The sequence below is a fragment of the Streptomyces sp. NPDC002181 genome (assembly GCF_042890485.1).
Classification (GTDB): domain Bacteria; phylum Actinomycetota; class Actinomycetes; order Streptomycetales; family Streptomycetaceae; genus Streptomyces.
Genome location: NZ_JBIASC010000004.1, coordinates 57,672 through 282,659, shown reverse-complemented (window position 1 = coordinate 282,659; position 224,988 = coordinate 57,672). Strand labels below are relative to the sequence as shown.

200 protein-coding genes, 7 tRNA genes, 3 pseudogenes and 1 riboswitch (2 of these 211 running past the window's edge) are annotated in these 224,988 nt (G+C 72.3%); of the genes and pseudogenes, 88 read left to right on the top strand and 122 right to left on the bottom strand.

The features are described 5' to 3' along the window. The 5 genes from ACFYXV_RS13705 to ACFYXV_RS13685 form a co-directional block, all read left to right on the top strand. Positions 1–710, top strand: partial view of a hypothetical protein gene (locus ACFYXV_RS13705; RefSeq protein ID WP_385476035.1) — the 3' portion only. Its footprint begins 556 nt before the window's first position; only the last 710 of its 1,266 coding nucleotides appear in the window; its start codon lies off the left edge, out of view; the stop codon is at positions 708–710. After that, the gene (locus ACFYXV_RS13700; RefSeq protein WP_389382952.1) at positions 707–3,484 is read left to right on the top strand and encodes a tetratricopeptide repeat protein; all 2,778 of its coding nucleotides are present in this window, start codon (positions 707–709) and stop codon (positions 3,482–3,484) included. Before ACFYXV_RS13705 ends, ACFYXV_RS13700 begins: the two co-directional genes overlap by 4 nt. Positions 3,485–3,574: 90 nt before the next feature. Continuing rightward, on the top strand, positions 3,575–5,047 hold the full coding sequence (locus ACFYXV_RS13695; RefSeq protein WP_389382951.1) for a protein phosphatase 2C domain-containing protein: 1,473 nt from the start codon (positions 3,575–3,577) through the stop codon (positions 5,045–5,047). Positions 5,048–5,090: 43 nt separating this feature from the next. Beyond that, positions 5,091–6,416, top strand: coding sequence for a VWA domain-containing protein (locus ACFYXV_RS13690; protein ID WP_385477056.1), 1,326 nt, complete (start codon positions 5,091–5,093; stop codon positions 6,414–6,416). Between the two features lie 63 nt (positions 6,417–6,479). Continuing rightward, entirely contained in the window at positions 6,480–7,538 is a 1,059-nt protein-coding gene (locus tag ACFYXV_RS13685; RefSeq protein ID WP_389382950.1) for an FHA domain-containing protein, read from the top strand. Positions 7,539–7,553: 15 nt separating this feature from the next. On the opposite strand, the gene ACFYXV_RS13680 is transcribed toward ACFYXV_RS13685, so the two are convergent. Continuing rightward, on the bottom strand, positions 7,554–8,573 hold the full coding sequence (locus ACFYXV_RS13680) for a methyltransferase domain-containing protein (protein ID WP_389382949.1): 1,020 nt from the start codon (positions 8,571–8,573) through the stop codon (positions 7,554–7,556). 102 nt (positions 8,574–8,675) lie between these two features. On the opposite strand from ACFYXV_RS13680, the gene ACFYXV_RS13675 reads away from it, so the two are divergent. Continuing rightward, the gene (locus tag ACFYXV_RS13675) at positions 8,676–9,080 is read left to right on the top strand and encodes a globin (RefSeq protein WP_099892271.1); all 405 of its coding nucleotides are present in this window, start codon (positions 8,676–8,678) and stop codon (positions 9,078–9,080) included. A gap of 39 nt (positions 9,081–9,119) precedes the next feature. On the opposite strand, the gene ACFYXV_RS13670 is transcribed toward ACFYXV_RS13675, so the two are convergent. The 9 genes and pseudogenes from ACFYXV_RS13670 to ACFYXV_RS13630 all read right to left on the bottom strand — a co-directional run bounded on the left by ACFYXV_RS13670 (position 9,120) and on the right by ACFYXV_RS13630 (position 19,656). After that, positions 9,120–9,836 (bottom strand): hypothetical protein, encoded by a 717-nt coding sequence (locus tag ACFYXV_RS13670; protein WP_385477048.1) that lies wholly within the window; start codon positions 9,834–9,836, stop codon positions 9,120–9,122. Then, on the bottom strand, positions 9,833–10,294 hold the full coding sequence (locus ACFYXV_RS13665; protein WP_383345199.1) for an acyl-CoA thioesterase: 462 nt from the start codon (positions 10,292–10,294) through the stop codon (positions 9,833–9,835). The genes ACFYXV_RS13670 and ACFYXV_RS13665 overlap by 4 nt, the downstream gene beginning before the upstream one ends. Before the next feature lie 5 nt (positions 10,295–10,299). Then, positions 10,300–11,964: an energy-dependent translational throttle protein EttA gene (gene ettA, locus ACFYXV_RS13660; protein ID WP_202201524.1), complete on the bottom strand. Its 1,665-nt coding sequence runs from the start codon at positions 11,962–11,964 to the stop codon at positions 10,300–10,302. Between the two features lie 82 nt (positions 11,965–12,046). Next, a pseudogene (locus tag ACFYXV_RS13655) lies at positions 12,047–12,477 on the bottom strand (barstar family protein). A 21-nt stretch (positions 12,478–12,498) separates the two neighbouring features. Further along, complete coding sequence (locus tag ACFYXV_RS13650) at positions 12,499–13,983, bottom strand: bifunctional phosphatase PAP2/diacylglycerol kinase family protein (RefSeq protein WP_389382948.1); 1,485 nt, start codon at positions 13,981–13,983, stop codon at positions 12,499–12,501. Between the two features lie 223 nt (positions 13,984–14,206). After that, entirely contained in the window at positions 14,207–15,499 is a 1,293-nt protein-coding gene (locus ACFYXV_RS13645; protein WP_389382947.1) for a thioester domain-containing protein, read from the bottom strand. A 68-nt stretch (positions 15,500–15,567) separates the two neighbouring features. Beyond that, positions 15,568–15,975, bottom strand: a complete 408-nt coding sequence (locus ACFYXV_RS13640; protein WP_385470247.1) for a single-stranded DNA-binding protein — start codon at positions 15,973–15,975, stop codon at positions 15,568–15,570. Between the two features lie 149 nt (positions 15,976–16,124). Next, positions 16,125–18,038 carry a GTPase gene (locus ACFYXV_RS13635; RefSeq protein ID WP_389382946.1) on the bottom strand — a complete coding sequence of 638 codons (1,914 nt, stop codon included), beginning with the start codon at positions 18,036–18,038 and terminating at the stop codon, positions 16,125–16,127. A 4-nt stretch (positions 18,039–18,042) separates the two neighbouring features. Continuing rightward, positions 18,043–19,656 carry an ATP-binding protein gene (locus tag ACFYXV_RS13630; protein ID WP_389382945.1) on the bottom strand — a complete coding sequence of 538 codons (1,614 nt, stop codon included), beginning with the start codon at positions 19,654–19,656 and terminating at the stop codon, positions 18,043–18,045. 332 nt (positions 19,657–19,988) lie between these two features. On the opposite strand from ACFYXV_RS13630, the gene ACFYXV_RS13625 reads away from it, so the two are divergent. Both ACFYXV_RS13625 and ACFYXV_RS13620 read left to right on the top strand, forming a co-directional pair. Next, positions 19,989–20,061 (top strand) — tRNA-Arg (locus tag ACFYXV_RS13625). Between the two features lie 135 nt (positions 20,062–20,196). Next, positions 20,197–20,958: a class I SAM-dependent methyltransferase gene (locus ACFYXV_RS13620; protein WP_389382944.1), complete on the top strand. Its 762-nt coding sequence runs from the start codon at positions 20,197–20,199 to the stop codon at positions 20,956–20,958. Here ACFYXV_RS13620 and ACFYXV_RS13615 read toward each other — a convergent pair. The 3 genes from ACFYXV_RS13615 to ACFYXV_RS13605 all read right to left on the bottom strand — a co-directional run bounded on the left by ACFYXV_RS13615 (position 20,934) and on the right by ACFYXV_RS13605 (position 23,305). Continuing rightward, complete coding sequence (locus ACFYXV_RS13615) at positions 20,934–21,752, bottom strand: phosphate ABC transporter ATP-binding protein (RefSeq protein ID WP_389382943.1); 819 nt, start codon at positions 21,750–21,752, stop codon at positions 20,934–20,936. The genes ACFYXV_RS13620 and ACFYXV_RS13615 overlap by 25 nt on opposite strands. 11 nt (positions 21,753–21,763) lie before the next feature. Beyond that, a complete protein-coding gene (locus tag ACFYXV_RS13610; RefSeq protein WP_389382942.1) occupies positions 21,764–22,426 on the bottom strand; it encodes a hypothetical protein in 663 nt (220 codons plus the stop codon). Positions 22,427–22,828: 402 nt separating this feature from the next. Next, entirely contained in the window at positions 22,829–23,305 is a 477-nt protein-coding gene (locus tag ACFYXV_RS13605; RefSeq protein WP_389382941.1) for a phospholipase, read from the bottom strand. A 280-nt stretch (positions 23,306–23,585) separates the two neighbouring features. Here ACFYXV_RS13605 and ACFYXV_RS13600 point away from each other — a divergent pair, with 280 nt between their 5' ends. From ACFYXV_RS13600 to ACFYXV_RS13575, 6 genes are all read left to right on the top strand, one after another. Beyond that, positions 23,586–24,110 (top strand): hypothetical protein, encoded by a 525-nt coding sequence (locus tag ACFYXV_RS13600; RefSeq protein WP_385470235.1) that lies wholly within the window; start codon positions 23,586–23,588, stop codon positions 24,108–24,110. An 89-nt stretch (positions 24,111–24,199) separates the two neighbouring features. Next, the gene (locus tag ACFYXV_RS13595; protein WP_389382940.1) at positions 24,200–24,898 is read left to right on the top strand and encodes a 4'-phosphopantetheinyl transferase family protein; all 699 of its coding nucleotides are present in this window, start codon (positions 24,200–24,202) and stop codon (positions 24,896–24,898) included. An 87-nt stretch (positions 24,899–24,985) separates the two neighbouring features. Then, positions 24,986–25,399 carry a GNAT family N-acetyltransferase gene (locus ACFYXV_RS13590; RefSeq protein ID WP_385470231.1) on the top strand — a complete coding sequence of 138 codons (414 nt, stop codon included), beginning with the start codon at positions 24,986–24,988 and terminating at the stop codon, positions 25,397–25,399. A 112-nt stretch (positions 25,400–25,511) separates the two neighbouring features. Next, positions 25,512–26,756, top strand: coding sequence for a S8 family peptidase (locus ACFYXV_RS13585; protein WP_389382939.1), 1,245 nt, complete (start codon positions 25,512–25,514; stop codon positions 26,754–26,756). Between the two features lie 223 nt (positions 26,757–26,979). Further along, positions 26,980–28,272 carry a hypothetical protein gene (locus tag ACFYXV_RS13580; protein ID WP_385470226.1) on the top strand — a complete coding sequence of 431 codons (1,293 nt, stop codon included), beginning with the start codon at positions 26,980–26,982 and terminating at the stop codon, positions 28,270–28,272. 174 nt (positions 28,273–28,446) lie between these two features. Then, a complete protein-coding gene (locus ACFYXV_RS13575; protein WP_389382938.1) occupies positions 28,447–29,487 on the top strand; it encodes a WxL protein peptidoglycan domain-containing protein in 1,041 nt (346 codons plus the stop codon). Positions 29,488–29,551: 64 nt separating this feature from the next. Here ACFYXV_RS13575 and ACFYXV_RS13570 read toward each other — a convergent pair whose 3' ends face one another. Genes ACFYXV_RS13570 through iolC form a run of 4 tightly spaced genes read right to left on the bottom strand, consistent with a single transcriptional unit; the run spans position 29,552 to position 34,707 of the window. After that, positions 29,552–31,051 (bottom strand): CoA-acylating methylmalonate-semialdehyde dehydrogenase, encoded by a 1,500-nt coding sequence (locus tag ACFYXV_RS13570; protein ID WP_389382937.1) that lies wholly within the window; start codon positions 31,049–31,051, stop codon positions 29,552–29,554. A 13-nt stretch (positions 31,052–31,064) separates the two neighbouring features. Continuing rightward, positions 31,065–32,933 carry a 3D-(3,5/4)-trihydroxycyclohexane-1,2-dione acylhydrolase (decyclizing) gene (gene iolD / locus ACFYXV_RS13565; RefSeq protein ID WP_389382936.1) on the bottom strand — a complete coding sequence of 623 codons (1,869 nt, stop codon included), beginning with the start codon at positions 32,931–32,933 and terminating at the stop codon, positions 31,065–31,067. Further along, the gene (gene iolB / locus ACFYXV_RS13560) at positions 32,930–33,775 is read right to left on the bottom strand and encodes a 5-deoxy-glucuronate isomerase (RefSeq protein ID WP_389383070.1); all 846 of its coding nucleotides are present in this window, start codon (positions 33,773–33,775) and stop codon (positions 32,930–32,932) included. Before iolB ends, iolD begins: the two co-directional genes overlap by 4 nt. A 20-nt stretch (positions 33,776–33,795) precedes the next feature. Next, positions 33,796–34,707, bottom strand: a complete 912-nt coding sequence (iolC, locus tag ACFYXV_RS13555) for a 5-dehydro-2-deoxygluconokinase (RefSeq protein ID WP_389383068.1) — start codon at positions 34,705–34,707, stop codon at positions 33,796–33,798. 80 nt (positions 34,708–34,787) lie between these two features. On the opposite strand from iolC, the gene ACFYXV_RS13550 reads away from it, so the two are divergent. The 3 genes from ACFYXV_RS13550 (at position 34,788) to ACFYXV_RS13540 (ending at position 37,163) form a co-directional block, all read left to right on the top strand. Further along, positions 34,788–35,702, top strand: a complete 915-nt coding sequence (locus ACFYXV_RS13550) for a sugar phosphate isomerase/epimerase family protein (RefSeq protein ID WP_389382935.1) — start codon at positions 34,788–34,790, stop codon at positions 35,700–35,702. A 20-nt stretch (positions 35,703–35,722) separates the two neighbouring features. Then, a complete protein-coding gene (locus ACFYXV_RS13545) occupies positions 35,723–36,733 on the top strand; it encodes a Gfo/Idh/MocA family protein (RefSeq protein WP_389382934.1) in 1,011 nt (336 codons plus the stop codon). A gap of 229 nt (positions 36,734–36,962) precedes the next feature. Beyond that, complete coding sequence (locus tag ACFYXV_RS13540) at positions 36,963–37,163, top strand: AlpA family transcriptional regulator (RefSeq protein ID WP_030297784.1); 201 nt, start codon at positions 36,963–36,965, stop codon at positions 37,161–37,163. Between the two features lie 92 nt (positions 37,164–37,255). Here ACFYXV_RS13540 and ACFYXV_RS13535 read toward each other — a convergent pair whose 3' ends face one another. Beyond that, entirely contained in the window at positions 37,256–39,544 is a 2,289-nt protein-coding gene (locus tag ACFYXV_RS13535; RefSeq protein WP_389382933.1) for an MMPL family transporter, read from the bottom strand. 131 nt (positions 39,545–39,675) lie between these two features. On the opposite strand from ACFYXV_RS13535, the gene ACFYXV_RS13530 reads away from it, so the two are divergent. The 3 genes from ACFYXV_RS13530 (at position 39,676) to ACFYXV_RS13520 (ending at position 43,265) form a co-directional block, all read left to right on the top strand. Then, the gene (locus ACFYXV_RS13530; RefSeq protein WP_389382932.1) at positions 39,676–40,491 is read left to right on the top strand and encodes a TetR family transcriptional regulator; all 816 of its coding nucleotides are present in this window, start codon (positions 39,676–39,678) and stop codon (positions 40,489–40,491) included. Positions 40,492–40,663: 172 nt separating this feature from the next. Next, a complete protein-coding gene (locus ACFYXV_RS13525) occupies positions 40,664–40,900 on the top strand; it encodes a heavy-metal-associated domain-containing protein (protein ID WP_383345103.1) in 237 nt (78 codons plus the stop codon). 91 nt (positions 40,901–40,991) lie between these two features. Continuing rightward, complete coding sequence (locus tag ACFYXV_RS13520; protein ID WP_389382931.1) at positions 40,992–43,265, top strand: heavy metal translocating P-type ATPase; 2,274 nt, start codon at positions 40,992–40,994, stop codon at positions 43,263–43,265. 390 nt (positions 43,266–43,655) lie between these two features. On the opposite strand, the gene ACFYXV_RS13515 is transcribed toward ACFYXV_RS13520, so the two are convergent. Beyond that, entirely contained in the window at positions 43,656–44,945 is a 1,290-nt protein-coding gene (locus ACFYXV_RS13515; RefSeq protein ID WP_048479416.1) for a citrate synthase, read from the bottom strand. A gap of 182 nt (positions 44,946–45,127) precedes the next feature. Beyond that, positions 45,128–47,374: an ATP-dependent RecD-like DNA helicase gene (locus tag ACFYXV_RS13510; protein ID WP_389382930.1), complete on the bottom strand. Its 2,247-nt coding sequence runs from the start codon at positions 47,372–47,374 to the stop codon at positions 45,128–45,130. 326 nt (positions 47,375–47,700) lie between these two features. On the opposite strand from ACFYXV_RS13510, the gene ACFYXV_RS13505 reads away from it, so the two are divergent. Together ACFYXV_RS13505 and ACFYXV_RS13500 are read left to right on the top strand one after the other, a co-directional pair. Then, positions 47,701–48,234: a DUF937 domain-containing protein gene (locus ACFYXV_RS13505; protein ID WP_385470206.1), complete on the top strand. Its 534-nt coding sequence runs from the start codon at positions 47,701–47,703 to the stop codon at positions 48,232–48,234. Between the two features lie 52 nt (positions 48,235–48,286). Then, a pseudogene (locus ACFYXV_RS13500) lies at positions 48,287–48,784 on the top strand (GNAT family N-acetyltransferase); the annotation flags it as partial. Here ACFYXV_RS13500 and ACFYXV_RS13495 read toward each other — a convergent pair. Next, positions 48,735–49,703, bottom strand: a complete 969-nt coding sequence (locus ACFYXV_RS13495; protein ID WP_385470204.1) for an EamA family transporter — start codon at positions 49,701–49,703, stop codon at positions 48,735–48,737. The pseudogene ACFYXV_RS13500 and the gene ACFYXV_RS13495 overlap by 50 nt on opposite strands. 111 nt (positions 49,704–49,814) lie before the next feature. On the opposite strand from ACFYXV_RS13495, the gene ACFYXV_RS13490 reads away from it, so the two are divergent. Next, the gene (locus ACFYXV_RS13490; protein WP_385470202.1) at positions 49,815–50,771 is read left to right on the top strand and encodes a LysR substrate-binding domain-containing protein; all 957 of its coding nucleotides are present in this window, start codon (positions 49,815–49,817) and stop codon (positions 50,769–50,771) included. Positions 50,772–50,781: 10 nt separating this feature from the next. Next, positions 50,782–52,737, top strand: coding sequence for a glycoside hydrolase family 3 protein (locus tag ACFYXV_RS13485; RefSeq protein ID WP_389382929.1), 1,956 nt, complete (start codon positions 50,782–50,784; stop codon positions 52,735–52,737). A 33-nt stretch (positions 52,738–52,770) separates the two neighbouring features. On the opposite strand, the gene ACFYXV_RS13480 is transcribed toward ACFYXV_RS13485, so the two are convergent. The 5 genes from ACFYXV_RS13480 to speB form a co-directional block, all read right to left on the bottom strand. Continuing rightward, positions 52,771–54,204: a S28 family serine protease gene (locus tag ACFYXV_RS13480; RefSeq protein WP_389382928.1), complete on the bottom strand. Its 1,434-nt coding sequence runs from the start codon at positions 54,202–54,204 to the stop codon at positions 52,771–52,773. Between the two features lie 85 nt (positions 54,205–54,289). Further along, positions 54,290–54,637 (bottom strand): hypothetical protein, encoded by a 348-nt coding sequence (locus ACFYXV_RS13475; RefSeq protein ID WP_389382927.1) that lies wholly within the window; start codon positions 54,635–54,637, stop codon positions 54,290–54,292. Between the two features lie 172 nt (positions 54,638–54,809). Beyond that, positions 54,810–58,700 (bottom strand): ABC transporter ATP-binding protein, encoded by a 3,891-nt coding sequence (locus tag ACFYXV_RS13470; protein ID WP_389382926.1) that lies wholly within the window; start codon positions 58,698–58,700, stop codon positions 54,810–54,812. 182 nt (positions 58,701–58,882) lie between these two features. After that, positions 58,883–60,571, bottom strand: coding sequence for a thiamine pyrophosphate-binding protein (locus ACFYXV_RS13465; protein WP_389382925.1), 1,689 nt, complete (start codon positions 60,569–60,571; stop codon positions 58,883–58,885). A gap of 25 nt (positions 60,572–60,596) precedes the next feature. Then, positions 60,597–61,568, bottom strand: a complete 972-nt coding sequence (gene speB / locus ACFYXV_RS13460; protein ID WP_048479426.1) for an agmatinase — start codon at positions 61,566–61,568, stop codon at positions 60,597–60,599. 115 nt (positions 61,569–61,683) lie between these two features. Between speB and ACFYXV_RS13455 the strand changes: the two genes are divergently transcribed. The 4 genes from ACFYXV_RS13455 to tesB all read left to right on the top strand — a co-directional run bounded on the left by ACFYXV_RS13455 (position 61,684) and on the right by tesB (position 65,828). Next, on the top strand, positions 61,684–63,093 hold the full coding sequence (locus ACFYXV_RS13455; protein WP_385470190.1) for a helix-turn-helix domain-containing protein: 1,410 nt from the start codon (positions 61,684–61,686) through the stop codon (positions 63,091–63,093). Positions 63,094–63,279: 186 nt separating this feature from the next. Then, positions 63,280–63,603 carry a hypothetical protein gene (locus ACFYXV_RS13450; protein WP_385470188.1) on the top strand — a complete coding sequence of 108 codons (324 nt, stop codon included), beginning with the start codon at positions 63,280–63,282 and terminating at the stop codon, positions 63,601–63,603. 170 nt (positions 63,604–63,773) lie between these two features. Next, positions 63,774–64,931 (top strand): acyl-CoA dehydrogenase family protein, encoded by a 1,158-nt coding sequence (locus ACFYXV_RS13445; RefSeq protein WP_385470186.1) that lies wholly within the window; start codon positions 63,774–63,776, stop codon positions 64,929–64,931. Between the two features lie 18 nt (positions 64,932–64,949). Beyond that, positions 64,950–65,828 carry an acyl-CoA thioesterase II gene (gene tesB / locus ACFYXV_RS13440; RefSeq protein ID WP_383342216.1) on the top strand — a complete coding sequence of 293 codons (879 nt, stop codon included), beginning with the start codon at positions 64,950–64,952 and terminating at the stop codon, positions 65,826–65,828. A 35-nt stretch (positions 65,829–65,863) separates the two neighbouring features. Here the strand turns inward: tesB and ACFYXV_RS13435 are convergent, their stop codons facing one another. Together ACFYXV_RS13435 and ACFYXV_RS13430 are read right to left on the bottom strand one after the other, a co-directional pair. Further along, positions 65,864–66,730, bottom strand: a complete 867-nt coding sequence (locus ACFYXV_RS13435; protein ID WP_389382924.1) for a DUF4253 domain-containing protein — start codon at positions 66,728–66,730, stop codon at positions 65,864–65,866. A gap of 73 nt (positions 66,731–66,803) precedes the next feature. After that, positions 66,804–67,277: a MarR family winged helix-turn-helix transcriptional regulator gene (locus tag ACFYXV_RS13430; protein WP_389382923.1), complete on the bottom strand. Its 474-nt coding sequence runs from the start codon at positions 67,275–67,277 to the stop codon at positions 66,804–66,806. Between the two features lie 78 nt (positions 67,278–67,355). Between ACFYXV_RS13430 and ACFYXV_RS13425 the strand changes: the two genes are divergently transcribed. Next, the gene (locus ACFYXV_RS13425; protein WP_385470180.1) at positions 67,356–68,216 is read left to right on the top strand and encodes an SDR family NAD(P)-dependent oxidoreductase; all 861 of its coding nucleotides are present in this window, start codon (positions 67,356–67,358) and stop codon (positions 68,214–68,216) included. 49 nt (positions 68,217–68,265) lie between these two features. Here ACFYXV_RS13425 and ACFYXV_RS13420 read toward each other — a convergent pair whose 3' ends face one another. Further along, positions 68,266–69,072 (bottom strand): phosphatase, encoded by an 807-nt coding sequence (locus ACFYXV_RS13420; protein WP_383492693.1) that lies wholly within the window; start codon positions 69,070–69,072, stop codon positions 68,266–68,268. Positions 69,073–69,128: 56 nt separating this feature from the next. Continuing rightward, on the bottom strand, positions 69,129–69,707 hold the full coding sequence (locus ACFYXV_RS13415; protein WP_030161614.1) for a TetR/AcrR family transcriptional regulator: 579 nt from the start codon (positions 69,705–69,707) through the stop codon (positions 69,129–69,131). A 99-nt stretch (positions 69,708–69,806) separates the two neighbouring features. On the opposite strand from ACFYXV_RS13415, the gene ACFYXV_RS13410 reads away from it, so the two are divergent. Genes ACFYXV_RS13410 through ACFYXV_RS13395 form a run of 4 tightly spaced genes read left to right on the top strand, consistent with a single transcriptional unit; the run spans position 69,807 to position 75,588 of the window. Further along, the gene (locus ACFYXV_RS13410) at positions 69,807–71,423 is read left to right on the top strand and encodes a carboxyl transferase domain-containing protein (RefSeq protein ID WP_385470177.1); all 1,617 of its coding nucleotides are present in this window, start codon (positions 69,807–69,809) and stop codon (positions 71,421–71,423) included. A gap of 30 nt (positions 71,424–71,453) precedes the next feature. After that, a complete protein-coding gene (locus tag ACFYXV_RS13405; protein ID WP_389382922.1) occupies positions 71,454–73,487 on the top strand; it encodes a biotin carboxylase N-terminal domain-containing protein in 2,034 nt (677 codons plus the stop codon). 11 nt (positions 73,488–73,498) lie between these two features. Beyond that, positions 73,499–74,419, top strand: coding sequence for a hydroxymethylglutaryl-CoA lyase (locus tag ACFYXV_RS13400; protein ID WP_385470253.1), 921 nt, complete (start codon positions 73,499–73,501; stop codon positions 74,417–74,419). A gap of 8 nt (positions 74,420–74,427) precedes the next feature. Then, complete coding sequence (locus tag ACFYXV_RS13395; RefSeq protein WP_383492690.1) at positions 74,428–75,588, top strand: acyl-CoA dehydrogenase family protein; 1,161 nt, start codon at positions 74,428–74,430, stop codon at positions 75,586–75,588. An 84-nt stretch (positions 75,589–75,672) separates the two neighbouring features. On the opposite strand, the gene ACFYXV_RS13390 is transcribed toward ACFYXV_RS13395, so the two are convergent. Both ACFYXV_RS13390 and ACFYXV_RS13385 read right to left on the bottom strand, forming a co-directional pair. Beyond that, the gene (locus ACFYXV_RS13390) at positions 75,673–77,748 is read right to left on the bottom strand and encodes a dynamin family protein (RefSeq protein WP_385470173.1); all 2,076 of its coding nucleotides are present in this window, start codon (positions 77,746–77,748) and stop codon (positions 75,673–75,675) included. Next, positions 77,748–79,535 carry a hypothetical protein gene (locus ACFYXV_RS13385; protein WP_389382921.1) on the bottom strand — a complete coding sequence of 596 codons (1,788 nt, stop codon included), beginning with the start codon at positions 79,533–79,535 and terminating at the stop codon, positions 77,748–77,750. The genes ACFYXV_RS13390 and ACFYXV_RS13385 overlap by 1 nt, the downstream gene beginning before the upstream one ends. A 221-nt stretch (positions 79,536–79,756) precedes the next feature. On the opposite strand from ACFYXV_RS13385, the gene ACFYXV_RS13380 reads away from it, so the two are divergent. The 6 genes from ACFYXV_RS13380 to ACFYXV_RS13355 all read left to right on the top strand — a co-directional run bounded on the left by ACFYXV_RS13380 (position 79,757) and on the right by ACFYXV_RS13355 (position 87,072). Next, the gene (locus tag ACFYXV_RS13380) at positions 79,757–80,797 is read left to right on the top strand and encodes an ABC transporter substrate-binding protein (RefSeq protein WP_383342188.1); all 1,041 of its coding nucleotides are present in this window, start codon (positions 79,757–79,759) and stop codon (positions 80,795–80,797) included. Positions 80,798–80,868: 71 nt separating this feature from the next. Next, positions 80,869–81,789 carry a siderophore-interacting protein gene (locus ACFYXV_RS13375; RefSeq protein ID WP_389382920.1) on the top strand — a complete coding sequence of 307 codons (921 nt, stop codon included), beginning with the start codon at positions 80,869–80,871 and terminating at the stop codon, positions 81,787–81,789. Positions 81,790–81,934: 145 nt separating this feature from the next. Further along, complete coding sequence (locus ACFYXV_RS13370; RefSeq protein WP_389382919.1) at positions 81,935–83,416, top strand: pyridoxal phosphate-dependent decarboxylase family protein; 1,482 nt, start codon at positions 81,935–81,937, stop codon at positions 83,414–83,416. Beyond that, complete coding sequence (locus tag ACFYXV_RS13365; RefSeq protein WP_385470165.1) at positions 83,400–84,701, top strand: lysine N(6)-hydroxylase/L-ornithine N(5)-oxygenase family protein; 1,302 nt, start codon at positions 83,400–83,402, stop codon at positions 84,699–84,701. The genes ACFYXV_RS13370 and ACFYXV_RS13365 overlap by 17 nt, the downstream gene beginning before the upstream one ends. Next, a complete protein-coding gene (locus tag ACFYXV_RS13360; RefSeq protein ID WP_385470163.1) occupies positions 84,698–85,285 on the top strand; it encodes a GNAT family N-acetyltransferase in 588 nt (195 codons plus the stop codon). The genes ACFYXV_RS13365 and ACFYXV_RS13360 overlap by 4 nt, the downstream gene beginning before the upstream one ends. Further along, a complete protein-coding gene (locus ACFYXV_RS13355; protein WP_389382918.1) occupies positions 85,282–87,072 on the top strand; it encodes an IucA/IucC family protein in 1,791 nt (596 codons plus the stop codon). The genes ACFYXV_RS13360 and ACFYXV_RS13355 overlap by 4 nt, the downstream gene beginning before the upstream one ends. Positions 87,073–87,237: 165 nt before the next feature. Here ACFYXV_RS13355 and ACFYXV_RS13350 read toward each other — a convergent pair whose 3' ends face one another. Further along, positions 87,238–88,821 carry a beta-N-acetylhexosaminidase gene (locus tag ACFYXV_RS13350; RefSeq protein WP_389382917.1) on the bottom strand — a complete coding sequence of 528 codons (1,584 nt, stop codon included), beginning with the start codon at positions 88,819–88,821 and terminating at the stop codon, positions 87,238–87,240. Between the two features lie 51 nt (positions 88,822–88,872). Here ACFYXV_RS13350 and ACFYXV_RS13345 point away from each other — a divergent pair, with 51 nt between their 5' ends. The 3 genes from ACFYXV_RS13345 (at position 88,873) to glmS (ending at position 92,066) form a co-directional block, all read left to right on the top strand. Further along, complete coding sequence (locus tag ACFYXV_RS13345) at positions 88,873–89,778, top strand: DUF4429 domain-containing protein (protein WP_389382916.1); 906 nt, start codon at positions 88,873–88,875, stop codon at positions 89,776–89,778. Between the two features lie 120 nt (positions 89,779–89,898). Then, positions 89,899–90,174 (top strand): hypothetical protein, encoded by a 276-nt coding sequence (locus ACFYXV_RS13340; protein ID WP_030008735.1) that lies wholly within the window; start codon positions 89,899–89,901, stop codon positions 90,172–90,174. Positions 90,175–90,248: 74 nt separating this feature from the next. Beyond that, positions 90,249–92,066 (top strand): glutamine--fructose-6-phosphate transaminase (isomerizing), encoded by a 1,818-nt coding sequence (gene glmS / locus ACFYXV_RS13335; RefSeq protein ID WP_385462183.1) that lies wholly within the window; start codon positions 90,249–90,251, stop codon positions 92,064–92,066. Positions 92,067–92,134: 68 nt separating this feature from the next. Here the strand turns inward: glmS and ACFYXV_RS13330 are convergent, their stop codons facing one another. Together ACFYXV_RS13330 and ACFYXV_RS13325 are read right to left on the bottom strand one after the other, a co-directional pair. Further along, positions 92,135–92,704, bottom strand: a complete 570-nt coding sequence (locus tag ACFYXV_RS13330) for a GPR1/FUN34/YaaH family transporter (protein WP_385462180.1) — start codon at positions 92,702–92,704, stop codon at positions 92,135–92,137. Between the two features lie 99 nt (positions 92,705–92,803). Continuing rightward, positions 92,804–93,334: a universal stress protein gene (locus ACFYXV_RS13325; RefSeq protein WP_385462175.1), complete on the bottom strand. Its 531-nt coding sequence runs from the start codon at positions 93,332–93,334 to the stop codon at positions 92,804–92,806. Between the two features lie 535 nt (positions 93,335–93,869). Between ACFYXV_RS13325 and ACFYXV_RS13320 the strand changes: the two genes are divergently transcribed. The 4 genes from ACFYXV_RS13320 (at position 93,870) to ACFYXV_RS13305 (ending at position 96,610) form a co-directional block, all read left to right on the top strand. Continuing rightward, positions 93,870–94,190: a hypothetical protein gene (locus tag ACFYXV_RS13320; protein ID WP_389382915.1), complete on the top strand. Its 321-nt coding sequence runs from the start codon at positions 93,870–93,872 to the stop codon at positions 94,188–94,190. Positions 94,191–94,564: 374 nt separating this feature from the next. Continuing rightward, positions 94,565–95,737 carry a helix-turn-helix domain-containing protein gene (locus tag ACFYXV_RS13315; protein ID WP_383342154.1) on the top strand — a complete coding sequence of 391 codons (1,173 nt, stop codon included), beginning with the start codon at positions 94,565–94,567 and terminating at the stop codon, positions 95,735–95,737. 91 nt (positions 95,738–95,828) lie between these two features. Then, positions 95,829–96,431, top strand: coding sequence for an oligoribonuclease (gene orn / locus ACFYXV_RS13310; RefSeq protein ID WP_030868455.1), 603 nt, complete (start codon positions 95,829–95,831; stop codon positions 96,429–96,431). Positions 96,432–96,537: 106 nt separating this feature from the next. Further along, a tRNA-His gene (locus ACFYXV_RS13305) sits at positions 96,538–96,610 on the top strand. A gap of 202 nt (positions 96,611–96,812) precedes the next feature. On the opposite strand, the gene ACFYXV_RS13300 is transcribed toward ACFYXV_RS13305, so the two are convergent. After that, positions 96,813–97,643: an NAD(P)H-binding protein gene (locus ACFYXV_RS13300; protein WP_389382914.1), complete on the bottom strand. Its 831-nt coding sequence runs from the start codon at positions 97,641–97,643 to the stop codon at positions 96,813–96,815. Between the two features lie 119 nt (positions 97,644–97,762). Here ACFYXV_RS13300 and ACFYXV_RS13295 point away from each other — a divergent pair, with 119 nt between their 5' ends. Further along, positions 97,763–98,269, top strand: a complete 507-nt coding sequence (locus tag ACFYXV_RS13295) for a MarR family winged helix-turn-helix transcriptional regulator (RefSeq protein ID WP_383342145.1) — start codon at positions 97,763–97,765, stop codon at positions 98,267–98,269. A 153-nt stretch (positions 98,270–98,422) separates the two neighbouring features. Here ACFYXV_RS13295 and ACFYXV_RS13290 read toward each other — a convergent pair whose 3' ends face one another. The 3 genes from ACFYXV_RS13290 to ACFYXV_RS13280 all read right to left on the bottom strand — a co-directional run bounded on the left by ACFYXV_RS13290 (position 98,423) and on the right by ACFYXV_RS13280 (position 101,292). Then, entirely contained in the window at positions 98,423–99,106 is a 684-nt protein-coding gene (locus tag ACFYXV_RS13290; RefSeq protein ID WP_389382913.1) for an NADPH-dependent F420 reductase, read from the bottom strand. A gap of 114 nt (positions 99,107–99,220) precedes the next feature. Beyond that, positions 99,221–100,606, bottom strand: coding sequence for a sensor histidine kinase (locus ACFYXV_RS13285; protein WP_385462158.1), 1,386 nt, complete (start codon positions 100,604–100,606; stop codon positions 99,221–99,223). Further along, positions 100,603–101,292, bottom strand: coding sequence for a response regulator transcription factor (locus ACFYXV_RS13280; protein ID WP_030010722.1), 690 nt, complete (start codon positions 101,290–101,292; stop codon positions 100,603–100,605). Before ACFYXV_RS13280 ends, ACFYXV_RS13285 begins: the two co-directional genes overlap by 4 nt. A 79-nt stretch (positions 101,293–101,371) precedes the next feature. Between ACFYXV_RS13280 and ACFYXV_RS13275 the strand changes: the two genes are divergently transcribed. Next, the gene (locus tag ACFYXV_RS13275; RefSeq protein WP_385462155.1) at positions 101,372–101,914 is read left to right on the top strand and encodes a hypothetical protein; all 543 of its coding nucleotides are present in this window, start codon (positions 101,372–101,374) and stop codon (positions 101,912–101,914) included. A 46-nt stretch (positions 101,915–101,960) separates the two neighbouring features. Here the strand turns inward: ACFYXV_RS13275 and ACFYXV_RS13270 are convergent, their stop codons facing one another. The 3 genes from ACFYXV_RS13270 to ACFYXV_RS13260 all read right to left on the bottom strand — a co-directional run bounded on the left by ACFYXV_RS13270 (position 101,961) and on the right by ACFYXV_RS13260 (position 103,774). After that, positions 101,961–102,167, bottom strand: coding sequence for a cold-shock protein (locus tag ACFYXV_RS13270; protein WP_385462151.1), 207 nt, complete (start codon positions 102,165–102,167; stop codon positions 101,961–101,963). 137 nt (positions 102,168–102,304) lie between these two features. After that, a complete protein-coding gene (locus tag ACFYXV_RS13265; RefSeq protein ID WP_389382912.1) occupies positions 102,305–103,207 on the bottom strand; it encodes a spermidine synthase in 903 nt (300 codons plus the stop codon). A 30-nt stretch (positions 103,208–103,237) separates the two neighbouring features. After that, on the bottom strand, positions 103,238–103,774 hold the full coding sequence (locus ACFYXV_RS13260; RefSeq protein WP_389382911.1) for a hypothetical protein: 537 nt from the start codon (positions 103,772–103,774) through the stop codon (positions 103,238–103,240). Positions 103,775–104,049: 275 nt separating this feature from the next. Here ACFYXV_RS13260 and ACFYXV_RS13255 point away from each other — a divergent pair, with 275 nt between their 5' ends. Continuing rightward, on the top strand, positions 104,050–105,345 hold the full coding sequence (locus ACFYXV_RS13255; protein ID WP_385462144.1) for a tetratricopeptide repeat protein: 1,296 nt from the start codon (positions 104,050–104,052) through the stop codon (positions 105,343–105,345). 124 nt (positions 105,346–105,469) lie between these two features. Here ACFYXV_RS13255 and ACFYXV_RS13250 read toward each other — a convergent pair whose 3' ends face one another. Continuing rightward, positions 105,470–106,066 (bottom strand): histidine phosphatase family protein, encoded by a 597-nt coding sequence (locus ACFYXV_RS13250; RefSeq protein ID WP_389382910.1) that lies wholly within the window; start codon positions 106,064–106,066, stop codon positions 105,470–105,472. A gap of 116 nt (positions 106,067–106,182) precedes the next feature. Here ACFYXV_RS13250 and ACFYXV_RS13245 point away from each other — a divergent pair, with 116 nt between their 5' ends. From ACFYXV_RS13245 to ACFYXV_RS13215, 7 genes and pseudogenes are all read left to right on the top strand, one after another. Next, on the top strand, positions 106,183–107,115 hold the full coding sequence (locus tag ACFYXV_RS13245; RefSeq protein ID WP_389382909.1) for a phosphatase PAP2 family protein: 933 nt from the start codon (positions 106,183–106,185) through the stop codon (positions 107,113–107,115). Beyond that, entirely contained in the window at positions 107,030–108,199 is a 1,170-nt protein-coding gene (locus ACFYXV_RS13240; protein ID WP_389382908.1) for a hypothetical protein, read from the top strand. The genes ACFYXV_RS13245 and ACFYXV_RS13240 overlap by 86 nt, the downstream gene beginning before the upstream one ends. Continuing rightward, complete coding sequence (locus tag ACFYXV_RS13235) at positions 108,187–109,755, top strand: hypothetical protein (RefSeq protein WP_385462133.1); 1,569 nt, start codon at positions 108,187–108,189, stop codon at positions 109,753–109,755. Before ACFYXV_RS13240 ends, ACFYXV_RS13235 begins: the two co-directional genes overlap by 13 nt. Beyond that, a complete protein-coding gene (locus ACFYXV_RS13230) occupies positions 109,752–111,098 on the top strand; it encodes an AAA domain-containing protein (RefSeq protein ID WP_385462130.1) in 1,347 nt (448 codons plus the stop codon). The genes ACFYXV_RS13235 and ACFYXV_RS13230 overlap by 4 nt, the downstream gene beginning before the upstream one ends. Before the next feature lie 192 nt (positions 111,099–111,290). Then, a complete protein-coding gene (locus ACFYXV_RS13225) occupies positions 111,291–111,641 on the top strand; it encodes a hypothetical protein (RefSeq protein WP_383492647.1) in 351 nt (116 codons plus the stop codon). A 119-nt stretch (positions 111,642–111,760) separates the two neighbouring features. Continuing rightward, a pseudogene (locus ACFYXV_RS13220) lies at positions 111,761–112,351 on the top strand (hypothetical protein); the annotation flags it as partial. Beyond that, positions 112,332–112,405 (top strand) — tRNA-Lys (locus ACFYXV_RS13215). The pseudogene ACFYXV_RS13220 and the gene ACFYXV_RS13215, both read left to right, overlap by 20 nt. Positions 112,406–112,463: 58 nt before the next feature. Here the strand turns inward: ACFYXV_RS13215 and ACFYXV_RS13210 are convergent. Then, positions 112,464–113,657: a M6 family metalloprotease domain-containing protein gene (locus tag ACFYXV_RS13210; protein WP_389382907.1), complete on the bottom strand. Its 1,194-nt coding sequence runs from the start codon at positions 113,655–113,657 to the stop codon at positions 112,464–112,466. Between the two features lie 472 nt (positions 113,658–114,129). Between ACFYXV_RS13210 and ACFYXV_RS13205 the strand changes: the two genes are divergently transcribed. Beyond that, positions 114,130–115,875 (top strand): putative bifunctional diguanylate cyclase/phosphodiesterase, encoded by a 1,746-nt coding sequence (locus tag ACFYXV_RS13205; RefSeq protein ID WP_389382906.1) that lies wholly within the window; start codon positions 114,130–114,132, stop codon positions 115,873–115,875. A gap of 186 nt (positions 115,876–116,061) precedes the next feature. Further along, a complete protein-coding gene (locus ACFYXV_RS13200; protein ID WP_389382905.1) occupies positions 116,062–116,772 on the top strand; it encodes an ALF repeat-containing protein in 711 nt (236 codons plus the stop codon). A 182-nt stretch (positions 116,773–116,954) separates the two neighbouring features. Here the strand turns inward: ACFYXV_RS13200 and ACFYXV_RS13195 are convergent, their stop codons facing one another. Together ACFYXV_RS13195 and ACFYXV_RS13190 are read right to left on the bottom strand one after the other, a co-directional pair. After that, positions 116,955–118,655: a glycosyl hydrolase family 18 protein gene (locus ACFYXV_RS13195; RefSeq protein WP_385462118.1), complete on the bottom strand. Its 1,701-nt coding sequence runs from the start codon at positions 118,653–118,655 to the stop codon at positions 116,955–116,957. 254 nt (positions 118,656–118,909) lie between these two features. Further along, entirely contained in the window at positions 118,910–120,061 is a 1,152-nt protein-coding gene (locus ACFYXV_RS13190) for an LLM class flavin-dependent oxidoreductase (protein ID WP_389382904.1), read from the bottom strand. 229 nt (positions 120,062–120,290) lie between these two features. Between ACFYXV_RS13190 and ACFYXV_RS13185 the strand changes: the two genes are divergently transcribed. Further along, the gene (locus ACFYXV_RS13185) at positions 120,291–121,049 is read left to right on the top strand and encodes an IclR family transcriptional regulator (protein ID WP_383492633.1); all 759 of its coding nucleotides are present in this window, start codon (positions 120,291–120,293) and stop codon (positions 121,047–121,049) included. Positions 121,050–121,161: 112 nt separating this feature from the next. Here ACFYXV_RS13185 and ACFYXV_RS13180 read toward each other — a convergent pair. The 5 genes from ACFYXV_RS13180 to ACFYXV_RS13160 all read right to left on the bottom strand — a co-directional run bounded on the left by ACFYXV_RS13180 (position 121,162) and on the right by ACFYXV_RS13160 (position 127,569). Then, positions 121,162–121,235: transfer RNA gene (locus tag ACFYXV_RS13180), tRNA-Lys, on the bottom strand. Positions 121,236–121,306: 71 nt separating this feature from the next. Then, on the bottom strand, positions 121,307–122,992 hold the full coding sequence (locus ACFYXV_RS13175; RefSeq protein WP_389382903.1) for an AMP-binding protein: 1,686 nt from the start codon (positions 122,990–122,992) through the stop codon (positions 121,307–121,309). A 49-nt stretch (positions 122,993–123,041) separates the two neighbouring features. Then, positions 123,042–123,647 carry a lytic polysaccharide monooxygenase gene (locus ACFYXV_RS13170; protein WP_385462325.1) on the bottom strand — a complete coding sequence of 202 codons (606 nt, stop codon included), beginning with the start codon at positions 123,645–123,647 and terminating at the stop codon, positions 123,042–123,044. A 215-nt stretch (positions 123,648–123,862) separates the two neighbouring features. After that, positions 123,863–126,085: an SPFH domain-containing protein gene (locus tag ACFYXV_RS13165; RefSeq protein WP_389382902.1), complete on the bottom strand. Its 2,223-nt coding sequence runs from the start codon at positions 126,083–126,085 to the stop codon at positions 123,863–123,865. Positions 126,086–126,096: 11 nt separating this feature from the next. Then, a complete protein-coding gene (locus tag ACFYXV_RS13160) occupies positions 126,097–127,569 on the bottom strand; it encodes a peptidoglycan-binding protein (protein ID WP_389383067.1) in 1,473 nt (490 codons plus the stop codon). A 249-nt stretch (positions 127,570–127,818) separates the two neighbouring features. On the opposite strand from ACFYXV_RS13160, the gene ACFYXV_RS13155 reads away from it, so the two are divergent. Further along, positions 127,819–127,892: transfer RNA gene (locus tag ACFYXV_RS13155), tRNA-Lys, on the top strand. Positions 127,893–127,942: 50 nt separating this feature from the next. On the opposite strand, the gene ACFYXV_RS13150 is transcribed toward ACFYXV_RS13155, so the two are convergent. From ACFYXV_RS13150 to ACFYXV_RS13085, 14 genes are all read right to left on the bottom strand, one after another. Further along, the gene (locus ACFYXV_RS13150; protein ID WP_385462105.1) at positions 127,943–128,617 is read right to left on the bottom strand and encodes a class F sortase; all 675 of its coding nucleotides are present in this window, start codon (positions 128,615–128,617) and stop codon (positions 127,943–127,945) included. 10 nt (positions 128,618–128,627) lie between these two features. Then, the gene (locus tag ACFYXV_RS13145; RefSeq protein WP_389382901.1) at positions 128,628–129,305 is read right to left on the bottom strand and encodes a hypothetical protein; all 678 of its coding nucleotides are present in this window, start codon (positions 129,303–129,305) and stop codon (positions 128,628–128,630) included. A 79-nt stretch (positions 129,306–129,384) separates the two neighbouring features. Further along, the gene (locus tag ACFYXV_RS13140) at positions 129,385–130,164 is read right to left on the bottom strand and encodes an HAD-IIA family hydrolase (RefSeq protein ID WP_385462099.1); all 780 of its coding nucleotides are present in this window, start codon (positions 130,162–130,164) and stop codon (positions 129,385–129,387) included. Between the two features lie 146 nt (positions 130,165–130,310). Further along, complete coding sequence (locus ACFYXV_RS13135) at positions 130,311–131,837, bottom strand: alkaline phosphatase family protein (protein WP_385462096.1); 1,527 nt, start codon at positions 131,835–131,837, stop codon at positions 130,311–130,313. Between the two features lie 134 nt (positions 131,838–131,971). Further along, entirely contained in the window at positions 131,972–133,063 is a 1,092-nt protein-coding gene (locus tag ACFYXV_RS13130; protein WP_385462093.1) for a 2-aminoethylphosphonate ABC transporter substrate-binding protein, read from the bottom strand. Positions 133,064–133,094: 31 nt separating this feature from the next. Beyond that, positions 133,095–133,892, bottom strand: a complete 798-nt coding sequence (locus ACFYXV_RS13125) for an ABC transporter permease (RefSeq protein ID WP_389382900.1) — start codon at positions 133,890–133,892, stop codon at positions 133,095–133,097. Continuing rightward, a complete protein-coding gene (locus tag ACFYXV_RS13120; RefSeq protein ID WP_385462087.1) occupies positions 133,879–134,847 on the bottom strand; it encodes a 2-aminoethylphosphonate ABC transporter permease subunit in 969 nt (322 codons plus the stop codon). The genes ACFYXV_RS13125 and ACFYXV_RS13120 overlap by 14 nt, the downstream gene beginning before the upstream one ends. Continuing rightward, the gene (locus tag ACFYXV_RS13115; protein ID WP_389382899.1) at positions 134,840–135,889 is read right to left on the bottom strand and encodes an ABC transporter ATP-binding protein; all 1,050 of its coding nucleotides are present in this window, start codon (positions 135,887–135,889) and stop codon (positions 134,840–134,842) included. The genes ACFYXV_RS13120 and ACFYXV_RS13115 overlap by 8 nt, the downstream gene beginning before the upstream one ends. Continuing rightward, entirely contained in the window at positions 135,886–136,668 is a 783-nt protein-coding gene (locus ACFYXV_RS13110) for a phosphonatase-like hydrolase (protein WP_389382898.1), read from the bottom strand. Before ACFYXV_RS13110 ends, ACFYXV_RS13115 begins: the two co-directional genes overlap by 4 nt. A 5-nt stretch (positions 136,669–136,673) precedes the next feature. Beyond that, entirely contained in the window at positions 136,674–137,795 is a 1,122-nt protein-coding gene (locus ACFYXV_RS13105; RefSeq protein WP_385462077.1) for a TIGR03364 family FAD-dependent oxidoreductase, read from the bottom strand. A 147-nt stretch (positions 137,796–137,942) separates the two neighbouring features. Continuing rightward, positions 137,943–138,707, bottom strand: coding sequence for a GntR family transcriptional regulator (locus ACFYXV_RS13100; RefSeq protein WP_383342047.1), 765 nt, complete (start codon positions 138,705–138,707; stop codon positions 137,943–137,945). 33 nt (positions 138,708–138,740) lie between these two features. Then, positions 138,741–139,535: a hypothetical protein gene (locus ACFYXV_RS13095; protein ID WP_385462074.1), complete on the bottom strand. Its 795-nt coding sequence runs from the start codon at positions 139,533–139,535 to the stop codon at positions 138,741–138,743. Between the two features lie 307 nt (positions 139,536–139,842). Beyond that, a complete protein-coding gene (locus tag ACFYXV_RS13090; RefSeq protein ID WP_389382897.1) occupies positions 139,843–140,499 on the bottom strand; it encodes a maleylpyruvate isomerase N-terminal domain-containing protein in 657 nt (218 codons plus the stop codon). Positions 140,500–140,547: 48 nt separating this feature from the next. After that, positions 140,548–141,636, bottom strand: coding sequence for an ROK family protein (locus ACFYXV_RS13085; protein ID WP_389382896.1), 1,089 nt, complete (start codon positions 141,634–141,636; stop codon positions 140,548–140,550). A gap of 55 nt (positions 141,637–141,691) precedes the next feature. Between ACFYXV_RS13085 and ACFYXV_RS13080 the strand changes: the two genes are divergently transcribed. Both ACFYXV_RS13080 and ACFYXV_RS13075 read left to right on the top strand, forming a co-directional pair. Continuing rightward, entirely contained in the window at positions 141,692–142,837 is a 1,146-nt protein-coding gene (locus tag ACFYXV_RS13080) for a Gfo/Idh/MocA family oxidoreductase (RefSeq protein WP_389382895.1), read from the top strand. Between the two features lie 81 nt (positions 142,838–142,918). After that, positions 142,919–144,034, top strand: coding sequence for an ALF repeat-containing protein (locus ACFYXV_RS13075; protein WP_389382894.1), 1,116 nt, complete (start codon positions 142,919–142,921; stop codon positions 144,032–144,034). 106 nt (positions 144,035–144,140) lie between these two features. Here the strand turns inward: ACFYXV_RS13075 and ACFYXV_RS13070 are convergent, their stop codons facing one another. The 4 genes from ACFYXV_RS13070 to ACFYXV_RS13055 all read right to left on the bottom strand — a co-directional run bounded on the left by ACFYXV_RS13070 (position 144,141) and on the right by ACFYXV_RS13055 (position 147,005). Beyond that, positions 144,141–144,998: a fumarylacetoacetate hydrolase family protein gene (locus tag ACFYXV_RS13070; protein ID WP_383342029.1), complete on the bottom strand. Its 858-nt coding sequence runs from the start codon at positions 144,996–144,998 to the stop codon at positions 144,141–144,143. Between the two features lie 121 nt (positions 144,999–145,119). Next, entirely contained in the window at positions 145,120–145,728 is a 609-nt protein-coding gene (locus tag ACFYXV_RS13065; protein ID WP_389382893.1) for a YidC/Oxa1 family membrane protein insertase, read from the bottom strand. A gap of 106 nt (positions 145,729–145,834) precedes the next feature. Further along, positions 145,835–146,149, bottom strand: coding sequence for a DUF6412 domain-containing protein (locus tag ACFYXV_RS13060; protein ID WP_385462056.1), 315 nt, complete (start codon positions 146,147–146,149; stop codon positions 145,835–145,837). A gap of 55 nt (positions 146,150–146,204) precedes the next feature. Continuing rightward, positions 146,205–147,005 carry a class E sortase gene (locus tag ACFYXV_RS13055; RefSeq protein ID WP_389383065.1) on the bottom strand — a complete coding sequence of 267 codons (801 nt, stop codon included), beginning with the start codon at positions 147,003–147,005 and terminating at the stop codon, positions 146,205–146,207. A gap of 67 nt (positions 147,006–147,072) precedes the next feature. On the opposite strand from ACFYXV_RS13055, the gene ACFYXV_RS13050 reads away from it, so the two are divergent. Then, positions 147,073–148,071 carry an SEC-C metal-binding domain-containing protein gene (locus ACFYXV_RS13050; RefSeq protein ID WP_389382892.1) on the top strand — a complete coding sequence of 333 codons (999 nt, stop codon included), beginning with the start codon at positions 147,073–147,075 and terminating at the stop codon, positions 148,069–148,071. A 44-nt stretch (positions 148,072–148,115) separates the two neighbouring features. Here the strand turns inward: ACFYXV_RS13050 and ACFYXV_RS13045 are convergent, their stop codons facing one another. The 3 genes from ACFYXV_RS13045 to ACFYXV_RS13035 all read right to left on the bottom strand — a co-directional run bounded on the left by ACFYXV_RS13045 (position 148,116) and on the right by ACFYXV_RS13035 (position 152,111). Beyond that, positions 148,116–149,951 carry a DEAD/DEAH box helicase gene (locus ACFYXV_RS13045; RefSeq protein WP_389382891.1) on the bottom strand — a complete coding sequence of 612 codons (1,836 nt, stop codon included), beginning with the start codon at positions 149,949–149,951 and terminating at the stop codon, positions 148,116–148,118. Positions 149,952–149,953: 2 nt separating this feature from the next. Next, complete coding sequence (locus ACFYXV_RS13040) at positions 149,954–151,360, bottom strand: transcriptional regulator (RefSeq protein ID WP_389383064.1); 1,407 nt, start codon at positions 151,358–151,360, stop codon at positions 149,954–149,956. A 64-nt stretch (positions 151,361–151,424) separates the two neighbouring features. Further along, the gene (locus tag ACFYXV_RS13035; RefSeq protein WP_389382890.1) at positions 151,425–152,111 is read right to left on the bottom strand and encodes a hypothetical protein; all 687 of its coding nucleotides are present in this window, start codon (positions 152,109–152,111) and stop codon (positions 151,425–151,427) included. 287 nt (positions 152,112–152,398) lie between these two features. Here ACFYXV_RS13035 and ACFYXV_RS13030 point away from each other — a divergent pair, with 287 nt between their 5' ends. The 4 genes from ACFYXV_RS13030 (at position 152,399) to ACFYXV_RS13015 (ending at position 155,063) form a co-directional block, all read left to right on the top strand. Further along, positions 152,399–153,154, top strand: a complete 756-nt coding sequence (locus ACFYXV_RS13030) for a hypothetical protein (protein ID WP_389382889.1) — start codon at positions 152,399–152,401, stop codon at positions 153,152–153,154. Positions 153,155–153,307: 153 nt separating this feature from the next. Then, complete coding sequence (locus ACFYXV_RS13025) at positions 153,308–153,514, top strand: hypothetical protein (RefSeq protein ID WP_389382888.1); 207 nt, start codon at positions 153,308–153,310, stop codon at positions 153,512–153,514. A gap of 106 nt (positions 153,515–153,620) precedes the next feature. Continuing rightward, positions 153,621–154,598: a NaeI family type II restriction endonuclease gene (locus ACFYXV_RS13020; RefSeq protein ID WP_389382887.1), complete on the top strand. Its 978-nt coding sequence runs from the start codon at positions 153,621–153,623 to the stop codon at positions 154,596–154,598. A 3-nt stretch (positions 154,599–154,601) separates the two neighbouring features. Beyond that, positions 154,602–155,063 (top strand): very short patch repair endonuclease, encoded by a 462-nt coding sequence (locus tag ACFYXV_RS13015; protein WP_389382886.1) that lies wholly within the window; start codon positions 154,602–154,604, stop codon positions 155,061–155,063. On the opposite strand, the gene ACFYXV_RS13010 is transcribed toward ACFYXV_RS13015, so the two are convergent. From ACFYXV_RS13010 to ACFYXV_RS13000, 3 genes are all read right to left on the bottom strand, one after another. Continuing rightward, on the bottom strand, positions 155,064–156,251 hold the full coding sequence (locus ACFYXV_RS13010; protein ID WP_389382885.1) for a DNA cytosine methyltransferase: 1,188 nt from the start codon (positions 156,249–156,251) through the stop codon (positions 155,064–155,066). 138 nt (positions 156,252–156,389) lie between these two features. After that, on the bottom strand, positions 156,390–157,472 hold the full coding sequence (locus ACFYXV_RS13005; protein ID WP_389382884.1) for a hypothetical protein: 1,083 nt from the start codon (positions 157,470–157,472) through the stop codon (positions 156,390–156,392). 51 nt (positions 157,473–157,523) lie between these two features. After that, complete coding sequence (locus ACFYXV_RS13000) at positions 157,524–158,078, bottom strand: GNAT family N-acetyltransferase (RefSeq protein ID WP_385462046.1); 555 nt, start codon at positions 158,076–158,078, stop codon at positions 157,524–157,526. Between the two features lie 149 nt (positions 158,079–158,227). On the opposite strand from ACFYXV_RS13000, the gene ACFYXV_RS12995 reads away from it, so the two are divergent. Then, entirely contained in the window at positions 158,228–158,404 is a 177-nt protein-coding gene (locus tag ACFYXV_RS12995) for a hypothetical protein (RefSeq protein ID WP_165937233.1), read from the top strand. 46 nt (positions 158,405–158,450) lie between these two features. Continuing rightward, positions 158,451–158,750, top strand: coding sequence for a hypothetical protein (locus ACFYXV_RS12990; RefSeq protein WP_266628960.1), 300 nt, complete (start codon positions 158,451–158,453; stop codon positions 158,748–158,750). 99 nt (positions 158,751–158,849) lie between these two features. Here ACFYXV_RS12990 and ACFYXV_RS12985 read toward each other — a convergent pair whose 3' ends face one another. The 5 genes from ACFYXV_RS12985 to ACFYXV_RS12965 form a co-directional block, all read right to left on the bottom strand. Continuing rightward, positions 158,850–160,208, bottom strand: a complete 1,359-nt coding sequence (locus ACFYXV_RS12985) for a DUF445 domain-containing protein (protein WP_389382883.1) — start codon at positions 160,206–160,208, stop codon at positions 158,850–158,852. A 109-nt stretch (positions 160,209–160,317) separates the two neighbouring features. Continuing rightward, positions 160,318–161,004, bottom strand: coding sequence for a DUF1707 domain-containing protein (locus tag ACFYXV_RS12980; protein ID WP_385462039.1), 687 nt, complete (start codon positions 161,002–161,004; stop codon positions 160,318–160,320). Between the two features lie 96 nt (positions 161,005–161,100). Continuing rightward, positions 161,101–162,069 carry an ATP-binding cassette domain-containing protein gene (locus tag ACFYXV_RS12975; RefSeq protein ID WP_389382882.1) on the bottom strand — a complete coding sequence of 323 codons (969 nt, stop codon included), beginning with the start codon at positions 162,067–162,069 and terminating at the stop codon, positions 161,101–161,103. Positions 162,070–162,076: 7 nt separating this feature from the next. Then, complete coding sequence (locus ACFYXV_RS12970; protein ID WP_385462316.1) at positions 162,077–162,943, bottom strand: ABC transporter permease; 867 nt, start codon at positions 162,941–162,943, stop codon at positions 162,077–162,079. A 49-nt stretch (positions 162,944–162,992) separates the two neighbouring features. Further along, entirely contained in the window at positions 162,993–163,844 is an 852-nt protein-coding gene (locus ACFYXV_RS12965; protein WP_383341999.1) for an ABC transporter permease, read from the bottom strand. A 178-nt stretch (positions 163,845–164,022) separates the two neighbouring features. Between ACFYXV_RS12965 and ACFYXV_RS12960 the strand changes: the two genes are divergently transcribed. After that, positions 164,023–166,482, top strand: a complete 2,460-nt coding sequence (locus ACFYXV_RS12960) for a transglycosylase domain-containing protein (RefSeq protein WP_389382881.1) — start codon at positions 164,023–164,025, stop codon at positions 166,480–166,482. A gap of 25 nt (positions 166,483–166,507) precedes the next feature. On the opposite strand, the gene ACFYXV_RS12955 is transcribed toward ACFYXV_RS12960, so the two are convergent. From ACFYXV_RS12955 to ACFYXV_RS12945, 3 genes are all read right to left on the bottom strand, one after another. Further along, on the bottom strand, positions 166,508–166,828 hold the full coding sequence (locus ACFYXV_RS12955) for a multidrug efflux SMR transporter (protein ID WP_048475570.1): 321 nt from the start codon (positions 166,826–166,828) through the stop codon (positions 166,508–166,510). 29 nt (positions 166,829–166,857) lie between these two features. Further along, positions 166,858–166,939, bottom strand: a riboswitch (guanidine-III (ykkC-III) riboswitch). A 45-nt stretch (positions 166,940–166,984) separates the two neighbouring features. Then, positions 166,985–167,287 (bottom strand): co-chaperone GroES, encoded by a 303-nt coding sequence (locus tag ACFYXV_RS12950; RefSeq protein ID WP_250569469.1) that lies wholly within the window; start codon positions 167,285–167,287, stop codon positions 166,985–166,987. Positions 167,288–167,381: 94 nt separating this feature from the next. Next, on the bottom strand, positions 167,382–167,699 hold the full coding sequence (locus ACFYXV_RS12945) for a DUF3618 domain-containing protein (RefSeq protein ID WP_383341993.1): 318 nt from the start codon (positions 167,697–167,699) through the stop codon (positions 167,382–167,384). Positions 167,700–167,811: 112 nt separating this feature from the next. Between ACFYXV_RS12945 and bcp the strand changes: the two genes are divergently transcribed. From bcp to ACFYXV_RS12925, 4 genes are all read left to right on the top strand, one after another. Continuing rightward, complete coding sequence (bcp, locus tag ACFYXV_RS12940; RefSeq protein WP_385462029.1) at positions 167,812–168,279, top strand: thioredoxin-dependent thiol peroxidase; 468 nt, start codon at positions 167,812–167,814, stop codon at positions 168,277–168,279. Between the two features lie 145 nt (positions 168,280–168,424). Next, a complete protein-coding gene (locus ACFYXV_RS12935) occupies positions 168,425–169,072 on the top strand; it encodes an HNH endonuclease signature motif containing protein (RefSeq protein WP_385462026.1) in 648 nt (215 codons plus the stop codon). Beyond that, a complete protein-coding gene (locus ACFYXV_RS12930) occupies positions 169,069–169,722 on the top strand; it encodes an HNH endonuclease (RefSeq protein WP_389382880.1) in 654 nt (217 codons plus the stop codon). Before ACFYXV_RS12935 ends, ACFYXV_RS12930 begins: the two co-directional genes overlap by 4 nt. Before the next feature lie 49 nt (positions 169,723–169,771). Next, a tRNA-Leu gene (locus tag ACFYXV_RS12925) sits at positions 169,772–169,855 on the top strand. 55 nt (positions 169,856–169,910) lie between these two features. Here ACFYXV_RS12925 and rdgB read toward each other — a convergent pair. The 4 genes from rdgB to ACFYXV_RS12905 all read right to left on the bottom strand — a co-directional run bounded on the left by rdgB (position 169,911) and on the right by ACFYXV_RS12905 (position 172,198). Then, on the bottom strand, positions 169,911–170,516 hold the full coding sequence (gene rdgB / locus ACFYXV_RS12920; RefSeq protein WP_385462020.1) for an RdgB/HAM1 family non-canonical purine NTP pyrophosphatase: 606 nt from the start codon (positions 170,514–170,516) through the stop codon (positions 169,911–169,913). A 38-nt stretch (positions 170,517–170,554) separates the two neighbouring features. Then, a complete protein-coding gene (locus ACFYXV_RS12915; RefSeq protein WP_048475565.1) occupies positions 170,555–170,941 on the bottom strand; it encodes a hypothetical protein in 387 nt (128 codons plus the stop codon). A gap of 119 nt (positions 170,942–171,060) precedes the next feature. Beyond that, the gene (rph, locus tag ACFYXV_RS12910; RefSeq protein WP_030299875.1) at positions 171,061–171,786 is read right to left on the bottom strand and encodes a ribonuclease PH; all 726 of its coding nucleotides are present in this window, start codon (positions 171,784–171,786) and stop codon (positions 171,061–171,063) included. 106 nt (positions 171,787–171,892) lie between these two features. Then, positions 171,893–172,198: a glucose PTS transporter subunit EIIB gene (locus ACFYXV_RS12905; RefSeq protein ID WP_385462015.1), complete on the bottom strand. Its 306-nt coding sequence runs from the start codon at positions 172,196–172,198 to the stop codon at positions 171,893–171,895. Positions 172,199–172,325: 127 nt separating this feature from the next. Here ACFYXV_RS12905 and ACFYXV_RS12900 point away from each other — a divergent pair, with 127 nt between their 5' ends. Both ACFYXV_RS12900 and ACFYXV_RS12895 read left to right on the top strand, forming a co-directional pair. After that, the gene (locus ACFYXV_RS12900; protein WP_385462012.1) at positions 172,326–173,627 is read left to right on the top strand and encodes a PTS transporter subunit EIIC; all 1,302 of its coding nucleotides are present in this window, start codon (positions 172,326–172,328) and stop codon (positions 173,625–173,627) included. 239 nt (positions 173,628–173,866) lie between these two features. Further along, complete coding sequence (locus tag ACFYXV_RS12895; RefSeq protein WP_385462009.1) at positions 173,867–175,123, top strand: PTS transporter subunit EIIC; 1,257 nt, start codon at positions 173,867–173,869, stop codon at positions 175,121–175,123. An 84-nt stretch (positions 175,124–175,207) separates the two neighbouring features. On the opposite strand, the gene ACFYXV_RS12890 is transcribed toward ACFYXV_RS12895, so the two are convergent. After that, positions 175,208–175,960 (bottom strand): MBL fold metallo-hydrolase, encoded by a 753-nt coding sequence (locus ACFYXV_RS12890; RefSeq protein WP_389382879.1) that lies wholly within the window; start codon positions 175,958–175,960, stop codon positions 175,208–175,210. 216 nt (positions 175,961–176,176) lie between these two features. Between ACFYXV_RS12890 and ACFYXV_RS12885 the strand changes: the two genes are divergently transcribed. Together ACFYXV_RS12885 and ACFYXV_RS12880 are read left to right on the top strand one after the other, a co-directional pair. After that, complete coding sequence (locus ACFYXV_RS12885) at positions 176,177–176,596, top strand: hypothetical protein (protein WP_389382878.1); 420 nt, start codon at positions 176,177–176,179, stop codon at positions 176,594–176,596. Next, positions 176,593–176,940 carry a DUF488 domain-containing protein gene (locus ACFYXV_RS12880; protein ID WP_389382877.1) on the top strand — a complete coding sequence of 116 codons (348 nt, stop codon included), beginning with the start codon at positions 176,593–176,595 and terminating at the stop codon, positions 176,938–176,940. The genes ACFYXV_RS12885 and ACFYXV_RS12880 overlap by 4 nt, the downstream gene beginning before the upstream one ends. A 130-nt stretch (positions 176,941–177,070) precedes the next feature. On the opposite strand, the gene ACFYXV_RS12875 is transcribed toward ACFYXV_RS12880, so the two are convergent. The 7 genes from ACFYXV_RS12875 to clpS form a co-directional block, all read right to left on the bottom strand. Further along, complete coding sequence (locus tag ACFYXV_RS12875) at positions 177,071–178,021, bottom strand: PLP-dependent cysteine synthase family protein (RefSeq protein ID WP_030158636.1); 951 nt, start codon at positions 178,019–178,021, stop codon at positions 177,071–177,073. Then, complete coding sequence (locus ACFYXV_RS12870) at positions 178,021–178,299, bottom strand: MoaD/ThiS family protein (protein ID WP_266628924.1); 279 nt, start codon at positions 178,297–178,299, stop codon at positions 178,021–178,023. Before ACFYXV_RS12870 ends, ACFYXV_RS12875 begins: the two co-directional genes overlap by 1 nt. Positions 178,300–178,380: 81 nt before the next feature. Continuing rightward, positions 178,381–178,488 carry a putative leader peptide gene (locus ACFYXV_RS12865; RefSeq protein WP_324603773.1) on the bottom strand — a complete coding sequence of 36 codons (108 nt, stop codon included), beginning with the start codon at positions 178,486–178,488 and terminating at the stop codon, positions 178,381–178,383. 77 nt (positions 178,489–178,565) lie between these two features. Continuing rightward, positions 178,566–178,988 (bottom strand): Mov34/MPN/PAD-1 family protein, encoded by a 423-nt coding sequence (locus ACFYXV_RS12860; protein WP_383341965.1) that lies wholly within the window; start codon positions 178,986–178,988, stop codon positions 178,566–178,568. Positions 178,989–179,064: 76 nt separating this feature from the next. Further along, positions 179,065–180,525, bottom strand: coding sequence for an amino acid permease (locus ACFYXV_RS12855; protein ID WP_385461995.1), 1,461 nt, complete (start codon positions 180,523–180,525; stop codon positions 179,065–179,067). Between the two features lie 332 nt (positions 180,526–180,857). Next, positions 180,858–181,475: a DUF2017 domain-containing protein gene (locus ACFYXV_RS12850; protein ID WP_385461992.1), complete on the bottom strand. Its 618-nt coding sequence runs from the start codon at positions 181,473–181,475 to the stop codon at positions 180,858–180,860. Further along, the gene (clpS, locus tag ACFYXV_RS12845) at positions 181,475–181,789 is read right to left on the bottom strand and encodes an ATP-dependent Clp protease adapter ClpS (protein ID WP_385461989.1); all 315 of its coding nucleotides are present in this window, start codon (positions 181,787–181,789) and stop codon (positions 181,475–181,477) included. Before clpS ends, ACFYXV_RS12850 begins: the two co-directional genes overlap by 1 nt. 81 nt (positions 181,790–181,870) lie before the next feature. Between clpS and ACFYXV_RS12840 the strand changes: the two genes are divergently transcribed. Together ACFYXV_RS12840 and ACFYXV_RS12835 are read left to right on the top strand one after the other, a co-directional pair. Beyond that, on the top strand, positions 181,871–183,199 hold the full coding sequence (locus tag ACFYXV_RS12840) for a nicotinate phosphoribosyltransferase (protein ID WP_385461986.1): 1,329 nt from the start codon (positions 181,871–181,873) through the stop codon (positions 183,197–183,199). 124 nt (positions 183,200–183,323) lie between these two features. Continuing rightward, the gene (locus ACFYXV_RS12835; protein WP_383341953.1) at positions 183,324–183,926 is read left to right on the top strand and encodes an isochorismatase family protein; all 603 of its coding nucleotides are present in this window, start codon (positions 183,324–183,326) and stop codon (positions 183,924–183,926) included. Positions 183,927–183,944: 18 nt separating this feature from the next. On the opposite strand, the gene ACFYXV_RS12830 is transcribed toward ACFYXV_RS12835, so the two are convergent. Together ACFYXV_RS12830 and ACFYXV_RS12825 are read right to left on the bottom strand one after the other, a co-directional pair. Then, on the bottom strand, positions 183,945–184,247 hold the full coding sequence (locus tag ACFYXV_RS12830) for a hypothetical protein (protein WP_048475574.1): 303 nt from the start codon (positions 184,245–184,247) through the stop codon (positions 183,945–183,947). Between the two features lie 113 nt (positions 184,248–184,360). Then, complete coding sequence (locus tag ACFYXV_RS12825; protein ID WP_385461982.1) at positions 184,361–186,772, bottom strand: immune inhibitor A domain-containing protein; 2,412 nt, start codon at positions 186,770–186,772, stop codon at positions 184,361–184,363. Between the two features lie 384 nt (positions 186,773–187,156). On the opposite strand from ACFYXV_RS12825, the gene ACFYXV_RS12820 reads away from it, so the two are divergent. Next, positions 187,157–187,537 carry a hypothetical protein gene (locus ACFYXV_RS12820; RefSeq protein ID WP_389382876.1) on the top strand — a complete coding sequence of 127 codons (381 nt, stop codon included), beginning with the start codon at positions 187,157–187,159 and terminating at the stop codon, positions 187,535–187,537. A gap of 60 nt (positions 187,538–187,597) precedes the next feature. Here ACFYXV_RS12820 and ACFYXV_RS12815 read toward each other — a convergent pair whose 3' ends face one another. Then, positions 187,598–188,332, bottom strand: a complete 735-nt coding sequence (locus tag ACFYXV_RS12815) for an RDD family protein (protein WP_385461977.1) — start codon at positions 188,330–188,332, stop codon at positions 187,598–187,600. A gap of 89 nt (positions 188,333–188,421) precedes the next feature. Further along, a complete protein-coding gene (locus ACFYXV_RS12810; protein ID WP_389382875.1) occupies positions 188,422–189,897 on the bottom strand; it encodes an RDD family protein in 1,476 nt (491 codons plus the stop codon). A gap of 269 nt (positions 189,898–190,166) precedes the next feature. Between ACFYXV_RS12810 and ACFYXV_RS12805 the strand changes: the two genes are divergently transcribed. Continuing rightward, positions 190,167–190,646, top strand: a complete 480-nt coding sequence (locus ACFYXV_RS12805) for an SsgA family sporulation/cell division regulator (protein ID WP_376017992.1) — start codon at positions 190,167–190,169, stop codon at positions 190,644–190,646. A gap of 65 nt (positions 190,647–190,711) precedes the next feature. Here the strand turns inward: ACFYXV_RS12805 and ACFYXV_RS12800 are convergent, their stop codons facing one another. Then, positions 190,712–192,115, bottom strand: a complete 1,404-nt coding sequence (locus tag ACFYXV_RS12800; RefSeq protein WP_389383062.1) for an FAD-binding oxidoreductase — start codon at positions 192,113–192,115, stop codon at positions 190,712–190,714. Positions 192,116–192,220: 105 nt separating this feature from the next. Here ACFYXV_RS12800 and ACFYXV_RS12795 point away from each other — a divergent pair, with 105 nt between their 5' ends. After that, complete coding sequence (locus ACFYXV_RS12795; RefSeq protein ID WP_389382874.1) at positions 192,221–193,798, top strand: tetratricopeptide repeat protein; 1,578 nt, start codon at positions 192,221–192,223, stop codon at positions 193,796–193,798. Positions 193,799–193,937: 139 nt separating this feature from the next. Here the strand turns inward: ACFYXV_RS12795 and hppD are convergent, their stop codons facing one another. Continuing rightward, on the bottom strand, positions 193,938–195,092 hold the full coding sequence (hppD, locus tag ACFYXV_RS12790) for a 4-hydroxyphenylpyruvate dioxygenase (protein ID WP_383341934.1): 1,155 nt from the start codon (positions 195,090–195,092) through the stop codon (positions 193,938–193,940). A 130-nt stretch (positions 195,093–195,222) separates the two neighbouring features. On the opposite strand from hppD, the gene ACFYXV_RS12785 reads away from it, so the two are divergent. The 3 genes from ACFYXV_RS12785 (at position 195,223) to ACFYXV_RS12775 (ending at position 197,962) form a co-directional block, all read left to right on the top strand. Then, positions 195,223–195,693: an Lrp/AsnC family transcriptional regulator gene (locus ACFYXV_RS12785; RefSeq protein ID WP_385475049.1), complete on the top strand. Its 471-nt coding sequence runs from the start codon at positions 195,223–195,225 to the stop codon at positions 195,691–195,693. A gap of 134 nt (positions 195,694–195,827) precedes the next feature. Further along, the gene (locus tag ACFYXV_RS12780; RefSeq protein WP_385475047.1) at positions 195,828–196,415 is read left to right on the top strand and encodes an ArsR/SmtB family transcription factor; all 588 of its coding nucleotides are present in this window, start codon (positions 195,828–195,830) and stop codon (positions 196,413–196,415) included. A gap of 194 nt (positions 196,416–196,609) precedes the next feature. Continuing rightward, complete coding sequence (locus ACFYXV_RS12775) at positions 196,610–197,962, top strand: MFS transporter (RefSeq protein WP_389382873.1); 1,353 nt, start codon at positions 196,610–196,612, stop codon at positions 197,960–197,962. Here ACFYXV_RS12775 and ACFYXV_RS12770 read toward each other — a convergent pair. The 6 genes from ACFYXV_RS12770 to ACFYXV_RS12745 form a co-directional block, all read right to left on the bottom strand. Next, a complete protein-coding gene (locus tag ACFYXV_RS12770; RefSeq protein ID WP_385475044.1) occupies positions 197,892–198,689 on the bottom strand; it encodes a PDZ domain-containing protein in 798 nt (265 codons plus the stop codon). The genes ACFYXV_RS12775 and ACFYXV_RS12770 overlap by 71 nt on opposite strands. 101 nt (positions 198,690–198,790) lie before the next feature. Continuing rightward, positions 198,791–199,432: an IclR family transcriptional regulator gene (locus tag ACFYXV_RS12765; protein WP_030158675.1), complete on the bottom strand. Its 642-nt coding sequence runs from the start codon at positions 199,430–199,432 to the stop codon at positions 198,791–198,793. Between the two features lie 444 nt (positions 199,433–199,876). Then, on the bottom strand, positions 199,877–201,661 hold the full coding sequence (locus ACFYXV_RS12760; protein ID WP_327132269.1) for a DEAD/DEAH box helicase: 1,785 nt from the start codon (positions 201,659–201,661) through the stop codon (positions 199,877–199,879). A gap of 117 nt (positions 201,662–201,778) precedes the next feature. Further along, positions 201,779–202,150, bottom strand: coding sequence for a type II toxin-antitoxin system death-on-curing family toxin (locus ACFYXV_RS12755; RefSeq protein WP_389383061.1), 372 nt, complete (start codon positions 202,148–202,150; stop codon positions 201,779–201,781). 47 nt (positions 202,151–202,197) lie between these two features. Next, positions 202,198–202,398: a hypothetical protein gene (locus tag ACFYXV_RS12750; protein ID WP_389382872.1), complete on the bottom strand. Its 201-nt coding sequence runs from the start codon at positions 202,396–202,398 to the stop codon at positions 202,198–202,200. 126 nt (positions 202,399–202,524) lie between these two features. Further along, positions 202,525–204,003, bottom strand: coding sequence for an MFS transporter (locus ACFYXV_RS12745; protein WP_385475038.1), 1,479 nt, complete (start codon positions 204,001–204,003; stop codon positions 202,525–202,527). Between the two features lie 171 nt (positions 204,004–204,174). Between ACFYXV_RS12745 and ACFYXV_RS12740 the strand changes: the two genes are divergently transcribed. Next, positions 204,175–204,246: transfer RNA gene (locus ACFYXV_RS12740), tRNA-Cys, on the top strand. 51 nt (positions 204,247–204,297) lie between these two features. Here ACFYXV_RS12740 and ACFYXV_RS12735 read toward each other — a convergent pair. The 12 genes from ACFYXV_RS12735 to ACFYXV_RS12680 form a co-directional block, all read right to left on the bottom strand. Further along, positions 204,298–204,807: a hypothetical protein gene (locus ACFYXV_RS12735; protein WP_389382871.1), complete on the bottom strand. Its 510-nt coding sequence runs from the start codon at positions 204,805–204,807 to the stop codon at positions 204,298–204,300. Between the two features lie 38 nt (positions 204,808–204,845). Next, the gene (locus ACFYXV_RS12730) at positions 204,846–207,161 is read right to left on the bottom strand and encodes a DUF6571 family protein (protein WP_389382870.1); all 2,316 of its coding nucleotides are present in this window, start codon (positions 207,159–207,161) and stop codon (positions 204,846–204,848) included. Between the two features lie 11 nt (positions 207,162–207,172). Beyond that, positions 207,173–207,601: a hypothetical protein gene (locus tag ACFYXV_RS12725; protein ID WP_385475033.1), complete on the bottom strand. Its 429-nt coding sequence runs from the start codon at positions 207,599–207,601 to the stop codon at positions 207,173–207,175. A 101-nt stretch (positions 207,602–207,702) separates the two neighbouring features. Next, positions 207,703–208,884, bottom strand: a complete 1,182-nt coding sequence (gene mycP / locus ACFYXV_RS12720; RefSeq protein ID WP_389382869.1) for a type VII secretion-associated serine protease mycosin — start codon at positions 208,882–208,884, stop codon at positions 207,703–207,705. A gap of 21 nt (positions 208,885–208,905) precedes the next feature. Next, a complete protein-coding gene (locus ACFYXV_RS12715) occupies positions 208,906–210,357 on the bottom strand; it encodes a WXG100 family type VII secretion target (protein ID WP_389382868.1) in 1,452 nt (483 codons plus the stop codon). Next, the gene (locus tag ACFYXV_RS12710) at positions 210,354–210,899 is read right to left on the bottom strand and encodes a hypothetical protein (protein ID WP_385475027.1); all 546 of its coding nucleotides are present in this window, start codon (positions 210,897–210,899) and stop codon (positions 210,354–210,356) included. Before ACFYXV_RS12710 ends, ACFYXV_RS12715 begins: the two co-directional genes overlap by 4 nt. A gap of 169 nt (positions 210,900–211,068) precedes the next feature. Then, a complete protein-coding gene (locus tag ACFYXV_RS12705) occupies positions 211,069–213,414 on the bottom strand; it encodes a xanthine dehydrogenase family protein molybdopterin-binding subunit (protein WP_385475025.1) in 2,346 nt (781 codons plus the stop codon). Further along, a complete protein-coding gene (locus ACFYXV_RS12700) occupies positions 213,411–215,498 on the bottom strand; it encodes a (2Fe-2S)-binding protein (RefSeq protein WP_389382867.1) in 2,088 nt (695 codons plus the stop codon). The genes ACFYXV_RS12705 and ACFYXV_RS12700 overlap by 4 nt, the downstream gene beginning before the upstream one ends. Before the next feature lie 14 nt (positions 215,499–215,512). Then, on the bottom strand, positions 215,513–216,415 hold the full coding sequence (locus tag ACFYXV_RS12695) for an FAD binding domain-containing protein (protein WP_383341887.1): 903 nt from the start codon (positions 216,413–216,415) through the stop codon (positions 215,513–215,515). A gap of 412 nt (positions 216,416–216,827) precedes the next feature. After that, positions 216,828–218,480, bottom strand: a complete 1,653-nt coding sequence (locus tag ACFYXV_RS12690; RefSeq protein WP_389382866.1) for a beta-N-acetylhexosaminidase — start codon at positions 218,478–218,480, stop codon at positions 216,828–216,830. Between the two features lie 182 nt (positions 218,481–218,662). Next, entirely contained in the window at positions 218,663–218,950 is a 288-nt protein-coding gene (locus tag ACFYXV_RS12685) for a DUF3039 domain-containing protein (protein ID WP_078860729.1), read from the bottom strand. A 29-nt stretch (positions 218,951–218,979) separates the two neighbouring features. Beyond that, complete coding sequence (locus ACFYXV_RS12680) at positions 218,980–219,540, bottom strand: YqgE/AlgH family protein (protein ID WP_359175037.1); 561 nt, start codon at positions 219,538–219,540, stop codon at positions 218,980–218,982. Positions 219,541–219,803: 263 nt separating this feature from the next. Here ACFYXV_RS12680 and murA point away from each other — a divergent pair, with 263 nt between their 5' ends. Next, a complete protein-coding gene (murA, locus tag ACFYXV_RS12675; protein WP_385475018.1) occupies positions 219,804–221,147 on the top strand; it encodes a UDP-N-acetylglucosamine 1-carboxyvinyltransferase in 1,344 nt (447 codons plus the stop codon). Between the two features lie 370 nt (positions 221,148–221,517). Here murA and ACFYXV_RS12670 read toward each other — a convergent pair whose 3' ends face one another. The 3 genes from ACFYXV_RS12670 to ACFYXV_RS12660 all read right to left on the bottom strand — a co-directional run. Further along, complete coding sequence (locus tag ACFYXV_RS12670; protein WP_030161324.1) at positions 221,518–221,799, bottom strand: HU family DNA-binding protein; 282 nt, start codon at positions 221,797–221,799, stop codon at positions 221,518–221,520. Between the two features lie 361 nt (positions 221,800–222,160). Continuing rightward, entirely contained in the window at positions 222,161–223,564 is a 1,404-nt protein-coding gene (locus tag ACFYXV_RS12665) for an NAD-dependent malic enzyme (RefSeq protein WP_383341877.1), read from the bottom strand. A gap of 453 nt (positions 223,565–224,017) precedes the next feature. Then, positions 224,018–224,988, bottom strand: the final stretch of a protein-coding gene (locus ACFYXV_RS12660; protein WP_385475185.1) for a HelD family protein. 1,336 nt of this gene lie beyond the right edge of the window; 971 of the gene's 2,307 nt are visible here — the last part of the coding sequence; its start codon lies off the right edge, out of view — the gene reads right to left on this strand; the stop codon is at positions 224,018–224,020.

Sequence of the window (224,988 nt, the reverse complement as noted above, 5' to 3'; positions counted from 1 at the left end):
AGCTGACCGCGCTGCGGGAGCAGGTGATCGCGGACCCGCTGGCGTTCTGGCAGCCGCTCGCCGGCAGTTCCGCGCCGGGCGGCGGCCGCCCCGACACCGCCCGCTACGACCGGGCGGCGGTCGCGCTGGAGGACGTACGCCGGGAGATCGAGGCGGTCCTGGACGTGCGGCAGGACGCCGAGCAGCGGCTGATCAGCCTGCGGGACGTGCTCTCGCGGGCCGACCGGACCCTGGCGGAGGCGCGGACCGCGCGCGGCGAGGTGCTGGCGAAGATCGCGGCTTCGGAGGTGCCCGTCGTGAGCGGGCCGCCGACGGCGCTCCAGGAGCAGCTGGCCGCGGCGGCCGAGTACCGCCGCCAGGCCCGGTGGCACCGGCTCTCGCCGCTGCTGGAATCGCTGGAGGAGCGGGCCGAGGAGGAACTGCGCAGGGCCCGCGAATCGTTGACCGCCGTGACGGCTCCGTTGGCCGTGCGGGCGGAGTTGCGCGGGCGGCTGGACGCGTACAAGGCGAAGGTGGCCCGGCACGGCATGGCGGAGGATCCGCTCCTGGTCGAGCGGTACGACACGGCACGGCGGATGCTGTGGAGCGCGCCCTGCGATCTGCGGGCCGCCGAGCAGGCCGTGCTGCGCTACCAGCAGGCGACGGCCGAGTCACTGGCACCGCCGCAGCCGCAGTACCGGCCCGACGGGCCGGGGAAGGAGGACGCATGAGTCCGGTCGGAACGGCGTGCGTTCGCCCCGGCTGCCCGGGGTCGTACGAGGACATGGGCGACGGCGGGCTGTACTGCGACACCTGCGGTCTGGCGCCGATCGGCTCCGTCGCGGCGGGCGCGGAGGAGCTGGTGTCGCCGCCGACGGGGATGACGAGCGCGGCCAGGCACCCCGACTCTCAGGGATCCCACGGCTCGCACGGGTCACAGGGCTCGCACGGCTCGGACCGCTCCGGCCGTTCGGGGTCGACGTCGGCCTCGGCGCGGTCCTCGCGGTCCTCCCGTTCCTCGCGGTCCTCCCGTTCCTCGTCCTCGCGCCGCTCGGTGTCGGGCCGGCTCTCGCGCTCCCTGCCGGGCGCCGCGTCGAGCCGCTCGGTGTCGGTGCGCAGTTCGGGTTCGGCGGCCGGACCCTCGGGGCGCAGCCGGCTGGGCGCCGGGCTGGTCAACGTCCCGGAGGTGCCGCGCCCGGATCCCTCGGCGGCGGTGCTGGAGAACCCGGAGGTGCCCGAGCGCAAGCGGTTCTGCTCGCGCTCCGACTGCGGGGCTCCGGTGGGCCGCTCGCGCGGGGACCGGCCGGGGCGGACGGAGGGGTTCTGCACCAAGTGCGGGCACCCGTACTCCTTCGTGCCCAAGCTGCGTGCGGGGGAGGTCGTGCACGGCCAGTACGAGGTGGCGGGCTGCCTCGCGCACGGCGGCCTCGGCTGGGTGTACCTGGCGGTGGACCGGGCCGTCTCGGACCGGTGGGTGGTCCTCAAGGGCCTGCTGGACACCGGGGACCAGGACGCGATGGAGGCGGCGATCTCGGAGCGTCGCTTCCTCGCGGAGATCGAGCACTCCAACATCGTGCGGATCTACAACTTCGTGGAGCACCTGGACCAGCGGACGGGCTCGCTGGACGGGTACATCGTCATGGAGTACGTCGGCGGCAAGTCCCTGAAGGAGATAGCGAACGAGCGGCGGCGGCCGGACGGCCGGCGCGATCCGCTGCCGGTGGAGCAGGCCTGCGCGTACGGGATCGAGGCGCTGGAGGCACTCGGCCACCTGCACAGCAGGAACCTCCTGTACTGCGACTTCAAGGTCGACAACGCGATCCAGCAGCAGGACCAGCTGAAGCTGATCGACATGGGCGCCGTGCGCCGGATGGACGACGAGGAGTCGGCCATCTACGGCACGGTGGGCTACCAGGCGCCGGAGGTGGCCGAGCTCGGCCCCTCGGTCGCCTCCGACCTGTACACGGTGGCGCGGACGCTGGCCGTCCTGACCTTCGACTTCCAGGGCTACACGAACGTGTTCGTGGATTCGCTGCCGGATCCGGAGCACATCGAGGTGTTCGGGCGGTACGAGTCCTTCTACCGGCTGCTGGTCCGGGCGACCGATCCGGATCCGGGGCGGCGGTTCTCGTCCGCGCAGGAGATGGCGGACCAGCTGACGGGCGTACTGCGGGAGGTCGTCGCGCTGCAGACGGGCCGGCCGCGGCCGCAGCTCTCCACGCTCTTCGGGCCGGAGCTGCGGGTTCCGGACACCCGGCTGTTCGCCGACGTGGCCGGGGCCGAAGTGTCCCGGCTGGGGGCGCGGGCCGTGCCGGGTCCCGCGGCGGGCGGCCGACGGCTCGGGCGCCGGGCCGCGCCGTCGGCGGTCCTGCCGCCTCCGGCTCCGGCGGCGGCCGCGGGTCCGGGCGCGGCGGTGGGCCCCTCCGGGGCCCACGGGGCGGCGGCCCTGTCGGCGCCGCTCGGGACGAGCACGACGCACCGCGCCGGCGCGGCCGCGCGGCAGGTCCAGGTACCGGCTCCCCGGCACGCCGCCCCGGTGGCCGCGCCGCCCGCGCCGGCGCCGGGCGTACGCCCCACCGAGCTGGCCGCGCCGGACGCCCGGGGCATGGCGCTGTCCCTGCCGGTGCCGCTGGTGGACTCGGCCGATCCCAACGCGGGGTTCCTGGCCGGACTGCTGGCCACCGCGCCGGGGGACCTGCTGGGCGCCCTGCACGCCGCGCCCGCCGACTCGGCCGAGCTGCGGCTGCGCGAGCTGCGGGCCCGCCTGGAGCTCGGGGAACTGCCCGCGGCCGGAGCCGCCCTGGCCGATCTGGAACGCCGGCATCCGGACGACTGGCGGGTGGTGTGGGCGCGCGGGATCGCCTCCCTGGCCACCGGCGAGGACGCGATGGCCGCCCTGTCCTTCGACGCGATCTACGACGCCTTCCCGGGCGAGCCCGCGCCGAAGCTGGCGCTGGGCCTGTGCGCGGAGATCCTGGGGCAGCTGGACAACGCCGCCGAGTACTACCGGCTGGTCTGGATCACCGACCCGGGGTTCGTGAGCGCCGCCTTCGGGCTGGCCCGGGTCCAGCTCGCCGCGGGCGACCGGGCCGGGGCGGTGCGCACGCTGGAGTCCGTGCCCGAGTCCTCGATCCACTACACCGCCGCACGGGTGGCGGCGGTACGGGCACGCCTGCGCGACCGGTCTCCCCAGGAGGAACTGCTTCCGGATCTGGCGGCTGCTGCCGCGCAGGTGGAGGCCCTGGAGCGGTTCGGGCTGGACGCGGTCCGGCACGAACGGCTGTCGACCGAGGTTCTGGGCTCGGCCCTGGACTGGGTACTGTCGGGTAGCCGGGGTTCCGACCCCGGCCGGAACTCGCTGCTCGGCAGTCAACTGGACGAGCGGGGCCTGCGCTTCGGGCTGGAGCGCTCGTACCGCGTGCTCGCGCGGCTGGCGCAGCGGGGCGAGGACAGGATCGAACTGGTGGAGCGGGCAAACCGTTTCCGTCCCCGGACGTGGGTGTGAGTGATGTCGATGCATCGGCCGTCTGGCTGCCCCAGCTGCGCGGAGCCCCTTGAGGAGGGTGACCGTTTCTGCGGTGTCTGCGGTTCGCCCGTGTCCGCCGCCTCCCCTCCGGTGTCCCGGGACGATCCGACGCTCCCGATCCCGACGCTCCCGGCCGCGCCGACCGGCCCGACGGGGGGCTACGCCCTCGCGGAACCCGCGCCCGGGTGGGGCAGCGTCGCCGCCGGATCGGCGCCCACGCTGGTCGGGGAGACCGCCGGTTGGTCCGCACCGGCGGAGCCCGCCGCCGCCGAGCCGGCGGCACGGGCCGGCCTGATTCCGGATCCCGCGCCCGAGCCGGCGTACGGCGGTGCGCCGGAGCCGGTGTACGGCAGCGCGCCCGAGCCGGCGTACGGAGGCGGCGAGATCCGCCACGACCGGCCGGGCAGCCCCGGCAGCACCCCCACCCCGCCCGAGGGCACCCCCTGGGGTGCGCCCGAAGCCCCGTACGGCGGCGCCGGTCCCGGGCACGAGGGCCCGTACGCCTCCGGCACCGCGCAGGGCGGCAGTCCCGCGGGCGGCGACGGCGGGAAGACCTGCGTGGCCTGCCGGGCCGGCCGGGTCGACACCGACGGGTACTGCGAGCACTGCGGGCACGCCCAGCCCCGCGAGCGCGACCACCTGGAGGAGGAGCTCGGCAGCGTCGCCGCCGTCAGCGACCGGGGGCTGCGCCACCACCGCAACGAGGACTCGTTCGCGGTCGCGGCCACCGCCCTGCCCGACGGATCGGCCGCCACGGTGGCCATCGTCTGCGACGGCGTGTCCTCCGCCAGCCGTCCCGACGAGGCATCGGCCGCGGCGGCCGGCGCCGCCAACGAGGCCCTGCTCGAAGCCCTCCCGCGCGGCGCCCACCCCCAGGAGGCCATGCACGACGCCATCCTGGCCGCGGCCGCCGCCGTGAACGCCCTGGCCCCGGAGGTCCCGGGCGCGCAGAACGCCCCCGCCTGCACCCTGGTCGGCGCCGTCGTCAGCGGTGAGGTGCTGACCATCGGCTGGGTCGGCGACAGCCGCGCGTACTGGGTCCCGGACGACCGGAGCGCGCTGGCCCGCCGCCTCACCGAGGACGACTCCTGGGCGGCCCAGATGGTCGCCGCCGGGCTGATGGGCGAGGCCGAGGCCTACGCCGATGTCCGGGCCCACGCCATCACCGGATGGCTGGGGGCCGACGCGTACGACCTGGAACCGCACACCGCCAGCTTCAAGCCGGACCACGCGGGCGTGGTGGTCGTCTGCACCGACGGCCTGTGGAACTACGCCGAGTCCGCCCAGGAGATGGCCCAGGTACTGCCCGTGGACGCGGCCTCCCGCCCGCTGCACAGCGCGCAGGTCCTGGTCGGTCACGCCCTCGACGGGGGCGGCCACGACAACGTCACCGTGGCCGTCGTCCCGTTCGCCGCCCCGGCCGATCCGGCGACCGCGGCGGCGCCGGAGTCGGCCTCCGCGTCCGCGTCCGCGCCTGCCGGCGCCCAAACGGAACCGCAAACGGAAGCACAGGCGGAGAGGGAAGCACGCCCTCGGCCCTGATCCGCCCGACCCGCACGCCCGTCCTCTTCTAGGAGTCCAGCCGATGGCGAACTTCGCCAAGCCGAGCGCCCCGCGCTTCAGCGTGGAGGTGTACCAGAACGAGTTCCTCCCCGAGGGCGGGCGGGACGTCCACGCCATCGTCACCGTGACCTCCACGGGCGGCGCCGCCGCCAACCGTGCGGCGGCCGCCCGCGGCTCTGCCGCCGTCGTGATCATGGTGGACTGCTCCGGGTCCATGGAGTACCCGCCGGACAAGATGCGCGGCGCCCGCGAGGCCACGGCCGCCGCGATCGACACCCTGCGCGACGGCACCGCGTTCGCCGTCATCGACGGCACGCACGTGGCCAGGGAGGTCTACCCCGGCCAGGGCCGTCTCGCCGTGGCCGACGCCGCCACCCGCGCCCAGGCCAAAGAGGCCCTGCGGTCCCTGAAATCCGGCGGCGGCACCGCCATCGGCACCTGGCTTCGCCTCGCCGACGGCCTGCTGCGCCAGTCCACCGCCACCATCCGGCACGGCATCCTGCTCACCGACGGCCGCAACGAGCACGAGGACCCGGCCGTGCTCCGCGCCACCCTGGAAGCCTGCGCGGGCCGCTTCACCTGCGACGCCCGCGGGGTGGGGACCGACTGGGAGGTCAAGGAGGTCACCGGCATCGCGAGCGCGCTGCTCGGCACGGCCGACATCGTGGCCGATCCGGCGCACCTGACCGAGGACTTCACGCTCATGATGGAGAACGTCATGGGCAAGGAGGTCGCGGACGTCGCGCTGCGCCTGTGGACCCCGGTCGGCGTGGAGATCCAGTACGTCAAGCAGGTCGCGCCCACCGTCCAGGACCTCAGCGACCGCCGCACCGGTGCGGGCCCGCGCGCCGGCGACTACCCGACCGGTTCCTGGGGCGACGAGTCCCGCGAGTACCACGTGTGCGTCCGGGTCCCGGCCGCCTCCGTCGGGCAGGAGATGCTGGCCGCCCGGGCCACGCTCCTGCTCCCCGGCGCGCCGGGCGAGCCGCCGGCCACGCTCGCACAGGGACTCGTACGCGCGGTGTGGACGGACGATCTGGCCGCTTCCACCGCCATCAACGCGCAGGTCGCGCACTACACGGGACAGGCGGAACTCGCGCAGGCTATCCAACAGGGGCTGGAAGCGCGCAAAATGGGCGATGTCGACGGCGCCACGGCCAAGCTCGGCCGTGCCGTGCAATTGGCCAGTGCCTCCGGGAACGCGGACACGGCCAAACTGCTCTCCAAGGTGGTGGATGTCGTCGATGCGGCGGCGGGTACTGTGCGGCTGAAGGCGAAGGTGGCGGATGCCGACGAGATGACCCTCGAAACGCGTTCGATCCAGACCGTCCGTGTGAAGAAGTCCTGAGACCGACCGAGAGACCTGAGAAGACCTGACGCGATGACGCAGGCTGAAGGGGGAAGAGCCGCCATGCCGACCTGCCCGAACGGGCACCAGTCCGGTTCCGACGACTGGTGCGAGGTCTGCGGCCACCGCATGGCTGCCGCCGCGGGCGCGCCAGCGGCGCCCTCCTACGGCTACGGCTACCCTCCCAGCGCCGGGGAGCCGACCGCCCAGGCGGAGCTCTGCCCGCAGTGCCGGACCCCGCGCGAGGCGATGGCCCCGTTCTGCGAGGAGTGCCGGTACAACTTCCTGACGCGCTCGGCGACCTCGTACACGCCGCCGCCGCTGGGCACGGACGCGGGGGCCGCGGGCGGGAACGGGCACGGGCGCGGGACCGGGGCCACCCCGCCTCCTCCGCCACCGCCGCCCGCCCCGCCGCAGATGCCCGCCTCGGCGCCCTTCTCCCAGGACCACTTCGAGTACCAGGGCTCCCGTCCGTCCCGCGTCAACCGGCCGGCCGAGCCGCTGCAGCGCGAGGACGACTGGCTGCTGCCGCCTCCGGCGCACGAGCAGCACCGGCCGCAGGGCCAGGCCCAGCAGCAGCCGTACGGGCAGCAGCCCCCGCCGGCGCCCCACGAGTACCAGCAGCAGCCGCACGAGTACCAGCAGGCACCGCAGGCACCGCAGGTCCAGCAGCAGCAACAGCACCAGCCCCAGCAGCCGTTCCCGCCGCAGAGCACCGGCGCGTGGAGCGCGACGGTCGGGCCCGACCGCTCGTACTTCATGGCGATGATGCAGCGCAGCGGCCCCGAGGCGGCCGGGCTCAACCTGCCCGCGTACTCCCCGGAGCAGCATCTCCCGCTGTCCGGCGGCCAGATCACCATCGGCCGCCGCCGCGCCTCCACGGGTGAGTCCCCGGACATCGACCTGTCGGTGCCCCCGGAGGACCCGGGCGTCTCCCACCAGCACGCCGTGCTCGTCCAGCAGCCCGACCTCAGCTGGGCGGTCGTCGACCAGAACTCCACCAACGGCACCACCATCAACGGTGGCGAGGAGCCGATCCAGCCCTACGTCCCGGTGCCCCTCACCGACGGCGACCGGGTCCACGTGGGCGCCTGGACCACGATCACCATCCGCCGGGGCTGAACCCCGGCTGCCGCGCTACTCCCCCAGGGGCCATACGTACGGGCCCTGGGGGTCGTCGAGCCAGGACCACTGCCCCTCGGCGCTGACCGTCACCCCGAACCGCTCCCGGCCCGGCCGGCCCTCGCCGCGCCACAGGTCCAGCGCCTCGCGCGGGTGCAGCACGCCCGCCGTCAGTACGAGCATGAACTGGAACCGCTCGTTCTCCACCAGCTCGTACGGGAGCCCGTACGACGCCGCCCCGGGCGCGGCCGACGAGGCCGTCGCCCCGCGCAGCGGGACGAAGTACGCCGGGGTGTGCAGGAAGCGGCCCTCCGCGAAGTCGGCGCCGCGGACCGTCAGCGCGATCAGCCCGGTCGACAGCGGGGCGAGGATCCGCGCCCCGGGGCGGCACTGGCCGAGCCAGGCGTGCGGGACCAGCGGCAGGGTGCAGGTCACCAGGATCCGGTCGAAGGGGGCGCGGGAGGGGCAGCCGCGCGCCCCGTCCCCGGTGACCACGGTCGGCCGGTGGCCGAGCAGCGCCAGGTGCGCCCGCGCGGACTCGGTGATCTCCTCGTCCAGGTCGATCGTGGTGACGTGCTCCTCGCCGAGCCGGTGGCTGAGCAGCGCGGCGGTGTACCCGGTGCCCGTGCCGATCTCCAGCACGTCGTCCCCGTCCCGGACGTCCAGCGCCTCCAGCATCTTCGCCATCAGGGAGGGCTGGCTGCTGGAGGAGACCAGCTCGCCGTCGCGCAGCCGGGTGGGGAGCGGGGCGTCGGTGTAGACCCCGCGAAGCCAGCGGGCGCGGTGGGCGGGGTCGGGGTCCTCGCCCCAGAGCCGCTCGTGGCCGGCTCCCCGGCCCGTGAAGAAGTACGGGACGAAGACGTGCCGGGGCACCGCCTCGAAGGCGGCCCGCCAGGCGGGATCGTCCAGCACCCCGGCGGCGGTCAGCTCCCGCACCTGCGCGGCGTGGGCGGCGTCCCGCAGGTCCCGCGCCTCGGCGTGCGCGGCGCGGGACCCGCCCGCGGGACGTGCGGAGTGAGCGGCGTGTGCACCCATGGCTCCACTGTCCTGCGAGCGGGCCCGGGAGGCGAACGGGGGTCGGCGAACGGCGGACCTAAGACCTCCGTCCTCCGTCCGGGCGTCTGAGACGATGGTCGGGTGAATGAGATTCCGCGGGGCACGGTGCAGGAGCAGACGTTCTACGAGCAGGTGGGCGGCGAGGAGACCTTCCGCCGCCTGGTGCGGCGCTTCTACGAGGGGGTCGCGCAGGACCCGCTGCTGCGTCCGATGTACCCGGAGGAGGACCTCGGCCCGGCCGAGGAGCGGTTCGCCCTGTTCCTGATGCAGTACTGGGGCGGCCCGAACACGTACAGCGAGAACCGCGGCCACCCGCGGCTGCGGATGCGGCACGCCCCCTTCCAGGTGGACGCGGCGGCGCACGACGCCTGGCTGGGGCACATGCGCGTGGCGGTGGACGAGCTGGGTCTGGCGCCGGAGCTCGAAGCGCAGCTGTGGCGGTACCTGACGTACGCCGCCGCCTCGATGATCAACACCGCGGGATAGCCCGTACCCGGAACCGCAAGCGGAGGGGCGGCCCGGAGGCTAGACCGGCCTCACCTGGAGGGCGCCCAGGCCCCCGGTGCCGCCGGGGCGGCGCATCGCGATCGAGCCGTACGGGGTGCGCAGCCGGAGCCAGCCGCCGGAGGCGAGCAGGGCCACCGGGTCGGGGACGGCGCCGGGAGCGCCGGCTCCGCTCGCCACGGCCGAGCGGATCGGCCTCAGGAAGCCCAGGGACTGCGCGGCGTGCACGGCGCGCAGCGGGAGCTCGGTGTCGCCCAGCATCCGGGACCAGATCTCGCGGCCGATGCGGTCCCGCTCGGACCGGGTCCGGTGCTGCGGGGGCAGGGCCTCGTCACGGGCGCGGAACTCGGCGACGGACGCGCTCAAGGCGGCCCGTACCTCCTCGGGACCGGGCAGCCCCGGCAGCTGCCGCCAGCCGCCGCGGGGCGGGAGCACCCCGGTCCACGGCGGGCCGGTGACCGGCGCGGGGACGGTGGCGCTCGCGGCGTCCTCGTCCACGGTTTCCAGCAGCTCCCCGGCCGAGACGGTCACGTCCAGCGGGTGGGAGACGGGCACGGCGAGGCGCACCGTGCGGATGGCCAGCACCTCGAAGGAGGCCGGCCGGCCGAAGACGGCGACCGCGCCGCCGGCTGCCTGAAGACGGACAGCGGCGGCGCGGTCGTAGTGCACGAGCCGCCCCAGGAAGGCGGCGAGGTCCGCCGCCTCCCCGGAGTCGGCGAGGCACAGCCGTTCGGTCATGCGGCGATGCGGCCTTCCGCGCGCGAGCCCACGGGCTCGTCGAGGTACTTCTCCAGGAAGTGCCGCTCCTCGGCGGAGATGCGGCGGGGCCGCCCCTCGGCGAGGTTGTACGGCACGACCACGGTCGAGGCCCGCACGTAGACCTTCTCCGGTGCGTCCTCGGTCGCCTCGTCCTTGACCTCGTAACCGATGGTCAGCGACGCGGCACCTATCCGCGTCACCCAGGACTCGATCAGGACGGGCTCGTGACGGTGCACGAGCGGCAGCTTGTAGTCGATCTCGTGGCGGGCCACGACGGACCCGCCCGTGAAGGACTCACTGCCCTCCCCCGGCGCCAGCCGGAACATGAAGTCGATCCTCGCCTCCTCCAGGTAGCGGAGGAAGACCACGTTGTTGACGTGGCCGAAGGAGTCCATGTCCGACCAGCGCAGCGGGCACCGGTAGTGATGTCTGGCCATGTTGCTCAGCCTCGGGTGAGCTTCTTGTACGTGGCGCGGTGCGGACGGGTGGCGTCCGGGCCGAGCCGCTCGATCTTGTTCTTCTCGTAGGACTCGAAGTTGCCCTCGAACCAGAACCACTTCGAGTCACCCTCGTAGGCGAGGATGTGCGTGGCCACTCGGTCCAGGAACCAGCGGTCGTGGGAGACGACCACGGCCGCACCGGGGAATTCGAGGAGCGCGTTCTCCAGGGAGCCCAGGGTCTCGACGTCGAGGTCGTTGGTGGGCTCGTCGAGGAGCAGCAGGTTGCCGCCCTGCTTGAGGGTCAGCGCGAGGTTCAGGCGGTTGCGCTCACCGCCGGAGAGCACGCCGGCCGGCTTCTGCTGGTCCGGGCCCTTGAAGCCGAAGGCGCTGACGTAGGCGCGCGAGGGCATCTCGACGTTGCCGACGTTGATGTAGTCCAGCTCGTCCGACACGACCGCCCAGAGGGTCTTCTTGGGGTCGATGTTGGCGCGGCCCTGGTCGACGTACGAGATCTTGACGGTCTCGCCGACCTTGATCTCGCCGGAGTCCGGCTTCTCCAGGCCCTGGATCATCTTGAAGAGCGTGGTCTTGCCGGCGCCGTTCGGGCCGATGATGCCGACGATGCCGTTGCGCGGCAGCGTGAAGGACAGGTCGTCGATGAGGACCTTGTCGCCGAACGCCTTGGAGAGGTTGTTGACCTCGACCACGATCGAGCCCAGGCGCGGGCCCGGCGGGATCTGGATCTCCTCGAAGTCGAGCTTGCGCATCTTGTCGGCCTCGGCCGCCATCTCCTCGTAGCGAGCGAGACGGGCCTTGGACTTCGCCTGGCGGCCCTTGGCGTTGGAGCGGACCCACTCCAGCTCTTCCTTGAGGCGCTTGGCGCGCTTCTCGTCCTTCTTGCCCTCGACCTTGAGGCGCTCGGCCTTCTTCTCCAGGTAGGTGGAGTAGTTGCCCTCGTAGGGGTGCGCGCGGCCGCGGTCGAGTTCGAGGATCCACTCGGCGACGTTGTCGAGGAAGTAGCGGTCGTGGGTGACCGCCACGACGGCGCCCTTGTACTGGGCCAGGTGCTGCTCCAGCCAGTTCACGGACTCGGCGTCGAGGTGGTTGGTGGGCTCGTCGAGGAGCAGCAGGTCGGGGGCCTCAAGCAGCAGCTTGCAGAGGGCCACGCGGCGCTTCTCACCACCGGAGAGGTTGGTGACGGGCCAGTCGCCGGGCGGGCAGCCCAGGGCGTCCATGGCCTGCTCCAGCTGGGCGTCCAGGTCCCACGCGTTGGCGTGGTCCAGGTCGTCCTGGAGCTTGCCCATCTCCTCCATCAGCTCGTCGGTGTAGTTCGTCGCCATTTCCTCGGCGATCGCGTTGAACCGGTTGAGCTTCTGCTTGATCGGGCCGACGCCGTCCTCGACGTTCTCCAGGACGGTCTTGGACTCGTCGAGCTTGGGCTCCTGCATGAGGATGCCGACGGAGTACCCCGGAGACAGGTACGCGTCACCGTTGGACGGCTGCTCGATGCCCGCCATGATCTTCAGGACGGTGGACTTGCCGGCGCCGTTCGGACCGACCACGCCGATCTTCGCGCCGGGCAGGAAGTTCAGGAAGACGTCATCCAGAATCACCTTGTCGCCGTGCGCCTTGCGCGTCTTGCGCATGGTGTAGATGAACTCAGCCAAGAGAAACCGTCCGGCAGATCGTGGGGTGGGCAGATACACCCCATCTTGCCAGTCGTCCACCCCTACGGGCGAATGGGTAAGGTCAGCCCCCGGCTCTGCGCGCGGTCGCGAACGCCGCGCCGGGGGGGCAGCGCAGGCGCAGGGAGCCGGGGGCCTGATCCTCGATGATCTCGGTGAGGACGTCGAACAGGGTCGGGCCGCGGCCCGCGCGCGCCTCGGCGAGCTCCTCGGCTACCCGGGGACGGTTCGTGGGGTGGCAGCGCGCCAGTACGCCCTCCAGGTGGCGGGCGGTCTCCGGGTGGCCGAGCGCGCGGCGGGACGGTTCGTGATCACGCCACTCGATCACGAAGCCGCCCTCGTCCGGGGTTCCGAAGCCGCCCCGGAGGCAGTCGGCGAAGCTGTCGAGGTTCCGCCCGAAATAGCCCCCGGGGCCGTTGACGGCTTCGCCCGTCACCGCCCAGAAGTCGTCCAGCGTCCTGATCGGCCGCCCTCGATCACGTACGTCGTCGTCACGGCGCCCGAGCCTAGGTGGTGTCAGGCCGGGCGGTACACCGTCAGGGCGTCCGGGAGCGTGTCGAGGACCAGCGCGGGCGGGGCGGGGATGCACTCGCCGTCGTACGCGAGCGGGGTGCCCGGGGGGATGTCCCCGATGCGCAGGCTGCGCAGCCGGGTGGCCGTGTGGACGGGCGAACGGCTCAGCGGGCCCGTCAGCGCGGCCGCGAACAGGCGCGGCCCGGGCCGGCCGCCGCCGTGGACGAGGCGGACGTCGAGCAGGCCCTCGCCGAGGCTGTCGCGGCGGCGGGGCGTGGCGCCGGTGCCGTGGTAGGTGCCGTTGCCCGCGAAGAGCAGCCAGACGCTCCGCGGCCGGCCCGCCAGCCGGAGCCGTACGGGGCGCTCCGCGCGCAGGACCTTCCACGCGGCCAGCAGCGCGGCGGGGCCGCCGCCGATCCGCGGCGCCCAGCGCAGCCGGTGCCGCAGCAGCTCGGGGTAGGCGCCGATGCTGAAGGTGTTCAGGAAGTACCCGGAGCGGCCGTCCTCGGGGTCCGGGCCGGGTGTGAAGCGGCCCGCGCTGACCCGGACCGCGCGGCCGGCGGCGACGGCGCGGCAGGTGTCCTCGGCTCCGCCGAGGCCGAGGTCCAGCGCGAAGTGGTTGAGCGTGCCGCCGGGGAACACCGCCAGCGGCACCCCGGCCCGCAGCGCGGCGGTGGCGGCCGCGTTGACCGTGCCGTCGCCGCCGCACACCCCGAGCACGGTGGACCGGGCGGCCGCCGCCGCCAGCTCCCCGGGCAGCTGCGGACCCTCGCACTCGACCACCTCGGCCCGGGGCAGCCGGGCGCGCAGTACGTCGAGACCCGCCGCGGCGGCCGTTCCGGAGCCGGTGTTGACCACCACCGTGAGCCCGGCCCCGTCCGGCAGCGCGGGCGCCTCGGTGGCCTTCCGCTCGTTGCCGGGGCTGAGCCGCGCCTCCTCCACCCGGCGCGCGATGCGGCGTACGACGAGACCCGCGGCCACACCCAGCGCGGCCCCCGCGGCCACGTCGGACGGGTAGTGGACCCCCGTGTACACGCGGGAGAACGCCACCGATGCCGCCACCGGGGCCAGCAGGGCGCCCCAGCCCGGCGCCCCCAGCGCCAGCCCGGTGGTGAACGCGAACGCGGACGCCGCGTGCCCGGACGGGAACGAGGTGGTCGTCGGCTGCGTCACGAGCCGCCGTACCTCGGGCACCCCTTCCAGCAGCGGCCGGGGCCGCCGTACGGACCACTTGCCGACGGTGTTCACGGTCGCCGAGGCCAGCGCCAGCGAGGCGGCCCCGCACAGCGCCGCCTTGCGGGCCGGTGTCGAGCCGAGGACCGCGATCGCCGCGGCGGCCCCGCCCCACAGCACCCCGTGGTTCGCGGCCCGCCCCAGCCTCGGCAGCACCCGGTCACCGGCCGGCCAGTGCCGGCGGGCCACCCCGTCGAACAGCATCCGGTCCCAGCGTGCGGGGGCTCCCCGCCAGGTCAACTCTTGATCGCCCATTCTCCCCGCCTACCCGCAGGCCCGCCCTGAAACCTGCCGGCGCCCGAAGCGACCCTCGTACGGCCCACGCCGGAGCCCTGCCCGGGAGCGGGCCCTGGCCGGGAGCGGGCCCTGGCCGAGAGCGGGCCCTGGCCAGGGCCCGGGCTCGCGGCCCGGTGCGGGCGCTCTCACGGGCAACGTGCCGCTGCCCACGGGCCCCGTTCCCCAGGGGATGCGGACGCCCCTACGCCTGGTCCTCTTCATCGAGGGGGCGCTTGCGCAGGAGGAGGACCACCAGGCCGCCCAGGACCACCAGGCCCACCGCCAGCGAGGCGATGACCGGGGTGGCCGCCGAGCTGCCGCTGGTCGCCAGCCGCTCGTCGTCGGGGCTGGGCTCCGACGACGCGGCGGCCGCCGCCGCCGCTGCCGAGGCCTGCGTCACGGCCGGCCCGTCGCCCGTGGCGCCGGCTCCCTCGACGACCACCGGCTGCGGCCAGACCGCGCTCGCCGTCGCCGCCAGGGCGGACTGGCTTGAGCCCGCCACGATCTGCGCCTGGCTCGGCACCTCGCTGGTGAAGACCCGGCCGACCGGCACCCTCGTGGAACCCTGGACGGTGACCGAAGCCGAGCCGTCCGGGGTGCCGGCGGGCACCTCGAAGTACAGCTTGCTCCCGTTCGCCGCGGTGGTGACCGGCTTCCCCTCGGCGTCCACCACCCGCACCCCCATCGCCGCGGCCGCCGCGTCCGGGGTGACCGTCACGCTCTGCGCCCCCGTGCGCACGGTGACCGGCCCGAGACGGGTGCCCACCGGCCCCGACACGCTCCCGGGGTCCAGCCCCAGCGAGGCCGGCGGCTCCGGCAGCCTGCCCGCCGACCGCTGGAGGTAGTCGGCCAGCTTCTCCGCCGCCGGATCCGCGGCCTCCACCTGCGCTCCGTCCGCCAGCCGCCAGATCGCGACCTGCGTTCCGGCCGCCGCGCTCTCCGCGGTCAGGGCCCCGGCCCCGGCCGCCTTCGCCAGTCCGGCCAGATCGTTCAGCTGCGGATACGAGTGCTCCAGGACCCAGCGGATCCGTCCCGCCTCCCCGTTCCCGGCGAGCAGGCTGCCGCTCCAGCCGCTCTCCGAGTACCGGGCCTGCGGCTGTGCGTTGCCCGTCACGCCGACCCCGTAGGTCTGGAGCATCCCGCCGCCGTCGACCCGCATCTCGTACAGCCCGGCCGGAATCTGCCGGACCGATCCGTCCTGGGCGCGCAGGACCGCCTGCCCGTACGTCTTCAGCCCGTCCAGCACGGCGCTCGCACCCTCCGGTGTCCGGGGCGCGGGGGTTGCGGAGTCGGCGGCCGCCTGCGCGCCCGGGGCGGCGGCCAGGGCCGCGGCCAGCAGGGCGGCGGCCAGTGGTCGCCGCGCGGAAGCCCGTACGGGCGCCCCCGCTCCGGCCGCGGCCGTGACCGGAGGGACGGGTCTCGCGGAACCGGCGGCAGCGGACGGCGAAGAAGCAGCGGAATCAGGAGCGGAGGATGCGGGAACGGAAATCGACACAGTCTTCCCCTTCGGGCCAATGACCCAGGTGCCCGTGAGTACCGGGGAATCCTAACCGCCTCGAACACTCAGACCACCGCCGCCTTCTGAGTGAGCATCAGTGGCGGGTCCGCCTTGACGACCCGCCGGAACGCGGCTGTCCCCCTGTTCAGGTCGTGGCCGACGGCGATCGCGTCGATGTCCGCCGAGAACCACCGGTTGCCCTCCCCGTCGGGTGGATCGTCGCGCACCCTCAGCCTCCCGTGCACCACCAGCGGCTCCCCCACCGCGACGGAACCCGCCAGGTTCACCGCGAGCACGCGCCGCGCCCAGACGGTGTAGAAGCTGGTGGGCCCGTCCGCCCAGGCCTCCTTGCGCCGGTCGAAGTACCGCGGCGTCACGGCGAACCTGAACCGCGCCGACGGCCCGGTCGCCGTCTCCTTGTAGTCGATCTGCGTGGCCACACACCCGACCAGCGTCACCAGGGTGTCGTTCATCCCGGCAGCCCTCCCCCACATCCGTACCCGTCACGTCCGTACCCGTACGGATCACGCGGCTCTTGCCTCGCGACCCGCCCCGCACGACCATCCGCACGAGGTACGAACCATGCTGGCGCCGCCCCGCGATTCCCGCTGCGGCCTGTGGACTACTCGCGGGTTGTGGACAACTTCGTCCCCCCTGCGGCGACCGTCGCGTACTGCTCGCGCACCTCCCGGTAGCGCAGCAGCTCCGCCGCCACCGGCTCCAGCACCCGGGCCCGCCCGCAGCCGGCCGCCGCCTGCCGCAGCCGCCGCTCGGCGTCCTGCCCGTAGCGCCGCGCCGGGCCCCGGGCCGCGATCGAGCAGGCCCACTCCACCAGCGGACCGCCGACGATGCCCGCCACCATCAGCAGCACCGGCGGCATCAGGCGCGGCTCCAGGACGCCGACGATCTGCCCGACCAGCCACAGCCCGCCGTAGATCTGCAGCAGCGTCATCGCCGCCTGCGCCAGCACCGCCGCCGGCCACCACGTCGGCCGCGGCGGCTTGGCGCTGGGCACCGTGACCGCCGCCCCGAGCGTCACCGCGATCTCGTCCAGCGCCTGCGGGAGCTGATCGGCGCCGCGCACCGCGGCCTCCCGTACGGCCTGCGCCCAGGCGTCGGGCAGCCCGTCGGCCGCCGCGTCGGCGACCGTCCGTACGGCCTGCTCCACGCGCTGGCGCGCCGTCACCTCTTCCTCGGCCGGCGCCTCCGCGCCCACCGGGCCCCGGCTGCCGCCGATCGCCGCCAGGGCGGCCAGCCCGGCCAGCGTGCGCGGGGCGCGCCGGCCCTCGTACCACCGCCACAGCCGCAGCCACGGGGTGCCGCACGCCTTCCCGGCGTTGCGCCGCCAGGCCCGCTCGGCGGCGAGCCCGGCCGCGTACGCCCCGACCGCCTCGGCGAGCCGGTCCTCGAACTCGGCGCGCGCCGCCTCCCCGATCTCGGGCGACGGATGGCCGTCGGCCACGTACAGCGGGCGCAGGCGCCCGGCGGCCCTGTCGACGTCGGCGGAGATGCGGCGGGTCGCGGCGCCCTTCTCCTGGGTGAACTGTGCGAGGAGGTCGCGCAGTTCCCCGACGCCCTCGCCGGTCAGCGCCGACAGGCCGAGGACGGTGGCGCCGGGCTCGTCGTGCTCGCCGAGGGCGATGCCGTCGTCGTCGAGCAGCCGCCGCAGGTCGTCCAGTACGAGGTCGGCCGATTCGCCGGGCAGCCGGTCCACCTGGTTCAGCACCACGAACGTCACCTCGGCGTGCCCGGCCAGCGGCCGCAGGTACCGCTCGTGCAGTACGGCGTCGGCGTACTTCTCCGGATCGACCACCCACACGACCGCGTCGACCAGGGCGAGCACCCGGTCCACGTGCTCGCGGTGGGCTCCGACCGCCGAGTCCAGGTCCGGCAGGTCCACCAGGACCATCCCGCGCAGCGCCCCGGCCTCGGAGGTCTCGCGCGGGCGGCGGCGCAGCCGGCCCGGGATCTCCAGGCGGTCGAGGAGCCCGGCGGCGCCGTCGGACCAGCTGCACGCGATCGGCGCCGCGGTCGTCGGCCTGCGCAGGCCCGTCTCGGAAATCTGCACTCCGGCGAGTGAGTTGAACAGGGTGGACTTGCCGCTTCCGGTGGCTCCGGCGATCGCGACGACCGTGTGCTGCGCCGACAGCCCGCGCCGCGCGGCGGCCTCGTCGAGCACCCGGCCGGCCTCCGCGAGGGTCTTGCCGTCGAGCCGGGTCCGCGAGAGCCCGACCAGCTGGCGCAGCGCTTCGAGGCGGGTGCGCAGGGCCTGCCCTTCCGGGCTGATCGGCGGCGAGGGCGCCTTGCCCCCGTCGTTCCCGGCCCCGGAGACGGCGCGGACGAGCGCGTCGTCGCTCCCGTCGTCCGTGTCGCCGCGGCCGCCGTCCTCGGCGTCGGAGTCGGCATCGATTCCGATTCCGGCTCCGGCTCCGGCTCCGGAACCCGGTCCCGCGCCTGCGCCCGCGCGGCGCGAACGCGCGATGAATCCGTCGTCCCAGCGGTCCTCGGTGCGGTCGCGGTCGGTCAAGGCGGTCACCGCGTCACCTCTCCTTCTGCAGTAGGGACAGCGCGGCGATCAGCTCGGCCTGCGGTTCCGGCGTCACTTCGAGCGCCTCCAGCGGGGCCAGCCGGCGGTCCCGTTCGGCACGCAGCACCTGTTCCAGGTGTTCGGCGACCAGCTCACCGCCCCGGTCGCGCAGGCGTACGGCGGCCTGTACGCCGATCCGCTCGGCGAGCTTCTCTCCGGCGGGGCGGGCCCGCTTGCCGCCGAGGAGGGCCGCGACGAGGAGGGCGGCGACCCCGTCGGGGTCGGGCGCGGGCTGCTTGTCGAGCCGGGCGACCTCTTCCTCGGCGAGTTCCTCCAGTACGCGCCGCCAGTGCCGTACGGCCATGCCGATACGTTCCGCCGCTTCCCGGTCGGGCGCGGGCAGCCGTACCGCCCCGGCGGCCGGCTCGCGCCGCCAGGCCTGGGCGATCCGCTCGTCGGCGGCGGCGACGGCGCACTGGAGCAGCGCGGAGAGCGACTCGGCGAGCGAGTCGAGCAGTTCGTCGGTGCTCGTGTCGAGGGGGTAGCCGCGCCACCGGGTCAGCGCGTCCCCGGCCAGTACGGCGCCCTGGTCGAGGCGGCCCCGGACCCGCTTGCCCTCCCTCTTGTACGCGTCCTCGACGGCCGAGGTCAGCCGTACGGCGGCGGCGTGCTGTGCGGCGACGGCGGACGCCAGCTCCGGCATCCGCCGCCCGAGGGAGTCCAGCGCGCCGAGCGCGGTCCGCCCGACGGCGTACTGGCGGGCGGCGGGGTCCTGCGCGTGGTGGGCGAGCCACGCGAAGAGCGGGGCGACGGCGCTGGCGGGCAGCAGCCCGCCCCCGCCGGCCGATTCGGGCAGCTCGGGCACGGTGAAGCGCGCTACGTCGCCCAGGCCGGCCCGGTTGAGCAGGGCCCCGTACTGGCGCGAGACCTCGGCGAGCACCTGGTGCGGGACCCGGTCGAGGACGATGCCCAGGGTCGCCTTGTACTGCTTGGCGGTGCGCAGCAGGTGCCAGGGGACGGCGTCGGCGTACCGCGAGGCGGTGGTGACCATGACCCAGACGTCGGCGGCGCAGATGAGCTGCGCGGCGAGTGTCCGGTTCTCGACCACGAGGGAGTCGATGTCGGGGGCGTCGAGGATGGCGAGCCCGCGCGGGAGGCCGGCGGCGGTCTCGATGCGCAGTTCGCGGGTGGCGGCGGTGGTCCCGAATCCGCGGGGAGAGCCGCGGTGGGGACCGGGGAGGGGGTCGTCCTCCCCGGGCGGTGCCCAGACCCGCATCAGGTCGGGGAGCACGCGCATGCCGGCGAACCAGTGGTGGTCATCCGGATGGCAGACGAGTACGGGGACACGGGTGGTGGGCCGCAGGACGCCGGCCTCACTCACCTGGCGTCCCACGAGGGAGTTGACGAGGGTGGACTTACCGGCCCCGGTGGACCCGCCGACGACGGCGAGCAGCGGCGCCTCGGGCGCCTTCAGCCGGGGTACGAGGTAGTCGTCGAGCTGCGCGAGCAGCTCGGCTCTGGTCTGGCGGGCGCGCGGGGCGCCGGGCAGGGGCAGCGGCAGACGCACGGACGCGACCCGGTCGCGCAGGGCGGACAGGGCATCGAGCAGCTGAGGCCGAACATCCAAGGTCACCACATGCGAAGAATGCCCAATTTGGGACCATTTTTGAAGCTTATAGGCCCTCTGCGCGCCGATCGCGAGTCCAGTGGGACCTTTCGGGCACATCGGACGAGTGGGACTCAGGCATAACGAGTGCACAACACCAGGGGCGCCGCGGCGCAAAAGCGATGCGAGAATCGCACCTGCCTGCGATTATCGGGACCGCTTCACCGAACCTCCACATCGTGGCACGCGGGTGAAGCAACCGGGACAAGGCAGCCGGAGCCCTATCCTTGACCCGGTCCGGACGACAGTCCCACCCCCACCCCGGGGCTCCAGGCCACCACGGCCACCTTCCGGCCCCCGTAGCTCAGTGGATAGAGCAGGTGCCTTCTAAGCACTTGGCCGCAGGTTCGAGTCCTGCCGGGGGCACTCTCCTCACCTCAAGCCCTCCCCGCCGGGGAGGGCTTTCGCGTAGCCGGAAGCGGCCCCTTCGGCAGCGGACGGGACCGGCCGTCCCCCCTTGCGCCCTGGTGCGGGGGCGGGGTCGTGCGGGAAGGTGGGCGGGTGGCGGACGGAGCTGTTGAGCGGGCGCGGTCGTTCGGGTCGGCGGCCGGGCGGTACGCGGACTACCGGCCCTCGTATCCGGACGGGCTGTTCGACGTCCTGGAGGAGGTCTCCGGGGTGGCGCTCGCCGGGGCGCGGGTCGCCGACGTGGGGGCCGGCACCGGGATCGCCACCCGGCTGCTGTACGAACGCGGGGCCGCCGTGGTCGGCGTAGAACCCGGGGCCGGGATGGCCGCCGAGTTCCGGCGCCGCCATCCGCGGGTGCCGCTCGTACGGGGGGACGGGGACCGGCTGCCGTTCGCGTCCGGGTCCCTCGACCTTCTGACGTACGCGCAGTCCTGGCACTGGACCGATCCCGCACGGTCCGGGCCGGAGGCCCTGCGCGTGCTGCGGCCCGGCGGGGCGCTGGCCGTCTGGTCCAACGATCCGGACGCCGGCGTCGAATGGATCGCCGGACAGCAGGCGCGGATCGAGGAGGAATTCGGTCCCGGCTGGTACGTCAACGAACACCCCCGGCCACAGGGCGGCTTGGAGTTCACCACCCGGTCGCTGCGCTGGTCCCGCCGGATCGCCGTCGATGCGCACCTCGCCAAGCTGGCTACCCACTCCCTCTTCCTGGTCGGCCTGCCCGGCACCGACGAGTTCCTGGCCCGGGAGAGGGAGCGTCTGCTCCGGCTGTTCCCCGGGGGGACGGTTGCGGAGCACTACGTCGTCGACCTGCGGGTCGCGCGGGCGGGTCAGCCGAAGCGGCCCTGGACGTAGTCCGACGTGCGGGGGTCCTGGGGGGTGGAGAACATCGCCTCCGTGGGGCCGTGTTCGACGATGTGGCCCGGCGTGCCCTGTTCCGCGAGGAAGAAGGCGCACTGGTCGGAGACGCGGGCGGCCTGCTGCATGTTGTGCGTGACGATCACGATGGTGACCTCCTCGGCCAGCTCCCGGATCGTCTCCTCGATGCGGCGCGTCGAGGTCGGGTCCAGGGCCGAGCAGGGCTCGTCCATCAGCAGGATCTGCGGGCGTACCGCCAGGGAGCGGGCGATGCACAGGCGCTGCTGCTGACCGCCGGAGAGGGCGCCGCCCGGCTGGCGCAGGCGGTCGCGGACCTCCGTCCACAGGCCCGCCTTGGTGAGGCATTCCTCCACCAGGTCGTCCTTCTCGGCCCCCGAAGCGCGCGTTCCGGTGAGTTTCAGGCCCGCCGTGACGTTGTCGTACACCGACATCGCCGGGAAGGGGTTCGGCTTCTGGAAGACCATCCCGATGCGGCGGCGGGCGTCGGTGAGGCGGCGGCCGCGGGCGTAGACGTCCTCGCCGTCCAGCAGTACCTCACCCGCCAGTTCGGCGCCGGGGATCAGCTCGTGCATCCGGTTCAGGATGCGCAGGAACGTGGACTTGCCACAGCCCGAGGGGCCGATCAGCGCCGTCACCCTGCCGCCGGGCATGGTCAGCGAGACCCGGTCGAGGACCTTGCGGCCGCCGAACCAGGCCGAGACGTCCCGGGCGTCGAGCGAGGAGGGTCCCGCGGCCCGGGACACGGTGGGGAGTTCGATGGTCTGGGACATCAGGGCCTCGTTCACAGGAGGTTGGGCAGGAGGAGGGCGGCCTGGTCGGCGGCCGCGAGGCCGAGGGCGGCCAGTACGGGCACCCCGACCAGCCAGGTGTGCCCGCGGCCCCAGCGGACCCGGGCCCAGGCCAGCGCGGCGGCGGCGAGCAGCAGCGCCTGCCCCCACAGGACCAGCGGCAGCCAGGCCGAGGCCTGGCCCGTCATGGGTGCCTCGGCGGCGGGCAGCCGCCCCGGCATGCGCCCGCCGGACTGCTGCGGGGGCGAGACGAGTTCGGCGTCGACCTGGAGGACGCCGCCGGGGAGGCTGCCTCCGCGGACGGCGAGCCCGGGTACGTCCGCGGCGCCGGGCAGGCGCAGGCCGCGCAGCCGCCGGGTGTGGGTGACGCGTGACGCGACCTGGGCCTCGGCGGTCGCGGACAGGAACAGCTGGAGGCTGTGGCGGCACTCGCGCTGGCGGCGGAAGGTGCGGACGGCGACGGCGACGCACTGCTCTTCGAGCGCGAGCCGCCAGGTCCAGGCACCGGTTCCGGAGGACATCACGACCAGCGGGGCTGCCTGCTCGATGTGCCCCTGGAGCTGTTCGACGGCCGCGCAGCAGGCCGTGAGGCTGCCGTGCACGTGGGGACTGCGGCCGAGCGCGTGGTTGTTGGCTCCGACGAGCCGCCAGGTCACGGCGTCGGGGGTGCCTTCGGAGCCCTCGCCCCCGTCGCCGCCCCCGCCGCGGCTTGCGCTGCCGGCGCTCGCGCCGGAGCCTCTCCCCCGCACTGGTGCGGGTGCCTGACGTCGTGCGACGTCCACCCAGGACACGAACAGAAAACGTGGTCGAGACACCGGACCGCCCCCCTTCCCCACAGGCCGTAGATGGCCGGAAAGCAGCCACCCCACCCACGGCTGCGGGCATGACAATCCACGGGGCGTGGGGCTCTGGGGCACACGGATCGGTGAAGCGGAAACGGAGAAAACGTGAACGCGAGAAGGGGGCGCGCGGGAGGGCGCGCGAAACGCGTCCGGTCCCGCCCGAGGGGGTGGGCGGGACCGGAGATCAAGGGGCGTCAGGGTTGATCATGGCTGGAATCAGGCGGCGGGGGCGTCCTGGGGAGAGACCCCGAAGGCCTTGACTGCCTGGTAGTAGGTCCACGCGGTGCTGTCGCAGGAGCCCTTCTTCACACCCGAGTACGCCGAGCAGACGCGCTTCAGGTCTGCGTAGAGGGCGTCGTCCAGCCGGGCCTTGTTGGCCGAAAATACACCTGCGGCCTTGTGGTTGCGGTAGCCGAAGTCGTGGCGGGCGCAGGCGGTCTGGAAGGGGAACCCGAAGGGGTTGTCGGGCGAGGAGGAGCAGTAGTCGGTCGACCAGTCGAACCCGTACGGCGCCCACTTGCCCTGGTTGCCGCGCGCGGCGACCCAGGCGTTGTGGCTGGCGGCGCTGGTCTGCGTCCAACCGCTCAGGACCTGCGGCTTGTCGGCCGGGACCGCTGCGGAGGCGGGGGCGGCGGCGAAGAGCACACCGGCCGCGACCGCCGATGCGAGGACGGGAACGAGACGACGGCGCATGGCATTCCTCCAGGACGGGAGTGGGCGGGCCGCCGGGAGGTGCCCCGGTACGGCGTCGGATCCCACCGTCGGGGTGCGCCCTGGCGCCGCCGCCCAGCGCCGCTATAACGCCGCCCGGCGGGGGCGGGTGGCGGGCGGGGGCCTCCCAAGGAGTGCGGAAGGGGGGCCGGTTGGAGGACGTGCAGCTCTCAGGTAGCACGCGGTGTCAGACTTCCGGCAGAGGACCGGCTCGTCCTGCGGAGGGACGCGCACGGGGGTGCGTGCAGCCGAGACTGATCACATGAACCGCCGTCCCCTCGCCATCGCCGCCGCCATCGTGGGAGTCGTCGCCACCGCCGCGCTCGCGCTGCCCAACCTCCCGCCCAACCCCTTGACCGACTCGATCAACGACAAGGTCTTCGAGGAGAAGAGCAAGCACTTCGCGACCGCCGCCGACGCGCCCGCGCGCGGCAACGCGGCCTTCGCGCTGCCGTCCTGGGTGCCCAAGGACGCCACGGACATACGCATACGCACGCGCGCCAAGGGCGAGGCGCGGCTGATCCGCTTCACGCTCGGGACGACCCCGCTGGACGGCCCGCAGTGCACGGCCGGCACGCCGAAGGACATGGGCGGGCGGAGGCTGAACGCCAAGTGGTGGCCGCACGGCACCCGGGCCGAGGAGCGGCCCGAATGCCGGGACGTCCACCAGTACCAGGTGGCGGTGCGCGGCAAGCGCGTCTACGCCTGGACCGACGGCACCCCGTCACCGGGCTCCCGGCCCCAGGACAGCCCCCCGGCCGCGGCCCACGCCAGCAGCCAGGGCTAGCGACGTCCCTCCCGTACGCACCGCACCGCACCGCACCGGACCGCACCGCACCGCACCGCACCGGATCGGCGCTCGTCTAGGCTCAACGGGTGAGTACGTACGTGAACCGACTCGGCGAAGACCTTCCCCGGATCGGCGGGGCCCCGGCGGGGTCCGCCGCGGCGGTGTGGTCCCTGGACACCACCCTCGACGCGGTCGGCGGCCACCAGGTCGACGAGGCTCCGGCGATCCTGGACGCGGGCGAACGGGAGCGCGCGGCCCTGATGGTGCGGGCCGGGGACCGGCACCGGTACCTCGCTTCCCACGTGGGGCTGCGGGTGCTGCTCGGCGGCTATCTCGGGCTGGCCCCGCGGGACGTCGTACTGGTCCGGGAGGACTGCCCGTGCTGCGACGGCCCGCACGGGCGGCCCGCGGTGGCGGGGGGCGAGGTGCACTTCTCGCTCTCGCACAGCGGCGACCTGGCGTACCTCGCGTTCGCGGCGGTGCCGGTCGGGGTCGACGTGGAGGCGATCCCGAGCGCGGCCGCGGTGGAGGACGTACTGACCACCCTGCATCCGGCCGAGACGGCGGAGCTCTCCGCGCTGCCCGCCGCGGAGCGGGCTCAGGCGCTGGGCCGCGTGTGGTCGCGCAAGGAGGCCTACTTCAAGGGCACGGGCACCGGCCTGGCCCTGGGCCTGGCCGAGCCCTACGTGGGCTCGGGCCCCGCCCCGTCCCCGGTTCCCGGCTGGCACCTCACCGACCTCTCCGCTCCCCCGGCGTACGCGGCGGCCCTGGCCGTGCGCGCGTAACGGCCCCGCCCCGCGGCGCGCGCGGCCCCGCCACGCCGGACCGAAATCAAGCTCTCCGCCCGGCACGCGGCGCATATCGTGACGGCCATGGACATCCGCCCCGCCCGTACCGTCGCCGAACTCCAGGCCGCGGAGGGGCTCTTCGACGGCCCCGCCCGACTCGACTGGTCCGAGCGCTTCCTCACCGCGCCGGGACACCTGATGCTCATCGCCTACGTCGACGAGATCCCGGCCGGCATGGTCTCCGGGGTCGAGATGAACCACCCCGACAAGGGCACGGAGATGTGCCTGTACGAGCTCTGCGTCGACGAGGGCTACCGGCGGCGCGGCATCGGCCGCGCGCTGACCGAAGCCCTCGCCGACGAGGCCAAGGCGCGCGGCTGCTACGGCATGTGGGTGGGGGTCGACACCGGCAACGAGGCCGCCCTGGCCACGTACACCGCCGCCGGCTCCCGTGACGAGGGCGTCTTCGCGATGCGCGGCTGGCCCCTCTCCGGCTGATGCCCGCCTTCCCCGTCGGGCCGGGGGACGGGCACCCGTTCGACGGCGTGTCATGGGGCCAGTCGGCGCACCCTCCGCGCGGGCGGGTCGCGGCTCGCCGAGCATCGGGCGCATGACCGCATTCACCGTGCTGCTCCCGGCCGCCGCCCTGCTGGCGGCGGCCACCGCCCTGCCGCCGCACCCCGCACCCGCCGCCGACACCGCGACCTCCGCCTCGGCCTCGGCCTCCGCCTCGACCGCCACCGCGCCGTACGTCGTCGTCCTCAAGGACACCGCCTCCCGCGCCCCGACCCGTGCCGTGGCTGCCGAGGCCGCGGGCTCCGGCGACCAGGTCGGGGACGTCTACGACACCGTCCTCAGCGGCTTCGCCGTCCGGACCACCGCCGCCCGCGCCAGAGTTCTGGCCGCCGACCCCCGGGTGGCCTCGGTGGAGCCGGACGCCGAGTTCCGGATCAGCGACGCGCAGAACCCGGCGCCCTGGCCCCTGGACCGGATCGACCAGTCCGCGCTCCCGCTCGACGGCTCGTACGCGTACGCCACCACCGCGCAGGGCGTCACCGCGTACGTCGTGGACACCGGGATCAACACCGCCCACCAGGAGTTCGGAGGCCGGGCCCGGACCGGCTACAACGGGGTGTTCCTGGAGACCTCCAGCGACTGCAACGGCCACGGCACGCACGTCGCGGGGACCCTGGGCGGGGCGACGTACGGGGTGGCGAAGGGGGTCTCCCTCGTCGGCGTCAAGGTCGCCAACTGCAAGGGGTCGGCGTCGCTGACCTCCATCCTGGGCGGTCTGGAGTGGATGGTGAAGGACGCCGCCAAGGCCCCCGGCACCCCCGCGGTCGCCAACATGAGCATGGGCGGCACCCGCAGCCGCGCCCTCGACGCGGCGGTGGGCCGGGCGGTCGCCGCCGGGATCACCTTCACCGTCGCCGCCGGAAACTCCGCAGACAACGCCTGCACCGGTTCCCCCGCCGCCGCCCCCACGGCGCTCACGATCGGCGCGGCCGACGCCGCCGACCAGTGGGCCCCGTTCTCCAGCTACGGCAGCTGCGTGGACCTCGTCGCGCCGGGCGTGTCCGTCACCTCGGCCTGGAAGGGCTCGGCGACCACCCTCGCCCGCGCCTCCGGGACCTCCATGGCGGCCCCGCACGCGGCGGGCGTCGCCGCGCTGATCCTGGCGGAGGGCATCGCGGCGGGTGGTGCGGTGCGGACCCCCGCCGAGGTGTCCGCCGTGCTGGTGCGGGACGCCGTACGGGACCGCCTCACCGGCGTCCCTGCCGGTACGGCGAACCTGCTGCTCCACCACCCGCCGGCCGCGGCCCAGGAGGTGTCCGCGGGGTCGGACACCCCCTAGACGGAAGCCCGCGCCGCCCCCCGCCCGCATCCCATCCATCCCACCCGCAACGCACCCCTGACGACCCGGTCTGATGGGACATCAATTTCTGTGTGCTTCGGGCGAAAGCAAGCCATTGACTTCTCATCACCGCGACGCGTCAATGTCGGCCACCGCACCGGCTCGGCCTCCCCCACACAGCGGGTGGGGGGAGGGGTTCGTCTGACGAAGGAGTCGCGACCCAGTGAGTACAACGTTCCGACGAAGAATTCTGGCCGGGGCGGGCGCCCTGTCCCTCGCGCTGGCGGGCGGCGTGGCGGGCCTGACCGGCACCGCCCAGGCGGCGACCGTGACCACCCCCGTCTTCGAGAACTGCGATGCCCCCGCACCGCAGCCGGACGGTTCGGGCAACCAGAACTACACGATCACGGTGCCCGATTCGGCCAAGGCCGGCGACGTCGTACCGATCACGATCGACCCGGGTGCGAGCCCGCTGATCCCGGGCTTCTCCGTCACGACGGTGAACACCACCAAGATCACCCTCAAGGTGGGCACGACCACCCAGGTCGTCACGAGCCCGCCCGAGACCGTCAGCGTCGTCGCCGGCACCCCCCTCGACCCGAAGTCCTTCTCGGGGACCATCAAGATCCCGGACGGCACCGAGGGGACTGCGGTCGACGTCAAGCTGGACCTGGCGGTCACCGACGCGGACCTCAGCGGTTCCGTCTTCACCACGACCTGCACCCCGGCGCCCCGCCCGAGCGCCACCCTCGGCTCGGTCGCCGTCGAGGCACTGCCCAAGGACCCGGTCACCACCAAGCTGACGCCCAACAGCGGCAAGGCCGGCACGGCCGTCGTCGTCAACGGCGCCAACTTCCCGGCCGGCCCCGTCACCTGCTCCGCCCTGCTCGCGGGCGCGGCGACCGGTGACACCGGGACCGGCACGGCGGACGCGAGCGGCGCCGCCACCTGCAACATCACGGTCACCAAGAAGGCCGACGCCGTCAAGATCGACGGCTCGGTCACCCCGTACAAGTCCTTCGTGTACCTGGAGGACCAGGCGGGCGTGAAGAACCCGGTCGACATCGAGGTCCTCCCCGGCCCGCTGGCGCTCGGCCCGAAGGACGGCCAGCCGGCCGTGGCCTTCCCCTCGGTCACCATCAACGGCAAGGCCCAGTCGGTGGTCGGCATGTTCAACGCCGCGACCGTCCAGGACTTCCGCGGCGGCACCCTCGGCTGGGACGTGACGGCGACCCGTACGCCGTTCCTGAACCAGGCGACCGGCCACTCGATGGCGAAGGCGCAGATCGGCATCCAGCCGTCCTGCACCGTGACCAACCCGGACAGCCCGAGCACCTGCACCGCGGGCACGCCCGGCGCGATCTCCGAGACCCCGTTGAAGGTCGCCTCGCAGGCGGCCGGCGGGGACGAGCTGACCGGCGGTGAGTTCGCCGTCGGCGGCGCCGGGATGATCCAGCTCCCGCCGTTCATGTTCGCGGACACCTACCAGACGGTCGTCACCTTCTCGATCGCCTGACCCGGCAGGAATCTCCTGACCCGGCAGGGATCGTCCGCCCCGGCAGGAGTCACCTGACCCCGCAGGAACAGCGCACCCAGGGTGGTGCGGCGCCACGGCGCCGCACCACCCCTTCGCCTTCCGCCCGCGCCCCGCGCCCCCGCCCAGCCCACCGCGCCGACTGGAGAACCGCCCATGCGCCCCCGCCCCCGCATCGCTCCGTACGGTCCGCTCCTCACCCTGTTGCTGCTGGTCGCGGGCCTGCTCCTGGGGCCGGCCGTGCGGGCGACGGCCGCGGACAACGGCACTTGGGGGGTGTTCCCGACGCCACCGGCCGGCGCCGCGATGACCGACCGCGCGTACTTCTTCCACCAGGGCGCGGCCGGGACCACGGTCAGCGACAGCGTGACCGTCCTGAACTCCTCCGACCGGGAGCTGACCTTCCAGATCTTCGCCACCGACGCCGTGAACACCCCGGCGGGCGGCGCCTTCGCGCTGCTGCCGGTGGAACAGAAGCCCAAGGACGTGGGCGCGTGGATCGCGCTGGCACCCGAGGCGGCCACCACGGTGACCGTGCCGCCCAAGGGCCGCAAGGACATCCCGTTCACGGTGAAGGTCCCCGAGGACGCGACGCCCGGCGACCACGTCGGCGGGATCGTCGCCCTCAACACCGCCGTAGAGGGCATCCGGCAGGAGGGCAAGGTCCAGGTCGGAGTGAAACGGCAGGTCGGCTCGCGGCTGTACTTCCGGGTGCCGGGGCCGGTGACCCCGGGGCTGAGCGTGGAGGACGTGAAGGTCAGCCGGTCCGCGCCGCTGCTGCCGTGGGTCAAGAGCGCCCGCGCCACGGTCTCGTACACGCTGGTCAACCGGGGCAACGTGGTCGTCGAACCCAAGGTGGCGGTGTCCGCCGAGGGGCTGTTCGGGCGTACGGTGCTGGACCGGCCGGCCCGCGAGCTGAAGCTGGTGCTGCTGCCCGGCCAGCGCATCGAGCTGACCGAACCCTGGTCGGACGCACCGCAGTCGGACTGGGTGACCGTGAGGATCTCGGCCGGGGCGACGGCCTATCCGGACCTCGCCTCCGCATCGGAGGCGGAGTTCGTCGCCGTGCCGTGGCCGGCCCTCGGTGCGCTGCTGGTGCTGGCGGGCGCCGCACTCACCTTCCTGATCCTGCGGCGCCGCCGCCGCTCCCCCGAGGAACAGTCCGAACCCGCACCGGACTTGGCCGCCGCGCGTTGAAAACGAGCTCGCCTCCCGCGTGAGGGGTGCGGGAGGCGAGCCGGTCCTTCGGTGGCGAACGCGGTCAGTGGTTGCGGGGGAAGCCCAGGTCCACGCCCGCCGGGGCTTCGGACGGGTCCGGCCAGCGGGTCGTGACGACCTTGCCGCGGGTGTAGAAGTGGATGCCGTCGTTCCCGTAGATGTGGTGGTCGCCGAAGAGCGAGTCCTTCCAGCCGCCGAAGGAGTGGTAGCCCACCGGCACCGGGATCGGCACGTTGACGCCGACCATGCCCGCCTCGATCTCCAGCTGGAAGCGGCGGGCCGCGCCGCCGTCACGGGTGAAGATCGCCGTGCCGTTGCCGAACGGCGAGGCGTTGATGAGCGCCACACCCTCCTCGTAGGTCTCGGCGCGCAGCACGCACAGCACCGGTCCGAAGATCTCGTCGCGGTAGGCGTCGGAGTCGGTCTTGACGTTGTCCAGCAGCGAGAGGCCGATCCAGTGGCCGTTCTCGAACCCGCCGACCGTGTACCCCGTGCCGTCGAGGACCACGTCCGCGCCCTGGTCGGCCGCGCCCTTGACGTACGAGGCGACCTTGTCGCGGTGGGCGGCCGTGATCAGCGGGCCCATCTCGGAGGTCGGGTCGTTGCCGGGGCCGATCTTGATCTTCTCGGCGCGCTCGCGGATCTTCTCCACCAGCTCGTCGCCGATCGATCCGACGGCCACGACCGCCGAGATCGCCATGCAGCGCTCGCCGGCCGAGCCGTACGCGGCCGAGACGGCCGCGTCGGCGGCCGCGTCCAGGTCGGCGTCCGGCAGCACCAGCATGTGGTTCTTGGCGCCGCCCAGCGCCTGGACCCGCTTGCCGTTCGCGGAGGCCGTGGTGTGGATGTGGCGGGCGATCGGCGTCGAGCCGACGAAGGAGACCGCCGCGATGCCCGGGTGGGCGAGCAGCGCGTCGACGGCAACCTTGTCACCGTGGACGACGTTGAGCACACCGGCCGGCAGGCCGGCCTCGGAGGCCAGCTCGGCCAGCTTGTTGGCGGCCGACGGGTCCTTCTCGCTCGGCTTGAGGATGAAGGTGTTTCCGCAGGCCACGGCCAGCGGGAACATCCACATCGGCACCATCGCCGGGAAGTTGAACGGGGTGATGCCCGCGACCACGCCCAGCGGCTGGCGGATCGACGAGACGTCCACCCGGCTGGAGACGGAGGTCGACAGCTCGCCCTTGAGCTGCGTGGTGATACCGCAGGCCAGCTCCACGATCTCCAGGCCGCGCGCCACCTCGCCCAGCGCGTCCGAGTGGACCTTGCCGTGTTCGGCGGTGATCAGCTCGGCGATCGCGTCGCGGTTGGCGTCCAGCAGGGCGCGGTACGCGAAGAGCACCTTGGTGCGGGCGGCCAGCGAGGACTGGCCCCAGGTCTGGAAGGCCTCGCGGGCGACCTGCACGGCGGCGTCGACCTCATCGGCCGACGCGAGCGCGACCTGCGTGGTGACCTCGCCGGTGGCCGGGTCGGTGACCGGGCCGTAGTTCCCCGACGCGCCCTCGACGGTCTTGCCACCGATCCAGTGGTTGACGGTCTTCATGCCTATTGCTCCTTCACAGATGGCGACGTCGCTGCGCGGCTTGCCGGTCGTACTCTTCGCGGGCCGCGGCCGCGGATTTCCGTGTCGCGGTCTCGGCCACAGGAACATCCCACCACGCCTGTGCCGGGGGCGGGCCCGACACAGTGTCGGGTGTTCGGGTCTGTGCGTAGACACATGTGGGACGGTCCGCCGCACGCGCTTCAGCGAGGGCTTTCCGCAGGTCATCGATGGTGCGGGTGCGGATCACGGCCATCCCGAGGGAGGCCGCGTTGGCCGCGAGGTCCACCGGAAGCGGCGCGCCGGTGTACGAACCGTCCTCCGCCCGGAAGCGGTACGCGGTGGCGAAGCCCTCCGCGCCCACCGCCCCGGAGAGGCCGCCGATGGAGGCGTAGCCGTGGTTGTCGAGGATCACCACCTTGATCGGGATGCCCTCCTGTACGGCCGTGACCAGCTCGGTCGGGTTCATGAGGTACGTCCCGTCGCCGACCAGCGCCCAGACCGGGCGGCCGGGGGCGGCGAGCGCGACTCCGATCGCCGCCGGGATCTCGTAGCCCATGCAGGAGTACCCGTACTCCACGTGGTACTGGTCGGCCGAGCGGGCCCGCCACAGTTTGTGCAGGTCGCCGGGGAGGGAGCCGGCGGCGTTGATCAGGATGTCCTCGGGGCCGACCACCGCGTCGAGCAGCCCGAGCACCTGCGCCTGCGTCGGGGCGCGGTCCTCGTCGGGGGCCGCGTAGGCCCGGTCGACCAGCAGCTCCCAACCGCTTTTCTTTTCTTTGTACGCCGTTTCGTACCCGGGGTCCACGCGGTACCCGGCAACCGCGGCCAGGAGTTCCTCCAGGCCCGCCCGCGCATCGCAGACCACCGGCTGACCGGCGAGTTTGTAGGCGTCGTACGGGTCGAGGTTGAGTCCGAGGAAGCGGACGGCGGGGCTCTGGAACAGGGTCCCCGATGCGGTGGTGAAGTCCGTCAGCCGGGTCCCGGCGGCGATGACCAGGTCGGCGCCGCGGGCCAGCTCGTCGGCGGTGGCCGTGCCGGTGTGCCCGATGCCGCCGACGTCGGCGGGGTGGTCGTACGGGAGCGCCCCCTTGCCGGCCTGCGTGGAGGCGACCGGGATCCCGGTGGCCCCGGCGAACTCGGCCAGCGCGCTCTGGGCCGCGCTGTGCCGGATCCCGCCGCCGGCGATGATCAGCGGGCGCGCGGATCCCCGTACGGCCGCGGCGGCCCGGGCGAGCTCGTCCCGGTCGGGCCGGGGCCGGCGTACGGCCCACACGCGCTCGGCGAAGAACCCGGGCGGCCAGTCGTACGCCTCGGTCTGGACGTCCTGGGGCAGCGCCAGCGTCACCGCGCCGGTCTGGACGGGGTCGGTGAGCACCCGCATCGCCTGGAGGGCGGCCGGGATCAGGGCCTCGGGGCGGGTGATCCGGTCGAAGTGGCGGGAGACGGGGCGCAGCGTGTCATTGACGGAGACGTCGCCGGCGTAGGGCACCTCCAGCTGCTGGAGGACGGGATCGGCGGGCCGGGTGGCGAAGGTGTCCCCGGGCAGGAGGAGCACGGGGATCCGGTTGATGGTGGCGAGGGCGGCCCCGGTGACGAGGTTGGTGGCGCCGGGCCCGATCGAGGTGGTGACGGCGTGGGCCGAGAGCCGCCCGCACTGGCGGGCGTACCCGACGGCGGCGTGCACCATGGCCTGCTCGTTGCGCCCCTGGAGGAAGGGCATCTCGCCCGGTCCGCTCTCCAGGAGGGCCTGGCCGACACCGGCGACGTTCCCGTGCCCGAAGATGCCCCAGGTGGCGGCGATCAGCCGCTGCCTGTGCCCGTCGCGCTCGGTGTGCTGGGCGGCCAGGAACCGTACGAGGGCCTGGGCGACGGTGAGCCTCATCGGGTCTCGTCCTCCGCTCGGGGTCGGTGGAAGGGCAGCCGGGGGTCGGCGTCCCGGCCGGTCCAGGTGTCCCGGATCCAGGCGTGGCCGGGGTGGTCCCGGATCAGCCACTCGCGGGGCTGGCCGGGGGGCCCGGCCATCACGTTGAGGTAGTACATGTCGTGCCCGGGGGCGGCGATGGAGGGCCCGTGCCAGCCGTCCGGGATGAGCACCGCGTCCCCGGTCCTCACCTCGGTGAGGATGTCGGTCTTCCCGGCGGGGGAGGGGCTGACACGCTGGTAGCCGACGCCGGGCGTGTCGCCGTGCGGGGCGATTTCGAAGTAGTAGACCTCTTCGAGGCGGGATTCGTGGCCGGGGTCGAACTCGTCGTGCTTGTGGGGCGGGTATGAGGACCAGTTCCCGCCGGGGGTGAGCACCTCGACGGCGATGAGCCGGTCGCAGTCGAAGACGCCGGCGGCGCCGAAGTTGTTGACCTGGCGCGAGCAGTGGCCGGCTCCGCGGATCTCGACGGGGACGCCGCCGGCCGGACCGTACCGGGCGGGCAGCACGTTCTCGCACCGTGCCCCGACGAGCGCGAACCGCCCCCCGGCGGCGGAGACGATCTCGGCCTGCCCGCCCCGGGGCAGGTACGCGAAGTCGGTCGGCCCGCTGAACACGCCCTTTCTCCCGCGGAGTTCGAACACCTGCCGGTCCGGCCCCGCCTGCGATCGCGGCGCGGGCTCCGCGCAGCGGATCGTGCAACCCCCCGCCAGCGGGAGGACGATCCACTCCCGGTCCCCGCACGCGTGCGCGTGGGCCTCTCCCGGCCCGAGTTCCAGCACCCGCAGCGCCGCGAACTCCATCTCGTGCGATGCCGTCAGCGTCACGACTCCAGCACCTCCTCCACTTCCTTCCCGTACGGCATCGCCACCGAGCACGCCAGCCTCGAAGCCACGATCGCCCCGGCCGCGTTGGCGAAGCGGAGCACCCGCTCCAGCTCCCATCCCGCCAGCAGCCCGTGGCACAGGGCGCCTCCGAACGCGTCCCCGGCACCCAGCCCGTTCACCACCTTCACCGGCACCGGAGCGGCCTCCACCACGGTCCCGTCCCGCCGCACCGCCAGCACCCCTTCCGGCCCCCGTTTCACCACCGCCAGCTCCACCCCGGCCGCGAGCAGTGCCCGCGCCGCGGCCCGCGGGTCGCTCTCGCCGGTCGCGATCGCGCACTCCTGGACGTTGCCGACCGCCACCGTGGCGAGGCCCAGCGCCCGCGCGTACGCCTCGCCCGGGTCCCCTTCCCACAGCATCGGCCTCCAGTCGAGGTCGAAGACCGTGATCCCGGACTTCGAGCGCGCCTCCAGCGCGGCGAGGGTGGCGGAGCGGCTCGGCTCCGCGCTCAGGCCCGTCCCCGTCATCCAGAACACCCGCGCGGCCCGTACGGCCGCCAGGTCCAGCTCACCCGGGTCGATCTCCAGGTCAGGAGCCTTGGGCAGCCGGTAGAAGTACAGCGGAAAGTCGTCGGGCGGGAAGATCTCGCAGAACGTCAGCGGGGTCGGGTACCGCGCCACCTCCCCCACCCACCGGTCGTCCACCCCGAATCCGCGCAGCTCGGCGCGGAGATAGGCGCCGAAGGGGTCGGCTCCGGTCCGGGTGATCACCGCCACCCGGCGGCCCAGCCGGGCCGCCGCGACGGCCACGTTGGTGGGCGAGCCGCCCAGGAACTTCCCGAACGTGTCCGCCTCCGCCAGCGGTACACCCGTTCTCAGCGGGTAGAGATCCACCCCGATCCGCCCCATGGTGATCAGGTCGAACGTGACATCGTCCGCGGTCGTCACAGGCAGTCCTCCCACTCGTCTCGCCCCCTAAGGTGGCCGTCATGACGTCCTCCCCGCCCGCGTTGACCCGTATCCGCATCGGTTCGGCTCCGGACTCCTGGGGTGTCTGGTTCCCCGACGATCCGCTCCAGACCCCGTGGGAGCGGTTCCTCGACGAGGTCGCCGACTCCGGGTACGAGTGGATCGAGCTCGGCCCGTACGGCTACCTCCCCACCGACCCCGTCCGCCTCGCCGACGAGACCGCCGAACGGGGTCTGCGCGTCAGCGCCGGCACCGTCTTCACCGGACTCCATCACGGGCCCGCCGTCTGGGAGGACACCTGGGAGCACGTGTCGCGGATCGCGGCGCTCGCCCAGGCCGTGGGCGCGGGCCACCTCGTCGTCATCCCGTCCTTCTGGCGCGACGACAAGACGGGCAAGGTGCTGGAGGACCGCGCCCTCAGCCCCGGGCAATGGCGTGAACTGACCACGCAGACCGAGCGCCTGGGGCGCGAGGTGCGGGACCGGTACGGGCTGCGGATCGTCGTCCACCCGCACGCCGACACGCACATCGACACTCCTGAGAACGTGGCCCGCTTCCTGGACGCCACCGACCCGGACCTGGTCTCCCTGTGCCTGGACACCGGGCACTACGCCTACTGCGGCGGCGACAGCGTCCAGGCCATCGAGACGTTCGCCGAGCGGATCGGCTACCTCCACCTCAAGCAGGTCGACCCGCGGATCCTCGCCGAAGTCCTCGCGGAGCAGCTGCCCTTCGGGCCGGCCGTGGCCCGCGGGGTGATGTGCGAGCCGCCGTCGGGGGTGCCCGCTCTGGAGCCCGTCCTCGCGGCCGCCCAGCGGCTCGGCGTGGACCTCTTCGCCATCGTGGAGCAGGACATGTACCCGTGCCCGCCCGACCGGCCGCTGCCGATCGCCCGCCGCACCCGCGCCTACCTGCGCTCCTGCGGCGCCCGCTGACTCCCCGGAGGGAACACGAGATGAGCACCCTGGGCATCGCCGTCATCGGGACGGGGAAGATGGGCGCCGACCACGTCCGCCGGATCGGGCGGACGGTGGGCGGGGCCCGCGTGGTGGCCGTGGCCGATCCGGACGGTGACCGGGTCAAGGCGGTCGCGGCGGGTCTGGACGGGGCGAGCGCGCACACGGATCCGGCGGCGGCGATAGCGGCACCCGGAGTACAGGCCGTACTGATCGCCTCCCCCGGGCCCGCCCACGAGGAGGCGATCCTGCTCGCCCTGGCACGGGAGTTGCCGGTGCTGTGCGAGAAGCCGCTGACCCCGGATCCGGCGGGGGCGCTGCGGGTGATGGAGGCCGAACGGCGGCTGGGCCGGCGCCTGGTGCAGGTGGGGTTCATGCGGCGGTTCGATGCCGAGTACGAGCGGTTGAAGGCGCTGCTGGACGCGGGCGGGATCGGCCGGCCGCTGTTCCTGCACTGCCGGCACCGCAACGCCTCCTCGCCCTCCTTCTTCACCAGCGACATGCTGATCTCCGACTCCGTCGTGCACGAGGTCGACGCGGCGCGCTGGCTGCTGGGGCAGGAGATCACGGCGGTCTCCGTACTCTCCCCCACGCCCAGCTCGGCGGCCCCCGAGGGGCTGCGCGATCCCCGGCTGGTGCTGCTGGAGACCGCGGGCGGGGCGATCGTCGACGTGGAGATCTTCGTCAACTGCGGCTTCGGCTACGAGGTCCGCTGCGAGGCGGTCGGCGAGTCCGGCAGCGCCCAGATCGGCGAGGGACAGACGATGCTCGTCCGGTCCGCGGGCCACAGCTACGGCGAGATCCCGCAGGACTTCACCGTGCGCTTCGCCGATGCGTACGACCGCCAGCTGCGGCGCTGGGTGGCAGCGGCCGCACAGGGCCGGGTGACCGGTCCCGACGCCTGGGACGGCTACGCGGCGGCCGCCGTCTCCACGGCGGGGCTCGCCGCCGCGCACAGCGGCGCACGGACCCCGGTGGAGCTGGTGGAACGCCCCGCCCTCTACCGCTGAACCCCCCTCCCGCTCCACCCCGTTGTGCCGCATGTGTCACAGGCGTCGCCCTTGTGTCACACATGTCCTCATTACACGGGTATTTCGTCACAGGCAGTCGACAAGGCCTCCCCTGCCTTCACCCTCTGTCGTTCTCCGGGCACAACCCGAGTGATCGTCACTGTCCACGTGTCGGCTCCCCCGACGGCCTCCCGGCCGGCCCCGCCTCGTGGACAAGGAGGTGTCGTGGATGAGCGACCGACAGCTGTGGTCGTACAAGGAGATCGCCGCCCATATCCGGGTCCAGCCGGACACGGTGCGCTCGTACCGCAAGCACGGGCTGCTCCCCGCCCCCGACCACGTGGAAGGCGGCAAGCCCTACTGGTACGCCGACACGATCCGCACCTGGGTGGCCCGCCGCCCCGGCAACCGGGGCCGCCGCGAGGACTGAGGCCCGGCGGCGGACCCGGTGGCGGACCCGGCCGCCGGGGCCGCCACCGGGAAGGACGGCCCGGGCGGGCCGCAGCGACCACGGCCAGAGGACTAGCGGCTGCCCGCCGGTATGCGGTCCGGCTCCGGGGCCTGCCCCGAGGCCTCCCCTGCCGTCGGCGGCGCCGCGGCCGGCGCGGATTCCCCCTCGCTCAGCCCGAACCGCTCGTGCAGTCGCCGCAGCGGCCCCGGCGCCCACCAGGTTGCCCTCCCCGTCAGCTTCATGACCGCCGGAACCAGGAGGCTCCGTACGACCAGGGCGTCCATCAGCACGGCCAGCGCGATCCCGAGTCCCAGCATCTTGGTGTTGGTCACCCGGGAGCTGCCGATGGCCACCATCACCACCGCCAGGATCACGGCCGCCGCGGTGATCAGGCCGCCGGTGCGGACCAGTCCGGTGCGCACGGCCCCCTCGTGGTCCCCGGTCCGCTCGTACTCCTCCTTGATCCGGGATATGAGGAAGACCCCGTAGTCCATGGAGAGTCCGAAGGCGATGCAGAACATCAGCACGGGCAGGGTGGTCTCGATGTCCCCGGTGGAGGTGAAGGAGAGCGGCCCGGACAGGTGGCCGTCCTGGAAGACCCAGACCACCGCCCCGAACATCGCCGTCAGACTCAGCGCGTTGAGCAGGACCGCCTGGACGGGGATCAGCACGCTTCCGGTGAGCAGGAAGACCAGCAGCAGCGTGGCCAGGACCACCAGGGCCAGCGCGGCCGGGAGTTTCTCCGCTATCGCCTTCTGGGCGTCGACGAGGACCGCCGCCTGTCCGGTCACCGCGGTGTCGAAGGGCGCGTCGACCTTCCGGACCACGCCGACGAGGTCCTGGGCCTGCCGGCCCACCGGTTCGCCGCCGGTGACCACCGAGAAGTACGCGTACCCCGGCGCGGATCCGGAACTCACCGGGCCCTCCACCCGCACCCCGGGCACGGCGGCCAGCCGGTCCCGGTAGGCGGTGAGGTCGGCGGGGCCGGCCGCACCCTCGGCCAGCACGGTCAGCCCGGCGCCGGGGCTGCCCGGGAAGCCGTCGCGGATCTGCTGCTGGACCAGGTGGGAGGCGGCGGTCTCCGGCAGCTGCCGGTCGTCCACGGTGCCGAACTTCACCCCGAGGAAGGGCAGTCCGAGGAGCAGCAGCCCGGCCGTGGTGGCGATGGCGAACACCGGGGCCCGGCGCATCACCAGCGCGGTCGTCCGCGCCCAGCCCCCGCCCGTCCCGGCGCCGGCCACGGCGGCCGCGCCCGGCTTCCCGGTCCCCGCCGCGGACCGTCTGCGCCGCCACAGCCGGCGCAGGTCGAGGGAGTTGACCCGCTCCCCGAGGAGCACCAGCGCCGCCGGCAGCAGGACGAGGGCGGCGGCCGCGGCGAGCAGGACCACCGCGACCCCGGCGTAGGCGAAGGAGCGCAGGAAGTACATCGGGAAGAACAGCATCGCCGAGAGCGAGACGGCCACGGTCAGCGCCGAGAACAGCACCGTGCGCCCGGCGGTGCGCAAGGTGGCCCCCACGGCCGCCACCGGATCCCGCCCGGCGGCGAGCTCCTCGCGGAACCTCCGCACGATGAACAGGGCGTAGTCGATGGCGAGGCCGAGGCCCAGCGCGGTGGTGAGGTTCTGGGCGAAGACGGAGACGTCGGTGAACTCGGTCAGGCCGCGCAGCACGGCGTTGGTGCCGAGGATGGCGACGATGCCGACGCCCAGCGGCAGCAGCGCCGCCACGGCGCTGCCGAAGACGAGGACGAGCAGGACGAGGGTCACCGGCAGGGCGATCACCTCGGCGCGCAGCAGGTCCTCCTGGATGGTGGTGGTCACCTCGCGCTGGACGGCGACCGGCCCCCCGAGGGAGACGCTGACCGGCCCGTGCTCGCCCCGGTAACGCGGGGCGATCTTCTCCAGCACCGCAGCGCGGGTCTTCTCGTCGCCGAGGACGCGGGCGGCGATCAGGGCCTGCCGGCCGTTCTCGGAGCGCAGCGCGGGCAGGTGCGTGCGCCAGTAGGAGCCGACCCCGGCCACCCCCTGCTCGGAGGCGAGCCGCGCCGTCAGACGCTCGGCTTCGGCGGCGACGGCCGGATCATCCACCCCGGAGGCCCCCGGCCCGGCGTCCACCAGCAGGAGCAGGTTCGGCTGGGAGCCCGGGAACTCGCGCTCCAGCACCTTGGCGGCATAGGTGGACCGGGCGTCCGGGTCCTCCCAGCCGCCGCTGCCCATCCGGTCGGCGACGCCGCCGCCGGCGAGGACGGCCAGGGCCGTGACCACGAGGGCGAGCAGCAGCGAAAGCCGCGGCCGGGCCGTGACGATCCGGGTCCACCGGCCGCTCTCCCCTGACGACGGCGGTTTTTTGACTTCGGACATGACTCGGTGTCCCCTTCACCGTGATTGCCAGACGATTTAAGCTGGCAAACACGAGCAGTCGCTCGCGTTTTCCAAGAATGCGAGCGACCTCTCGTGTTTGTCAATCACCCACGGGAAGCAAGGGACGCGACATGCCCGAGAGGCCCCAGGCCGAAAACGCCGCCAAGGCCCCAGAGGCCACCAAAAGCACCGTGGCCAAGAAGACGGCGACGAAGACGGCCCGGAAGGCCGCCAAGAGCACCGTCGGCACCACCGCCGCAACCACCGCCGGCACCACCGCCGGGACCGCCACCAAGCGCACCGCCAAGAGCGCCACCAAGAGCGCCGCCGGGAAGACGGCCGCCCCGCGCCGCCAGGCCCGCGGCGAACGCCGGATCGCCCAGCTCCTGGAGGCCGCCGCCAGCGTGTTCTGCCGTACCGGCTACGCCGCGGCCAGCACCAACGCCATCGCCCGCGAGGCGGAGGTGTCGCCGGGCACGCTCTACCAGTTCTTCCCGAACAAGGAGGCCATCGCGATCCACCTGGGCGACGAGCTGCTGCGGCGCGCCCGCGACATGCACGGCCAGGCCTTCCTCCCCGAGAACCTGGACAAGCCCCTGCCCGAGCTGCTCGACGCCGTCCTGGACCCGGTCATCGCCTTCAACTGCGAGAACCCGGCCTTCTGGGCCCTCATGCACGGCTCAGGCATCCCCGGCATCACCCAGGAGCGCGAGGAGCTGCACTCCGGCCTGCTGGAGCGGGTCCAGGGCGTCCTGCGCGCCTTCTGCCCGGACGGCTCGCCCGAGGAGCTCAACCGCGTCTCCGCCATGGTCCTGGGCGTCTTCAAGGCGGCGCTCGACCTGATCCTGGCGAGCGAGGGCGCCGAGCGCGCCGCGTACGTCGCCGAGCTGAAGACCGTGCTGCTGCGCTACCTGGAGCCGATGCTCGCCACCCCCCGCCCCCACTGACCCGGCCGCGGCTCCGGAATCCACCCCGACACCGCTCCCGACACGGCCCCGGACGCTCGCATTGATACCCCCTAGGGGTATAGTCTTCGAGTGGCGGGAGGACGGTGGAGCGAGAACATCCGCGTCACCACCGCCCCCGGCGACCGGACACGCCCTTGAAGAGGAGAACGACATGAGTGCCGAGACGGACACCCAGACCACCACCGTCTACCGGGTGAGCGGCATGACCTGCGGCCACTGCGAGGGCGCGGTGACCGGCGAACTCTCCGCGCTGCCCGGCGTCAGCTCGGTCAAGGCGGTCGCCGCGACCGGCGAGGTCACCGTGGTCTCCGCCGCCCCGCTCGCCGAGGACGACGTGCGCGCCGCCGTGGACGAGGCCGGGTACGAGTTCGCCGGCCAGGCCGGCTGAGCGCCCTCCCCTCCTCCGCAGCACCCTGCCGGGTCGTGCCGGCCAGCTCATACTGGTTCCGTACGACCCGGCCCTCCCCCTGGAGCCGGACATGAGCAGCAGCACAGTGCACGACGGACCCATAGCGGCGGCCGGAGCCGCCGAGGTCGAGCTGACCATCGGCGGGATGACCTGCGCCTCCTGCGCCGCCCGCATCGAGAAGAAGCTGAACCGGATGGACGGGGTCACCGCCACGGTGAACTACGCCACCGAGAAGGCCCGCGTCTCGTACGGGGACGGCGTCCGGGTCGCCGACCTGATCGCGACGGTCGTCAAGACCGGCTACACCGCCGAGGAACCCCCGCCACCGGAGCCGGATCCGGAGGCCGCGCACCCCGGCGCCGGGGCCGCGCCCGACCCCGAGCTGGCCGCACTGCGCCAGCGGCTGCTGGTCTCCGCCGTCCTCGCCCTGCCCGTCGTCCTGCTCTCCATGGTCCCGGCCCTCCAGTTCGACAACTGGCAGTGGCTCTCGCTGACCCTGGCCGCCCCCGTGGTCGTCTGGGGCGCCCTCCCCTTCCACAAGGCCGCCTGGACCAATGCCCGCCACGGCGCGGCCACCATGGACACCCTGGTCTCGGTCGGCACGCTCGCCGCCTTCCTCTGGTCGCTGTGGGCCCTGTTCTTCGGCCACGCCGGGATGCCGGGCATGCGGCACGGCTTCGACCTGACCGTCTCCCGTACGGACGGCTCCTCCTCGATCTACCTGGAAGTCGCCGCCGGAGTCGTCACCTTCATCCTGCTCGGCCGCTACCTGGAGGCCCGCTCCAAGCGGAAGGCGGGCGCGGCCCTCAAGGCCCTGCTGGAGCTGGGCGCGAAGGACGTCGCCGTCCTGCGCGGCGGGGCCGAGGTACGGATCCCGGTGGCGCAGCTCGCGGTCGGCGACCGGTTCGTCGTCCGGCCCGGCGAGAAGATCGCCACCGACGGCACGGTCGTCGAGGGCGCCTCCGCGGTGGACGCCTCGATGCTCACGGGCGAGTCCGTCCCGGTCGAGGTCGGCGTGGGCGACTCCGTCACCGGCGCCACCGTCAACGCCTCGGGCCGCCTGGTCGTCCAGGCCACCAGGATCGGCGCCGACACCCAGCTCGCCCGGATGGCCCGGCTCGTCGAGGAGGCGCAGAACGGCAAGGCCGAGGTTCAGCGCCTGGCCGACCGGATCTCCGGGGTCTTCGTGCCGGTCGTCCTGGTCCTGGCGCTCGGCACCTGGGTCACCTGGCTGCTGATCACCGACAACCCCACCGCCGCCTTCACCGCCGCCGTGGCCGTCCTGATCATCGCCTGCCCCTGCGCCCTGGGCCTGGCCACGCCGACCGCACTGATGGTCGGCACCGGACGGGGCGCGCAGCTCGGCATCCTGATCAAGGGCCCCGAGGTGCTGGAGTCCACCCGCCGCGTGGACACGGTCGTGCTCGACAAGACCGGTACGGTCACCACCGGCCGGATGACCCTGTCCGCCGCGCACACCGCCGAGGGCGTGGACGAGCGGGAACTGCTGCGCCTCGCCGGTGCGCTGGAGCACGCTTCCGAGCACCCGATCGCCCGGGCCATCGCCACCGGGGCCGCCGAGCGGGCGGGCGCCCTGCCGGTCCCGGAGTCCTTCGAGTCCCTCGCCGGCCTCGGCGTACAGGGCGTGGTCGACGGACACGCCGTCCTGGTCGGCCGCGAGCGGCTGCTGGCCGACTGGTCGATCCCCCTGCCGGCCGCCCTCGCGGAGGCCAGGGCGGCCGCGGAGGCCGAGGGCGGCACCGCCGTGCTGGTGGCCTGGGACGGCGAGGCCCGCGGCGTGCTGACCGTCGCCGACGCCGTCAAGGAGACCAGCGCCGAGGCGGTGTCACGGCTGCGGGCGCTGGGCCTGACCCCGGTGCTGCTGACCGGCGACAACAAGGCGGTCGCCGAGACGGTGGCCCACGCGGTCGGCATCGACGAAGTGATCGCCGAAGTGCTCCCGCAGGACAAGGTGGACGTCGTACGCCGGCTCCAGGCGCAGGGCCGCACGGTCGCCATGGTGGGCGACGGGGTCAACGACGCGGCCGCGCTGGCCCAGGCGGACCTGGGGCTGGCGATGGGCACCGGCACCGACGCCGCGATCGAGGCGGGCGACCTGACACTCGTACGGGGGGATCTGCGGGTTGCGGCGGACGCGATCCGGCTCTCGCGCCGGACCCTGGCCATCATCAAGGGCAACCTGTTCTGGGCCTTCGGCTACAACGTGGCGGCCCTGCCGCTCGCTGCCGCAGGCCTGCTCAACCCGATGATTGCGGGGGCCGCGATGGCGTTCTCCTCCGTTTTCGTGGTGAGCAACAGCCTCCGGTTGCGAACCTTCCGCTGAAGGATCTTCTCCTCACGCTGCTCACAGTTTCTTCACGGGAGACGCAGATCACAGTGATTGCAACGTAACCATCCGGCACCGCAGTGGGTCTAATGGGGCGATGCCGAGAACGTCTTGGGGGACGTTCACGGGGGTCTTGGGGGACGTCCGGGCATCAGCCGGCCGGGACGCGTGCTCAACGGGGTGCTTTGAGCGGCCCTCCCGACCCGTACGGGTCCCGGCAGACACCCCACCGGAGCGCACCGCGCGTGCGCTCCCCGCCGACACCCCGGCTCGGGTCCCGTGGGGGGAATCCGTTCCGGGGAAAGGAAAGCGCCCCGACCGTCGACCCGTGGGGGGATCGACGGCGGGGCGCTTTTCGCAAGCTTCGAGAGCTTCGAGTACCTCGGGTCAGCGGGCCTCGACCGGGACGAAGTCGCGCAGGACCTCGCCGGTGTAGATCTGGCGCGGGCGGCCGATGCGGGAACCCGGCTCCTTGATCATCTCGTGCCACTGGGCGATCCAGCCGGGAAGGCGGCCGAGCGCGAAGAGCACGGTGAACATCTCGGTGGGGAAGCCCATGGCCCGGTAGATCAGGCCGGTGTAGAAGTCCACGTTCGGGTAGAGGTTGCGCTCGACGAAGTACTCGTCGGCCAGCGCGTGCTCTTCCAGCTTGAGCGCGATGTCGAGCAGCTCGTCGCTCTTGCCCAGCGCCGAGAGGACGTCGTGCGCCGCCGCCTTGATGATCTTCGCCCGGGGGTCGAAGCTCTTGTAGACGCGGTGCCCGAAGCCCATGAGGCGGACGCCGTCTTCCTTGTTCTTCACCTTGCGGATGAAGGCGTCGACGTCGCCGCCGTCGTTCTTGATGCCTTCCAGCATCTCGAGGACGGACTGGTTGGCGCCGCCGTGCAGCGGGCCCCACAGGGCCGAGATGCCGGCCGAGATCGAGGCGAACATGTTCGCCTGCGAGGAGCCGACCAGACGCACGGTGGAGGTGGAGCAGTTCTGCTCGTGGTCCGCGTGCAGGATGAGCAGCTTGTCGAGCGCCGAGACGACGACCGGGTCCAGGTCGTACTCCTGGGCCGGCACGGAGAACGTCATGCGCAGGAAGTTCTCGACGTAGCCGAGGTCGTTGCGCGGGTAGACGACCGGGTGGCCGACCGACTTCTTGTACGCGTAGGCCGCGATCGTCGGGAGCTTGGCCAGCAGGCGGATCGTCGAGAGGTGCCGCTGCTTCTCGTCGAACGGGTTGTGGCTGTCCTGGTAGAACGTCGACAGCGCGCTGACCACGGAGGACAGCATCGCCATCGGGTGCGCGTCACGCGGGAAGCCGTCGTAGAAGCGCTTCACGTCCTCGTGCAGCAGCGTGTGCTGGGTGATCTCGTTGCGGAAAGACGCGAGCTGGTCGACGGTCGGCAGCTCACCGTTGATCAGCAGGTACGCGACCTCGATGAAGGTCGAACGCTCGGCCAGCTGCTCGATCGGGTAACCGCGGTAACGCAGGATGCCCTGCTCACCGTCGAGGTAGGTGATCGCGGACTTGTAGGCGGCGGTGTTGCCGTAGCCGCTGTCCAAGGTGACGAGCCCGGTCTGGGCCCTCAGCTTCGAGATGTCGAAGCCCTGGTCACCGACGGTGCTTTCGACCACCGGGTAGGTGTATTCACCGTCCGCGTACCGGAGTACTACAGAGTTGTCGCTCACGTCATCCCTCACCGACGTAGTGCCTCTTCTTCGAGGTGCCCTGACTGCCTCTACCTTCCCCCATTTGGCGCAGGAGAGTGCACTCGGGGTCGGCCTTTGGTGCTTTTGACGGCACTGAGTGCCTTCAACCAGCCCATCCTGCCCCCTCCGCACCGGTGCGTGAACCCCAAATGATCGATCATCTAGGTGATGTTCCCCACCGGTAGCCGTCCGGACAGCCTGGGCGCGACCGCCGTGAACCTCCTGCCTGCGGAAACGGTACGCACCGCTTGGCCGAGCGCTTTGCGGGACCCGACCAGCACGACGAGTTTCTTCGCCCTGGTCACCGCCGTATAGAGCAAGTTGCGCTGGAGCATCATCCAAGCCCCGGTGGTGACGGGGATCACCACGGCCGGATATTCACTCCCCTGGGAACGGTGGATGGTGACGGCGTACGCGTGCGCCAGCTCGTCCAGCTCGGTGAACTCGTACCCCACCTCCTCGTCCTCCTCCGTCCGCACCGTCAGCCGCTGCTCGTCCACGTCGAGGGCGGTCACCACGCCGACCGTGCCGTTGAAGACGCCGTTGGCTCCCTTCTCGTAGTTGTTCCGGATCTGGGTGACCTTGTCGCCGACGCGGAAGACCCGGCCGCCGAACCGCTTCTCCGGCAGGTCCGGCCGGGCCGGGGTGATGGCCTGCTGGAGCAGCCCGTTGAGGTTTCCGGCGCCGGCCGGGCCGCGGTGCATGGGCGCCAGCACCTGGATGTCGCGGCGCGGGTCGAGGCCGAACCTGGCCGGAATCCGCCGGGCGGCCACGTCCACGGCGAGCCGCCCGGCCTCCTCGGTGTCCTCCTCCGCGAACAGGAAGAAGTCGGGCAGTCCTTCGGTGAGCGGCGGCAGGCCGGTGTTGATCCGGTGGGCGTTGGTGACCACGCCCGACTGCTGGGCCTGCCGGAAGATCCGGGTCAGCCGGACCGCCGGTACGGGACCGCCCTCGGCCAGCAGGTCCCGCAGGACCTCGCCGGCGCCGACCGAGGGCAGCTGGTCCACGTCCCCGACCAGCAGCAGGTGCGCACCCGGCGCCACCGCCTTGACCAGCTTGTTCGCCAGCAGCAGGTCCAGCATCGAGGCCTCGTCCACGACGACCAGGTCCGCGTCCAGCGGGCGCTCCCGGTCGTACGCCGCGTCCCCGCCCGGCTTGAGCTCCAGCAGCCGGTGCACGGTGGAGGCCTCGGCCCCGGTGAGCTCCGCGAGCCGCTTCGCGGCCCGGCCTGTGGGTGCGGCGAGCACGACCTTGGCCTTCTTGGCCCGGGCCAGCTCCACGATCGAGCGCACGGTGAAGGACTTCCCGCAGCCCGGCCCGCCGGTCAGGACGGCCACCCGGCGGGTCAGCGCCAGGGTGACGGCGTCCCGTTGCTCGGGGGCCAGCTTGGTCCCCGTACGGCCGGCCAGCCAGCCGAAGGCCTTGTCCCAGTCCACGCCCTGGAAGCCCGGCATCCGGTCGTCCTCGGCGTTCAGGAGCCTCCGCACCTGCCCGACCAGCGACAACTCCGCCCGGTGGAAGGGCACCAGGTACACGGCGGTCAGCGGGTCCGGGCCACCCTGCGGATCGGGCACGGATTCCCGTACGACGCCCTCCGGATCGGCGGCCAGCTCGGCCAGGCATTCGATGACCAGTCCCGTGTCCACCTGGAGCAGCTTGACCCCGTCGGCGATGAGCCGCTCCTCGGGCAGGAAGCAGTGCCCCTGGTCGGTGGACTGGGACAGCGCGTACTGGAGCCCGGCCTTGACCCGCTCGGGGCTGTCGTGCGGTATGCCGACGGCCTGGGCGATCCGGTCGGCGGTCAGGAAGCCGATGCCCCACACGTCGGCGGCGAGGCGGTACGGCTGGTTCCTGACCACCGAGATGGAGGCGTCGGCGTACTTCTTGTAGATGCGGACGGCGATGGAGGTGGAGACGCCGACGCCCTGGAGGAAGACCATGACCTCCTTGATCGCCTTCTGCTCCTCCCAGGCGGCGCCGATCAGCTTGGTCCGCTTGGGGCCGAGCCCCGGCACCTCGATCAGCCGCTTCGGCGCCTCCTCGATCACGTCGAGGGTGTCGGTGCCGAAGTGCTCCACGATCCGGTCGGCGATCTTCGGGCCGATGCCCTTGATCAGGCCGGAACCGAGGTAGCGGCGTATGCCCTGGATGGTCGCGGGGAGCACGGTGCGGTAGTTCTCCACCGTGAACTGCCTGCCGTACTGGGGGTGGGATCCCCAGCGGCCCTCCATGCGCAGCGATTCGCCCGGCTGGGCCCCGAGCAGGGAGCCGACGACCGTGAGCAGGTCCCCGCTGCCACGGCCGGTGTCGACGCGGGCGACCGTGTACCCGCTCTCCTCGTTGGCGTAGGTGATGCGTTCGAGCACCCCCTCGACCACCGCCAGTTGCACCGCCCCGTTGGTTGCCATGGCACGAAGCTACCGCCCGGCGCCGACAGCCCGTCAGGCCTGTGGACAACCCCGGCAACCCCCGGCAGCTTCCCGCAACCCCCGGCAACCCCCGGCAACCCAGAAGGGGATCCGGCCTCGCGGCCGGACCCCCTCACGGTTACCCCTCCCGTGTCGGACTTCCCGATCCCCCCAGATCCCTCCCCGGAAGTGCCGACGCACCATACGACCCGCTGCCCCGCCCCGGGGTTGCATGCGGAATCGGAACTTTACGTTTCCATTACCTGGGCGGGCTCCGGTGCCCATTCGAAGTGCCGCCGAATCACCCCAGAAGTAGCGTTTCAGGCATGAGCGAATCTTCATTCCAGGACGACGTGCTCGGCGAGCTGGGCCCGGACCGGCTGACCGAGATCGCCGGCCTCCTCGGCACCGACGCGGCGGGCGCCCGCGAGACCGTCACGACGACGGTCGGGGCCATGACCGGCGACCTCCGGCAGAAGGCCGACGCCGACGACGAGGACGGCGACGAGGTCCGCCAGGCGGTCGCGGAGGTGTCCGAACCCCCGTTGCAGGGCGTGGCCACGCTCGGCGGCGGGCTGCTCGGCGGGGGACTGATGGCCGGGGTGCTCGCCAAATTGAGCAAGCCGGTGGCCTCGGCGGTGTCCAAGAAGACCGGCATCCCGGCGCCCACCGTCTCCCGCGTCATCGAGATGCTGATCCCGGTGGTGCTGGCGGTCTTCGCCAAGCGCGCGGCCGCCGGCAAGGGCACGGCCGCCGGAACCCCGGGCCCGGCCCCTGGATCCGCTCCCGGCGCCGCCCCGGCCGAGGGCGGCGGCCTCGGCGACCTCCTCGGCCAGATCCTGGGCGGCGGCAAAAAGTAGCCCGCTACGCTGGGGCTCCATGGAGCCTCCTGCTGACAACTCCGCCCCATCGGTACGGCTGCGGGACCCCGGGCCCGGGGAGCTGGGCTGGATCGTGCAGCGGCACGGCGCGCTCTACGCCGCCGAATACGGCTGGAACACCGACTTCGAGGGCCTGGTGGCCCGGATCGTCGCGGACTTCGCCCAGGACCACGACCCGTATCTGGAGCGGGTCTGGATCGCCGAGCTGGACGGCCGTCCGGTCGGCTCGGTGATGTGCGTCCGCGAGGACGGCTCGCCCGGCACCGCGCGGCTACGGCTGCTGCTCGTCGAACCGGAGGGCCGGGGCCACGGCGTCGGGTCCCTCCTGGTCGACGCGGTCGTCTCCTTCGCCCGCTCCGTCGGCTACCGCGAGCTGGTGCTGTGGACCAACGACGTGCTGACCTCGGCCCGTTCCCTCTACGAGCGCGCCGGGTTCACCCTCGTGGCCGAGCGCCCGCACCGCTCCTACGGCGCCACCCTCACGGGGCAGGACTGGCGGCTGCCGCTGCAGGAGGGCTCCCCGCGCTGACGGCAGCCGCACCGCCCGCCGTCGCCCCGCCGCCCTCCCCGGCCGCCCTCGTACGGGCGCCCGCGCGGGCGGGGGCCAGCGAGGTCATGCCCACCCCGCCGACCAGCAGCAGCGCCGCCACCCACCGCAGCCCCGAGACGCTCTCGCCCAGCACCAGCGCGGCCGAGGACATCCCGAACACCGGCACCAGCAGCGAGAACGGCGCGACCGACGAGGCCGGGTAGCGCTTCAGCAGGTGGTTCCAGGCGCCGAACCCGAACACCGTGGACACCCAGGCGACGTACGCGATGACCGCGGCCCCGGACCAGTCCAGCCCGCGCAGTGCGGCCAGGTCCCGCTCGGGCCCCTCCAGCAGCAGCGAGAGCGCGAACAGCGGCAGCACCGGCACCGTGCACACCCAGACCATGAAGTTCAGCGCGTCGGGCGGGGACGCCTTGCGGGTCAGCACGTTGGAGACCCCCCAGCAGGCGGCGGCCGCGACGACCAGGGTGAAGCCGAGCACCGGCCCGGACGTTCCCCCGTCCACGGCGGCGACGGCGATCCCGGCGAGGGCCACGGCCATGCCGGCGATGCGGACCCGCCCGGGCCGCTCGCGCAGCACGAGGGAGGCGAGGACGGCGGTGAAGACCGACTGCACCTGGAGCACGAGCGAGGACAGACCGGCCGGCATCCCGGCGGCCATGCCCGTGAACAGGAGGCCGAACTTGGCGATGCCGAGGGCCGCCCCGACCGCGATGATCCACTTCCAGGCGGTCTTGGGCCGCCCGACGAAGAACACGGCGGGCAGCGCGGCGACGAGGAAGCGCAGGGCGGACAGGAGCAGCGGCGGGAAGTGGCCGAGGCCGATCTCGATGACGACGAAGTTGAAGCCCCAGACGGCGGCGACGAGTACGGCGAGTGCGGTGTGAACGGGACGCATGCTCCGAGCATCGACGCGGAGACGATGTAGCACCAGCGCGGATGTCTTCCGTGATGGATGAAGCATCGCTTACGGGTGCCCTGCGGTCCGGCGGTGCCTACGATGGGCCGCATGCTCGACCTCTCCCGGCTGCGCGCCCTGCACGCCGTCTCCGTCCACGGCTCGGTCGCGGGCGCGGCGGCCGCCCTCGGCTACACCCCTTCCGCCGTGTCCCAGCAGATCGCCAAGCTGGAGCGGGAGACCCGGACCACGCTGCTGGAGCGGCGCGGGCGCGGGGTCGCGCTCACCGAGGAGGCCCGGCACCTCGCTGAGACGGCCCGGGAGTTGCTGGCGATCGTGGAGCGCGCCGAGACCACCCTGGAGGAGCGGCGCGGACAGCCGAGCGGGCTTCTGACGGTGGCCGCCTTCGCCTCGGCGGCGCGCGGTCTCCTGCCGGGGGTGCTCGCCGATCTCGCGCGCCGGCATCCCGCTCTGGACGTACGCCTGACCGAGGTCGACCCCCACCTGTCGGTGGACCTGGTGGCCCGGGGGGTCACCGATCTGGCCGTGGCCCACGACTGGGACATCGCCCCGCTGCCGGCCCCGGAGGGCGTCGAGCAGGCGGTCATCGGGGACGACCGCTGCGACCTGGTGGTACCCGCGGACCACCCCTTCACGCGGCGGGGGGTCATCCGCCGGGCGGACCTCGGCGGCGAGCGCTGGGTGTGCCAGCCGCCCGGCCGGGTCTGCCACGACTGGCTGATGCGGACGCTGCGCACCGCCGGGTTCGAGCCCGACATCGCGCACGTGGCCGAGGAGAACCACACCATCGTCGCGCTGGTCGCGGCCGGGCTCGGGGTGGCCGTCGTACCCCGCCTCGGCACCGGCGCGCTGCCGCCGGGCGCGGTGGCCGTACCGCTGGAGCCGGGCCCCGTGCGCAGGCTGTACGCGGTGTGGCGGACGGGGGCGGCCCGCCGGCCTGCGATCACCGAGGCGGTGCGGACCCTGCAGGAGCACTGGGCGTACGCGGCCCCCCTTCCGGGGGACCTCCCGAGTGTCCGCGGCGGCATCGACGCGGCCCGGCAGTAGGGTCCGGCCCGTGTCGTACCACGCCTCCCGCAGGTCCCTGCTCACCGCGGCAGCCCTGGCCGCCGTCACGGCCGCCGGGGTGGCCTCGTACGCCGCGGTCGGCGACCCGGGCGGCGAGGGCGCCGGACCGCGCCCCGGCAGCGGGCCCTCCGACGACGGACGTCCCGGGGACCGGCCGCCCGGGCAGGCGCCCGACCGGGCGGCGCTGCTGCGCCTGGTGGCCGGAATGAGCCTGGCGGAGAAGGTCGGGCAGCTCTTCGTGTCGCGCGCGTACGGCCATTCGGCGACCGATCCGGAGCCGGCGGACGCCGAGCAGAACCAGAAGCTGTTCGGGGTGCGCACGGCCGCCGAGCTGGTCTCCCGCTACCACCTCGGCGGGATCATCTACTTCTCCTGGGCCCACAACACCCGTGACCCGCAGCAGATCGCCGAACTGTCGGCCGCCCTCCAGCGGGCGGCGGCCGGAGCCGGTTCCGGCATCCCTCTGCTGCTCTCCACCGACCAGGAGCACGGCGCGGTGGCGCGCATCGGCAAGCCGGCGACGCTGCTGCCGGGGGCGATGGCCCTGGGGGCGCGGCACGGCGCGGGCGCGGCGGGGGGTACGGGCGGGGCAGGCGGTACGGGTACGGGTACGGGTACGGGTACGGGTGGCGTCGACACCGGATCCGACCCCGGCTCGGACTCCGCGGCCACCGCCGAGGCCCGCCGCGCCGCGCGCATCGCGGGGGCCGAGCTGGCCGCGATGGGCATCCGGCAGGACTACGCCCCGGTGGCCGACGTGAACGTCAACCCGGCCAATCCGGTGATCGGCGTACGGTCCTTCGGCTCCGATCCGCAGGCGGTGGCGGCCCTGGTCGCCGCCCAGGTCCGCGGCTACCAGGGGGCCGGAGTCGCCGCCACCGCCAAGCACTTCCCCGGGCACGGGGACACCGAGACCGACAGCCACGTCGGGCTGCCCGTGATGCGGCACAGCCGGGCCCGGTGGGAGGAGCTGGACGAGCCGCCGTTCCGGGCGGCGGTGGAGGCGGGCGTGGACGCCGTGATGACGGCGCACATCGTCTTCCCCGCGCTCGACCCCTCGGGGGACCCGGCGACCCTCTCCCGGCCGATCGTGACCGGCATCCTGCGCGAACGCCTCGGCTTCCGGGGGGTGGTGGTCACCGACGCGCTCGACATGGCCGGGGTACGCCAGAAGTACGGGGACGACCGGGTCCCGGTCCTGGCCCTCAAGGCGGGCTGCGACCAGCTGCTGAACCCGCCGGACCTGGGCCTGGCCCACCGCAGCGTGCTCGCGGCCGTGGAGGCGGGCGAGCTGACGCAGGCCCGGATCGAGGAGTCGGTGCTGCGGATCCTGGAACTGAAGGCCCGCCGGGGCCTGTTCGACGCGGCGCACACCGCCGCCGGGCGGACGGACGCCCTGGTGGGGATCCCGGCGCATCTGACGGCCGCGGACGAGATCGCGGCGGGTACGACGACCCTGCTGGCCAATCCCGTGAAACTGCTGCCGCTGGACCCGGCGGCCGCGCCCCGGGTGCTGGTCACCGGGACCGACCCCGCCTCCCCCAGCGGTACGACGGGACCCCCCACGACGGTACTGGCCCGGGAGCTCACCGCCCTGGGCTGCCGGGCGACGGCCGCGCCGCCCGCCCGGGCGGTGGCCGCGGCTCCCGGCAACGCGGCGGTGCTGGTGTGCACGTACAACGTCGCCGAGGGGGACGATCCGCAGCGCACGCTGGTCACGGAACTGCTGGCCACCGGGGTGCCGGTGGTCCTGGTGGCGATCCGCAACCCGTACGACCCGGCCCGGCTGCCCGCGTGCGCGGCGGAGCTGGCGACGTACACCTGGACGGACGTGGAGATGCGGGCGGCGGCCCGGGTGGTCACCGGGGCGGTGCGGCCCGCGGGCCGGCTCCCGGTCCCGGTGCCGGGCCGCTACCCGCTGGGCCACGGACTCTCGTACGACTGAGCGCGTACGAGGGCCCGCGGCCCCGCGGCGGGGCTACGGCCGCAGCTGCGGCTCGCGCTCCATCTGCTTCTGGTCGAGCACCGCGTCGGGCTTCGCCAGCGGCGTCGCCCGGCCCGCGTCGGCCAGCGCGGCGGCGGGGGCGACCCCGGCCCACTGCAGGATCTTCTGCGTGGCCAGCGCCTTCTCGCCGTCCAGGAGCTTGGAGACGCTGGCTCCGTGGTTGGCGCCCGGCGCGATCATGACGTAGCTGTCGCGGACGGTGTAGCCGAGGTGGAACGGTTCGGCACCCCACGGGTCGTTCTGCCCGTACACGAACAGCATCTGGTTGGCGTTGTTCTTCACCCAGTTGTCGACGTCCGCCATGACCCCGGGCTGGAAGGTCATCGGGATGTCGCGGGGCACGAAGTTGCGCGGCGGCTGGTAGCCGTAGCGGCTCAGGCCCTTCAGGTGCGGCTGCTTGATGTCGGGCGAACCGAGCTGCGTACCCGCCTGGTAGTAGTACGGCGTGTACGTCTCCAGGCCCTGGTCGGCGTAGGCCGAGAAGCCGGAGATCGTGTCGACCGAGTCCCAGATCTCCTGGTCGCTCGCGGTCGCCGCGGCCGGGACGGAGGCGCAGTCGGCCAGCAGGCTGTACTGCCAGAACGCCCAGACGTAGTCGAGCACGACGGCCTCGTAGGCCTTGTCGAGGCTGCCGACGGTGGTGAAGGTCCAGCCGTTCTCGGCGGCGGCGGCCGCGTACTTGGCCTCCAGCGGCTCACGGCGTACGAGGGCCTCGCGCTGCACCGCGTTCAGCTTGTCGCGGCACTCCTTGGTGCCGACCTTGGCGAAGAACCGGTCGTACGCCGAGTCCTCCTTGTTGACGACGTCGTTCGGCGCGACGTACGCGACGACGCCGTCCATGTCGCGCGGGTAGTAGCGCTCGTAGTACGTCGCCGTCATACCGCCCTTGCTGCCGCCCGTGGCCAGCCAGTTCTTCTTGTAGACCTTCTTCAGGGCGGTGTAGATGCGGTGCTGGTCGCTGGCGGCCTGCCAGATGTCCAGGTTCGACCAGTTGGCCGGGTCGGGCCGGGAGGGCGTGAAGAACCGGTACTCCAGCGACACCTGGTTGCCGTCGACGATGGTCGTCGGCTCGCTGCGGCGCGGGCTGGTGTTGACGTTGTAGCCGGAGGTGAAGAAGACCGTGGGCCGGGAGACGTCCTTGTGCAGCAGGGTGAGGCGCTGCTTGAAGGTGCCCTTCGACGGGTTCCGGTGGTCGACCGGCTGCTCGTAGTTGAGTACGAAGAAGCGGTACCCGGGGTACTCCTTCTCCTCGATCAGACTCATCCCCGCGATGCCGAGGATCTGGTCCTTGATGTCCGTCGCGGCGGACGGCCCTGCGGCGGTGGCCGCCTGGGCCGTGAAGCCGGCCGCGCCCATGGTGCCGATCAGCATCACGAGCGACAGCAGCCAGCCGAGCGTCTTGCGCATTCACCCTCCCCTTGAGTTCACTTCGGTCGCCCGTGAACCTAGCGGGGCCAACGCGCCGCTGACCAGACCTAGTTGGGCCGCTCGTTCAGCACAGAATCCAGCCGGAATCAACGGATCCGGCCTCGATGCTCCCCTTTACATACACGCAGCGACTGATCGAACCGACAGTGACAGGTCCGGCATATCGGGTGAATTGCCCGGCGTCGCGGACCGGAACCCCGCCGCGCGGCTGGATGCTCACCGCCATCGCCCGGCGCCGCCCCGGGTCGTGGGCGACGGTCACCGCACAGGCCTGCGTACGGCTCTTGTAGACGCGCACCTCGCCCGTCGGCAGCGGCAGCGTCCTGACCAGGCCGCCCCCGCAGCCACCGGTCGCCGCGTGGGCCGCGGGCGCCGCGAGCAGCCCGCCCGCGCACAGCATCAGCCCGGCCACGAACACCCGCCCCGACGCGGCCCCCCGGCCGCGCCCCTTCCGTCCGTACTCCACCCTGTCCCCCGATCGGTCGTACGCGACGCGTACGCACGTACGACGCGCAGACCCCCCGGAAGGTTGCTCACAGCAAGATCCGGGGGGCCTGTGGGGAGGGGCGGCAATGCGGCGCGGGTCAGGCGGCGGCGCGTTCGTCCTCGCCGACGAAGGTGCGCCACAGTTCGGCGTAGCGGCCGCCTCGGGCCACGAGTTCGGCGTGGGTGCCGTCCTCCACGACCCGGCCGCGGTCCATGACCACGACGCGGTCGGCGCGCGCGGCCGTGGTCAGCCGGTGCGCCACCACGAGGGTGGTGCGCTTGCCGGCGAGCCGGTCGGTGGCCTGGTTGACCTGCGCCTCGGTGGCGAGGTCGAGCGCTGCGGTGGCCTCGTCGAGCAGCAGCACGTCCGGGTCGACGAGCTCGGCGCGGGCCAGCGCGATCAGCTGGCGCTGCCCGGCCGACAGGTTGCGGCCGCGCTCGGCCACGGTGTGCAGGTAGCCGCCGTCCAGGGTGGCGATCATGTCGTGGGCGCCGACCGCGCGGGCGGCCGCCTCCACCTCGGCGTCGCCCGCCCCGGGCCGCCCGTAGGCGATGGCGTCGCGGACCGTCCCGGGGAAGAGGTACGGCTCCTGGGGGACGACCCCGAGCCGGTGGCGGTACGCGGTCAGGTCCAGCTCCCGCAGGTCGGCGCCGTCGGCGGTGACCCGGCCCGAGGTCGGGTCGTAGAACCGGGCCACGAGCTTGACCAGCGTGGACTTTCCGGCGCCGGTCTCGCCGACGAAGGCGACGGTCTGGCCGGCGGGTATCCGCAGGCTGATTCCGGCCAGCGCGTCACCCTTCTCACCGCGCTCCTCGGCGGTGCCGTACGCGAACCGCACGTCCTCGAAGGCGATCTCGCCGCGCAGCTCCTTCACCGCGCGCGGATCGGCCGGGCGGGGGGTGCTGGTGGGCTCGCGCAGCAGCCCCTGGATCCGGCCGAGCGAGACGGTGGCCTGCTGGTAGCCGTCGAAGACCTGGGAGAGCTGCTGGACGGGGGCGAAGAACAGGTCGATGTAGAGCAGGTACGCCACCAGCGCGCCGGTGGTGAGGGTGCCCGCTTCGACCCGGCCCGCGCCGACGATCAGCACGGCGGCCGCGGCCCCGGAGGACAACAGCTGCACGAAGGGGAAGTAGACGGATATCAGCCACTGACCGCGCACCCGGGCCTGGCGGTACGAGTCGCTGCGCTCGGCGAACCGGGCGGCGCCGGCCCGCTGGCGGCGGAAGGCCTGGACGATGCGCAGCCCGGAGACGGACTCCTGGAGGTCGGCGTTGACCAGGCTGACCCGGTCGCGGGCGAGCTCGTACGCGGCGACCGACTTGCGGCGGAACACGATCGTGCCGACGACCAGCACGGGGAGGGTGGCGAAGACGATCAGCGCGAGCTCGACGTCGAGGACGAGCAGGGCGATCAGGATGCCGAAGAACGTGAAGACGGAGACGACGGCGGTGACGAGCCCGGTCTGGAGGAAGCTGGACAGGGCGTCCACGTCGGTGGTCATCCGGGTCATGATCTTGCCGGTCAGCTCGCGCTCGTAGTAGTCGAGGCCGAGGCGCTGGAGCTGGGCGAAGATCTTGACGCGCAGGGCGTACAGGACGCGCTCGCCGGTGCGCCCGGTCATCCGGGTCTCGGCGAACTGGGCGGCCCACTGCGCCACCACGACGACGAGCGCGAGCGCGGCGGCCACCCAGACGGCGCCGAGGGCGGCCTGTTCGACGCCCTTGTCGATGCCGTGCCGGATCAGGATCGGGAGCAGCAGCCCGGAGCCCGCGTCGACGGCGACGAGGCCGAGGCTGATGGCGAGGGGCGCCCAGAAGCCGCTGAGCAGCCGGCGCAGGTTGTAGCTCTTCTCGGCGGCCGCGGCGCGGTCCTCGTCCACGGCCGGCTCGTCGTCGGCGGGCGGCAGAGCGGCCACCTGCGCGAGGAGCTCGGGCGTCGCCGGCATCCCGGCGACGGCGCCGGCCATGGTGGCGCCCGGGACACCGGTTCCCGGCGCGCCGGTCGCGGCGGCGGTGGAAGCGGCGGTCCGGGCGGAGCCCTTCTCCTCCTCTTCCTCCTCTTCCTCCTGCTCCTCCTGGCGGCGCCAGAGCTCGGGGGTCACCCCGTCCACGACCCGCCGCTTGGCGTTGACCGGCTCGGAGTCGATCTCGGCTTCGAGCTCGATGTCCCGTTCGAGCTTGCCGTCGAGGTCCCGCTCGAACTCGGTCATCGCGGGCGCCTCGGGGGTGCGCGGCGAGCCGGCGCCGAGCGCGTCCGGGTCCGTGAGCAGGCGCCGGTAGAGGGCCGAGCGGTGCTCCAGCTCCTCGTGCGTACCGATGTCGGAGAGCCGTCCGCGGTCGAGTACGGCGATCCGGTCGGCCAGGCCGAGCGTGGAGCGGCGGTGGGCGATCAGGAGGGTGGTGCGGCCGGCCATGACGGCGCGCAGCGCCTCGTGGATCTCGTGCTCGACGCGGGCGTCGACGGCCGAGGTGGCGTCATCGAGGAGCAGCAGCCGGGGGTCGGTGAGGATGGCGCGGGCGAGCGCGATGCGCTGGCGCTGGCCGCCGGAGAGGGTGAGCCCCTGCTCGCCGACCTTGGTGTCGTACCCGGCGGGCAGGGCCTGGATGAACGATTCGGCCTGGGCGGCGCGGGCGGCCGCCTCGATCTGCGCGTCGGTCGCGTCGGGCTGCCCGTACGCGATGTTGGCGCGGATGGTGTCGGAGAAGAGGAACGAGTCCTCCGGTACGAGCCCGATGGCCGCGCGCAGCGAGTCGTACGTCAGCTCGCGCACGTCGTGCCCGCCGACGCGGACGGTGCCGCGGTCGGCGTCGTAGAAGCGGGGCAGGAGGAGGGAGACCGTGGACTTGCCGGAGCCGGAGGCTCCGACGACGGCGACGGTCTCGCCCTCGGCGATGGAGAGCGAGAACCCGTCGAGGACGGGCCGCTCGGGGTCGTACCCGAAGCCGACCCCGTCGAACTCGACGGTGGCGGGGGCGTCGGCGGGCAGCTCGCGCGTGCCCTCTTCGATGACGGGCTCGGTGTCGATGAGCTCGAAGACGCGCTCGACGCCGGCGCGGGCCTGCTGGCCGACGGTGAGGACCATGGCGAGCATGCGGACGGGGCCGACGAGCTGGGCGAGGTACGTGGAGAAGGCGACGAACGTACCGAGGGTGATGTGCCCCTGGGTGGCCATCCAGCCGCCGAGCGCCAGCATGGCGACCTGCCCGAGGGCGGGTACGGCCTGCAGGGCGGGGGTGTAGCGGGAGTTGAGCCGGATGGTCCGCATCCGGCCGGCGAACAGCCTGCGCCCGGCTTCGCGCAGCTTGCCGGTCTCCTGCTCCTCCTGGCCGAAGCCCTTGACGACGCGCACGCCGGTCACGGCCCCGTCGACGACGGTGGCGACGGCGGCCGCCTGGCCCTGGGCCCACCAGGTGGCGGGGAAGAGCTTCTTGCGGCTGCGCTTGGCGATGAACCAGAGGGCGGGGGCCATGAGCAGCGCGACGAGGGTCAGCAGCGGGGACAGCGCCAGCATGATCCCGAGGGATATCCCGAAGAGGAGGAAGTTCCCGATGGTCATGGGCAGCATGAAGAGCAGGCCCTGGATCAGCTGGAGGTCGCTGGTGGCGCGCCCGATGACCTGGCCGGTGGACAGCTCGTCCTGGCGTCGCCCGTCGAGGCGGGCGATGGTGTCGTACATGTCGGTGCGCAGGTCGTGCTGGACGTCGAGCGCGAGGCGGCCGCCGTAGTACCTGCGTATGTAGGTCAGTACGTACACGAGGACCGCGGCGGCTATGAGGAGCCCGGCCCAGACGCCCATGGGCTTGGTGTGGTCGCCGATGACGTCATCGATGATCACCTTGGTGACCAGGGGTACGAGGGCCATGACGGCCATGCCGGCCAGTGAGGACCCGAGGGCGAGCAGCACATTGGTCCGGTACCGCCAGGTGTAGGCGGTGAGCCGCCTCGCCCAGCCCTGTTTCTCGCCCGCTGCCTTCTCCGCCGCCGCCACGTGGTCCTCCCCGTTCGTCCAGTCCTGCCGCCTCCCCAACGCCCCGACCGGCGGATTTCATCCCACCGCAACAATCGCACCGGCGTACGGGCCCGGCTACTGGGCGTAGATGCCACGGGGCCTGGGCGGATCTTCCCGTTCCCGGCAGCGGTGCGTGAGGGGCACCGCGCGGAAGGGCGCGGTCACGCCAGGTGGGTCGGGGCGAACATCTTCAGGGTGATCGGCAGGACCAGGACGGTGGGGCCCGGGGTGGTCAGGGCCTTCTTCAGGTCCTCGCGGAGGGTTTCCGGGGTCGTCGTCGACGCCGGGACGCCGAAGGACTCGGCCAGGGCCGCGAAGTCCGGGCGGGTGAGTTCGGTGGCCGTCGTGCGGCCCTCGAAGGAGTCCGTCATGTACTCGCGCAGGATGCCGTAGCCGCCGTCGTCCACGATCAGCCAGGTCACGTCCAGGTCGTACTGCTTCGCCGTCGCCAGGTCCGCGATCGAGTACATCGCGCCGCCGTCGCCGGAGACGGCCAGGACCGGGGTGCCGGGTTCCGCGACGCAGGCGCCGAGGGCCGCCGGGAAGGCGTAGCCGAGGCCGCCGGCGCCCTGCGCCGAGTGCATCGTGTTGGGGTGCTTCGCGTCGAACGCCGACCAGGCCCAGTAGGACAGGATCGTCATGTCCCAGAAGGACGGGGAGCGGGCCGGCAGGGCGGCGCGGATCGAGGTGAGGAGGCCGCGCTCCAGCGCCACGTCCTGCGCCGACAGGCGGGTCTCGATCTCCGACAGGAGCAGGCGGACCCGTTCCGGGGCCTGGGGGTCCTGGCGTTCACCGACCGTTTCCAGCAGGGCCTGGAGGGCCAGGCGCGCGTCCGCATGGATGCCGAGGGCCGCGTGGTTGGACTCCAGCTTGCCGAGGTCCGCCTCGATCTGGACGACCCGGCCCGTCGGGAAGAACGTGTGGTAGTTCGACGAGAGCTCGCCCAGCCCCGAGCCGACCACGAGGAGGACGTCCGCGTCCTCCAGGAAGTCCGTCATGTGGCGGTCCTCCAGCCAGGACTGGAGGGACAGCGGGTGGGTCCACGGGAAGGCGCCCTTGCCGCCGAACGTGGTGACCACCGGGGCGTTCAGCCGCTCGGCCAGCCGGCGCAGCTTGCCCGCCGCGTCCGAGCGGATCACCCCGCCGCCCGCGATGATCACGGGGCGGGAGGCCCGCTCCAGCCAGTGCGCCGCGAGCGCGGTGAGCTCGGGGCGCGGGGCGAGTTCGTGCGGGGTCGCGTCCACGCCAGTGACCTGGGGGATCACCGTCTGCGTACGGAGCACGTCCTCGGGGATCTCCACCCAGACCGGGCCGTGCGGGGCCGTCAGCGCCGATTCCCAGGCCTGCGCGATCACGGAGGGGATCTGCGAGGGCGTACGGGCCGTGTGGACCGACTTCACCACGTCCCGGAACGAGGCCGACTGGTCCCGCAGCTCGTGCAGGTGCCCGCGCCGCCCGCCGCCCAGGCCCGCCACCGGGACCTGCGAGGCGATGGCGAGGACGGGCGCCGAGGCGGCGGCCGCCTCGGCCAGGGCCGGCAGGGCCATCAGCGCGCCCGGGCCCGTCGACAGCAGCAGCGGAACCGCCTCGCCCGTGATGCGGCCGTACGCGTCGGCGGCGAAGCCCGCGTTGTTCTCCGTACGCAGGCCGATGAGGCGCAGGTCGGAGCGGCCGACCGCGTCGAAGAGGGAGAGCGCGTGCTGCCCCGGCAGACCGAAGGCGGTGGTCGCGCCGAGGCCGCGGAGCGTTTCCACGACCAGGTCCCCGCCCGTCCGCCCCGGCGGCGGCGCGAGGGCGGCCGCCGTCTGGGCGTCGGTGGGACGGAGTACCAGGTCGTGGTCGTGCGTCACGTGCGCTTACTCGCCTTCTCGGGTGCTACTTCGCCTTCTTCGCGGCGGCGATCTGGCGGCTCATGATCGTCGTCAGCTCGTACGCGGTGTGCGAGGCCGCGACCGAGGTGATCTCGGCGTGATCGTACGCCGGGGCGACCTCGACGACGTCCGCCGAGACCAGGTTGCAGGAGGACAGGCCGCGGATGATCTCCAGCAGCTCGCGGGAGGTCATGCCGCCCGCCTCCGGCGTGCCGGTGCCGGGCGCGTGCGCCGGGTCCAGCACGTCGATGTCGATCGAGATGTACAGCGGACGGTCGCCGATGCGCTGGCGCAGCTGGTCCGCGACCTCGTCGGCGCCGCGCCGGTAGACGTCGGCGGAGGTCACGATGCCGAAGCCCATCTTGGCGTCGTCGTCGAGGTCCTGCTTGCCGTACAGCGGGCCGCGCGTGCCGACGTGCGAGAGCGCCTCGGTGTCGAGGATGCCCTCCTCGACGGCGCGGCGGAACGGGGTGCCGTGCGTGTACTCGGCGCCGAAGTACGTGTCCCAGGTGTCCAGGTGGGCGTCGAAGTGCAGCAGCGCCACCGGGCCGTGCTTCTTCGCGACGGAGCGCAGCAGCGGGAGGGCGATGGTGTGGTCGCCGCCGAGGGTCATCAGGCGGGAGCCGGCGCCGAGGAGCTCGTCCGCGGCCGCCTCGACCGTCTCGACGGCCTCGTTGATGTTGAAGGGGTTCACGGCGATGTCGCCGGCGTCCGCCACCTGCGCGAGCGCGAACGGGGAGGCGTCCTGCGCCGGGTTGTACGGGCGCAGCAGGCGCGAGGCCTCGCGGATGGCGTTGCCGCCGAAGCGGGCGCCGGGGCGGTACGAGACGCCCGAGTCGAACGGGACACCGACGACGGCGACGTCGGCCGAGCCGACCTCGTCCAGGCGGGGCAGCCGGGCGAAGGTCGCGGGGCCCGCGTAGCGCGGGATGCGGGAGGAGTCGACCGGTCCGCGCGGCGTCTGCTCGGTGCTCATTGGGGGGTGCCCTTCTGGAGGTCCTACGTGCGGTCCTTCGAGCGTAAGCGGGTGCCCGAAGGCCGCGAAGTGTACGTTTTATCCAGCGATCGTCTGCGATGTGTACGGAGTATCCATGGAGCCGCGCCCCTCTCCGCCCGCGCCGCCCGCCCCGGCGGTGCCGCTCGGCGCACTGCTCGGCGACCGGGAGCTGGGTCTGCGGCACCTCGCGGGGCCCGCCGAGGCCGAGGTGCGCGGGGTGCACGCCTCCGAGATGGCCGATCCGTCGCCGTACCTGCTGGGCGGGGAGCTGCTGCTCACCGCGGGGGCCGGGACCGGGCTCGGCCCCGACGCCGATCCCGACGGCTACGTGGCCCGGCTGGTCGCGGCCGGGGCCGCCGCACTCGGCTTCGGCGTGGCGCCGGTCCACGAGGAGGTGCCGCCCGCGCTGGCCGAGGCCTGCGCCCGGCACGGACTGCCGCTGCTGGAGGTGCCCCCGCGGACCCGGTTCACGGCCGTCGCCCGGGCCGTCTGGCGGCTCATGGCCGAGGCGCGCACCCGCGAACTGCGCCGGGTCACCGAGGCCCAGCAGGCCCTCGCCGCCGCGGCCGCCCGCCCCGATCCGGTCCCGGCGGTGCTGTCCCGCCTCGCGGCGAGCCTGGGCGGGCACGTACGGCTGTGGCCGGACGGGCGGGCCGCAGGCAGCCCGGTACCGCCGGAGGCCCCGGCGGTACCGGCCGCGCTCGACGCGCTGCTGGCCCGCGTCGGCCGCGCCGAGGGGCCCGCGACCGCCACCGACCAGGCCGACGGCCGGCACCTCGCCGCCTACGCCCTGGGCCGCGGCCGCCGCGGCGCGCTCGGTACGGCCACCCCGGCCCGGGCCCCCGGCGACCACGCCATCGCCTCCATCGCCGCGGTCCTGCTGACCCTGCTCACCGCGGAGCGGCCCGCCGGGACCGAGGCCGCCGCGCTCACCCGCCTGCTGCTCGGCGGCTCCCCCGCCGAGGCGCTCGGCCCCGGGCCCTGGTACGCCGTCCGGGCCGCCGGCGCCGGGGACCCGCAGGCCCTCGCCGCCGCGCTGGGCACCGTACTGCTCGACCCGGCCGGTCCGGCCGTACGGCTCCTCACCGACCGGGAGCCCGCCCCGCAGCCCGGGTGGCGGCTGGGGGTCAGCGCCCCGGCCGGGCCCGACGCGCTGGCCGGTGCCGACGCGCAGGCCCGCCGGGCCCTGGACCGGGCCGAGGCGGCCCGCACCCCGCTGGCCCGGCACGCCGAACCCGGCCTGGCGGGGCTCGTCGGCGAAGCCGAGGCGCGCGCCCACGCCGCGGCCCTGCTCGGCCCGCTCTCCCCCGCCCTGCGGGAGACCCTGCGCGCCTGGCTGGCCCACCACGGCAGCTGGGACCGCAGCGCCGCCGCCCTCGGCGTGCACCGCAACACCGTCCGCCAGCGCGTCGCCCGCGCGGCGGCCCTCCTCGACCGCGACCTCGACGACCCGGACGCCCGGATGGAGCTGTGGTTCGCGCTGACGCGGACCCCGCAGGCCTGACCGGACCGGACCCGGACCGCACCCGGACCGCACCTGGACCGGACCTGGGCCCGGGCCCGGACAGGACCGGGGGCGGCTGCGCCGTACGGATGGACTCGGGGCTTCCGGCGGCGGGCTCGCCGCCTCGCGGCGCGCGGCGGCCTACGTTCGCACTACTTCCCCGCCTCCTTCCCGAAAGGCACCACCGTGCGATCGATCCGCCTCGCCCTGACCGCTCTCGCCGCCGGCGGCTTCATCCTGGCCGGCGCGTCCGCCGCCTGCGCCGACGACACCTTCACCGTGTACGCGCCGATCGACAACACGTACTCGATCGTCTTCGGCGACCTGACCCAGAACGCCGCCGACGACGTGTTCAACGCGGGCCGCGACAACACGGTCGGCTCCCACAACGGCGCGGCCCCGGCCGGCGACATCGGCATGGCCTCGCTGCCCGGGACCAAGATCCTGAGCAACGACGCCCTGATGCACGGCGCCGCCGGCCAGTGGACCGGCAAGATGCTCGGCAAGTGAGCATCGGCGCCCGGCCGGCGGCCCGCCCGCCGGCCGGGCGCCGGACATCACACCCGGCACCCCTCCACGAGTCTGGACAGCCCACCCGACCCACCGGTAACTTAGTGGTCTGAGCAAGCGCTTAGACACGGCGCGACAGCGCGACGGGCGACAGGATCGAGGAGGCGGCTGTGCGCCGTACCGTTTTCAACGAGGACCACGAGGCGTTCCGCGAGACCATCCGCGCCTTCATAGAGGCCGAGGTCGTCCCCGTCTACGACGAGTGGTTCGCCGCCGGCCAGGCGCCGCGCGACTTCTACTACAAGCTCGGCGAGCTGGGCATCTTCGGCATCAACGTCCCCGAGGAGTTCGGCGGCGCGGGCCTGGACACCCACAAGTTCGAGGCCGTCCTGTACGAGGAGACCTCCCGCGCGGGTGTGAACTTCGGCGGCTCCGGCGTGCACGTGCTGCTCGCGCTCCCCTACATCAAGATGCTGGCCGACGACGAGCAGAAGAAGCGCTTCCTGCCGAAGTTCGTCTCCGGTGAGGAGATGTGGGCCCTCGCGATGACCGAGCCGGGCACCGGCTCCGACGTCGCGGGCATGAAGACCACCGCCAAGCTCTCCGAGGACGGCACGCACTACGTCCTCAACGGCTCCAAGACCTTCATCACCGGCGGCGTGCACGCCGACCGCGTGATCGTCTGCGCCCGCACCTCCGCCCCGAGCGAGGACGACCGCCGCTTCGGCATCTCCCTCTTCGCCGTGGACACCAAGTCCGAGGGCTACTCGATCGGCCGCAAGCTCGACAAGCTGGGCCTGCGCACCTCCGACACGGCCGAGCTGGCCTTCGTCGACGTCAAGGTCCCCGTCGAGGACCTGCTCGGCGAGGAGGGCAAGGGCTTCTACTACCTCGGCCACAACCTGGCCTCCGAGCGCTGGGGCATCGCGTTCGGCGCGTACGCCCAGGCCGCCGCGGCCGTCCGGTTCGCCCAGCAGTACGTCACCGACCGCACGGTCTTCGGCAAGCCGGTCGCGCACTTCCAGAACACCAAGTTCGAACTGGCCGCCTGCCAGGCCGAGGTGGACGCCGCGCAGGCCGTCGCGGACCGCGCCCTGGAGGCCCTGGACGCCGGCGAGCTGACCCCCGCCGAGGCCGCCTCCGCGAAGCTGTTCTGCACCGAGGTCGCGCACCGCGTGATCGACCGCTGCCTCCAGCTGCACGGCGGCTACGGCTACATGAACGAGTACCCGATCGCGCGCCTGTACGCCGACAACCGCGTCAACCGCATCTACGGCGGCACCAGCGAGATCATGAAGTCGATCATCGCCAAGGCGATGGGGCTGTAAGGCCCTGGCCTTCACTCCATGAACGAGGCACTGACGACGCTCCTCGATCTGCTCGACCTGGAGCAGATCGAGGAGAACATCTTCCGCGGTACCAGCCGTTCGGCGCTGGTACCGCGCGTCTTCGGCGGCCAGGTCGCGGCCCAGGCCCTGGTCGCGGCCGGGCGCACCGTGCCCGAGGACCGCACGGCGCACTCGCTGCACTCGTACTTCCTGCGCGCCGGTGACCCGGGCGCACCGATCGTCTACGCCGTCGACCGGATCCGTGACGGTCGCTCCTTCACCACCCGGCGGGTCGTCGCCGTCCAGCACGGCCAGCCGATCTTCCACCTCTCCGCGTCCTTCCAGGCGTACGAGGAGGGCCTCGACCACCAGACGGCGATGCCGGACGCGCCCGATCCCGAGACCCTGCCGACGGCCGCCGAGGCGCTGCCCGCGTACCGGGAGATCTTCCGCGACCCGGGCACGGTGGAGCGGCTGATCGAGGCGCGGGGCGCCGTGGACCTGCGGTACGCGACCGTCCCGCCCTGGGGCAGCGTCGGCAAGCCGGTCGAGCCGCGCTCGCAGGTGTGGTTCCGTACGGCGGGGAAGCTGGAGAGCGACGACGCGCTCTTGCACACCTGCCTGGCCACGTACGTCTCGGACATGACCCTGCTCGACTCGGTGCTGCTCGCGCACGGCCGGGGCGGCTGGGCGGTCGGCGACGTGGTGGGAGCTTCCCTGGACCACGCGATGTGGTTCCACCGGCCGTTCCGCGCCGACGAGTGGCTGCTGTACGACCAGGAGTCCCCCTCGGCCGCGGCCGGACGCGGGCTCGGGCAGGCCCGTATCTGGACCCAGGACGGGCGCCTGGCCGTGACCGTCATCCAGGAGGGCGTCGTACGCGTGCCGCGCGCCTGACGCCCCTCACCCCTCCACCTCCTCCCCTCTCCCCCTCAGTCCCACCAGAACCCCCAGTGGCCGACGCCGGTCACCGCCTCGTCCGCGTAGGCGCGGACGCTGCCGGAGCCCTGCCAGACGTTGTCGGGGCAGAACGCGAAGTGCTCGGCGGCCACCGGCAGGGCCGCGACCCGCGTCGGGGGCGGGGCGGCCACCGACAGATGGAGCTCGTCGAAGCCGAGGGCCACGACGCGGGCGCCGAACCGCTCCTCCCACGAGCGCACGACGGTGGTGAGCAGAGCCGTGTCGTTCTCGTGGTTCACCGCTCCCCGCCAGCCCATCGCGGTGGGTACGTCGGCTCCCCGGCCGGCGGGGACCAGCGCGAGCCGCGGGCCGGCCAGGACTCCGTCCCGGATGAGCTCGTCCGCGAGGGCGAGGGCGGCCTCCTCCGGGTCCTCGCGCGGTGTCCGGTGCTCCGCCAGGCCGGGCCAGTCGCGGCCGAAGGGGGCTATGAGCCCCGCGCCGTCGGGACCCTCCCCCTCCTCGGGGTCGGGGACGACCCCGGCCCAGAACTCGCGCAGCACCGGCTCGACATGGTGGTGGTCGGGGTCGGACATCGAGCCGGGGCACAGCTCGTCACGGGTCCACCAGCCCTCCAGACCGCGCCGCTCGTGGAGCAGCACCGCCTGAAGTCCCGCGCCGGCCGCGGCGAGGCGGGCCCGGCAGGCGGCCAGCGCGCCGGCGCCGACCGGCTCGTCGGAGACCCACAGCAGCGGCTCGCGCCGCGCCCCGGACCACGGCAGTGCCCGCCCGGCAGGCCCGGCGATGATCGTGCCGGGCGGCAAGTCCAGCCCCAGGGCGCGGCCTTGCGGGTCTTCGGCCAGCAGGGACAGCGCGTTCTGCTTCTTCGGCGGTTTCGTCACGTCTTCGACGCTACGACCCGGCACTGACAACGCCCTTGCCACGAGAGGGCGGTGGGGCCGGGGCCAGGGCAGGCTACGCCTCGGACTCGGCCTCGGACTTGGCCTTGAGCTTGGCCCAGACGGCTTCCAGCGCGGCTATGTCCGCATCGTCGAGGCGGTCGTCGAAGACCTCGGCGAGGGCCTCGCGGCGGGTGGCGTCCGCCTCCGCGAAGGCGCGGCGGCCCGCCTCGGTGAGGGCGATGCCCACGGACCGGGCGTCCGTCGGCGACGGAACCCGTTCGACCAGGCCGCGGGCCCGGAGCGAATCGGCGACGCGGGAGACCTGGCTGCGGCTGAGCAGGGTCCTGGCGCCCAGCTCGGAGGGAGCGACCGGCTCGTGCTGCACGCTCAGCCACAACATCACCTCGAACCACGACAACGGCAGGTCGTGCCGGCGCGTGAGCGCCTGGTCCACCCGGGCGGTGAGGGTGGTTCCGGCCCAGACCAGGCCGTAGAAGGCGTGGTCGCGGGGGGTGAGACCGTCCAGGTTGAGATTCGTGTGCGCCATACGGGAAGGATACCGGGTTGCGTGCACACGCACACATCGTTAATGTGTGTGTGCACGCACAAACCTAGGGAGCCTTCCATGAGCACCAACACCGCCGCCAAGACCGTCCTCATCACCGGCACCTCCTCCGGCATCGGCCTGGCCGCCGCGGTCGCCACCGCCCGGGCGGGCTGGCACACCGTCGCCACCATGCGCGACACCACGCGCGCCGACGCCCTGACCAAGGCCGCCGCCGAGGCCGGCGTCTCCGACCTGGTCCAGGTCAAGCGGCTCGACGTGACGGACGCGGACTCCGTGGCCGCGTGCGTGTCCGAGATCGTCGCCGAGCACGGGCACCTCGACGCCGTCGTGAACAACGCGGGCGCCGGCTTCGTCGGCACGATCGAGCAGCACGGCATGGAGCGACTGCGCAGCGTCATGGAGGTCAACTTCTTCGGCGTTGCCGAGCTCACCCGGGCCGCCCTCCCGCACCTGCGCGCCTCGGGCGGCCGGGTCATCACCGTGACGAGCGTCGGCGGCGTCGTCGGCCAGCCGTTCAACGAGTCCTACTGCGCGGCCAAGTTCGCCGTCGAAGGCTTCATGGAGTCCCTGGCTCCGGTCGCCGCGGCCGCGGGCGTCCAGGTGGCCGTCGTGGAGCCGGGTGCCGTCTCCAGCGAGTTCGTGAACAACGTCGGGCTCGACATCCCGGCACTGCTCGCCCAGGCGGGCCCGTACGCCCCGTCCCTCCAGGGCTACATCAACCACGCCATGCAGTCCTTCGGCAGCGACACCGCCCAGACCCCGGAGCAGGCGGCGGCGCCGGTCGTCGACGCGCTGACCGCCGAGAAGATGCCGTTCCGGATCCAGACCTCCGACTGGGCGCGCGACTTCGTCGGCATGAAGCTCGCCGACCTCGACGGCTCCGCCGTCCAGACCGAGATGACGAACTGGCTCGCCTAGTCGGCGGCCCACCGCCTCGGCGGGGCCTGAGCGGCCCCGCCGGTCCCCGCTACAGCAGGCCCGCCGCCGACAGCAGGTACGCGACCATCGGGTCGTAGAAACGCGGGTCGCGGACGTGGTCGTCCAGGGGGACGGCAACCTGGAGGGTGCCCTCCGCCTCGCCGAGGAACAGCGCGGGGTCGTTGCAGTCCGCGTACCCCACCGCGTCCAGTCCGCGCTGCGCCGCGCACCCCGCCCAGCCGTGGTCGGCGACGACCAGGTCCGGCTGGGGACGGTTCTCCGCCGCCAGACCGTCCAGGATCGCGGCCATCGGCTCCGGGGAGTGGGTGTGCCACAGCGTGGCGCCGCGCTCCAGCACGGCGACGTCCGCGAACTGCCACACCGAGCCCTCGTCCGCCACCAGCCCCGCGGGGATCGCCACGATCTCGCAGCCCGCGGCGCGCAGCGCCGCCGCCGTCGCCCGGTGGACGTCCAGCAGCCCGCCCGGGTGCCCCGTCGCGAACAGCACGCTCTGCCGGTCCAGGGCGGCCTTGCGCAGCCGCGCCGCCATCCGGTCGAGGCCCGAGACGGTCAGCTCCGGGTCGATCGTGTCCTGCCCGAAGCGGTACGCGGCGTCGTCGACGACCCCGACCCGCTCCGCCATCACGGCGAGCACATCCTGCTCGTCCGTCCAGCGGTCGCCCAGCTCCAGGCCCAGCCAGTAGTGCCGGTCGCCGTTGGCCAGCTTGCGGTAGTGCGACAGGTTGTTCTCACGGGGCGTCGCGACCTGGCCCGAGATCCGGGTGCGGACGAGGTGGTCGACGAGCTCGGCGCGGCTCGGTACGTGCGTCTCTATCGGCTTCGGCATGCGGCCCATTCTGCCGCCGCCCGGCCCTCCGCGGCGGCGCCATTCCGACCAGCGGACGCGTCGCCTCACCCCGACAGCGCCCCGAACGCCCCGTGCGCGAGCCGCCGCAGGAGCGATTCCGTCGCCTCCCGGCCGAGCGCCGCCAGGTGCGGAGTGGAGTTGAGCAGGCCGAAGACGGCGTGCACGGACACCCGCACCTCGGCCTCGCCGACCTCCGGGTGCAGTTCCCGTACGACCTCCACCCACAGCTCGACGTACTGGCGCTGGAGCTGGCGCACCAGCTTGCGGTCGGCCTCGCGCAGCCGGTCCAGTTCCCGGTCGTGCAGGGTGATCAGCGCCCGGTCGTCGAGGGCGAAGTCGATGTGCCCGTCGATCAGGGAGGCCAGTACCCCGTCCGGGTCTCCCGCGGCCTCGGCCACGCGGTGGCGCCCGCCCGTCAGCAGCCGCTCGCTGATCCCCACGAGCAGCTCGGCCAGCATGGCGTCCTTGCCCGCGAAATGGCGATAGAGGCCGGGGCCGCTGATGCCCACGGCGGCCCCTATCTCGTCCACGCCGACCCCGTGGAATCCGCGCGCGGCGAAGAGGCGGGCGGCCTCGCTGAGGATCTGCTCGCGGCGGGTCGGGGCGGCGGCTCTGGTGCTCATGGGAATCCATTCTAGACAGGGCCGTTAGCGCTCGTTAACCTAAGCTGTACATGCGTTAACGCTCATTAACAGCGTGCACCGAGCAAGGGAGCTCGACCGATGCAGCAGGCACCAGTGCTGACGAGCGCCGCGGACCCGGCGTCCGAGGCCTGGCGGACCAACGAGGCCGCCCACCGCGAGCTCACCGAAGGGCTGCGCGCCCGGCTCGACGCGGCCCGGCTCGGCGGCGGCGAGAAGGCCCGCGCCCGCCACACCGCCCGCGGGAAGCTGCTCCCCCGCGACCGCGTGGACACCCTCCTCGACCCCGGATCCCCCTTCCTGGAGCTGGCCCCGCTGGCCGCCGAGGGCATGTACGGGGGCGCGGCCCCGGCCGCCGGGGTCATCGCCGGCATCGGCCGGGTCAGCGGCCGCGAGTGCGTGATCGTCGCGAACGACGCCACCGTCAAGGGCGGCACGTACTACCCGATGACCGTCAAGAAGCACCTGCGCGCGCAGGAGGTGGCCCTGGAGAATCGTCTCCCCTGCCTCTACCTGGTCGACTCGGGCGGCGCCTTCCTCCCCATGCAGGACGAGGTCTTCCCCGACCGGGAGCACTTCGGCCGCATCTTCTACAACCAGGCGCGCATGTCCGGCGCCGGCATCCCGCAGATCGCCGCCGTCCTCGGCTCCTGCACGGCGGGCGGCGCCTACGTCCCGGCGATGAGCGACGAGGCCGTCATCGTCCGCGGCCAGGGCACGATCTTCCTCGGCGGCCCGCCGCTGGTGAAGGCCGCCACCGGCGAGGTGGTCACGGCCGAGGAGCTCGGCGGCGGCGAGGTCCACTCCCGGACCTCCGGCGTCACCGACCACCTCGCGGAGGACGACGCGCACGCGCTGCGGATCGTACGGAACATCGTGGCGACCCTGCCCGGGCGCGGGGCCCTGCCCTGGTCGGTCGAGGCCCCGGAAGAGCCGAAGGTGGACCCGTACGGGCTGTACGGCGCGGTCCCGGTCGACTCGCGCACCCCGTACGACGCCCGCGAGATCATCGCCCGGATCGTGGACGGGTCCCGCTTCCAGGAGTTCAAGTCCGAGTTCGGGCAGACCCTGGTCACCGGCTTCGCCCGGATCCACGGCCACCCGGTCGGGATCGTCGCCAACAACGGCATCCTGTTCTCCGAATCCGCCCAGAAGGGCGCGCACTTCATCGAGCTGTGCGACCAGCGCGGGATCCCGCTGCTGTTCCTCCAGAACATCTCGGGCTTCATGGTCGGCCGCGACTACGAGGCCGGCGGCATCGCCAAGCACGGCGCCAAGATGGTCACGGCGGTGGCCTGCACCCGGGTCCCGAAGCTGACCGTGGTCGTCGGCGGCTCGTACGGAGCCGGCAACTACTCGATGTGCGGGCGGGCGTACTCGCCGCGCTTCCTGTGGATGTGGCCCAACGCCAAGATCTCCGTGATGGGCGGCGAACAGGCCGCGTCCGTCCTGGCGACCGTCAAGCGGGACCAGATCGAGGGCGCGGGCCAGGAGTGGCCGGCCGAGGACGAGGAGGCCTTCAAGGCCCCGGTCCGGGCGCAGTACGAGGAACAGGGCAACGCCTACTACGCCACGGCGCGACTGTGGGACGACGGGGTCATCGACCCGATGGAGACCCGGCAGGTGCTGGGGCTGGCCCTGACCGCGTGCGCGAACGCCCCTCTGGGCGACTCGGGCTTCGGCATCTTCCGTATGTGACGTGTGGTCTGTGACGTGAGGACTTCATCGATGTTCAGCACTGTTCTGGTCGCGAACCGGGGCGAGATCGCGGTACGGGTCATCCGCACGCTGCGGGAGCTCGGCGTGCGGTCCGTGGCCGTCTTCAGCGACGCGGACGCGGACGCGCGGCACGTACGGGAGGCCGACACGGCCGTCCGGATCGGCCCGGCGGCGGCCGCCGAGAGCTACCTCTCGGTGGAGCGGCTGCTCGACGCCGCCCGGCGCACGGGCGCCGAGGCGGTCCACCCCGGGTACGGGTTCCTCGCCGAGAACGCGGCCTTCGCGCAGGCCTGCGCCGACGCCGGCCTCGCCTTCATCGGGCCGCCGGCCGCCGCCATCAACCTGATGGGCGACAAGATCCGCGCCAAGGAGACCGTGAAGGCGGCGGGCGTGCCCGTCGTGCCGGGCTCCTCGGGCAGCGGCCTGACCGACGCCGAACTGGTCTCCGCCTCGCTGGAGATCGGCATGCCGGTGCTGCTCAAGCCCTCGGCGGGCGGCGGCGGAAAGGGCATGCGGCTGGTGCGCGACCAGGCGGTGCTCGGCGAGGAGATCGCGGCGGCCCGCCGCGAGGCGCGGTCCTCGTTCGGCGACGACACGCTGCTCGTGGAGCGGTGGGTGGACCGGCCGCGGCACATCGAGATCCAGGTGCTGGCGGACGCCCACGGGAACGTGGTGCACCTGGGTGAGCGCGAGTGCTCGCTCCAGCGGCGCCACCAGAAGGTCATCGAGGAGGCCCCGTCGGTCCTGCTCACCCCGGAGCTGCGGGCCTCGATGGGCGCGGCGGCGGTGGAGGCGGCGCGCTCCTGCGGGTACGTCGGCGCGGGGACGGTGGAGTTCATCGTCCCGGGCGGGGACCCGTCCTCGTACTACTTCATGGAGATGAACACCCGGCTCCAGGTGGAGCACCCGGTGACGGAGCTCGTCACGGGGCTGGACCTGGTGGAACAGCAGCTGCGGGTCGCCTCCGGCGCCGAGCTGGGCTTCTCGCAGCCGGACGTGGCCCTGACCGGGCACGCGATCGAGGCGCGGGTCTGCGCCGAGGATCCGGCACGGGGCTTCCTGCCGTCGGGCGGTACGGTGCTGGCGCTCTCCGAGCCGTCGGGCGGGTCCGTACGGACGGACTCCGGGCTGGTGGCGGGAGTCGACACGGGCTCGACGTACGACCCGATGCTGTCGAAGGTGATCGCGTACGGGCCGGACCGGGCCACCGCCCTGCGGGTGCTGCGGGGCGCCCTCGCCGACACCGTGATCCTGGGTGTCCAGACCAACGCCGGTTTCCTGCGCCGTCTCCTGGCCCACCCGGACGTGGTGTCCGGGAACCTCGACACCGGGCTGGTGGAGCGGGACCTGGCCGGCATGCTGCCGGAGGGCGTCCCGCCGGAGGTGTACGCCACGGCCGCGCTGCTGGCCGGGGCTCCTCGGACGCCGGCGGGGGCGGACGGATGGGTCGACCCGTTCGGTGCCGCCGACGGCTGGCGCATCGGCGGCACCCCCGCCTGGACGGTCCGCCACTTCCGCCTCCCCGGCCAGGACCCCGTCGCGGTCCGCACCCGCCCGCAGGGCGCGGACACCGAGCTCCTGCTCTCCGATGCCGGCCAGGACCGGGCCCCGGCCCGCGGCCGGGTCGTCAGCCGTACCGGGAGCCACCTCACGGTGGAACTCGACGGGGTCACGCACCGCTTCTCCCACGCCGCGTCCCCCGAGGGGATCTGGCTGGGCCGCGACGGCGATTCCTGGCACGTGCAGGGCCACGACCCCGTGGTCGCCGCGCTCACCGGCGCCGGGCACGCCGGCGCGGACACCCTCGCCGCCCCCATGCCCGGCACCGTCACCGTCGTCAAGGTGGCCGTCGGCGACAAGGTGGCCGCGGGGCAGAGCCTGCTCGTCGTGGAGGCGATGAAGATGGAGCACGTCATCTCCGCCCCGCACTCCGGCACCGTCACCGAGCTGGACGTCTCCCCCGGCACCACCGTCGCCATGGACCAGGTCCTGGCCGTCGTCACCCCGGACGAGGACGAGGACGCGAAGGAGGAGACGTCGTGAACGGGCTGCCCATGACCGTCCCGGCTCCCGAACTGCCGGCCCGCGTCCGCATCCACGAGGTCGGCGCCCGCGACGGGCTGCAGAACGAGAAGACGGCCGTACCCACCGCCGTCAAGGCCGAGTTCATCCACCGGCTCGCCGCCGCCGGCCTCACCACCATCGAGGCCACCAGCTTCGTGCACCCGAAGTGGGTGCCCCAGCTGGCCGACGCCGAGCAGCTGTTCCCGGAGCTGGGCGACCTCGCCGGGGTGCACCTGCCCGTCCTCGTCCCCAACGAGCGCGGCCTCGACCGCGCTCTCGGCCTCGGGGCCACCCGTATCGCCGTCTTCGGCTCGGCCACCGAGACGTTCGCCTCGCGCAACCTCAACCGGACCGTCGCCGAGTCCCTCGCCATGTTCGAGCCGGTCGTGGCCCGCGCGAAGGAGGGCAGGGCGCACGTCCGCGGCTACCTCTCCATGTGCTTCGGCGACCCCTGGGAGGGGCCGGTCCCGGTCCACCAGGTGGTCCGCGTGGCCAAGGCCCTGCTCGACCTCGGCTGTGACGAGCTCAGCCTCGGCGACACCATCGGCGTCGCCACCCCGGGCCACGTCCAGACCCTCCTCAGCGAGCTCAACGAGGAGGGCGTGCCCACCGACCGGATCGGCGTGCACTTCCACGACACCTACGGCCAGGCCCTGTCCAACACCCTCGCCGCGCTCCAGCACGGGGTCACCACCGTCGACGCCTCCGCGGGCGGCCTCGGCGGATGCCCGTACGCGAAGAGCGCCACCGGCAACCTCGCCACCGAGGACCTGGTGTGGATGCTCGACGGTCTCGGCATCGAGACCGGCGTCGACCTGGCCGCCCTCACCGCCACGAGCGTGTGGATGGCCGAACAGCTGGGACGCCCCAGCCCCTCCCGTACCGTCCGCGCCCTCTCCCACAAGGAGTAAAGAAGATCATGGCCCTCGACCACCGGCTCACCCCCGAGCACGAGGAACTCCGCCGTACCGTCGAGGCGTTCGCCCACGACGTCGTCGCCCCCAAGATCGGCGACCTGTACGAGCGGCACGAGTTCCCGTACGAGATCGTCCGCGAGATGGGCCGCATGGGCCTGTTCGGCCTGCCCTTCCCGGAGGAGTACGGCGGCATGGGCGGCGACTACCTCGCCCTCGGCATCGCCCTGGAGGAGCTGGCCCGCGTCGACTCCTCGGTCGCGATCACCCTGGAGGCGGGCGTCTCGCTGGGCGCCATGCCGCTGCACCTCTTCGGCACCGAGGAGCAGAAGCGGGAATGGCTGCCGAAGATGTGCTCCGGAGAGATCCTCGGCGCCTTCGGCCTGACCGAGCCGGACGGCGGCTCCGACGCCGGCGGCACCCGCACCACCGCCGTCAGGGACGGCGACGAGTGGGTGATCAACGGCTCGAAGTGCTTCATCACCAACTCCGGTACGGACATCACCGGCCTGGTCACCGTCACGGCCGTCACGGGCCGCAAGGCGGACGGCCGCCCGGAGATCTCCTCGATCATCGTCCCGTCCGGCACCCCGGGCTTCACGGTGGCCGCGCCGTACTCCAAGGTCGGCTGGAACTCCTCCGACACCCGTGAGCTGGCCTTCGACAACGTACGGGTGCCGCTGGCCAACCTGGTCGGCCAGGAGGGCCGCGGCTACGCCCAGTTCCTGCGGATCCTCGACGAGGGCCGCATCGCGATCTCGGCGCTCGCCACCGGCCTGGCGCAGGGCTGTGTGGACGAGTCGGTGAAGTACGCGAAGGAGCGCAAGGCCTTCGGCCGGCCCATCGGCGACAACCAGGCCATCCAGTTCAAGCTGGCCGACATGGAGATGCGCGCCCACATGGCGCGGATCGGCTGGCGTGACGCGGCCTCCCGCCTGGTCGCCGGGGAGCCGTTCAAGAAGGAGGCGGCGATCGCGAAGCTGTACTCCTCCACGGTCGCCGTCGACAACGCGCGCGACGCCACGCAGATCCACGGCGGCTACGGGTTCATGAACGAGTACCCGGTGGCGCGCATGTGGCGCGACTCCAAGATCCTGGAGATCGGCGAGGGCACCAGCGAGGTGCAGCGCATGCTCATCGCCCGCGAGCTGGGCTTCGCCGGCTGATCAGCCGGACAGGGGCGACCGCCGGACGGGGACGGCCGCCGGACCGATCCCGGTCCGGCGGTCGTCCGCGTTCCCAGCCGCCCGCTACCCCTGTTCGCGCTCCGCCTCGGAGACGAAGGGCTGGAGGAAGCCCGCGATGTGCTGCTCCACGTCGGTGATCCGCTGCTCGAAGGCGTAGAGCTGGTCCCGCATGCCCGTCTTGTCCTGCTCGTCCTGCCGGGACTCCTCGATGTTGCGCTGGACGATGCCGATGAGGTCCTGGAGCTGGAGGTGCAGCGTTCCGCTGATTCCGCCCCACATCTTGCGCAGGTCGGCGGCGCGGCTGCCGGCGTAGTGGCGGGCGGTCTGGGCCGCGGAGTCCTTCACGTGGGCGGCGAACTCCTCGGCCGCGCGCGTCTGCAGTTTGCCGGGCGCGAAGAAGACCGCCCCGGAGGCCAGCAGCGGCCCGACGGCCGCGCCGATGGCCGCCGCCATGCCGATCACCGGAACGGCCAGGCTCAGGGTGATCAGACCGGTGGCCGCCGCCGCGGCGGTCGCCCCGCCCGCGAGCGCCGCCCCGCCGCCGAAGCCGTACACCATGAGGGAGCTGGGGCGGAACATCAGCGGCACGTCGTCACCGAGGCGCCGGCCCTCGCCCGCCTTGCCCATGCCCGCCGCGACGGCCAGCGTGTAGATCAGGTCGTTCTGGTCCCGGTCCGCCTGGGACCCGGTGAGTTCCGCCCGGAGCTTGTCGAGGAGGTCGGCGTGCGCCCGGATCAGCGGTTCGAGCTGGCGCACCAGGTCGCCCTGCTGCTGTTCGATGACCTGGTCGAGCTCCTGGGCGCAGAAGAGCTGCATGCGCTCCTGGAGCTGGACCGTGTACGCGTCCATCAGCTCGTGCTGGGCGGCGACGCGGCCGCCCCTGGTGAACGACCGGATGGCCCGGGTGAGGCGTCCGGGGCCGGTCGTGACGTGCCACTCCCCGATCTCGTCACTGATCCTGGTGAGGAACTCGGCGAAGCTGAGGTGCAGTTCGCCCTCGATCGCGAGGATCTTGCTGCTGACGATGTCGCGGATCGCGTCGGCACTGGCGCGCAGCTGGTTCTGGGTGGACTGGCTGCGTTCGAGGAGCTCGCGCAGCTCCGCCGTCGACTTCATCAGGATCGCGCCCTCGTCGTGCAGGCGTACGCGCAGGTTGACGGCGTTGTGGCGCAGGAACTCGGCGAGCCGGACGAACTTCACCCGGGCCGCGTCGCGCATGCAGAAGACCTCGAGGGCGGACTCCAGCTGACCGATCCCCGAGGCCTGCAGCCCCTCCTCGTCGCCGTCGATCCGCGACCGCAGGGCCTGGAGGGCGCTGACGAAGAAGACGTTGGCGGGCGCGCCGCCGGATTCCCCGGCGAGCTCGGCGACGGCGTTGCGGCAGCGGCTCATGACCTCCGCCCGCTCCTCCTCCTCGATCCGGTCGAACTGGTTGACCACGAAGAAGATGTCGCGGTGGCCGAGCTTCCTGACCCGGGTGAGGTAGTTCTCGGTCTCGTGGAGGGTGAACGGACGTCCCGCGTCGGTGACGAACACGACGGCGTCCACCTCCTCCAGGTACCGCAGGGTGACCAGCTCGCGGTCGGAACTCTCGTTGATCCCGGCCGAGTCCACGATCTCCACGGACCTGCGCAGCAGCTCCAGCGGCTGCTCGACGACGGCCAGCGCGAAGGACGGGGTCCGGGGTGCGCCCTTCGCGTCGATCTGGAGGGCGACCTCCCGCTTGAACTCCTCCGTCGTGACCGCCGTTTCGGAGCCCTGCCGGTCCCCGTCCCGGTACAGCCAGGCCCGCTCGGTCTCGCCCCAGCGCAGGACCGTGGTGAAGGCGGTGGCCGGATTGGCCTTGGTGGGCAGCAGCCGTTTGCCCAGGAGGGCGTTGATCAGGGTGCTCTTGCCGCTGCTGAACTCGCCGAGCACCATGATGCGGAAGGTCTCGCGCTCGAAGACCGCTCCGTTGATCCCGAGGTCCAGTGCGCCTCCCGGGGTTCCGGGCGGGACGATGAGGGCGGCGGCCTCGCCGGCCACCTGCTGGAGGCGCTGGTAGTACGTACGCAGCGTTCCGATGTTCTCGCTCCAGCCGCGGAACTGCGCGGCCGGTGATTCCTGCCCGGCCGCTAACCGCCGGTTCTCGTGCGCCATCAGGCCCCTTCCAGGGGAGAGAGGTGGGCGTGCACGGAGCGGCTCAGCGTCCGCGCCGTGCTCTGCAGTGAACGCCAGTGGTCGAGGGACTCCGGCTGGGCGGCGACGGCCGTCGTGTGCAGCCGCCACCACTGCTCGTCGCGGTCCCGCGCCCGGCTCAGCAGGTGGTCGTAGACCTGGCCGACGCGTGCCTCGGTCCGTGCCACCTGTTCCGTGAACGCCGCCTCGACGATCCGCTCCAGGTCGTCGATGGCGCGTTCGCGGCGCTCGGCCTGACCGTGTTCGAGGGCTTCCGTGACCAGTGCCGTGCCGGCCGCTCCCGCGATCTGCCCGACGATCTCGGCTGACAGGGGCGTGAGCACGCTCTCGATGGCGGTGCCGACGAACTCCGGCAGCCAGGAGGCGTCCCAGCCGGTGGCGTTCCGGGACTCGGAGGCGGCGGCCTCCTCGGCGACTCCGGGCAGGGTCGCGGCCGGTACGACCCGCCCGGCGCCGGGGGCGGCCAGTCCCTGGAACAGTTCCTCGCCTGGCCGGTTGCGGAGCAGCGCGGCGCGCAGCCGGCGGATGTCCTCTTCGAGGGCCCGGTCGACGGTCCCGGTGATCCACGCCTCGAAGTGCTGGAGGGCCTCGGCGGTGTACGGGATCGCGTGGAGACGGATGAAGTGCTGTTCCTCGGGTGTCTCCAGCATCCCGGAGAAGCGCGCGGCGAGTTCGCGGGCCGTGGCGGCGCGGCGCCTGCGCGCCTCCGCGGCGATCGTCTGGACCAGGGTGGCGCGCCACTCCCCGGCCTCGGCGCTGAGGACGATCCAGTGGAAGCGGGCGCTCTCGTGGGCCGTGTGCCAGACCTCGGCGGCCCGCGTCCGGACCGGGTCGGGCCGGTCCAGGTCCGCGAGCGCCCGCCCGGCGGCCTGCTCCACGAGGTCGCAGGTGGCGGCGAGGAGGTGCAGCCTGCGGATGGTCCTCAGGGCGCGGCGCAGCCGGATCCCGGCCAGGTGGCCCAGGACGGCGCGGAGCGGGTCCACGCCGTCGGGTTCCGCGGCGCCGGGCACGGGGACCGGTCCGGCCAGTACCAGCGCCTCGGGGGCCAGGACCGAGACGAGGTGGTTGACGCGGCGCATGATGTCGGCCGCCTCGTCCTCCACCTCGGCCGGCTTGGTGACGACGACGGCGAGCGGAGGGCTGTGCGGGGCGGCGGCGAGCGCCTTGATCCGGGCCTGTTCGGTGGCGAGCATCGCGCGGCGGGCCTCGGTGACGACGACCACCACGTCGCAGTCGCCGACGATCCGGGCGAGGGCGGCGGTGTCGGGCTGCCGTACTCCGGACCAGCCCTCCCAGCCGGGGGTGTCGACTAGCTCCACCCCGGTACGGGCGGCCCAGGACCCGGACGGCACCTCGATCCGTACGGTGCGCAGGCCCGCCGGCCCGGGGTCCCCGGGGTCCCCCGGGTCCCGGGGAGCGGCGGGAGCGGCGGCGGCCTCCGGGTCGGCCGGGTGGCCGGATTCCGCCGGTCCGGCGGTGAAGGGGCGTACCACCACGGGCGGCCCGTCCGTGGCGTGCACGGACACCGGTACGCACGCCGCGCCGACCAGTTCGTTGACGAGCCGGGACTTCCCGACGTTGCTGCCGCCGATGACGCAGATCCGGGCCCGGGGGGATTCCGCGCGGCGGGCCGTGCGGCGGATCAGCGAGGCCGCGGAGTCCGCTCCGGCCCGGTCGGCCAGCAGGGCGACGCGTTCGGCCAGTTCGGCCTGGCGCAGCTCCTGGTCGTGCTCCCCCGTACCGTCCACAGCGCCGCCACCCCACCCCGTCAGGTCCTCCCGGCAGAGCCATGATGCCAACGGAGGGGGCCGGGCGCCGCCGGTTCGGCGGGAAGGCACCCGCCGGCGTGCGGGGAAGAGGCCTTCCAGGAGAAAGTTAGGCCCCCCTTACCAATTTCGGCCAAGGTTAGGCTAACCTTCCCTCCGAACGGCCCAGTGGCCGCCCGGCACGCACGAAAGCGGACATAGACATGCCCAAGTCCCGTACCTCCTACCTCTCCCGCCGCGGTCTCATCGCCGCCGGCGGCGCCCTCGGCCTCGTCGCGGCCCTCACCGCATGCGGCGGATCCGACTCGGCGAAGGGCGAGGCGGGCGACAAGGACAAGGGCGCCGCCGCCTCCGGCCCCTGGACCTTCAAGGACGACCTCGGCAAGGACGTCAGCCTCAAGGCGAAGCCGAAGAACATCGTCGCGTTCACCGGCACCGCCGCCGCGCTGTACGACTACGGCATCCAGGTCAAGGGCGTCTTCGGCCCGACCAAGACCGCCGACGGCAAGCCCGACGTCCAGGCCGGCTCGATGGACATCTCCAAGGTCGAGATCCTCGGCAACGTCTACGACGAGTTCAACGTCGAGAAGTACGCCTCCCTCCAGCCCGAGCTGCTCGTCACCAACACCTGGGACGGCACCTACTGGTACGTGCCCGAGGCCTCCAAGGACAAGATCCTGAAGCTGGCCCCGGCCGCCGCCATCGGCGTCGGCGGGGACGTCTCCATGGACAAGGCCCTGGAGCGCACCGCGGACCTCGCCAAGTCCCTCGGCGCCGACATGAACGCCAAGTCCGCCGCCGACGGCAAGGCCCGCTTCGATTCCGCCGCCACCAAGGTCCGCGAGGCCACCAAGGCCAACCCGGGCATCAAGGTCCTCGTCGGTTCCGGCTCCGCCGACCTCTTCTACGCCTCCTCCCCCGACACCTCGGCGGACCTGAAGTACTTCAAGTCCCTGGGCGTCGAGTTCATCACCCCGGACAAGCTGGGCGAGGGCAACTTCTTCGAGAGCCTGAGCTGGGAGAACGCCGGCAAGTACAAGGCCGACCTGGTCCTGCTCGACAACCGCACCGGCACCCTCCAGCCGGAGGAGCTGAAGGCCAAGCCGACCTGGGCCGAGATGCCCGCCGTCAAGGCCGGCCAGGTCGCCCCGCGCGTGACCGAGCCGATCTACTCGTACGACAAGTGCGCCAAGATCCTTGAGGACCTCGCCAAGGCCATCCAGGGCGCCAAGAAGGTCAGCTGACCCTCAGCCGGCCCCGCCGGCCCCGGCGCCCCGACCAGGCGCCGCTTCCACTCCCAGGGGGGACTTCCCGCATGACCGCCACCGCATCCGAGGCGACCGCCTCCGAAGCCGTCCCGGCCGCCGCCCACTTCCGGTTCTTCGAACTCGAAGTGCTGCGCACCCGCCGGCTCGGACACTCGTTCCTGCGGGTCACGTTCGGCGGGGAGTCCCTCGCGGGCTTCCGCTCGGGCGGCTACGACCAGAGCCTCTCGCTCTTCCTGCCGCCCGCCCACGAGGAGCACACCGTGCTCCCGTCCACCGATGAGGACACCTGGTTCGGCGCCTGGCGGGCCATGCCCGACGCCGACCGCCCCGTGATGCGTTCGTACACCGTGCGCGAACAGCGCCGTACGGACGGGGGCGCGGACGAGGTCGACATCGACTTCGTCCTGCACGGCGACGCGTCACCCGCCTCGTACTGGGCCGGACGGGCCGTCACCGGCCGCCGCATCATGGCGATCGGCCCGGCCGTCGCGGAGAACAAGTCCGTACGGTTCCAGCCACCGGCCGCCACCGACGCGCTGGTGATGTACGCGGACGAGACGGCGCTCCCGGCCGCCGCCGCGATCCTGGACCGGCTCCCCGCCGGAACCCGGGTCTCGGCCTGGTTCGAGGTGCCGCACGCCGACGACCGCCTCGACCTCCAGAGCGCCGCCGACGTGGACATCACCTGGATCGTGCGCGAGAGCGGCGCGGGCAAGGAGCGCGCCGAGCGCGTGGTGGAGGCGCTGCGGGCGGCCGAACTCCCGGCCGCCGAGGCCCCGTACGTCTGGCTCGCGGGCGAGGCGGGCACCATTCGGTCGGTCCGCCGGCACATCGTGCAGGAACGTTCCATCGACCGGCGCGCGGTGCGCTTCACCGGTTACTGGCGGCTCGGTGCGAGCGAGGAAGAACTCCTCGCCGAGGCGTACTCGGGACAGGCTGCGAGCGAGGACCCCGCCTCCGCACTGTAGTCTCAACTCCCTTTGTTCACATCCGAGTTGAGAGATGGGCCCCGGCTTTTGGCCGGGGCCCATCTCCATTTGGCGTGACAGTTAGGTTAGGCTAACCTAAGAACACCTTCCCCACCCCCCTCTCCCCCTGCCCGGAGGAACGTTGATGCGCTCGCATCTGCTGAATGAGACGACCGCGGACCTGTACCGGCGTTCCGTCACGGAAGGCGTCGAGCGCGTCGCCGCGAAACTCGCGACCACCGAGCGGCCCCACACCGGCATATCCGTGGACGAACTCGCCCCGGTCATCAACGGGATCGACCTGGACCGGCCGCTGGAGGACCCGGCCGCCGTCCTCGACGAGCTGGAAGAGGTCTACCTGCGCGACGCGGTGTACTTCCACCACCCGCGCTACCTGGGCCACCTCAACTGCCCGGTCGTCATCCCGGCCGTGCTCGGCGAGGCCGTCCTGTCGGCCGTCAACTCCTCCCTGGACACCTGGGACCAGTCCATCGGCGGCACGCTCATCGAGCGCCGCCTGATCGACTGGACCGCCCAGCGCATCGGCCTCGGCCCGGACGCGGACGGCATCTTCACCTCAGGCGGCAGCCAGTCCAACTTCCACTCCCTGCTGCTGGCCCGCGACGAGGCCTGCCGCAAGGTCATGCAGCACAGCGACCGGCCGCTCGCGAAGTCCGAAGTCCTGCCGAAGCTGCGCATCTTCACCTCCGAGGCCAGCCACTTCAGCGTCAAGAAGTCGGCCGCCATGCTCGGACTCGGGTACGAGGCCGTCATCGCCGTCCCCGTCGACCGCAACCGCCGCATGGACACCTCCGTGCTCGCGCTGGAGCTGGAGAGCTGCGTCCGCGAGGGCCTCCACCCGATGGCCGTCGTCGCCACCGCCGGCACCACCGACTTCGGGTCCATCGACCCGCTCCCCGAGATCGCCCGCCTGGCCGCCGAGCACTCCACCTGGATGCACGTGGACGCCGCGTACGGCTGCGGACTGCTGATCTCCCCCACCCGCCGGCACCTGCTCGACGGCATCGAGCACGCGAACTCCGTCACGGTCGACTACCACAAGTCGTTCTTCCAGCCGGTCAGCTCCAGCGCGATGCTGGTGCGCGACCGCGACACCCTCAAGCACGCCACGTACCACGCCGACTACCTCAACCCCCGCCGCATGGCGGAGGAGCGGATCCCCAACCAGGTCGACAAGTCCATCCAGACCACGCGCCGCTTCGACGCGCTCAAGCTCTGGATGACCCTGCGCACCATGGGCGCCGACGGCCTCGGCTCGCTCTTCGACGAGGTCATCGACCTGGCCGCCGCGGGCTGGGACATCATCGACGCCGACCCGCGCTTCGAGGTCGTCGTCCGCCCGCAGATCTCCACCCTGGTCTTCCGCTACGTCCCCCCGGGTGAGGTGCGGGGGGACCTCGTCGACGAGGCCAACCTGCACGCCCGCAAGGCGCTGTTCGCCTCGGGTGAGGCCGTCGTCGCCGGCACCAAGGTGGACGGGGACCAGTACCTGAAGTTCACCCTCCTCAACCCGCAGACCACGACGGCCGACATCGCGGCCGTCCTCGACCTCCTCGCCGCACACGCCGAGCAGTTCCTGGGAGAATCCCTTGCCGTCCACCACTGAGCCCCACGACTTCATCGGTATCGGCCTCGGTCCCTTCAACCTGGGACTCGCCTGCCTGACCGCGCCGATCGACGAGCTCGACGGTCTCTTCATCGAGTCGAAGCCGCACTTCGAGTGGCACGCCGGGATGTTCCTGGACGGCGCGCACCTGCAGACGCCGTTCATGTCGGACCTGGTCACCCTCGCCGACCCGACCTCGCCCTTCTCCTTCCTGAACTACCTGAAGGACAAGGACCGGCTGTACTCCTTCTACATCCGGGAGAACTTCTACCCGCTGCGGACCGAGTACAACGACTACTGCCGCTGGGCCGCCGACCGCCTCACCAACGTGCGGTACTCCACCTCCGTCACGGAGGTCACGTACGACGAGCAGGCCGAGGTGTACGAGGTCCACACCGACCGCGGCGAGACCCACCGCGCCCGCCGCCTGGTCCTGGGCACCGGTACCCCGCCGTTCGTCCCGCAGGCCTGCGCCGGCCTCGGCGGCGACTTCACGCACAACTCCGCCTACGTGCAGAACAAGGCGGAGCTCCAGCAGAAGAAGTCGATCACCCTCATAGGCTCCGGCCAGAGCGCCGCGGAGATCTACTACGACCTGCTGTCCGAGATCGACGTGCACGGCTACCAGCTCAACTGGGTCACCCGCTCCCCGCGGTTCTTCCCGCTGGAGTACACGAAGCTGACGCTGGAGATGACCTCCCCCGAGTACGTGGACTACTTCCACGCGCTCCCCGAGGAGACCCGCTACCGGCTCGAAACCCAGCAGAAGAACCTCTTCAAGGGCATCGACGGCGAGCTCATCAACGCCATCTTCGACCTGCTCTACCAGAAGAAGGTCACCTCGCCGGGCCCGGTCCCGACCACCCTCCTGACCAACACCTCGCTGAACTCCGCGGCGTACGACACCACCACGGGCACCTACACCCTGGGGCTGCGCCAGGAGGAGCAGGAGCGCGACTTCTCCCTCGCCACCGAGGGCCTGATCCTCGCCACGGGCTACAAGTACGCGCTGCCGGAGTTCCTGAACCCGGTGCGCGAGCGCCTCGCCTTCGACGGCCACGGCCGGCCGGACGCGGCCCGCAACTACAGCATCGACGTGACCGGCCGCGGGGTCTTCCTGCAGAACGGCACGGTGCACAACCACTCCATCACCTCGCCCGACCTGGGCATGGCCGCGTACCGCAACGCGTACATCGTCGGAGAGCTCCTCGGCCGCGAGTACTACAAGGTCGAGAAGTCCATCGCGTTCCAGCAGTTCGCGGCCCCGGAAGGCACCCACGCATGAGCACCACCGCAGAGACCCTCTACACCCGCACCGACGCCGCCCTCGGCGGCTTCGCGATCCGCCCGCTGGACCCCTTCGCCGACGCGGAGCTGCTCCACGGCTGGGTCACGCACCCCAAAGCCTCGTTCTGGATGATGCAGGACGCCTCGCTGCCGGAGGTCGAGCGCGAGTACATGCGCATCGCCGCCCACGAGCACCACGACGCCTTCATCGGCCTCCACGAGGGCCGCCCGGCCTTCCTGATGGAGAAGTACGACCCGAGCAGGCTGGAGCTGGTGGGCCTGTACGAGGCGCAGCCCGGCGACGTCGGCATGCACTTCCTCGTCGCGCCCAGCGAGCGGCCGCTGCACGGGTTCACCCGCGCCGTGATCACGACGGTGATGGCCGCGCTGTTCGCCGACCCGCAGACCCGGCGCGTGGTCGTGGAGCCCGACGTGGAGAACACGGCGGTGCACGCCCTGAACGAGGCCGTCGGCTTCGTCCCCGACGGCCCGGTCCAGAAGCCGGAGAAGACGGCCCTGCTGAGCTTCTGCACCCGCGCGCAGTTCGAGGCGGCCACCGGCCTGACGGGAGACTCCATATGAGCCTCGCCGACGCGATCTCGCACCTCTCCCCCGAGCTGTGGGCCCGCGCGAACCGCGCGCTGGTCCGCAAGGCCCTGGCGGAGTTCTCGCACGAGCGCCTGCTGACCCCGGAGCCGGTCGTCGGCTCCGCGTCCGCGTACTCGGTCCTGAGCGACGACGGCTCCGTCGAGTACCGCTTCACCGCGGCCCGCCACGCCCTGGACCACTGGGCCGTGGACGAGGCCTCGGTCACCCGCCTGCGGGACGGCGCCGAGCTCCCGCTGGACGCCCTCGACTTCCACATCGAGATGCGCGAGGCGCTGGGCCTGAGCCCGGAGGTCCTGCCGGTCTACCTGGAGGAGATCTCCTCCACCCTGGCCGGCTCGGGGTACAAGTACACGAAGCCGCAGGTCCCGTCCGCCGTCCTCGCGAAGTCCTCCTTCCAGGACATCGAGACCGGCATGACCGAGGGCCACCCCTGCTTCGTGGCCAACAACGGCCGGCTCGGCTTCGGCGTGCACGAGTACCTCTCGTACGCCCCGGAGACGGCGAGCCCCGTCCACCTGGTGTGGGTCGCGGCCCGCAAGGACGTCTCGACCTTCACGGCCGGCGCGGGCCTGGACCACGACGCGTTCATGCGCGCCGAGCTGGGCGAGGCCGCCATCGCCGGGTTCGAGGCCAAGCTGTCCGCCCTGGACCTGGACCCGGCGCAGTACCACTTCCTGCCGGTCCACCCCTGGCAGTGGTGGAACAAGACCACGGTCACCTTCGCCGCCGAGATCGCGAACCGCCGGCTGGTGCTGCTCGGCGAGGGCGAGGACGCGTACCTGGCCCAGCAGTCGATCCGTACCTTCTTCAACACCACGACGCCGGCCAAGCACTACGTGAAGACCGCCATCTCGGTCCTCAACATGGGCTTCATGCGCGGCCTCTCGGCGGCCTACATGGAGGCCACCCCGGCGATCAACGACTGGCTGCACCAGCTGATCGAGGGCGACGAGGTCCTGCGGTCGGTGGACTTCTCGATCATCCGCGAGCGCGCGGCGATCGGCTACCACCACCGCCAGTACGAGCGCGCCACCGACCGCTACTCGCCGTACCGCAAAATGCTGGCCGCCCTGTGGCGCGAGTCCCCGGTGGGATCGCTGAAGGACGGCGAGCGCCTGGCGACGATGGCCTCGCTGCTGCACGTCGACTCCGAGGGCAGGTCCTTCGTGGGCGCGCTGATCGAGGAGTCGGGCCTGACCCCCTCGGAGTGGCTGAAGCCGTACCTGCGGGCCTACCTCCTGCCGCTGCTGCACTGCTTCTACCAGTACGACCTGGCGTACATGCCGCACGGCGAGAACACCATCCTCGTCATCGAGAACGGCGTGGTGAAGCGGGCGATCTTCAAGGACATCGCCGAGGAGATCGTGGTCATGGACCCCGACGCGGTGCTCCCGCCGGCCGTCGAGCGCGTCAGGGCCGACATCCCGGAGGACATGAAGCTCCTGTCGATCTTCACGGACGTCTTCGACTGCTTCTTCCGCTTCCTCGGCTCGATCCTGGCCGCGGAGGGCATCTGCGAGGAGGAGACCTTCTGGAAGGCGGTCGCGGACTGCGGCCACGACTACCAGGAGTCGATGCCGCAGCTCGCGGAGCGCTTCGAGCGCTACGACCTGTTCGCCGAGGAGTTCCAGCTGTCCTGCCTGAACCGGCTCCAGCTGCGCAACAACAAGCAGATGGTGGACCTCGCCGACCCGGCGGCCGCCCTCCAGCTGATCGGCACCCTCAAGAACCCCGTCGCGCCTTACGCATCGCGACGGTGATCAAAGGGGTGGGTGCGCCGCCGATACGGTCCCTCGGCGGCGCACCCGCCTCCTCCCGCCCGAGGACGTGTCCGCGAAGCCCTGACTGGCCCTCTTCGCGGACACGCCTCGGGCGTCCTCCTCTTCCGGCCCGGTCCCCTTCGGCCGCGGCCGCGGCGGCCTCGGCTACGTCCAGGGGACGTCCGGGGCCCGGTGGTACGCGATGTCCTGGGCGTCCAGCCGCGGGCCCTGCGCCGCCACCCGCTGCCGGTACTCCGCCCAGTCCCGCGGACCCGGGCTCCAGCCCAGCTCCGCCAGGCCCAGCACCCGCGGGAACGCCATGAACTCCAGGTCCGCGCGGGTCGCGATCGTCTCCGTCCACAGCGGCGCCTCGACGCCGAGGACCGCGGACTCCGGGACCCCGGCCGCGGCCAGGTAGGTCCCCGGGTCCCAGTCGTAGGCCCTGCGCACCGGGACGAAGCCCGCCCACGCCAGCCCCGGCTTGGTCGCCGCGTCGTACTTCATGTCCAGGTACAGCCGGTCCGCGGGCGAGAGGATCAGCGGGTGGCCCGCCTTCGCCGCCGCGGCCACCGCCGCCTTCTCGGCGGCCGCCGTCCTGTCGTGGCCCCAGTACTGGAGCACCGCCCCGGGCGCCGGGCGGGCCGTGGCCAGCTGGTGCCAGGCCACCACCGTCTTGCCGTGGCGCTCGACGATCTGCTGGGCGCGGTCCATGAACGCCGCGTAGTCCGCCGCGGGCGTCGAGTGCGCCTCGTCGCCGCCGATGTGCAGGTAGCGGCCGGGGGTCAGCTCGGCCAGCTCGCCGAGCACGTCGTCGACGAACTCGTACGTCCGCTCCTCGCCGACGCACAGCGAGCTGAAGCCGACCTTGATCCCGGTGTAGCGCTCGCGCGCCTTCCCGTCGCAGTTCAGCTCCGCGTAGGAGGCCTGGGCCGCGTTCACGTGCCCCGGCATGTCGATCTCCGGGACCACGTCGACGTACCGCTCGCCCGCGTACGCGACCAGGTCCCGGTACTGGTCCTTCGTCCAGTACCCGCCCGGGCCGCCGCCGACCTCGCTGCCGCCGCCGTACTCCGCCAGCCTCGGCCAGGAGTCGATCGCGATCCGCCAGCCCTGGTCATCGGTCAGGTGCAGGTGCAGCGTGTTCACCTTGTACCGGGAGAGCTGGTCCACGTACCGCTTGACCTGCTCGGCCGTGAAGTGGTGGCGGGCGATGTCCAGCATGGCCCCCCGGTAGGCGAACCGCGGCGCGTCGGTGATCTCGCCGCCGGGCACCGTGCCCGGACCGGCCGCCGGCAGCAGCTGACGCAGCGTCTGGCCCGCGTGGAAGAGCCCCGCCGGGGTCCGGGCGCTCAGGGTGACCCCGCCCGGACCTGACTCCAGCCGGTAGCCCTCGGCGCCGGTCCCCGCGGCGCGCTCGTCGAGCCGCAGCCGGATCCCGTCGCCGCCGGCTCCGTCGACCACCGGCAGCGGGAGTCCGCTGGGGCCCCTGAGCTGCTCCGCGAGGAGCTCGCCGACCCGCCGGACCTCCTCGCCCCCGCCCGGGCCGGTACGGATGACCGTGCCCGCGCCCACCGCGTACCCGGGGCCTTCGGCGCGGGCGGAGGCGGGCGCCGGCAGGAGCTGCGCGAAGGGGGCGAGGGCGGCCGGCCGGCCGTCCCCGGGTCTGGCGTCGGCGGCGGGGGACGAGGCGCAGGAGACGGCCGCGCCGAGGGCGAGGAGTGTGCCGAGCGTGCGTCGCAGGACTCTCATAGGGCAGGTATAGGCCAACTGGCGTGCCGGAGCCGGTGCGAGAATCGACGGATGGCGGAAATCATCCAGAAGGACGGCACATGGACCTTCGACGGGGACGCGGTGCGGATCGTGCCCGGCCGCGACAAGGGGGTGGGGCTGCTGCGCCAGACGCTGGGCGAGGTGGTCGTCCCGCTGCACGCGCTCGCCGGGATCAGCCACGAACCGGGCCGCAGGGCGGGCCGGTTGAGGCTGAGGCTGCGTGACGGCGCCGACCCGCTGCTCCAGGTGACGGGCGGACGGCTGCCGGAGGCTTCCGATCCGTACCGGCTGACGGTGGACGCGGACCGGACCGGGGTGGCGGAGTACTTCGTGGACGAGGTCCGCAACGCGCTGCTGCTCGACCAGGTGGACCCCGGCCCGGCGGACGTCTACCTGCTGCCGGGTCCGGCCGTGCCGATCTCGGTGGCCGCCGGGGACGGGACGGTGGCCTTCGACGGGGACCGGGTGGCGCTGGACTGGAACTGGACGACGGAGGAGGCCAAGAGCTCCGGCGGGCCGCGCGAGTTCCGGGTCGCGGACCTGCGGGCGGTGGAGTGGTCCCCCTCGAAGGGCCTGGAGAACGGGTGGATCCGGTTCACCCTGGCGGGCGCCCCCGCGGCTCCCGCGCCCAAGTACGACCCGCACACGGTGGAGCTGTTCGGCTTCAAGAAGGACCCGCTGATGGCGCTGGTCGCGGCGGCCGTGGCGGTACGGATGCCCCATCCCCGGGGCGCCGCGGTGTCGGCCGAGCCCGCCCCGGCCGTGTCCAAGACGCCGGTGCCGGAGCTGGCGGCCTCGGCCGCGGAGCCGTCGGCCCCGGAGGACCACGACGCGCTGCTGCGCCGGCTGCGCGAGCTCGGGGATCTGCACCAGGGCGGCATCCTCACGGCCGAGGAGTTCGCTGCCGCCAAGCAGGCCGTTTTGCGCCGCTTCTAGCCCTTATCTCCTGCTTTCACTGACCGGATTTAGGCATTCCGCTGGTCTGGACCAGAGAGATCCTGCCCGATTGCGGGCAGGATCTTTGCGTTCCCGGCCGGGGCCAGTCAGTATCTACGAGTGCTCGACCGCCGCCCGTCTCATGACGATCTCGTCGACCACCTGGTGCGCAGCACCGCGCTGCAGCGCGGCGAGGCCGCCCGGGTGGTGCTCGACGTACTCGCGTACTTCGACGAGACGACCGAGGAATTCGTGCGCCGCCGCCACCGTGAGCTCCAGTCCGGCGGGGCGGTCAACGCGGAGATCTTCGAACGGATCGCGGCCGAGCTGCCGCACCGCGCCGTGGCGCCGCCGGAGCTCTCGCTCCGGCAGCTGCGCCGCATCGTCTACGGCTGAGCGACAGCGCCGGCCGACGGCCGGGCGCGGCAACAGCAGCAAGGGAAACCGAACTTCAGGAGGGGCAAGACTTTATGTGCGGAATCGTGGGTTACATCGGCAAGCGTGACGTGGCACCGCTGCTGCTGGAAGGCCTGCAGCGACTTGAGTACCGCGGATACGACTCCGCGGGCATCGTCGTCAACAGCCCGAAGTCCCCCGCGCTCAAGGTGGTCAAGGCCAAGGGCCGTGTCCGCGAGCTGGAGTCCCGCGTGCCCAAGCGCTTCGCGGGCACCACCGGCATCGCCCACACCCGCTGGGCCACCCACGGCGCGCCGAGCGACATCAACTCGCACCCGCACCTGGACCCCGAGAGCAAGGTCGCGGTCGTCCACAACGGCATCGTCGACAACGCCGGCGAGCTCCGCGCCAAGCTGGAGGCCGAGGGCGTCGTCTTCGTCTCGGAGACCGACACCGAGGTCATCGTCCACCTCGTCGCCCGCTCCCAGGCCGACACCCTGGAGGAGAAGGTCCGCGAGGCCGTCAAGGCGATCGAGGGCACGTACGGCATCGCCGTCATGCACGCCGACTTCGCCGACCGCATCGTCGTGGCGCGCAACGGCTCGCCCGTCATCCTCGGCATCGGCGAGAAGGAGATGCTCGTCGCCTCCGACGTCGCCGCGCTGATCGCCCACACCCGCCAGGTCGTGACCCTCAACGACGGCGAGATGGCCACCCTCAAGGCCGACGACTTCCGCACCTACACGACCAGCGGCACCAAGACCACCGCCACTCCGGAGACCGTGGAGTGGGAGGCCGCCTCCTACGACATGGGCGGCCACGACACGTACATGCACAAGGAGATCTCCGAGCAGCCCGACGCGGTCGACCGCGTGCTGCGCGGCCGGATCGACGACCGCTTCAACACCGTGCACCTGGGCGGCCTGAACCTGGACCCGCGCGAGGCGCGCGGCATCCGCCGGGTCAAGATCCTGGGCTGCGGCACCTCGTACCACGCGGGCCTGATCGGCGCCGGCCTCATCGAGAGCATGGCCCGCATCCCCGCGGACGCGGAGCCGGCCTCGGAGTTCCGCTACCGCAACCCGGTCGTGGACCCCGACACCCTCTACATCGCCGTCTCCCAGTCCGGCGAGACGTACGACGTGCTGGCCGCGGTGCAGGAGCTCAAGCGCAAGGGCGCCCGCGTCCTCGGCGTCGTCAACGTGGTGGGCTCCGCGATCGCCCGCGAGGCCGACGGCGGCGTGTACGTGCACGCCGGCCCCGAGGTCTGCGTCGTCTCCACCAAGTGCTTCACCAACACGGTCGTGGCCTTCGCGCTGCTCGCCGTGCACCTGGGCCGGATCCGGGACCTGTCGGTCACCGACGGCAAGCGGATCATCGAGGGCCTGCGCAAGCTGCCCGCGCAGATCCAGGAGATCCTCGAAGGCGAAGAGGACATCAAGAAGCTGGCGGCCGAGTACGCCGAGGCCAAGTCGATGATGTTCATCGGCCGGGTCCGCGGCTACCCGGTGGCCCTGGAGGCCTCCCTCAAGCTCAAGGAGATCTCCTACATCCACGCCGAGGCCTACCCGGCCTCCGAGCTCAAGCACGGCCCGCTCGCGCTCATCGAGCCGGCGATGCCGACGGTCGCGATCGTCCCGGACGACGACCTGCTGGAGAAGAACCGCGCGGCGCTGGAGGAGATCAAGGCCCGCAGCGGCCGGATCCTCGCGGTCGCCCACCGCGAGCAGGAGAAGGCCGACCACACGATCCTCGTGCCCAAGAACGAGGACGAGCTGGACCCGATCCTGATGGGCATCCCGCTCCAGCTGCTGGCGTACCACACGGCCCTGGCCCTGGGCCGGGACATCGACAAGCCGCGCAACCTGGCGAAGTCCGTCACGGTCGAGTAGTCGCACCTGCTCACCGGTCACGCGGAACGGCCCCCGGGGATTCCCCGGGGGCCGTTCCCGTACGCTCCTCAGCTCGCGGCCACCGCGCCGCGGCCGGAGGACTTGCCCAGTGCGGTGGGCCAGTGGGCCAGCGCCGCGGTGGCGCCGTACCAGAACATCAGCCCGGAGAGCGCGGCCACCCAGCCGGCGACCTTGGCGAGCCCGCCGCTGTCGGCGAAGGAGCCGACCGCGAGGAGCAGGAGGGAGAGGGTGAGCAGGGCGTACGCGCCCTGGCCGAACAGTCCGCTCGCGGCGCTCATGGTGAGGGTCAGCGCGAGCAGGGCGAAGAGGACCAGGAAGAGTCCGGCCGCGTGTGCCGAAACCTTTCCGTCCGCCCCCGACGCCCACGTGAACCAGAAGGCGCCGAGGCCCGCGAACGCCGTGCCGTTGAAGCCGTTGCCGCCGCGGAATTCGAGGACTCCGAGGACGAACAGGGCGAGACCGCCGACGTAGGTCGCGAGTGACACGGAGTTGGCGACGGACACTCCGCTGACGATCGCGGTGTGGCCGATACCGAATGCGAGAAGGGTGAGACCCAGGGCTATGTTCCCGAGGGTCGAAGTCGAGGCCGTGCTTCCCGCAGAGACACCATTGTCCACGGCGGGCTCCCTTCGATCTGCAGTTGTTTGCTGCGTCCCAGCAGCATTTATCTACCCTTTACATGGGGGTTCACAACCGCACGAGCGACGTACAGCGGGTTACGGAATGACAACAACCGGTCGCTGTGCGCGCTTGGCCAGCCGGCCCGCCACGGAGCCGAAGATCCGGCCGACGATCCCGTGCGTGGAGCCGACCACGATGGCGTCCGCCGAGTACTCCCGGCCGACCTCCTCCAGCTCGTGGCAGATGTCCCCGCCCCGCTCCACCAGGATCCACGGCACCTCGGAGAGGTAGTCCGCGCAGGCGAGCTCCAGTCCCAGCACTTCGGTGCGGTGGTCCGGTACGTCCACGAAGACGGGCGGCTCGCAGCCGGCCCACACGGTGGTGGGCAGCCGGTTGGCCACGTGCACGATGATCAGGCCGGAGCCGGAGCGGCGGGCCATGCCGATCGCGTACGCGAGGGCGCGCTCACTGGACGTGGAGCCGTCGAAACCCACCACCACCCCGTGCCGGAAGGCCGGGTCGCAGGGATGACGTGTCTGTTCCACCGCGCGCAGGTCGCTCGACGCGTGGTCGGCGAGGGGCTTGCGCTTGCGGTCCGCGGGTTCGGGGAGTTCGTGACCGGCCATGGGTGTCTCGGCGGAGAGGTCCTCGGGGGAAGGGACAAGGCGACGGGGCGGCGAATGAGCGGAAGCGACGATTGAAAAAACGACGACTCTGGGTGACGGAGCTCTGTCCGGGAAGCATCTTCCCAAGCCCTTACCCACCAGGGTACGGCGACACTCCTGTCCTGCACAGGGCTTGCCGCCCTTGGAGAGCGTCCCAGGGAGCATGCCGGAGACAGGGCTCCTTGGCAATGGCCGCTGTCCCCTACAGCCAGTGACGAGTTGCCTCGGCGGCCACTCGTGCGCCACCCGTGCGCGCAGTGACCGAGCCGCGTCGCGCAGCGTTGGACAAGCGTCCGACCGCCCAGGAAGAGCCCGCAGGGAGCACGCCGTGCCCGGCCATCCGGTTCACCCCGTCCAGCCCGCTCAGCCGACCCAGTCCACCCAGTCCACCCAGTCCGCCCAGTCCGCCAGGACGGCCCGGACCGCCAGGTCCGCCCGATCCGCGCGGCAGACCGACACGACACCGCACTTCACGCCCGCTCCCGTTCACCCGTCCGTGCAGTCGGCGAGACGCCCCCATGACGACCCCGCGGGTGACGTGGTGCGCTGGGCCGCCTTCAGCTGCCTGCTCGTGCCCGTGGTGCTCGTCGTGTACGGGACCTCCTTCGGCGGGGCCGCCGTCGCCACGCTCGGGCTGGTCGCGGTCACGGCGGCGTGCCGCGCGATGCTGCGCTACTCGGAGAAGGCGGAGCGGGCCGCCCTGGTCCTCGCCGAGGACCGGCTGCCGCCGGGCCGGCGCCGCAGGCATTCGCGCGCCGGGAGCGGGCCCGGGGGCCGCGGCTGCCACACGTCCGGTGGAATCTCCCCAGAGGACTGACTGATTCGCACACCCACACCCGCATGTTTTCAGCCAACTTCCCGGAACAATGCCGGTCTTGCCGGAACGCCCCCTCAACCCCCCTACCACCAGCGACGACGACGCCGAAGGGGCTCCGAGACCCTACGGGTACTGGCCATGGCCGGAGGGCGAGCTTCCCACTCCGGTAGCGGAGTGGAAGGCTTCCTGATCGAATGCTTTTCGCCAAGTTGCCAAGTCGACATAGCGCTGCGTGCTGAACTTGTCACGCCGACACCACGGGACGCAGTAGATTCGATCATGTATTTACGGCGGGGGATCCACGTGCAAGGCCGAGGGGAAACGTGCAGGTGCGACCAGACCAAGGAGTCGCGACACCCAAGGGGGGCTTAGCCATGAGCCAGGATTCCACCGCCGTCGTCGCGGACGCCGGCAGGAAGCTCGCGGGGCGTCGCCGCAGGGAGATCGTCGCGGTGCTGCTGTTCAGCGGCGGCCCGATCTTCGAGAGCTCCATTCCACTTTCCGTGTTCGGCATCGACCGGCAGGACGCGGGAGTTCCACGCTATCGACTGCTCGTCTGCGCCGGTGAGGACGGTCCGCTGCGGACCACCGGCGGACTCGAGCTCACCGCGCCGTACGGGTTGGAGGCGATCGCCCGGGCAGGCACGGTCGTCGTTCCGGCCTGGCGCTCGATCACTTCACCGCCGCCTCCGGAGGCGCTCGACGCACTGCGTCTGGCGCACGAGGAGGGCGCCCGGATCGTCGGACTGTGCACGGGGGCCTTCGTGCTCGCCGCCGCAGGTCTGCTGGACGGCCGGCCCGCGACGACGCACTGGATGTACGCGCCGACGCTGGCCAAGCGGTACCCGTCCGTCCATGTCGATCCGCGCGAGCTGTTCGTCGACGACGGCGACGTGCTCACGTCCGCGGGCACCGCGGCCGGAATCGACCTGTGCCTGCACATCGTGCGCACGGACCACGGCAGCGAGGCGGCCGGGGCACTGGCCCGCCGGCTCGTCGTCCCGCCGCGCCGCACGGGCGGCCAGGAACGCTATCTCGACCGGTCGCTGCCGGAGGAGATCGGCGCCGACCCGCTGGCCGAGGTCGTCGCCTGGGCCCTGGAGCACCTCCACGAGCAGTTCGACGTGGAGACGCTCGCGGCCCGCGCGTACATGAGCCGGCGCACGTTCGACCGGCGGTTCCGTTCGCTGACCGGCAGCGCGCCGCTGCAGTGGCTGATCACCCAGCGGGTGCTCCAGGCGCAGCGGCTGCTGGAGACCTCCGACTACTCGGTCGACGAGGTCGCCGGGCGCTGCGGGTTCCGCTCGCCGGTCGCCCTGCGCGGGCACTTCCGGCGCCAGCTGGGGTCCTCCCCGGCCGCCTACCGCTCGGCGTACCGGGCGCGCCGGCCGCAGGCCGACGTGTCGCAGGTCACCGAGATGTCGGGTAACCCGGTGCCGCACCAGCGCACCCCGCAGCCCCAGCGGGCGGCGGCGGCCCTGGCCGCGGCCGGCCCGACGGTGACGGAGCTGTACGCCCCCAACCGGGTCCTGCGCGAGCACGCGTAGCCCCGCCACGGGCACTGCCTGAGGAAGGTCCCCCGCATCGGTGGTCACCGAAGCGGGGGACCTTCCGCGTTATCCGCATAAGCTGGGCCGCATGAACGATCGCATGGTGTGGATCGACTGCGAGATGACCGGGCTCTCGTTGACGGACGACGCACTTATCGAGGTGGCCGCACTGGTCACCGACTCGGAGCTCAACGTGCTCGGCGAAGGCGTGGACCTCGTGATCCGCCCGCCGGACGCGGCCCTGGAGACCATGCCCGACGTGGTGCGCGAGATGCACACCGCTTCCGGACTGCTCGAGGAGCTGGCCGGCGGGATCACCCTCGCGGACGCCGAGGCGCAGGTCCTGGCATACGTACGGGAACACGTGAAGGAGCCCCGCAAGGCGCCCCTGTGCGGAAACTCGGTCGGCACCGACCGCGGATTCCTGCTGCGCGACATGCCCGCGCTGGAGAGCCACCTCCACTACCGGATCGTGGACGTGTCCTCGGTCAAGGAGCTGGCGCGCCGCTGGTACCCGAGGGCGTACTTCAACAGCCCGCCGAAGAACGGCAACCACCGGGCGCTCGCGGACATCAGGGAGTCCATCGCCGAGCTCCGGTACTACCGGGAGGCGGTCTTCGTCCCGCAGCCCGGACCCGACTCGGACACCGCCCGGGCGATCGCCGCCAAGCACACCCTGTCCGCCGAATAGGACCCGGCGGGAGCCTCCGGAGAAGGGGCGGGGAAAAGGGGGGCGCGAGCACCCTCCCGGACCCTGTACCCTTTTCTTCGGCCGGTCGGTTTTCCGACCGGACATGGTGGGTGTAGCTCAGCTGGTAGAGCACCTGGTTGTGGTCCAGGTGGCCGCGGGTTCAAGTCCCGTCACTCACCCTGCGAGAGGGCCCCGGCACGCGGAAGCGGCCGGGGCCCTCTGCGTTGTACGGACTCTCCCCACGGGGGTACCGCCCCCGCCCCGGCAGTGTCAGCGGCCGCCACGGTGCGGTTGCCGCCGCGGCAGCGAGTGCGTGCGACGTGGGCCGCGACCTCGATGGGCCCGTGGTCGACGTGTGGGGTCTGCATGGTCGTCTTCTCCCTAGGCACCCTGGGGGCGAAACGCCTCCTCGTGGTCCTGGCACCAGGTTCCGAAGGGGCGGGCCGGATGGCCGGTGAGGTGCTCGACGGCGTCGGTGATCTCTACCGGGAGCCCGTCGCTCGCGGCCCAGTAGTCGAGGAGCGCGTCGGCGTAGGCCCCGGATATGTGCGCTCCGACCTCGGCCTTCCACTGCTCGGCGGTCACGGCCTCGAACGGTATGGGGGATCCCAGGGTCCGGCCCAGTATCGCGAGTTGGGTCGCGAACGACAGCGACTGCGGACCCGTCAGGTGGTACGCGCGGCCGCCGAGTGCCGGGTCGGTGAGGACGGCGAACGCGGCCTCGGCGAGGTCGGCCTCATGGACCGGGTCGCAGTGGGATCCCGGGTAGGGCAGGTGGACCGGGCGGCCGGACTCCAGCGACCGTGCCCAGCCGAGGGCATTGCTCGCGAAGGACCCGGGGCGCAGCAGGGTGGTGCGCAGCGGGGAGGCCAGCAGGGCCTCCTCGACGGCGAGATGGGCGGCGGCCAGCGGGTTGCCGGCGGCGCCGGGGGCGAGCACCGAGGAGGAGGACAGGAGCACGACGTGCTCGACTCCGGCGGAGACGGCCTCCTTGACGAAGGCCTCGACGGCGGAGGCCTCGGCGTAGAGGAAGACGGACCGGATTCCGGCCAGGGCGCCGGCGAAGGTCGCGGGATCACCGAGATCGCAGCGGACCGTATCGGGTGTGTCCGGCTCGCGTGAGGCGAGGCGGTGGGGCACGCCCCGGGCGGCGAGGAGGGAGACGAGGCCGCGGGCGACGGAGCCGCGGGCACCGGTGACGAGGATCGACATGACGGGTTCCTGCTTCCTGTTCGTGTGGACGCTGCCCACGCTAGGATGAGTACGCGGCACAGATTCTGCATCATCAATATTCTGCGCCACACAGATAAATTTCAGGCATGGAGAAGCCGATGTCAACCGATTCCCCTCGTTCGAGTGACCCCGCCCGTGATGAGTGGAGCCGCGCCGAGCTGCTCGCGCGCATCGTCACCGAGAGCCAGCGCCACTACGCCGACTACTCGCTCTTCAACCAGGCGATGGCCGACCACGTCGGCCTGCACCCCACCGACATGCAGTGCGTCGGACTCCTCGACATGGAGCCCGGCCCCGTCAGCACCGGTGACATCGCCCGCCTCACCGGCCTCACCTCCGGCTCCGCCACCCGCCTCGTCGACCGCCTGGTCAAGGCCGGCATCGTCGAGCGGCTCGCCGACCCCCACGACCGGCGCCGCTCCCTCGTCGCCCTCGCCCCCGAGGCCCGCCGGCGGATCGGCGAGGCCTGGGACACCCCCGGCCGCGCCTTCGGCGCCGTCCTGGAGAGCTACTCCGACTCCGAACTCGCCGTCATCGCCGACTACCTGCACCGCGCCGCCGAGGTCGGACGCGCCCAGGCCCGGCGGCTCAACTCCGGCGGCTGAACCCCGTACACGCGGCGGCGGCCGCCTCCGCGTCGCTCGCGGTGGCGGCCGCCGGCCAGGCACGGCGCCTACGGGCTCACCACATCCGGCCCGGGCCCCGGCCGCGCCCCTCAAGGGCCCCTCAAGGGCCCCTCAAGGGCCCCCGCGAAAGCCTCAGTCGCCCGCCGTGGCGGCGCCCGCGCCCTGGATGTGGAAGTTGAAGTCCGCGTGCCCGAGCGTCCCCATCAGCCGGAGCCAGATGGGCAGGAGCATCTCCGTACCGCGCGCCGACTCGATGCCGCCGAGGTCGAGCACGCTCGCCTCCGGCCAGCCGAAGGAGTACAGCAGTTCGCGTACGGACTTCTTGGCGTCGGCGTCCTCCCCCGACAGGAACACGGTGTGCTCGCCCGGCACCCGCGCCGGATCGACCATGACCCGGCAGTTCATCGTGTTCAGCGTCTTGACCACCCGCAGCCCCGGGAACGTCCGCTGGAGCAGTTCGCCCAGGCTGTCGTCGTCCACCGGATCGAGGGTGGGCGGGAACCCCCGCGAGAAGTCCAGCGGGTTGGCGATGTCGATCAGCACCTTGCCGTCCAGGTGCGCGGCGTCCGCCTCCGTCAGGGCGGCGACGCTGACCTGCCCGCCCGTGGCGTTGACCAGGACGTCGCCGTGCCGGGCGGCTTCGGGGAAGGGGGCGAGGGCGACCCGCGGGTGGACCTCCTGCCATTCGGCGTACTCGGCACGGGCCAGGGTGGCCTCGGGATCCCGGGTGCCGATGACCACGTCGTGTCCGAGGGAGACGAGGCGGTCGGCCACCGTACGGCCGACGATGCCGGTGCCGAGGACTGCGTAACGCATGACCGGTTCCATTCCGTTGGGGGAAGGGAGGAGCGAGAAAGGAGGAGCGGGAAGAAACGAGAAGGAGCGACCCACGACCAACGACCAACAATCAACAACCCCGTACGGTACGCGTCAGCCGCGCCGCTTGCGCCGGCTCACCCTGCGCGTCCGCGCACCGCCCGCACCGCCCCGCGCCCGGTCGTCCAGGGCGATCCACACCCTGACCTCGGTGCCCCCGAGCATCGAGCGCCCGATCCGCACGTCGCCGCCCGTCGATTCCGCGACCCGGCGCACGATGTCCAGCCCGAGCCCCGTCGAGCCGTCCCGCCCGCCGTCGTTGCCGCGCCGCAGCGCCGCGTCCGGATCGGCGATCCCGGGGCCCGCGTCCGAGACGAGCACGATGACCGCGTCCCCCGCGTCATGGACGTCCACCGCGAACGGCGTGCCCTCCGGGGTGTGCCGGAACACGTTGCCGAGCAGGGCGTCGAGGGCGGCCGCGAGCTCCGGCCGGGCGACGGGGAGCCGTACCGTACGGTCCACGCCCGCGAGCCGCACCTCGCGGCCCTCGTCCTCCGCCAGCGCCGACCAGAAGGCCATCCGGTCGCGGATCACCTCCGAGGCGTCGCAGCCCGCCCCGCCGCCGGCCGCTCCGGACGCCGGTGCGCGCTGCTCTCGGGCCGTACGGATGATCGTGTCGACCTCCCGCTCCAGCTGTTCCACCGCCGCCCGGGTCTGCTCCGCGGCCGGCCCGTCGCCGAGCGAGGCCGTGTTGAGCCGCAGCACCGTCAGCGGCGTCCGCAGCCGGTGCGAGAGATCGGCGGCCAGCTCCCGCTCGTTGGCGAGGAGTTCCACCACCTGGTCCGCCATCGAGTTGAACGCGACGGCCGCCGAGCGGAGTTCCTTCGGCCCGTCCTCCGGCACCCGCGCGCCCAGCCGGCCCTCCCCCAGCTGGTGCGCGGCGTCCGCGAGCCGCTCCGCCGGGCGCACCAGCCGGGCGCCGAGCCGGTCGGCGACCGCCACCGAGCCCACGATCAGCGCCAGGCCGACGCCCGCGAGGACCACCCAGGCCGTCGCGACGCCGTTGCTGACCTCGCTCTCCGGTACGAAGACCTCCACGACCGCGATGTCCCCCGAACCCAGGGCGGTCGGCTGGAGCAGCGCCGAGCCGCCCCCGGCCAGCCGGACCGTCATCGCCCGCCCCATCCGCCGGGTCTCCTCCACGGCGTGCGCCCCGGCCCGCGTGGTGCCGATCTCCACCGGAGCGCCGCCGCCGACCGGGGGCACGTGGACCGCCATCCGCTGGGCCGCGCCCATCTGCGTGGACTCCACGGCCTTGCTCAGCTGCCCGGGGTCGGTGGTGATGGAGAGGGTCGGCCCGATGGTGGCGGCCTGCCGCTCGGCGTTGGAGAAGGCCCGGTCGCTGGCCATCTCCTGCACGACGAGCCCGAGGGGTACGGCGAAGGCCACGACCACCATGGCCGTGACCGCGAGGCACACCTTGACCAGCGCCCATCTCACCTCGGCGGCTCCAGCTTGACGCCGACACCCCGCAGGGTGTGCAGGTAGCGCGGCCGCGCGGCCGTTTCGCCCAGTTTGCGGCGCAGCCAGGACAGGTGCACGTCGATCGTCTGGTCGTCCCCGTACGACTGCTGCCAGACCTCGGCGAGCAGCTCGCGCCGGGCCACGACCACCCCGGGCCTCCCGGCGAGGAAGGCCAGCAGGTCGAACTCGCGCCGCGTGAGGTCCAGTACGGCCCCGTCCAGCTCGGCCTGGCGCCGCAGCGGGTCGATGGCCAGCCCGCCCACCCGCAGCACGCGCGAGGGCGGCTCGGCCCCGGCGGCCGCGCGGGCGCGGCGCAGGACGGCGGACATCCGGGCGGAGAGGTGCTCCACGGAGAAGGGCTTGGTCAGGTAGTCGTCGGCGCCGTCGTTGAGGAGCCGGACGATCTCCGCCTCGTCGTCGCGCGCGGTGGCGATGATCACCGGTACGTCGGTGATGCCGCGCAGCATCTTCAGCGCCTCCGACCCGTCGAGGTCGGGCAGTCCGAGGTCGAGGATGACCACGTCGAACCGGTGGTGGGCGACCTCGCGCAGTGCCTCCAGGGCCGTGCCGACGCTGCGCACGGTGTGCGAGGCCTCGGTCAGGTGCCTGATCAGCGCCGAACGTACGAACTGGTCGTCCTCGACCACGAGCACACTTGCCATGGCCCGCACCGTAGTCCATTCGGGGGACCGCGCGGGGTGTCGGACCACCTCCGGGGCGGGTGGTGCAGTATGTGCCCTGATGCACCGAGGACTTGTTCACGCACTCGCCTGGACGCTGGCGACCGGGGCAGCGGTGACGCTGTCCTGGTGGGGCGTGCACACGGTCATGTCCGGAACGGCCTACGATCCGCCGCTCGCGGTACCCCTGACCACGCAGCCGCTGTCCTCCTCGACGCACCGCGCGGCGGCTCCCTCGCCCGGACCGGCCACGGACGCTCCGTCCCCGTCCGCGGCCTCCCCCTCGGCTTCGCCCTCGCCCTCGGCCTCCGCCGCGAAGCCCCCGCAGAAGGCGGTCCCGCCGAGCCCGAGCCCGGACGGGCAGCAGGGCGGCGGGGACCCGGGCAAGGTGAAGGCCTACCCGGTCACGGGTGGCCGGGTGGTCTTCGACCTCGGCACGTCCTCGGCCGAGCTGGTCTCGGCGACGCCGGACGCCGGCTGGCAGATGCAGGTGTGGAAGCAGCCGTACTGGATCCGGGTCACCTTCACGAAGGCGGGCCGTGAGATGTCGGTCTTCTGCACCTGGAACGGCCACCCGCCGATGGTGGAGACGTACGAGGGCTAGGCCGTGTCTTTCGGGAGCGCCCCGGCCACCCTCCGGGTTCGGATCGTCAGCGCAGGACGGTGATGTTCGACGCCTGGGGCCCCTTCGTGCCCTGGCTGACGTCGAACTCGACCTTCTGGTTCTCCTGGAGCTCCTTGAAGCCGGTTCCCTGGATCTCGCTGTAGTGCGCGAAGACGTCCGCGGTGCCGTCCTCGGGCGCGATGAACCCGAAGCCCTTCTCGGCGTTGAACCACTTGACGGTGCCCTGAGCCATGTCCCTGTCTCCCTTGCCTCGCGGATGCCCGCTCGCCCCGACGGGGCGCTCGACTCGCAGACATACCCGCCCGCGGGGTGATCGGAGCACACGTCATCCGTACGAGGGCGTGTCGCGAGGGACCGGGGTCGGGGTCCTCAGCGGAAGACCGACGGCGGGGGCTCCGGCGAGGCCACCGCCGAGACGTCCGCGACGGGGGCCGCGCCGCCCGCGAAGTCGGCGAGGGCCCGGCCGTGCTCGACCCGGCCGGGATGCGGATCGCTCGCGACCCGGCGGGTGAACTCGGCGACCGGCAGCTCCCGGTCGGCGGCCACCAGCACCGCGTTGCCGAACCGTTTCCCCCGCCACACCACGGGATCGGCGGCCAGCGCCAGATGCCCGAAGCGCGACGCGGCCGTCGCGATCTGGCCCTTCAGGTGCGCGAGCGGCGGCCCGTCCGCGAGGTTGGCCACGTACCACCCGCCGGGCGCCAGGGCCCGGCGTACGCCGTCCAGGAACTCGGCGCTCGTCAGGTGCGCCGGGGTGCGCGCGCCGCTGAACACGTCCGCGATCACCAGGTCGGCCCAGCCGTCCGGGACCTTGGCCAGTCCCGCCCGCGCGTCCACCGCCCGGACGCGGACCCGCGCCTGCGGGTCCAGCGGCAGGTGTTCCCGTACGAAGGCCACCAGCGCGGCGTCGATCTCCACGACCTGCTGGGTCGAGCGGGGCCGGGCGGCGGCCGTGTAGCGCGCGAGGGTGAAGGCGCCGCCGCCCAGGTGCACCACGTTCAGGGGCTGCCGGGCGGGCGCGACGAGGTCGATGAGGTGGCCGATCCGCCGCTGGTACGCGAAGTCCAGGTATCCCGGATCACCCAGGTCCACGTGCGACTGCGGGGCTCCGTCGATGAGCAGCGTCCAGGCCCGTGCGCGCTCCCGGTCGGGGGCCAGCTCCGCGGTGCCCCCGTCCACCTGCCCGACGACCGCCTCGGATCCCGCGTTCCCGCTCCCGCTCGCGCGCCCGCGCTGCCTGCCGCCGCCGCTGCCTTTGCCCTTGCCTGCCACCACCCCATTGTCGCCGGTCGGCGGCGGTCGTCAGCGACAGTTGTCCGCCGCTTCGATCAGGCGGGCGGCCTCGCCGAGCGCGGCGCGCAGCACCTCCGGGTCGGTGACCGGACCGACGGCTTCCGGGGGGAGCAGCCAGCCGGTGCCGCCGGCGGTGGGCGAGACGTCGCCGAAGCGCATGCCGCGTCCGTTGGTCTGGGTGCACGCGCTGCCGGGCATGTCCCAGGCGTCTGCGGTGCCGGGCGGCACGAGGAAGCCGAGGGTGTCGCCGGAGCCGTCGTGCAGCACCGGGCCGACCCCGCCGGCCAGGCTGGCGGCGCGGCGGATGATGTCCACGGCCTCCAGGCCCTGCCGGGTGGGCACGGTCACGAGGTCGGGCGCCTCGGCCGGAGCCTGCGGGGCGGCCGGGGCCACCGGTGCGGTCGGGACGACAGCGGCCGCCGGGGCGGCCGGGACCATCGCCGCCATCGGGGCGACCGTCCCGACCGCCACCGCCACGGCGGTCGCGGCCGGGACGGGGGTCGCGCCCGAAGACGCGGGCGCGGTGTTCATTCCAGTGCTCTCCATGCCGCCCTCCACCAAGGGAACCCCTCCTCGATCCGCGTACCAGCGGGGCGGGAGTCACCTCACACCCCGCTCGGGCTCAACGCGCGAAAACGTCAACGGGTGCGGTGGCAAGACGCTGCAAAGGATGGCAGTTCATGGCGGATCGCGGGTGAGATATCCCTTTTGTAGCCAAACACCGTGTCAGCCGTCCATCTCTGGCGGTACGTTCATGCGCGCCGGGACCTGCCCCACCCCGCGGAACCGGCGGTGCGTCCCTTGCCAGAGAGGCCACGTCCATGGCGGCGTTCCCCCACTCACCCAATCAGACGTTCCGGCGACTGCGCGACCGCAACTCCCCGGCGGAGTTCGCGGCCATGGTGCGCCGTGCCGCGAAGGAGATCGGAGAAACGGTTTCCTGCGACGCCCGCTACATCGGGCGGGTCGAGTCCGGCGAGATCCGCTGTCCCAACTACGCGTACGAGCGGGTCTTCCTGCACATGTTCCCCGGCCGGACCCTGGCCGACCTGGGCTTCTCCCCGCGCGAGGCGGTCCGCGGCCGGTCCGCGCAGCGCTCCGCCCCTTTCACCCACAAGGAGAGCGACGTGCTGCGTCGCGCGTTCATGGCGGGCGGTTCCGCCACCGTGGCGGCCGCGACGCTCGGCTTCAGCCTGCTCGGCGACACCCGCCGGCCGCCCTCACGGGCCGGGGAGTCCGAGGCGGCCGCGGTCGAGGAGGCCGTACGCCAGATCCGGCTGCTGGACGACCGGCACGGGGCCGACGCCCTGTACCGCAAGGCCGCCGAGCCCCTGCGCACCGCGTACGCGCTGCTGGACGCCGGGGCCACCCGGCAGTCCACCGAGGACCGGCTGCACGCGGGCGCCGGCGAACTGGCCATCTCCGTGGGCTGGCTGGCGCACGACTCCGGCCGCTTCGACGACGCCCGCTCGCACTACGCGGAGGCCCTCGCCACGGCCCGGGTCGCGGGGGACGCGGGCCTGGAGGCGCACGCCTTCAGCAACATGGCCTTCCTGGCGCGGGACTGCGGGCGGCCGCGGGAGTCCGTACGGGCGGCCCAGGCGGGGCGCCGCGCCGCCCGCTCCCTCGGTTCCCCGCGGCTGCTGTCGCTGCTCGCCCTGCGCGAGGCGGGCGGCTGGGCGGGGCTGGCCGACCGCAAGGCCTGCGAGGAGGCGCTGACCCGGGCGCACACCGAGTTCTCGCGGGGCACGGCGGCCGCCGACCCGGAGTGGATGTCCTTCTTCGGCGAGGCCGAACTGGAGTCCCTGGAGTCGCGGTGCTGGGCGGCCCTCGGGGAGCACGCCCGAGCGGCCCGGCACGCCCGCCGCGCGGCCGACCTCCAGGACCCGCACTTCGCCCGCAACGTCGCCCTCTACACGGCCGAGCTCGCCGACGACCTGGCCCGCGCGGGCGCCCCCGACGAGGCGGCCTGGGCGGGCGGCCGGGTCCTGGACCTGCTCACCGAGGTCCAGTCCACCCGGATCCAGTCCATGCTCTCGGGCACCGCCCGCGCCCTGGTGCCGCACCAGCGCAGTCCCCGCGTGGCCGCGTTCCTGACCCGCCACGCGACGGTCTGACCGCCCGGCTCCCCCGTCCGGCCGCGTTCGGCCGCGTTCGGCCGCGGCTGAACGCCACCCTCGCAGCCGCACCTCCCGCCCAAAGGCCCGACCCGTCAAGTGAGTTCGACCGGGCCCCGGAGCGTCAGAGGTCCAGGTGGCCCGTGTCGTTCCAGCGCTCCAGGGCGGGGGCCCCGTACGCCCAGCCCAGGACCGACAGCGACGTGGGCTCCAGGCGGATGCGGGCTCCGAAGGAGGCCTCCATGCCGAGCCAGCGGGCGGCCAGGGTGCGCAGGATGTGGCCGTGGGCGAAGACGAGCACGTCGCGCTCCGCCGAGCGGGCCCAGGAGACGACCTCGTCGGCGCGGGCCGCGACGTCGGCCACGGACTCGCCGCCCGGCACCCCGTCGCGCCAGATCAGCCAGCCCGGACGGATCGCCTGGATCTCGGCCGGGGTCATGCCCTCGTAGTCGCCGTAGTCCCACTCCATCAGCGCGTGCCACGGGTCCGCCTGGGCGCCGAAGCCCGCCAGGTCGCAGCTCTCGCTCGCGCGGACCAGCGGGCTCGTGCGGACCTCCACGCCGGGCAGGCCGTTCCACGGGGCACGGGCCAGCCGCTCGCCGAGCAGCTTCGCGCCGCGCCTGCCCTCCTCCAGCATCGGCACGTCGGTGCGTCCGGTGTGCTTGCCGAGCTGGGACCACGCCGTCTGGCCGTGCCGGGCCAGGAGGATGCGGGGGGCCATAGGAACTCTCCCGGTAAGTAGTGTTTCGTACGACTTTGGGCGATTGCGTCGTCCATCCATCATCCATCACATGAACCCCAGGCAACCCACCCCCTCGCACAAGCGTCCTATCCCGTATGACTGATCGGCAGAAGCCCACCCGGTGGTGGGCCGAACTGCTGCTCCTGGGGCTCGTCTACGGCGCGTACACCGGTGGCAGACTCCTCGCCCGGGGCGACGTGCACCTCGCCGTCGGCCACGGCCTCTCCATCCTGCGGACCGAGGAGCTGCTGGGGCTCGACTTCGAGCGTCCGCTCAACCGGCTGTTCTCGCAGCAGGGACTGCTCGGCATACCCGCCGACTTCATGTACGCCTCCCTGCACTACCTGGTCACCCCGGCCGTACTGGTCTGGCTGTACCTGCGCCGGCCGCGGCACTACCGCGCCGCCCGCACCTGGCTCGTGGTCTCCACCCTCCTCGGGCTCGTCGGATTCACCCTGATGCCCACCTGTCCCCCGCGCCTGCTCGACGCCGGGCAGGGGTTCACCGACACGATGGCCCAGTACAGCGCGTACGGCTGGTGGGGCGCGGAGGCCAGTGCCCCGCGCGGGCTCGGGGGCCTGACCAACCAGTACGCGGCCATGCCGAGCCTGCACGTGGGCTGGGCCCTGTGGTGCGGGGTGCTCCTCTGGCGGCACGGGCGCCACCCGCTGGTGCGTGCGCTCGGCATCGCCTACCCCGCCGCCACCGTGCTCGTGGTCATGGGCACGGCCAATCACTACTTCCTGGACGCGGCCGCCGGGGCCGCCGTGATGGCCGCCGGGTACGCGATCACGCGCCGGCTGTCCGCGCGAGCGGCCGGGCGGGAGGCGGCCCGGCGGGAAGCGGCCGGGCGAGAAACGGCCGGGCGAGAAACGGCTCGGCCGGAAACGGTCCGGCCGGGCGTCCGGACAGCCGGTTTCCGCGGTACCGCCCCGATTGTCAGTGGCGGATGGGACACTTCCGCCCGTGAGCTCCTACCCGCCCAGCGGCCCGCATCCGACGACGACACTGCGGCAGCGGCTCGCTGACCTGCGCGGCCCCGCCGTGCCGCCCCGCCCGCTCGACGCACGCGCGTTGGCGGCGCTCGCCGCCAACCCCGGATGCGGCAGACGAGCCCTGCTCGACGGCGCCGGCGTGGACAAGACCGCCCTGGCCGCGGCCCTCGGCTCGCCCTCCGCCTTCGGCCAGTCGCAGTTCGCCATCGTCCGCGGGAACTCCTTCGAGGCCAGGGTCAAGGCCGACGGCGGCGCCGAGCTCCTGCGGCTCGCGCACGAGCACCTCGGCGCCGGATCCGAGCCCCCCGGCCCGGGCGCGCACGTCCCCGATCTGACCGCCGCCGGCCCCGAAGGCCGCGCCGCGCGCACCGCGCTCGCACTGCGCGAGGCGACCGCCGCAGCGGCCGCGGCCGGTACGTGGACCCTGCTGGACCACCCGATGCTGGCCCTGGAGGTGGCGGGCTCCCCCGCCTACCTGGAGCCCGACGCCGTCGTGGTGCACCCCGACGGCCGCTGGACCGTCGTGGAGATCAAGTCGTTCCCGATGATCGACGGGGCCGCCGACGCCGCGAAGGTGGGCGCCGCCGCGCGGCAGGCCGCCGTGTACGTCCTGGCGCTGGAGAAGACCGCCGGGAAGCTGGCCTCCGCCGTGGTCGGACACACGGTGCTGCTCGTCTGCCCGAAGGACTTCTCGAACCTGCCCGCCGCCTCGCCCGTCGACATCCGCCGGGAGCGGTCCGTGACCCTGCGCCAGCTGGAGCGGCTGACCCGGGTCGAGGAGCTGGCCGCGGCCCTGCCCGAGGGGCTCAGCTTCGACCCGGCGCGCCCCGCCGAGGAACTGACCGAGGCGGTCGCGGCCGTCTCCGCCGCCTACGCCCCCGAGTGCCTGGCCGCCTGCGAGCTGGCCTTCCACTGCCGGGAGCGGGCCCGCGCCGCCGGCGCGGTGACCGCGCTGGGCCGCTCCGTACGGGGGGAGCTCGGCACGCTCACCACCGTCGAGGAGGCCCTCGCGGCCGCCGCCGGCTCCGGCAGCCCCGACGACCCGACGGCGGCGTCGCTGCACCATGCCGCCCGGCTGCGCGCCGAGGCCCTGGAGGCGGCCGCATGTCCCTGCTGACCACCCTCGCGCGACTGGAGGCCGTCCGGGCGGGCCGGGCCCGGCCGCTGGCGACCGTACGGCACCGGCACCTGAGCGAGCGCCCGCTGGTCCTCGTACCCCTGACCACGGCGGGCGAGGCCGGGGCCCCGCTCGGCGCGCTGGTCGGCACGGATCCCGAGCGGCCGCGGCTGCTGGTGGTCCCGCAGCCGCGCGACCGGGACCTGCGCTGGGCGTTCCTCGCGGACCTGGCCGACGAGGTCCTGCCGTACGTGGACGGGTACGCGGACGACGTCGAGTACGTGGAGCGCACCGAGACCGACCCGGACACCGGCGCCAAGAGCAAGGTCGACGCCGAGCTCTGTCTGGACGCGCCGCAGCTCATCGTGCCGAGCCGGGCCGGCATCGAGTACGTACGGCTGCTGGGGCGGTCGATGCGGTTCCGGCGGACGGCCGAGGAGGATCCGGAGAATCCGTATCCGGCGCCCACCCGGGTACCGCTGCTCGGCCGCTGGTTCACGCACCTCGGCGAGCGCTCCCGCGTCCCCGGGGCCTCGATGCTGCTGTCGGCGACGGAGCTGCTCGGACGCCACTGGGCCACCGGCCAGAGCAATCTGGAGGACCAGCACCTGGGCGCCCTGCTGTCGTGGATAGCCCCGCGGGAGGGGGAATCGGGTGCGGAGGCCGCCCTGCGGGCCGAGCTCGGCCGCGACCGGGACGGGCAGCTGCTGGTGCCGCCCGCCGGACCCGCCACCGACCCGGCCTTCGACAACAAGCTGCTGGCCCCGGCGATGTCCCGCTACGACGCGGCGCGCTCCGGGGACGATCCGAAGGCCGTGGCCCGCGCCGAGGCGGCCGTCCGCGAGCTCGTCGCGGAGCAGATGCGGCCCGCATGGCGGGCGGTGTGGCAGTCGCTGGAGCTGCTGCGCGCGCTGCCGGCCGGGGAGCGGGCCGAGGAGCGCTGGACCCGCGACCGCTGGTCGTACACCGGCCACCGCGACCGGGTCCGGGCAGGCGAACCCCCGCAGCCGCGCCGCGACGACGCGGTGACGGCGGCGCAGAAGCTGGCGACCCGCGAGACCGAGCAGGTGCGGCTCGACGCCCAGGAGGCGCTGGACGATCCACTGGTGATGGCGGGCCGGCGGCTGTCGGGCGAGGCCTTCGCGGGCGAGGTCACCGAGGTCGTGATGGAGTGGACGGAGTCGAAGCGGCCGAGTCCGCGCCCGCTGGTGACGGTCGCCACGGAGGACCGTCCGCAGCTCGCGGAGAGCGGCGGCGGCAAGGTGTTCCGCTCGCTGGAGGGCCGCCCGCAGGCGGCGCAGTTCGTCCGCTTCGAGGAGGACGGCCGGCTCCTCGTGCTGCGGCTGCTGGACAAGATGGGGCGCGGCAGGGAGCCGGAGCCGGGCTCGGTTCCGGAGAAGGGCGACCGGGTCTGCTGGACTCTGTTCGAGCACGACGCGCGCGGCGGCCCGAAGCTGCCGGACCCGGAGAAGACCCCGTGGACGCACGGCGGCCCGCCGGGGTCCCGGGCCGCCGCTCCCCTGCCCGACACCGTGACGGACGAGGACATCCTGTGAGCACCGCATCCCGGCAGCGGTTCGACCCGGGGGCCGCGGCCGCCGAGGCGACCGCCGCCATCCTGCGCGACACCCTGCACGGCAGCGAGCGCGGCGTGGTCGTCGACTCCCCGCCCGGGGCCGGCAAGTCCACGCTCGTGGTGCGGGCCGCCCGGGAGCTGGCCGCGGCCGGGCGCCGGCTGATGGTGGTCGCACAGACCAACGCGCAGGTCGACGACCTGGTGCTGCGGCTCGCCGACAAGGATCCGGAGCTGAAGGTCGGCCGGCTGCACAGCAGCGACGGCGACGCGTACGATCCGGCGCTGCGCGAGCTGCCCTCGGTCACCCTCTCGGCCAAGCCGAAGGACCTCGCGGAGCTGCCGATCACCATCTCGACGGCGGCGAAGTGGGCGTACGTGAAGGACGCCGAGCCCTGGGAGCACGCCATCGTCGACGAGGCGTACCAGATGCGCTCGGACGCGCTGCTGGCCGTGGCCGGGCTGTTCGACCGGGCCCTGTTCGTGGGCGACCCGGGGCAGCTGGACCCGTTCAGCGTGGTCGGCGCCGAGCAGTGGGCCGGGCTGTCGTACGACCCTTCGGCGAGCGCCGTCAGCACCCTGCTGGCGCACAACCCGCAGCTGCCGCAGCACCGGCTGCCGGTGTCCTGGCGGCTCCCGGCGTCGGCCGCGCCGCTGGTCTCGCGGGCGTTCTACCCGTACACGCAGTTCCGCAGCGGTACGGGCCCGGGCGATCGGCGGCTGTCGTACGGGGTGGCCGGCGACGGCTCGGGCCCCGACCGGGTCCTGGACGAGGCCGCCGAGTCGGGCTGGGGCCTGCTGGAGCTGCCCGCGCGGCACACGCCGCGGACCGACCCCGAGGCCGTACGGGCGGTGGCCCTGGTGGTCCGGCGGGCGCTGGACCGGGGGGCGGTGACGGCGGACGAGCAGTCCGAGGCCCCCACCGCGCTGACGGCCGACCGGATCGCGGTCGGCACGGCGCACCGGGACCAGGCGGCGGCGGTCCGCGCCGCCTTGGCGGACCTGGGCGTCACCGGGGTCACCGTGGACACCGCGAACCGGCTCCAGGGGCGCGAGTACGACCTGACGGTGGTGCTGCACCCGCTGTCGGGCCGTCCGGACGCGACGGCGTTCCACCTGGAGACGGGCCGCCTGTGCGTCCTGGCCTCGCGGCACCGGCACGCCTGCGTGGTGGTGGCCCGGGCGGGGATAGCGGACCTGCTGGACGACCACCCGTCCACGGAGCCGGTCCAGTTGGGCGTGACGGTGAAGTTCCCGGACGGCTGGGAGGCCAATCACTCGGTCCTCGCCCACCTGGCAGAGCACCGCGTGGCCTGGAAACCCTGACAGGCCCCGAAGCGGCGGTCCTCGCCCACCTGGCAGAACACCGCGTGGCCTGGGAACACTGAGGCGCCGGGGGCGGCCGACGACGGACGCGGCGCCGGAGGCCCTGTCGGGGCCCGGGGCGGCGCTCTTGCGCGGCGTTGGACAATGGAGGGTGGCCCGGAAGGATCCCGAACGCGCACCAGGAGGACACGCATGGCAGAGCCCGAGCGGACGACCGAGCGGAAGCCGCGGCCCGCGCCGCTGCTCTTCGAGCCCTCGGAGGCCGCCACGGACCCGGAGCACTTCTTCGATCTGGAGTCGATCGAGGACCCGCGGGAGCTTCTGGCCCGCGCCACCGAGCTGACGCTCGCCTTCCGGGCGGCGCAGGAGCGGGCGGTGGAGTTCCAGGCCCTGGCCGCTGCGCAGCTCGCCGATCCGCGCCGGTTCGACCGGCTGCCGCCGGCGGAGATCGCCGAGCAGGCGGACTGGACCGAGGACTACGCGCTCAAGATGATCGAGTTCGGCGAATCCCTCCAGCAGGAAGCGGGCCCGGACGTCCCGTAGGAGCCCGCGGGGTCGCATCTGGCATATGCGGGGCGCAACATAGCCCACCATCCCCCGCCCTGTCCGGGTTTTGCGTAACTCCTGGAAACCGCATCGCTACCCCCGGTACACCGGAACGTATGACGACGCTGACGACGGCACCCGCCTGCCCCGCCCCGCACGCACGCACTGCCACCCACGTCACCCCGCAGGGCGCCGCCTGGCTCGCCTCCGCGTCGGCGCATCCGCACGTCACCCTCGCGCGCTGGGAGGCCCGGGCCACCGCGCCCGCCGTGCTGCCCTGCGGGACCGCCTTCGACGTCGTCAACGTCCCCCTCGTCCTCGGCCGCCGCATGCTCGACCTGCTCTGGGCCGAGGGCCCCGGCTCCGGGCCCGTCGCCGTGCACCGCGGCCGGATGCTGCTGTTCACCACCACCGGGACCGCGCACCGCCTCCCCGCGCTGCTCGCGTGGGAGGAATGGGGCAGCGCCGTACCCGCGCCGCTGTGCCACGGCCACGGCGACGCCGTCACCGTGCCTCCGCTCGACGCCACCCCCGGCCCGTCCCGCTGGGTCGTCGCCCCGGACACCCGCTCCCCCTGGCTGCCCGGACCCGAGGCACTCCTGTGGGCGTACCTGCGCGCCGCCCGAGCTGCGGATATCGATTTTTCCTTCCGGCCATCTCCCTGCTAATGTCTTCCACGTCAGACAAGCGCCGCTAGCTCAGTTGGTTAGAGCAGCTGACTCTTAATCAGCGGGTCCGGGGTTCGAGTCCCTGGCGGCGCACAGACGGAAGAAGGCCCCCACGCGAGTGGGGGCCTTCTTCGTGTTCCGGCACCCCGCACTACGTGGTGATCTTGACTGTGTACGCACCCGACGGAGTGCGGTCCGCCACCTCGATCCTGATCCGCTCCCCCGGCACCGTGAACGCCTCGCCCACCTCCAGCGGCGCGTCCGCGAGCGGCGGGTACACCGAGCGGTCCCAGCACGCCTCCGAGTCCGGATGGCCGTCGAGCACCTCGATCGGCCCGCCGCCCGAGGCCGCCTCGTTGCGCACCCGGTAGACCAGGACACCCTCCGTACAGGTGTCCCCGTCGTTGCCGGCGGAGCCCCGCGCCTCGACCGCGATCACGCTGCCCGTACCCGTACGGACCACCGCGAGCCGGGTGCCGCCCGTGGCACCCGGCGCCGGGGCCTGGCCCAGCGGCAGCAGGGTGTGCAGCGAGGAGCCGGACTGCACGCAGTCCACCTGGGAGGAGTCCAGCCAGCCCAGCTTCCACTTGTGCCAGGCGAACAGGTCCGGCGCCATCCCGAACTGGCTGCCCATGACGTCCCAGTCGCCGACGTACGTGTCCCAGTCGCCCTTGCCGTCGCTCGGCCGGTGGTAGAGGTCGGGCAGGTCGAAGACGTGCCCGGTCTCGTGCGCGAGCACGTTGCGGTCCGGCGGGTGCCGCTCGAAGACGGTCACGATCCGCCGCAGGTCCGTCCCGTCCGCCCTGATCGGCCGGTCGAAGTTGACGACCTTCGTGGCGTCCGAGTCCACCCCGGGCGCGTCCGGGTCGGCGACGAAGTACACGACGTCGTACTGCGAGAAGTCCACCTCCCGGTCGGCGGCCGCGACCGCGTCGCGCAGGTACGCCGCCCGGTCCTGGGCCGCCCAGTCACGCTGTATCCCGTACGCCGTCGACGGCTTGGGCATCCGGATCCACTGCTGCTGCGGGTGCGGCTCCAGACGGAACCTCCCGTACGAGGCCCGCTCGAAGAAATCGCTGGTCGCGGGGAAGTAGTCGCCCGTCAGCTGCTCGGTCGTCAGGGTGGTCCGGTGGTCGGGGAAGGAGAGGAAGACCATGACCGCGTGGAGGGTGCGCTCCGGCTTGGGGTAGGCGCGGTTCCACGTGTCGAGGCCCAGGGAGTGGTGCGCCGACGTGCGGGTCAGGGCGCACGGCGCGGCCCCCGGATCGGCTACCGCGGGACCCGCGACGAGCGACATGGCGGCGAGCGCCGTCAGGGAGGTGAGCGCGGCCGCCGTACTCGTCATGCGGGAGCGTTCCACTCCCCCGGGTGTCTGCTGTCGCGGCACATCGACCTCCGGTGGTGGATTCGTACCATCTCGCTCCACCCTGAGGGGATTGTCTTACTAATGCCCTGTTCCGCTGCCCCACAAGAGTGAGCGCTACGGCAAGCCGGTGACCCGGGGGGTTCACCCACATGCCTACAGAACGTCACGACCGATCACCGGAGATCAGCAGGAGACTTTCGCTGCTCAGAGCCGTGCAGAAACGATCGCCCGGGACCCGCCCGAAGAGGCGTCAGCACGCCGAAGTCCCGTGCCCCGCACGGCGACGCCGCTGGATAGGGCCGTACGGTGCCTCTATGATCGGCACACTTTCCTGCACGGACACTCACGAGCACTGCGGGAGCCAACGGTGAGCGGAACCTCAGAGGGAACCGGTTCGGCGGCCGACAGCATCCGACCGGCCACTACGGAGCGTCACCAAGCGGTGCCGGTCATGCCGCCGTCGCCGACCCGCACCGACTCCGAACTGCGCGATTACCGGGCCGCCTTCAACGCGGCCCACCTCGCCATGGCCGTCGTCGACCGCTCCGGGCACGTCGTCGCCGCCAACGCGGCGCTGGCCGGGCTGCTCGGGGCGGAGCCGCACGCGCTCGTCGAGCAGCGCGCGGCCGATCTGGTCGATCTGGGCGCCGAGGCCCGTACCTGGCAGGCGTACCAGGAGGTGCTGCGCGGCCGGCAGGCCAGGCTGCGCTGCACCCGCCGGCTCAAACACCCCGACGGGCACTCGCTGTGGACCGAGGTCACCCTCGGGCCCGTGCCCGGCACCCGGGACGTGCTGCTGTCCGTCGCCGACATCAGCGACCGCCGCGACCTCCAGGCCCGGCTGCGCCACCTCCAGATGCACGACCCGGTGACCCGGCTGCCCAACCGGGCGCTGTTCTTCGAGCGGCTCTCCGCCGCCCTGGAGGCCTCCTCGTACGAGCAGGGCGGCACCGGCCGGATCGGGCTGTGCTACCTCGACCTCGACGGGTTCAAGGCCGTCAACGACACCCTGGGCCACCGGGTCGGGGACCGGCTGCTGACCGCCGTGGCGGCCCGGCTGACGCAGTGCGCCGACCAGTCCGGGTACGGCCGCACCGGCGGGCACCTGGTGGCGCGGCTCGGCGGCGACGAGTTCGCCCTGCTGGTCGAGGACTCCACCGGCACCGATCAGCTCGCCGACCTGGCGCGGAGCGTACTGGCCGCCGTCCAGGAGCCGTTCGACCTGGCCGGGCAGCGGCTGTCGGTCTCGGCGTCGATCGGGGTGGTGGAGCGGGCCGCGGACGGGACCTCGGCGACCGGGCTGATGCAGGCCGCGGACACGACCCTGTACTGGGCGAAGGCGGACGGCAAGGCCCGCTGGACGCTCTTCGACCCGGAGCGCAACGCGCACCGGATGACCCGCCAGGCGCTGACCTCGACCCTTCGGCCGGCCGTGGAGCGGGGCGAGTTCGAGCTGGAGTACCAGCCGCTGGTGGACCTGGAGAGCGGGGCGGTGCGCGGGGTGGAGGCGCTGGTGCGCTGGAACCACCCGCAGTTCGGCATGCTGACGCCGAATCGGTTCATCGGAATTGCGGAAGAGGACGGCTCCATCGTCCAGTTGGGGCGGTGGGTGCTGCGGACCGCCTGCCGGCAGGCCCGGCGCTGGCAGATCGAGCAGCCCAGCGACTCCCCGGTCTTCGTCTCCGTCAACGTGGCGGTCCGCCAGGTGTGGGACTCCGACCTGGTCGGCGACGTGGCGGAGATCCTGGCCGAGACGGGGCTCGCCCCGCAGCTGCTCCAGCTGGAGCTGACCGAGTCGGCGGTGATGGGCTCCGCCGGGCGGCCGCTCCAGGCCCTCCAGGCGCTGAGCGACATGGGGGTGCGGATCGCCATCGACGACTTCGGCACCGGGTACTCGAACCTGGCGTACCTCAGCCGGCTGCCGGTGTCCGTGCTGAAGCTGGACGGCTCCTTCGTACGGGGCTTCCGCTACGAGGAGGGCACCCACCCGAACCCGGCCGACGAGACCATCGTCGAGGCCCTCGTGCAGCTCGCGCACCGGCTGGGGCTGACGGTCACGGCGGAGTGCGTGGAGACGGCCGGACAGGCGGCCCGGCTGCGGCGCGTCGGCTGCGACACGGGCCAGGGCTGGCTGTACTCGCGCGCGGTGGCCCCGGAGCTGATCGCCGAGATGATCGGCACCCGCCCCGGGGCCTGAACCCGGTGCAGGTCAGCCCCACGTCCCCGTGCGGGGCGACCTCCTCCGCGCCCCGGGTGGCGAGGGCGGCTACGGCCGCTCCGCCGTGGCTGAAATCCGCCCATAGGGACCGCCGCACCAGAACACCCTTGCGATGATCTCGTCGCTGCCCCGAATCGGGGCGCGACCGTTCGACAAGGGGGAACCATGAAACCGACCCGAGCTGCACTCGTCCTGACCGCGACCGCGCTGGCCCCGGTCCTGCTGCTCTCCGCGCCGTCCTTCGCGGCGGCTGCGGCCGCCGCGCCGACCGCCCCTGCGGCGGCCACGGTCGTGGACTCGGACACGGACAACGCCGCCGCCATCGCAAAGATCTTGGCCGACCCCGCCAGTGGCAAGGCCGTGAAGCAGGAAGCCCAGAAGGCCCTGGACGGCACCCCGGCCGACCGCGTGGCCTTCCTCGCCACCGGCTTCGCCAAGGCCCAGGACGAGGACAACCGCGTCGCCATCGTCCGGATCCTGGCCGGCAAGCCGGGCAAGGGCGTGACCCGCGAGGCCAACGCCGCCCTGGACGGCACCCCGGCCGACCGCGTCGCCTTCCTCGCCACCGGCCTCGCCAAGGCCCAGGACGAGGACAACCGCGTCGCCATCGCCAAGGTCCTGTTCGCCAACCCGGCCACCGGCAAGGCCGTCAAGCGCGAGGCCGACAAGGCCCTGGACGGCACCCCGGCCGACCGGACCGCCTTCCTGAAGACCGGCCTTCGCCTGGCCCAGGCCGAGGACGACCGCGTGGACGTCGGCCGGATCCTGGCCCGCCCCGGCATCAGCGACGCCCTGCGCGCGGCGGCCCAGAAGGTCGTGGACGGAACCCCGGAGGAGCTGCGCCACTTCATCACCGTCGGCCAGTACCAGGTCTGACCGCCTGCGGCAGCCCCCGCCGGGGGCTGCCGCTCCGGCGTACGGTCAAAGGCTGCGCACGAAGGCGGCGCATGCCACGGGGACCGGTGTCCGGAATCCGGCAGCCATGTGGCACACCTCCGCCCCGCACCGGGGGAACCGGGTGCGGGGCGGGGTGCCGCTCGGCGCGGGGTGGGGGGAGATCAGCAGGCGCCGAGGTCCTTCCAGACACCCCACTCGCCCGTGGTGCCCGGGGTCTCGTTCTGCGTCCACCACTGGGCCTTGTACTTGCGGCCGTTGTAGGAGACTTCCTGGCCACCGGTGTAGACGGTGCCCGCGACGTACGCCGGGGTCGAGCCGCAGCCCGTGGTCGGCGGGGTGGTCGGCGGCGTCGTGGGCGGGGTGGTCGGCGGGGTCGTCGGAGGCGTGGTGGGCGGAGTCGTCGGGGGCTGCGTGGTGCCGCCGAGGGCGTCCGAGATCTGGTTCAGCAGCGTGGTGTTGTTGTCCAGGCCGAGCAGGGAGTACATCATCGCTCCGGCCAGGCCGCGCTGCTTGCCGTAGTCGACCCGGGCCTGGATGGACTTCTGGTTCAGGCCGGTGAAGAACTCGCCGTCCTTGTAGAAGTACGAGGCCTTGGCCTGGTCGTCCCAGAAGGTGCTCGCCGGGTTGTCGACGATGCCGCCGAGCTCCTTGTAGTTGGCGATGCCGGCCTGCTGGCTGGTGGGCCGGGCGCCGGAGGCGCCGGTCGCGGGCTGCGCGAGGCCGCCCGCCGTCCCCGCGGGGACGCCCTTCCAGCCGCGGTAGTAGAACTCGTAGCCCAGCGTCAGCTTGTTGGCCGGGAAGCCGCCGGCGATGCCGTAGGCCGGCTTGCCGTCGATCCACGAGTCGATGGCGTTGTCGATGCTGTACTTCTCGGTGCCCGGGGCGATCGGGTCCGTCGGGTCGTTGGCACCGGAGTACAGCGGGGACTGGTGGTACGTCGGCCCGTCGCCGTCCCAGGCGCCGTGCATGTCGTACGTCATGATGTTCGCGTAGTCGAGGTACGCGCCGATCTTGTCCGTCTCGATGTACTTGATCTTGTCTTGGCCGGCCGGGAGGGCCGAGGTCAGCAGGTACTTCTTGCCGCCGTTGGCCGCGCCGTAGGCGTCGAGCTGCTCGCGGAACTCCTTGAGCAGGAGCGTGAAGTTCTGCTTGTCCTCGGGGGCGTAGTGGTTGCCCAGGTGGCCGCCGGAGGAGCCGGGGTACTCCCAGTCGATGTCGATGCCGTCGAAGATGCCCGCCGCGCTTCCCGCGCCGCCGTAGCCGCCCTCGACCGGCAGGTTGCCCTTGATGTACTGGTCGATGCAGGAGGAGACCAGCTTCTTGCGGGAGGCGTCGGTCTTCGCCGCGTCGCTGAAGTACTTCGAGTACGTCCAGCCGCCGATCGAAATGTTGATCTTCAGGTTCGGGTACTTGGCCTTGAGCTGCTTGAACTGGTTGAAGACGCCGACGATCGGCTGGTCCCACTTGTCGGCGACGCCGCTGACACTGTCGGCCGCGCTGAACGACTTCTGGTAGTCGGCGTACGAGTCGCCCGCGCCGTCACCGGCGTTGGGGTTGTTGTCGTCGCCCGCCGCCTTGTTCGCCTCGAAACAGGTGAGGTTGGTGGGGTGGATATTGCCGAACGAGTAGTTGATGACGTCCAGCTTGCCCGCTATGCCGCGGGTGTCGAGGTGCTTGGGATAGAAGGCGTTCCCGTACACGCTCCACTGGTCGTAGTACGCGATCTTGACGTTGCCGCCCGCGCCCGCGGCGGTGGCGGCGTCGGCGGCCTGCGCGGTGCCGAGCCCCGCGAAACCGGCCAGCGCTCCGGCTGCCAGCGCGGCCGTGGCGGCGGCCGCGATGAGGGGTTTACGGATGTGCATGAACTGCCTCCGGGGGGTGGGAGGGGGAAGCGAGAGGTTCGGGTGGGAGAAGTGATAGCGATCATCCGAGGCCCGAGTCAATGGTTTGGACCAAAGAAGGACTAGACCAATCACGGGGTAAATCCCCTAGTCAGAAGCTTGCGCGCGCACAAAAAACCGCCCGCCACCCCGGGTGACGAGCGGTTTAAGGCTGCCTTATGGCCATCTCCGCGCAAGGTTCCGGCAACAAACCAGCCGGACCGCCCTCCGCGCGGTCAGTCAGCTCGGGGCGCCTCCACCGGCATCCCGTACGCGTCCGCGACGAGTTCGTACGAGCGCAGCCGGGCCGCGCCGCCGTGTGCGTTGGCGGTCAGCATCAGCTCGTCGGCGCCCGTGCGCTCGGCCAGGTCGTCGAGGCCCGAGCGAACCTCCTCGGGCGTGCCGTGGACCACGTTCGCGAGCCAGCCGTCCACGAACTCCCGCTCCAGCGGGGAGAAGCCGTACGCCGCCGCCTCCTCGGGCGTCGGGACCAGACCGGGCCGGCCGCTGCGCAGCCGCAGCATCGACAGCGCGCCCGTGAGCACCTGGGCCCGGGCCTGCGCGCCGGTGTCGGCGGCGAGCGCCGAGACGCCGATCACGGCGTACGGGGCGTCCAGCACGGCCGAGGGGCGGAAGTGCTGGCGGTAGAGGTCCAGCGCCGGCAGGGTGCCGGCCGCCGAGAAGTGGTGGGCGTACGCGAAGGGCAGGCCGAGCTCGGCGGCGAGGCGGGCGCTGAACCCGGAGGAGCCGAGCAGCCACAGCGGCGGCCGCCCGGCGGGGCCCTGCACGGGACCCGGCACCGCGTGCACGCGGGCGTACGGGTGCCCGTCGGGGAAATCGTCGTCGAGGAAGCGGGTGAGCTCCGCGAGCTGCCGGGGGAAGTCCTCCGCGGCCTCGTCGAGGCGGCCGGGGCCGCGCAGGGCGGCGGCCGTGCGGCCGTCGGTACCGGGCGCGCGGCCGAGCCCGAGGTCGATCCGGCCCGGGGCGAGCGCCTCCAGGGTGCCGAACTGCTCGGCGATGGCGAGCGGCGCGTGGTTGGGCAGCATGACCCCGCCCGAGCCGAGCCGGATGCGGGAGGTGTGGGCGGCGAGGTGGGCCAGGATCACCGCCGGGGAGGAGCTGGCCACCCCGGGCATGGAGTGGTGCTCGGCGACCCAGTGGCGGTGGTAGCCGCGGGATTCGGCGAGGCGGGCGATGGCGACGCTCGTACGCAGGGAGTCGTGGGCGGTACTGCCGCTGCCCACCGTGACGAGGTCGAGCACCGAGAGCGCCACCGGTGCGTCGCCGCGTATGGCGCCCCGGATCGGATCCCGGTGGGCCCCGCGCCCTCCGCGATCCTCGCGGCCGTCCCCGTCCGCACCCCGACCCGCGTCCCCGGTGTCACTCATCGTCGCTCCCGCCTCGCTTCGCCGTCCGTACGAAGAACTCGAACCATCGGCGGCGCGCGGGCATTCCCGGCATCCCCGGACAGCAGGCGTGACCTTGGCATATGCCATGGGGGCAGAGACCGGCGGAGGGACGTGAATGAGCCATCAATCTCCTCAACAGGCGCTCCACGTGGGCCTCTTGATGGCTATCGTGGTAAGGCAAGCGGTAACAACCTGCTAGGGGGAAACCGTGGCGCTGAAGCCCGAGCCGACCGCGCCGTTCCATTCGGTGCAGTACGCCCTGCGCGTACTCGAAACGATCGCCCGCCACACCGGCGGCGTGACCGACGTACAGATCGCGCGTGAGACCGGCCTGCCCGCGGTCCATCTCGCCCCCATGCTCCTCATGCTGCGCCGCGAGGGGTACGTGCTCCAGGTGTCGGACGGCGCCTACGCCATAGGCGACTCCCTCGTGCTGCTCGGCTCCGGCATAGACAGGCAGCAGGCCCTCCAGAGCAAGCTCCAGGAGACCCTGGACCGGCTCCGGGACTCGGTGGGCGCGGCGGTCTACATCAGCCGGTACGTGGACGGGGAGGTGAAGATCACGCAGTTCGCGGACAGTCCCCGCACCCCGAAGGTGCACGAGTGGGTCGACTTCCGCTCCGCGGCGCACGCCAGCGCGGTCGGCAAGTGCCTGCTGACGCAGCTCGACCAGAACGGGCGGCGCGACCACCTCTCGCGGCACAAGATCGCCCGGCTCACGTCGAAGACGATCGTGAACGAGCGGATCCTCTTCTCCAAGCTGGACGCGCAGCCGGCCACGGTTCCGGTGCTGGACCTCCAGGAGTACGCGGTGGGAACCGTCTGCGCCGCGGTGCCGATCACGGCCGGAGCCTCGGTGGGCTGCCTGGCCCTGTCGATGCCGGTCGAGCACGCGCACCGGCTGCGGGCCGCCGCGGAGGCACTGAACCGCAAGGCCGCGCCCCTGCTGCTGTCGCTCACGCTCTGACCGGGTCCCGCGCCGCCGGGGAATGCGGAGGGGATGATGCGGAGGGGATGCGGAGGGACCGGAAAACACTTCGGGCGGTTCCCGGTGAACCGGAAACCGCCCGAAGTACAGGTGCGCCGCCAGGGACTCGAACCCCGGACCCGCTGATTAAGAGTCAGCTGCTCTAACCAACTGAGCTAGCGGCGCCTGACAGAGAAAATACTACCTGCTCCTCAGGGGTGCTCAAAACCAATACCGGCGTACGCCGGGATCACGGGTCAGCGCTCCAGGAGCTCCGCGCGCCCCTGCGCCGCGTACGCCGCCAGCAGGCCGGCGAGGTCCGCCGGGCCCAGGGGCCGGTAGCCGGAGCCGCCCGGCGGGGACCACCAGACCGGGTCCGGGCAGCGGAAGCCGGAACGGCGCAGGGCGGCCCGGTGGATCTTGTTGGTCCCCGTCACCGGCATGGACTCCACGATCCGGACGTAGCGCGGGGACATCTTCGTGCCCAGGTCCGGCTGGGCGGCCAGGAACGCGGAGAAGGCCTCCGGCGAGAACCGCTCCCCCTCCTCCAGGGCGACCGCCGCCATCACCTGGTCGCCGGCGACCTCGTCCGGCACCGCGTACACGGCGACCGCGGCCGCCGCAGGCCAGCGCGCCAGGATGTTCTCGATCACCGCGGCGGCGAGGTTCTCGCTGTCGACCCGCAGCCGGTCGTCCGTACGGCCCGCGAAGTAGAGGAAGCCGTCCGCGTCGCGGAAGAAGAGGTCGCCCGTCCAGTACCAGCCGTCGCGGGTGCGCGCGGCCTGCGCCTCGGGGTTGCGCCAGTAGCCCTCGAACAGGCTCCGGCCGCGGTTGACCAGCTCGCCGATCGCCGCGGAGCCGTTGAGGAGGCGGCCCCGCGCGTCCAGGACGGCCGGCGGGCATTCCGCGCCCGTCTCCGGATCGATCACCGCCAGGTCGTCCCCGGCCCCGGCCCGGCCCAGCGCGCCCGGCGGGGTGTCCGGGGTGCGCTGTACGGAGGCGCCGCCCTCGGTGGCCCCGTACCCCTCCACCAGCCGCACCCCGAACCGTTCGGCGAAGCGGGCCGCGTCCACGGCGCCCGCCTCGGTGCCGAAGCCGAGGCGCAGGGTGTGCTCGCGGTCGTCGGGGTGGGGCTCGGTGGCCAGCAGGTACTGGACGGCCCGGCCGACGTAGGTGAAGTAGGTCGCCCCGTACGCGCGGACGTCGGCCAGGAAGGCGGAGGCGGAGAAGCGGGGGCGCAGAGCCACGGACGCGCCCCCGGCGAGGGCGGGCAGCCAGTCGGCGATGACGGCGTTGCCGTGGAAGAGGGGCATGCAGACGTAGTGGACGTCGTCGGCGGTGATCGAGAACTGCCGGACCAGCGAGTCCGCGGCGGCGGCCAGCCGGCCCTGGCTGCACAGGGCCGCCTTGGGGGCGCCGGTGGAGCCGGAGGTGAAGTAGAGGAGGAAGCGGGAGCCGGGGGCGGGGGCGGCGAGCACGGCCTCGCCCGGCTCGGCGCCCGCGTAGGGGGCGAGCAGGGCGGCGTACTCCTCGGAGTCGGTCACGAGGATCCGTACGCCGGGCAGGTCGAGCCCGCGCAGCAGCGGCAGGTGGGCGCGCTCGGTGACCAGGATCCGGCAGTCGGTGTGCAGGATGTCGCGCGCCAGCTCGGGACCGCGCCGGGTGGGGTTGATCCCGGCGACGGCGGCCCCGGCGACGGCCGCCGCGCCGAGCCAGAAGGGGAACTCCGGGGTGTTGTCGAGCAGCACCCCGATGTGCGGTTCGGCGCCCCGGCCCGCCGGCAGGAGGTCGACGAGCAGCGCGGCGCGCGCGGCGGCCTCCTGGGCGCAGCGGTGGCGGCTGAGGACGGCGGTGTGCGTGCTGCCGCCGTACATCAGCCCCGGCCGGTGGTCGCCCCATTGGCGGGCTATGAGCTCCGCGACGGTTTCGGGTGTCGTCCGCATGCCGCCGGAGGGTAGCTGACGTCCCGTCAGAACTGAATCGGCCCGAGGGTCAGAACTGGACGTCGGAGCAGGAGTAGAAGGCCATGGGGGTGTCGTTGACCGTCCACACCGCCAGGATCATGTGCCGGCCGGTCTTGCCGCTCGGCATCGTGCCCTGGTGGACGGTGGTCATGGCCGGCCGGGCGCCGTTGTAGGCGACGGTGAGGAAGGGCTGGGATTCGAGGGAGGCGCGGGTGAGGGGCTTGGTGGGGTCCCAGCCGTTCTTGGTCACGTAGTACTTGAAGTCGGTGGTGGAGTGGTTGGCGGTGAACTGCCACCGGAAGCCGTAGCTCTGCCCGCTGGTCACCTTGGTGGTGGGCCAGGCACCGCCGCGCGGATCGTCGAGCTGCGCGAACTCGCCGTGCCCGCCGGAACATATCTGGCCGTCGGCCGGACCGGCGGCCGGGAAGCCCTTGTAGCCCTCGACGCTCTGCGGCTCCCACTGGATCGGGCCGCAGTCGGCGACGGTCTTGTTGGCGCAGAGCTTCTGGCGGCTGATGGGGGTGTCGGTGTAGCCGTGACTGCTCGCGGTGGGGGCGGTGAGCAGCGCCAGGCCGGCGATGACGCCGAGGCCGAGCGTGGCGGCGCCGGCTCGTCCGGGCAGGCGAACGGGCATGCGGATGGGACGCATGATGCTCCTTGAACGTGGGGGGTCCGATGAGAGCGTGCGCACGCGCGGGGATTCAGGTCTAGACCAAGTACCAGGCTATTGACGGGAGTTGGCCATGTCCAGACCAATGGGAGAACGGGTGGCCCGATGAATACCGGCCACCCGTTCTCCGTCAGCTGCGCCTGTTACGGCTGTTGGGCCTGTTGTGTCCGCTGCTCCCGCTACTCGGGACGCCCCGTGTAGAAGGCGACGGTGAGGTCCTTCACGAGGGCCTTGCGCTCGTAGTCGTCGAGCTCGACGAGCCCGCGCGAGGTCAGCCGGTGGACGGTGTCGTCGACCGCGTCCACGACCGAGGTCAGCACCGTGTCCCGGTGCTTGGCGTCGATCGCCGCGATCCGGCGCCGCCGCATGGCCTCGGCGACCTCGGGGGCGTACTCGATGCGGGTCGGCTGGGCCGAGTACACCTCGATCCCGACCGCCTCGGTCTCGGTCGCCAGCATCCGCGTCAGCGCGTCGCCCACGGCCTCGGAGTCGCGCAGGGTGGGGGCGTCCTCGTGGAAGGCGTCGGCGGGCAGCTGGGACAGGACGCGGGCCATGGCCGATTCCACCTGCTCGGCGAGGTACTCGGTGTGGTCCTCGACGGCGAGGGTGGCCCGGGCCGTGTCCTTGACCTGCCAGACGACCTGGACGACGACCCGAAGGGCCAGCCCGCCGGAGTCCACGGCGGGCATGGGCTCGCTGCGCCAGTGACGCAGCCGGACGTCGACGCGGCGGCGCAGCAGGAGGGGGCTGACCCAGGTGAGGCCGGTACGGCGGACCGTGCCGCGGTAGCGGCCGAAGAGGGTGAGCACCCAGGCGTGGCCGGCCTTCGCGCGGCCGAGTCCGCCGAGCGCGAGCAGCCCGACGATGCCGAGGAAGGCGAGCGGGGGCCAGTGGGTGGCCTGGAGCCCCTGGTAGGCGCGGGGGGCCGCGCCGAAGGCGGCCACGAAGGGGGCGGGGACGGCCCCGGCCCGCCAGAGCACCGCGAGGCAGCCGGTGAGCGCGAGGGCGCCGACGCCGACGCCTACCCAGCCGGGCAGCACGGGGCCGCGGTGCTCGCGCAGCCGCTCGTCCCCGCGCGGCACCCGCCGCCCGGGCTCGGCCCGGCCGGGGCCCGGGCTCGGGCTCGGCCGCTCGGAGCGGGCGGGAGCGGGGGCGTGGGCCGCGCGGTGGCCGGCCCGGGTGGCCGGTGCCCCGGCCGGGAGGGACTCCGCGGCGAACGGCAGGTGCGCGGGGACCTCGGTCGCCGCGGCTCCGCGCCCCGGCGCGACCTGCGGCGGACCCTCCGCATCCCCCTCGTCCGTCCGCGGCTCCACGTCCCGCGCCACGACGTCCCGCGCGGCGACGTCATGCGCCACGACGTCTGGCGCGGCAGGCCCGGGCACCACGCCGGGCCGGTGCTCGGACTCGGCTTCGGCCCCGTCGTGCGGCTGAGGTACGTACGGGGCGGGCGGGACGTGCGGAGCGCTGGTCACGGGGGCGCCCTCCGGGGCGGCGGGCGGCCAGGGCTCGCCGTACCGCTGCGCGGGGCCGTCCGCCTCAGGGCCGGCGAAGGGCCAGACCTGACCGGGCCGGGCCCGGAACCCGCCCTGCACCGGCTGGGGTCGGGGCTGCGGAGCGGAGGGTTCCGGGAGGCCGGCGTCGCCGTGCCGGTTCCCGGGCCCGTCCGCCGCCGACTGCGCGTGGAAACCGGCCGGGAGACCGGCTCTGGCGTACGGCCCCCGGGGCCCGGCGTCGGCGCCGGGCGCTGCATCCGACCCGGCTTCGGCGTGCGGCTGCGTCCCGGGGCCGGCCGGGGGCGCGGGTTCGGCCCGCAGGCGGAGGGTGGGCACCCCCGCGTGCGGGTGCGGGTGCGCCGCCGGGGCCGGTACCGAGCCCAGCGGTTCGGGCTCGTGGCCGTACGGGCTCCCGCACGGCTCGGCGCGCTCGCCCGCCCCGGCCAGCGCGTGCACCGGCTCGGGCTCGACCCGGATCCGGGCCGCCGGGACCTCGCTCCAGGCGCTCTCCACCGCCGGCCGCCCGTGCGGCAGGGCAACGGCCGCGGCAGGGACCGGGTCCCCGGCGTCCGCGCCCGTCGCCGCGGCCCCGGGACCGCCGACCACCGTGCCGAGCGCCCGGGCCGGAACCCCGGACTCGGGACCGACAGGGGCCGTGCACGGCGCCGGGAGCGGGCTGACGGGCCGGACCTCGGCCGGCGGGACCGGAACCGGGGCAGGGGCAGGGGCAGGGGCTGGGACCGGAGCCGGAGCCGGGGCCGGAGCCGGAGCCGGGGCCTGGGCCGGGGCCGGTTGGGGGCGGAGGGCCGGGGCGTACAGGTCGCCCGTGGCCCGGACCGCCGCGGCCTGCGGCGGCGCCGGCGGGATGCGGAAGGTGCCCGTGGTCGAGGTGGTGCGCGTGGGGTACATCGTTGCCTCCGTCATGCGAACAGCCGGCGCCAGGTTTCCGGGCCCGGGTAGCCGTCGGCCTCGGCTCCGCGCCAGCCCTGGGCGCGCTGGAAGGCCTCGACGCTGCGACGGTCGGCCTCGCTCCAGCGGGGCCCCGGGCCGGACGTGTAGTTCTTGCCGAAGCCCTTCTTCACCAGCTGGCGGCCGAGGGCGGTGATGAACGGGTTCGAGGACCCGGGGCGGAACACCGACAGCCCCGGGTAGCCCGGCATTCCGGGATGCCTGCCGGGCGCCCCGGCAGCGGCGGCCGGCACCCCGACACGGCCCGGCACCGCCGGAATCCCCGGCTTGCCCGGCGATCCCGGCTTGCCCGGCTTGCCCGGCGATCCCGGCTTGCCCGGCAGGCCCGGTCTCGGGGGAGATCCCGGGGCGCCCTCCACCGTGGGGCGGATGTCCTTGCCCTTGTGTTCGACCAGGAGCTGCCAGGTGTGCGTGCCCGGGATGCCGTCGGCGTCCGTGCCCGTCCAGCCCTGGGCGCTCTGGAAGGCCTGCGTGGCCAGCCGGTCCGCGTCGCTCCACGCCGTGTTCGCGCCCTTGGGGTAGAAGCGCCGCCCGCCCCGCTCGATCAGCATCCGGCCCAGCTGTGCGACGTGCTCGTTGTTCGCGCCCGGCCCGAACTGCGTGGCTCCGGGGAAGACCGTCGGGACCGCCGGCTTCGGGTCGGTCGCCGCCGGGTCCTCGGCGAGGCCGCTCGTCACCCCGTTGAAGCGGTACGGGACGTACTTCGTCGCGTTGTTCCAGTAGCCGTACGGCGTCGCCCCCTTCCGCGTGGTCGGACGGGTCTGCTCGTACGCGACGTAGTGCGTGCGCGTCTCGTCCACCCACCCCCCGAAGAGGACCACGTGCGAGCCGTTCGTCGGGTCCGAGGGGTTGTGGAAGAGCAGCATGTCCCCCGGCAGCAGCTCCTCCTTCGTGATCTTGGTGGCGAATTTGTCGAGACTGCCGGTCCACTCGTTCGTACCAAGGTTCCAGGCCATCGAGACGTAGCCGGAGCAGTCCTGCCGGTAACCGTCGGACCAGTACGTGGACATGCTGTACGGGACCTTCGCGTCCAGCCACACCTTCGCCCGCGTGATGATCGACGTCCGGTCGATCCGCTTCACGGCCGACGGCGCGCCCGGCGCACCCGCCGGCTTCGCCGGTGCCGGGCGTCCGTGCAGCGGGGACCGGCCGCCCTGCGGGGAGCCGCCGGGGGTGTCGAGGGAGACCGGCCCGGGGCCGGGGACCGGGGTGGCCGCCGCCAGCGCCGCCGAGCCGCCCGCGCCCAGCGCCACGCCCGCCGCGGTGGCCAGTACCAGCGCCCTGCGGACCCCACGGGCGGCCGGGTGGCCGCCGTCCCGGAGCGGTATGGCCCGCGCGCGGGCGAGGGCGCGCCGGCGCTGTGCGCAGCCCAGGCAGACGCAGTCGCCGGCGGGCTCGTACTCCTCGAAGACGGCCATCGGCATCGGCATCGATGCCGGCATCGTCGGTGCAGGCATCTGCACATGCATCGGAGGCTGGATCGTCATGCGGTTCCGTCCACTCCCCTGCTCGTCGCTGGTCAGGCGGGCCCTGCGTCTGTCGGGGCATCAGATTCGGCTCGGCCCAGACATATCGTGCACGATAAACCACCCAAACATGGGTTAATCGGACAAGGCGGGCGCGGCTGGTCACGAGCACCGCTGGAGGTGGGGTAGAGTTTTCCCTGTCACCAAGCGCCGCTAGCTCAGTTGGTTAGAGCAGCTGACTCTTAATCAGCGGGTCCGGGGTTCGAGTCCCTGGCGGCGCACAGACGGAAGAAGGCCCCCACGCGAGTGGGGGCCTTCTTCGTCGTGTGCCTCAGGCCGCCGCGCCGGGCCGGGCCTCCCCCGTCAGGTAGGCCGACACGACCACGTTCGCCGTGTACTCCTTGGCCGCCTTGTCGTACGTGCCCCCGCAGGTCACCAGCCGCAGCTCCGCCCGGCCCCTGATCCGCGGGCCGTACGCCCGGTCCGCGTCGAAGCGGGCCCGTTCGTAGACCCGTACGTCCTCGATCGTGAACTCGGCGACCGAGCCGTCCATCCGGGCCACCCGCACCGTGCCGCCCGGCTTGGCCGAGCTCAGCCCGTAGAACACCGCCGGCTTCGACGCCGTGTCCACGTGCCCGACCAGCAGCGCGGCCCCGGCCTCACCCGGCTTGACCCCGCCGCCCCACCAGCCCACCGTGCCGGGGCTCTCGTACGGCGGCGGCTCGATCGCGCCCTGCGCGTCGAGGCCGCGCGAGATCACCGGCGCCCGGATGCCCATCGACGGTACGTCGACCCGCGCCGGCACCGAGGCCGCCAGCGGCGCGTGCGCCGCGGGCAGCCCCGGGACCGGGAGCGCCGACCCGCCGGCCAGCCCCGACGACGGGCTCGGCGGGACGCCGGTGATCTCCCGCCCCCACAGCCACAGGCCGAGCACCAGCACGGACCACGCGGCGAAGGTCAGCAGCCGCCCGCCGCCGGAGGACCTCGGCTCCCCCGAGTCCGTCACCGCGGTGCCCTCACTCGCCGCTGCGGCGCCGGCGCAGGGTCAGCGCCCGGAAGGCGACGGCCAGGGTGGCCGCGGCGGCGAGCACGGCGCCGATCACGGTGTGCGGCAGGCCCGGGCCCTCGCCGCCGTGGTTCTTCTTCGCCGCCGCGGCCTGGTCCTGGGCCTGCGCCGCGGCCTCGTCACGGGCCGCCTGCGCCGCCCGTACCGCCCGGTCCGTCGCCGCGAGCTCGGCGGACATCCCGCCGCCGCCCGCGTGGACGGGCCAGACGGGCGTCCGGTGGGGGTCCGGCCGGTCGCGTTCCTTCTCGCGGTCGTCGCGGCGGCGGACCACCTCGACGGTGCCGCGGATCCGGTCCTCGCCCCCGTCGCACTTCACTTGGACGGGGTGCCAGCCGGGCTGGGCGTGCGAGCTGATCATCGCGTCGCCCGAGAGCGACTTGTCCCCGTCGCGGCCGGAGGACAGGTGGACCTCCGACACGAACACGGCGGACTTGGCGGTCGCCCACTTGTCCTCGCAGCCGTGGACGCGCAGCTTGACCTGCGCCCCCGGTTCGGCCTGGCGCGGATCGACCGAGACGCTGCCGCCTTTCTCCTCGCCCGCCGCGGCGAGGGGCGCGGACACGGCGGTGAGCGCCGTCAGGGCGACGGCCACCCCGGTGGCACGGAGAGCGATCAGAGCACTGCGCATGGTGAACCTCCTCATCAAGGAGGTTCACGCGCGGCGCGGCGCTCCGCATCCGGAGCGCCGCGCGTTTGACCCGTTCGGATCAGACGAGATCGACCAGGTCGGCGATCGAGTCGACGGTCTTGGTCGGCCGGTACGGGAACTTCTCGGTGTCCTCGGCGGAGGTCAGTCCGGTCAGCACGAGGAAGGTCTGCATCCCGGCCTCCAGCCCGGCCAGGACGTCGGTGTCCATCCGGTCGCCGATCATGGCGCTGCTCTCGGAGTGCGCGCCGATGGCGTTCAGGCCGGTCCGCATCATCAGCGGGTTGGGCTTGCCGGCGAAGTACGGCTGCTTGCCGGTCGCCTTGGTGATCAGCGCGGCGACGGCGCCGGTGGCGGGCAGCGGGCCCTCGGTGGAGGGGCCGGTCTCGTCGGGGTTGGTGCAGATGAAGCGGGCGCCCGCGTTGATCAGGCGGACCGCCTTCGTCATCGCCTCGAAGCTGTACGTGCGGGTCTCGCCGAGGACCACGTAGTCGGGCTCGTGGTCGGTCAGGATGTAGCCGATGTCGTGCAGGGCGGTGGTCAGACCCGCCTCGCCGATGACGTACGCGGTGCCACCCGGGCGCTGGTCGTCGAGGAACTTGGCGGTGGCGAGCGCAGAGGTCCAGATGTTCGCGACGGGGACGTGGAGGCCCATGCGGGAGAGGCGGGCCTGGAGGTCGCGCGGGGTGTAGATGGAGTTGTTGGTCAGGACCAGGAAGGGCTTGCCGGATTCGCGCAGCCGCTTGATGAAAGCATCGGCGCCGGGGATCGGGGTTCCCTCGTGGATGAGGACCCCGTCCATGTCGGTGAGCCAGGATTCGATCGGCTTGCGCTCTGCCACGGGACTGTTCTCCGCTCTCGGTGGCCGTACCTCTGACCTGTGACCGCTGACCTTTGGCCTGTGGTCTCTACCACCCTATCGGGGCCGGGCCGCGGACGACGAGGGCGTCCACGGCCCGGACCCCTGCCCTGCGCTGCGGGCGTGGATCAGCCGAGCTTGACGTTGTCCACGGTCCAGTACCAGTTGTTGGTGCCGGCGTAGCGGAAGCGGACCTGGACGTCGGTGGCGCCGGCCGGGACCTGGAGGGCCAGGGACTCCGCCTTGGCGACCGCGTCGGCGGTGTAGCTCTTGACGAGGGTCGGGGCGCCGCCGTTGTAGGAGACCAGGACCTGGGCGGTCTGGCCGGCCTCGTGGTGGTAGTGGGTCTGGAAGGTCAGGTTCTTCACCGTGCCGCCGGTCACCGCCCACTTGGGGGTGATCAGGGTGGAGTCGTAGGAGCCGGTGTGCGACTTGTCGTCCCACTCGTCGGAGTCGGCGACGGCGAACACGTCGCGGGAGCGGACGTTCAGCTCGCGCCACTGGTCGCGCTGGGACTGGCTCCAGAACTCGTCGGTCGCGAAGGCCCAGCCGGCCCACTCGGTGACACCGCCGGTGCCCATCTTGGAGTTGTCGATCGACCAGCCGGCCGGCGGGGTGTGCGTGAAGCCCTTCACGCCCGCCGGGATGCCCGTCTCGTCCACACGTGCCTGGAGGTTGGGACGCAGGGTGTCGAACGGGTCGTTGTCGTCGGGGGCGTTCAGCGGGATGCCGTCGATCGCCGCTCCGGCGTCGACGCCGACCTGTGCCATCGCGGTGGCCGCCACGTCGACGAGCTTGACGTCGCTGCGGACCGAACCGGCCGGGATGCCCGCGCCCTTGGCGATGACGAAGGTGCCGCGCTCCTGCATGGTGGAGCCGCCGTGGCCGCCCGCGTCGGTGTGCCCGTGGTCGGTGGTGACCAGGATCTTCCAGTTCTCCTGGGCGTACGTGGGCCGGTTCTGCACGGCGGTGAGGAGCTGGCCGACCATCACGTCGACGCGGCCGATCGCGTCGAGGTACTGCTGGCTGGCGGCGCCGTACGAGTGCCCGGCGCCGTCGACCTGGCCGAAGTACACGAAGGCGGCGTCCGGGTTCTGGCCCTGCAGCTCGGCGGCGGCCGCGGCGGCGATCTTCGGGTCCTCGGTGCCGTAGCCGTCGCGGTCGCCCTTGAGGGAGAGGCGCTTGTCGACCTTGGCGGAGAAGATCGGGCCGCCCGCGTCGGTGGAGGTGATGGGCTCCCAGTCGGCGGCCGCGTACGTGTTGAGCGAGGGCTTGGCGTTCTCGATGCGGGTCAGGAAGTCGGGGTAGGCCGTGTAGTTCTTGCCGGTGAAGGTGTTGTCCTTCACGCCGTGCTTGTCGGGCCAGACACCGGTGGCGATGGTGGACCAGCCGGGGCCCGAGGAGGTGGCGGCCATCGGGTTCGCGTAGAGGGTGCTCTTCGCGGTCAGGCCCTGGGCCATCAGGCCTTGCAGGTTGGGGGCGTTGGCAACCTTGACGCGGTCCAGGACCGTGCCGTCGATGCCGATGACGAGGACCTTGTCGGTGGGGGCCGCGGCCGTCTCGGCGGTGGCGGTGTGCGCGCCGAGGGCGGTGGCGAGCAGGGCCGTGGCGGTGGCGGTCACGGCGAGGGCGCGTCCTGACAGGACAGTGGGCACGTACTCCTCCGGGAGTAATCGTGGGGAAGGCGCAGGTGGACATGCGCGGGGTCCGGACCGAAGGTGCGGTCTTCGGTCCAGACCCGTTATGCAAGCGTCACTTTCCTGGTCGTGGGTGACCAGGAGGCGACCAATCAGCTTCCGGTTGCCGACTTCCACGCGTCGACGTGGCTCGCCAGGTTCTTGTCCATGTCCGCCCAGTCGGGCTCGAAGATCTCGACGCCGCTCATCAGCTTGGTGAGCTCGACGGCGTTGGCGTCGGTCGGCTTGACGTCGGTGCGCGCGGGGAAGCCGCCGCCGACCTCGCTGACCAGCTTCTGGGCCTCCTCGCTGAGCATGAAGTCGAGGAGCTTCCTGCCGTTCTCGGTGTGCGGGGCCTTGTCCACCAGGCCGGCCGCGTACGGCAGGGCGAAGGTGGTGGGCTTGCCGCCGTCCTTCGCCGGGAACCAGATGCCCAGGTTCGGCATGGACTTGGACTGCGCGAAGTTCATCTGGACGTCGCCGTTGGCGACGAGCAGCTCGCCCTTGTCGGTCTTCGGCGCCAGCTTGCTGGTGGAGGAGGACGGGCCGACGTTGTTGGCCTGGAGCTTCTTCAGGTACTCCAGCGCCGGCTCCTTGCCGCCGAAGTCGTGCATGGCCTTGACGAGGACGGCGGTGCCGTCGCCCGCGACGCCCGGGGTGGAGTACTGGAGCTTGCCCTTGTACTTGCCGTCCAGCAGCTCTTCCCAGGTCTTGGGCGCCTCGGCGAGCTCCTTCTTGTTGTAGACGAAGCCGAAGTAGTTGTTGACGACCGAGGTCCACTTGCCGTCGGCGGCCTTGTCGGCGCCGTTGACCTTGTCGGAGCCCTGCGGCTTGTAGGCCTGGAGCAGGCCCTTGCCGTCCGCCTGCTGGATGAACGGCGGGAGGGTGACGATCACGTCGGCCTGGGTGTTGGTCTTCTCGCGGACGGCGCGCTGCACCATCTCGCCCGAACCGCCCTCGACGTACTTGACCTCGATGCCGGTCTTCTTCGTGAACTCGGCGAAGACCTTGTCGTACCAGCCGTCGCCCTTCTCGCTCTTGAGGCCGTCGGCGCTGTACACGGTGACGATCTTCTCGCCGCCCTTGGACCCGGCGGAGGTGCTCGAACCGCCGCAGGCGGTGAGGCCGCCGGCGAGGGCGAGGCTGCCGGTGACGGCGGCGGTGACACGGAGGAGGCTGCGACGGCCGTTGGGGTTTCTGGACATGGAGGAGAACTTCCTTACGGGGGAAAGGGAGTCAGCGGAACGCGGCTCTGGTGCGGATGCGTGAGACGGCCAGGAGGACCAGCAGGGTGGTGGCCATCAGGACCACGGCGACGGCGGACCCTCCGAAGAGAGAACCGCGGTCGGTGGCCGTGAAGATCCGGACCGGGAGGGGCATCCAGTCCGGCGGGTAGAGCATCATCGTGGCGCTCAGCTCGCCCATGGACAGGGCGAAGCAGAGTCCGGCGGCCGCCGTCAGCGACGGCAGCAGGAGGGGGAGCTTGACCCGCCACAGCACGTACGCGGGACGGGCGCCCAGGGAGGCCGCCGCCTGTTCGTACGCGGGGTCGAGACGAACGATGGCGGCCGAAACCGACTGGTGGGCAAACGCCGTGACAAGAATCGTGTGCGCCAGGATCACGATTGAGCTGGTGCCGTTGAGCAGCACCGGCGGCTTGCTGAACGCGACCAGGACGGCGAGGCCCACGACCACGGACGGCACGGCGACCGGCAGCATGAACAGGGCGTCCAGGGACCGCTTCCCGCGCCGTTTCAGCCGGGCGCCGGCCAGCGCGGCCCAGGTACCGACGGTGAGCGCGAGCAGGCTCGCGACGAGCGCGGTCACCAGCGAGGTGGTCAGCGCTTGGAGGGATTCGCCCTGCACGGCGGAAGCGTAGTTCTCCGTCGTCGGACCGGAGGGGAAGGCCCCCGACCAGTGGGTGGAGAACGACGCGGTCACCACGACGAGCAGCGGCATGGCGAAGAGCGGCAGGAAGAGGAACCCGAACAGGCCCCAGGCGGCCCAGCGGCCGCTCTTGCTATGCACCAGCACGCTTGCTCACCACCCGGTAGAGGCCGAACAGGCCGACGGAAATCGCGATGTTGACGACGGCGACCACACAGGCGGCCGCGTAGTCGGACTCCAGGATCGCCTTTCCGTAGACGAGCATCGGGAGCGTGGTGACGTCCTTGGCTCCGGTGAACAGCACGATCCCGAACTCGTTGAGGCACATGACCAGGACGAGGCTGCCGCCGGCGGCGAGCGCCGGGAGGGCCTCGGGAAGGATCACCCGCCGGATGATCCGGGCGGGCTTCGCCCCGAGCGAGGAGGCCACCTCCAGCTGGGCGGTGTCCAGCTGGGAGAAGGCGGCGAGCAGCGGGCGCATCACGAACGGCGTGAAGTACGTGATCTCCGCGAGCAGCACGCCCCAGGGGGTGGTGAGGAAGTGGAAGGGCCCCTCGGCGCTGCCGCTCACATCGGTCCAGAGCCCGTTGGCCATGCCGACCGTGCCGTAGATGAACAGGAGGGCGAGGGTGATGAGGAAGGAGGGGAAGGAGAGGAAGACGTCGATGAACTTCGCCACGGCCTTGGCCCCGGGGAAGGGGACGAAGGCGATGATCAGCGCGAGCACGAAGCCGAGGACGAGGCAGCCGGCGGTCGCTCCGGCGGCCAGCCAGACCGTGGTCCCGAGCGCCTCGCGGAAGGAGTGCGAGCGGAAGACGGAGGCATACGCGTCGAAGGCGCCGCCGCCGTTCTCGGGGCTGAAGGACTGCTGGACGACCAGGGCGAGCGGATAGAGGAAGACCAGTGCGAGCGCGGCCACGGGCGGCAGGGACCACAGCCAGCCGGGCACCCCGCGCGGTGCCCGCGCGCCGCGGCCCGCGGGGGCGCCCGCCGGGCCCGCGGGCCCGCTCGGCGCGGAGCTCCGTACGGTCCGTACGGTCTGCCGCCCGGTCCGGGTCCGGTGCGGGAGGGTCGTGGCGGCGGGTGCGGGGACCTCAGCCATCGGTGACCCCCGCCGACAGCAGGACCGCGTCCCGCGGCTCGAAGTGCAGGGTCACCTGGTCGCCCAGCGCCGGGGTCTCGCGCAGCTCCGGCAGGTCCGCCTTGATCCGGTGGCCCTCGACGTCCACGTACAGCCGGTGCGTGGAGCCGCGCCACTGGACCTCGGTGATCGTGCCGCTCAGCGCGTTGGGGCCGGCGCCGAGGCCGAGCAGGTGCGGCCGTACGCACAGGGTCGCGTGCGCCCCGGGGACGGCGCGCCCGCGGTCGAGCTCAAGGGCCCGCCCCGCGAACGTCGCCCCGGACTCGGCGACGGTCACCGGGATCAGGTTCGCGTTGCCGACGAAGGAGGCGGTGAACTCGGTGCGCGGCGCCCGGTACAGCTCCTGCGGAGTGCCGCAGTCCTGGAGCCGGGCCTTGTCCATGACCGCGATCCGGTCGGCGAGCGTCAGCGCCTCCACCTGGTCGTGGGTGACGTAGAGGATCGACACGTCGGGCAGCTCCCGGTGCAGCCGCGCCAGTTCGGCGAGCATCCCGGAGCGCAGCTGGGCGTCGAGCGCGGACAGCGGCTCGTCGAGGAGGAGCACCCCGGGGCGGATCGCCAGCGCGCGGGCGATCGCGACGCGCTGCTGCTGCCCGCCGGAGAGCTCGCGCGGGTAGCGCTTGGCGTACGCCGCCATGCCGGTCATCTCCAGCGCCTCGGCGACGCGCCCGGGTATCCCGGCCTTGGGGGCCTTCTGCGCCTTGAGGCCGAAGGCCACGTTGTCCTCGACCCGCATGTGCGGGAAGAGCGCGTACTGCTGGACGACCATGCCGATGCCGCGCTTGTGCGGCGGGAGCGCGGTGACGTCCCGGCCGCCGATCAGCACCCGTCCCGCGGCCGGCCGTACGAAGCCGGCGACCGCGCGCAGGGCCGTGGTCTTGCCGGAGCCGGAGGGGCCGAGCAGCGCCATGACCTCGCCGGGCTCGACGGTCAGGTCGAGGCGGTCCAGGACGGTGTTGCCGCCGTACGCGACGCTGACCCCCTCGAAACGGATGCCGCTCACGCCGGCCTCGGCAGGAGCGCGGGCAGGTCGGCGACCGACTCGATGACGTGGGTCGCGCCGTGAGCGGTGAGCGCCGCGCGGTCGTGGGCGCCGGTCAGGACACCGGCCACGATCCCGGCGCCGGAGCGGCGGCCGCTGAGCATGTCGTACGCGGTGTCGCCCGCGACCACGACGTCGCGTACGTCGTCGGCGGCGCCGGTGCGCAGGAAGGCGGCGAGCACCATGTCCGGGTGGGGGCGGCCGCGGCCGCCCGCGTCGGCGGGGCACAGGGTGAGGTCGGCCAGGCCCTGCCAGCCGAGGGCGTCGAGGATGGCGTCCTGGGTGACGCGGGCGAAGCCGGTGGTCAGGACCACGGTGCGGCCGTCGGCGCGGAGCTTTTCGATGGTCTGGCGGGCGCCGGGGACAGGGGCGATGAGCCCGCCGTCGACGAGCTCGCCGTACGCCTCCTCGAAGGCGGAGTTGGCGCGCTGGGCCATCTCCTCCGTGCCGAAGAGGTGGCGGAAGACGGAGATCTTGGACTCGCCCATGGTGTCGCGGACGTACTGGAGCCTGGCCTCGTGGTCGGCGGTGCCCGGCTCGACGCCGATGCGCTCGGCGGCGAGCTCGAAGGCGCGCTCGACGAGGCCGCCGTCGGCGACGGTGGTGCCGGCCATGTCGAGGACGATCAGTCCGCGGGACCCCTTGTCGGCGGTGCTCGGGCTGCTCAGGGTGCCCGGATTGCTCAGGGTGCCCGGATTGCTCACGTTGCTCGGATTGCTCACGTTGCTCGGATTGCTCATGTTCCCTACCAGCCCAGTTCGTTCGCGGTGGTCTCGGCTATGGCGGGCGAGCAGGTCATCCCGCGGCCGCCGGGTCCGGTCACCAGCCAGACGCCGTCGGCCACCTGCTGGCGGTGGACGACGCGGGTGGTGTCGGTGCATTGCGCGTACACGCCCGCCCAGCGGTGCCGGATCTTCGGCAGCGGGCGGCCCAGGAAGGATTCGACGACCTCGGTGAGGTGCTCGTACGGGTCTTCGAGGGTGTCGAACGCGAAGGGGTGCTCGTACTCGTGGGTGTCGCCGATGGTCAGTCCGCCGTCCTGGCGCTGCACCATCAGCAGCTGCATCTTGTGCGCGGCGGCGACCGGAGCCTGCGCCTGCTCGGCGTTGAGGAGGTCGAGGGCCTCGCTCTTGTAGGCGGGGTAGTAGCGGAAGCTGTCGGCGTCCGCGATGGAGGTGGTGAGCCTCTCGCCGAGCGGGGCGGTCTGCATCATCTGGAGCCGGACGCGGCGCACGGGCAGGTCGGGGACCAGCTCGCGGACCATGCCGGACAGCCAGGCGCCGGTGGCGAGGACGACGGCGTCGCCCCGGTGGACGTCACCGTGGTCGTCGCGGACGGCGCCGTCGCCGACGACCTCGCGCACCTCCCGCCCGGGCAGGAAGGTGTAGCGGCCGCTCGCCCCGAGGGCCTCGCGCAGGTGGAGCTGGGCGGTGCGCGGCTCGACGGCCGCGTCCCGCTCACACCACAGTGCGGCTTCGAAGGCCCCGCGCAGGGCGGGGTTGATCTCCCGCGCCCGCTCGGCGGTGACCAGTTCGTAGCCCCGGGCGGCGGCGTCGGGGCGGGCGGCGGCCGCCTCGGCGACCGCGTACTCGCGGGCGTTGCGGACCGGGGTGAGGGAGCCGATCGCGCGGAAGCCCAGGCCGGGCACCTCCGCGCCGATGCGCTCCCAGAGCTCGCGGGCCCGCAGGGCGGTTTCGAGCTCCTCGCCCCCGGCCCGTCCGCTGACCCAGATCTGGCCGAAATTGCGCAGCGACGCGCCGCGGGCCTCCGCCTCTCGCTCGATCTGGACGACCTCGTGGCCGCGTTCGACTGCTTGCCAGGCGTGCATGGTGCCGACCACGCCGCCTCCGACGACTATGACTCTCACGTGCCCCACGGTGGCCGCGCCCCGTGGACCGGGAAGGTCGCGGCGGCAACGGGACGGTGAACAGCCCTCGACTCTTGGACTAGACCCGTTACCCATCCGTGATCTCAGTACATCCCTTTTCGCCGTCTTGCGGCGATCCGCGTGGCGCTATTCGCGCCGCAGGTGGGTCGTGAAGCTGAACCGGTCACCACGGTAGAGCGAACGCACGCGTTCCAGCGGACGCCCGTCCTGGTCCCGCGAGAAGCGGTGGATGAGCAGCATCGGGAGGGCCGGCGGGGTGCCGATCAGGAGGGCCTCGCGGGGGGTGGCGAGGACGGTCTCCAGCTTCTCGTCGGCGTCCCCGAAGGAGATCCCGAGCCGGTCGAGGAGGTATCCGTAGAAGGAGGAGTCGGGCGGGAACTCGCTGTCGAGGCGGGGCGCCCGCGCCACCCGGATGTACGTGCTCTCCAGGCCGACGCGCTCGTCGTCGGCGAGCAGGACGCGCTCCAGGTGCCAGACGGGCTCGCCGGGCTCGGCGCCGATGCCGGAAGCCAGCTCGGGCGGGCAGGGGAACCGCTCCAGGCCGATGAGGTTGCGGCCCGGGCGCCGGCCCTGGCGGCGTACGCCCTCGGTGTAGCTCGCGAGGGAGAGGGGCTGTTCCAGCTTCGGGCCGGCGACGACGGTGCCGCGGCCCGAGCGGCGGAGCCGGCCTTCCAGGAGCAGCTCGCGCAGGGCCTGCCGCACGGTCTCGCGCGACACTTCGTACCGCTCGGCGAGATCCCGCTCGGTGGGCAGCAGGCCGCCCTCGCCGAGGTCGTCGAGAAGGTCCGCGATGAGGGCCTTGACGGCGTAGTACTTGGGGATGCGCCCGTGCTCCGGGATGCCGGAACGGACGGGCGAGCCGGGGCGGTGGTGCAGGTTCTGTTCTTCCACCCTGGGACTGTACGCGCGCCGGGTGTACGGAGATCAGCGCGCCGGAGTACCGGGGGTGCGGGGGGTGTCGGCGGCGGGCGGACCGGTACGGGCGCGCAGGCGGCGGGCGGCCAGCAGGAGCCCTGCGCCGGCGGCGAGCGAGGCGGCCCCGCCGATGCCGTAGAGCCGGTTGCGGGCGCCGGTGTCGGCGAGGGACCCGGCGTCGCCCTGCTCGCCCTCGGGTCCCTCGATGGAGAACCGGTAGCCGCCGGCCTCGCCGACCCAGTCGCCGTCGTCGGCCTTGCGCTGCACGAGCGCGGCGTCGGCGAGGACCTCGCCGGCGGGGGTTCCGGGGGCGAAGGCCAGGCTGACCTTGACGGTCAGGGAGCCGCCGGCCCGCACCGCGAAGCCGGAGAAGGCCTCGCCCCCGTCGAAGACGGCGATGACCTCGTCGCGGTCGCTGCGCTCCAGGGTGACGGGGAGGGTGCCGCCGGGCGCCGCGAACTCCATCCGGAAGTGGGCGGGGAGCAGGGCGTGGGCCGTGTCCGTGAACACCACGACGGGGTGGATGGCGGTGCATTCGGAGTCCGTGGTGTTGGTGAGGTCCAGGTACCAGGTCTGCGGCCCGCCGCCGGTGCGGTACACGGCCGGTCCGCCGCGGATCCGCGCACCGATGGGGAAGGCGCTGCTCTTCCCGTCGCCGCAGGTGGCCTCGATCCGGGAGGGCAGAGCGGGCGCGGGGCGGGCGCCGCCGCCGTTTCCGACGTCGGCTGTCGCGAGCGGTGCGCAGAGCGCGACGGAGGCGAGGACGGGGACGGCGGAGAGGGCAAGGGCTTTGCGCAGTCGCATGGAAGACCTTCGCTTCGCTGCTCGCCGGACGGGGGACGGGGGTGGGGCGGACGGGCGGACGGGCGGACGGGCGGACATTCGGACGGGTGGACGGACGGGTGGGCGGACCGACGGACGGACCGCCGAACCGCCGGACCGCCGAACCGCCGGACCGCCGGACCGCCGGACCGCCGGACCGCCGGACCGCCGGACCGTTCCGATGGTCGGACGAGGCGACAATCACCCCGGCCTCCCGGCACCCTGCCACGCCCCGGGGCCGCCCTCCGCCCGCCACGCCTGCCGGCTCCCCGCCTTACGCCTGATCGGATCAGCCGAGGACGAGGGGCAGCCGCGCGCCGCGGACCCCGAGTTCCGCCTGTTCGCCGGGGGTCGGCGCCCGTCGGCCGGTGCCCACGAGGAGGGCGTCCCGGTCGGTGAACGACGCGGGGAAGGCGAAGCCCGCGATCTGTTCGAGCAGCGCGCGGGAGCGGGCCAGGCCCTCCGGGGGCGGCGGGGGCGCTTCGGGGAGATGGGCGATCAGGTCGAGGTGGTGGAGGGTCCATTCGAGGACGTACGCGGTGAGGTAGTCGGCGACGGTGAGGACCTTGTCCTGGGTGCGCACGCGCAGGGCGGGGTCGGCGAGCTCCGCGGCGCGGCCGGCGGCGGAGCCGACGTCGTCGAGGTGGAACCTGAGCAGCCCCGGATCCCCGTACGCGGCTGCCAGCCGCACGATGAGCGCGTCGAGCGGATCCTCACCGTCCGGCGGGTGACCGGCGACGTCCCAATAGCTCACGGCGTCGGCGGTCGCGCGCCCTCGGGCGGGGGTGACCAGCGTGATCAGAACGTCCTGCGCGTCGATGACGAGGTGGCACACGAGATCCCGGACGAGCCACCCGCGACACCCGCAGTCCCGCGCGAAGTCGGCATCGGAAAGCCCCTCGACGCCCGCGAGCAAGGCCCCCCATGACCGTGAAAAGAGCTCCATGCGCGGCAACGTACCCGCCGCCGGCACCCCCGCACACAGCGGCGGGGCTCAGCCCACGCGGCCGAAGAGCGGGGCCAGGGCCAGTTCCGCGGCCCCCTCGGCGACACCGTCCTCGGACGCGGCGACCTCCGGGACCGGGCCGCCCAGGTTGCGGGCCTCCAGGACGCGGCGGACGCCCGTCGTGAAGACCTCCGGCGCGGAGTCCACCACCCGTCCCCCCAGCCACACCCGGTCCGCGTCCAGGAGCGCGACCACGTTCGCGGCGCCCTCGCCCAGGATCCGCGCCGCCTCCGGGAGGTCCCCGCGGGCCACCGCGTCCAGGCACAGCACCTCCGCGCACCCGTGCCCTCCGCACCGGCAGGGCGGACCGCCCAGCATCAGGACCTGGTGCCCGAACTCCCCCGCCGCGGACCGCTCCCCGCGGAAGACCTCCCCGCGCAGCCTCAGCCCGGCACCCAGGCCGGTGCCCAGGTGGAGGTACAGGGAGGTTCCGACGGCCCGGCGGCCGGGGACGGCGACCCCCGCGTTGGTGTCCTTGTCCAGCAGTACCGGCGGGGCGTCGGGCCCGAGCCGGTCCACCACGGCCTGCCGCAACGGGAACCCCTCCCAATCGGGGTATCCCGTCACCCGGCCCAGTACGCCGGCCCGCCAGTCGAGCGGTCCCGGCGCGGCGACGCCCACGCCCAGCAGGGATCCCGCGCCCGCGTTCCCGCTCAGGCGGTCCACGGCCCGCGCGACCTCGTCGGCGACGGCGTCCGGTCCGGCCGCGAAGTCCAGGGGGCCGCGGAGCCGGTCGACGACCGTGCCCAGCATGTCCACCCGTACCGCTCGCAGTTCGTCGCGGTCGGCGTGCACGCCGACGGCGTGCCGGGCGCCGGCGGCCAGCTGGAGCAGCGTCCGCGGCTTGCCCCCGGTGGACGGGCCGCGGCCGGCATCGGCGACGAGCCCCTCGGCACGCAGCCGTCCCGTGATCTTGCTGACGGCCTGCGGGGTGAGGCGCGTGAGGGCGGCGAGTTCGGTGCGGCCCAGGCCCTCCAGACCCGCTTCGCGCAGCAGGGCGAGTACGAGCGCGTCGTTGTGGCCCCGCAGCGCCGGTAGGTTCGCGCCGCTTCCGTTGCTTCCGCTACGCCAGTCCACCTCCCCATTGTCCACCCTCCTTGCACTTAAGCAACAGTGTTGCCAAAGTGGATGCATGAACGCCTCCCCCTCGGCCTCCCCCTCGACCTCCCCCTCCGCCGCCCCCACGCGGTCGAACAGCGCCCTCCGCGTCGGCCTCATCGGCTACGGACTCGCCGGTTCCGTCTTCCACGCCCCGCTCGTCTCGGCCACCGACGGGCTCGTCCTCGACACGGTCGTCACCTCCGACCCCGGCCGGCAGGCCCAGGCGCGCGAGGCGTACCCCGACGTCCGGATCGTCGACACCGCGCAGGAGCTCTGGGACCTCACCCCCACCCTCGACCTGGTCGTCATCGCCTCCCCCAACAAGACCCACGTCCCGCTCGCGACGGCCGCGCTGCGCGCGGGCGTCCCGGTCGTGGTGGACAAGCCGCTCGCCGCCACCGCCGCAGAGGCCCGCGAACTGGCCGCCCTCGCCGACGAGACCGGCACCTTCCTGTCCGTGTTCCAGAACCGCCGCTGGGACAACGACTTCCTGACGCTGCGCCGCCTCATCGCCGACGGCGAGCTCGGCGAGATCCAGCGCTTCGAGTCCCGTTTCGAGCGCTGGCGCCCGCAGCTCAAGGGCGGCTGGCGCGAGTCCGGCGCGCCGGAGGAGATCGGCGGCCTGCTGTACGACCTCGGCAGCCACGTCGTCGACCAGGCGCTGGTGCTGTTCGGGCCGGCCGTGCGCGTGTACGCGGAGACCGACGTACGCCGCCCCGGCGCCGAGGCGGACGACGACACCTTCATCGCCGTCACGCACGCGAACGGGGTCCGCTCCCACTTCTACGTCAGCGCGACCACCGCGCAGCTCGGTCCGCGCTTCCGCGTCCTGGGCTCGCGCGCGGGCTACGTGAAGTACGGGCTCGACCCGCAGGAGGCAGCCCTGCGCGAGGGGCAGCGGCCGGGCGTCGGGGACACCCCGTGGGGCGAGGAGCCCGAGCACCTGTGGGGGCGGGTGGGCTCCGGCGAGTCCCCGCTGACCGGTGGCGGAGCCCCGGTGCCGACCGCTCCGGGGGACTACCCGGCGTACTACGCGGCCGTGGCGGCGGCGCTGCGCGAGGGCGGCCCGGCGCCGGTCACCGCGCACGAGGCGGCGCGGTGCCTGGAGGTGCTGGAGGCGGCGCGGATCTCGTCCCGGGACGGGGTGACCGTGGAGCTGGATGCGGCCATGTCCTGAAAATGGACAGTTTGGGGGTCGAACGCGCTCTATCCTGCACAGGTTGTAGATCATCACATGTGTGAAGAACGGAACCTGTCTGTGAAGCTGCCCCGGATCGCATCGGCCGTCGCCGCCGCCGCGATGGCCCCGGCCGTCCTGCTCGCGTCTCCGGCCTTCGCCGCCGACTCCCCGTCGCCGGCCGCACCCGCACCGGCCGCTGCGACCGCGCCGGACCGGGCGGCAGGCGAGCAGGCGGGCACGGCGGCCGACGAGCCGGCGACGGACCAGCAGGACGAGACGGCGGGGAAGCCGACCGAGGAGCCCGCCGAGGACTCCTGGTCCGCGAAGGACCGGGCGACGAAGGACAGGGAGGCCATCCAGGCGATCCTCGCGGACCCGGCGAGCGGGGCGGGCGTGCGCGCGGCCGCCGGCAAGGCGCTCCGGGGATCGGCCGAGGACATGCGGAAGTTCCTCGACGTGGAGTGGGCCCGGGAGCAGTTCTCCGACGATCAGGTGCGGGTCTCGCAGATCGTCGACGCCGGCGGCCGGGCCGTGCAGAAGGCCGGCAAGGCCGCTCTGAAGGCGGACACGCAGGCCGCGCTGACCGAGTTCCTGAAGCACGGGCAGCACACCGCCCGCTTCGAGGACGACAGGTTCGAGATGCTGCGGATGCTCGACGGTGCGGGCCGGGGCATCACCGAGGCGGTCAACCGGCTGCTGGACGGCGGGACGCCGGAGGAGTTGCGCACCTTCATGACGACCACGCAGCACGAGCTGCGCGACGACGACAACATGGTGCTGATCTGGGCGTTGCTGAACAAGGCCGGCCCGGAGCTGAAGAAGTCCGCGATCATCGCGATCAACGGCACCCCGGCGGACCGCGCCGAGTTCCTCAAGACCGGGCAGTTCACGGCCCGCGACAAGGACAAGGACAAGGCCGCGGGCGACGGCCGGACCGGCAAGCCGGACGCGGGCAAGGACGGCACTCAGCAGACCGGCACGACGGGAACGGCAACGGCAACGCCAACAGGAGCCACGGGAACCACCACGTCCGTCGGCAACACCCGGGCGACCGCGGCGATCGGCTCCGGCGGGGCGCTCGCGAGCACGGGCACCCAGACCGCGCTGATCGCGGGCGGTGGCGCCGCCGCGCTCGGCGCGGGCGCCGGCCTGGTCTTCGCCAACCGCCGCCGCCGCACGTCCACGAAGGACTGACCCGCAGGTCGTACGCCCACACGCGCGGGGGCGAGCGGGGGGGCGGGGGCGGGACGGCCGATGCCGCCCCCGCCCCCCGGTCCCCTCACCGGTGACCGATCGGGACCTACGCGCCCTTGAACTCCTGGCGCTGGCGGCCGAGGCCGTCGATCTCCAGCTCCACGACGTCACCGGCGCGCAGGTACGGCTTCGGCTCCGGCTGGCCCATGGCCACGCCGGCCGGGGTGCCGGTGACGATGACGTCGCCCGGGTACAGCGTCATGAACTGGCTCAGGTACCGCACGACCTCCCCGACCGGGAAGATCTGGTCGGCGGTGTTGCCGTCCTGCTTGAGCTCTCCGTTGACCCAGAGCTTGACGTCCAGGACCTGCGGGTCCGCGACCTCGTCGGCGGTGAGCAGCCAGGGGCCGAGCGGGGTGAACGTCTCGCAGTTCTTCCCCTTGTCCCAGGTGCCGCCGCGCTCGATCTGGAACTCGCGCTCCGATACGTCGTTGACCAGCGTGTATCCACCCACGTGGGCCAGGCCCTCCGCGGCGGAGGCCAGGTAGCGGGCGGTGCTGCCGATGACGACGCCGAGCTCGGCCTCCCAGTCGGTCTTCACGCTGCCGCGCGGGATCAGCACGGTGTCGTCCGGGCCGACCACGGTGTCCGCGGCCTTGAGGAAGAGGATGGGCTCGGCCGGCGGCTCCGCGCCGATCTCGGCGGCGTGCCCGAAGTAGTTCAGCCCGATGCCCACGATCTTGCCGATCCGGCCGACCGGCGCGCCGGTCCGCAGGCCTTCCGCGTCCAGGACGGGAAGCTCGCCGGACGCCGCCGCGTCCCGTACCCGGGACAGCACGGAGTCGTCGGCGAGCAGGGCGCCGTCCACATCCGTGATCAGGCCGGACAGGTCCCGCAGGGTCCCGTCCTGGTCGAGCAGCGCGGGGCGCTCGGCCCCGGCCGGTCCGACACGCAGCAGCTTCATGGGCATTCTCCCGTGGTCGTGGGTGGTCGGCCCATGGGCGAGCCCGGGCCTGCCGATGGGTTGCGGCCATCGGAGAATTGGTTGATCCTCCAAGATGCCCGGCCAATCCGCAAGACCCTGTTCACAGACTGGAACGCCGGCGCTGCTGGAGCCAGGCCCGCTCCGCCACGGACCACGCGGTGGTGGTCACCAGGTACAGCCCCGCGGCCAGCGGCACCAGGGCCGCGGTGATCAGCGTCCCGAACGACAGCAGCGGCAGCACGCCGCCCAGCTTGCGCAGCGCCTCCTGCTGCTCGGCGCTCACGTTGGCGGCGGCGGCCGGGGCGGGTGTCTCGGCCGCGGCCCGCCGCCCCCGTACGGCACTCCAGGCGGCGACCACCGTGATGGCCGCGAACAGCCCCAGGAACACCAGCCCCTGCGCCCCGAGGAGGCCGCCCGCCCCGAGGGCATCGGCCCACTTCGCCCCGAGCGGCGCGTCGAACAGCCGGTGGTCGAGCAGTTCGCCGGAGGAGAAGGCCCGGTACATGAGGAAGAACACCGGGAGCTGGAGCAGTACGGGCAGCAGACCGGCCACCGGGGTCGCACCGCGGAAGGCGGCCCTGTTCAGCGGATGCAGGGCGAGCCGTACAAGCACGGTGAACAGCACGATCGCGGCGGCGGTCGCGGACTCGGCGAGCACGGGCTCCAGGAGCCGGCTCAGCTCTCCAACAAGGTGGGTGAAAACGGACACGCGGGCCCTCCGAGGGGTCTCGTCAACGTCGAAAGAGGTGCTTTTTCGGCGCGACGACCACGAGGGGCACGACGACGAACAGAAGGGAGAAGGTGAAGAGGTGCCCCTACGCGGCCGTCAGGACGAGACGACCGGGCGCCCTGGGCCGCGACCGGCCCGAGGCATCGGGATCGCGCTGCGGCAGGAACGCCGTGCGCTGCTCGCGATCACGTATCGCGGTGCGTATTCGGTGGGGCGGCACGGGCCGAACGAGCCGGGCGGCCAGGGCGGCGGCGCCCACGGCGACGGTGGCGGCGAGGGCGACCACGACGGCGCCCAGCCCGCCCTCACCGGCGAACAGCCCGAGGAGCCCTACGAACCCGGCGAAGCCGGCGAACAGGAGCAGGGCCATCAGCAGCCGCCCACGACCGATCCGCGCCATTGCCGAGCCCCCCTCCCAAGATCCGGTCCGCGCTCACCACAACCAAGAACGCGGTCTACGTCTTCAAGGTTCCCCAGACCACCAGCCGATATTTGGAGGTGTATTCGGGCGTGCAGGTGGTGAGCGTGATGTACGCGCCGGGCTCGTCGTACCCGTACTCCGGCCGGACCGTACTGCGCGGCACCGGCGCGATCACCCCGGTGTCCCGCTCGCCGGTCTCCGCGAGCGTCCTGCCCACGACGTAGGTGTACCGCTGCCCCCGTACGTCGACGATCAGCTCGTCCCCGGCCCGCAGGCGGTTGATGTACCGGAACGGCTCGCCGTGGGTGTTGCGGTGCCCGGCGAGCGCGAAGTTCCCCCGCGCCCCGGGCTGCGCGGTCCCGAGATAGTGCCCGGCGTACCCCTTGTCCAGCACGGCCCGCTTGTCGACGCCCTCCGCGACGGGCACGACGACCCCGAGCCGCGGGATCCGCAGGACCCCGTACGCGGACTCCTTCGCGGGCGCGGGCGCCCGGGAGCCGGAAACGGAAGGCACCCGATCCGCACCGGCACCGGACGCAGCACCAGCACTGTCGCTGCCACCGGACGCAGGACCGGAAGGCCCGGAAGGAGCGGAAGGCCCGGAGGGACCGGAAGGAGCGGAAGGCCCGGAAGGACCGGTCCACCGCCTCTCCAGCTCCCGGACCTCCTCTTGGGCTCCGGCAAGGGCCTGCCGGTTGGTCCACCACACCTGGTGCACCACCAGCAGCAACACCACCACGCCCACGGTCACGGTGAGTTCGGCGGCTCCCCACAGCACCCCGGCGAGACCGGCCCGCCGCCCGCGCCGGCCGCCCCTCTGCACCACCACACGCATGTGATCCCGCACGGGCCGCACCTTAAGACCTCCCCCGTCAACAGACCAGGGCAGTACGGTGTGAACCATGCGCCCTGACACGCCTGCCGAGCACATCGCCGAAGCCGAGCGCCTCATCCGCACGGCGACCCGTTACCCCGAGGACCAGGAGCCCCTGCTCCTCCAGGCCGCGGCCCACCTCGAACTGGGTGACGCCCGGGACCGCGCCAGCGCGCTGTACGACCAACTCCTCGCCTCCTCGCCCGCCGATCCGCACCTGATCAAGGCGCTCCAGGCGGCGAACCTGTGGGAGTACGGCCACGAGCCCGAGGCCCGCGCCCTCATCCAGGGCATCCGCGCGGCGGCGCCCGCGGACCCGGCGCCCTGGGAGGTCATCGCGGAAACCCTCGAAACGCACGACGAGTTGACCGCCTCGGAGGAGTGCTTCACCGAGGCCGCCACCCTCCTCATCACGGAGGACGCGCCCCTCACCCAGGCCACCACGGCCCTCCTGACGGGCCGGCACCGGGTCCGCCGCCTCCTCGGACTCCCCCACGACGAGTGGGACATGGTCGCCGACACCCGCCACATCGGCCCGATCCCGCTGGACGAGCTGCACGACCCCAAGCGCATCTGGGCCCTCGGCTCCGACGACCCGGCCGAGCTGCGCGCCGAGATCGCCCGCCTCCGCGCCGAACTGGGCGACCGCCGCGCCGCGCTCTCCCGCCCGTTCCCGGTGGCGATCCTGCACTGGCCCGCCCGAGAACTGGCCGAGCTCCTCACCTCGTACCCGACCCTGGCGGCGGAGTACCCGTCGCACGCGGCGCACCTCACGCACATCGAGTCCTCGCTGCGCGCCCTGGCGGCCTCGGGCACGACGAACCTCGGCATCGTGACGGCGAGCGTCCCCTCGTACGAGGCCTTCGCGGCATCGGAGAAGACCTCCCCGGCCTCCCCCTCACTCCTCCCGGAGTACGCCACGACCCTGGCGGCCCGAGGCAAGGCCACCCCCTGGCCCCCCACCCCCAACACCCCCTGCTGGTGCACCTCGGGCAAGCCCTACGCGGAGTGCCACGGCGCACCGTAGGTACAGGGCAACAAGGTTCAGGACGGCCGAGCTGTCCGGTGCTGTCAGCCGGACAGCTCGCCCAGGTGACTGATCAGGGCATGCAGGTCTGCGGCGTCCATGCCCCAGGGGGTGACGTCTTCCTCCGGGTCTGCCAGCTCCTGCACTAGCGGGTCGTCCAGGATCTTGCCCATGAACTCGAGCTTGTGGCCGAGCCGGTCATGGACGATTCCGTCGATGGTGCCGCGTGCGAGGAGAACCGTGACACGCGTTTGCGTACCGGAGGCCAGTCCCAGCCTGTGGATCCGGTCCAGGCTCTGCAGGAACCGCCCCGCTGCGAAGTCCCTGTCCACATAGACCGCGTCGTGGCACACGTGATGGAGGCTGATTCCTTCTCCCAAGGTCGCGGGATTGGACAGCAGGACCATGCACTCGGGATCCTCTCGGAACCGTCGGATCTCCTCGTCCCGATCCGGGGTTCCGCCGTGCACCACAGCCGGCCTGTACTTGCCCAGTGCTCCCGCCAGCGTGGTCAGATTCCTGACGAACGTGGACCATACGAGGGTCTTCCGTCCGGCGCGTGCATTGTCGGAGACCGTCTGCAGAACAGCCTCGTACTTAGGTGAGCTCTCGTACTTCGGCAGGTCCCTCATGAGCTCCTTCAGAGGAAGACCGTCCGAGGGACGCAGGGGCGGCACGTAGAAGGGCAGGGGTTCGTAGCGGTCCGATCCTGCTTCCAGCAGCGCCGGGTTGGTGCTTGCCATCATGAGGTACACGAGAACCTTGCCCAGTCTGGTGAACTCCTCCTGTTCCCTGGAACCCAGCCCAGTCAGCTGATTGCGCAGCGCCGAGTACAGCTTGCGGTGCGCCTCTGGGAGGTCGACGTATCTGACGCGGACATCGACCGGTGGCAGCCCCAGCTCGTTCTTCGTCGTGCGTGTGAACAGCGGCCGCAGGACCCTGCTCGCATGGGCGAGGTCTCCGCCGGCCACGGCTCTGTCCACTGCGCTCCGTCCGTGCCCCGGCCATACAAAGGACAGCAAGCTCTCCAGGTCCTTGGCGCCGTTCGGTGCGGGCGTACCGGTGAGGATCAGCCTGTGGCTTGCCAGCGGTCCCAGCGCCATGCACGTGGCTCCGTACGTTCCCCTGACTCCGAGCTTCATCCGGTGAGCCTCGTCCAGCACCATCATGGCGTGGCCCATGCTGAGCCAGTCCGCGAGTTGTGTCTGGTAGCGGCTCAGCCGCTCGTAGTTGACGAGCAGAATTTCCGCGTCGTTGTCAGGCCAGCGCTTGAAGACACGCACCACTGGGGGTTCGGCAAAGCAAAGAGCGGCCTCGTCGCGCCACGCCTCGTATGCGGACTTGGGGCTGACGACGAGCATGCGCCGTACAGAGCCGGACTGACGCAGAGCTGCGTATACGGCCAGGGCCGTGCGGGTCTTCCCCGCACCGGGCACGCTGAAGTTTGCTCCGTGCGTAAGGGACAGCAGTTTTGCGATGTCACGTGTCTGAAAGTCCGTGAGGGGTGCTGTCCAGGAACCTCCCAGCATCCCGGGGACGGCGGACTCTGCCACGAGCCCTGTGACGTCCTGGCCCTGGCTGCCGGCCTTGAGGCGCTCCTCGACCGCCTGGGCATCACGTACGGAAGCCGCGGCGAGTTCCTTGAGGTCCGGCGCAAAGGACACACCAGCCGGATCGTGCCAGTGACCGAGCAGGGTAAGACGGGACAGGAAGTCTTCGAGGTCTACCTCCGCAGCGAGGTTTCCCCGCTGACTGCCGCTGTCGAACCGCGCGATCAGCCTGACGAGATGACTTTGCCCGCCGGGTAGAGCCCGGAAAACAACCTTCGTTCTGGTTTCGTCGAAGCCCAGCCGGAGCGACGGTTCCACCGTGTCGAGCACCGTCAGCCCTCGCTCGCCTTGATCAGCCAGTTGACACCGCTGCCGGGCGTGGTCACGCCGCGGCTGGCCTGGCGCGCCAGCTTCGTCATGCTCCCCTTCAGGCGCAGCAGTGCACGGTCAAAGCTCTCCTCATCGAGGCTGTCCTTCCCCAGCGCCTGCACGAGGTCAACGACACTCTGTTCGATCGCGGCCCGAGCGTCATCCAACCGCTCCGCGGTGGTCTGCCGTACGCGCTTGAGCCGGTCATCACGCTCTGCCTCGTCGAGTGCACGCCGCATTCCCCTGCGAGCCTCTGTCACTTCGCGCTGAGCGGCTTCCCGGATCTCGGGGGTGAGGTGCCGGGCGGATTCCAGGGCTCTGGCCCGCAGTACCCGGTCAGTCGCCGCGCGCGCCTGACGTACGGGATCAGAAGCGGCGGGGACCGAGACGCCGAGCCCGGGGATCACGACCGCGGACGGCGCTTCGCAGGTGTCAGCGGTCAGGAGGTCCGGCAGGTTGTCCTCCAGGTAGTCCGCCTGGAAGTCCGCACCGATGAGACGGGTCTTCGTCTTCGCGAAGTCCAGGAGGATGGCGACGATCCTGTTTTCCTTGACCTGCTCGGCTCGCTCCTGACTGGCAGCCGACACCTTCATGTAGGTGCGGTGCAGCTCCTTGAGGTTCTCCTGGTGCCCTTCGAAATCAGACAGCGCCAGCCGGCCGCCCTCCGGGGTGCTACTCCGGTCGATCATGTCCTTGATGACGCTCAGGATCCAGCGTTCCTGCCTGAACGTCTTGACCTGCACGTGGAAGGCACGGGCGATGTCAGCTGCGTCACGGCCCATCAGCTCCTGCTCCTCCATGGCGATCAGCCGGTTGATGTACGAGTAATCGCGGCGCTCATCGGGCCGGAGCTGAAGTGCGAGCTCGACCGCGTTGATGTCCTCCCATGTGAAGGACGGAGGCAGCACGCCGACCCTGATCGACGGGCGCTTCAGCTGCCGGAGTGCGGCTGCCCGGGTATTTCCGTTGACCAGGATGCCTTCGTGCGTGATCAGGCCTGGTTCCAGCTGGTCCACGGACTTGAGGCTGGCTGCAAGGGTTTCGAAGTCGGGATCGACTTCGTCGGGGTTCGCCGGCTTGCCTACGAGAAGGCGGTGGAGGTACTCCTGGCTTTCCGGGCTCCAGGGATCCTCGTCAAGACCGCGCGCGAACTTCGGGTCATGGCCCAGCTGTGCCCTGATCCGGTGCGTCGCCGGATTGTAGTAGAGGGAACGGAGCGGCACGTCGATCACGTCGACGTGAAGCGGGCGGCCGTTCCAGTCGACGGTAACGGTCTCCCTGGCACCGTCAGCTTCCGCAGACTCCTTGAGCCGGCGTCCGACGAACTCCGCGTTCGCCGCGGCGTCCGGCGGAAGATTGAAGTTCAGCATCTCCACAGATCTCCTTGACTCGGGCCTCCGCCCGTCCTGCTGCCGGCCATCCCGCACGCGGTCGTTACGGCCGTTCGAGCACCTGACGAACCGTCCCGCGCGACTCCGCCGGCAGACTCCGGTACTCGCCCCACAGCCGCTCCAGGAGACTGAAGTCCCTGCGGTCCACGGCCACCCACTGCGCGAAGTGCTCCCGCTCTACCTGGCTCATCTGATCCAGGCGATCGAGGACACTGCTCAGGTCGGTCTGCCGGCCACGGCCGCCGATCCGGCACCGACGGCACTCAGTGACCAGCTGGACGCTCACGCCAGCGGGGCCAGTGACCTCCCGGCGCGCCAGGTCCAGCTGAGCCGTTTCGATTCCGCCGTCGTACGCCTCGCCGGCGGCGATCCCGCATGCACGGCACAGATGATCGTCGCGATCGAGGATCTCACGCCGCTGCGGAGCCGACACCACCGCAGCCGGCTTGACCCTCGACTGTCCGGGCTTCCAGACTTCCGCCCCCATCTCCACAAAGCGGTGCTCGCTCGGAGTCAGCGTCACGTCCTCCCGGTTGGTGGAGATGCGCCAGCCCCGTTCCCGGAGATCCCGCATGCGGCGGTCGATCTGCGAGGTCTCCGGAAATGCCTCCCGCAGCTGAGTCTTCGTGAAGACCTCGCCTACACCGACCTCGGTCATCAGCCACAGCGCGCAGCGGACCATCGTCGAGAGTTTTTCACTACGCCACGACGGAATGTCTGCAATGGTCACGATCTATCCCCTAAGTAGCGTTCGCCGGCCGACGATTCCTCGACCGGCACTCACCAACAGAGCCCCATTCTCACGGGCAGCCCGGCATAGGGATCAAGCCCATTCGGGTGTTTGCGCCGTAACGCAAACACCTTCCTCACCACGTCGCGGGAAACGCAAACACCGGCCAGCCGCGGACGCACGGAACGCAAACAGCTACTTCAGAAATCGGGGGTTTGCCGCTTGCGCACCTCACCCTTGATCAAGAAAGACTGATCCTCCATCAAAATCCGTAACCAGGAGGATCCATGGCCATCGCGGGTCAGGTCGGCAGCGCCTATTGGCCTGGCTGCAGCCCGGCACGGGAGAAGTACGTGGCGCGCTTCCGCAGCCTCATATCCGCGATGTCCATGCGAAAACAGGGGGCCCGCGCCAAGTACCTCGGCATCCCCCTGAGCACGCTGTCCAACTACTGGACGGGCCGCCGCGTGCCCTCTGCCCTCACGCTCGGTGCGATCTACGACGCCGTGCGCCGCAGCGCCGCCGCCGTCCCGGACCAGCTGGAGCACCTCGAACGGCTGCGGAAGTCCGCGGCCCGGCGGAACACGCGCCCCGTTTCGCCCTGGGAGAGGAGCGACATCTGCGCGGCAGAGCTGATCTCCTCGGCCCCGTCCGCCCCGCTTGCGTCTGGCGCGTGCGGCCAGTCCGGCGCTGATCCGGCGCAGAGACCGGCAGCGGACCGGCGCAGCAGCGAGAACGGGAAGGCCGGGGAAACGGTACGCGCGCTGTACGCGGCCCAGTCCGCCGGTGACCGCCGAGGGGTCATCGGCATCGCCTGGTCCGCGAGCAAGACGCTCACACACGAGGAACTCAGCCTCGCTGCCGCCGACCTGTACGCCAGCGGAAACGCCGTGCTCGGGGAAGCGCTCCTGCTCGGTGGCCGCGAGCGCGGACACGAGGAAACCATGCGGCTGGCGATCACCCTGATCCGTGCCGACCTCACCATCCAGGCCGAACTCGTCCTGCGGGCCGCCCTGCCCCGAGGAGGTGGCGGACAGCTGTAGCGGCAAACGGGACCCACTCGTCACCGCCTCTGCCGGATTCCGGCATCGCGGAGCAAGAACGTCACGGCGCTCCGCCTCTCCCTCCTGCCCAGGCACCGGACGGGGGATCCACACCTATGCCTTCCCTTTCACTTCAATGGAGTTGACCGTTCCATGCTGAACATTTCGTTGTCCGTTCTGTTCCTCACGATCGCCATTGCCGTGGTGCTCGCGCTGATCATCGCCGGGGCTGCGGTCGCGCTGGCGCGGTGGGACAACCGGTCGGCAGCAGGGTCGATCATCATGGGCTCCGTCGCGTTCGCCGGAACCCTGACCCTGGCGTTTCTGTTGCTCAGCCTGGTTCTCGGAGCCGGCACCTGAGGCCCGCGGGCGGACACTCCCGGCCGGGCTGACCGCCGGTATGCTCGCTGTCATCCTGCGGTCGGCTCATCCAGGACCGCCCTCTTGCGCCAGACAGGTGGTCCGCTTGCTGTCTCCGGACATTTCCGCCGCCGTGATCATCCAGAACCAGGCGCTGTCCCAGGACGACCCTGAACTGGCCCTGGTCCACGCCCAGCTGCGCCGGCTAGACCCTGCCGGCCAGCGGTTCGCCGCAGTACTGAGAGACACAATCGATCAACTGCTGAACGGCGAAGTGACGGGCCGGTACGACTGGAAGTCCTTGTTCAAGACGGAGAAGACCCATGCCGGGACGGTCGTCGAGATCAACCTCCAGCGCGAGTTCGCGTTCGATGACGGCGTCGACATGGACTACCGGATCGGCGGCGTGGACGTCGACTGCAAGTTCTCGCAGCAGTTCGGCGGCTGGATGATCCCTCCGGAGGCATTGGGGCACCTGTGCCTGCTCGTCTGGGCTGACGACAAGAAGAGCCTCTGGAGCGCTGGCCTGCTCCGGATTGCTCCCGAGTTGCTGAACGGAGGAAGCAACCGGGACATGAAACTGACCGTGAAGGCGGAGCACCGTACGAAGATCCTCTGGCTCTGGCGCGATGCCGTGCTCCCTGAGAACACCCTGCTCCACATGGATCCTGCTGACCGCGAGGCGGTATTCGCCCAGAAGTCCGGCCAGGCCAGGCTCAACGAGCTGTTCCGGCGTGCTCAGCGCCGCCGGATAGGACGGAACGTCGTACGCACCGTTGCCCAGCAGAAGGACTACATGAAGCGAGTCCGGGGAAACGGTGGTTCAAGGTCCTCGCTCCGCCGCGAGGGAATCATCATCATGGGCGACTACCGCGCCCACCAGGAGATCGCGCGACAGCTCGCGCTCCCGGTACCGCAGGAGGGCGATTTCGTCAGCGCCCGCGTCGTCCGGAGTATCCCGGGAGACGGCAGGCCGTCGGCCGTCATCGACGGGGGCACCTGGTCGCTGGCTGAGGACGGGGACGCTGCGACCCCGGCACCGCTCCTCCCCGCCCACACCTCATCCGCCACGACCGACCTCTGAATCATGGGCGACTCGTGGACACCACCCGACGGATCATGGGCGTCGTCAGCCGCGCGGCGCCGGAACATGCAGGCGATCCGCAGCCGTGATACCAAACCGGAACGGCTGATCCGCAGCATGCTGCACGCGCAAGGGCTGCGCTACCGCGTCGCAGCGCGGCCCATCAAGGACCTTCGCCGGACCGCAGACATTGTCTTCGGGCCGGCGAAGGTGGCCGTGTTCGTCGACGGCTGCTACTGGCACGGCTGCCCTGAGCACTACGTGTCTCCGAAGACGAACCCTGGCTACTGGTCCGCCAAAGTTGCCGGAAACATGGCACGTGACCGGGACACCAACCAGCGCCTCAAAGAAGCCGGCTGGACGGTGCTCCGGTTCTGGGAGCACGAAGCCGCTGCCGACTGTGCCGCCCGGATCGCTGCCGAGGTGGAAAGGCGCCGCCGCAGAACCGGTGCGGGCAGCACCTGATTACGCTTGCTCCTGGTCCCGCTCCCGGGCCGCCTTGAGCAACTCGATGATCGACTTGCCCACTGCCGCGGCGACGGGCGGCGGGAAGGCATTGCCCACCTGCCGGTACTGCGCGGTCTTACCACCAGTGAACTGCCAGCCCCGAGGAAAGCCCTGGATAATCGCCGCCTGCTCAACCGTGAGCATCGGCCCGTCGGGCCCGAAGAGATCCCTGTCCTCGGATCCCTTCTTCTCACAGGTAGCCATGTCATTGGCCACGCCGAGTCCGGAGACACCGAGTTGCTTCCAGGACGCCTTGGCACGACTCGGGCCGAGGTCGGCCCCTCCGTGCTTCTTGGAACCGCCGACGAGCGTGGGCGCGATGCCGCCCCCCTTGCTCTTCAGCTCGGCGTCACGGCCCCTGGCCGTCTCAAGCCAAGTGTCGTACTTCTTGCGCGCGAGCTCCCCCTGAGCGCCGTCGAAGTAGCGTCCGTACCGCTCGCGCATGGTCTCCTCAAGCGCAGCTGCCACGCTCACCGGGTCCTCGTGGGTGGGCGACGGCCACTCGTACTTCAGATCCTTGAGCACGTCATTGCGGATGGCCACCAGAATGGCGCGCGGACGCAGCTGCGGCACCCCGAAGTCGCTGGCCTCCAGGACGTCCCACTTGCACACCGTGTATCCGAGGCCCCGGGTACGGGCCTGCCGCCCGTCCTCTTCGCGGTAGTCGCCCCCCTGCAGCCGCGCCATGATCCAGTCACGGTAGTCGGAGAACTTGGGGTCCATGATCCCGCGCACGTTCTCGATCATCACCGCACGGGGCTGGAGCTGCTCAACCAGTTCCAGCATCCGCGGGAAGAGATCACGGTCGTCGTCTTTGCCCAGCTGCTTGCCAGCATGTGAGAACGGCGGGCAGGGAACCCCGCCGGCCAGAAGATCGAGGCCGCGCTGCAGCAGCTCACCGCTCTTGGGCAGGTCCCTGCCAGGTTCGAAGAGCTTGACGTCCGTCGGGGGAAGGAGATCGCAGTGGGCCTTCTCCCAGCTCCACTCCGGCTGCGTGTCGATGTTCGCCCGCAGCGTCCCGACCGCATGGGCGTCGATCTCCACGAGCGCCAGGTGCCTGAAACCGGCCTGATGCAGTCCGATGGCCTGACCGCCGGCTCCAGCACAGATCTCAATCGAGGTGAAAACAGCCTCAGTGCTGGTCATGCACCCTCCTTCGAACACGTAACCCCGCTGGTGCCCTGTGCCACCAGCTATCACAGAGGGTGACAGACCCCACTGACAACGACCTCATCTAGTGTGCGGCATCCCCCACACCACTCCGAACATTCCGTTACCCATGCGTCAGCCGGTGCCTGGGAAGAGGGGCAGCTGTTGGTGGCCGCGGGCTTGGGCCGTGGGTGGGGTGGGGCGGGATGCGGTGAGGGTCAGGAGGGTGCGGAGGGCCCGGATGACTTCCTCGGGGGTGTCGCGGATCATCGACGGGGTCGCGCTGACCACCAGGATGCCGTGGGACTCCAGGCGCAGGCGGCGGTGGAGGGTGGCGTGCCAGGCGTCGCGCGTGTAGTGGTACTCCGCCGAGTCGATCTCCAGGGCCACGCCCTCGTCCGGCCAGTACGCGTCCGGGCTCGCCAGGAAGGTGCCGTCCGGGGTGTACAGGCGGGCGTTCCACAGCGGGGTCGGGAGGTCCGTCGCCGTCAGGGTGTCCCGGGCCAGCGCCTCGGCGATCGAGCGGACCCCCGCGACGAGTTCCGACGCGGCGGCGCGGATCGCCGGGCGGGTGAGGAGCCGGGCGGCGCGGAGCTCGGCGTGCAGGTCCTGCGGGTGGCACCAGCCGGCCTGGACCACATGGGCCAGCGTCGAGCGGATCCGCGCGGGGTCGCCGGCCCGGGAGGCGAAGTCGGCCGCCGCGCGCACGGGCCGGGTGCACGGGATGCCGGACACCGCGATGGTGCGCGGCCACCGGGCGGTGGCCAGCGGGCGGACCATCGGGGTGCCGGTGAGCCGGCGCGGGGCGCGGATCAGGACGTCGGCCGGGGTGTGCGGGGCGTCGCGGATGCCGAGGAGCGCCAGGGCGGCGCCGCCGGTGAGGGCGGCCGTGTCTCCGGAGAGCGGATCAGCGGCGGGCTCGGCGGCGTACAGGACGGCGGCGAGGGCGCGTTGGCGGTGGTCCGGGGGGCCGGTCTGGAGGAGGTAAACCCGGGGCAGCAAGCGCTGCCAGGGCCCGCCCGGGCGGGTGCGGGAGGTGATCGTGCCGTCCGGGATCCCGGAGGCGGCGAGCTGGTGGCGGGTGGCCAGGTTGAGTTGCCGGCGCGCCGTCCGCGCCGCCGCCCGGTTCGGTTCCCGGTGCGTCGGCCGCTTCGGCGCCTGCGCCTGCTCCTGCGTCTGCTCCTGCTGCTGCTTCTTCGTCTGACGTGCGGTGATCATGCCGGCGGTATGCCCGGTCCCGGGGCGCCGACACCCCGTCCGAGGAGGGCGTCAGCGCCCCGGGTGGTCCGGCGAGAGGAAGACGATCACGCCCGTCTGGGTACCCGGGCGCGGCGCGACCTCGTGCCACCCCAGGCGGCGGTACGTGGCCACGGTGTCGGTGGCCAGCCGGGAGGTCAGCAGCCAGGCCCGCCCGTCCGGGGCGTCGGCCGTGATCTCGGTGAGCAGGGCCCGGCCGGTGCCGTGTCCGCGCGCGTACGGGCGTACGGCGAGCTCGTCTATCTCCAGCGCCCCCGTCAGGAGTTCCCGCACCCGCGCCGGGCCGAGCTGCGCCGCGACCTGGGCGTACCCGCGGTCCTTGGGGAAGGCCGCGGGGGTGATCCAGCCCGTGGCGAAACCGTCGATGCCGGCCGCGGACTGGGCGAGGGCCGTACGGAAGCCACGGCGCCGGGTGTCGGCCTGGAGGCGGACCGAGAATTGGCGAATGGTTTCTGCGTCCTCGTTCCACGGCGGGGCGGAGAAGACGTCGGCATAGGCGTCGACCAGTTCGTCCGCGAGGTCGAGGACGGCCTGTCCGTAGCAGATCACGATGTCCGAGCTCCTCATTCTTCTTCCCGTTTTACCCTTTGGGGTGGGAGAGCCAATTTATGCCGGTCGGGTTCCGGAAGGCACGTATCGCACGGATCCGGCGAGTGTGCGACAAATCCCCTCCCCCACGTCCGTGTCGGCGGCCGCCGCGCCGCGTTGAGCAGCCCGTGGACAGACTGATTCGGGCGGCCGGCCGGTGCGTGCTCGCCTTCCTCCTCGTCCTGGGCGTGGTGGCGCTGCTGCCGCGCGCCGTCAAGGACGCCGTACCGGACGGTGTGATCGGCGGAGCGGTGTTGGTCCTGGGGGCGCTGGGCGCCCGCCGGGTGGTCAAGCCTCCGCGTTAGCCTCGTGGTAATACCAGTGAGATCAGATGATGTGAAGGAGTCGGGCATGGCGCGCGTACCGAGTTCCGCAGTGGCGGCCGCCGGACTGGTCGGCGGGTACGCCGTCGCCCGGTGGACCAAGAAGCGCCCGCTGGGCGGTGTCGTGCTCGGCGCCGCCGGGCTGGCCGCCGGGCGCGAATGGCACCGGCGCGGCGGCACCCCCGCGGCGGCCGGGCTGGGCGCGCTGTACCTCGCCGGCTTCGCGGGCGCGCACCCGCTGGCCAAGAAGGTCGGGGCCTGGCCGGCCGTCCTCGGGGCCGCGGCCGTCGTCGCGACCGCCTCCTGGGCCGTCGCCGACCGCGGCTGAGCGACCGTACGGGCCGGGCGGGCAGGCGGGCCAGCCCGTACGCCCCCGGCCCGGCCCAGCCCGTACGCCCCGGCCCGGCCCGGCCCCGCCCGGGCCCCGCTACGCCCCCAGCGCCTGCGACACCGTGTAGATCAGCAGGCCGGCCAGGGCGCCGACCACCGTGCCGTTGATGCGGATGAACTGGAGGTCCCGGCCGATGTGGGCCTCGATCTTCCGCGACGTGTGCTCGGCGTCCCACCCGGCCACCGTGTCCGTGATCAGCGAGGTGATCTCGGTCCGGTAGGTGGTCACCACGTACACCACCGCGCCCTCGATCCAGCCCTCCACCTTGTCCTGGAGCCGGCCGTCCGTCGCCAGCCGCGCGCCCAGCGACAGCAGCGAGGACCGGACCCGCAGCCGCAGCTCGCTGTGCTCGTCCTCCGCCGCCGAGATGATCATCGCGCGGATCGCGGTCCAGGCGGAGGCGATCACGTCCTGCACCTCCCCGCGCTGGAGGATCTCGGACTTCAGCCGCTCCACCCGCGCCCGGGTGTCCGTGTCCGACTGGAGGTCGGCCGCGAAGTCCGTCAGGAACCGGTCGACCGCCCCGCGCGCCGGGTGCTCCGGCATGTCCCGCATCTCCGTCAGGAAGCGGAGCAGCTCCTTGTACACGCGCTCGCCGACCTTGCGGTCCACGAACCGCGGGGTCCAGCCCGGCGCCCCGCCCTGGACCGCGCCCATCACCGACTCCCCGTGCGTCACCAGCCAGTCGTGGGCCTTGACGCAGACGAGGTCGACGACGCGGCGGTGCCCGCCGTCCGCGACGACCTTCTCCAGGGTCTTGCCGATCCCCGGCGCGATCTCGGCGGTCTCGGCCCGCCGCGTGATGGCCTCGCCCACGACCGCCTGCACATCGGAATCGCGCAGTACGGTCAGTGCCCCGCGCAGCGCGGTGGCCAGTTCGGCGGTGACCCGGTCGGCGTGCGCGGGCTCGGCCAGCCAGGATCCGAGCCGGCCGCCGATGCCGAGGGCGTGGAGGCGGGCGCGGACCACGTCCGGGGAGAGGAAGTTCTCGCCGACGAACTCCCCGAGGGAGACGCCCAGCTGGTCCTTCTTGGTCGGGATGATCGCGGTGTGCGGGATGGGCAGGCCGAGCGGGCGCCGGAAGAGGGCGGTCACGGCGAACCAGTCGGCGAGTGCGCCGACCATGCCGGCCTCGGCGGCGGCCCGGACGTAGCCCGCCCAGGCGCCGGCTCCGGCGTGCTCCGCCCAAGTGGTCAGTACGTAGACCAGCGCGACCAGCATCAGCAGCCCGGTCGCGGTGGTCTTCATGCGGCGGACGCCGCGGCGGCGCTCCTCGTCGGCCTCGCTGAACACGAACCCGCCGGTGCCGGTAACCGTGCCGGTCCCCGCGGCCTTGGTGCGGTGGTCCACGTGTTCCTCCCTTCCCCCCGGGCGCCGGTTTTGTCTGCATAGCATCCGACTCCCGGGACCCCTCAGGAGTTCCCGGCACGCCGATCCGCCCTCCGGGCCCCGCTCCGGGCCCTCCTCCGGACCCCCTCCGGACCCCCCTCCGGACCCCCGGCCCCTACAGCTCCTTGCGGAGCTTCGCGCCGCCGCCCAGGGGCTTCTGGCGCTTCGGGGGCTTGACCTTGACCTCCACCCCGCCCCAGAAGGCCAGGCCCGTCACGACCACCCTCGGGGCGCCCGGGGCCACCGGGCCCGGGGTGTCGCGCTGGTCGAATGCGCCCATGAAGCCGAAGCCCCGTACGTCGACCTCCACGCCCGGCGGGACCGTGATCTGGATGCCGCCCATGATCGCGACGCAGTTGATCACCACCTCCCGCTCCGCGAAGTTCGCCTCCCGCAGGTCGAGCTCGCCGCCGCCCCAGAACGCCACCGCGTCCAGCCGGGGCGGCACCGTCCAGGTGCCCTTGCGCTGGAACGAGGACATCACCGCGACCGCCGTCGAGGACGAGGCCGGCACCCCGCCGCCCCCGATCCGCGAGGCCCACGAGCCGTCCGCCGGCACCGGGGCCGGCGCCGCGGCCGCGACCGGCATCGGGCGGCCGCCCGGCGCGGGCAGATCGCGGGTCAGCGGTTCCAGTTCCGCGTACGTCTTCGACGTGTACGCGACCTCCAGCCGCTCCTCGAACTCCTCCATGTCGAGCCGGCCCTCGGCGACGGCGTCGCGCAGCCGCTCCACCACCCGCTCGCGGTCGGCATCCGACGCCCTCAGCTCCGGCAACGGCTTCTCCGGCCGCTCGTCAGTCATGGGGACCAGCCTATGTAGTCGCGGGGAAGAGTTGTATGGGGCCCAACCCTGGAACAGCCCCGGCCCGCCCCTGAATTAACCCTGGCCACCCCTGAATCAACCCTGCCCCGCGTACATCCTCGCGATCACGTCCTCGATGTCCGGCTCCCGCACCGACAGGTCCAGCAGCGGATACCGCGCCGCCACCTCCGCCACCAGGGGCGCCGCCGAAGCCCCCGCCGGGAACGCCAGCCACTGCCGCGGCCCGTCCACCTTCACCACCCGCGCCCCCGCCACGCTGATCTCCGGAAGCTCCCGCTCCAGGTCCACCACCAGCGTCCGCTCGCCGCCGCCCTCGCCCATCGCGTGCAGACCGGCCAGTACCCCGTCGTACATCAGCCGCCCGTGGTCGATGACCATCACGCGCTCGCACAGCTGCTCGATGTCCTGGAGGTCGTGCGTCGTGAGCAGCACCGTCGTGCCGAGCTCCGCGTTCAGCTGCCGCAGGAAGGCCCGTACCTTCGCCTTGCTCACCACGTCGAGCCCGATCGTCGGCTCGTCCAGGTACAGCACGTCCGGATCGTGCAGCAGCGCCGCCGCGATGTCCCCGCGCATCCGCTGCCCCAGCGAGAGCTGCCGCACCGGTACGTCCAGCAGCTCGGCCAGGTCGAGGCGGTCCACGCACCGCTCCAGGTTCGCCTTGAACCGCGCTTCGGGGATCCGGTACATGCGCCGCATCAGCCCGTACGAGTCCTTCAGCGGCAGGTCCCACCAGAGCGTGGTCCGCTGCCCGAACACCACCCCGATCCGGTGCGCCAGCCGCATCCGCTCCCGCGCCGGGTCGATGCCCGCGACCCGCAGCCGGCCGCCGCTCGGGGTGAGGATGCCGGTCAGCATCTTGATCGTGGTCGACTTCCCGGCGCCGTTGGGCCCGATGTAGCCGACCACCTCCCCCCGCGCCACTTCGAAACTGATCCCGTCAACGGCTCTGACCTGCCGTTTCTCCCTGCGCATCAGACTCACCCGGCGCCGTACGTCGAAGACCTTCTCGACCCCGTCCAGCTCGATCAGCGCGTCGCTTCCCATACCGCCCTCAGCTCCCCGTACTCCGGTACGAACGCAGCCCCGCGCGCCATGCCAGCGACGCGGGTACGAACACCAACACCGCCACCAGCGGGCTCACGAACGCCACCCACCCCGGCAGCCCCAGCGGATACGGCCGCCCCAGCACGTACAGGGCCGGCAGCCAGTTCACGAAGGCGAGCGGCACGATGAACGTGACCCCGCGCAGCAGGTCCTTCGCGAACACCGTCGGCGGGTACTGGAGCATCGTGTTCCCGCCGTACGTGAAGGAGTTCTGCACCTCCGCCGCGTCCCCGGCGACGAACTGGAAGGCCGCACCGGTCACCATCACCGCCCCGAAGATCGCCGCTCCGGCCAGCACCATCACGGGCACGAGCAGCACCTTCCCGGCCGTCCACTCCACGCCCAGCTCCGAGACCGCCCAGCACAGCACCGCCAGCCCCTGCCCGATCCGCCCCATCCGGCGCAGCGCGAAGCGGTCGGCGGCGACCTGCGCGAGCACCGGGACCGGGCGCACCAGCATGGTGTCGAGCGAGCCGTCGCGGATCCGGACGCCGATCCGGTCCGTATTGCCGAGGAGGAGGTCCGCCAGGCCCAGGGAGGCCGAGGAGGACCCGTACAGGAGGGCGATCTCGGGCAGCGTGAAGCCGCCGAGCACGTCCACGTGCGAGAACATGATCCAGATCGCCACGAAGTCGAGGAGCGTGATCGCCGCGTTCCCGAGGGTGGCGAGGAGGAACGAGGTCCGGTACGTCATCGTCGAGCGGACCCACATCGCCACGATCAGCCCGTAGCCGCGCAGCCCTTCCACGGCCCTGTTCCGTACCGGTACGTCCACCGGTCCCGCGGCCCGCGCCGGGACGACGGCCGCCTCCACCGCCTCCGCCTCCACCGCCTCCACCTCCACCGCCTCCACCGCCTCTGCCTCAGCCACCCTGGACGACCACCTTCCGTGTCGCGGCCGACTGCAACAGCCGCCCCGCGCCCAGCAGTACGAGCGCCCACGCCGACTGGAAGCCCAGCGCCGACGCCGCGCTCCCGGCGCCCGCGTGCACGCCCATCAGCACGTCCAGAGGCACCTGGATCATCGCCGCCCACGGCAGCACGCGGACGAACTCCCCGAAGCCGCCCGGGAACACCGTCAGCGGCAGCAGCATCCCGGAGAAGAAGACCGTGGCGACGACGGCCATCATGTTGATCCCGGCCCCGTCCATCAGCCAGAACGCGGCCAGCCCCAGCAGGTAGCGCACCCCGAAGCTGACCAGCAGCGCGAGCAGTACCGACACGGCGAACAGCAGCCACCGCACCGGGTCGGCGGGCAGGGCCAGCCGGAAGGCCAGCGCCCCCGCCAGCAGGGGCACGACCCCGCGCCCGAGCAACTGGAAGCCCGCCCTTCCCAGATCGGCGGCGAGCCACCACAGTTGCAGGTCCGCCGGCCGGTACAGGTCGACGGCGATGTCACCCGTACGGATGCGCTCCTGCATCTCCTCCTGGAACCCGCCGCCGATGAGCGCGCCCGCGGCGAGCAGCGACTGGCTCACCCAGACGAACGTCAGCGCCTGCGCCTGGTCGTAGCCGCCCAGCCCGGGCCGCTCGTCCCACAACGCGACGTACGTGTACGCGAGGACGAAGCCGAAGACGGTGTTGGTGAACACCCCCGCGGCCGTCGCCGTCCCGTAGGTGGCGTAGCGCCGGAACCCGCCGGCCGCGACGGCCGGATAGAGCCGCGCTCCGCGTGCCGCTGCGGCCGCGGTCGTGCGAGCCGTTCCCTGGCGCACCGTATCCCTCCGTTTTCCCGGTCGTTCCTACGTCGGCCAAAGCGCGCGAGCTTAGTGCGGAGGGGCGATCCACGCGACCGGTTTACGCCCGTCCAACGCGGAATGAGCGGCCAATCGGGTAGACAGCATGGGGTACAGACGTGGATATTTCGTACGGCGTTGTCGAGGAGTCCTGGCGATGAGCGACCAGTCACCACCACCGGGCTGGACGCCTCGCGACCCGGACACCCCCGCGGGACGGCCCGCGGGACGACCCGCAGGACCCTCGCCGGCACGGCAGCCGCAGCAGCCGGCCGGTGACCGGCGGGCGCGCCGAGCCGCCAAGAAGGCCGAACGGAAACGTAAGCGGACCGGCTGGCGCCGCCTCGTCCCCACCTGGCGCATGGTCCTGGCCGCCGTCGTGCTGCTCGGCCTGCTGATCGTCGGCGCGTTCGTCGCCGGCTACCTGCTGGTCCACATCCCGCCCGCCAACGCCGCCGCGACCGCCCAGTCCAACCTCTACCTGTACGCCGACGGCTCCCAGCTCGCCCGCGACGGCGAGGTCAACCGCGTCAACGTCCCGCTCTCGCAGATCCCCCGCACCGTCCAGGAGGCCGTACTGGCCGCCGAGGACCGGGACTTCTACTCCGAGCGGGCCGTCGACCCCAAGGCCATGGTCCGCGCCGCCTGGAACACGGCGACCGGCAAGGGCACCCAGTCCGGCTCCACCATCACCCAGCAGTACGTCAAGAACTACTACCTGGGCCAGGAACAGACCATCAAGCGCAAGGTCAAGGAGTTCTTCATCGCGATCAAGCTCGGCCGCGAGAAGTCGAAGGACTACATCCTGGAGGGGTACCTCAACACCAGCTACTTCGGCCGCAACGCCTACGGCATCCAGGCCGCCGCCCAGGCCTACTACGGCAAGGACGTCGACAAACTCACCACCGCCGAGGGCGCGTACCTCGCCACCCTCCTCAACTCCCCCAGCGCCTTCGACGTCGTCGCGCACCCCCAGAGCCGCGAACGCGCCCTCGCCCGCTGGAACTACGTACTCGACGGCATGGTCAAGAAGCAGTGGCTGCCGGCCGCCGAGCGCGCCGCCGTCCGCTTCCCCGAACCCGGCAAGGTCCGCCCGGCCGCCGGACTCTCGGGCCAGCGCGGCTATCTCGTCGAGGCCGTGAAGGACTACATCGTCGACCACAAGATCCTCGACGAGAAGACCCTCGCCGAGGGCGGCTACCGGATCACCACCACCATCGACAAGAGCCGCGAGAACGCGTTCGTCAAGGCCGTCGACGAGAAGATGGTCAGCGAGCTCGACCCGGAGAAGAACAAGGCCGACCGGGTCGTCCGGGCCGGCGGGGTCTCCATCGACCCCGCCACCGGCAAGGTCGTCGCCATGTACGGGGGCATCGACTACACCAAGCAGTACGTCAACAACGCGACCCGGCACGACTACCAGGTGGCCTCCACCTTCAAGCCGTTCGTGTTCGCCTCCGCCGTCGAGAACGACTCCCGTACCCAGGACGGCCGCCTGATCACCCCCAACACCGTCTACAACGGGGACAACAAGCGCCGCGTGGTCGGCACCCGGACCCCGTACGCCCCCGAGAACGAGGGGCAGATCTCGTACGGGAACATCACCGTCAACACCGCCACCGACCTCTCCGTCAACGCCGTCTTCGCGCAGATGGTCGTCGACGTCGGCACCGCCAAGGTCAAGCAGACCGCGATCGACCTCGGCATCCCCGAGGACACCCCGAACTTCGACGCCGGTCCGGCCATGGCGCTGGGCACCATGCAGGCCAGCGTCCTGGACATGACCCAGGCCTACGCGACCCTCGCCGACCACGGGCGCTACACCCCGTACACCCTCGTCGAGAAGATCGAGAAGGGTGACGACGACGTCCAGCTGCCCGACCGCACCCCCAAGCAGGCCGTCAGCCGCGAAGCCGCCGACACCACCACGTCCATGCTGGTCAGCGTCGTCGACAACGGCACCGGTACGGCGGCCCTCGCCGCCGGGCACCCGGCCGCGGGCAAGACGGGCACCGGCGAACTGGACCGCTCCGCCTGGTTCGCGGCGTACACCCCGGACCTGGTCACGGTCGTCTCGATGATGGGCCAGGACCCCGACACGGGGGCCCTGGAATCCCTGTACGGGGCGCTCGGCGAGGCCCGGATCGGGGGCGGCGGGTACCCGGCGCGGATCTGGGCGCAGTACACGAAGTCGGCCCTGGAGAACAGCGACCCCCTCGACTTCGACCTCGACCTCCAGCCGGGCGCGGCCCCGTCCCCGCCCCCGTTCGTCCCCGGCAGCCCGGAGCCGTCGGAGGACGAGAGCACCCCGCAGTCCCCGGCCCCGCCGAGCCGGCCGAACCGCCCGGGCCGGCCGACGCCTCCCACCGGCGGCCAGGACCAGGGCGGCCGCAGCCAAGGCCAGAACCAGGGCCAGAGCCAGGGGCAGAACCAGGGGCAGACCACCGGGGGCCAGACCCCGGAAGGCGACACCACGGGAGGCCAGAGCGACGCGGGCACCTCCGCAGGAACGAGCGCGGGGACGACCGGAGGGACCACGACGGGCTCGACGGCGGGCACCCTGGGCGGCGCGACGGGCGGCCTGCGCAACCGCCCCTCGTCGGAGTACCTGGAGTAGCCGCCGGGGAAGGGCACCCGGGGGATCAGTGACCGGAGGTCGCCTTCAGCCCCACCACGGCGACCAGCAGCAGGCAGATGAAGAAGATCCGGGCGGCGGTGACGGGCTCGCCCAGCACCGCCATGCCGAGCACCGCGGCCCCGGCGGCGCCGATGCCCACCCATACGCCGTACGCGGTACCGATGGGCAGCGTCTTGGCGGCGTACGAGAGCAGCACCATGCTGGCGATGATCCCGGCACCGGTGAACACGCTGGGCCACAGCCGCGTGAAACCCTCCGTGAACTTCATACCGATCGACCAGCCGACTTCGAGCAGACCGGCGACGAGAAGCAGAACCCAGGCCATGACGGCACCTCCGGAACGAGAGCGAACGGGGTGCGTCGTCTTGTCGTCCAGCCACGGCTACCCGGTACGGCGCGTCTCGTCGGGGTTCTCCACCACCGTAGCAAAGCCCATGCGAAAGGGCCGGTGACACCGGTCACCGGCCCCTCGAAGCCCCGCTTACAGATAGAGCCCGGTGGAGTCCTCGGACCCCTCCAGCCGCTCCGCGGCCACGGCGTGCAGGTCCCGCTCGCGCATCAGCACGTACGTGGCACCCCGCACCTCGACCTCGGCCCGGTCCTCGGGGTCGTACAGCACCCGGTCGCCCGGCTCCACGCTGCGCACGTTCTGCCCGACCGCGACCACCTCGGCCCAGGCCAGCCGCTTGCCCACGGCAGCGGTCGCCGGGATCAGGATGCCGCCGCCCGAGCGCCGCTCGCCCTCCGGCGAGTCGGACTTCACGAGCACACGGTCGTGCAGCATGCGGATGGGCAGCTTGTCGTGGGTGGTGGTGTTGGTGTCGTCGCTCACGCCACGAACCTACCCGCCCGCGCCCCGCCCGTACGCCGCAGGGTCATCAGCGCTTGCGCCGCGCCGAGACCACGAGCAGGCCGATCACACCCGCCGCGAGCAGGGCGACGGGCGCGATCCGCTCGTAGCGCGGGGCGCCGTCCTCGTGGCGCAGGCCGTCGCGCACGTCCGTCAGGAGCCGGTTCACGGCGACGACGGCACGGCCGGCCGTGTGGTCCACCGTCGAGACGACCCTGGCCTTCGCGTCCCCGATGATCGTCTGCGGGTGCACGCGCACGCCGATCTCGTCGAGCGTCTCGGCGAGCTGTTCGCGGCGGCGGACGATGTCCGCCTCGATCTGTGCGGGGGTCCTGGCTTCGGGCACCGCGCTGCCTCCGTCGTCGTCGGGTCGGTCGGATAGGGGGCGTAGCCCACCATGAACAGTCTGTCAGCTTAGTCTCGGACCGTACCGATCCCCTCCCGAGGAGACTGTTGACATGAGCGAGCGACTCCAGCCGGGCGACACCGCCCCCGCCTTCACCCTGCCCGACGCGGACGGCAACGAGGTCTCGCTCGCCGACCACATCGGCCGCAAGGTGATCGTGTACTTCTACCCCGCGGCGCTGACCCCGGGCTGCACGAAGCAGGCCTGCGATTTCACGGACAACCTGTCGGTGCTGGCCGGGGCCGGCTACGACGTGATCGGCGTGTCCCCGGACAAGCCGGAGAAGCTGGCGAAGTTCCGCGAGAAGGAGCACCTGAAGGTCACCCTGGTCGGCGACCCGGAGAAGCAGGTCCTGGAGGCGTACGGCGCGTACGGCGAGAAGAAGCTGTACGGCAAGACGGTGACCGGCGTCATCCGCTCGACGGTGATCGTGGACGAGGAGGGCAAGGTCGAACGCGCCCTCTACAACGTGAAGGCCACGGGCCACGTGGCCAAGATCATCAAGGACCTCGGCATCTGACGGACCCCCCGGCTCCCCGGCAGCGGCCCGCACCCACCCGGCGCGGGCCGCTCCGCTTATCGGACGAAACGCCCCGTAACCGTCCGCCGACCACCCCGTTACTCCGTACGAGAGCCGCACACGCGGCCGGGAGGAGCGGGGACGGATGGCGACGAGCCGGTACACAGCGGAACGCCTGACGGAGGCGGCGCGTACGTCGCGGACGCTGAGCGAGGCGGTGGAGAAGCTGGGGGCGGACCCCCGGGGCGGATCCCGCGATCATGTGCGCATCCGCATGCGGAAGCTGGGGATCGACACCTCTCACTTCGAGCGGGAGGGGGTGAAATGGACCCGGGAGGTGCTTGAGGAAGCCGTGGCCGGTTCCTGCAACATGTACGCGGTGCTCCACCGGCTGGGCTTGGAACCAGTAGGTGGTCACCACGCTCACATCAGCCGCAAGGTGAAGGCCTTCGCGATCGACACCTCGCACTTCACCGGCCCGACACGGACCGAACGAATGCGGGACAACAGGCGCCGCCGCGCAGCCGAGGAGATCCTGCGCGAGGACTGCTCGCCACACGCCACAAGGACACCCAATTCCCGCCTGCGGCGCGCCCTTCTGGAGACGGGGGCCGACGAATGCTGCGCCTCCTGCGGCATCAAGGCGGCCTGGCTGGGCGAGCCGCTCCCCTTGGAGGTCGACCACATCGACGGCAACTGGCGGAACAACCGGCGGGAGAACCTGCGGTTCCTCTGCCCCAACTGCCACTCCACCACAAGCACATACCGCGGCCGGGGCAAGGTGCGCCGATGACCGCCGGCAACCGCTACACGAGGGACACCCTGGCCGAGGCGGCCCGGCTCTGCTCCGACATCGAGGAGGTCATCGCCCATCTGGGCACCCGGCCGTACCCGCGGCTCTCCTCCTATCTCCTGAAGCGGTTCGCCGACCACGGCATCGATGTCTCCCACTTCCCTGCCATTGGCCGCCCGCCCCGGCCGGCCACGGGGGAACTCCGGCGTGCGGTGGACGCCTCGCGCTCACTCGCCGAGACCCTCCGGCACCTGGGCCGGCCGGACAACCACCATCAGCGCACCCGCCTGCGTACGTGGATCGCCGACGAAGGCATCAGCACCACTCACTTCCTCGGGCAGGCACACCAGCGCGGCAAGCCATCACCCACCGCCAAGGCACCGGACGACGTACTCGTCCGGCATGACAGGCCGCGGAGGACCGGCACCAAGACGCTGCGCCGAGCGCTGCACGAGATCGGCGTACCGAAGTGCTGCGACCGGTGCGGCACGCCTCCCGAGTGGCAGGGGCGCCCCATGACCTTGGAGATCGACCACATCAACGGCGACTGGAGTGACGACCGCCGGGAGAACCTCAGGCTGCTGTGCCCCAACTGCCATGCGATCACCAGCACATGGTGCCGAGGAGGCAACCGCCGGTCGAGTTCCTGATCTTGCGCATTTCCGTACAGCCGCCTGCCGCTATCATGGCAGGCGGCTAGCGGCGGTGGCGCAACGGCGACGCAGCAGACTTAGGATCTGTGGCCCGTGAAACGGCTTGAGGGTTCGAATCCCTTCCGCCGCACAGCAACGGCCTGTGAATCGCAAGATCGATTCACAGGCCGTTCTCGTACGCGCCCTCAGCCGACCAGGGCGCGGATGAAGGGGACCAGGGCTCGGAAGGCCTGGCCACGGTGGGAGATGGCGTTCTTTTCCGCCGCGGTGAGTTCCGCGCAGGTGCGGGTGTCGCCCTCGACCTGGAGGATCGGGTCGTAGCCGAAGCCGCCCGTGCCCGCCGGGGCGTGGCGCAGGGTGCCCCGGAGGCGGCCCTCCACGACGCGTTCGGTGCCGTCCGGGAGGGCGAGGGCCGCCGCGCACGCGAAGTGTGCGCCTCGGTGCTCGTCGGCGATGTCCCCGAGCTGGGCCAGCAGCAGGTCGAGGTTGGCCCGGTCGTCGCCGTGCTTGCCCGCCCACCGCGCCGAGAAGATGCCGGGCGCGCCGTTCAGGACGTCCACGCAGAGGCCGGAGTCGTCGGCGATCGCCGGCAGGCCGGTGGCCTGCGCCAGGGCGTGCGCCTTGAGGAGGGCGTTCTCGGCGAAGGAGATGCCGGTCTCCTTGACGTCCGGGATTTGCGGGTACGCGTCCGCGCCGACCAGCTCGTACGGCAGGCCGGCGTCGGACAGGATGGCGTGGAGCTCGGCGACTTTGCCCGCGTTGCGGGTGGCGAGGATCAGGCGGCTGGTCATGCGGCCCATTATCCGGCCCCGTCCGGGCGGCCCGTGGCTCAGCCCGGGGTGCAGACCTTCGAGAGTTCCTTCGCGGCGTCGGCGACCGGCTGGATGTCGGGGGTGGTGTTGCCGTTCTCGATGGCGGTGCGGACGTTCTTGACCGCCGTGGTCATGGAGGAGACGGCCTTGCTCAGGTCGGCGTTGTCCGTCTGGTCGCCGACCTTCTTGAGGTTCGCCTCGATCTGGTTCAGCGCGTTCTGGGCGTCCTGCGGGCTGTTGCCGGCCTGGGAGACCGCCTGCTGGAGGTCGTTGGCCCCGTCGGTGATGGCCACGGCCGTGTTCGCGCAGTCCATCGCCGTCGAGATCGCGTCACAGGACGTCAGCGCCGGGACGGCGAGAGCCGCTGCGAGCACGACCGCCGCTATGCGGTGCTTCGGGTTCATGTTCGGATCTCCCAGTGATCGACACGGATGTACGGATACGAGGACGGGCGCACGGGTTTGACACCGTGCGCCCGTACCCAGGGGGACGCATCTGCGGCCCCTGCGGTTCTGTCCGTCGTCTAGAGCTGGAGCGCGCCCAGCTGGATGGCCTCCAGGTCGGCGCAGCCGCCGGCGGCCAGGTCCAGGAGGGCGTTGAGCTCCTTGCGGTCGAACGGCTCGCCCTCGGCGGTGCCCTGGACCTCGACGAAGCGGCCGTCGCCGGTGCAGACGACGTTCATGTCGGTCTCGGCGCGCACGTCCTCCTCGTAGCAGAGGTCGAGCAGCGGGACCCCGTCCACGATGCCGACGCTGACGGCGGCGACGGTGCCGGTGAGCGGCTTGCGGCCGGCCTTGATCAGCTTCTTCTGCTGGCCCCAGGCGACGGCGTCGGCGAGGGCCACGTAGGCGCCGGTGATGGCGGCGGTGCGGGTGCCGCCGTCGGCCTGGAGGACGTCACAGTCCAGGACGATGGTGTTCTCGCCCAGCGCCTTGTAGTCGATGACGGCGCGCAGGGAGCGGCCGATGAGGCGGGAGATCTCGTGGGTGCGGCCGCCGATCTTGCCGCGTACGGATTCGCGGTCGCCGCGGGTGTTAGTGGAGCGGGGCAGCATCGAGTACTCGGAGGTGACCCAGCCTTCGCCGCTGCCCTTGCGCCAGCGCGGGACGCCTTCGGTGAAGGAGGCGGTGCAGAAGACCTTGGTGTCACCGAAGGAGATGAGGACGGAGCCCTCGGCGTGCTTGCTCCATCCGCGTTCGATGGTGACCGGGCGGAGCTGTTCGGGCGTGCGGCCGTCGATGCGAGACATGCGTCCGAGCCTAGTCGGTGGCCGGGTGGGCGGGAGCCGGGTACGCGAAGACCCCGTCCGGGTGGGTCCGGTACGGGGTCTGGCGGAGGTCGAGCGGGAGGTCAGCTCACATCATGTCTTCGATGTCGGCGGCGATCGGGTCGGCGTCGGTGCCGATGACGACCTGGACCGCGGTGCCCATCTTGACGACGCCGTGGGCGCCGGCGGCCTTCAGGGCGGCCTCGTCGACGAGGTCGGGGTTGATGACCTCGGTGCGCAGGCGGGTGATGCAGCCCTCGACCTCTTCGATGTTCTCGATGCCGCCGAGCCCGGCGACGATCTTCTCAGCCTTGGTGGCCATGTTTTCTCCCTGAGTTCTACGAAGAACGACCTGCGCGGTCCGCTTCGTCACGGTAACGCACGGTTGGCCCATCTACGCGAGCGCATGACCGGGGTCTGCCGAATCATGACGATCAGCAGCAGCCTGCCCCGTAACTGGTCTACACCAGTGTGCCGCACGTGCTGCCCCTGCCAAAACGGGCCGTTCAGGGAGGACGCAGATGAGCGCGAGCAGCGCTGCGGCTACACCGCAGCCGAAGTGGTGGAACGGCCTGTTCCAGGGGTTGCAGAAGATGGGCCGGAGCCTCCAGCTGCCGATCGCGGTACTACCTGCGGCCGGCATCCTCAACCGACTGGGCCAGCCCGACGTCTTCGGCAAGGACGGCCTGGACTGGACCAACGTCGCCAAGGTGATGGGGGCCGCCGGCGGCGCGCTGCTCAACGCCGACCTGGGCCTGCCCCTCCTCTTCTGCATCGGCGTCGCGATCGGCATGGCGAAGAAGGCGGACGGTTCGACGGCCCTGGCGGCGGTGGTCGGCTTCCTCGTCTACCACAGCGTCCTGCGCGTCTTCCCCGAGCCCTGCCCGGCGGGGACGAGGGACATCCAGGGCGGCTGCCTGGCCCCGGACTTCACCTTCGCCGAGTACACCTTCCAGAATCCGGGCGTCTTCGGCGGCATCGTGATGGGCCTGCTGTCCGCCTGGTTCTGGCAGCGCTACCACCGGGTGAAGCTGGTGGACTGGCTCGGCTTCTTCAACGGCCGCCGCCTCGTCCCGATCATCATGACGTTCATCGCGATCGGCTTCGCCGTGCTCTGCCTGCTGATCTGGCCGCCGATCGGCAGCGGGCTGGAGAGCTTCTCCGACTGGATGGTGGACCTGGGCTCGGGGGGCGCCGGGGTCTTCGGCGTCGCGAACCGGGCGCTGCTGGTGATCGGCCTGCACCAGTTCCTGAACGTGCCGGTGTGGTTCCAGTTCGGCAGCTACACCACGCCGGACGGGAGGACCGTGCACGGCGACATCCCGATGTTCCTGAACGGCGACCCGAACGCCGGCATGTTCCTCTCCGGCTTCTTCCCGATCATGATGTTCGCCCTTCCTGCGGCGGCTCTGGCGATCACGCACTGCGCGAAGCCCCAGCGGCGCAAGGAGGTGGGCGGCCTCATGCTGTCGGTCGCCCTGACGTCTTTCGTCACCGGCATCACGGAGCCGCTGGAGTACTCGTTCCTCTTCGTGGCGCCGGCGCTGTACGCGGTCCACGCGGTGCTGACGGGTGTGTCGATGGCGGTGACGTGGGCGTTCGGCGTGCACGACGGCTTCAGCTTCTCGGCCGGCCTGATCGACTACGTCATCAACTGGGGCCTGGCGACCAAGCCGTGGCTGATCATCCCGATCGGGCTGGGCTTCGCGGTCGTCTACTACGCGGTCTTCCGCTTCGCGATCACGAAGTTCAACATCCCGACCCCGGGCCGGGAGTCGGACGAGGAGATCGCCGCGATGGAGGCGGAGAACACGAAGGCATAACGCCCCCGCGCCGCGCGAGGCCCCCGGATCCACGGATCCGGGGGCCTTCCGCATGTGTGGCGCAGACCACAGGAAATCGAAGGTTCCTTATCTATCCCCGACCATGCTACAACTGGTCTACACCACCCATTGGTGTAGACCACGCAAGCCCGGTCCGGAGCTCGCGTACCCCCATTTTGAGACGCCGCCATCCCCCGTTTGCACTCGCTGGGCGGCGCCTTGCCTTCTGGAGGAACCTCATGTCCACAGCCACCGCTGCGGAAAAGAAGAAGGGCGCGGGCGTGATGGCCGTCATGCAGCGCATCGGCCGGAGCCTCATGCTCCCCGTTGCGGTGCTCCCGGCCGCCGCGCTGCTGGTCCGCCTCGGCGACAAGGACATGCTCGGCGACCCCTCGCTGCCGGCGTTCCTGACCAAGATAGCCGGATACATGTCCGCCGGCGGTGGCGCGATCCTCGCCAACATGGCGCTGCTGTTCGCCGTCGGCATCGCGATCGGCTTCGCCAAGAAGTCGGACGGTTCGACCGCGCTCGCGGCCGTGACCGGCTACCTGGTCTTCGCCAAGGTCCTCGCGACCTTCACCGACCCGAGCCTGCCGCAGGTCGAGGTGGTCGTCGACCACAAGGTCGCCCTCGTGGACGCCCCGGTCGACGCCAAGGTGCTCGGCGGTGTCGTCATGGGCATCGTGGTCGCCCTGCTCTACCAGAAGTTCTACCGGACCAAGCTGCCCGAGTGGGCGGGCTTCTTCGGTGGCCGCCGCCTGGTCCCGATCCTCTCGGCCTTCGCCGGTCTCCTGATCGGCATCCTCTTCGGCCTGATCTGGCCGGTCCTCGGCACGGGTCTGCACAGCTTCGGTGAGTGGCTCGTCGGCTCCGGCGCCGTCGGCGCGGGCATCTTCGGTGTCGCCAACCGTGCGCTGATCCCGGTCGGCATGCACCACCTGCTGAACTCCTTCCCGTGGTTCCAGGCGGGCGAGTACCAGGGCAAGAGCGGCGACATCTCCCGCTTCCTCGCCGGTGACCCGAGCGCCGGACAGTTCATGACCGGCTTCTTCCCGATCATGATGTTCGCCCTCCCGGCGGCCTGCCTCGCGATCGTCCACTGTGCCCGCCCCGAGCGCCGCAAGGTCGTCGGCGGCATGATGTTCTCCCTCGCGCTGACCTCCTTCGTCACCGGTGTGACCGAGCCGATCGAGTTCACGTTCATGTTCATCGCCCCGGTCCTGTACGCGATCCACGCGGTGCTGACCGGTGTCTCCATGGCCCTGACGTGGGGTCTGGGCATGAAGGACGGCTTCGGCTTCTCCGCCGGCGCCATCGACTACCTGCTGAACCTCGGCAAGGCCACCAACCCGCTGGGGCTGGCGGTCGTGGGCCTGTGCTTCGCGGTGGTCTACTACGTGGTCTTCCGCTTCGCGATCACGAAGTTCAACCTCCCGACGCCGGGCCGCGAGTCCGACGAGGAGCTCGCCGAGCTGCTCAAGGCCGAGGCCAAGTAAGCACGGCGCGGTCTGCGGCGAAGCCCCCGTTCTCCCTTCCGGGAGGGCGGGGGCTTCGCCGTGCGTACGAGCGCGGGGACGCGCTCAGACCTCGTAGACCGCGCCCGCGTACGCCAGGTCCACCGGGCCGTCGTAGACCGCGCGGGCGTCGGCCAGGTTCTGGCGGGCGTCCGTCCACGGCGGGATGTGGGTGAGGACGAGCCGTCCGACCCGGCCGCCGTGCGCGAACTCCCCGGCCTCCCGCCCGTTGAGGTGGAGGCCCGGGACGTCCTCCTTGCCGTGCGTGAAGGAGGCCTCGCACAGGAACAGGTCCGTGCCCTCGGCCAGCATCCCCAGCTCGGGGCAGACCCCGGTGTCGCCGGAGTACGTGAGGGAGCGGCCGCCGTGCTCGACGCGGATGCCGTAGGCCTCGACGGGGTGGCTGACCCGCTCGGTGCGGACCGTGAACGGGCCGATCTCGAAGCTGCCGGACTTCAGGGTCCGGAAGTCGAACACCTCGCTCATCGAGCGCTCGTCGGGGACGTCCTCGTACGCGGTCGTCAGGCGCTTCTCGGTGCCTTCGGGCCCGTAGACGGGGATGGTGCCGCAGCGGCCGCCCTCGTGGCGGTAGAAGCGGGCGACGAAGTACGCGCACATGTCGATGCAGTGGTCCGCGTGCAGATGGCTCAGGAAGATCGCGTCGAGGTCGTAGAGACCGATGTGGCGCTGCAGCTCGCCCAGGGCGCCGTTGCCCATGTCGAGGAGCAGCCGGAAGCCGTCGGCCTCGACGAGGTAGCTCGAACAGGCCGATTCCGCGGACGGGAACGACCCCGAGCAGCCGACGACGGTGAGCTTCATGGAGCGAGAACCTCCGGGGACGGTCCGTGGACGGAATGCGGGCCGTGCGTGGGTCGAGCGTAAGGCGCGAAACGTCAGGTCGCTCCTCCGCGGCAGGCCGTTGTGGGGGGAATCACCTGTGCTGTCACCCGGGGGAGCGACGGTGGGCACGGGCGTGCCGGTGCGCTGCCGGTGCATTGCCGTGCCGGGGGGTGGGGGCGCGGCTACCTTCGGAATATGGACACGTCCTGGTGGCCCGCGGCGGCCGCGGTGGTGGCCGTGGTGCTGGTGGTGCTGATCGCGGGGCGGCGGCCGGGGCGCGCCCGGCGGGCCGCGCCGCCGCACGGGCCGGGCTCGGCTCCGCAGCCGCGGGCCGGTGAGCTGTGGTCCCTCGCGGACGGTCGGCTGTGCCTGGTGCTGGCGGTGGCCTCCGTACGGGCCCACCGGGCGCGGGTCGCGTGGATCACCGGGAAGTACGACGACCGGCGGGCCGGGGTGATCCCGCTGCCGCCGGGAACGGTGGGGGCGCAGGGCCGGGCGGCCTTCCTGGAGGCGGACCGGCCGGCCGAGGTGTCGGTGTGGGAGTTCGCCGGCCGACAGGGGGTGCTGGATCCTGCGGTGTGGGACGAGGTCAGGGGACTCGGAGGTGGCGCGTGATCCGGTTGCGGCGTGTGTACGAGGCCCCGGAGCCGGGGGCGGACGGCGTACGGGTCCTCGTGGACCGGCTGTGGCCGCGGGGCCTGGCGAAGGCGGACGCGGCGGTGGACGAGTGGCCGAAGGCGGTGACCCCGTCCGGGGAACTGCGGAAGTGGTTCCACGCGGGCGGATCGCCGCAGGAGTTCCGGCGGCGGTACGAGGCGGAGCTGGCGGAGCCGGCCGCCGCCGCGGAGCTGGACCGGCTGCGCGGCCTGGCCGCGGCCGGGCCGCTCACGCTGCTGACCGCGGTCAAGGATCCGGCGTCGAGCCACGCCGCCGTGCTCGCGGAGCTGCTGGCCGAGTGAGCCGCCGGCTCCCGGGGGGGCCGGGCCGGGTCGTCCGGGGGGCGGGGCCGGGTCGTCCCGGCGGGGCGGGGCCGGGTCGTCCGGGCGGCCGCGCGCCGCCTTCTCCCCGCCCCGCCCTGCCGCCGGCCGCCTACGCCCAGAGCTGGCCCTGGAGGGTTTCGATGGCCTCTTCCGTCGTCTTCGCCGTGTAGACGCCCGTCGAGAGGTACTTCCAGCCGCCGTCGGCCACGACGAAGACGATGTCCGCGCTCTCGCCCGCCGCGACCGCCTTGCGGCCCACGCCGATCGCCGCGTGCAGGGCCGCGCCGGTGGAGACTCCCGCGAAGATGCCCTCCTGCTGGAGGAGTTCACGGGTGCGCGTCACCGCGTCCGCCGAGCCCACCGAGAAGCGGGTCGTCAGGACCGAGGCGTCGTAGAGCTCCGGGACGAAGCCCTCGTCGAGGTTGCGCAGGCCGTAGACCAGGTCGTCGTACCGCGGCTCCGCCGCGACGATCCGTACGCCCGGCACGTGCTCGCGCAGGTAGCGGCCGACGCCCATCAGGGTGCCGGTCGTGCCCAGGCCCGCCACGAAGTGGGTGATCGACGGGAGGTCGCGCAGGATCTCGGGGCCGGTCGTCGCGTAGTGGGCGCCGGCGTTGTCCGGGTTCCCGTACTGGTAGAGCATCACCCAGTCGGGGTGCTCGGCCGCCAGCTCCTTGGCCACGCGGACCGCGGTGTTCGACCCGCCCGCAGCCGGCGAAGAGATGATCTCGGCTCCCCACATGGCCAGCAGGTCGCGCCGCTCCTGAGAGGTGTTCTCCGGCATGACGCACACGATCCGGTAGCCCTTGAGCTTGGCCGCCATCGCCAGCGAGATGCCGGTGTTGCCGGACGTGGGCTCCAGGATCGTGCAGCCGGGGGTCAGCCGGCCGTCCTTCTCGGCCTGTTCGACCATGTGGAGCGCGGGGCGGTCCTTGATCGAGCCGGTCGGGTTCCGGTCCTCCAGCTTCGCCCAGATGCGGACGTCGTCCGAGGGCGACAGCCGGGGCAGGCGGACGAGCGGCGTGTTGCCGACCGCGGCCAGCGGGGAGTCGTAGCGCATCAGACGGAGCCGCCGGCGACCGCCGGGAGGATGGTGACGCTGTCGCCGTCCTTGAGGGCGGTGGAGATGCCGTCCAGGAAGCGGACGTCCTCGTCGTTGAGGTAGACGTTCACGAAGCGGCGCAGCTTGCCGCCGTCGACGATGCGCTCCTCAATGCCCTTGTGGCGCGTCTCCAGGTCCGCGAAGAGCTCGGACAGGGTGGTTCCCTCACCGTTGACGGCCTTCTCGCCGTCGGTGTAGGTGCGGAGGATGGTGGGGATGCGGACCTCGATGGCCATGGCAGGCTCCAGTTTTGAAGTAAGGCGTAAGTGCGTGAAGGGCGCGCGGCGCGAAGGCCCCCGCGCGAGGGGCTGTGGTGCTCAGGCGGCAGGACAGATGCTGCTGGCGAGGCGGCACAGGTCGACGTGCAGCCGCGCCACGAGCAGCAGCCTGCCGGGCGTCTCGATGCTCACGTCGTGGGGAACCATGCGGTCATGTTAACGATTCCCGGTCCCCCGTTTGGAGTGTGATCCCGCATCGTGGACGCAATCCGCTCACATCGTGGTCAGTAGCCCTCTACGACCTGCACTTCTTCCTCCGTGATGACGCCTTCGACGATCCGGTACGAGCGGAACTGGAACTCGCCGAGGCCGTCGGTGTCCGCCGTGGAGACCAGGACGTAGTGCGCTCCGGGCTCGTTCGCGTACGTGACGTCCGTACGGGAGGGGTAGGCCTCGGTCGCGGTGTGCGAGTGGTAGACGATCACGGGCTCCTCGTCCCGGTCGTCGAGCTCGCGGTAGAGCTTCAGCAGGTCCTTCGAGTCGAACTCGTAGAACGTGGGCGAGCGGGCCGCGTTGAGCATCGGGATGAACCGCTCGGGGCGGTCGGTGCCGGCCGGTCCGGCCACGACGCCGCAGGCCTCGTCGGGGTGGTCCTTGCGGGCGTGCTCGACGATCCGGTCGTACAGCGCCTGGGTGAGGGTCAGCATGGTCGACAGGATAAGCAGACGGGCCCTCCCGTACCGAGGTGTGGTACGGGAGGGCCCGGATGCTGGACAGGACCGGTCAGGCGACGGGCTCAGAGGCCCTGTCGGCCTTGTTGAAGGCGGCTCCGGCCGGGTTGCGCTTCTTGAGCACGAGGTACGAGACGCCCAGGATCAGGCCCCACAGCGGCGCGCAGTACAGCGAGACGCGGGAGTCCTTGTCGATGCCCATCATCACGATGACCATGCCGATGAACAGCAGGGCGAACCAGCTGGTCCACGGGGCGCCGGGGGCCCGGAAGGGGGACTGCGGCAGCTCGCCGCGGTCGGCCTTGGCGCGGTAGCGGATCTGGCAGACCAGGATCATGATCCAGGCCCACATGCCGGAGATGGTGGCGAAGGAGACGACGTAGTCGAAGGCCTTGCCCGGGGCGACGTAGTTGATCCAGACGCCCACCAGCATCAGCGCGGCGGAGAAGGTGGTGCCCACGAGCGGGGTGCCGCTCTTGGTGAGCTTGGTGAAGAACTTCGGGCCCTGGCCGTTCTGCGCGAGGTCGCGCAGCATGCGGCCGGTGGAGTACATGCCCGAGTTGCAGGAGGACAGGGCGGCGGTCAGCACCACGAAGTTGACGATGGCGGCGCCGACGCCGAGGCCCATCTTCTCGAAGGCCAGCACGAACGGGCTCTCGCCCGCCTTGAAGTTGGACCACGGGATGACCGACATGATCATGATGAGGGCGCCGACGTAGAAGACGGCGATGCGCCACGGCACGGTGTTGATGGCCTTGGGCAGGGTCTTCTCGGGGTCCTTGGACTCGCCGGCGGTGACGCCGACCAGCTCGACCGCCAGGAAGGCGAACATGACGATCTGGAGCGTCATCAGCGTCTCGCCGATGCCGTTCGGGAAGAAGCCGCGGTCGCTCCAGAGGTTGGAGACGGAGGCGGTGGCGGCGGCGTCGGAGAAGCCGACGGTGAGGATGCCGGCGCAGATCAGGATCATGCCGACGATGGCGGTGACCTTGACCATGGAGAACCAGAACTCCAGCTCGCCGAAGAGCTTCACGGAGATCAGGTTGGCGGCGTAGAGGATGACCGTGAAGATCAGCGCGTAGGCCCACTGCGGGAAGCTGTCGTGGGTCCAGTACGACATGTACTTGGCCGCCGCCGTCACCTCGGTGATGCCGGTGACCACCCAGAAGAGCCAGTACGTCCAGCCCGTCGCGTACCCCCAGAAGGGGCCGAGGAACTCCCGGGCGTAGTCCGAGAAGGAACCCGAGACCGGGCGGTACATCAGCAGCTCGCCGAGGGCGCGCATGATGAAGAAGATGACCAGGCCCGCGATGGCGTAGGCCAGGATCAGGCTGGGGCCGGCCTTCGAGATCGCCTTGCCGGCGCCCAGGAAGAGGCCGGTGCCGATGGCTCCGCCGATCGCGATCATCTGGATCTGGCGGGCTCCGAGTGCGCGGTGGTAACCCTCGCCGCCCTCGGCCGCGCCGCCCTCGCCGGGCGTCTTGTCGTGCTGCTCGACCTGCACAGAGGTCATGTCTTGGTGCGCCTTTCTCCACGCCGACCCGCGCCTTCGAAGGCAGCGGATCGGGTCCTCGATCCCCCCGGATACGGATGGAGTTGCACCCGGCGGTCAGCCGGTTCACACGGGCCGGGGACATGGGTGGCGCCCCGCGGCGGTCGTGAAGATTTATCACGGGCTTATGGGTGGCCGGGGCGTGGAAAAGTGATCTGCGGCACAAGAAATTCGGGACATGGGTCCTGAAACGCATCAGATCACCGCATCGCGGTGATCTGATCGTTATCCGGATTTGAGCGTCCGCTGAGCGAACGGCGTGTCCGCCGACGGCGCTCTCGGAGCGTTCCGGCTCAGAGCGTTTCGATGAGCGTCTCCTGGAGGCCGCCGAGCCACAGGTACGCCATCACCATCGGCTTGCGCGGATCGTCGTCGGGCAGCCGGAAGAGCATCGCGCTCTCGTCGTCCTCGGTGATGTCGAGGCGCGCGGCGATCGTCAGGCGCAGGTCGTTGAGCGCGCCCAGCCAACGCAGCGGGAGCTCCCCGGTGAGCTCCAGCACCGCCGCGTCGTCCCCGCCGGGCGTGAGCCCGTCCAGGCTCCGTACGACGGCCAGCGCGTCCTCCCGCTTGCGGCCGCGCAGGTCGCTCTCGGTGAACCGGCGGAACTCCGCCGACCGGGCGGCCAGCTCGGCCGGGTCCACCTTCCCGTCCTCGGGGCCGGGGCCGCCGTACGCGTCGGGGAAGAGCCGCATCAGCGCGGGGTCGGACGGCCGCTCGACGGGCTTCTGGCTGCTCTCGGCGAACAGCGCGGCCAGCGGGTCGGCGCCCTCGTCGGGCTCGGGCGCGCCCGGTCCGATGAGCTCCAGCAGCTGGACGGCCAGCGAGCGCAGGATGGAGACCTCGACCTCGTCCAGCGCGATGGCGGCGCCGCCGCCCTTCAGGGCTTCGAACATTCCGGCGGAGCGCCCCATCAGATGCGGTCCTGGGAGAGGGTCGCCCACAGGCCGTAGCCGTGCATGGCCTGCACGTCGCGCTCCATTTCCTCACGGGTGCCGCTGGAGACGATCGCCCGCCCCTTGTGGTGGACGTCGAGCATCAGCTTGTGCGCCTTGTCCTTCGAGTAGCCGAAGTACGCCTGGAACACGTACGTCACGTAGCTCATGAGGTTGACCGGGTCGTTGTGCACCAGGGTCACCCAGGGGACGTCGGGTTCGGGGACCGCGAAGGTCCGTTCGGCCGACTCGGTGCGTTCGATCTCAATGGGAGCAACACTCACTTGTCCCATGCTGCCACTGTGACCGGCCCGTCGCACAAACGGGTCCCGAGATCTCGTCACTTTGACGAAATGTGCGCTAGCATCCGGGACATGAACCCTGCGGACCTGGGCCTGCCGGTGGACGTGCCGTCGACAGCGCTCTTCACGGATCATTACGAGCTCACGATGCTGCAGGCCGCCCTGGCGAACGGCACCGCCGACCGCCGGTCGGTCTTCGAGGTATTCACCCGGCGGCTGCCCGAGGGGCGCCGCTACGGCGTGGTGGCGGGCACCGGCCGCGTCCTGGACGCGGTGGAGAACTTCCGCTTCGACACCGCCGTGCTGGAGTTCCTGCGCGAGCGGGCCGTCGTCGACATGCGGACGCTGGACTGGCTGTCCTCGTACCGCTTCTCGGGCGACATCTGGGGCTACCCGGAGGGCGAGGTCTACTTCCCCGGGTCGCCGCTCCTGCGCGTCGAGGGCAGCTTCGCCGAGTGCGTGCTGCTGGAGACCGTGATCCTGTCGATCCTCAACCACGACTCGGCGATCGCGGCCGCCGCCTCCCGCATGGCCTCGGCGGCCGGCGGGCGGCCCCTGATCGAGATGGGCGCGCGGCGCACGCACGAGCTGGCCGCGGTGGCCGCCTCGCGGGCCGCGTACGTCGGCGGCTTCACCTCCACCTCGGACCTGGCGGCCGGCTTCCGGTACGGGATCCCGACGGTCGGGACCTCGGCGCACGCGTTCACGCTGGTGCACGACACCGAGCGGGACGCCTTCCAGGCCCAGGTGGCCTCGCTGGGCAGCGGGACCACCCTGCTGGTGGACACGTACGACGTCGCGGAGGCCGTGCGGACGGCCGTCGAGGTCGCCGGCACGGGGCTGGGAGCGGTCCGGATCGACTCCGGCGACCTGCTGCTGGTCGCGCACCGGGTGCGCCAGCAGCTCGACGAGCTGGGGGCGACGGCGACGAAGATCGTGGTCACCTCGGATCTGGACGAGTACGCGATCGCCTCGCTGGCGGCGGCCCCGGTGGACGCGTACGGCGTCGGCACGCAGCTGGTGACGGGCAGCGGGCACCCGACGTGCTCGATGGTCTACAAGCTGGTCGCGCGGGCCGCCTCGGCGGACCCGAAGGCCCCGCTGGCAGCGGTGGCGAAGAAGTCGACGGGCGGCAAGACCTCGATCGGCGGCCGCAAGTGGGCGGCTCGGCGCAGGGATGCCGAGGGGGTCGCGGAGGCCGAGGTGGTCGGCACCGGCGCCGTCCCGGCGGCGCTCGCGGACGAGCAGCTCCTCGTCCAGCTGGTCAAGGCGGGAGAGGTGGTGGCGCGGGAGTCCCTGGAGGCCGCCCGCGACCGGCACCGCGCGGCCCTCGCGAGCCTGCCGCTCTCCGCGACGCAGCTCTCGCGCGGCGAGGCCGTGATCCCGACCGAGTACGCGTAGCCCCCGCGCGGGCACCCCGGGGGCGGGACACCGGGGCCGGGGGTGCCGCCCCCGGTTTCGGGAAGGGGCGGGGTGGGGCAAGAGCCCGCGCAGCGGCAAACACGACAACCGAAGGACACGCGACATGCACCGCGCACTGATCGTCGTCGACGTACAGAACGACTTCTGCGAAGGCGGCAGCCTCGCGGTCACCGGCGGGGCCGACGTCGCCGCCGCGATCACCGAGCTGATCGGCCAGGCCACGGCCGGCTACCGGCACGTGGTCGCCACCCGCGACCACCACGTCGACCCCGGGTCGCACTTCGCCCACCCCCCGGCCGAGCCGGACTACGAGAGCTCCTGGCCGGTGCACTGCGTCGCCGGGACCGAGGGGGTCGGGTTCCACCCGAACTTCGCCCCGGCCGTCGCCTCGGGCGCCGTGGCCGCCGTCTTCGACAAGGGCGCGTACGAGGCCGCGTACAGCGGCTTCGAGGGCGCCGACGAGAACGGCGTCCGGCTCGCGCGGTGGCTGCGCGACCGCGAGGTCACCGAGGTCGACGTCGTGGGCATCGCCACCGACCACTGCGTACGGGCCACCGCCCTCGACGCCGCCCGCGAGGGCTTCGCCACCCGCGTGCTGCTGGACCTGACGGCCGCCGTGGCCCCTCACACGACCTCCCGGGCGGTGGAGGAGCTCCGCTCGGCCGGCGTGAAGCTGATCGGCGAGAGCCCCCGCCAGGCGCCCTGAGAGGCCCCCGGACGCCGCCTAGCGGCCCAGCAGGGCGCGGATCGGGTGCCAGAGCTCCTGCGCCCGGTCCGGGGCGCCGCGCCACAGCAGCCCGTCCGGGTGGTGCAGGACGGCCGTGACCTCGTCGGGGGTCGGCGGCTGGGCGTTGCCGCGCAGGTACACGGCTCGCATGCCGAGGTTCCGCAGCCTGGTCAGGGCGCGGGCCCGGTTCGCGGCGTGCACCAGGACGCGGACGTTCCCGCCCTCGCCGCAGGGCCGCGGCAGCGTGAGCGCGACCACCACGCTGCCGCCTGGCAATCTGACGAAACCTCCACCGGGCATGATCTTCAGCTCCCCCGTCAATAAGAAAAACTCGCACCCGCATCTAAACGCGATCGGCCGCCGCCCGCTAGGGGGCGACGGCCGATCATGCTTTGACCTGCGGGTTTGCCGAATTACTTGGCGGCGGGCCCGACCTCGATCGTCATCTGGAGACCGTCGTAGGTCTCCTTCGCGATCTTGATCTTGGTGTTGGTGTCAGCGACCTTCACCGAACCGGTCGGGTTCTCGTCGTAGTAGTACTTGCCCTTGTGGTCGTCGAAGACCATGTTCGCGGGCTTCGGCTTCAGGAACAGCGACTCACCGTTCTTGTGCAGGGTGAACGCGTCCGTCGAGTACGCGCTGAAGGTCGCGTCGTACGGCTGGATCTTGTTGCGCAGCAGGGTGCCGTCCGACCACTTCATCGGCTTGGCGTTGGCGTCGATCGGGAGGATCAGACCCGAGCCCGGGTGCTGGCTGGTGTTGTTGTCCTTCTGGGACTTGTCCCAGAGCCAGATCAGCAGGCCGTCCTGGTACGGGTAGTGCTCGACCCAGCCCGGCTTGGTGTTGGCCCAGCCGAAGTTGTACGGGCCCACCTTGAGGGTGGAGTCGTACGAGACGTAGCGGCGGTTCTCCGCGATGTAGTACTGCGGGTACTCCTTGGTGAAACCGGAGCCCTGGCGGGAGAAGCCCTTGGCGGTCCAGCCGTTGTCGCCGTTCTCGGCGCCGTCGGTGAACAGGGTCTGGCCGTCCGCGGTGATCGCGAGGGCGTCGGCGGTGAAGCCCTTGCCGCCCGCGCCGCCGTCCGTCTGGTAGCGGAAGCGGAGGTCGATCTTCTTGCCGGCGTAGGCGTCGAGCGGGAACTTCAGGTCCTGCCAGCCGCCGGAGACGTCGGTCAGGCCCGCGTTGCCCGCGGCGTCGGCCGGGATGGCCTTGCCGTTGGCCGTGCCGTTCAGGACGGTCCAGGTGGCGCCGCCGTCGGTGGACACCTCGGTGTAGAGGTAGTCGTAGTCCTTCTCGATGTCCCACCAGCCCTTGAGGCCCAGTGCGGCGGAGGACTTGCCGGTCAGGTCGACCGTGCGGGTGAGGGTGTTCTTGAGGTCGTCACCCATGTTGCTCCACCACTGCGAGGAGCCCTCGGCGGGAGCGACGATGTCGGTCTTGACCTGCTTCTTGGGCAGCTCGACGACCAGCGCCTGCTTGTCCTTGGTGTTGTACTCCGACACACCCAGCTTGTGGGTGGACTTCGTCGCGGCCTTGGCCTGGTCGTAGTTCAGCCAGCCCAGCTGCAGCTTGTCCCAGGCGGTCATGTCGCCCGGCATGTCGCCTATGGAGTCCTTGCCCTCGCCGAGCCAGGAGCCGGCGGACATCAGGGACCAGAAACCGACCGAGTTCTCGCCGCCACCGGAGGTGTCGTAGAGGTCCGGCAGACCGAGGTCGTGGCCGTACTCGTGCGCGAAGACGCCGAGGCCGCCGTTCTCCGGCTGCATCGTGTAGTCGCCGACCCAGATGCCGGTGTTGCCGATCTGGGTGCCGCCGGCCTTGTTGTTCGCCGGGCCGGTCTTGCCCGCGTCGGTGCCGTAGGCGTACCAGCGGTGCGCCCACAGGGCGTTGGTGCCCTGCACGCCGCCGCCGGCCGACTCGTCCTCGCCCGCGTGGACGATCTGGAAGTGGTCGATGTAGCCGTCGGGCTCGTTGAAGTTGCCGTCGCCGTCGAAGTCGTTGCGGTCCCACTGGTCGTACTGCGCCAGCGTGGCCTTGATCTCGGCGTCGGACTTGCCGGCCTTCTTCTGGCCATCGACCCAGGCGTTGACACCGTCGCGGACGGTGTCCCACACGTTGGCGCAGTTGGTCTGGCCGCAGTAGTTGGAGCCGTAACGGGCCTCGTTGTTCGGGATCTTGACCCAGTCGGCGACCTGGCCGTCGACCGAGTAGCGACCCGAGGAGGTCTTCTCGTAGTACGTCTTCAGCGAGTCCTTGCCCTTGCCGGTACCGAAGTACAGGTCCTGGAAGTAGTCGCGGCTGAAGTCCTTGCGCCAGGCGGTGCTGTTGTTGTCCTTGCGGTCCGGCTGCGCGATGGTGTTGTGCAGCGGACCGGGGGTGCCGCCGTACTTCGGGACCGCCGGCTTGGGGCCGTCGGGACCGTCCGGGTCGAACATGGTCGTGTTGTCGACCTGGTCACCGAACTCGACGAGGATCGTGAAGATCTTGTCGGTCTTCTCGCGGCCGAGCTCGACGTACTTCTTGTCGTCGAGCTTGACGACCTTGGAAGCGCCCCGCTGCTCCACGGCCTTCTTGCCGGACAGGACCTGGTCCAGGGCGGCTTCGCGGGCCTGCGCCTGCTGGTCGCTGAACGGGCCCTTCAGGTTGTGCTGGACCGCCTCCTTCGAGGCGGCGGTCGGGTCCTGCCGGTTCGAGGCGGGCGCGGTCGACGGCGCCTCGGAAGCCTGGGCAGTGACGAGGAAGGCGCCGGAAGCCGCGGTGGCGGCCAGGGTCACACCGACGGCTGCGGCGCGCAGCGCTCGTCTGCGAGCGGAATTGCTGGTCACTTGATGTCGTTCCCCTCCCGCGGCCGCGACACAGGTCGGAACATCTCCGTTGGAGTGGGGGGTTCCGCGCGGCGCGCGTCTCAAGTGACGACATTTGACCGGAGAGTCGAGGGAAAAGACAGACCTTGACTTGTTCCTTACAACTGCACTATGCGGTCAGGCAGTTCCGGTATACGGACGTTCCTCTGCCATATGGGACGAAGGCCGCGTCCCGGCCCCCGGCGTGCGACGCGGAATGATCCCGTACGCCCCCCGTGCGCCGGGCACCGTGGGTTAGGTCACGCTTACTGGCGGTTCCGCTCGGGAATCCACCGACGTAGAGTCCCTTGACGCGCGACCTAGTTGAGCAGACTCCCCCTCCCCGCCTTGAGGACGGATACCGCCATGCCGCGTCCGACTGCCGCCCAGTTGTTCTACGGGTCCGCCACCGTCGTCGTGTCGACCATCGCCATGCTGCTGCTCTCGCAGACGAGCACGGGGCGCGGGATCGCCGTCATCGCCACCGCCGCACTGGCCCTCGGACTGCTCGTCGCGCTCACCGCGGCCAGCCCCCGCCGGCGCGGCCGGCACGCGGCTCCGGCCGGGACGGCCCGGGCCACCGCCCGTACCCCCCTGGTTTCCGCCGGTGTTACCGAAATCACGCCCGCCGGCGCCCCCGCGAGCACGTCCGCAACCGCGCCCGGACCGGTCCCCGCGGACGCGGCGGCGGCCGCCCGGGTGCCTGAGCCCCGGACGGCCGCCGTCGAACAGCCTGTCCACCACTGAGCCGTACGCCGCCGCGCCGCGGCGGGATCCGGCCCCGTCCCGCGCCGGTGCGCCGCGCCTCTACGCGGTGACCACCACGGTCTTGCCCACCTTGTCGTGCAGGCCCTGCTTGTACGGCTTGTCCACGAGGATCGACACGATCAGCACGATCTGCCACAGGCAGGGGCAGCAGATGAGCGCGGGCAGCCAGAGCATCGCGGCCCGGCCGAGCGCCGCGCCCGACTGCGGGACGCTGCCGTCGTTGAGCATCGCGACGCGCAGCCCGAGCGCCCTCTTCCCGAGGGTCCTGCCGTCCTTCTTGCCGAACCACCAGTCGTAGCCGACGAAGAACAGGATCGAGATCAGCGTCATCGCCAGGCCGCTGCCGCTGTACGACTTGGTGAAGACCTCGCTGACGTCCTCGCCCTTGTTCGTCTCGACCGTGTACCGGTTCGTGCCGAAGGCCAGCTGGATGAGGAACAGCGGGATGAGCACGATGATCACGTCGATGATGCGGGCGCCGAGCCGCTTGCCGAAGTCGGCCAGCGGGGGCATCCCGGCGAGCGGATCGGGCATGCCGTAGCCGCCGCTGCCGCCGTACGGGCCTCCGGGGGGCGGAGGCGGCGGCGGGGGCGGGTAGCCACCGCCTCCCGCGCCCGCACCGCCGTACGGACCGCCCGGCGGCGGGGGCGGCGGCTGGCCGCCCGGGGGCCGGTCGTACGGCGAACCGCCCGACGGAGGCGTCGGTTCCTGGGGCTTCTTGAGGAACGGGTCGTCCTCGGGCGGCTGGCCCGGCGGCGGCTGATCGGTACTCATGGCCCGAGTCGAACCCGGCTCCGCGAACCCCGCAACGGGACGGCGTCCGTTCGGGGGAAGGGCTCCCCCGGCGGACCGCGGGCCGGGCGTCAGCGGGCCACGTACGTCCTGGCCGCCCGGTCGTGCAAGGCCCGGCGGCGGCGCCCGTCCCCGAGGCACCAGAGGCTGCCGGGGAGTCCGAGGAGCGCGTACACCAGCCAGCGGCGCAGGGCCGCGCCGAACCTGGGCGGGCGGAGGGTGGCGGCGGACAGGACCCGGATCCCGAGGAGCTTCTTGCCGGGGGTGCGGCCCCAGCGGGCGGTGGGGAGCGCCTCGTAGAAGACCCCGAAGAGGAGTACGGCGGCCAGGACGAGGCCGAGGTACCCGGCGATGGTGGTGTCGAACAGCCACACCGTGGTGGTCCGGCCGCTGCCCTTGGCGGCGTCGACCTTGGCTTCGAGGTGGGCGGTGGCCGCGGGGAGGAGGGGCCGGGCGGTGCCCGCCGCGACCGCGGCGAACACCAGGGTGTCCAGCACGCGGGCCACGGCCCGGCGCACGAGCCCGGCGGGCCGGGTGGCCCGCTCGGCCATCCGCTCGAACACGGCCCGGTCGGTGACGCGCGGGACGCCCCGCGCGTCCGCCGGTGCGGGCCGGCCGGGTGCCGGTCCGCCGCCCTGGCCGCGGGCCGCTTCGGCGGGGGCGCCGGTCCGGCGGGGGCCCGGGGCGGACTCGGCCTCGGACGCGGACCGGCGGGCGGCCGGGGCCGGGGCCGGCGGGGTCTCCGGCACGAACGGGTGCGCCGGGGCCTTCGGCCACGCGGCGTGGTCGGCCGGGGCCTGCGGCTCGGCACGGGCCGACGGCTCCCATCCCGCCGGGATCTCCGGCTCGGGTGCCGGGTCGCGGCGGAGGGGGGTCTGCGGCCAGGAGGAGGTGAGGCCGGACGGGCCGGCGCCGGTGCCTGGGGCGGCGGGCCACTCGGGCTCGACGGGGGCCGGAGACGGGGCCGGGGCGGTGACCGGAGCCGGGGCGGTGGCGGCCGGGGAGCGGGCCGACAGGATGCCCACGCTCTCCGCGGAGCCGCGTACGGCGGCCTGCGCCGGGAACCGCTCCGCGGTCGCGGAGGGCGTGCGGGCGAAGGACACCCCCGGCCCGCGCTCCGCCCGCTCCGCCGCCTCCAGCGGCTCCGGGCGCGGCCCCCGTCCCGGCGAGCCCCCCGCCGGCGCCGACCGGGCGGACGCGTGCCCCGCGTCGGGCTCCGGCTGCGCCGGGCCGCCCCAGGAGACCCGGTGGTCGCGGGGCCCGCCGAAGCCGGACTGGTGCAGGGGATCGGCCTGCCACGAAGCCGCGGGCACTGCGGACGCGAGCGGTTGCGCCGGCGCCTGGCTCACGCCGGTCTCGTCCAGGAACACCGGTCCCGTCTCGTCGGACCGGGCGGCGGCAGCGGCGGCAGCGGGAGCGGCGGCGGGGCGGCTCGTACCCGGAACCCAGTTGAGGCCGTTCCAGTACCGGACGAACCCGGGGATGGACGGATCGGGGTAGTAGCCCTCGCGGGCCGCGTGCTCGCCGTCACCAGGGGAGGCCGTCAATGTCCCCAACTCCGATCGTGGCTTGAGGCTTGTGCAAGGGCAGGACCATAGCCAAGAACCGTGCCCCGACAGGTCCGGTAACGGGAGAATCCAAGCCTTTGAGCGAACGTCGCACCCTACGGCTGTTTTCGGACACCCGACAGGATCCGGCCAATCCCCGATCCGGTGCCCGAAGTCGCGTCATACCCGGGCACATCGGCGCTCTCTCCGGGTGTGGGGCGCGAACCCGGCCCCGCGCAACGAACCGGAGACCCCGAAGTGAGGCCGCCATGCACCACCCCGTCGTCGAGCGCGAGCTGGAACTCAAGCTGGTCCTGTCCCCCGAGCGCAGCGTCGCCGTCCCGGCCCGGCTGGTCTACCTGACGGACGACCCGTACGCCGTGCACATCACCTTCCACACCGGCTCCAGCACCCCGGTCAACTGGACCTTCGCCCGCGAGCTGCTGGTCGAGGGGGTGTTCCGCCCCTGCGGCCACGGAGACGTCCGGATCTGGCCCACCAAGGTCGACAACAAGGCCGTCCTCTGCATGGCGCTGACCTCACCCGACGGAGACGCCCTGCTGGAGGCCCCGGCCACCGCGGTGTCGGCGTGGCTGGAGCGCACGCTGCGCGCGGTCCCGCCCGGCACCGAAGCCGAGCGGCTGGGGCTGGACGCCGCGCTGGCGGAGCTCCTCGCGCCGACCCCGGCCGACGACCTGTGGATGCGGGATCCGTGGCCGTCGGACGAGTCGGCGGACGGGGACCTGTGACCATGCGGATCCGTCACCTCCGACTCGTCCACCCCGCACGGCAGCGGTCCATACCCGGCGTACGGTCAGAAGAGCTTGCCGGGGTTGAGCAGGCCGAGCGGGTCGAAGGCCTGCTTGACCGCCCGCTGCATCTCCATCCCCACCGGCCCCAGTTCGCGCGCGAGCCACTCCTTCTTCAGGACCCCGACCCCGTGCTCGCCGGTGATGGTCCCGCCGAGGGCCAGCCCGAGCGCCATGATCTCGTCGAAGGACTCGCGGGCCCGCCGCGTCTCGTCCTCGTCGGCCGGGTCGAAGCAGACCACGGGGTGCGTGTTGCCGTCGCCGGCGTGCGCGCAGACCCCGATGAGCAGGTCGTACGCGCGGGCGATGGCGGCCGTCCCGTCCAGCATCTCGGCGAGCCGCGAGCGCGGCACGCAGACGTCGTCGATCATCGTCGCCGGGCGCAGGGCGTCCAGGGCGGTCAGCGACATCCGGCGGGCCTGGAGGAGCAGTTCGGATTCGGCCTCGTCCTCGGCGGGGACGACGGCGGCGGCTCCGGCGGCCCGGCACAGCTCCCCGACGGCGGCGAGTTCTTCGGGTGCGTGCGGGGTGTCGAAGGCGGCCAGCAGCAGGGCCTCGGTGGTCTCGGGCAGGCCCATCTTGCCGAGCGCGTTGACTGCGCGGACGGTCGTACGGTCCATCAGCTCCAGGAGCGAGGGCGTGAGTCCGGCCTCCATGACGGCGCAGACGGCCGCGCAGGCGGCCTCGGCCGAGGGGAACTCGGCGGCGAGTGCGAGCTGCCGGGGCGGTGCGGGGCGCAGGGCGAGCACGGCCCGGACGACGACGCCGAGGCTGCCCTCGGAGCCGACGAAGAGCCGGGTGAGGTCGTATCCGGCGACTCCCTTGGCGGTACGGCGGCCCGTGCGCAGCAGCCGTCCGTCGGCGAGGACCACGTCGAGGCCGAGCACGTACTCGGCGGTGACCCCGTACTTGACGCAGCACAGGCCGCCGGACGCGGTGCCGATGTTGCCGCCGATCGTGCACTGTTCCCAGCTGGAGGGGTCGGGCGGGTAGAACAGGCCCCGGTCGGCGACGGCCCGTGAGAGCACCGCGTTCACGACGCCCGGTTCGACGACGGCGGTCCGGTCGACGGTGTTGATCTCCAGGATCCGGTCCATCTTGACCAGGGAGAGCAGGATGCAGCCGTCGGAGGCGTTGGCGGCGCCCGACAGGCCGGTGCGGGCGCCCTGCGGGACGACGGGGACCCGCAGGGCGGTGGCGGTGCGCAGCACGTGCTGCACCTGTTCGACGGTGCGGGGCAGGGCCACGGCCGCCGGGGTGCCGGCGGCGCAGAAGGCGGCCATGTCGGTGGCGTAGGAGGCGGTCACTTCGGGGTCGGTGAGGAGGGCCTCGGCCGGGAGCCCCTCCAGGAGGCTCGCGTACAGGCGCGGGGAGAGATCGTCTTCCCCGGCGCCGTGCTTGACATCCATGACATCCATGAGCCCAGCGTGGCACCGGGGGCCATCGGTGTGAACACGGCCGCGACGGGCTTCGGACACCTCGGCGAACTCTTCATATTGACGCACAGTGACCCCATGGACCGTGCCACCCGTACCGCGCGTATCTCCCGTATCGCCCGTACTGCTCGTGCCGCGCGTGCCGCTCGCGCCGCCCGCATCGAGGAGGAAGCGCAGCAGCCCGCGCCACCCGTGACCTTCACCGGGCGCAAGACGCTCGTGGCGGCCGGGGTCGCGGTGGTGCTGATCGCCGGGGCCCTGCTGATCCGGCCGGCCCGCCCGGGCGACGACGCCCGCCCTCCGGGGCCCACCGAACGGGCCGCGTCGGCCGTCGGCATGGGCGCGCCGGCGGCGGCGGTGGATCTGACGGCTCTGATGGCGGACCGGGAGAAGTGGGTCGCCGGCCACGCGAAGGACGACGCGTCCTGGGCGGTGCTCGGGGCGGCATACCTGGAGCAGGCGCGCCGGACGACGGAGCCGGCCTGGTACCCGAAGGCCGAGAGGGCGCTCAAGCGGTCGCTGGAGATCCGCCCTGCCGAGAAGGGCAACTTCGACGCGATGACGGGCATGGGCACGCTGGCCAATGCCCGGGGCGACTTCGGGACCGGCAAGAAGTGGGGCGAGCTCGTCCGGGCGCAGGCATCGAACCGGTGGACGGCGTACCCGGTGCTGGTGGACGCGTACACGGGCCTGGGCGACTACAAGGCCGCCGAGCGGTCGATGGAACGGCTGCTGGACCTGCGGCCGGGGCTGGCGGCGTTCATCCGCGCCTCGCAGGTGTACCGGGACCGCGGCTGGCGCGAGGACGCGACGATGGCGATGGAGCACGCCGGGGGCGCGGCGAAGGCTCCGGCGGAGAAGGCGTACGTGCTGTTCCGGCTCGGGGAGCTGTCCTGGGAGCGGGGCGACGCGGCGGAGGCGCTGCGCCAGTACGAGGGTGCGCTGCGCGCCGATCCGGCGCAGGCCCAGGCGCTGGGCGGCCGGGCCAGGGCGCTGGCGGGGCTGGGCCGGGGCGGGGAGGCGGTCCGGGACTACCGGATGGCACTGGGCCGGGCCCAGGTGCCGAGGCTGGCGCTGGAGCTGGGCGAGCTGCTGGACGCGCTGGGGCGGCGGGACGAGGCGAAGGTCCCGTACGACATGCTGCGGGCGGCCGCCGCGCGGGGCGCCGCGGACGGGGTGAACGAGGCGGTGGTGCTCGGCCTGTTCGAGGCGGACCACGGGGACCCGGCGGCGGCCGTGCGGCGGCTGACGCAGGAGTGGGCGCGGCACAAGAGCATGGAGGTCGCGGACGCGCTGGCGTGGGCGCTGCACAGGACGGGCGACGACACGGCCGCGCTGGAGTACGCGAAGAAGTCGACGGACCGCGGGATGCGGAGCGCGGAGTTCGCGTTCCACCGGGCGATGATCGAGCGCGGCCTGGGCGACGAGGCCGGGGCCCGGCGCTACTTCCAGGAGGCGATGCGGACGAACCCGCGGTTCTCGCCGGCCCGGGTCCCGCAGGCGAAGCAGGCACTGGCCTCGATCGGCCAGCCGCCGGCGGGCGGCCCGGAGAACATGCAGCCGTCGAAGCCGTGGGTGGCCCCGGAGCTCCCGAAGGCGGCCAAGCCGAAGCCGTCGTCGTCGCCGTCGTCCAAGCCCGGCGCGGCCGGCTCCTGACGGCGCCGCGGCCGGTACGGACGGCACGGACGGCACGCATGGCACGGACGGACAGGCCCCCGGACGCCGAAGGCGGCGCCGGGGGCTCTGGGGTCGCGGGCCCGGAGGCTGTGGGCCTGTGGGCCTGTGGGCCTGTGGGTTACAGGTTGCCGCGCTTCTCCTGCTCGCGCTCGATGGCCTCGAACAGCGCCTTGAAGTTGCCCTTGCCGAAGCCCATCGAGCCGTGCCGCTCGATGATCTCGAAGAACACCGTCGGACGGTCCTGGACGGGCTTGGTGAAGATCTGCAGCAGGTAGCCGTCCTCGTCGCGGTCGACGAGGATCTTCAGCTCGCGCAGGGTCTCCACCGGCACGCGGGTCTCGCCCGCCCACTCGCCCAGCGTGTCGTAGTACGAGTCCGGGGTGTCCAGGAAGGAGACGCCCGCCGCCCGCATCGACCGGACGGTCGCCACGATGTCGTTCGAGGCGAGCGCGATGTGCTGGACGCCGGCGCCGCCGTAGAACTCCAGGTACTCGTCGATCTGCGACTTCTTCTTCGCGATCGCGGGCTCGTTGATCGGGAACTTCACCTTCAGGGTGCCGTCCGCGACCACCTTCGACATCAGCGCCGAGTACTCGGTGGCGATGTCGTCGCCCACGAACTCCTTCATGTTCGTGAAGCCCATGACCTTGTTGTAGAACCCGACCCACTCGTTCATCCGGCCCAGCTCGACGTTGCCCACGCAGTGGTCGATGGCCTGGAACGTGCGCTTGGCCGGGCCTTCGACCAGCGGGTCGACGGAGACGTAACCCGGCAGGTAGGGGCCGGTGTAGTCCTTGCGCTCGACCAGGGTGTGGCGGGTCTGGCCGTAGGTGGCGATGGCGGCGAGCACCACGGTGCCGTGCTCGTCCTTCACCTCGTACGGCTCGTCGAGGCCGCGCGCTCCGTGCTCGACGGCGTACGCGTAGGCGGCGCGGGCGTCCGGGACCTCGATCGCGAGGTCGACCACGCCGTCGCCGTGATCGGCGACGTGCTCGGCGAGGAAGCGGCCGCGGTCCGTCGTCGCCTTGATGACCGAGGTCAGCACGAAGCGCGCGGCGCCGTTGGTGAGGACGTAGCTGGCCGTCTCGCGGACGCCGTTCTCCGGTCCGGAGTAGGCGACGAGCTTCATGCCGAACGCGGTGGAGTAGTAGTGCGCGGCCTGCTTGGCGTTGCCCACGGCGAAGACGACCGCGTCCATGCCCTTCACGGGGAAGGGGTCGGCCTCACGCGAGGTGAGAGGAGTGGTTTCGAGGTTCGCCAGAGACTCAGTCATGAGCGCAGAGTCCCGCCGATCCACAAGCTGCGCAATAGTTTCCTATTTGGCTGTACAGACTGACCAGTCGAGGCGGAGGATGGCTGAGAGATCTGTGCAGTATGACCACCCCCGCGCCTGGGAGGCAGCCATGGGAATCGACGAACTCGACGGCCGGCTGATCGTCCTCCTCGCACGCGAGCCCCGGATCGGGGTCCTGGAGGCCTCGCGCCGGCTCGGCGTGGCCCGCGGCACCGTGCAGGCCCGGCTCGACCGGCTCCAGTCGAACGGGGTCATCCGCGGGTTCGGCCCCCAGGTGGACCCGGCGGCGCTCGGGTACCCGGTGACCGCCTTCGCGACGCTGGAGATCAAACAGGGCCAGGGGGCAGACGTACGGGCATACCTGAACGGCGTGCCGGAGGTGCTGGAGCTGCACACCACGACCGGGCACGGGGACATGCTGTGCCGGCTCGTGGCCCGGTCCAACGCCGATCTGCAGCGGGTGATCGACCGGGTCGTCGGCTTCGAGGGGATCGTGCGCGCCTCGACGGCGATCGTGATGGAGAACCCGGTGCCGCTGCGGGTGATCCCGCTGGTGGAGCAGGCGGCGCAGGAGGGCTGAGCCCGTGCGGTGAGGCGGTGAGGCGGGGAGACGGTGAGGCGGTGAGCAGCGCGGAGGACGCGCCGCAAAGGTTCCGAAGGACACGCTGCAAAGAAACCCTTGCATAGAACTCTTTGCAACTCTACTGTCGTGCCATGCCCGAAGAGCCGGCGGAAACCCCGCGACCACAGCTCCGTACGCTCGACGCCCGCTCGCTGCGCGGCCTCGCCCACCCGCTGCGCCTGCGCATGCTGGCCACACTGCGCCACGACGGCCCCGCCACGGCCTCCCGACTGGCGGAGCGCCTCGGCGAGTCCAGCGGCTCCACCAGCTACCACCTGCGCCAGCTCGCCGCGCACGGCTTCGTCGAGGACGCGCCGGAGCGCGGCAAGGGCCGCGAGCGCTGGTGGCGGGCCGCCCACGACGGCACCCGGTTCGACGAGGAGCTGCTGTACGACGAGGACCCGGCCACGCGCGGCGCCGCCGACCTCTTCCTGCACGAGATCGCGACGATCCACACGCAGGAGATGAGCACCTGGCTCGGCACGGCTCACGACTGGCCCCAGGAGTGGCGGCGCGCCTCGGACATCAGCGATTTCACCCTGCGCCTGACGCCCGCACGCAGCCTCGAACTCATCCACAAGCTCCACGAGTTGATCGACAGCTACCGCGACCTGCCCCCCGAGGAGGGCACCCGGGCGGTCCGCTTCCACACGCACGCGCTGCCGCGCGCCGACGACTAGGCCGTGTCCTTCGGATCACGGCGGTGCCTCGTCGATCGGACGGGGCGCCCTGTCGACCGGACGTGGCACGCCCCTCCCCCTCAGTCCCCGCGCCGAAGAAGGAGCCCTGCCGTGCACGCCTGCACGCCCGCCGAGATCCACGACGAGGCGCACACCGCCCGGACCGTGCCCGCCCCGCACCTCCCGTACCCCGCATGAGCCGGCGGCCCTTCGCGGCGGTACTGGCCGCCAACGCCATCTCCATAGCCGGGAGCGCGGTCACCCTCATCAGCGTCCCGTGGTTCGTGCTCCAGACCACGGGCAGCGCCGGCCGGGCCGGGGTCGTCGCGTTCTGCGCCACCCTGCCCGTGATCGTCGCCGCCCTCGTCGGCGGTCCCGTCATCGACCGGATCGGCCGGCGCCGGGTCTCGGCCCTCTCCGACCTCGTCTGCGCCGTCTCGGTCGGCGCGATCCCGCTGCTGCACTACGCGGGCGTGCTGGAGTTCTGGATGCTGTGCGCGCTGATGGCCGTCGGCGGCCTCGTCCACACGCCCGGCCTGACCGCGCGCGGCGTCCTGCTGCCGAGCCTCGCCGAGCACGCCGGCACCACCGTGGGGCGTGCGGCGAGCCTGTACGACGCGGTCTCGCGCGGAGCCCGGATGATCGGGGCCGCGCTGGCCGGCGTACTGATCGCGTTCTTCGGAGCCGAGTCGGCCCTGCTGCTGGACGCGGCCACCTTCGCGGTCTCGGCCCTGCTGGTCAGCGCCTTCCTGCGCGGGGTCCCTGCCGCCGAGCCGCAGCCGGCCGCCGGGAAGATCTCCTTCGCCGGCTACCGAGCCGAACTGGCCGAGGGGTGGAGCTTCCTGACCCGCACCCGGCTGCTGCTGGGCATCACCGTGATGGTGATGATGACCAACGGCCTGGACCAGGGCTGGTCCGCGGTCCTGCTGCCCGTGCACGGACGCGAGGCCCTCGGCGGCGCCACGGCAGTCGGCCTCCTCGTCTCCGTCTTCGGCGGCTTCGCGCTGCTGGGCGCCCTGCTCTACGGGGTGTGGGGCGAGCGGTTCCCGCGCCGGGCGGTGTTCACCGCGGCCTTCCTGCTGTGCGGCGCCCCCCGGTACGCCGCCGCCGCCTTCACCGACACCCCGCTGCCGCTCGCGGTGGCGATGGCCCTGTCCGGGCTGGGCGCGGGCATGCTCAACCCGATCCTGACCACCGTGATCTACGAGCGGGTTCCGGAGGAGCTGCGCAGCCGCGTCTCGGGCGTGACCACGGCGGGCTGCGAGCTGACCATGCCGCTGGGCGGGCTCGCGGCGGGCCTGCTGGTCGACGGGTTCGGGGCGACGCGGGCGCTGCTCCTGTTCGGCGGCACGTACCTGCTGGTCACCCTCTCACCGCTGGTCTTCCCCGCCTGGCGGACGATGGAGCGCCCGGTGGACAGGGCGGTGGAGAGCGGCCGCGGCCCGGCCGGCCCGGAGCCGGCGGACCAGCCCGGGATCAGCAGGAAGGAACCGGCTCTCCCCGGGTCAGCGCACGAAGCGCCTGCACCGCGTCCGTCAGCGAGCTGACGGGCACCAGCCGGAGCCCCTCGGGGAGTTCGGACTGCGCGTCCGAGCACTCCGCCTCCGGTACGAGGAACACGCTCGCCCCGTCGCGGCGCGCGGCCTGGGTCTTCAGGGCCACGCCGCCGACGGCGCCGACCTTGCCGTCCGCGCTGATGGTGCCCGTACCGGCGATGGTGCGGCCGCCGGTGAGGTCACCGCCGCTGCCGTCCCCGTCGAGCTTGTCGACGATGCCGAGGGAGAAGAGCAGGCCGGCGCTGGGGCCGCCGACGTCGGCGAGGTTCAGCTGGACCTTCACGTCCTTCGGGTCCTTGTGGAGGAAGCCGAGGGCGGCCTGGGTGGCCGTGGACTGCGACGCGGCCATTTGCTCCAGGTTGTGCGCCTCGATCTCCTTGTCGCTTCCGCCGGAGGGGTAGACCGCCTCCTTGGGCATGACCGCCCGGGTGCTGTCGAACCAGTCGTCGACGAGCTCGGGCAGGGTCACGGTGGTGGAGGGGCCGGTGGCCTGGATGGTGGTCATCCGCAGCTGGCCGGTGGTCTGCCGGGTCGGGGCGCCCGTCACGGAGATGACCGGCTTGCCGTCGCGGTCGCCGAGCACGTCGGCCGTGAGACCCGGCTGGGCGATCACGAAGGGCAGCGGCGCGAAGGCGGCGACGGCGAACAGCCCGAGCACGGGCACGGCGCAGACGGCCAGGGCGGCGGGACGCGGCAGACGTGTGAGGCGAGAGAGCACCCGGCCAATGTATCGGGCGCCCCCGCGCGCCCCGCGCCCCACCGTGCGGGACGCGGCCGGGCGGGCTCCCCGTACCCGGCCGGGGCGCGGCCGGACACGCGTCAGCGCAGGGCGTCGGCCACCTCTCGGGCCGCGTCCACCACGCGCGGGCCGACCCGCTCCGGCACGGCGTCGGCCAGCATCACGACGCCCACGCTGCCCTCCAGCCCCGTGATGCCCACGAGCGGGGCCGCTGCTCCGCTGGCGCCCGCTTCCAGCTCCCCGTGGGTCAGCGTGTACCCGGGCTCGGTCAGCGTGCCCTGACGGGCGGCCAGAATGGCCCGCCCGGCCGCCCCGCGGTCCAGCGGGTGGCGGAAGCCGGCCCGGTAGGCCACGTGGTAGTCGGTCCAGGTGGGCTCGACGACGGCCACGGCGAGCGCCTCGGTGCCGTCGACGAGGGTCAGGTGCGCGGTGGCGCCTATGTCCTCGGCGAGGGACCGCAGCGCGGGCAGGGCCGCCTCGCGCACCAGCGGGTGCACCTGCCGGCCGAGACGCAGTACGCCGAGCCCGACACGGGCCCGGCCGCCCAGGTCGCGCCGGACCAGGGCGTGCTGCTCAAGGGTGGCCAGCAGGCGGTAGACCACGGTGCGGTTGACACCGAGGCGGTTGGAGAGCTCGGTGACGGTCAGACCGTGGTCGGTGTCGGCGAGCAATTTGAGGACCCTGAGTCCTCGGTCCAGAGTCTGGGAGGTTTCCGCGGTCACGACGCCTCTCCCTCTCTCGGTGAGCGGCGGTGACTCTCAGGATGTGCGGCGCCGGTCCCACGGCGACGCACGAGAGGCCGCCGGTAGCGGCCATGGCACCGGCTGCGCTCCCGCGGCGGCTCTGCCACGGGGCGTTCGATGCGGGGACATTAGCGAGCGGGTCCGCTCAGCGGAAGGGCTCGTCCAGAATCCGGGCGCCAACTACCCCTTTATGCCGGTAAACGATCGCCGCCGGAGTCGTTTCGTTACCTGGACCGACCGCGTGCGCCTGTGCGATCGGCCGACGCCGATCGGGGGCCGCGGGACCCGGGCGCCGCCGGGCCGGCCCGCGGTCCGGACACGGAACGTGACGGCGCCCCCGTACGAAACTCCGCCCGGGGCCCGCCCGTCAGTCCGTAGGAACGGTGGACGGGGAGAGAGGAAGCGGTGGAGGGAGCAACGGGGTCACCGCATCCGGGTGGCCCACTCCTGCACCTTCTTGATCCGCTCCCGCAGCTGTCCCGCCGTCGCCTCCGCGCTCGGCGGCCCGCCGCACACGCGCCGCAGTTCCGTGTGGATCACACCGTGCGGCTTGCCGCTCTGGTGGACGTACGCGCCCACCATCGTGTTCAGCGACTTCCGCAGCTCCAGCAGCTCCTTGTGCGAGACCACCGGCCGCCGCTCGGCCGGCAGCTCCAGCAGGTCCGCCTCGGCGTCCGGCTTGCGGCGGCTGTGCGCGATCTGCCGGGACTGCCGCTTCTGGAGCAGCATCTGCACCTGGTCCGGTTCCAGCAGGCCCGGGATGCCGAGGTAGTCCTGCTCCTCCTCGCTGCCCGGGTGCGCCTGCATGCCGAACTCGGCGCCGTCGTAGAGCACCCGGTCGAAGACGGCGTCGGACTCCAGCGCCTCGAAGGACATCTGCTCGTCCTCGCCGGTGTCCTCGTCCTCCTGCCGGTTCGCCTCGTCCATCTCCTTCTCGGACTCGGCGTACGGGTCCTCCTCGCCCTTCTTCTTGGGCTTGTCGAGGACGTGGTCGCGTTCGACCTCCATCTCGTTGGCGAAGCCGAGGAGATAGGGAATGGTCGGGAGGAAGACGGAAGCCGTCTCGCCGCGCCTGCGCGAACGCACGAAGCGTCCGACCGCCTGCGCGAAGAAGAGCGGGGTCGAGATGGTCGTCGCGTACACGCCGACCGCGAGGCGCGGTACGTCGACGCCCTCGGACACCATCCGGACGGCGACCATCCAGCGGTCGTCGTTCGCGCTGAACGTGTCGATGTTCTTCGAGGCGCCGGTGTCGTCGGAGAGGACGAGGGTGGCCTTGGTGCCGGTGATCTCGCGGATCAGCTTGGCGTACGCGCGCGCCGAGTCCTGGTCGGAGGCGATCACGAGCCCGCCCGCGTCCGGGATGCCCTTGCGGACCTCGGTCAGGCGCTGGTCGGCGGCGCGCAGCACGTTCGGCATCCAGTCGCCCCGTGCGTCCAGCGCGGTGCGCCAGGCCTGGGAGATGGCGTCCTTGGTCATCGGCTCGCCGAGGCGGGCGGCGATCTCGTCGCCCGCCTTGGTGCGCCAGCGCATGTTGCCGCTGTAGGACAGGAAGATCACGGGCCGGACGACACCGTCGCCCAGCGCGTTCCCGTACCCGTAGGTGTAGTCGGCGGAAGACCGCCGGATCCCGTCGTTCCCCTCCTCGTAGGTGACGAAGGGGATGGGGTTGGTGTCGGACCGGAAGGGCGTGCCGGTCAGCGCGAGCCGCCGGGTCGCCGGGTCGAAGGCCTCCAGGCAGGCCTCGCCCCAGGACTTCGAGTCACCGGCGTGGTGGATCTCGTCGAGGATGACGAGCGTCTTGCGCTGCTCGCAGCGGTTGCGGTGCAGCATCGGGCGCACGCCCACGCCCGCGTACGTGACGGCGACCCCGTGGTAGTCCTTGCTCAGCGGCCCGGCGGAGTACTCCGGGTCCAGCCGGATTCCTATCCGGGCGGCGGCCTCGGCCCACTGCTTCTTCAGGTGCTCGGTGGGGGCGACGACGGTCACCTGCTGCACGACGTGGTGGTGCAGCAGCCAGGAGGCGAGCGTCAGCGCGAAGGTCGTCTTGCCTGCGCCGGGCGTCGCGACCGCGAGGAAGTCGCGGGGCTGGGTCTGGATGTACCGGTCCAGCGCACCCTGCTGCCATGCGCGCAGCTTGCTGGCGGTACCCCAAGGGGCACGGCCGGGAAAGGCGGGTGAGAGGTGGTGGGAGGCGGTAGTAGTCACGGTCTCCGGTTCGGGCTCTCGGCGGCGGTCGTACGTAGGACAACCGGGCCACCCTACCGGGGCCGACGGGCCCCTCGGGGAGGGACAGGCCCGTGACCTCGGCGGGTGCGGCGAGCGTCACATCCGGCGCAACCGCTCGGCGAGACGCGCCACATCGGCCTCGTGGCCGGCGGCCACGTCGATGACCAGGTCGTAGGCGGCGTCCTGGTCCACGCCGGCGAGGTCGATGCCGTTCACGGCCAGGAAGGTCGCGGCGGCGAGCCAGGCCGTCCGCTTGTTGCCGTCGACGAGGGGGTGGTTGATCGCGATCCCGTGCAGGAGCGCGGCGGCCTGCTCGTACGGGTCCGCGTACGCGGGAGTCCCGAACATCCGCGCGCGGGGCCGGTGCACCGCGGACTCCAGCAGCCCGGGGGCACGCAGCTCGACGCTCTGCTCCAGGCAGGCGTGGCGGGCGAGGTCGAGCACCTCGGCAAGGGTCAGGTACCGCACACCGCCGGACCGGGCCGCCTTGCCGCCGGGGCGGGGGCCGGGGCCGCTCACTGGCCGAGCCGCTTCAGCAGCGCGTCGTGCCGCTGCGCCAAGCGCGCGGCCTCGTCCCCGACCCGCGCCCGCTCGTCCCGCAGGTACCGCCGCACGGCCTCCCGCACGACGTCCTCGGGGGTGCGCCCGCTCGCATCGGCGAGATCGGCAAGCTGGGCCCGGTCACCGCCGTCGAGCCGAACGATCAAGTTCTCCATCCGGGCAGCGTACGCAGCGGCGCCCGGGCCCTCACCGTGTTTTCGCCCCTGCCCCGGGGCCGCCGGCCGGGGCACAAGAGGCTGGACGCTGGACGTCGGGCGCCGGGGCGCCGGGCGCCGGACCGTTCACGCCGGCGCGGCGACCGGCTCCGGCTTCTCCCCGTACAGCCGGGTCGCGACCCACGCCCCCACCAGCGCCACGCACGCCATCGGCAGGAAGACCACGACGAACGCCGCCGGGTGCGAACCCGCGCCCGCCCCCTCGGCGGCGACGGCGTGCGCGGCCCCCACCGCTCCCCCGCCCAGCGCGGCGAAGGCCGCGCCCCCCGCCGCCAGCAGCACCACATTGGCCAGCGCGTCCGAGATCTGCAGCGCGGCGGAATTGGCCCCCGCCTCCTCCGGCGCCGACAGTTCCAGCAGCAGCACGCTCGTCGAGGCGGTCACCAGCCCCATCCCCAGGCACCCCACAGCCCAGCCGACCGCCAGCGTCCACACCGGCACTGCCTCGATCAGCACGGCCGGCGCGGCCGCGATCGCGAAGGCCACCAGCACCATCCCGGCCACCATCAGCCGCTCCCGGTACGGCGCCATCCGCGGCTTCGACTGCAGCCACGAGCCCCCCGCCCAGGTCGCCCCGCCCGCCGCCAGCGAGAACCCGGCCAGCGTCGGGCTCAGCCCCCGCTGGGTCACCAGCATCAGCGGCACGAAGCTCTCCGCCGAGATGAACGACCCCGCCGCCACCCCGCGCAGCAGCACCACCGAAGGCAGCCCGCGCCGGGCCACGTACGTACCGCGCGGCAGCAGCCCCCGTACGGCCGGCACCAGCAGCGCCACGCCCGCGGCGGCCGGCAGCAGCGAGAGCCACCGCAGGTCCTGCGCGGCGTACTGCAACAGCCCCGCCCCGGCCGAGATCCCGAACGCCAGCCGGATCCGCCTCCCGTCGAAGGCGGCGGGCGGCGCGCCCGGATCCACCGGCCCGGACGCGGTGCGCCGTATCGCGGGCAGGGCCACCACCAGCGGTACGACGACCAGCACGGGTATCCCGAGGAACACCCAGCGCCAGCCGAGGTGCTCGGTCACGGCCCCGGAGGCCAGCGGCCCGACGATGGACGGCACCACCCAGCTCGCCGCGAAGGCGGCCATGATCGCGGGCCGCAGCCGCTCCGGGTAGGCCCGGCTCACCACGACGTACAGCGCGACGATGACCAGCCCGCCCCCGAACCCCTGGACGGCCCGCCCGAGGACGAAGATCCACATGACCCCGGCGGTCCCGGCGCACACCAGGCCGGCGGCGAAGGCGGCGATCCCGACGGTCAGGGGCCGCAACGGCCCCTCCCTGTCGGCCCACTGCCCTGACAGCACCATGGCGAAGAGGCTGGTGGTGAAGTAGGCGGAGAAACCGAAGGCGTAGAGCCCGATCCCGTCCAGCTCGCGCGCGGCGACGGGCATGGCCGTCCCGACGGCGGTCGCCTCGAAGGCGATCAGGAAGATGACGGAAATGATCCCGATGCTGAGCACCCGGTACGCGGACCCCAGGATCCCGCCCTCCGACTCCGGAGGAACCGGCACACTGCGCTGCGACAGACGGTCTTCAAGGGCACTCATCGCCCCAGAGTAAGCCCCACCCCCGGGCTACGCCCCTGTCAATTGGTCGCATCCCGCCTCGGTCCCGGGACCTACGACTGTGAACGCGCCATGGCAGTCGCATTGCATCCCCAGCGCCTCCCTTCCCTCACCCGTCACCCCCTCGTACGGTCGTGGAAGTCACCACCCCACAGCCGTGTGCCCGAGTGGTTGAGGGACTCGCCTGCAAAGCGAGGCACGCGGGTTCAATTCCCGCCACGGCTTCTCCCAAAGGCCGCCCAGCACCCCCTGGGCGGCCTTCGTCCGTCCCGTACGTCAGGGGGCACAATTCAGCCGCTTGCGGGTGAAGTCCTGGTAATCCTTCATGAGCTGGGCATTCAGCAACTTGGCCTTGGCACTGTCAATGGACGCCGGACCGTTGTCGATGCCCAGCTCCAGTTCGAAGGACCCTTCCGGAGTTCGACATGTGTACAAGAGCGTGGCACCGCCATCCCACACCAGGCCTTTGCGTCCCAGGTCGAGCTTTTCCGGATGCAGGGAGTCGAGTGCCTGCCAGAACGAGTCGCTGCCTGAAGGCTTGCGCCACGCGAATGCCGTCATCGCAGTCGCCCCGTCCAGCTGAACGCGACAGGTGATCTTGTCCAGATCGGCTGCCAAGGAGAACGCGTCCCGCGTGTCCTCCGTGATCTTCTTCCCGTTGCCCAGCAGGGGCGCCACGACCTTGGCGTCGAAGGCTCCCCAGCACAACCGCTCCGGCATCTCCGAAGCGGTGGCGGCCTTCTCCTCGTTGCCTGAGCAGCCGACCAGCAGTATGCCGGCGGTCACGACTGCTGCGACGGATCGCACCGATGCCGCCGAAGGCATTACGACGACCCCTTCGAGCTGTCCACCAGGTCACGGCCGACCGAGTGCGCGACAGAGGACTCCTTGGATGCCACGCCGGCCAACGTATCGATGTCCTTCTGCGAGAGACCCGAACCGATGGCCGAGCTGCGCACCGCGCTTTCCGCTGCCCTACTGGTGCTGAGATCCGCTCTGGAGTACATGTCCGCCACGGCCTTTTCGGTGTCGCCGGTCTTTTCCTTGCCCTTGTCCTTCGCATCCTCGACGAAGTACTCGGTGACGTCTTCCTGGACCCACTCCACGATGTCGCCGGCGACGGGCACCATTTCCAGGTACTTGCCGCCAACCGCCGAGATGCCACGGTTGATCCACTTGGCGCCGTCCTCGACGCCCTTCACGTATTCCTCGTTCGTGTGGGCGGTCTCGGCATGCATGCCTTGGGCACGGGCCTCCGTCATCATGCCTGCGATCTGACCGCCGGGCTGTACTGCGATCCCCACCGCGTCACCCAACAAGGTGTACTGGTCCCGGTGCTGGACGACATCGTTGACCAGCACCGCCGTGAACGCCTGATTCGCGTTGGTGATGGCGCCGTAGGCCTCGGGGTCCTGGCCGACCGCACCGAGGAAGCGGGACACCGTCCCCTCATCGAATTCGGCCATCGTGCCGGTGACCTTGATCTGGTGGCCGCCGTTCTCAGCGGCTGCCTGGAGGTCCGGGATGTATTCCGCCGCCATGTTGCCGAAGTGCCCCGCCATGGGGCCCAGCCTCGGCTTCTTGTCCTCGTCGTCCGGGTCCTGCGCCACCAGGGACGGGTCGTCGCCGATCTTCTCGACGACGCGTTCCATGATCGCCGTCATGTCCTTGGTGTGCGGGACCGGCTTCGCGTCCTCGTCGCCCGGTACGCGGCCCGAGACGGCCGCTTCCAGGGCGCCGCCGAGTGCCTCCTGGGCCGGACCCGCTTCGCCGTAGGGGTGGCTGGGCGTCCGGTCGAAGGCGTCGGCCCAGGACTCCTTGTCCAGCATGTAGTCGACCATGCCCCGGGCCTTGCCGTGCTGGCCGGACACGGCCTTGTCGGCCGTGGTGACGATGCCGTCGCCGTTGCTGTCCTGGCGGACCGGCTCGTTGAAGAAGGCCGTCGCCGCGTCCGGGTTGTGGGACATCGCGTCCATCAGACCCGTCAGCGGGTAGAAGCCGCGGCTGCCGTCCTTGCCCTGGCTGAGCACCGTCTTCGGGTCGTACGGGGATCCGTGCTCCCATGCCTTCGGGTTCTCGCGGTCGAAGGCGACCATGTCCCGGCCGACCGAGGTCAGGAATTCCTTGTCGTACTTGCCTTCGTGGAGCAGCGCGCCCAGCGCCTGGTACCCGTAGATCCTGCTGGTCATATCCCCGGTGACCTGCATCTCCTTGCGGCCGGCCTTCATCAGGCCCGTCGTCCACGCCGCGTCCAGGTGGTTCGGCGAACTCTGCTGCGTGGCGAGACCCAGCATCGCGCCCATGTCGTTCTGGATGTTGCCGACCATCGCCAGGCGGTCCTTGCCGGCCTCACCGAGGGTCGAGGCGTCGATGGACAGCTTCGCGTACGCCTCCAGCGTGCCTTCGGGGCCGAGCTTGCGGTAGAAGTCCGGGGCGAACTCCGCGTCGTTGCGGTTGTCGTCGAGCAGGTCCTCCAGCTCGCGCAGCGCCCCCGGATCGCGGGCCACGCCGCCCGGCTCCTTGCTGAGCTTCCTCATCAGCTCGGCCGCCCGGTCGGCCTGCTCGCCGTCGAGGGTGGTGTACTTCGGCGCGGTGAAGTCGTGGTCGTCCGAGACGTTCGCGCGCAGCGCGCGGGCCAGGGAGTCGTCTGCGTCCGCGCAGTCCTCCACGAGCCGGTCGACCCTCGCCTGCCAGGCTTTGCGGTTCTCCTCCTGCTTGCGCTTGAACTCCGGGTAGTCCGGGTCGTGCCGGGCAGCGAACTCGGTCTTCGGGTCCATCGGAACGGCCGAGACCTTGCCGGCCGCGTCCACGCGGAACCCGGCGGCCGGAGCCTCCTCGTCGACGGCCTTCTTCAGCGCGTCCCGCGCGGTCTTGATGGTGGTGTGGCCGTCGCTGAGGAGCTGGTGGACGCCCTTGGCCTCCTTCGCCGCGTCCTCGAACTCCTTGGCCGTCTTGTCGACGAACGCCCGTCCGACGCCTGCGGTGACCCCGCTCCACTGCGCCTTGTCGGCCTTGGCCTTCATGCCGTTGCGAGCGGCCTCGGCCATCTCGTCCAGCTTGTCGGCCATGGCCTTCCAGTCCGTGGCCGCCGTCTGGAGCTTGTCCAGGGGCGCGTTCATCACGTTCTCGTACGTCAGCATGGAGGGGCCGCCTACTTGAGGTACTTGTCGATCGCGGACGTGGTGAAGTCTGCGTACAACTGCTGCTCTTCCTTGGCGTGGGCGGAGAGCGAGTAGTTGAGCCCGTTGGAGATGTTCGCGCAGGCGGCCACGAGGGTCTTCACCTGGCTCTCCCACATGCTGCCGACCTTCAGCAGCGCCGCCCCGCTCCCGAAGCTCTCCTTCGTGAGCGCGCCGGCGGCCTCGCTGGTGGCGGTGGCGGCGTGCTTGCCGTCGGTCAGGAGCCGGGTGTGCAGCTTGTAGGCCTCGGAGCCGATGGCGCCGATGTGGTCCTGATTGATCTCGAGATCGCCGCCGGCCGTGCCGCCACCGCCGGGGTCGGCGGGTACGTGGTTCAGGCGCATCGAGACGTTGGCCGCGGCCGTGGCGCGCGCGGTGGACCATTCCTCGTCGAACGACATCGCGTGCTTCTCTCCCTGTGTCACATCAACGTCTAACACGCTGATCGCTGCTTGTGGTTACGGCTCCGGCAGCGAGTCTCCCCATGAGCGCTCGGTCGCCGTCAGGCCTTCCTGTGTCGGACGGCGACCACGGTGACGGCCCCTCCGATGAGCACGCAGGCGCCGAGCCCGAGCCCGATCCACAGAAGGCCGCCACCGCCGTCCTTCTTGGCCGCTGCCTGCGGAGCGGGCGCACTGGACTCGGGCTTCTTGCCGTCGGCCGACGGGGTCGGCGAGTTCTTCCCGTCCGCCGCCGCCAGGTCGGGGAGCGGGAAGACATCGGCCGGACCGGGGTCACCGGGCGTGTCGAGAGCGACCCTCGGCCGCACGATGCCGTAGCCGATGAAGTCGTTGCGCGCGGACCCGTCGACGGGCTTCGCAGCGGTGTTCAACAGGACCCGCAGGACCTGGTTGTTGGTCCAGTCGGGGTGCGCGGACCAGATCAGGGCCGCGGAGGCGGAGGCGAGGGCGGTCGCATCACTGGTGCCGTGGGTTTTGCACAGTCCTGTCTTGCCGGTACAAGCCGTGACGATGTCCATCCCCGGTGCAGAAAAATCCACCTGAGATCCGTGCTGGGACTCCTTGGTCGGCTCTCCAGTGGCGTCCACTGCTCCAACGCCGACCACTCCAGGAGTCCCGGCCGGGTAGAGAAGCCTGTTGGTTGAATTCCCGTTGTTGCCCACGCCAGCGAAGATCAGCTTTCCCTTAGAGAGGGCGTACTTCACCGCTTCAGCGCGATCCCGATCGTCCTCTGGCTTCCCGCCGGTGGCCAGCGAGATGTTGATGACCTTGGCTTCCGAGTCCGCGGCGTATCGAATGGCCGCGACAATCGACGGGGTATTCGACCCTTCCAGCGTGTCAGGCACACGGATCGGGAGGATCTTGGCCCCGGGGGCAAGTCCATAGGCACCGTCACCACTCGGGTGCTTTCCGCTAGCAGCGATCATCGCGGAAATGCCGGTGCCGTGACCGTCGTAGTCATTGTCTTGGTCGCCGGGGGCATCACCCACAGGAAAGACCGCGCCGGGAACGACTTGTCCTTGCAGTTCCGGGATGCGCTTGAGGCCGGTATCGATCACCGCGACAGTGATCCCCTTGCCAGTGGTGATCTTCCAGATCTCGTCCGCCTTCATGGCGTCGAGATGCCATTGCTGCGAGCGAATGGTCCCTGCATGAGCCGGGGTCGCGGCGACCCCGGCCAGCAGTAGGCCCACCAGGGCCGCGGTCGCCTTGCGCATGTGCATCTCGTGCAACGTCCGTTCTGCTCAGTCGATCACTGGCGGAGCGACGCGACGGTCGCTCTGCCAGGTCTCTTCGTCCTCGACCAGGTAGTCAGCGCGTTCGCCGTGCTGCTCGTCCCGCCGCTTGCCCGGCGTCTGTGAACGTGCACCCGCGTGCCCCATGGCACCCGCGCCGTTGCGCACAAGACCCGAGCCGCCCTGGGTGAACGGCTGGCCGCCCGCGATCGGGCGAGTGCCCGCACCGGGCTGGCGGCCTCCGACGACGCCTCCCGGCTCCGAGGCGAGTCGACGACCTGCCGCGAAGCCGCCCTGGCCTCCTGCGTGACCGCCGCCGTGTCCCATGCCGCCGCCCATGCCACGGCCGGCCTGGGTTCCTTCGCCGATGACGGTGCCGCGCGGGATGCCCGAGCCGGGTCCGGTGGACGTCACAGGCCGGCCTCCCGTGATGCCGCTGTCACGCGGGGCCATTCCCGGCGTGCCGAGGACCTTGCCGCCGGAAGGAGGCGTGCCGGGACCGCCCAGTCCCGGGTAGGGACCGATGCCCGGGCCGGTGAGGCCGGGCGGCTTCAGGCCGCCGGCCGGCGGGAAGCCCACAGGCGGGATAACGGGGCCCCCAGTAGGGCCGACGGGACCCGTGGGCAGCTGTCCTGGCGCGGTCGTCACCGGAGGCAGAGTCCGATGCGGAAGCGTCGCGGTGCTGTCGAGGTCCACGCCCACCTCGCGGTCCGGAACCGACGGCGTGGGCACGGAGGGGACCGTGTTGTCAGGCTGCACCGAACGCCCGGGCACCGTACCGGAATCACCCGAGGGCGTGCTGTGTGACGAGCCTTGGGGCGCGTACGAAGAACCTGTCGAGCCGGCTCCTCCGCCGGACTCTCCTCCAGGCCTCGCCATATCGTCCGAGCCATAGATAGCCGGCGGCACCAGCACATCCGGCGGCGGCGGGAACGTAGGGATCTTCGCGGCATCCATCTGCTGCGCCGACTTGTCGTACGACCCGGCCAGCTTGGTCATCGCGTCCACGGCCCGCGCGTGGTCCCCGTTCAGCTTCGACCAGGCGTCCTGGCCCAGCTTCACCGCATCCGGGTCGTTGTGGTATTCACGGGACGTCGCCAGGTTCGCCCTGAGCGTCGCCTCCGCGGACGCGCTGTAGTTCGGCATGTTGCCCGCGCCGTAGTCGGTCGGCTTGACCTCACGCATGATCTGCGTGGTCTCAGCCATGTACTTGCCGCCGGCGGCGCTGTACTCGGCGAGCACCAGGGTCGCGCTGCCCGTCTGGTTCACCCAGTTCTGGAAGGCCTCGGCCGCTTCGCCCTCCCAGCCCTTGACCTTGTGGTCCTTGAGCTTCTTCCCGATCTCCTCGATCGCCTTCGCAGCGTTGGTGAGCTGCGTGGCGCAGTTGAAGGTCTTGTCCGGGTCGATCGCAGCGACCATGGCGTACAGCTGCGCGTGTGTGTAGCCCTCGAACTCGCTCATCCGAAGAAACTGCCCTTCTTCGTCCCGTTCGGCTGCGGCGTGTTCGGCGTGCCCGGCTGTCCGCCGTCGGCCGACTCGTCCGCGTACGGGTCCCGCTTCCGCTCGTACTGCTCATGGGCCTGCTTGGCGAGCAGAGCCATGCGCCGCTTCGTCTCCTCGTCCACCTGGCTGTAGCCGCCGCCCGCGGACTGGATGGCGATGCCGAGCGCCTCGATCTGCACCGCCAGCCCCTTCGACAGCTTCTGCAGCTCCGTGTGGACGGTGGTGTACGCCTTGAAGAGCTTCTCGGCCTGCGCGAAGCCCTTGCCCAGGGCTGCCTGCGGCAACGTGCCGTCGGCCAGCTTCCCGTGATCGGCCGGGGACTCCTGGAGCGTCTTCAGGAGGCTGTCCACCAGCTTCTGATAGTCCTTCAAGTCGTCGTACTGGACCCGCAGTGCCGCAGCGGTCGCCCCGTAAGCCGCCCCCGCAAGCGCACCCATCGGACCCGGCAAGCCCAGCGCGAGGCTCGCTCCCACCAGGCCCGCCCCGTTGTCTTCTGCCACGATGGCCTCCCCGACTCCCCGAAAATCCCCGGGGTCGCGGCGTTTCCGCCGTGGCCCCTCCCCGTTCGCACCCGTTCAATCGCGCACGCACTACGTCTTACCGATCACTCTAGCGACCGGTACCGACAGCCCCAACCTCGGGGTTGCAGGTGCAATGCGGGTCACACGGTCACGAGTTGGGCGCCGCCACCGCCGCCGATGGCCGGATCGGGAGCCTGTTCACCGGGCGGCCCGTGGCCGCGCGTACCGCCGAGGCCACCGCCGCCGGGGTCGTCACCACGGGGATCGCGCTCGCCGCCTTCGCCCCGAACGGCGCCACCACGTCCCGTTCTTCGACCAGTTTGACGATCCGGACCGCCGGCGCGTCCAGCGACGTCGGCAGTGCGTAGCCCGTCAGGTCCGGGTGGCGGACCAGGCCCGACACCGAGCGGAGGTTCTCCGTCAGAGCCGCGCCCACGCCCTGTGTGACGCCCGCTTCGATACGGGCCTCCAGCTGGCGGGGGTTGAGGATGCGGCCCACGTCCTGCGCCACCGCCAGTTCGACCACCCGTACCGACCCGAGCTCGATGTCCACGTCCACCACCGCGCGGATCGCGCAGAACGCGAGGCCGACGAACGCGTCGCCCTGGCCGTCGCCGTCCAGGGGCTCCGTCGGGTGCGGGCGGCACTGGGCTGTCGCCCAGAGTTCCTTGCCCGCCATCGCCTCCGCGACCGTCGTCGAGAACGCGCCGTCGTAGGACGTGATCCGGCCGTCCTGGACCTGGAGGAGTTCCGTCGACATGCCCAGCTTGTGGGCCATCGGCTGGAGGAGCTGGGTGCGGACCATCTTCGCCGCGCGCTCCACCGCGCCGCCCGACACCCACGTGTGGCGGCCGTGCGCCGCCGCGCCCGCCGGCGGCTGGTCCGTGTCGACCGGGGCCGTGACCACCTCGTCGACGCCCAGGACCTCCTGGACGATCTGGCGGGCGAGCGTGGAGAAGCCCTGGCCGGTGTCGACCGCGGCGCAGATCACCGTCGCCGACCCGTCGACGACCTTCACCGTCGCCGTCGAGACCTCGTCCGTGCCCTCCGCGCCGAGCATGTGGACCATGCCCACGCCGTACCCGACCCCGCGCCGCACCGCGCCCGGCTCGCCCGCGCCCTCCGGGCCGCCCGGCAGCAGCCACTCGTCCTCGGGGGTGTCCTTCGGGAGGGAGGGGAGTTCGAAGTCGCGGACCGCGCGCAGGAGTTCGGCCACCGGCGCCGGGCAGGTCACCGTCTGGCCCGTGGGCAGGAGGTCGCCCGTCGCCAGTACGTTGCGCAGGCGCAGCTCGGCGCCGTCGATGCCGAGCGCGGCCGCGAGCTTGTCCATCTGGCCCTCGTACGCGGCGCAGACCTGCATCGCGCCCTCGCCCCGCACATGGCCCGACGGCGGGTTGTTCGTACGGACGGCCCAGCCCTCGACGAAGGCGTGCGGGACCACGTACGGGCCGCAGGCGAACGCGACCGCCGCCGCCAGCGACTCGGAGGACGAGTCGGCGTACGCGCCCGCGTCCATCAGGATCTGGGCCTCGACCTTGACCAGCCGCCCCTCCGCGTCCGCGTGGTGGCGGTAGCGCAGCAGCGTCGGGTGGCGGTGGGTGTGGCCGAGGAAGGACTCCTCGCGGGTGGCGGCCAGCTTGACCGGGTAGCCGGTGCGCAGCGCCAGCAGGCCCAGCGGCAGCTGGAACGCCGCGTCCTCGCGGTCGGCCGTGGCGCCCGGGACGCCCGTGACGACGACCCGCACCCGGTCCGGTTCGAGGCCGAAGCAGGCCGCCGCCAGGTCGCGGTCCAGGTGGGGGTCGGTGGAGGCGGTGTAGATCTCCACGCCGCCGTCGGGCCGCGGCACGGCCAGCCCGGCCTCGGCGCCGATGGGCGCGGGGTCCTGGCGGCCGATCCGGTACAGGCCCTCGACGACGACCTCGCCGGTGGCCTCCGGGTCGCCGTAGCGGAGCGGGATGTGCCGGATCAGGTTGCCGTCGGGGTGCAGGGCGGGGGCGCCGAACGACTGCTCGGGGTCCGTGACCGCGTCCAGCAGCTCGTACTCGACGGCGATCGCGGCGGCGGCGAGGCGGGCGGTGTCCGGGTGGTCGGCGGCGACGGCGGCGATGGGCTCGCCGTGGTGGCGTACGACGTCGTGGGCGAAGACGGGCCGGTCGGCGACGCGGCGGCCGTGGGTGGTGGCGCCGGGGACGTCGGCGTGGGTGACGACGGCGCGCACGCCGGGCATGGCGGCGGCCGCGGAGGTGTCGATGGAGAGGATGCGGGCGTGGGCGTGCGGGGAGCGCAGGACGGCGGCCCACAGGAGGCCCTCGGCCCACAGGTCGGCGGCGTACGGGAAGGTGCCCTCGCTCTTGGCGCGGGTGTCGGCGGCGGGCACGGAGGCTCCGATTCCGCGTGGCACCTCCTGCTCGCCCGCCTCGGGCGCCGCGGTGGCCGAGGCGCCCGTGGAGACCGATACCGTCGTCGTGGCCGTGGCCGCGTCGTGCCCGCTCACGCCATGCCTCCGTTGTGGTGGATCCCGCCCTCGCCGGGCGGCGCCTGGTGCGGAATGCGCGCCTCCGCGCCAGAGCCGCTCACGGCCCCGCTCCCGGACCCCGCACCGTTTCCGGTCGCGGTCCCGGTCCCGGTCCCGGGCGCCTCGGCCCCGGCCGACGCCTCGCGCTCGGCGACGACCTCGCGCACGGCCTCGATGACGCCCTTGTAGCCGGAGCAGCGGCACAGGTTGCCGCAGAGGGCCTGGCGCGTCTCCAGCTCGCTGGGGGCGTGGTTGCCCTCCAGCAGGTCGTGGATGGTCATGGCCATGCCGGGCACGCAGAACCCGCACTGCACCGCACCCGACCTGCACAACGCCTGCTGCACGTCCGAGAGTTCCCCGCCACCGGCGAGCCCCTCCACGGTCCGCACCTCGCTGCTCGCCGCCGTCGCGGCCGGCACCAGGCAGGAGGCGACGAGCCGGCCGTCGACCTGCACCGCGCACGCCCCGCACTCACCCTGCGAGCAGCCGTCCTTGGCGCCGGCGAGGCCGAGGCGCTCGCGCAGCACGTAGAGCAGGGACTCGCCGATCCACGCGCCGGTGACGGGCCGGTCCGCGCCGTTGACGCGCAGGACGTAGGACGCCAGCGGATGCTCGTGATGGGCGACGGCCCCGGCTGTCGCGTCTTCTTCGTACGCCGCCCCCTCGGCCGGGAGGCCTTCGCCCCCGCCCGCATCCGGAGTCGCCGCGGCGATGTCCGCGGTGTCCCCACCCGGCGTTCCCGGAGCCCCGGCTCCGGCGAAGGCGAAACCCCGCCCGTCCGTACCGGCAGGCTCCGGGGCCCGCTCCGCGGCGGGCTCCGCCGTGAACCCGTGCTCACCGCCCGGCCCGTGCTCACCGCCCGGCCCGGGCTCCGCCCCGGCGGGGCCGTGGCCCGATGCCGTGAATCCGTGCCCGTCGGTGTCCCCGGACCCCGTGAAGCCGCCGTCACCGCCGGCGACGCCGCCGACCCCGTGACCGCCCGACAGCACGTACTCCGCGGCCGCGACGGACGCCGAAGCCATCCCGGCCGCCGGAGCGGCTTCTGCGGCCTCCGCCCCCGGATGCGGCCGTTCCGCCGTGACCGGCGTCCCCGCCGGGCCGTGGGCGGCCTCGATGTCGTGCGGGGCAGCATGCCCCGGCTCCGGCTCCGCCGCCTCCGGGAGCGTGCCCACACCGGGGCCGCCCAGCACGCGGGGACCGCGTCCGGGGCCGCCGACGCCGGGGCCGCCGAGCCGCCGCAGGCCGGCGCCCGAGGTCCCGGTGTCACCCGCGTCGGGGCGCGCCTCGGGCAGCACGCCCGAGCTCATCACGGCACCCGGACCGGCCGTACCCTGACCGGCGGCGGCGGCCGCCGCCTCGTAGTCGGGATGGGTCGCCCAGGGGGCCGCCGCGCCGCCCGGCAGCGTCGCCGGAGCCTGGCTCCAGTCGGCCGCCGGGGCGCTGTGCCGGAACTCGCCGGTCTGCTCGGGCAGTTCCGGCAGGGTCCACTGGCCGGTGGTCACGGGCTCGGAGTCCTGGACCGCCTCCGGGAACCGCCACTCGGCGGTGGCACCGGGATCGTGCGCACCCTCGGCCGAAGCCGAAGCCGAAGCCGGACCAGCCCCGGGGACCGCGGCCTGGCCGGCCGCCTGGCCCGATGCCCGGACGGGATCCTGTCCCGCACCCTCGAACGCCGCCGCCACCGACGCCGGAAGCGGGATCGAGGCCGGGATCGGCCCTCCGACCGGCGCGGGCGCGTGGGCGCCGGCCGGGGCACCCGCGGTCCCCGGGCCGCCCCGGCCCGCCGTCCCCGCCTCGGGCCACTGCGCCGGCATGGTCCACGTACCCGTCGCCGCCGGATCCGCACTGCCCGAACCCAGCGGCACGATCATCGGCGGCGGCACGTAGCCGTGCCCGGGCGCCGCGAGGGGCTCCCCGGTGCCGAGCGCGTCCAGCATGTCCTGCGGCAGCTTCACGAAGGCCGTCGCGTCGGAGTCGTACTCGCCGCCCTGCGGGACCGGCTCCCAGCCCCAGCCGGTGCCGGTGTGGCCCGCGGGACCCGCGTCGCCCGTCGTTCCGCTCACGTTCTCGTTCCCACTCATGAGCTCAGCGCCCTCCCCAGGGCCCTCCGTGCCAGCACGGCGACCGTCCGCCGCAGATGCAGTACCCCGGGTGCCACCGGCTCCCCCTGGTCGGGGACGCAGGCGGCCGCGACGTACTCGCCGAAGGCCTCCAGCGCCTCGGGAGCCAGCGTCCGCTCCCCGTCCCAGTCGATCAGCGAGGCGACCCACTGCTCGGCCTCCAGCGGGCGCAGCGGCATGGGCGCGACCGCGCCGATCGCACAGCGCACACCGCGGCGGGCGGGATCCAGTACGAGCCCCACGGACGCCACCGCGCGCCCCGGCCCGGTACGTCCCGTGGCCTTCAGGAAGACCTGCGGCGCGTGCAGCAGCGGCACCCGCACGAAGCCGATCAGCTCGCCGGGCCGCAGCATCTCGCGGCCGGCCAGCAGGTGCGAGACCGGGATCTCGCGGCGCGAGCCGCCCGGGCCGTGGATGACGAGGATCGCCTCCAGCGCGGCCAGTACGGGCAGCGCGTCGCCCGTCGGCGCGGCGGTGGCGATGTTGCCGCCGAGGGTGCCGGCGTTGCGGATCTGCGGGGGCCCGGCGGCCCGCGCGGCCGCCGCCAGCGCGGGGATCAGAGCGGCGAAATCCGGCCGTCCCATCCGCGCGTGGGTGAGCCCGGCACCGAGCAGGGCATGCCCGTCCTGGTACTGCCAGCCGCGGATCTCGTTGATCCGGCCCAGGCCGACGAGCGCGGCGGGCCGCAGCAGCCCGGCGTTGACGGAGGCCATCAGGTCGGTGCCGCCGGCCACGGGCACGGCGGCGGGCATGGCGGCGAGCGCCGCCACGGCCTCGTCGAGCGAGGCCGGCAGCGTCACGGACTGCGCCGCCTGCGGCCCCTGAGATGAATGCAGTGCATGCGGTGCGTGCGTGGTCAACCCAGCTGCCCCTTCCCGATGTCCCGGTCCCGGCGCTCACGCCTGTCCGCCGTACGGTACGTGCTCACCGCCGGGACGTGGCAACTCTGGCACATCTTCCCCGCCGTCCGGCGCGAGGGTCCTGCGGGCGCCCCCCGACACTTCCGGCCGTCCGGTTTCCCCCGTATTCACCGAATCAACCGAATCGATTCAGATCCGCCGAATACCCCGGAATCGAGCAAGAGTTCCCGACTCCCCCCAAGAACGAAGGACGTCCCGGAAGCCTCGGGAGTTCCACAGAAGTCCGAAGGGTTCCGATCGGTCCGGAACGGTCCGCGAAGCCGCCACCCCCGGGGCTCGGGGGCGCGGCAGCGCGCGGAAAGGTTCCGGCCAACCGCCGCCCACCACCCGGCGACCCCGCCGCCCGCCCTCGTCACACGTTCGGGGGCTCCCCCTCGATCGGACGCCCGAGCACTCCCGGCCGCCGCTGCCACGGCAAGGGCCCGCCCGGCCGGCGGTAGTCGACGCCGAGGGCGTCAAGCCGCCCGTAGTGCGCGCCCATCCGGGCCTCGAAGCCCGCGTAGTCCCGCTCGCCCGGCTCCGGCAGCCGCGACCACACCACCTCCGCGAAGGCCGCCAGCCGCGGGAACACCTGGTAGTCGACCCGGCTCTGGTTCTCCATCACCTCGGTCCACACGTTGGCCTGCGCGCCCAGCACGCGGGACGCCGCCTCCGCCGAGAGCTTCGGCGGCACCGGCTCGAAGCGGTACACGTCCTCCAGCGTGCGCACGTACCCGATCGGCACCGGTTCGTCCGGGCCGCCCGCCTGACGGTGGTCCAGGTACACCTGCTGCTCGGGGCACATCACCACGTCGTGCCCGGCCTCGGCGGCGGCGATCCCGCCCCCGTACCCGCGCCACGAGGAGACCGCGGCCCCCGGCGCGAGCCCGCCCTCCAGGATCTCGTCCCACCCGATCAGCCGCCGCCCGCGCTCCGCGAGCCAGCCGTCGAAGTGCCGGATGAACCAGGACTGCAGCCCGTCCTCCCCGTCCACCCCCAACTCCCGGATCCGCTCCTGCGCGAGCGCGGACGCCCGCCACTGCCCCTTGGGGCACTCGTCGCCGCCCACGTGGACGAACGGCGAGACCTCCGCCGGGAACAGCTCCAGCAGCTCCTCGAAGACCCCCTCGTAGAAGCGCAGTACGTCCTCGGTCGGCGCGAGCACGTTCTCGTTGATCCCCCAGTCGTCCCACACCTCCAGCGCGGCGGTGTCCACGACGTCGGCGTTGCCGAGCTCCGGGTACGCGGCGATCGCGGCCTGCGAATGCCCCGGCACGTCGATCTCCGGCACCACCCGCACGTGCCGCTCGGCGGCGTAGGCGACGATCTCGCGGATGTCGTCCTGCGTGTAGAAGCCGCCGTGCGGGGTCTCGTTCCACAGCGGCGAGGCCCGGTGCCCCCAGCGGCTGCGCGGCCGCCACGCGCCGACCTCGGTGAGCCGCGGGTGGCGCTTGATCTCGACCCGCCAGCCCTGGTCGTCCGTCAGGTGCAGGTGCAGGACGTTCAGCTTGTGCGCGGCGAGCAGGTCGATGTACCGCAGCACGCCGTCCTTCGGCATGAAGTGCCGGGCCACGTCGAGCATCATCCCGCGCCATCCGAAGCGGGGTCCGTCCTGGACGCCTCCCACCGGCAGCCGCCACGCGCGGTCCGGCGCCGCGGGCGCGCGCCGGTGGGCCTCGGGCCCGAGCAGCTGGCGCAGCGTCTGCGCGGCGTAGAAGAGGCCCGCCGGATCGGCGCCTTCGAGCAGCACCCACTGCCGCGTGACGTGCAGCTCGTACGACTCCGCTCCGGCGCCGCGCGCGAGCTCGGGGCGCAGCACCAGCCGGATCACCGCGCGGCCGCCGTACGTCCGCCCCGCCTCCGGCGCGGGCAGCCCCCAGCCGGTGGCCGCGCCGAGCTCGCGGCGCAGCCAGCGGGCGGTGCCCTCGGTGCCGGGGCCGGCGTCGAGCAGCGGATCGTCCAGTACGCACTCGCCGCCGTCGGGCGCGAACCGCGCGTACCTCGGCTCCGGAATCAACTCGGGCATGGCCTCGACCCCTCCACCGTCCAGCCGTTGCACGATGCGCAACGTGCGTTCCACAGGGCGCCGGGCGCCCGCGTGCGGCCGACCCTAGTCCGCCCTCCGCACACGGCAAAGGCCCCCGGACGCGCGATCGCGTCCGGGGGCCTTCGGCCTGCCGAGGAGGGGGCTGAGGGGCCGCGTGCGGACTACTTGTCGCCCTTGCCGCCCTTGTCCTTGTCCCCGCCGGGGCCCATGGACTCGTAGATCTCCTTGCACATGGGGCAGACCGGGTACTTCTTCGGGTCGCGGCCCGGCACCCACACCTTGCCGCACAGCGCGACGACGGGGGTCCCGCCGAGCGCGCTCTCCATGATCTTGTCCTTCTGGACGTAGTGGGCGAAGCGCTCGTGGTCGCCGTCGCCGTGGGACACCTGCGGCGTCGGCTCTACGAGGGTCCCCGTACCAGTCCCGCGCTCGGGCTCAAGAGTGCTCATAAAAGCCAGGGTACCGACCCGTGCGCGGGTCAGTTGAGCGACGGGTCGTCGGGATAGGTGGCGACCATCGCGAGCTCGTTGCGCTGGCGGCGCAGCACCGCCCGCCACAGCCTTTCCGGATCCGGGTACGACACGTCGCCCGGCTCCGATTCCACGACGTACCAGGCGCCGTCGCCCAGCTCCACCTCCAGCTGGCCCGGGCCCCAGCCCGAGTACCCGGCGAAGATCCGCAGCGAGCCGAGGGCCGCGGCCAGGAGCTCCGGCGGGGCCTCCAGGTCGACCAGGCCGATCGCCCCGTACACGCGGCGCCACCCGAGCGGCCCCTCCTCACCGGGGATGACCGCCACGCCGAGGGCCGAGTCCAGGCCGACCGGCCCGCCCTGGAAGACGACCCCGGGATCGCCGGCCAGGGTCGCCCAGGGCAGCAGGATGTCGCCGACCCCCACCGGGGTGGGCCGGTTGAGGACCACGCCGAGCGAGCCCTGCTCGTCGTGGTCGAGCAGGAGCACCACCGCGCGGTCGAAGTTCGGATCCGCGAGGGTGGGGGTGGCCACGAGCAGCCGCCCTGTGAGGGAGGACACCTCGGTCATGCCGACATGATCTCGCACATTCGCCCTCCGGGGGGAGCGGGGGGACGCCTCGGATCGCCCGCAGCTCAGGGCGCACGGCAGCAGGGAGGAGCGCGTGCCGGAGAAGCGAGCGGAACGCAACACTCCGCCATGTGGTGGATACGGAGGGTGTTGTGCCGAATTCATGACAGTCCTACGGCCACGTCGGCCTTACGAACAAGGGGGTGGTGGCCCTTACCCTTTTCCCTGGCCCCCTGCCCACCCCTCTCCGGAACGCGAGATTCATGACCGGCATCAGTGACGATGTACTGCTTGTCCACGGCGGCACCCCGCTCGAGGGCGAGATCCGTGTCCGCGGTGCGAAGAACCTCGTGCCCAAGGCCATGGTCGCCGCTCTGCTCGGCAGCGGACCCAGCCGGCTGCGCAACGTCCCCGACATCCGCGACGTGCGTGTCGTCCGCGGGCTGCTCCAGCTGCACGGGGTGACGGTCCGCCCCGGCGAGGAGCCGGGCGAGCTGGTGCTCGACCCGACGCACGTCGAGAGCGCGAACGTCGCCGACATCGACGCCCACGCGGGCTCTTCGCGCATCCCGATCCTCTTCTGCGGCCCCCTGCTGCACCGCCTCGGCCACGCCTTCATCCCGGGCCTGGGCGGCTGCGACATCGGCGGCCGGCCGATCGACTTCCACTTCGACGTGCTCCGCCAGTTCGGCGCGACCATCGAGAAGCGCGAGGGCGGCCAGTACCTGGAGGCCCCGCAGCGCCTCCGCGGCTGCAAGATCCGCCTGCCCTACCCCTCGGTCGGCTCGACCGAACAGGTGCTGCTGACGGCCGTCCTGGCCGAGGGCGTCACCGAGCTCAGCAACGCCGCGGTGGAACCGGAGATCGAGGACCTCATCTGCGTGCTGCAGAAGATGGGCGCCATCATCTCCATGGACACCGACCGGACGATCCGGATCACCGGTGTCGACCGCCTCGGCGGCTACAACCACAAGGCGCTCCCGGACCGCCTCGAAGCCGCCTCCTGGGCTTCCGCGGCGCTGGCGACCGGCGGCAACATCTACGTCCGCGGGGCGCAGCAGCGCTCGATGATGACGTTCCTGAACACCTTCCGCCGTGTCGGCGGCGCGTTCGAGATCGACGACGAGGGCATCCGCTTCTGGCACCCGGGCGGCCCGCTCAACGCGATCGCGCTCGAGACGGACGTGCACCCCGGTTTCCAGACCGACTGGCAGCAGCCGCTGGTGGTCGCCCTGACCCAGGCCGCCGGCCTGTCGATCGTGCACGAGACGGTCTACGAGTCCCGTCTGGGATTCACCTCGGCGCTCAACCAGATGGGTGCACACATCCAGCTGTACCGGGAGTGCCTGGGCGGCAGCGCCTGCCGGTTCGGGCAGCGCAACTTCCTGCACTCGGCGGTCGTCTCGGGCCCGACGAAGCTGCAGGGCGCCGACCTGGTCATCCCCGACCTGCGCGGCGGGTTCTCGTACCTGATCGCGGCGCTGGCGGCCGAGGGCACCTCGCGCGTCCACGGCATCGACCTCATCAACCGCGGCTACGAGAACTTCATGGAGAAGCTCGTGGAGCTGGGAGCCAAGGTCGAGCTCCCCGGCGGCGACCTCGTCTGAGCCGTACGGCCGGCCGAACGGAACGAACGACCGAAGGCCCCCCGGGCCCCGCAAGGGCCCGGGGGGCCTTCGCATGCGCTCACCGGCCCGGACGCGCACACCGGGCCCGTACGCGGGCCCAGGAAGGCCGTACGCGGGCGCAGGCGGCCGTACGCGGGCCCAGGAAGGCCGTACGCAGGCCCAGGAAGGCCGTACGCGGGCCCAAGGCGGCCGTACGGGCCCTCCCGGCGGCCCGTGACGGCCCCGCCCGCCCGGGCCCCCCGGACAGGCCGAAGGGCGGCCTCCCCGCCCGGGGGTGGCCGCCCTTCGCCAGTACTGCGTACTGCTCCGCCGCTCCGAAGGCCCGTACGGGCCCCGGTACGGGCGGGACTTACTTGCCCTTGGCGGCTTCCTTGAGCTTGGAGCCCGCGGAGACCTTCACGCTGAAGCCGGCCGGGATCTGGATGGGGTCGCCGGTCTGCGGGTTGCGCGCGGTGCGAGCGGCACGGTGGGTGCGCTCGAAGGTCAGGAAGCCGGGGATGGTGACCTTCTCGTCGCCCTTGGCGACGATCTCGCCAACGGTCTCGGCGAGCGCGGCCAGAACGGCGTCGGCGTCCTTGCGGGTCACCTCGGCGCGCTCGGACAGAGCGGCCACCAGCTCACTGCGGTTCATGTTGTACTCCCGTGTTCAACTTGCCTTAGAGGCGTGAGATCGAAGCCGATGCTGCCAGGGCCCTCGGACAGTCCCCGGACCCGGGTCTGAACGTCAGACCCTCTCGCCCGGTTACGCATCCTGCCCCCACCAGCGGCGGGAAAGCCAATCCGGCACCCGCCAGGGTCACACGAAAAGCGCCACAGTCACGCCGCGGTGACGCTCCGTCCGCACTTGGTGGATGCGGACCGCGGACCTCGCGGGCATCCCCGCAACCCTAGAGGCGGCCCGCCGGGCCCGCACCTCGCGACGCGCCGGGAGAGGCGAGCCGTGAGGGCCGTCACAGGCGGCCGGGACCCGGGCGGTTTCGTCCGACTCCGCGTCAGACCGCCGAGGCGGCCTTGCGGACGGCTCCGGCGACCGCGCCGGCCACCTTGTCGTTGAACACCGACGGGATGATGTAGTTCGCGTTGAGCTCGTCCTCGCCGACGACATCGGCCAGCGCGGTCGCGGCGGCCAGCATCATGTCCGTGTTCACGGTGCGGGACTGGGCGTCCAGCAGGCCGCGGAAGACACCCGGGAAGACCAGCACGTTGTTGATCTGGTTCGGGAAGTCGGAGCGGCCGGTGGCGACGACGGCGGCGGTCTGGCGGGCGACGGCCGGGTCCACCTCGGGGTCCGGGTTCGCGAGCGCGAACACGATCGCACCCTCGGCCATGGCGGCGACGTCCTCGCCGGACAGCACGTTGGGGGCGGAGACGCCGATGAACACGTCGGCGCCGACCACGGCCTCCTTCAGAGTGCCGGTGTAGCCCTCGGGGTTGGTGTTGTCGGCGATCCAGCGCAGCGGCGAATCGACGGCCGCGTCGACCAGGTCGGGGCGGCCCGCGTGCACGACACCGTGGATGTCGGCGCTGACCACGTTCTTCACGCCGGCCGCGAGGAGCAGCTTGAGGATGGCCGTACCGGCCGCGCCGGCGCCGGACATGACGACCTTGACGTCGCCAACTGCCTTGCCCACCACGCGAAGTGCGTTGGTGAGGGCGGCGAGGACGACGATGGCCGTGCCGTGCTGGTCGTCGTGGAAGACGGGGATGTCGAGGGCCTCGCGCAGCCGGGCCTCGATCTCGAAGCAGCGCGGCGCGGAGATGTCCTCCAGGTTGATGCCGGCGAAGCCCGGGGCGATCGCCTTGACGATCGAGACGATCTCGTCGGTGTCCTGGGTGTCCAGGCACAGCGGCCAGGCGTCGATGTCGGCGAAGCGCTTGAACAGGGCGGCCTTGCCCTCCATGACCGGCATGGCGGCCATCGGGCCGATGTTGCCGAGGCCGAGGACGGCGGAGCCGTCCGTCACGACTGCGACCGTGTTGCGCTTGATGGTCAGGCGGCGGGCGTCCTCGGGGTTCTCGGCGATCGCCATGCACACGCGGGCCACGCCCGGGGTGTAGATCATCGAGAGGTCGTCGCGGTTGCGGATGGGGTGCTTGGACGCCATCTCGATCTTGCCGCCGAGGTGCATCAGGAAGGTTCGGTCGGAGACCTTGCCGAGACTGACGCCCTCGATGCCGCGCAGCTTGCCGACGATCTCGTCGGCGTGCGCGGTGGAGGTCGCGGCGATGGTGACGTCGATGCGGAGCTTCTCGTGACCGGAGGCGGTCACGTCGAGGCCGGTGACCGACCCACCGGAAGACTCCACGGCGGTGGTCAGCTGGGAGACCGCGGTTCCGCTCGCGGGCACTTCCAGGCGGACCGTCATCGAGTACGAGACGCTGGGCGCCGTTGCCATGGCCGTGTTCCTCTTCTGTCCCTGGTTTTTTGTACACACACAGGGCCCGGCGCACGGCAGGTGCGGCAGGACCTGTTGTCCGATCGTCCCACCTACCAGCCAGTACAAGGTAACCAGCTACAAATTTCGGAAAGACACTTCCACCATACGAGATAGATCAGGCGTTCGGAAGCGTAGGCCCGTACGAAAAAGGTCCGCGCCCCTCGGAATCCGAGGGGCGCGGACCTGTATGAACGTCTATGACACCGACCCGCCATGCTCGCCTCGCGGCAAGTGGTCGCTCTAAGCGACGAAGGTTGGGCCCGGGGGCTTGGATCGAGTCGGTGCCGTACCCAGGCTAACAAAGGATCGCCGGAAGCGATCCCCCTCCAGGGGGTTGACCTCGTCTCACCACGCGTGTGGCCGCGAGCCATCCGTGCCACGCCCTCCCACCGGGCACGGACCCGCGCGGCCCTAAGGCTTCAGCAGCGCCGGCACCCCGTCCGCGCCGGGCTCGTCGCGGCCGGCGGAGACCACCGTCAGCTGCTGCGTCGCGCGCGTCAGGGCCACATACAGGACCCGCAGGCCCGCCGGGGACTCCTCCGCGATCTCCGCCGGGGAGACGACCACCGTGGCGTCGTACTCCAGCCCCTTGGCCTCCAGGCTGCCGAGCGCCACCGCCCGCTCCCCCAGGTCCGCCAGCCAGCCCGCGGCCTCCGCGCGCCGGTCCATCGCCACGACCACGCCGACCGTGCCGTCGACCTGCTCCAGCAGCCTGCGCGTCTCCTCGCGGACCGCCGCGCCCAGATCGGCCCCGGCGGCCGTGAAGCGGGGCTCCAGACCCGTGGAGCGGACCGCCGTCGGCGGCTCCATTCCCGGCATCGCCAGCCGCAGCACCCGGGCCGCGACCTCCGCGACCTCCGCCGGGTTGCGGTAGTTCACCGTCAGGGTGAACCGGCGGCGCGGCCGCGATCCCAGGGCCTCGTCACGCGCCGCGGCCGCCTCCTCCGGGTCCGTCCACGAGGACTGAGCCGGGTCGCCGACCACCGTCCAGGTGCCCATCCGGCCCCGGCGGCCGACCATCCGCCACTGCATCGGCGTCAGGTCCTGCGCCTCGTCGACGATCACGTGCGCGTACTCGGTGCGCTCCGCCGCGATCCGCTCCGCCCGCTCCCACTGGGTCTCCTCGCGGGTCGGCATCAGCTCCTCCAGCCCGCTGAGCTGGTCCAGCGGGTCGAGCTGCCGCTTGCGCTTGGGCCGGGCCGGGGCGCCGAGCAGCAGCTGGAGCTCGTCCAGCAGCGCCACGTCGTGGACCGACAGGGGGCCCTTGCCGTCCGGGCCCACCCGGCGCAGCGAGCGCGCCAGCTGGCGGGTCTCGCGCGGGTTCAGGACCCGGCGCGACCAGCGGCCGAGCCGGCGCTCGTCGGCCATCGCCGCGAGCACCG

Bases quoted from the DNA above. Each gene is read 5' to 3' on its own strand.
- ACFYXV_RS13700 (WP_389382952.1), top strand. From the start codon at position 707: ATGAGTCCGGTCGGAACGGCGTGCGTTCGCCCCGGCTGCCCGGGGTCG.
- ACFYXV_RS13690 (WP_385477056.1), top strand. From the start codon at position 5,091: ATGGCGAACTTCGCCAAGCCGAGCGCCCCGCGCTTCAGCGTGGAGGTG.
- ACFYXV_RS13685 (WP_389382950.1), top strand. From the start codon at position 6,480: ATGCCGACCTGCCCGAACGGGCACCAGTCCGGTTCCGACGACTGGTGC.
- ACFYXV_RS13680 (WP_389382949.1), bottom strand. From the start codon at position 8,573: ATGGGTGCACACGCCGCTCACTCCGCACGTCCCGCGGGCGGGTCCCGC.
- ACFYXV_RS13670 (WP_385477048.1), bottom strand. From the start codon at position 9,836: ATGACCGAACGGCTGTGCCTCGCCGACTCCGGGGAGGCGGCGGACCTC.
- ACFYXV_RS13665 (WP_383345199.1), bottom strand. From the start codon at position 10,294: ATGGCCAGACATCACTACCGGTGCCCGCTGCGCTGGTCGGACATGGAC.
- ACFYXV_RS13650 (WP_389382948.1), bottom strand. From the start codon at position 13,983: ATGGGCGATCAAGAGTTGACCTGGCGGGGAGCCCCCGCACGCTGGGAC.
- ACFYXV_RS13640 (WP_385470247.1), bottom strand. From the start codon at position 15,975: ATGAACGACACCCTGGTGACGCTGGTCGGGTGTGTGGCCACGCAGATC.
- ACFYXV_RS13615 (WP_389382943.1), bottom strand. From the start codon at position 21,752: ATGTCCCAGACCATCGAACTCCCCACCGTGTCCCGGGCCGCGGGACCC.
- ACFYXV_RS13605 (WP_389382941.1), bottom strand. From the start codon at position 23,305: ATGCGCCGTCGTCTCGTTCCCGTCCTCGCATCGGCGGTCGCGGCCGGT.
- ACFYXV_RS13600 (WP_385470235.1), top strand. From the start codon at position 23,586: ATGAACCGCCGTCCCCTCGCCATCGCCGCCGCCATCGTGGGAGTCGTC.
- ACFYXV_RS13590 (WP_385470231.1), top strand. From the start codon at position 24,986: ATGGACATCCGCCCCGCCCGTACCGTCGCCGAACTCCAGGCCGCGGAG.
- ACFYXV_RS13585 (WP_389382939.1), top strand. From the start codon at position 25,512: ATGACCGCATTCACCGTGCTGCTCCCGGCCGCCGCCCTGCTGGCGGCG.
- ACFYXV_RS13575 (WP_389382938.1), top strand. From the start codon at position 28,447: ATGCGCCCCCGCCCCCGCATCGCTCCGTACGGTCCGCTCCTCACCCTG.
- ACFYXV_RS13570 (WP_389382937.1), bottom strand. From the start codon at position 31,051: ATGAAGACCGTCAACCACTGGATCGGTGGCAAGACCGTCGAGGGCGCG.
- iolD (WP_389382936.1), bottom strand. From the start codon at position 32,933: ATGAGGCTCACCGTCGCCCAGGCCCTCGTACGGTTCCTGGCCGCCCAG.
- iolB (WP_389383070.1), bottom strand. From the start codon at position 33,775: ATGGAGTTCGCGGCGCTGCGGGTGCTGGAACTCGGGCCGGGAGAGGCC.
- iolC (WP_389383068.1), bottom strand. From the start codon at position 34,707: ATGGGGCGGATCGGGGTGGATCTCTACCCGCTGAGAACGGGTGTACCG.
- ACFYXV_RS13550 (WP_389382935.1), top strand. From the start codon at position 34,788: ATGACGTCCTCCCCGCCCGCGTTGACCCGTATCCGCATCGGTTCGGCT.
- ACFYXV_RS13545 (WP_389382934.1), top strand. From the start codon at position 35,723: ATGAGCACCCTGGGCATCGCCGTCATCGGGACGGGGAAGATGGGCGCC.
- ACFYXV_RS13540 (WP_030297784.1), top strand. From the start codon at position 36,963: ATGAGCGACCGACAGCTGTGGTCGTACAAGGAGATCGCCGCCCATATC.
- ACFYXV_RS13535 (WP_389382933.1), bottom strand. From the start codon at position 39,544: ATGTCCGAAGTCAAAAAACCGCCGTCGTCAGGGGAGAGCGGCCGGTGG.
- ACFYXV_RS13530 (WP_389382932.1), top strand. From the start codon at position 39,676: ATGCCCGAGAGGCCCCAGGCCGAAAACGCCGCCAAGGCCCCAGAGGCC.
- ACFYXV_RS13525 (WP_383345103.1), top strand. From the start codon at position 40,664: ATGAGTGCCGAGACGGACACCCAGACCACCACCGTCTACCGGGTGAGC.
- ACFYXV_RS13520 (WP_389382931.1), top strand. From the start codon at position 40,992: ATGAGCAGCAGCACAGTGCACGACGGACCCATAGCGGCGGCCGGAGCC.
- ACFYXV_RS13510 (WP_389382930.1), bottom strand. From the start codon at position 47,374: ATGGCAACCAACGGGGCGGTGCAACTGGCGGTGGTCGAGGGGGTGCTC.
- ACFYXV_RS13505 (WP_385470206.1), top strand. From the start codon at position 47,701: ATGAGCGAATCTTCATTCCAGGACGACGTGCTCGGCGAGCTGGGCCCG.
- ACFYXV_RS13495 (WP_385470204.1), bottom strand. From the start codon at position 49,703: ATGCGTCCCGTTCACACCGCACTCGCCGTACTCGTCGCCGCCGTCTGG.
- ACFYXV_RS13490 (WP_385470202.1), top strand. From the start codon at position 49,815: ATGCTCGACCTCTCCCGGCTGCGCGCCCTGCACGCCGTCTCCGTCCAC.
- ACFYXV_RS13480 (WP_389382928.1), bottom strand. From the start codon at position 54,204: ATGCGCAAGACGCTCGGCTGGCTGCTGTCGCTCGTGATGCTGATCGGC.
- speB (WP_048479426.1), bottom strand. From the start codon at position 61,568: ATGAGCACCGAGCAGACGCCGCGCGGACCGGTCGACTCCTCCCGCATC.
- ACFYXV_RS13455 (WP_385470190.1), top strand. From the start codon at position 61,684: ATGGAGCCGCGCCCCTCTCCGCCCGCGCCGCCCGCCCCGGCGGTGCCG.
- tesB (WP_383342216.1), top strand. From the start codon at position 64,950: ATGAACGAGGCACTGACGACGCTCCTCGATCTGCTCGACCTGGAGCAG.
- ACFYXV_RS13430 (WP_389382923.1), bottom strand. From the start codon at position 67,277: ATGGCGCACACGAATCTCAACCTGGACGGTCTCACCCCCCGCGACCAC.
- ACFYXV_RS13425 (WP_385470180.1), top strand. From the start codon at position 67,356: ATGAGCACCAACACCGCCGCCAAGACCGTCCTCATCACCGGCACCTCC.
- ACFYXV_RS13420 (WP_383492693.1), bottom strand. From the start codon at position 69,072: ATGGGCCGCATGCCGAAGCCGATAGAGACGCACGTACCGAGCCGCGCC.
- ACFYXV_RS13415 (WP_030161614.1), bottom strand. From the start codon at position 69,707: ATGAGCACCAGAGCCGCCGCCCCGACCCGCCGCGAGCAGATCCTCAGC.
- ACFYXV_RS13410 (WP_385470177.1), top strand. From the start codon at position 69,807: ATGCAGCAGGCACCAGTGCTGACGAGCGCCGCGGACCCGGCGTCCGAG.
- ACFYXV_RS13405 (WP_389382922.1), top strand. From the start codon at position 71,454: ATGTTCAGCACTGTTCTGGTCGCGAACCGGGGCGAGATCGCGGTACGG.
- ACFYXV_RS13400 (WP_385470253.1), top strand. From the start codon at position 73,499: ATGACCGTCCCGGCTCCCGAACTGCCGGCCCGCGTCCGCATCCACGAG.
- ACFYXV_RS13395 (WP_383492690.1), top strand. From the start codon at position 74,428: ATGGCCCTCGACCACCGGCTCACCCCCGAGCACGAGGAACTCCGCCGT.
- ACFYXV_RS13390 (WP_385470173.1), bottom strand. From the start codon at position 77,748: ATGGCGCACGAGAACCGGCGGTTAGCGGCCGGGCAGGAATCACCGGCC.
- ACFYXV_RS13380 (WP_383342188.1), top strand. From the start codon at position 79,757: ATGCCCAAGTCCCGTACCTCCTACCTCTCCCGCCGCGGTCTCATCGCC.
- ACFYXV_RS13375 (WP_389382920.1), top strand. From the start codon at position 80,869: ATGACCGCCACCGCATCCGAGGCGACCGCCTCCGAAGCCGTCCCGGCC.
- ACFYXV_RS13370 (WP_389382919.1), top strand. From the start codon at position 81,935: ATGCGCTCGCATCTGCTGAATGAGACGACCGCGGACCTGTACCGGCGT.
- ACFYXV_RS13360 (WP_385470163.1), top strand. From the start codon at position 84,698: ATGAGCACCACCGCAGAGACCCTCTACACCCGCACCGACGCCGCCCTC.
- ACFYXV_RS13355 (WP_389382918.1), top strand. From the start codon at position 85,282: ATGAGCCTCGCCGACGCGATCTCGCACCTCTCCCCCGAGCTGTGGGCC.
- ACFYXV_RS13350 (WP_389382917.1), bottom strand. From the start codon at position 88,821: ATGAGAGTCCTGCGACGCACGCTCGGCACACTCCTCGCCCTCGGCGCG.
- ACFYXV_RS13345 (WP_389382916.1), top strand. From the start codon at position 88,873: ATGGCGGAAATCATCCAGAAGGACGGCACATGGACCTTCGACGGGGAC.
- glmS (WP_385462183.1), top strand. From the start codon at position 90,249: ATGTGCGGAATCGTGGGTTACATCGGCAAGCGTGACGTGGCACCGCTG.
- ACFYXV_RS13325 (WP_385462175.1), bottom strand. From the start codon at position 93,334: ATGGCCGGTCACGAACTCCCCGAACCCGCGGACCGCAAGCGCAAGCCC.
- ACFYXV_RS13315 (WP_383342154.1), top strand. From the start codon at position 94,565: ATGAGCCAGGATTCCACCGCCGTCGTCGCGGACGCCGGCAGGAAGCTC.
- orn (WP_030868455.1), top strand. From the start codon at position 95,829: ATGAACGATCGCATGGTGTGGATCGACTGCGAGATGACCGGGCTCTCG.
- ACFYXV_RS13300 (WP_389382914.1), bottom strand. From the start codon at position 97,643: ATGTCGATCCTCGTCACCGGTGCCCGCGGCTCCGTCGCCCGCGGCCTC.
- ACFYXV_RS13295 (WP_383342145.1), top strand. From the start codon at position 97,763: ATGTCAACCGATTCCCCTCGTTCGAGTGACCCCGCCCGTGATGAGTGG.
- ACFYXV_RS13290 (WP_389382913.1), bottom strand. From the start codon at position 99,106: ATGCGTTACGCAGTCCTCGGCACCGGCATCGTCGGCCGTACGGTGGCC.
- ACFYXV_RS13280 (WP_030010722.1), bottom strand. From the start codon at position 101,292: ATGGCAAGTGTGCTCGTGGTCGAGGACGACCAGTTCGTACGTTCGGCG.
- ACFYXV_RS13275 (WP_385462155.1), top strand. From the start codon at position 101,372: ATGCACCGAGGACTTGTTCACGCACTCGCCTGGACGCTGGCGACCGGG.
- ACFYXV_RS13270 (WP_385462151.1), bottom strand. From the start codon at position 102,167: ATGGCTCAGGGCACCGTCAAGTGGTTCAACGCCGAGAAGGGCTTCGGG.
- ACFYXV_RS13260 (WP_389382911.1), bottom strand. From the start codon at position 103,774: ATGGAGAGCACTGGAATGAACACCGCGCCCGCGTCTTCGGGCGCGACC.
- ACFYXV_RS13255 (WP_385462144.1), top strand. From the start codon at position 104,050: ATGGCGGCGTTCCCCCACTCACCCAATCAGACGTTCCGGCGACTGCGC.
- ACFYXV_RS13250 (WP_389382910.1), bottom strand. From the start codon at position 106,066: ATGGCCCCCCGCATCCTCCTGGCCCGGCACGGCCAGACGGCGTGGTCC.
- ACFYXV_RS13245 (WP_389382909.1), top strand. From the start codon at position 106,183: ATGACTGATCGGCAGAAGCCCACCCGGTGGTGGGCCGAACTGCTGCTC.
- ACFYXV_RS13235 (WP_385462133.1), top strand. From the start codon at position 108,187: ATGTCCCTGCTGACCACCCTCGCGCGACTGGAGGCCGTCCGGGCGGGC.
- ACFYXV_RS13225 (WP_383492647.1), top strand. From the start codon at position 111,291: ATGGCAGAGCCCGAGCGGACGACCGAGCGGAAGCCGCGGCCCGCGCCG.
- ACFYXV_RS13210 (WP_389382907.1), bottom strand. From the start codon at position 113,657: ATGACGAGTACGGCGGCCGCGCTCACCTCCCTGACGGCGCTCGCCGCC.
- ACFYXV_RS13205 (WP_389382906.1), top strand. From the start codon at position 114,130: ATGCCGCCGTCGCCGACCCGCACCGACTCCGAACTGCGCGATTACCGG.
- ACFYXV_RS13200 (WP_389382905.1), top strand. From the start codon at position 116,062: ATGAAACCGACCCGAGCTGCACTCGTCCTGACCGCGACCGCGCTGGCC.
- ACFYXV_RS13195 (WP_385462118.1), bottom strand. From the start codon at position 118,655: ATGCACATCCGTAAACCCCTCATCGCGGCCGCCGCCACGGCCGCGCTG.
- ACFYXV_RS13190 (WP_389382904.1), bottom strand. From the start codon at position 120,061: ATGAGTGACACCGGGGACGCGGGTCGGGGTGCGGACGGGGACGGCCGC.
- ACFYXV_RS13175 (WP_389382903.1), bottom strand. From the start codon at position 122,992: ATGCGGACGACACCCGAAACCGTCGCGGAGCTCATAGCCCGCCAATGG.
- ACFYXV_RS13170 (WP_385462325.1), bottom strand. From the start codon at position 123,647: ATGCCCGTTCGCCTGCCCGGACGAGCCGGCGCCGCCACGCTCGGCCTC.
- ACFYXV_RS13165 (WP_389382902.1), bottom strand. From the start codon at position 126,085: ATGTACCCCACGCGCACCACCTCGACCACGGGCACCTTCCGCATCCCG.
- ACFYXV_RS13160 (WP_389383067.1), bottom strand. From the start codon at position 127,569: ATGCCGATGGCCGTCTTCGAGGAGTACGAGCCCGCCGGCGACTGCGTC.
- ACFYXV_RS13145 (WP_389382901.1), bottom strand. From the start codon at position 129,305: ATGCGCAGTGCTCTGATCGCTCTCCGTGCCACCGGGGTGGCCGTCGCC.
- ACFYXV_RS13130 (WP_385462093.1), bottom strand. From the start codon at position 133,063: ATGTCCAGAAACCCCAACGGCCGTCGCAGCCTCCTCCGTGTCACCGCC.
- ACFYXV_RS13120 (WP_385462087.1), bottom strand. From the start codon at position 134,847: ATGGCTGAGGTCCCCGCACCCGCCGCCACGACCCTCCCGCACCGGACC.
- ACFYXV_RS13110 (WP_389382898.1), bottom strand. From the start codon at position 136,668: ATGAGCAATCCGAGCAACGTGAGCAATCCGAGCAACGTGAGCAATCCG.
- ACFYXV_RS13095 (WP_385462074.1), bottom strand. From the start codon at position 139,535: ATGCGACTGCGCAAAGCCCTTGCCCTCTCCGCCGTCCCCGTCCTCGCC.
- ACFYXV_RS13090 (WP_389382897.1), bottom strand. From the start codon at position 140,499: ATGGAGCTCTTTTCACGGTCATGGGGGGCCTTGCTCGCGGGCGTCGAG.
- ACFYXV_RS13080 (WP_389382895.1), top strand. From the start codon at position 141,692: ATGAACGCCTCCCCCTCGGCCTCCCCCTCGACCTCCCCCTCCGCCGCC.
- ACFYXV_RS13070 (WP_383342029.1), bottom strand. From the start codon at position 144,998: ATGAAGCTGCTGCGTGTCGGACCGGCCGGGGCCGAGCGCCCCGCGCTG.
- ACFYXV_RS13060 (WP_385462056.1), bottom strand. From the start codon at position 146,149: ATGGCGCGGATCGGTCGTGGGCGGCTGCTGATGGCCCTGCTCCTGTTC.
- ACFYXV_RS13055 (WP_389383065.1), bottom strand. From the start codon at position 147,005: ATGCGTGTGGTGGTGCAGAGGGGCGGCCGGCGCGGGCGGCGGGCCGGT.
- ACFYXV_RS13050 (WP_389382892.1), top strand. From the start codon at position 147,073: ATGCGCCCTGACACGCCTGCCGAGCACATCGCCGAAGCCGAGCGCCTC.
- ACFYXV_RS13040 (WP_389383064.1), bottom strand. From the start codon at position 151,360: ATGCTGAACTTCAATCTTCCGCCGGACGCCGCGGCGAACGCGGAGTTC.
- ACFYXV_RS13030 (WP_389382889.1), top strand. From the start codon at position 152,399: ATGGCCATCGCGGGTCAGGTCGGCAGCGCCTATTGGCCTGGCTGCAGC.
- ACFYXV_RS13025 (WP_389382888.1), top strand. From the start codon at position 153,308: ATGCTGAACATTTCGTTGTCCGTTCTGTTCCTCACGATCGCCATTGCC.
- ACFYXV_RS13015 (WP_389382886.1), top strand. From the start codon at position 154,602: ATGGGCGACTCGTGGACACCACCCGACGGATCATGGGCGTCGTCAGCC.
- ACFYXV_RS13010 (WP_389382885.1), bottom strand. From the start codon at position 156,251: ATGACCAGCACTGAGGCTGTTTTCACCTCGATTGAGATCTGTGCTGGA.
- ACFYXV_RS13005 (WP_389382884.1), bottom strand. From the start codon at position 157,472: ATGATCACCGCACGTCAGACGAAGAAGCAGCAGCAGGAGCAGACGCAG.
- ACFYXV_RS13000 (WP_385462046.1), bottom strand. From the start codon at position 158,078: ATGAGGAGCTCGGACATCGTGATCTGCTACGGACAGGCCGTCCTCGAC.
- ACFYXV_RS12990 (WP_266628960.1), top strand. From the start codon at position 158,451: ATGGCGCGCGTACCGAGTTCCGCAGTGGCGGCCGCCGGACTGGTCGGC.
- ACFYXV_RS12985 (WP_389382883.1), bottom strand. From the start codon at position 160,208: ATGCTATGCAGACAAAACCGGCGCCCGGGGGGAAGGGAGGAACACGTG.
- ACFYXV_RS12980 (WP_385462039.1), bottom strand. From the start codon at position 161,004: ATGACTGACGAGCGGCCGGAGAAGCCGTTGCCGGAGCTGAGGGCGTCG.
- ACFYXV_RS12975 (WP_389382882.1), bottom strand. From the start codon at position 162,069: ATGGGAAGCGACGCGCTGATCGAGCTGGACGGGGTCGAGAAGGTCTTC.
- ACFYXV_RS12960 (WP_389382881.1), top strand. From the start codon at position 164,023: ATGAGCGACCAGTCACCACCACCGGGCTGGACGCCTCGCGACCCGGAC.
- ACFYXV_RS12955 (WP_048475570.1), bottom strand. From the start codon at position 166,828: ATGGCCTGGGTTCTGCTTCTCGTCGCCGGTCTGCTCGAAGTCGGCTGG.
- ACFYXV_RS12950 (WP_250569469.1), bottom strand. From the start codon at position 167,287: ATGCTGCACGACCGTGTGCTCGTGAAGTCCGACTCGCCGGAGGGCGAG.
- bcp (WP_385462029.1), top strand. From the start codon at position 167,812: ATGAGCGAGCGACTCCAGCCGGGCGACACCGCCCCCGCCTTCACCCTG.
- ACFYXV_RS12935 (WP_385462026.1), top strand. From the start codon at position 168,425: ATGGCGACGAGCCGGTACACAGCGGAACGCCTGACGGAGGCGGCGCGT.
- ACFYXV_RS12930 (WP_389382880.1), top strand. From the start codon at position 169,069: ATGACCGCCGGCAACCGCTACACGAGGGACACCCTGGCCGAGGCGGCC.
- rdgB (WP_385462020.1), bottom strand. From the start codon at position 170,516: ATGACCAGCCGCCTGATCCTCGCCACCCGCAACGCGGGCAAAGTCGCC.
- ACFYXV_RS12915 (WP_048475565.1), bottom strand. From the start codon at position 170,941: ATGAACCCGAAGCACCGCATAGCGGCGGTCGTGCTCGCAGCGGCTCTC.
- rph (WP_030299875.1), bottom strand. From the start codon at position 171,786: ATGTCTCGCATCGACGGCCGCACGCCCGAACAGCTCCGCCCGGTCACC.
- ACFYXV_RS12905 (WP_385462015.1), bottom strand. From the start codon at position 172,198: ATGGGCCAACCGTGCGTTACCGTGACGAAGCGGACCGCGCAGGTCGTT.
- ACFYXV_RS12900 (WP_385462012.1), top strand. From the start codon at position 172,326: ATGAGCGCGAGCAGCGCTGCGGCTACACCGCAGCCGAAGTGGTGGAAC.
- ACFYXV_RS12895 (WP_385462009.1), top strand. From the start codon at position 173,867: ATGTCCACAGCCACCGCTGCGGAAAAGAAGAAGGGCGCGGGCGTGATG.
- ACFYXV_RS12890 (WP_389382879.1), bottom strand. From the start codon at position 175,960: ATGAAGCTCACCGTCGTCGGCTGCTCGGGGTCGTTCCCGTCCGCGGAA.
- ACFYXV_RS12885 (WP_389382878.1), top strand. From the start codon at position 176,177: ATGGACACGTCCTGGTGGCCCGCGGCGGCCGCGGTGGTGGCCGTGGTG.
- ACFYXV_RS12875 (WP_030158636.1), bottom strand. From the start codon at position 178,021: ATGCGCTACGACTCCCCGCTGGCCGCGGTCGGCAACACGCCGCTCGTC.
- ACFYXV_RS12870 (WP_266628924.1), bottom strand. From the start codon at position 178,299: ATGGCCATCGAGGTCCGCATCCCCACCATCCTCCGCACCTACACCGAC.
- ACFYXV_RS12865 (WP_324603773.1), bottom strand. From the start codon at position 178,488: ATGGTTCCCCACGACGTGAGCATCGAGACGCCCGGCAGGCTGCTGCTC.
- ACFYXV_RS12860 (WP_383341965.1), bottom strand. From the start codon at position 178,988: ATGCTGACCCTCACCCAGGCGCTGTACGACCGGATCGTCGAGCACGCC.
- ACFYXV_RS12855 (WP_385461995.1), bottom strand. From the start codon at position 180,525: ATGACCTCTGTGCAGGTCGAGCAGCACGACAAGACGCCCGGCGAGGGC.
- ACFYXV_RS12850 (WP_385461992.1), bottom strand. From the start codon at position 181,475: ATGGGGCGCTCCGCCGGAATGTTCGAAGCCCTGAAGGGCGGCGGCGCC.
- clpS (WP_385461989.1), bottom strand. From the start codon at position 181,789: ATGGGACAAGTGAGTGTTGCTCCCATTGAGATCGAACGCACCGAGTCG.
- ACFYXV_RS12840 (WP_385461986.1), top strand. From the start codon at position 181,871: ATGAACCCTGCGGACCTGGGCCTGCCGGTGGACGTGCCGTCGACAGCG.
- ACFYXV_RS12835 (WP_383341953.1), top strand. From the start codon at position 183,324: ATGCACCGCGCACTGATCGTCGTCGACGTACAGAACGACTTCTGCGAA.
- ACFYXV_RS12830 (WP_048475574.1), bottom strand. From the start codon at position 184,247: ATGCCCGGTGGAGGTTTCGTCAGATTGCCAGGCGGCAGCGTGGTGGTC.
- ACFYXV_RS12820 (WP_389382876.1), top strand. From the start codon at position 187,157: ATGCCGCGTCCGACTGCCGCCCAGTTGTTCTACGGGTCCGCCACCGTC.
- ACFYXV_RS12815 (WP_385461977.1), bottom strand. From the start codon at position 188,332: ATGAGTACCGATCAGCCGCCGCCGGGCCAGCCGCCCGAGGACGACCCG.
- ACFYXV_RS12805 (WP_376017992.1), top strand. From the start codon at position 190,167: ATGCACCACCCCGTCGTCGAGCGCGAGCTGGAACTCAAGCTGGTCCTG.
- ACFYXV_RS12800 (WP_389383062.1), bottom strand. From the start codon at position 192,115: ATGGATGTCAAGCACGGCGCCGGGGAAGACGATCTCTCCCCGCGCCTG.
- ACFYXV_RS12795 (WP_389382874.1), top strand. From the start codon at position 192,221: ATGGACCGTGCCACCCGTACCGCGCGTATCTCCCGTATCGCCCGTACT.
- hppD (WP_383341934.1), bottom strand. From the start codon at position 195,092: ATGACTGAGTCTCTGGCGAACCTCGAAACCACTCCTCTCACCTCGCGT.
- ACFYXV_RS12785 (WP_385475049.1), top strand. From the start codon at position 195,223: ATGGGAATCGACGAACTCGACGGCCGGCTGATCGTCCTCCTCGCACGC.
- ACFYXV_RS12780 (WP_385475047.1), top strand. From the start codon at position 195,828: ATGCCCGAAGAGCCGGCGGAAACCCCGCGACCACAGCTCCGTACGCTC.
- ACFYXV_RS12775 (WP_389382873.1), top strand. From the start codon at position 196,610: ATGAGCCGGCGGCCCTTCGCGGCGGTACTGGCCGCCAACGCCATCTCC.
- ACFYXV_RS12750 (WP_389382872.1), bottom strand. From the start codon at position 202,398: ATGGAGAACTTGATCGTTCGGCTCGACGGCGGTGACCGGGCCCAGCTT.
- ACFYXV_RS12745 (WP_385475038.1), bottom strand. From the start codon at position 204,003: ATGAGTGCCCTTGAAGACCGTCTGTCGCAGCGCAGTGTGCCGGTTCCT.
- ACFYXV_RS12730 (WP_389382870.1), bottom strand. From the start codon at position 207,161: ATGCTGACGTACGAGAACGTGATGAACGCGCCCCTGGACAAGCTCCAG.
- ACFYXV_RS12725 (WP_385475033.1), bottom strand. From the start codon at position 207,601: ATGTCGTTCGACGAGGAATGGTCCACCGCGCGCGCCACGGCCGCGGCC.
- mycP (WP_389382869.1), bottom strand. From the start codon at position 208,884: ATGCACATGCGCAAGGCGACCGCGGCCCTGGTGGGCCTACTGCTGGCC.
- ACFYXV_RS12715 (WP_389382868.1), bottom strand. From the start codon at position 210,357: ATGAGCGAGTTCGAGGGCTACACACACGCGCAGCTGTACGCCATGGTC.
- ACFYXV_RS12690 (WP_389382866.1), bottom strand. From the start codon at position 218,480: ATGCCCGAGTTGATTCCGGAGCCGAGGTACGCGCGGTTCGCGCCCGAC.
- ACFYXV_RS12685 (WP_078860729.1), bottom strand. From the start codon at position 218,950: ATGAGCACTCTTGAGCCCGAGCGCGGGACTGGTACGGGGACCCTCGTA.
- ACFYXV_RS12680 (WP_359175037.1), bottom strand. From the start codon at position 219,540: ATGACCGAGGTGTCCTCCCTCACAGGGCGGCTGCTCGTGGCCACCCCC.
- murA (WP_385475018.1), top strand. From the start codon at position 219,804: ATGACCGGCATCAGTGACGATGTACTGCTTGTCCACGGCGGCACCCCG.
- ACFYXV_RS12670 (WP_030161324.1), bottom strand. From the start codon at position 221,799: ATGAACCGCAGTGAGCTGGTGGCCGCTCTGTCCGAGCGCGCCGAGGTG.
- ACFYXV_RS12665 (WP_383341877.1), bottom strand. From the start codon at position 223,564: ATGGCAACGGCGCCCAGCGTCTCGTACTCGATGACGGTCCGCCTGGAA.